Raw genomic sequence first — 226492 nt, 5'->3', positions numbered from 1 at the left:
GGTCCTCCTGGTGGGCAGCCACGGCAAGGACCGGGTCGCCGCCGCCCGCGACCGCCTCACACCCGCGATCAACGCCGTCCTCGAGCGTGCCCAGCGGCACGGCTCACTGCGTGACGACATCGAGGTGACCGACTTTCCCCTCATTCAGATCATGCTCGGAGCAGCGACACAGCGCACCAAAGCCGTCTCGCAGGACATGTGGCAGCGCTATCTCACCCTCATCCTCGACGCGCTCCGAACGAGTCGCGAGCGCCCCACCGCCCTGCCTCAACCGGCCCTCAGTCAGGAGGAGTTCGACCGGGCCGCGCCGTAGGCGGCACGGGGTATCTGTCGTTCGACCGCCCGATGGCCCATGCCGGGCTTCGTCGCTCCGGCGCTTCTTCTCCGCCGCGTCGCGGCCGTCTGCCTGTCCGTCATGGTCCGAAACGCCAGGCCACGCGCTCGTAGCTGCCGGCTCCGAGGCGCGGCCCGAGGCATGCTGGTGAGCGTGCTCGGGGCGCCGTGCACGGCGGATGAGCACGGGTGCGTGGCCTGCGTTCCGCAACAAGTGAGGGGCAGCGGATGGTGGACGATGATCAACGAGAGGATCCGCCGGCTGCCACGGTGGCCGAGGCCGTGGCGGACCGCCTGAAGGAGCGCATCTACGCGACCATCACGATGATCTCTGTGGTGGTCGGCCTGTCCTTCAGCGGCGTGAGCGCACTCGGTGCCACTGCCACCGTCCTGACGACCGCCCTGGGGTTGTGGCTCGCGGCGTTCGTGGTCGACCAGCAGGCGCATCGCACTGTCCACCGTCACCGTGCCACCGGCTTCGAACTGCGCCGCATGCTGTACGTCAGCAGCCCGCTGCTGTCCTGTGCCGTGGGGCCGGCGGTGCTGATCGGGCTGTCCGCCCTCGACGTGCTGCCCCTGCACTCCGCCTCGCTGACGGCGGCGGGGTTGGGAGTCGTCTCGCTCTTTCTGTGGGGCTGCTTGGGTGGGCTGCGCATGGGAGGCGGCGTCCCGCCGGCCGTGGTGGCGGGCCTTTTGGACGCGATCATCGGCGTGGGAGTGGCCCTGGTGAAGGCGACCGCTGGGCACTGACAGGACGCACGTGCTGCCGAAGTCTGCATCTGGCTTTCCTCGGCCTGGGCGGAAAGCGTGTCACCGCGGTGCCAGCCGCCAGTCGAGGGGGTACGAGGACTGCCCGCGTCGGGTTCGCCCGCACCCCGGTGCCCCCCAGGGGTGATACGGGAGCGATGTGTGCTGGCCGGCGCTGGACCGTGCCGACGGGATGTTTCGAAGGGCAGTACTGAACATCGCCGTCGCCTCTTCGGCGCCGCCTCGTTGTCCGTGTGGGCGAAGTGGCTTGGCGAGGGGGAGGTTCATTGTGCCGGTTCGGCCGGAGCGGTGAGTGCGCCGGGCGGGGGTGGATGGGTGCGGCGATCGGCGGCACCTCTCCTCCTAAGCGGAGATGGCATCTCCGGGTCGTGTAGAGTGGGCGCCCTAAGTGGAGCTACTGTCTCCGCTTGTTTTCAGGGCTGCCATGCCCATTCCGGCGGGTGCAGGTGAGTGCGCCCCGTGCAGTGCGGCCATGACCTGCGGACCTGAAAAACCATGTGATGCATCAACTCCACGAATCCCTCATCCGCGAAGGAGCGAAAGCTCATGACGGAGAAACTACTGACCGCGGAGCAGATCGGTCACCTGCGGCACTTCGACAATCTGTCCCGCCAGCAGACCAACGACTGGTCTCTGATGCAGGGCAAGGCGACGGGACAGGACGATTTCGGCGGGTACCGCTTCCAGCTCGCCTATATGACCTACGCGCTGGCGGTGACTCATCTCCACCGGCTTCCCGCCGCTCCGGGCTTGTTCCAGCCGACGATGCAGCGGCTGATCGACAAGATCCTCCTGCCCGAGGTCTGGATGTACTGGCGGGACACCAGTCAGGGCGGAGCGCCATTCAACGCCCACCTGTCGGATTCGTTGCACGAGGAGTGGGACCCCGTGGTGCGCGACAACATCATGTACAGCGCATACGTCCAGTCGATGGCACTTCTGCACGATCATCTCTTCGACAGTGACCGCTACGCGGCCCCCGGCTCCCTGGCGCTTGAGCACTGGTCGTTCTTCTGGGGTGGAGAGGCGAAGCGATTCGAGTACGACCGGGAAACGCTCAACGACCACATCTACTGGCAAATGGTCCAGAACGGCTACCTGGGCGTGGCCTGCGAACCGAACTGCGTGTTCCAGATCTGCAACCAGCCCGCGATCCTGGGTTTCCGTCTGCACGACCTGATCACCGGTGGGAATCGTGCCGACGAAGTGACCGCCGGGTACGAGCGGGCATGGGCCGACTTCGGCAAGCTGGACGAGAACGGCCACTACAGCATGCTGGTCCTTGAAGACTCGAAGACCGTGCTCCCCAACGCGGCTCCCGCGCCGTGGGCGGACGCGTGGTGCGGAACCCTCATGAACATGTGGAACCGCGACTTCGTCCACGCGAACTACCCCCGCCAGGTCGCGGGGTTCCTCCGCCCCGGCCCGGACGACACGTTGTCTGTGACACCGTCACCGCCGATGGAGGCGGCGGGGAGGCAAAGTGACAATGACTCATGCGATTTCGGCTGGGTGACCGTGTGGGCGTCCGAGATGGGCGACGAGCGCACACTTGAGGGTCTTCTCGCCCACGCCGACCGGTTCATGCAGCCGACATGGCGCGACGGCGGCCTGTACTACCCCCGCAACGACACGGTCACCGATGACGACGGAAACGTCACCCTGGTCGAGCCGATGGCCGGCAACGTACTCCTGGGCTACGCTCGGCTCAACGTGCCGGACGGGATGTGGGGCCTGTACAACAGCCGGCGGGATAGCTCCCGCTCCGACCAGCCCGTGCTGACGGCCGTCGAACGCGACATCGACGTCAGCCAGGCCGAAGTCGTCGACGGCGTGCTCTACGCGCGACTCCAGCGCACCCGTGCTGTGCCAGGCGAGGGAACGGTCACGATCAGCCACGTGGCTGGCCGGGGCCGCTGGACCGTATTGGCCGACGAGCAGCCCGTCGCCCGCATCGACGGCATAACGGTCACCCCGGAGCCCGGACCGTTCGCGAAGACCGTTCACATCAACGGCGACCAAGTGGTGCTGTCCTGCACCGAGAACCCGCACACCTTCACCTTCAGGCAGGACCGATGATGACGAGCCTTGACCAACCGTCCTTTTCCCTGGTCGACCACGACGGTCGGCCGGTGACCGAGAATACTTACCAGGGCCGGTGGCAGCTGGTGTTCTTCGGCTTCACACACTGCAAGGTCGTCTGCCCGAGGGCGCTGCGCAGGCTGTCCTCCGTACTCGACGAGCTCGGTGAGACGGCTGACCGACTGCAGCCGCTTTACATCAGTGTCGACCCTGAACGCGACACCCCGGACGTGCTCCGCGAGTTCCTCCGACCCTACCCGCGCTACACGGGGCTCACGGGCTCTGTCGACGCTGTCGAACAGGCCAAGCAGGAGTTCCGGGTCTTCGCCCGGCGAAAGTACGACCCGACCGACCCGGACGGGTATTCCGTACCGCACACCGCGATCACCTACCTGCTGTCGCCGGAGGGGAAGTACGCCGCGCACTTCCTCGATTCCATCACGGAGGCCGAGATGACCGTCTCATTGCGGACCATCCTTGCGAAGACTGGGGCGCCGTAGTGCTCGACGAGGTGCAGTGCACATTGCAGCTCCAGTGCTCGGTCCGTCACGGGGCTGCCCAGGATCTTCTCGCTACGCTGGGGTCGGTAGGCCATGGTGTTGCGGTGGACATGGAGTGGTCCGGCGGCGCCGATGAGGCTCATGTCGGCACGGAAGTGGCCGACGAGGGTTTTGCGGGGTTCGCCCGTTCAGCTCCGCGAGGTGGTCCCGTACGAACCGCTGCGCCGGTTCCAGATCGGCGCCGAGAAACCCAGCGAGGTCCCACGTCCTGGTAGAGAACGACCGGGGCTCGGTCGTCGCCGGATGGCGACGGGCGGTCGGCGAAGCGCGCGTCGCGATGACTCTGCCGCAACCCGGCCAGCCCGAAACGGACCGCTCCGGCAGCCAGCCGCTGTCCCTTCTTGCCCAGGGTGGCCTTGGTGGCGGTGAGCGCGGCGCCATCCGGCGCACTCGTTGCCGATGCCCACAGCCAGACAGTGTTCCGCGACGGCTGGACGACTACTGGCGACAGCGCCGACCGCTCGAGCAGTCTGCTCGGCGGTGCGCACGAGAGTCTCTCCCGCATTAGGGTCCATTCGGGGAGAGGCGTAGCGGACGATCATCGCCAGATGATGCTGGCGACCTCGGCCCCGAGGTGTTCCCTGCAAGCCTCGGCCCAATTCCGATGGATTACGGACGGTGACGGGTTAGAGCCGAGTGTGAAGGGGTCTCTGGTGCTGCCGGTGAGCTCGACCCAGACGGACTTGTACTCCAGATAGGGGTCAAAGGGAGTCGATGCCGTTCTCGCGCCCGAGCCCCGAGGTCTTGTAGCCACCGAGGGAACGTCGGGTGCGACGACGCCCCCTTCTGCTTTCGCCCGGTCGAGGTATCCGCTCACCTTCTCGTACTGGGCTGCGTTAGCGACCGGACCCATTTCGGTCGCGGGTTCGTTGGGGTCGCCGAGCATGAGCTGGCTGGCGCTCCGCGACCAGTCGGGTGAGCTCGGCGTGCACGTCGGCGTGGCGGATCAGTCTGGATCCGGCCATGCAGGTTCGTCCGGTCGCGGCGAAGCCGCTGGCGACGAGACCGTTGGCGGCGGCCGAGAGATCCGCGTCGGGGAAGACGACCGGTGGTGATTTGCCGCCGAGCTCCAGGGTGGCGTGGATGAGTCGGTCGCCACCGGCCGCGCGGGACCGCGCGGCCGGTGGCGGTCGAGCCGGTGAGCGCGACCTTGGCGACGTCGGGATGCGAGACCAGGTGTTCGCCCACCTGCCAGGGACGTTTCTCGTTCGACGAGCTGGTGCAAACCTACTCGCTGGACGAGATCAACACCGCGTTCGCTGATTCGGAATCCGGCCGGGTCGTCAAGCCTGTCGTGGTGTTCTGACCCGGCCGTTCGTCGGCGGCAGGCTGGACGGGAGGCGACTGCCGGTGCTTCGTGGAGTGGTGGCCTCCACGTCGTGAATCTCCCTGGGCATCATTGCGGCGTGCGGCTGAGTCATCAGTGACGGAGGGTTCGGCCGTACGTCAGGGTTCAGTCGTCCGTCGACACCGCCGATCTTTCCCCGGGGCCGAGCTGCGCTGGCCCCGGAGCGTTCGCGACGGGTCGGTCGCCGATCTCGATGCGGGCGCCCGGTCTCGGCCCTGGGTGCGAATTTGGGTGCGAAACGGTTCCTCGTAGTGCCTCGTTCGCACCCGCCGTGACGTCTCATTCGAATGTTTCCGCTGGTGAGCGTGCTGTGCGACGGCTGTCGGGTGCCTCATAATCCTTTGGCCGTCGGTTCAAGTCCGACCCGGCCCACCACCAGGAAAAACGGCAGGGTTGTTGCTCTTCGGTGTGTGAAGAGCAAGGGACTCCGCGCCTGGTCCCCGGCTGTGCAGGCCGGCGGTGAGAACCGGAGCGTCCGACATCGTCAGGACGGTGCGGGGCCGGTGGAACCGCGTACGACCAGGTGCGACGGCAGCACCACCTGATTCTCGGCCTGTGGCGGCCGTGTCCCGTCCCGTGTGCCGAGGAGCAGGTCGATCGCAAGCCTGCCCGCTTCGTCGAACTGGCCGGCGAGGGTCGTCAGCGGCGGGGAACAGAAATCGGCACCGAAGATGTCGTCGTAGCCCACGACACTGATGGCGCCGGGCACGTGCACGGCCCGGTCGCTGAAGCGTCGCAGCATCCCGATGGCGAGCAGGTCGTTGTGCGCGATCACTGCGGTGGCTCCCTGGCCGAGGGTGGCGTCGGCCGCCGCGGCTCCGCCTCGCACGGCGGGTGGGAACGGGCCCAGTCGCGTGGCGGCGAGGCCGAGCTTCCGGGCGATCGTCCTGATCGCGTGCCACCGTTTCGCCGCCAGCCAGGAGCGCCGCGGGCCGGCCGCGTAGACCACCGAGCGGTGTCCGAGAGACGCAAGGTGTTCGATGATCTGCCGGGTGCCGTCCTCATGGTCGACGATCGTGCTCGGCACGCCGCTGACCTGACGGCTGATCAGCGTGAGCCGATGGCGGCCGGTCAGCTCGCCGATCTGCTGATCGGACATCCGGCTCGCCGCGATCACGAAACCGTCCACCGATCCACTGAGCCGCTCGATGTTCGCGGCCTCGAGATCCGGTGATTCCTCGGTGTCCGACAGGATGAGGGTGCACCCCGCGGCGCGGGCCTGCTGCTCCGCTCCCCGGATGATGCCGAAGAAGTGCGGATTCGTGATGTCCGAGACGCACAGCGCCACCGTCCGCGTGCGCCCGGACGGCAAGGCCTGCGCGAGCGGATTGGTGCGGTAGCCGAGCCGCTGGGCGACCTCGACGACGCGGTCCCGGGTTCGTGCGTTGACACGGCCGGGATTGGTCAGCGCTCGCGACACCGTCGAGGTTGCCACGCCCGCTTCCCTGGCCACGTCGTAAATGGTCGGCCACTTCCGGTCGGTTGGTTCCATCAGCGGGCCCTCAAGACGTTGAACACACGGTGATCCTAGATAGTTTTGGCAAAGTTTGGCAACCGCTTGCAGTCGATTTTGCCATCCGCTTATCGTCGGTCCCCACTTCACCCGGATCTCAGCGTCGAGAGGAACACCGTCGATGAGGGCAATCGTCCTGACCGCTCCCGGCAGGGTCGAGGTCGTGCACGACCGGCCGGACCCGCAGCCGGGCGTCGGCGAGGTCCTGGTGGGCATCCGCGCCGTCGGGCTGTGTGGCTCCGACCTCGGTGTGTACGAAGGTCACCGCCCCGTCCCCGCCTTACCGTGGGTGATGGGACACGAGGGTGGCGGCGAGATCGTCGCCGTGGGCGCCGGCGTGACCGACCGCCATGTCGGCCAGCGGGTCGTCGTCGAGCCGAACTATCCCTGCCTCGCATGCGCGGCGTGCCTGGCGGGCCGGACGTCGGCCTGCCCGGACCGCGGGATCGTCGGCATGAACGTGCCTGGCCTGCTGGCCGAACGGGTCGCCGTCCCGGCGCGCTTCGCCCGGTCGGTGCCCGAGTCGGTGTCCGACGAGACCCTGGCCTGCCTCGAACCGCTCGCCGTCGCGAGGGCCGCCGTGCGGCGTTCCGGTGTCGAGGCCGGCGACGAATGCCTGGTGATCGGAGCAGGCTCGCAGGGCCTGTTGCTGTGTCAGGCGCTGCTGGCACACGGGGTGCGCGCCTTCGTCACCGAACCCCACCCCGGGCGGCTGGCGCTCGCCGAACGGCTCGGCGCCAAGCGCGCCGACCCGCACGACGTGCGTGGTTTTCCCGTGGTGGTCGACACGGCAGGCAACGAGCGCACCTGGGCCATCGCACTGCAGGCAGTGGCGGCCACGGGCTCGATCGTGATGGTCGGGATGGGCGGCGATGCGGTCTCGATGTCCACAACGGAGCTGGCGAGACGGCAGTTGGTGATCCGCGGCTCGCTGATCTACGACCATCCAGGCGACTTCGCCGACACGGTCGCGGCCGTCGGTGACGGCCTCATCGTACCGGGGGAGGTGCTCCAGCGAGCGGCGGGACCGGCGCAGGCGTCGGAGGCCTTCGCGCAGGCACGTTCCGCGCCGGGTAAGTCATGGATCGATCTGACGGTCTGGCAGGAGGACCGGCATGGCTGAACAGGACGGGACGGCAGCACGGTCACGGCCCGCCCCGCTGCGCTGGTTGTCCACTGTGGAGTCCGCCGTGGGAGGGCTGCTGCTCGCCACGATCCTGGTGCTGATGCTCGGTCAGGCGTTGCAGCGGTATCTGCCCACCGGCGGTTGGGTCGGGTCCGGTGAGCTGGCCCGCTTCAGCCTCGTCTGGTTGACCTTCGCGATGGCGGGATACCTGATGGAGCGGGACGGGCACGTCACGCTGAAGGTCATCGACACCGTGACACGCGGTCTCACCCGCAGGCTGGTGTTCCTCTTCGCGAACATCATGGTCGCGATCGTGTGCCTGAACCTCGCCTACGAGGCGTTCGTGCTGGTGACCGACGACAGTTCGCAGGTCTCGCCGGCACTCGGTATTCCCATTCGCTGGTTCTACGTCATCCCGCTCGTCGGGTTTCTGCTCACCGCCCTGCGGTCGGTCGTGGCCGTGTTCCTTCCCCCTCGGGCCGTTGGAGAGGAGTCGCAGGCATGAGCATGGTGCTGTTGGCCGCCGGAATCGCCGTCCTGCTCGCGTTGCGCGTGCCCGTCGCGTTCGCCCTCCTGGGGCCGTGTCTGAGCTACGTCACCTTCAACGGGCAGTCGGTCGGCCTGAGTACCCGTGAGCTCACGGGTGCCATTGACAGCTTCCCGCTGCTGGCGGTTCCGCTGTTCATCCTGCTCGGCGTGATCGCCAACCACGCGGGAATCGCGGATCGGATGTTCGACTTCGCGCTCGCGCTCATCGGGCGCGTCAAAGGCAGCCTCGGCTACGTCAACATCGGTGTGAGTCTCGGCTTCTCCTGGATGAGCGGCTCCGCGCTGGCGGACGCGGCCGGACTCGGCAAGGTCGAGGTCCCCGCCATAGTCCGCAAGGGCTACTCGAAACGGTTCTCCGTGGGCATCACCGCCGCGTCCAGTCTGATCGGCCCGGTGATGCCGCCGAGCATCCCGGCCGTGATCTACGCATCGATCGCCGCGGTCTCCACCGGTGCGTTGTTCGCGGCGTCGGTGCTGCCTGCTTTCCTGATGGCCAGTGGGCTCGCGATCGCGGTGTTCGTGTGGGTCCGCCGCCAGCACGATCTGCAGTCGCAGCCGTTCGACTGGGCCCGGCTGCGTCGCGCGACGACGCGGGTGCTGGCTCCGTTGCTCTGTCCGGTGATCATCCTGGGCGGCATCCTCGGCGGGTTCTTCACGCCGACCGAGGCCGCGGCCGTCGGCGCGACGTACGTGCTCGTGCTCGGTCTGTGCTATCGCGCGGTGCGGCTGCGGGATCTCGGCGGGATCCTGCGCGACACCGCGGCGACCACGGCGTCGATCACGCTGATCATCGGTGCCTCCGGTCTGCTGGCCTGGATCCTGGCCCGGGAGCAGGTGCCCGGAGCGGTCGCCGACTGGATGCTCGGGTTCACCGACAGCCAGGTCGTCTTCCTGCTCATGGTCAACGTCTTGCTCATCGTGCTCGGCGCGGTGCTGGAGGGCACGTCGGTGCTGGTGATCACCGTGCCGATCCTGCTGCCGATCGCCGCCGAGTTCGGCGTGAACCCGCTGCACTTCGGGGTCCTCACGATCGTCAACCTGATGATCGGCTTGCTGACCCCGCCCATCGGCGCCGTGCTGTACGTCCTCAGCCCCGTCACGAGGATGCCCGTGCACGAGGTGTTCCGCGGCACCGCACCGTTCCTCGTCCCGTTGGTCGCCGTGCTCCTGCTGCTCACGTTCGTGCCGTCGGTGGCCACGTTCCTGCCGCAGGTACTCGGTCTCTGACCCGTAGATGACACACACCCAGGAGGCAATGATGCCGACAAGGTCAACCAACAGCAGGCGCGCTCTCGCGCTCACTCTCGTCACAATGCTCGCGGGCGGCTGCACCGCCATGGGCGGCGGTGACAACGACGGAGGGAACGGCACCGCCACGTTGTCGTTCGCCAACAGCTACCCTACGCAGCACCCGCACACCCGCTGCGGGATCCAGGCCGTGGCCGACACGATCAACGGGCAGGACAGCGGGCTCACCATCGAGACGTTCCCGAACAGTCAGCTCGGCGACGACGCCGAGCGTTTCAACTCCGTGAAGTCCGGTGACGTGGACATCGACGTGCAGGGTTCGTCGGCGCTCGCGGCCAGCTACCCGCCGATCGGCGTGCTCGACATGGCGTATGCGTTCGACGGTCCGGACCAGTTGTTCGAGTTCCTCGACAGTCAGCAGGGCCAGCAACTGAAGGACGACTTCGCGAAGGCCACCGGCACCCGCATCCTCGACGGCTGGTTCTTCGGAATGCGGCACTTCACTGCGAACCGGCCGATCCGCGAGCCGGCGGACCTCGAGGGACTCCGGATGCGCTACGCGGACTCGCCGATCTACCTGGAGAACGCCAAGGCGGTCGGGGCGAACGCGACCGCGGTCGCGTTCGAGGAGGTCTACGTCGGCCTGCAGCAGGGCATCATCGACGGCCAGGAGAACCCGATTCCGACGATCGCGGATCAGAGCTTCGACGAGGTGCAGAGCCACGTCTCGTTGTCCGGTCACCAGACCGGTTCCCAGCTGATCGTTGTCAACGAGGAGAGCTGGCAGCAGCTCTCGACCGAGCAGCAGGATGCGCTCGAGACGTCCGTGCACGAGACCCGCGCCAAGAACCGCACCTGCATCGAGGACGAGGAGAAGAAGATTCTCGAGCAGTGGAAGTCCGAGGGCACGGTGACGGTCGTGGACGACGTGAACCGCGACGCGTTCGCCGAGCGGGCGCAGCAGCACTTCGAGCGCACGCTCTCCGGTGAGCAGGCGAAGCTCTACGAGCAGGTGCAGAGCTCGGCCCGATAGCCGGCGCGAAATACACCAGCCGGGACACTCATCGGAGAGGGGACGGACATGCGGGTACGGGTGCTCAACGGCCCCAACCTCGGACGGCTCGGCCGCCGCGAGCCCGAGAAGTACGGCAGTACCGGGTACGACGAGCTGGTCGCGTCGTGCCGCACCCTGGCGGCCGAGCTCGGTCTCGACGTGGACGTACGGCAGACCGACGCCGAGCACGAGATGCTCGCCTGGGTGCACGAGGCCGCCGACGACGGTGCCGCGGTCGTGCTGAACCCGGCAGCGTGGACCCACACGTCGGTCGCCCTACGGGACGCGTGCGCGATGCTCGACGCGCCACTGGTCGAGGTGCACCTGACGAACGTCCACGCGCGGGAGCCGTTCCGGACACACTCCTACATCAGCCCGATCGCCACCGCGTCGATCATCGGCTGCGGCGTGGCCGGCTACACGCTCGCGCTGCGCTGGCTGGCCTCGCGATGACCCGGGTGCGCATCGCCGTCGTGGGCGCCGGCCTCATCGGACGGCGTCACATCGCACTGGTCCGTTCCGACGTCGCCAGCGAACTCGTGTCCGTGGTGGACCCCGACCCTGCGGCACGCGACGGGCACGGGGTGCCGGGGTACGCCGGCGTTCCGGAAATGCTGGCGGCGGTCCGGCCCGACGCGGTGATCGTCGCATCGCCGAACCGGCTGCACGCCGAGCACGTGCTGCACTGTGTTGAGGCACGGGTCCCGGTACTCGTGGAGAAGCCCCTCGCCGACTCGCCCGCCGAGGCCGTGTCGATGGTGGAGGCGGCGGAGGCGGCGGGCGTGCCGTTGCTGGTCGGCCACCACCGCCGGCACAGCCCGATCGTGGCGGCGGCGGCCGAAGTCGTCCGGACCGGTGTGCTCGGCAGGCTCGTCGCCGTCCAGGGGAGCGCGTTGTTCCGCAAGCCGGACGGCTACTTCGAGAACGCGCCGTGGCGGAGCACGGCCGGCGGCGGGCCGATCCTGATCAACCTCGTCCACGAGATCGACAACCTGCGCGCGCTGTGCGGGGAGATCACCGAGGTACAGGCCGTGGCGTCGAACGCGGTCCGCGGGTTCGACGTCGAGGACACCGCGGCGGTCACGCTCCGATTCGATACGGGCGCCCTCGGGGTGTTCCTGCTCTCCGACACCGCGGCCGCGCCGCACAGCTGGGAACAGACATCCGCGGAGGACGCCGCGTACCCGAACCATCCCGATGAGGACTGCTACGTGTTGGCGGGCACCGACGGCTCGCTCGGCATCCCCACCATGCGATTGCGGGTCTTCGCCGGCGAACGGTCCTGGTGGCAGCCCTTCCGGACGTCGGTGTTGGATCGTTCCGGAGCGGATCCACTCGTGCGTCAGCTGGCGCACTTCCGGGCCGTGGTGCGCGGCGAGACTGCGCCGTTGGTCGACGGCCGGGAAGGGCTTCGGACGTTGCGCGTGACCCACGCAGTAGCCGAAGCGGCCCGGACCGCCGCGACGGTGCCCATCCCGTTGACGGAGGTTGAACCATGCACAAAGGCATAGCGACGGTGTGTCTGTCTGGCACGCTCGAGGACAAGCTGAACGCGGCAGCCGCGGCGGGTTTCGGCGGTGTCGAGGTCTTCGAGAACGACCTGATCGCCTCGCCCTGGTCGCCGGAGCAGGTGCGGGCGCACTGCGACCGGCTGGGCCTGTCGGTCGACCTGTACCAGCCGTTCCGGGATGTCGACTCCGCCGATCCCGACACGGTCAGCCGCAACCTGCGGCGCGCGGAACGCAAATTCGACGTCATGCGACGGCTCGGGACCGACACGATGCTGGTGTGCTCGTCGGTTTCGGCCGATGCCGTGGACGACGACGAGCTGCTCGCCGAGCAGTTGCGGGCACTCGCGGAACGCGCAGCCGGGCACGGAATGCGCATCGCCTACGAAGCGCTGGCTTGGGGGCGCGTGGTCGACACCTGGGAGCGCTCGTGGGAGGTCGTGCGGCGTGCGGACCACCCTGCGCTCGGACTGTGCTTGGACAGCTTCCACGTGTTGTCCCGCGCGCAGAGTGGCGGCACGAGCATCGACGGAATCGCGCAGATCCCGGCCGACAAACTGTTCTTCCTGCAGCTCGCCGACGCGCCACACCTGAACATGGACGTGTTGCAGTGGAGCCGACACCATCGGCTGTTTCCCGGACAGGGCTCGTTCGACCTGGCCGCTTTCACCTCGGCCGTGCTGGCCGCGGGTTACGACGGCCCGCTGTCGCTGGAGGTGTTCAACGACGTGTACCGGCAGGCCGCGCCGGGTCGCGCCGCGGTCGACGCCATGCGCTCGCTGGTCGCGTTGGGGGAATCACTCGGGCGGGAGCCGGCGCCGCCGAGCCCACCGGAACTCACCGGCTACGCCTTCACCGAACTGGCCGTCAGCTCGGCCTCCGACCACCAGGTGGCGCGGGCACTCGCCGCGATGGGCTTCGCGCACGTCGGCAAGCACCGGTCCAAGCCGGTCCAGCTCTGGCAACAGGGCAACGCCCGGGTTCTGCTCAACTCCGGCACGGACCAGGCCACCGCCGTCAGTGCGCTCGCCGTCGACACGGTCGATCCGGCGGCGTCCGCCGCGCGGGCCGAGGCGTTCCTGGCGCCGAAGGTTCCCCGCACCCGCGGGCCCGCCGAGGCCGACCTGAGCGTCGTCGCCGCGCCCGACGGCACCTCCGTATTCTTCTGCCGGACGGCCGCCGCCGAGGACGGGTGGATGTCCGACTTCATCCTGACCGGAGCGAGTTCGCACGCGCTGGGCGGGCTCGGCCATATCGACCATGTCGCACTGGCGCAGCCGTTCGACTACTTCGACGAGGCGACGCTGTTCTATCGCTCGGTGCTCGGGCTGGAACCCCGGCACGACGCCGAGTTCGCCGCACCGTTCGGGCTCGTGCGCAGTCGGGCTCTGACCGATGCCCGCGGCCTGGTGCGCATAGCGCTGCACGGCACGGTCCTGCGTCGCGGTGACTGGGCGCCGGGCGTGCCCGATCCGCAGCACATCGCGTTCGCCAGCGACGACATCTTCGCCAGCGCACGGGCGATGCGAGCGCGCGGGGCACCGCTGCTGCCGATTCCCGACAACTACTACGACGACCTCGAGGCGCGCATGGAGCTCGACCCCGACCTGCTGGCCGCCCTGCGCGAGTGCCAGGTGCTCTACGACCGCGACGACGACGGCGAGTTCTTCCACTTCCACACCGAGGTGCTGGGGGACAGGGTGTTCTTCGAGGTGGTGCAGCGGGTCGGCGGCTACGACGGCTACGGCGTCGCGAACGCGCCCGTCCGGATGGCCGCTCACCGAGCGGCGCGGCAGGCCCGATAGGCCGGCCGAGGGAAACCTGACGAGTCGTCGGGGCGTGGGCAACCCCCCCCGTCTGCCCACGGACGCGGCCGGCCCCTTCGTGAGCGGCCGTCCGGCTATGTCGCCACGTCCGGAGGAGAAAGCATGGGGACGAGGAACCGGCGTGCGACCGCGCGAACCTGATCGTCATCGTCCAGGTCGATGAGTCCACTCGGGGTGACGAGGAACGATGCCGACACACGCACCATCAGCTCGGCCGCCAAGTCCACGTCGACCTCGTCCGACACGGTGCCCGCGCGCTGTTCGGCGCGGAGTCGGTCGGCCACGAAGCGGGAGACGGTCGCCATGGTCCTGCCGTCGTCGCCGATCAGTGACGGTACGACGACATCCGGCTCGACGTCCATGAGGCCGCCGATGAGGGGGTTGTGCCGGATCGAGCGCAGCGCACTGGCGAAACCCAACTCGACCCGTTCGGCGGCGTCGCGCGCGGGCTTGATGTCGAGCAGGAACTGGTCGAAGTAGCGGCGGAATTCGCGCCGGACCACATGCTCGACCAGTGCGTCCTTCGTCGAGAAGCGGCGGTACACGGTGATCCGCGAGACGCCGGCTCGACGTGCGACGTCATCCATCGTCGAGCGGCGGATGCCCGTGCGGCAGAACTGTTCGTAGGCGGCGTCGAGCACACGTGTGGTGGCCGCATCGTCGTCGGCTTCGTGCTCGGGTTCCACGTTGAAAACGCGTTCGAGCAGTGATTCGGCGCGGTCGACGTCGGGAGTGGTCGCGCCGGGAAGTGCTGGTCCCACAGATCTCCTTTCGGCGATGACAGGTCTGGTGTTCTGGGCCCTCTTATGCTCTCATGATACACAGAGTCGATCGCTGTTTCATCGTATCAATGCAGCACGGTATCTGTCCGGTCATCGGCAACTCAACGAGGAGTGCGGATCATGGAAGAACTCAGCAGACGAAAGGCGCTGGTCGCAGGCGGGACACTGGGGGCGTTGGGCGCGCTCGGAGTCGCGGCGCCCGCGCAGGCGCGAGCGCTGTGGACGTGGTCACCGGCGGGCTCGGTGGCGGGAACCGGTGCGGGTGCTGATCCCCGCACGGTGTGGGATCCGGAGGCCGACCGAGTTGTCTCGTCGTTACTCGACCGCGGTGATGTCTCGCGGGTCAACGAGCTGCTTCGTACCTGGACCACGAACGATCAACAGCTGCCGACCGGGCTTCCCGCCGACGTGCGTGAACTGATGGAAAGAGCCCGCACGCTGCCGTCGTGGGTGGATCACGAGAAGCTGGAACAGTCCTTCGCCTTCACCAAGCGGCGCGGACTGTACCTGGGCGTGTTGTACGCCATGGCGAGCGGAATGATGAGCACCGTCATCCCCAAGGAGGCGCGCGCTGTCTATTATTCCTACGGCGGCGCGAACATGAAGGATCGTATCTCCAAGACCGCAAAGCTCGGCTACGACATCGGAACCCACAACGCCTATGCCCCTGGCGGGGAGATGACCATCACCTGCGTGAAGACACGCATGGTGCACTCGGCGGTCCGGCACCTGCTGCCGCAGTCTCCACAGTGGAACCAGGCCGCTCCCGAAGAGATTCCCATCAGCCAGGCCGACATCATGGTCACCTGGCACAGTCTTGCCACTACGGTCATGCAGAAGATGCGTGAGTGGGAGATCCCGATCTCCGACGACGACGCCGAGGCATACCTGCACTCGTGGCAGGTCACGGCGCACATGCTCGGGGTGCGGGACGAGTACATCCCGGCGTCGTGGCACGAGGCTGACCGTCAGGCCGAGCAAGTCTTGGATCCCATCCTGGCGCCCACGCCGGAAGGTCGAGACCTGGCGCGGATCCTGTTGGAACTAGGGTCCGAATTGGACGGAAGTGTGCTGAGTAAGCCGTTGCTCGGCGCATTCACGCGTTACACGCTCGGCGATCGGGTCGCGGACTGGCTGGACATCGACAGGGAACCAGTATTCGGCCCGATGATCGAGACGTTCTGGCCGCCGTTCATCGCCGCACGGGAGTTCGGCCTCAACTTCCCCGGGTCGGACGAGACGTACTGGCTCTTCGATGAACTCATCCGGCAGATCGTCCTGCTGTATCTGTCCGAGGCCGACTATCCGATCAGCATCGAGATCCCACAGGGCAACCGCCCGTCCTGAGCTACGCGAGCATTACGGAGAGGAGCTGGAATTCATGACCGAACTCAGTAGGCGGCGGGCACTGATATCGGGCGGCGGGCTGGCCGCGCTCGGAGCAATCGTGGCGGCCTCGCCCGCACAGGCACGGGCCATGGTGGGATGGAACTGGTCGCCGAATCGCTCGGTGGCGGGCGCCGGAAACGGGACCGACCCGCACTGGGTGTGGGACAGTGAGGCCGACCCGTTGCTCGAGTCGCTGTTCAACCGCGGCGTCATCGGCAAGATCAACGAGCTGCTGTGGGACTGGGAACGTAACGAGCAGCCGTTGCCGCGCGGGTTGCCATCGGACCTGCGGGATTTCATGGAGCACGCCCGCCGGCTTCCCGACTGGGCCGACCACGCCAAGCTGGAGCGTGCGGCGGAGTTCAACAAGAGCCGCGGAATCTACCTCAACCTGTGCAACGGGCCCGGCGGCGGCATCCTCGCGACGGCGATCCCCAAGGAGGCTCGCGCCGTGTACTACTCGGTGGGCGGCGCGGACATGGAGGATCGCGTGGCCAAGACGAGCCTGTTCGGTTTCGCGGTCGGTTCGCTCGATGCCTATCGACCGCAAGGCACGTGCGTGGTGGAGTGCGTGAAGACCCGCCTCGTACACGCCGCGGTCCGGCATCTGCTGCCGCAGTCCCCGCATTGGCGCAACGGCGCGGAGGAGGAGATCCCGATCAGCCAGGAGGACATGCTCGTCACCTGGCACACGCTGCCGACCTTCGCGATGCGGAAGATGCGCGAATCGGAGGTGCCGATCCCCGATGAGGACGCGGAGGCGTACCTGCACTCGTGGCAGGTCACCGCACACATGCTCGGCATCGCCGACGAGTACATCCCCGCTACCTGGGATGCCGCGTACGCGCAGTCGGACCAAATCCTGGCCAGGAACATGGGACCGACACCCGAAGGGGTCAAGCTCACCGACGTCCTGCTCAGTCAGCTGGCCGAACAGACGAGTCCGCTGAGCCTGAGCCGTCCGCTGTGCAACGCGCTCGCGCGCTACCTGGTCGGGGACCGGGTAGCGGACTGGGACGGCATCCAGCGCGAGCCCGTGTGGGACCGGGTGATCCCGGAGGCATGGCCGATGCTGGTGAAGTTCCGTGAAGGCCTGGTTCCCCTGCCGATGGTGCCGGAGGTCGCGTGGACCATCGACGAGGCCCTGCGCAAGTACATCCTCTTCTACCTCACCAAGGGCGAGGAGACGAAAATCGAGATCCCGACTCACAACCGGCCGGGGTGATTCGTCATGGGTGATGCGATCGCCAGGCGGCGGTTCCTCGGTTACGTGCTGGCGGCGCCGACTCTGGTCGCCGCCGCCGAACTCGGCCGTACCCGTGCGGCGGCGGCCGTTCAGCGACCGCCCGCGCCGGCGCAGCTGCCGTCGCCGGAGATCACCGAGATCGTCGACCTCAACGACATGATGACCGTCGCCGCGGCCCCGACGGCCAATCTCATCTCCGTCGAGGTCCACGCCGACGGTTCGGTCTCGTTCGCTCTGCCTCGGGCCGAGGTCGGTCAGGGGGTGACGACGTCGACGGCCATGCTGATCGCCGAGGAGCTCGGCGTGCCGATCGAACGGGTGCGTGTCACGTTGGCCGATGCGCGGCCCGAGTTGGTGTTCAACCAGCTTACCGGTGGTTCCAACACGACCTTCTCGACCTACACCCCGGTCCGGGTCGCCGCGGCGGTGGCCCGCACGAGGCTGCTCGACGCCGCCGCGGCGGACTTCAGCGTGCCGGCCGCGCGCATCACCCTCGACGGCGGGACCGTGTCAACTCCCGGTCGCAACGGGGTGGACATCGGAAAGCTCGCGGCGAAGGCATCAAGTGCCCGCGTCGAGAACGTGGCCGTGGAGCTGCGTGAACGGGAGTCGTTCACGGTGATCGGAACACCGCGTAGCAGGATTGATGCGCTGGAAGCCGTGACCGGGCAGAAGAAGTTCGCCCTCGATCTCCACATCCCCAACGCGCTGCCGACGATGGTGTGCCGCCCGCCGACCGTCAACGGCGAGGTGGGGTCGGTCGCCAACGCCGCCGAGGTGCGCGCGATGCCGGGCATCACCGACGTCGCGCAGATCTCCACCGGCGTGGCGGTGCGCGGCGAGACCTTCGGTCAGTGCATCGACGCGGTGAGTGCGCTCCGCGTGTCGTGGCGGCCCGGCACGGCTGAGGGCAAGTCCGACGACGACGTTCGTGAGGAGCTGCGGGCAGCGGAGCTGCCGCTGGTCCCGAAACCGCCGCTGACCGACACGGTGGACGAGACGTTCACGTTCTACTTCCGTAGCAACAGTGCACTCGAGCCCAACTGTGCGATCGCGGACGTCCGTGCCGACCGGGCCGAGATCTGGTCGTCGTTGAAATCGCCCATCGTGGCCAAGCAGACGATTGCGGCGCGACTGGGGCTTCCGCAGCGTGCGGTGACCGTCCACGTCACCGAGGGCGGCGGGTCGTTCGGCCGCAAGCTGTTCTTCGACGGTGCGCTCGAGGCCGCAGAAGCCTCCCAGCGGTTCGGCAAGCCCGTCCGCTTGATGTGGCACCGAGCAGACGATTCCCGACAGGGCCGGACCCATCCCATGGCTACCTCCCGCGTCCGCATCTCGTACAAGGGGGACACGGTGCTGCGCTACGACCAGCGGCACACGAGTGTCTCCACCGATCTCGGGCACGGGCTCGGCGAGATCATCACCGCCACGGCGGCACGGCTTCCGGTCGGGGACATCGGGTTCGCGGAGACATTCTTCCAATTGTCGCAGACCATGTCGTACGACTTCGGCTTCAACAGCCGATTGCTGTCCGAAACGGACAAGGGTTTCAACACCGGCAGCATGCGCAACGTGTACTCCCCGGACGTGACGTGCGCACGGGAACTCATGGTCGACGAACTCGCCACGAGGATGGACCGGGATCCTTACGAGCTACGGCGGGCATTCCTGCGAGACGACCGGTCCCGGAAGGCTCTGGAGAAGGTCGCCGAAGCGGGCGACTGGGGGCGGCCGATGCCCCACGGCCTGGCCCAGGGCATCGCCTTTCACGCCGAGTACAAGGCCGTCAGCGCATGCCTGGTCGAACTGGACTGCCGAAGGGAGACGGTCGAACGGCCCATCCGCAACGCGGTCGCGGGACCGCGCGTGACGAAGGTCGTGTTCGCCGTCGACGTCGGACTCGCCGTGAATCCCCGCGGCCTGGAGGCCCAGATGATGAGCTGCATCAACGACGGCATCGCGCTGGCGCTGACGTCCAGCCTGCATCTGCGCGACGGTCATTTCCTCGAGGCCAGCTGGGACAACTACTTCTACACGCGGCAGTGGAACACCCCGCCGGAGGTGCGCATCATCGTGCTGCCCGACAGCAGCGACGAGCCGGGCGGCGCCGGCGAACTCGGCGTGGCGGCCTCGGTCTCGGCCGTGGCCTGTGCCTATCGCCGCGCGACCGGGACCCTGCCGACCAGCTTTCCCATCAATCACGCCACGTTGTCGTTCGAGCCGAAGCCGACCGTTCCGCCCGTCCCGCAGTCACCGACCGACGGCAGGGACCACGCCTGGTGAAGGAGTCCACGTGCCCGATCACACCTTCCGCGTCAACGGCGAGCAGGTGACCGTCGACGTCGCCGACGACGTCCGGCTGCTGTGGGTGTTACGCGATATCCTCGGCATCACCGGCCCGAAGTACGGCTGCGGCATCAACGTATGCAAGGCCTGCACCAGTCACCTCAACGGCGAGGCGTTCAACCCCTGCGCGGTTCCGGTCGGCGACCTCGGACCCGACGACGAGATCACCACTATCGAAGGGCTGCCCGCCACGGTAGGCCGGGACCTGCACCCGATGCAGCGGGCGTGGTTGGACCACGACGTCGCCCAGTGCGGATACTGCCAACCCGGCCAGATCATGGCTGCGGTCGCCCTCGTCCGGCGCGTGCAGTCGGAGGGCCGCGCCGTCACCGACGCCGACCTCGACAGCTTGCGCAACATCTGCCGCTGCGGCACCTATCCCCGGATCCGTGCAGCGATCAGCGCCGCAGCGACCGACGGCTGAGTTTGGCAGCCTGTCGGCTCGGGGCATCCGGCCGACCGGCTGAACAGCTCGGCCCTGGGTGTCGACAAGGGCATTCGTTATCTGTCCGAGGCGCACGTGGGGACCGATCGAGAGTTGTTCGTGTTCGTCCTCATCGTCGGCCCACCATCCACTTGGCGAACCTCTAGCGTGGTGGCTGTCATTCGCGACCGTCGTGGACCTGTTGGCGCGCCTCCTTTTTGCAGCCGTCATCGCGGTCCTGACCGCACTGCGCGTGGTCGACCTCGAACCGGGCGACGGTGGGCCGGATCGAGTTGCCGACGTCAGCTCACCAGGTTGGCTGCGGCCTCGTCCATGTGGTTGCGCACGAACTCGCGGGCCTCGTGGGCCTCACCGTTCGCGATGATGTCGACGATTTCGACGTGGGGGCCGACGGCCATGTTGGCGACGGCGCGGTCGTTGCCGGCCCACATGACCGACATCCGGATTGCCCCTCGAGTCCCTCCCAGGAGCGCAGCAGGACGGTTACGCATTTACGTACTTCCTCACGTAAATAGGGGTGTTCAATGATGATCAGTCCCTCTTTCCGCCGACGCCGACGCCGACGCCGATGGGCTGCGGCGTCGCTGGCGGTCGCGCTCGCAAGTGTCCTCGCCGGTTGCGGTCAGGCGGGGCCGCACACTGCCGATGACGGGACTGCGGTGCTCCGGATCGGCGACAGCTTTCCGGCCAGTCATCCGATCGATGCCGGCGGCGTGATCCCGTTCCGGGAGTATCTCGAGCAAAGGGTCCCGCGGTCGGACTGGACGTCGAGTACTTCGCCAATGAGCCTTTTTCACTTGGGTTCAGCTTGCGTGGATGAGGGTCTGTACCGCGTTGACGAGCAGGGTCGCGTGGTGTGGGCGTCCTCGGATGCGGCGGAGGATCTTCCAGCTCTTGAGTTGGGCGTTCGCGCGTTCACCGGGTCCGCGTAGCCGGGCGTGCGCGAGGTTGACGGCCTTCTGGTTCGCGGACAGGCGAGGACGGTCATCGAGTGTGTCCTGGCGTGTTCGGCGGCGTTGCGGGAGTTCGACATTCGTGCCCGCGCCGCGATAGGCGCTGTCGGCAGCGACCCGGATGCCGGCGGTGGTCAGGGCGTCGATGAGGCCGTGTTGCCGGGCGGCGCCCATGTCATGGCGGGCGCCGGGCAACGCGGGTGAGGCCCAGATCAGCCTACCTGCTGGGTCGGCGATGACCTGCACGTTCACGCCGTGTCTTTGGTGTCTTCCTGAGTAGTACGGGCGATCTCGACCGATGGCCATCCCGACCCGATCGATCCGCAACAGGTCCCGTCGATGGTGACGAACGCTGTCCGCGCCGCGACGGTGCTCGCTTCGTCCAGGCTTCTCGCGCGGGCGGACAGGACGCCCAGGGCTTCACGGATATAGCGGAACACAGTGGTCACACCGATACCGAACCCGGTCGCCGGGTCCGCGTAGGTGTCACCTTTGCGCAGGTAGGCCAGCACGAGCAGTGCTTGCTGGCCCGCTTGCAGCCTTCTCCAGCGGGTTTGGCGTGTTCGTCGTTCCTGCCGTAACGCTTCGGCCAGCATGTTCAACGCGCGATTGGACACCGACATCCCCGACGGGTAAGAAAGCACCCCGAAGCTCCTGGTAGTCGCCGAGTTGATCTAGCCGGAAGTCCTGCCGAGACCGAGGGAGTGGAGTGCGGTGGCGAGTTCGGCGACATCGAACGGCTGGGTCAGCGACCGGCCGGTGAGCTGATGGATACGGCGCAGCCTGTAGCGCACGGTGTTGGGATGGCAGTAGAGTTGCTCGGCGGTCTGCTCGGCGGAACCGCCGTGGTCGAACCAGGCCTGCAGGGTGTCCAACAGGCTGGTGCGGTCGTCGGCGGGTAGCTCGAGCACCGCGCCCAGGACCTGGTGCGCGACGCGCTCGCTCTCCTCGGGCTCGCAGGCCACCAGCGCGGCGAGTGGGCTCGTACCGAACGCGCGGACGTCCGGCATGCCCGCGGGGATCCCCGCGAGTGCGACGCCGGCGAGGTGCAGCGCCCTCGGCGTGTCCCGAAGCGCTCGGTACGGAGGGCTGACGCCGGTGCGGGTGGTCACCACCTCACGCAGGACGGTGAACAGCTCGTCGCGTTGTCCGGGACGCAGCGAGACGAGCCCGGCGTGCAGGGTCGGAGTGAGACGCCAGGCCGAGACGATGCCCCGTTCGGCCAGGCGTCGTTCGACACGGGGCAGGCCTGCGTCGGCCAGCGCGCCGTTCTCGGCAGCGACCACGACCAGGTCCGCGTTCGGCTGCAGATCGAGGAGTTTCGCGATCTCCCACGGGCTCGCGTCCGGTCCCACCTGTCCGGTGAACAACGCTTCGAGGAGGGCCGCACGGCGCTGGTGTTGTTCGTCGAGTAGCTCCGCGGTGGCGGCCCGATACGCCTCGGTGAGTTCGATGGCGTGTTCGTCCGCGAGCTGCCAGAGGAGAGTGGCGGCACCGAGAAGCGTCGTGCGGGCCGGCGCGTGGCGTTCGCTCGCATCCCGGATGAGCACGTCCCACACGGCGGTGAAGGCCAGTCGGTAGGCACGCAACACCTCGGGCAGCGGAGCGCCCTGATGCGCGCGGCGCCGGCCGGTCTCCCGGGGTGCGCTGAGGTCGCGGGTGCCGCCGGGGTCACGGAGCGCGGCCACGATGTACCGCAGGTTGTGTTCGATCGAACGGCGGAGATCCTCGCGCGGCACGACCGTGCGGTAGACGTCCATCCGGTCGACGCAGTCGGCGACGACGTCGTCGGCCAGCTCCGCCAGTCGCACGTCGGCCAGGTCGGCCAGCTCCGCGAGCGAGTCCTCACCGTAGTGCATCGATCATCGTTTCGTCCCGGCCCGGCGTCAGAGGCGGTCGTCGAGCGGGGCCCGTCTCGACGTCCTGCGTCACAACGAGCTTTGTCTGCGTCGACAACCGCGGCAACAGTACCGTCGACCCGGTCCCCGCATCCCGTCCGTCCCCGCCACGCCCCGATCCGGCCACGTTCCGATCCCACCGACGTCGGGCGCCGGCAGGCACGGCGTTGTCGACGACGGACGGGGCACGCTCTGACGACATCGACGAAACAGGAGCCGGCATGGGCAGCGACGACACGGCCGAAGGCGTCGAGAGGGCCGACGAGGACGGGCCCGGTACCGAGGCGGCGTCCGCGCAGAGCGACCCGACGTCGGAACGACCGGCCGTTCCGGGTCTCATGTCCGACAGGCCGCGGCAGGGCGGCACGGGTCCGCGGACCGACGGCCGTTGGTCGCAACGGCCGTACGACCATCCCGCTGCCGGATGGGGCGCGGCGGCTTCGGTCATGCGCGTACTGGCTCGCGAGCGTGCGCCGCTCAAGGGCACCCGTGCCATGTTCGACATGAACCACGAGGGGCGGAGTTACGACTGCCCCGGGTGCGCTTGGCCCGACGACGCCAAGGGTCTCAAGCTCGACATCTGCGAGAACGGCATCAAGCACGTCACGTGGGAGATGACGGGCAAGCGGGTCGACAGGGAGTTCTTCGCCGCACACTCGGTCTCCGAACTGGCCGAGTGGACCGATTTCGACCTGGAGAATCAGGGACGGCTCACCGAGCCGATGGTCTACGACGCCGCAACGGACCACTACGTGCCGATCAGCTGGTCCGAGGCGTTCGAGCTCGTCGGCAGCGAACTGCGTGCCCTCGACGATCCCGGCCGGGCGACGTTCTACACCTCCGGCAGACTCGGCAACGAGGCGACGTTCCTCTACCAGTTGATGGTTCGCGAGTACGGCACGAACAACCTGCCCGACTGTTCCAACATGTGCCACGAAGCCTCCGGCCGGGCGCTGCGATCCTCGCTCGGGACGGGCAAAGGCACCGTCGACCTGCACGACTGGGAGCAGTGCGACGCGCTGTTCGTCCTCGGCGCCAACGCTGCGTCGAATGCGCCGCGGATGTTGACGGCGCTGGCCGAGGCGTATGCGCGCGGCGCCGAGATCGTCCACGTCAACCCGCTGGTCGAGGCCGGCGCCACCCGCACGATCGTGCCGCACGAGTTCACCGACATGGCGCGGTTCAAGGCGACCCCGACCAGCACCCTGAACCTGCAGGTGCGTCCCGGCGGAGACCTCGCCCTCATGCGCGGCATCGCCAAGGTGGTGCTCGAACGGGCACGGGAGAACCCCGACGTTCTCGACCGCGAGTTCCTCGAATCGTCCACGTCCGGGTTCGAGGAGTACCGCGAGCTGGTCGAGGCCACGAGCTGGGGCGAGCTGGTTCGCCAGTCCGGGCTCGGCGAGTCCGACATCCGGGAGGCCGCCGACGTCTACCTGCGCTCGCAGCGCGCGTTGATCAGCTGGTGTCTCGGCGTCAGCCAACACGAACACGGCGTGGACACCGTCAGGGAGATCGTGAACCTGCTGTTGCTCCGCGGAAATATCGGCCGCGAGGGCGCAGGCCCGTCACCGATACGTGGGCACAGCAACGTGCAGGGCAACCGTACCTGCGGCATCGACCACCGGCCGGGTACCGAGTTCCTGGACCGGCTGGCCGAGGTGTGCCGGATCGATCCGCCCCGCGCACCCGGCCTCGACACCGTACGTTCGATCGAAGCGATGTATGCGGGCGAGCTCACGGTGTTCGTCGGTATGGGCGGGAATTTCGTGCGGGCGGCCCCGGACACCGGGTACACCGCCGAGGGGCTGCGGCGGTGCGAGTTGACCGTGCAGATCAGCACGAAGCTGAACCGCAGTCACCTGGTCCACGGCAAGAAGGCCGTGATCCTGCCGTGTCTGGGTCGCACCGAGCTGGACGAACAACGCGGTGGTCTGCAGAGCACGAGCGTCGAGGACGCGATGAGCATGGTCCACCTGTCCACTGGGAGAAAGCGGCCGGCCTCACCCCACCTGCTGTCGGAGCCCGCCATCATCGCCGGCATGGCACGGGCGACGCTGTCCGACAGTGCCACGCCGTGGGAGTGGTACGTCGAGGACTACGACCGCATCCGCGACGTCATGGCGCGCGTGCTGCCCGGTTTCGAGGACTTCAACACCCGTGTCCGGCAACCGTCCGGTTTCCGGATCCCGCAGGCGGCCCGCGACCGAACCTTCCATACCCGTTCCGGCAGGGCGGAGTTCTGCCACGCGAGTCTGCCGGACGTCATCCCGGAATCCGCCGACGTGCTCGTGCTGCAGACGATGCGCTCCCACGATCAATGGAACACCACCATCTACTCGAACAACGACCGATACCGCGGCGTGCGCAACCTGCGCGAGCTGATCTTCATGAACGCCGACGACATGCGTGAGCGAGGTATCGAGGAGGGGACACCGGTCGACATCGTCGCCACGTCCAAGGACGGATCGCAGCGCTCGCTGCGCGAGTACCGCGCCCTCACGTACAACCTGCCTCGCGGTAGCGCCGCGGGCTACATGCCCGAGATGAACGAACTCATCGGCGCCGCCGATTACAGCACGCAGAGCGATCAGCCGCTGATGAAGAACGTCCGTGTCCGCGTCACACCGTCGGCCTCGGCGGGCGCGTAGTTCGACGAACAGGAGCGTGGCAGGCCCCCGGCTGCACTTGCGCACGGGTCGTCGACGCGGCTGGCTCGGTCACAGTCAGCCGACGCGCAGCTCGGTGTCGTCGACGGTGACGACGTCGCCGCGCACGAGCTGCCTGCCGCGGCGATGCTCGGCCTCGCCGTTGACGCCGACGCGACCGTCCTCCAACAGCGACCGCACGTCGGACCCGGCGTCGACCACGCCGGCGAGCTTCAGGAACTGGCCGAGTCGGATGGAATCGGTACTGACAGCAACGTCCTGCATCCCGTCATCCTCCCGCGCTCCTGCGACCGGCCCTCACCCGGGCCGGTCGCAGGAATCGATCAGCGGAGGTCAGGCCGCTTCGGGTTCCGCCACCGCGGGCCGCGAGTCCGGGTCGTGGCGGCGCAGCCCGACGAGGGCGATCGCGCAGAGCGCCACGACGACGGCGGCACCGACGTAGAGCTGGGTCGCCGACGCGCCCGCGTCGTTGAGCATCCCCGCGATGGTCGGGGACAGGATCGCACCGATCCGGCCCATGCCGAGCGCCCAGCCCATGCCGACGCTGCGGAGCTGAGCCGGATACAGCGGCGGACCGACCGTGTAGGCACCGGCGATGCAGCCGTTGATCAGTGCACCGACGAGCACGCCGATCCCGAACCCGAGCCACAGGATCGAGGTGCTGAGGATGAACACCACCATCGTCGCGGCTGCGAGCAGTGAGAAGCCGATCAGCACGGTTCGCGGTGTCCGGAGTCGGGCGGCGACGCCGTAGAGCACCGAGCCGACGGTGCCGCCGATCGAGATCGCCATTCCGGCGGTGACGGCCGCGCTCTCCGACAACCCGTCCTCGACGAGGAGGGTGGGAGTCCAGCTGTTGACGAAGTAGAAGCCGAACATGATGGTGATGAACACGGCCCAGAGCAGGAGCGTGGGGGTGAGCAACTGCTTGAGCCAGCCCGAGCGCGTGTTTCCGGCCGACTCCTGCGCGGAGGCCGTGTCGTCGAGATCGGCCCAGCTGACCGAGTCCTTCCCCATCCGTGCCAGTGTCCGATTGATGCGTTCCAGTGCGCCCTGTGGGCGGCGCTGCGCCAGATAGGCCGTCGATTCGGGAAGTAGCAGCGCGATCACGATCAGCGCGAGCAGCGTCGCGAACCCGCCCGCGTAGAAGACGATGCGCCAGTCACCACCCACCGTGGCCTTCGCGACGACGCTCGCCACGGTGGCGCCGATGCCGTAGCCGGCGGTGAAGACGCCGATGGCCAGCCCACGGTTCTTGGCGTTCGAGAACTCGCTGGTCATCACGTTGGAGCTGGCGAGAATGCCACCCACACCGAGGCCGGTGACGAGGCGGAACACGCCCATCACCGTTGCGGAAGGGGCCATGGCGGCGCCGAACATGCCGATCGTGCCGAGAACGAGGCTGATGAGAATCAGCGGGCGACGTCCGATGAGGTCGGCGAAGGGTGCCAGCAGCATGGAACCCAGTGCCATGCCGATGAGGCCGACGGAGACCAGCAGGCCGAACTCGGATCCGTTCAGTCCGAATTCCTCCGTGACGGAAGGGCCCGTGAAGGCGACCGCCATGACGTCGAAGCCGTCGAGGCAGTTCATGAAGGTGCAGAGCGCGACGATCAGCCATTGATAGCCGGACATCGGTGCCGCGCCGATGCGTTCAGTGATGTTCATGTCGGGTGTCCAAAGGTGAGGGGACCGGGAGTCCGGTTCAGGGGAGCTGGAGGGTGACGGTGGCGTGGTCGCCGTCGGCGGCCACCGCGCGAGACACACAGAGGCACAGGCTGGCACAGCGCTGCTTCTGTGTCTCGCTGAGAAAGACGTCGCGGTGGTCGATCGTTCCGTCGACCTCGACGACCTTGGCCAGGCAGAGTCCGCATTCGCCCTTGCGGCAGTCCGAGAGCGTGTCGATCCCTGCGGCGTCCAGAGCGTCCAGAATGGACGCATCGGGTGCGACGGCGACCTCGCGCTCGAACTGGGGGAGGCGCACGCGGAACTCCTCGGCATCGAACCGGCCGCTGGAGCCGAAGGTCTCGAACCGCAGGTTGGACTCCGGCAGCGCGTGCTCGGACCAGCTCGCCCTGATCGCGTCCATCAACCCGATCGGGCCGCACATGTAGAGCTCAGTGTCGCTCGGGCCCGCGGCGACGTCGCGCACCAGGTCGGGAACCGACAACGGCGTACCTTCGTCGTCGACGTGCAGGCGGACGCGGTCGCCGTGCTCGCCGCGCAACTCGTCCACATAGGCCATGTACCGGCGGCTGCGCCCGACGAGCACGAGCTCGTAGTCCGCGCCGCGACGGCGCAGGGCGGTGGCCATCGCGACCAGCGCGGTGACGCCGATGCCGCCTGCGACCAACACGTAACGACCGGCGCCGACCGCGAGCGGGAAGTTCTGCAGCGGCCCGGTGACGGTGAGCTCGTCACCGACGGCCAGCGCGTGCATGGCTTTCGAACCACCCCGAGAGGTGGGCGAGAGCCGAACGCTCAGGGTGAGCAGCCTGCCGCCGCTGTCGGAGCGGACGACGGAATAGGACCGCGTGATCCGTCCGTCGCGTGTGGACAGCTCGATGTCCAGGTGCGTACCGGGCGCCGCGTGCTCCGGATGCTCGAGCTCCAGCACGATACGGCGGATGCCGTCCGCGACGTCACCGGCCTCGACGACCCGTGCCTGCTGCCTGCGGGACTGGGCCTGGACCACCATCAGGCATCACGTCCCGCCGCGGGCACCGCCGACGGACGACCCTCGGCGGCCAGCATTCGCTCGAGGATCCGGCGCACCCACATGCCGCCCGCGTCGATGTTGAGGCTGTAGAACTCGTGCTCGGGGTTGGCGTCGATGGCGCTCTGCTGGGCACGCAGCATGTCCTCGTCCTCGCCGAAGACACCGTGCACGGCCTGGCGGAGCTGGGTGGTGATGGTCTGGCTGTCCAGGCAGTAGTTGCGCATGAACGCCCAGAAGTAGTGGCAGCTGCGGTCGGTCTCGGGCGTGATCGTGTTCATGACGAACCCGTTGACACCCTGGCTGCGGTCGCCCTCGGGCGCTCCGGTGCCCGCCTTGGCGACACCCACGTCGATACAGATCGTGCCGGGTGCCTGGAACGTGATGATCTGCCAGCGGTCGACCTTGCCCTCGAAACCCGGGAACTTGTCACGCATGTTCTTCAGCCAGAACGGCGGTGCGTCGATCTCACGCATCCAGCGGGTGACGGTGACCGTGTCGCCCTCGTGGGTCACGTCGAACTCGGCCTCGGAGAGCTCGTCCTGACCGATGCTCGAGGAGTGCACGAACTCCTCGTGCGTGAGGTCCATCAGGTTGTCGAGGACGAGCTGGTAGTTGCAGTCGGCGTGGATCGTCTCGCCGTCGCCCGCCCACGACGGGTCGTCCATCTGGTGCATGTCGGGCAGGGTCATCGGGTCGGCGAGGTCGGGATCGCCCACCCACACCCAGACGTACCGGTAGCGCTCGACGACGGGATACGAGGGCACGATCGCGCTCGGATTGATGGTCTCCTGCGCGGGCATGGCGGTGCACCGGCCGGTCGCGTTGTAGCGCAGCCCGTGGTACGGGCACTGCAACTCGTTGCCGAGGATCTTGCCCTTCGACAGGGGCGCCAGGCGGTGCCAGCACGCGTCGGCGAGCGCGACGGCGCGTCCTTCGGCGTTCCGCCACAGCGCGAGGGGCACGCCGGCGACCGTGCGGGCCAACGGCTGTTTGCCGGTGACCTCGTGGTCCCAGGCCGCGACGTACCAGGCGTTGCGCGGGTGGTTGAAGATCTTGGCCGCGGCCGTGGTGGGCGCCGCGGCCGCGGGCTCCGCCGCTGCGGTGGGTGCGGCGGCGGTCGGCTGAGGGGTGAGCGTCATTGGCCAACTCCCTATGTAGAGAGGTATGTGTCGTGCGAGCCACAAACTAGCTATGGATATAGTGAGTTGGCAAGGGTGGATAGCGTGACGGATTCGGAGAGGAGGGGAACGTGTCGCTGCGATGGGCGCTGATCGCGCTGCTGACGGGGCGTCCGATGACCGGGTACGACATCTCGAAGAGCTTCAGTACGTCGGTCGCGCACGTCTGGCACGCTCCGGACTCCCAGATCTACCCCGAGCTCAACCGGATGGAGCGGGAAGGGCTGCTCACCTCGGTCGAGGTCCCCTGGGGGAAGAAGGGGACGAAGAAGGAGTACCACGTCACCGACGAGGGGCTGACCGAGTTCCGGGAGTGGATGGAATCGCCCCTGGTGCCGCAGCGGCAGCGGGACCCGGCCTACCTGAAGGCCGCCTACTTCGACTTCGCCGACCCGGCGGCCGTGCGTGAGCAGCTCCGCCAGCAACGGGCCTACTGGGAAGAACACCTCGCGATGCTCGAACGCACGCGCGCCAGCCTGGTCGACCGCAGTCATCCCACCCTGGCGGCGCGCATCGAGAAGCTGGACGAGCGCGAGGCCGACCTCGCGGTCCGCTACAAGATCTACGCCTACGACGGGCTGATCGCCCGTGCGCGCACGGAACTGGCGTGGATCGACGACGGCTTCACGTTGGTCGACGAGCTCGACGGCCGCTGAGCGCTGACCGACGGAGCGCAGGTCGACGGAGCGCAGACCGTGGGTGCAGCCACCGGCGAACGTTTCGCCGCGGCCCGGTCGTGCTAGCCAGGGCGCAGGCGTCAGCGGGCGGCCCGGCGACGGGGATGGAGGTTGTCATGGTCTACGACGATCACCGCGAACCGAGCTCGGACGACCGGTCGGTGGCGGAGCTTGTCGAGGAACTTTCCGCCGAGGTGAAGCGGCTCGTCCGGGACGAGCTGACCCTTGCGGTTGCGGAGATGCGCAGGAAGGGCATGCGTTACGGCCTCGGAGCCGGTCTCGGTGGGGCGGCCGCCGTGGCGGCGTTGTTCGGAGGTGGGGCGCTCGTCGTCGCCGCGATTCTCGCGCTGGCGTTGATCGTGCCCGGATGGGTCGCTGCGCTCGTCGTCGGCGGCGGCTTGCTGCTCACGGCGGGTGCGCTGGCGTTGGCCGGCCGGAAGTCGGTGGCGAAGGCGGGCGCGCCGGTGCCCACCGAAGCCGTCGAGAGCGTGCGTGCCGACGTGGCCAGTGCGAAGGAGTCGTTGCGCCGATGAACGAACGCGAGGAGTCGTCCTTTCCGCGGGATCCGCATCAGGCCCGAATGGACATCGAGCTCACCCGTCAGGAACTCGGGCGGACGGCGCAGGCGCTTGCGCACAAATTGGACGTACCGGCCCGCGCGAAGGGACTTGCCGCCGAGCACACCGCGTCGGCGCGGAGCCGGCTGAGGGCGGTGTCACTCGCCGCCGCGGCACAGGCGAAAGGCACCGGTGATCGACTGTGGTCGTCGGCGACGCGCGCACGGGCACCGGTCGTCGTCGGGGCGCTCGCCGTGCTCGTGGGCGGAGGCATGATCGTCTGGAGGGTTACGCGATGAAGCTGCTGTACAAGGCATTGACCATTCCGGTCGGTGCCGCCGGTGGAATGCTGGCGACGACACTGTTCGGGAAGGTGTGGAAGCGCGTCAGCGGGCAGGACACCACGCCGCAGGCCGCGGATCGCCGGTATCCCGCATGGCAGGTGGTACTCGCCGCGGCGCTCCAGGGTGCCGTGTTCGGCGCCGTCAAGGCGGCTGTGGACCGTGCCGGCGCCTCCGGCTACGAGCGCGCGAGCGGGGAATGGCCCGGCGACGAATAGTCCGAGCGGTCCACTGAGGACTCTGGTGCTCGCCGGCGCCGAGTTCGTGCTGAGATACCGGCTCCGTGGCGGGTTCTTACCTCAGCGGGACGCCACCCACGGCGGGTGCCTCCGCGTTCACAGCTGCCATTCGGGCCGCCAGCCGGCGTGCCCGGCATACACCGATGCGATCAGTTTCAGCGTGTCGGGGTCGCCGCAGTCGGCGATCTCCCGCCGCAGGTAGGCCACTTTTTCGGGGAACGGCACCGGGGCGCGTTCCTCCTGTGCTGCCAGCGGACCGGCCGCCAGGTGCAACCCCTGCCCGTCGTCGGTGCGCATGATGCGGAGCCGGCCGCGGCGCTCCGCCTCGTCGAGATACGGCAGCAAGTGCCGGGCGTGTCGCTGCTCGTCCTCGTCCAGCCGGGTTCGGACGAACGTCGTCAACTCGTTGTGATCGTCGGTCATGCCCCTCGGCTTCCCCTGCTCGCGTGCCGTACACGTCGCCGCAGGGCTCGGTCGCTCCGGGGATCGGCGAGCACGAGTGCCGGGTCGGGAGTCGTAGCCGTGACGGCCGGGGGAGTCGTTGCGGTCGGTGGAGAACCAGCCCGGCTCGCAGGTGGTACGTCGCCGCGGCACGTCGTACGTCGTCAAGGGGAGTACTCCGCGAACACGGCAGGCCAGGGCTGACGGTCCTGGGCACGCGCGTCCGCGGCCGTGCCGGTGGTGGTTCCGGGACGGCTGCGGGAGATTTCTGGGTGTGCGGTGCCGACGGGCCCGGGTGTCGTCCCCACGATGTACGGCGACGAGGTGCCGGATTCGAAGGGCTGGGGTGTGCGATGACTGCGGGTGGCAGTGAGGCCGGGAAGTTCGCGGGTAAGGATCTCGAGCTGGACAAGCCGAATCCCGCTCGGATGTACGACTACGTGCTGGGTGGCGAGCTCAATTACGCGATCGACCGGCAGTTCGTGAGCGAGATCCTGGCCACGATGCCCCGTGCCCGCGATACGGCACTGCTGAACCGCTACTGGTTGCGCCGCGCCGTGCGGTACGGCACGCAGCAGGGGATCCGGCAGTTCCTCGACCTGGGCTCGGGTATGCCCACGGTGGGGCAGGTGCACGAGATCGCGCAGGGTGTGGACCCCGCGGCGCGCGTGGTCTACGTCGACAACGAGCGCGTAGCCGTGGCACACAGCGAGATCGTGCTGGACGGCAACGACCGCGCCGAGATGATCGGTGCCGACGCCGAGCGGGTCGACGAGGTCCTCGGCCATCCGACGACCAGGCGGCTGCTCGACTTCGGCCAGCCGGTGATGGTACTCATGTCGGCGCTCGTGCACTGCTTCTCCCCGGTCGACCGGAACCCGGCGACGATGATCAGCCGCTACCGCAACGTCCTGGCCTCCGGCAGCTACTTGGCGCTGTCGAGTTTCACGACCGAGCAGCAGGGCGACGACATCGTGCGGGCGGCCGAGCTGAGCAAGGACACGAGTGAACCGATCCATCCGCGGAGTCGCGACGAGATCCGCGGGTTGATGGCAGGGTTCGAACTCGTCGACCCCGGCATCGTGTTCACCCCGGAATGGCACCCCGAATCCCCCGAGGATGTGGGCGAGGAGCCCGAACTGTCCGGCGTTCTCGCCGCCGTCGGCTACAAGCCCTGACGCGGGCGCCCGTCCTCGGCTGAGCCGATTCCCGGTATCGCGGTTCGTGCGGAGCTGCTTCGCGTGAACCTCGGCACCGGGATTCCACGCCGAACGATCGTGACGTCCCGCGGGTGGCCCGGTTGACGGGCGGCACGGCACCGGCGATCTTGGTGGGCATCGCGGCCCGCACGGCCGCGGCTGCGACGGTTCGTTCGCCCGCGTACGTGGGCGGTGTGCTCGGGAGGTCGGGTCATGTCCCCGCGTTACGGCGACTATCAGCTGGAGATCTACCTGAACGGGATGCGGGGTGTGCAGCCCCGGTTCCCGGCCGACGCGGCGACGATGGAGCAACGCGCCGCCGAGGCGCTGCCACCGTGGGTCCTGTCGTACGTGAAGTCCGGTGCCGGGGACGAGGGCACACAGCAGGCGAACGTGGAGGCGTTCTCCAAGTGGGGACTGGTCCCGCGGATGATGGAGGGCGCCTACGAGCGGGACCTGTCGACGACCCTGTTCGGCATCGAGCTGGAGCATCCGCTGTTCCTCTGCCCGATCGGCGTACTGGGGATCTGCTCCCAGGACTTCCACGGTGACCTGGCCACGGCCCGTGCCGCCGCGCGCACCGGGGTTCCGATGGTCGCGTCGACGCTGTCGCAGGACCCGCTGGAGGACATCGCCGCCGAACTCGGTGACACACCGGGCTTGTTCCAGCTGTACCCGCCCAACGATCGAGACCTGGCACTGAGTCTGATTCGGCGCGCCGAGCAGGCGGGGTACTCGGCACTGGTCGTCACCCTGGACACGTGGGTCACCGGGTGGCGGCCGCGCGACCTGAACACGGCGAACTTCCCGCAACTGCGCGGGTACTGCCTGGCCAACTACCTGACCGACGAACACTTCCGGTCCCGCCTCGGTGGTGACCCGGAGGCCGATCCGCTGGCCACGGCGGCGTTGTGGGCGAGTGTCTTCGGCTACGCGACGTCCTGGTCCGACCTCGACTGGATCCGGGAGGCCACGTCGCTGCCGATCGTGCTCAAGGGCATCAGCCACCCCGACGACGTGCGCAAGGCCAAGGACCTCGGGGTGGACGGCATCTACTGTTCCAACCACGGCGGCAGGCAGGCCAACGGAGGGCTGCCCGCGCTGCAGACCCTGCCCCGAGTGGTCGAGGCCGCCGCCGACGAGATCCCCGTGCTGTTCGACTCGGGCGTGCGGAGTGGTTCGGACATGGTGAAGGCGCTGGCGATGGGGGCGACCGCGGTGGGTACGGGACGGCCCTACGTGCACGCCCTCGCGGTCGGGGGAGAGGACGGGGTGGTGCACCACCTGCGTTCGTTCCTGGCCGAGGCCGATCTGCTGATGGCGATCGACGGCTATCCCACCCTGGACCGGCTCCGCGCGGCCGGCGTGGAACGCGTGCACTGACGGCCCGGCGTGCGGAGCGGGTCGTCCGGTGACGGCTCGGGAAGGGACGGCTCAGGAGGGGACCGTGCCGCCGCACTCGCGAACCAGGTCGGCCATGATCGCCCGATCCGCAGACGAGACGTGGTCCGCGTAGTAGGAGTACAGGCTCTCCCTGGCCAGGCGTGACGCGCGCAGCCCGTCCTGATCGGCGATGGCGGCGAAGACGGCGCGATGGTGTCGGACGGATTGCAACATCAACGCCGGCTGGTCGTCGGCTTCGACGATCGTCCTGTGGATCAACCGGAGGACCGCCTCGCGTGTGACGTCGCCGTAGACCTGGACGAGCTTGTTGCCGCCGGCTTCGGCGACGAGTTCGTGGAACTCCATGTCGGCCTGGCTGAACTCGGCGTAACCGAGGTTCATGCACTCGCGCATACGGGCCATGTTCCGTTCGAGTCCGAGGAGCTGCTCGTCGGTACGCCGCGCGGCGGCGAGCAGGTTGGCCGAGGCGTCGGCGATCATGCGGAACTGCACCAGGTCGGCGAGTCCGAGTCCGCCCGTCGCGGTGAGCATGGCGATCGAGCGGCGCATGGGCCCGACCGAGGTGGGCAGAACCAGGGGGCCGCGCGGGTCGCGGGGCTGTGACCGGACGAGCTCCATGTTCTCCAGCACCCGGAGGGCCTCGCGGATCGAGGCCCTGCCGATGCCGAACCGGTCGACGAGTTCCCGTTCGCTCGGCAGTCGGTCGCCGGGTTTGAGCTCCCCGACGGCGATGCCGTGCTGCACGTAGTCGATGACCCGCTGGAAGACGCGTTCGTCGGGGGAATCGGCCTTGCCCGTCACGTGCGCTGCCTTTCACGAGTCTCGTGGCGCCTCGCCCGAAGGTGGATCCGCGGAGGATAGCGACCGCGGCGCGCGGCACGTCGGCCCGGAGCTCCGGGCGGTGCGGTCGTGAGCACGCCTGCCAACCGTGTTCACCGGACGTCAGCCGGGCCGGTGCGCGGGGGCGAGCGTGGCGAGCGCGCTCATCAGCGACCGGTCGGGGTCGGCGACGGCCACGGGGTCGATGTCGATGACCCGGTCGGCGATCCGGCGGCCGATCCCGGCGGTGTCGTCGCCCATCTCCGGCCCGGAATGCGCGGGCAGCTCGGCCAGCACGGACGCGGCGGCCGCCTCCAGCGCGAGCGCCGCGTCGCGTTCGCCCAACCCCGCCAGGCACAGCGCCGCCGACAAGGCGGCCGCCGCCGGGTTGGCCCACCCCGTGCCCGCGATGTCGGGGGCCGAACCGTGCACCGGTTCGTACATGCTCGGCGCGGAGCCCGTCGGGTTGTGGTTGGCGCTGGCGGCCAACCCGAGTCCACCCTGCACGGTGGCGCCCAGGTCGCTGATGATGTCGCCGAAGAGGTTGTCGGTGACCACGACGTCGAACCGGCCCGGGTCGAGGGGCAGGTGCTGGCACATCGCATCCGCGTGCACGTAGTCGTGCTCGACGTCGGGGTAGTCGGCCGCCACCTCGTCGACGACGTCCTGCCACAGCTGTCCGGCGTGGACGAGGATGTTCGTCTTGTGACACAGGGTCAGCCGGTTGCGGCGCGCGGACGCCAGCCGGAAGCCGAACTCGACCGTGTCCCTCGTGGCCTGCGCGGTGGTGACCGAGTTCTGGACGGCCACGGCATTGCGGGTTCCCGCGTGCGAGAGCGATCCGCCGCCCGTGTACAGACCTTCGGTGTTCTCCCGGAGGATCACCAGATCGCAGTTGTCGGGCGTGACCGTGGTGACCGGGCTCGTGACGCCCGGGTACAGCCGGACCGGGCGGATGTTGACGGACTGCCGCAGCGCGACGCGCAGAGCCACGATCAGCCCGCGCTCGAGCACGCCCGGAGGGACGCGGGGATCGCCGACCGCGCCGAGCAGGATCGCGTCGTGGGAGCGCAGGCGTAGGACGGTGTCGTCGTCGAGCGCGGTGCCGGTCCTCAGGTAGGCCTCGGCGCCCCCGTCGAAGTCCGTCGCGTGCACGGTGAAGCCGAACCGCTCGCCGGCGGCCCGGACGCCGAGCAGTGCGGCGTCGGTGACGTCGGGGCCGATGCCGTCCCCGCCGAGGACGGCCAGGTGATGGGTACGCATGCGGGGGAGGTCTCCTTGTCGACGAGGGTTGGGCCGGAACCGGGCGGCGTTCAGGAGGGGTCGGCGGACGCGGCCGCCGACACGGTTTCCTCGAGCCTGCGGATGGTCGTGTCGATGTGCGCCCTGGCCACACGTTCCGCTTCGGGACCGTCGCCCGCCTCGATGGCGTCGGTGATCGCGGTGTGCTCGGCGACGGCGCGCAGTGCGCTGTCCGGCCCGATCAACGCGACGGGCGCGAACACCTGGGCCGTCACGCGCAGGATCGTGAGCTGGTTGAGCACGAACTCGTTGCCGGCGAGGTGGATGATCTCCTCGTGGAAGTCCACGTTGGACTGGGTGTAGTCCCGTGGTGACCACGGATCGAGGGCGGCGCGTTGGACGTCGATCGTCCTGCGGAGGTCCCGTACCGGCTCCGCGGACGACCGCTCGGCCGCGAGGCGCGCGGCGAGTCCGTCGACGACGGCCCGCAACTGGTAGGCGTCGAGCAGCGTGTCCACGTCACCCGTGACGACGCGCGCGCCCTTGCCTGCGACGATCTGCACGAGGCCTTCCCGTTCCAGGATTCGCAGCGCCTCACGCAGCGGTGTGCGGCTGACACCCAGCTCCGCGGACAGCGTCTCCTGGCGCAGCCACGTACCCGTGGCGTAGCGGTGGGTGTGGATCCGTTCCCTGAGGATCTCCGCCACCTCGTCGGCCAGCGGAATGTGCGCCCTTGCCGTGTCCGGGTCAGTACCTCGGCCCACGCCGCCGCCTCTCCGTCGAGTCATCGGATGTGTCGAGCCCCGGTGGTCGAGCCCCGGTCGTCGAGCTCCGGAACCCCGTGCCCCGCCGTCGTGCTCGGGCCCGGGGCGTGGATACAGCTGCTGGAAGCTTCGCGTACAGCGCTTGTCCGCGTCAAGCCGAACGGGACTCGACGATGGTTCGCACGCCGCGTCGACTTCGACGACCAGGCTTTTCAGGGTGACTTCTTGACCGAGGTTCGGGAGTTCGGCAGGGTCAAGCCGTCGCCTGCTGGTCGGACCAGTAGCCCCTCCCTGAGGTGTGCCGGTCGCGTCGGCGGCGCCGGTGACGACGCGGTCATGAGGAGAGTCGCTGATGGGTTCGAACGCGGGTTTCGCCCTGCCCGAGATCAGGTCCGGTCTGCCGATCGGGTCCGGTCAGGTCACCGGAACGGACACCGCTCCGGTGGTGTTCCCCTACGACGGGTCCGTGGTGGGACACGCGGCCGTCGGAGCCGTCGAACACGCCGAGGCCGCGCTGGAGGCAGGGGCCGCCGCCGTCCGGCCGGTCGGGAAGCTGACGTCGGCGGCCCGCCGGGAGCTGTTGCTGGAGGTCGAACGCGAGCTGCGGGCCCGGTCGGAGGAGTTCGTCGAGCTGCTCATCGCCGAGACCGGCAAGACACGCGGCGACTGCGAGGTCGAGTTCGCACGCACCCTGTTCACCTGGTCGGCCTCCGCGGACGAGGTCGCCCACATCCACGGGGAGACGGTTCCGCTCGACGCCCAGGCGTCGGGCGCGGGCATGATCGGATTCTGGACCCGCAAGCCGATCGGACTCGTCGTGGGCATCGCCGGGTTCAACGCGCCGTTGCTGCTGGCCAGCCACAAGATCGCACCGACCGTCGCCGCCGGCTGCCCGGTCATCTGCAAGCCCGCGCCCACGACCCCGCTGGCGACCCTGCTGCTGGCCGACATCGTCCGGACCGTCGCCACCCGGCACGGCGTGCCGCCCGAGATCGTGCAGGTCGTGACCGGTGACGCCGACGTGGGCCGCACGTTGGTGACGGATCCGCGGGTCGCCGCGGTGTCGTTCACCGGCTCGGCCGAGGTGGGACACCGGATCGCGCGGGACGCGGCACCGCGGAAGGTGCTGCTGGAACTTGGCTCCAACGCGGCACTCGTCGTCGACGTCGACGCCGATCTCGACAAGGCCGTCGACGCCGTGCTGCGCGGCGGTTTCTACTTCAACGGGCAGGCGTGCATCGCGGTGCAGCGCGTGATCGTCTGCGAGGCGGTGCGCGACGAGTTCACCTCCCGGCTCTCCGCACGCATCGACGAACTGACGGTCGGCGATCCGCGCGATCCGGGTACGCGGGTCGCGCCCCTCATCGACGAGGCGTCCACGCGCCGGGTGCTCGACTGGATCGCCTCGGCGGAGGCCGCGGGCGCGACGATCCTCCACGGCGGGGGCACGCGGGGACGCACCGTCGAGCCGACCGTGCTGCTCGACGTGCCCGAGTCCGCGAACGCCTGGTGCGAGGAGATCTTCGCCCCTGTGGTGGCCGTCCGGTCCGTTCCGGATCTGCCTGCGGCGATCGACCTGGTCAACCGCTCCCGCTACGGGCTGCACGCCAGCGTGTTCACGGCATCCCTGGCGACGGCCGTCCGCGCGATCGAGGAACTCGACGTCGGGGGAGTGGTCGTCAACGAGGTGCCGGGTTTCCGTTCCGACATCATGCCGTACGGCGGCGTCAAGGACTCCGGGATCGGGCGCGAAGGCCCCCGGTTCGCCATCGAGGAACTCACCGTCACCCGCATGGCCGTCATCCGGCCGGAATGAGTGATCCCATGACCGAGAACCCGTACACCGACCTGTTCCGGCTCGACGGCAAGCGCGCGCTGCTCGTGGGCGCCGGCGGCATCGGGCGCGAGGCCGGGTTGGCTCTCGCCGCGCAGGGCGCCCACGTGGTCTGCGCGGACAAGGACGCGGCCACGGCCGAGGCCACCGCCGACGAGATCGGTGGCGACGCGCTGGCACTGGATGTGACCGACGTCGACGCCGTGCACCGGGCGGCCGCCGACCTGGCCGACGTCGACGTCCTCGTGCTCACCGCGGCGATGAACGTGCGCAAACGCATCCTCGACTACACGCCGGAGGAGTTCGACCGGGTCGTGGCGCTGAACCTGAAAGCAACCTTCACCGTGCTGCAGGCGTTCGGCAGGCGGATGGTGGAGCGCGGCTCCGGCAGCATCGTCGTGTTCTCGTCGGTGCGCGCCCAGGTCGTCGAACCGGGCCAGTCCGTCTACGCGGCCACGAAGGCCGGTGCCATCCAGTTGGTGAAGACCGCGGCCTCAGAGTTCGGCGAGGCGGGCGTGCGGGTCAACGCGATCGCTCCGGGCGTGGTCGAAACTCCGCTGACCGACCAGATCAAGGCCCACCCCGACTGGTACCGCGCCTACGCCACCAAGAGCGCGATGGGCCGCTGGTCGACGCCGTCGGAACTCGCCGGCGCCGTGGTGTTCCTGGCCTCCGACGCGGCCAGCTACGTCACCGGCTCCACGGTCATGGTCGACGGAGGCTGGACCGCCGTCGACGGCCGCTTCACCCCACCTGCCTGAGCCTGTGCGGGTCCGGGGCTGGGGTGGGCTTCGCCGTCAGTCGGTGCGGTCGGTGCGTGCTCCCTCGTCCTCGTGGCCGTTGTGGTAGGCGAGGAGGTGCTCACGCAGGTAGGTCAGGTGTTCGACCATGGCAGTCTCGGCCGCATCCGGATCGCGGTCGTCGATCGCGCGGACGATCTGCTGATGCTGCCGGACGGTGGTACGTCCCACCTCCGGGGAGAGGTCCAGGTAGTGCACGGGCTCGGTTTCGATGTGCAGCGCGCTCACGAACGAGGCGAGGACCCGGTTTCCCGACGCGCGTGCGATCGTCCCGTGGAACCGCTCATCGAGCGCCGGGACGCTCTCGTCGTCGACCGAGATGGACTTCTGAAGGTCGAGAATCTCGCGTAGTTCGCCGAGATCCTCGTCCGTTCGGTGGGTGGCCGCCAACCGTACGGACGGCACTTCGAGGTGCTGGCGGACGAGCGCGACCTCCTCGAACGCGATGCTGCCGAGCGCCAGCAGTGTGTGCACCGAGTCACCGACCGCGCTTCGCAGGGCGGACGGGTCCGCGCTACGCACGAAACTTCCGCCGCCCGCCCCAGGCGTCTTGACGATGAGGTTCTGCGTGGACAGCGACCGCAGCGCCTCACGGATCGTGGTGCGGCTGACCGCGAACTGGCGTGCCAGTTCAACCTCGCCGGGCAACCGGTCACCGCTGCGGAGCGCACCGGAGAAGATGGCAGCCTTGATCTGCTCTTCGACCTGCTGCCGCGGACGCAGCACTTTGCTGCCGATCGTCTTCGCCGACTTCGTCACTGCGGACCTACCTCATTCCACGCGCTGTACGCCTGACGGGTCTCGTCATGCGGGATCCGTGAAGGTGAGAATTTTACCGCTCCTCCCTCGCCCGACGCCGGGGTGCGCGCCGGATGTGTCAGGCGCTCGGGGTCTGCCGACCGCATCGGCAGACCCCGAGCCCGTGGCCGGTCAGCGTGCTGCACTGCCGGTAACGGCACTGTCGTCGCTCGCCTCGACCGCAGTGAAGTCGACGTCCTTGGTCTCAGGACCCATGGCACCACCGACACTGATGAGTGCGGAACCGATCACGAGGAGCGGCAGCACGGTCCATTGCATGGGCATGATGCTGGACAGTCCTGTTTGGAAGAAGGCGTAGAACGAGGGGATCACGACGGCCAGGCTGTAGCCGAGGCCGAATCCGGTCGCACGGACGCCGGTGTGGAAACGTTCGTTGATGTAGACGGTCGTCAGCCCCCACACGGAGACGACGAGCACCGCGACCACCGTGCTGAGTGCGATCACGGCGGCGAGGCTGTCCGGCGTCGTCGCGAGGAGCAGGGCGTACACGGCGGTGCCCCCGATGCCGGCGATCCCACCCCACACGATCAGAAACGGCCTGCGCCCCACACGCTGGCTGAGGACGGCAGCGATCACGTAACCGACGGCCACCACCAGGTAGACGATGATCAGAGTCACGGTGACCTCGGTCTCGCCCAGCCCCAGCACACTCGACAACTGACCGGGAAGGATCGCGGTGACACAGTTGAGGCTCAGCCAGAAACCGGTCATGAGGACGAACACCTGGACGAAGCTCTTCAGGTTCTGCCCGCTGAACAATTCCTTGACGGGAGCGCCGCCGCTGCTGCCTTCGAACAGTTCGGACTCGCGGACGCTGCGCAGGTAGTACACGACGAAGGAGAGCGCCAGAGCGCCCCCGATGAAGAACGGGATGCGCCATCCCCACTGGACGTACGGTGAGCTGATGTCACCAGCGGGAGCGACCTGCAGCATCACGAACGTGATCACGGCGACCACCACGTAGGCGAGGGGGAACCCGGTCATGATCAGGCCACCGTTGAGCCCTCGACGTTCCTTCGGCGAGTACTCCATCGCCAGCGGACTGGCCGCTGTGTACTCGCCGCCCACGAACACCCCGATGACGAAGCGCAGTGCGACGAACACGACGACCGAGGTCATCCCCCAGGTCTCGTAGCCCGGCAACAGTCCGATGAGGAGGGTCAGGACACCGAAGCCGGACACGGCCACCACGGTGGCGTTCTTGCGTCCCTTCGTGTCGGCGTAGCGGCCGAACAACAGTGCGCCCAGCGGCCTGCCGATGAGTGTGGCGGCGAAGATCATGCCGCTGACGATCGCGGTGGCCGTGTCCGAGAGGTCGGGCGAGATGAAGTACCCGATCGCGGGAGCGAGCGCGATGATCGGCAGGTAGATGTCGAACATGTCCACGAAGAAGCCGAAGAACGCGCCTCGCTGAGCGTGTTTTCGGGCGTGGTCGTGCCCGTTGTGACCGGTCTGGGTGGTCATGCCTGCTCCTTCTTCTGGGGCACGCGAACGCCGCGGACGCGGTGGGGCCGGCGAGTCGGCGGACCGTGACGTGCCCGGTCGGATGTCCACGTCGCGGCCATGCGGGCGTTCCCGCCGGCGAGCGACGCTGCTCGCCGTAAATGTCGGTCATTAGCCCCTATGTGTCAAGGGTTACATGATTCAGCTGCTCCCGCGGTGCACGGATCGGAGATCGGGGCGTGATGACCGAGTGGGCGGTCGCCTTGCTGGAAGCTTCGAACCCGTCTTGAAGTGGACATTTGTGCAGACGGTGGATGTTCCTGTCGACGAGCAGGGCAGGCCGACTCCAAATGTCCAACATTGACACCCGGGGTGCGGGCTACTTATGTTCCCGGCATGGCAGTGACGACCGCCGAGGCAATGACGACCGGCGAGGTGAGCACGTGACGGGGACCAGGCGAACGGGCACCGCGAGCCCACCGGCCCCACCGCTGCAGGGGCTGACCGTGGTGGACATGTCCACGTCCTACGCAGGACCGACAGCGTCGATGTACCTGGCCGACCTGGGTGCCGACGTGATCAAGGTCGAACGGGCGGGGGCAGGCGACGACGCCCGCTACTGGGGTCCGCCGTTCCTCGACGGGACGTCGGCGTGGTTCGCCTCGGCCAACCGCAACAAGCGCAGCATCGCGCTCGACCTGCGTTCCGAGGACGGACTCGCGGCCATGCACCGGCTGATCGCCGACGCCGACGTGTTCATCGAGAGCATGAACCCCGGCAAACTCGAGAGGTTCGGTCTCGCCCCTGCCGACGCGCTGGCCCGGCACCCGCACCTGATCTACTGCGCGATGTCAGGAATGGGACTCACCGGCCCGGATGCGCAGTTGCCCGGGTACGACCTGGTCGCGCAGGCCCGTTCGGGGCTGATGTCGGTGACGGGGCCCGCGGGCGGATCGCCGGAACGGGTGTCCACGGCGTTGTCGGACATCGTGACGGGAATGTCGGCGGCGCTCGCGATCTCCGCGGCGGTGGTGCGGCAACGCCGTACCGGCACGGGCGACGTCATCGACGTCTCGCTCCTCGACTCCGACCTCGCGCTGATGGCACCCCGCATCGCCTCGTACCTGGCAGGCGAGGCGGAGCCCGCCCCGTCGGGCGGAACGGATTCGGTGATCGCGATCTACCAGCCGTTCGCCACGGCCGACCGGGAGATCGTCGTCGCACTCGGCAACGACACCATCTGGCGGCGGTTCTGCGCGGCGGCCGGGCTGACCGAGCTCGCCGCCGATGAACGCCTGGCCGACAACGCAGGCCGCAGACGCCGCCGCGCCGAGATCGTCGAGGCCGTCGCCGGAGTTCTCCGGGGGCGGAGCGCCGAGCACTGGCTGTCGGTGCTGCACGAGGCGGGCGTCCCCGTGGCGCCCGTGCAACGACTGTCCGAAGTGGTCTCCGACCCGCAGGTCGTCGCGAGGGGATCGGTCCTTCCCACACCCGGTGGTGACGGTGCGCTGAACGGCGTACGCAGTCCGTTCCGGCTGGGGTCGCTGTCACGGCCGCGCAACGAGCGCTTCCCGGAGCTCGGCGAGCACACGGTCGAGATCCTCCGCAAGGCAGGGTTCGCCGACGACGAGATCGCACGCCTGCTCGACGACGGGTCCGTGCAGGCTTCTTCCGACACGGCCGAGCAGGTGGGATCGTGAGCGACGACGTTCTGGTGGTCGAGCGGCAGGGCCCTGTGGCGCAACTGCGGATCAACCGCCCGCGGCAGCACAACGCGCTGAACGCCGACGTCCTGGCCGCGGTGGACCGCGCGCTCGGTGAGCTCGCCGCGACCGAGGTGCGGGCGATCGTGCTGACCGGCACGGGGGAGCGGGCGTTCAGCGCGGGAGCCGACCTGCACGAGTTGGCCGGCCTGGGTGCGGACCGGGCGCACGACGTGCTCGGTCGCGGCCAGGCCGTCGTGGCCCGGATCGAGCGGTCGCCGGTCCCCGTCATCGCGGCGGTGAACGGTCTGGCGCTGGGCGGTGGATTCGAGATCGTCCTCGCGTGCACGTTCGCGGTACTGGCCGAGACCGCGGAGCTCGGACTGCCGGAAACGGGCCTCGGCCTGATGCCCGGGTACGGCGGAACGCAGCGGCTGGCTCGCCGGGTCGGCGCGCCCGTGGCGGCCTACACCATGCTCACCGGCGAGCGCATGTCCGCCGAGCGGGCCTACGGCCTCGGACTCACGCCCGTGCCACCCGTTCCGGTCGGCGGCGTCGTCGACGCGGCCCACGATCTGGCGCTGCGCGTCGCGGCCCGTGGTCCGCGCGCGGTGCGGGCGTCGCTGGAGGCGCTCCACCGGGGTGCCGACGGGTCGCTGGAGTCGGGACTGGCACTGGAGTCGGCGCTGGCCGGTGTCGTCACCGGCGGGGAGGAAGCTGCGGAGGGCATCGCGGCGTTCCTGGGCAAACGGGCTCCGGCGTTCGACGCGACCCGCGGAGGTGAGCAGCCATGAGCGCGCGAACGCCGATCGCGGGCATCGAGCCCCTCGACCTCGACGTCGATGCGGACGCCTACCTGGCACTGCACGGCGCGCTGGACGAGCCGGTCGCCGACGGCCTGCTCGGGGACCGTGAACGGCAGGTGCGCGACCGCACCCGGCGCGTCGTGGCCGAACACGTCGCACCCACGGCGGCGTTGCGGGACGCGGAGCACACCTTCGCCCACGACAGCTACCGGGCGCTGGCCGCCGCAGGCCTCGGAGGGCTGCTGGTGCCGGAGGAATACGGCGGTACCGGCGACACCACCGCCGCCTACGCCGCCGCGATGGAGGAGATCGCCGCGGGCTGCGGGGCCACGAGCCTGGTGTTCATGACCCAGATGCACGCGGCGTACCCGATCCTGCACTCCGGCAGCAGGGAGCTGGCGCGCGAGTACGTGCCGGGTCTCGTCGACGGCAGCCGGTACGGATCGCTCGGCGTCACCGAACCGTCTGCCGGCAGCGACGCGGCGTCCCTGCGCACGCTGGCCACCCGCACCGACGACGGGTACACGCTCAGCGGGTCGAAGATGTTCATCACCACCGGCGACCGTGCCGACGTGGTGATCTGTTTCGCCACCGTCGATCCCGACGCGGGCAGGCGAGGCATCACGGCCTTCGCCGTCGACGGCCGGTCGCAGGGGCTCACCCGCGGACGTCCGCTGTCCAAAATGGGCATGCACTCCTCGAGTACGGCGGAGCTGACGTTCGACCGCACCCCCGTGCCGACGAGTCACCGGCTCGGCGAGGAGGGCGGCGGCTGGGCGATCGTGGTGAGCTCGGTGACCAAGTCACGGATCAGTGCCGCCGCGCAGGGCGTCGGTCTGGCCCGCGGTGCGTACGCCCACGCGCTCGCCGGCCTGCACCGGATCCACGGGCCGGCCGTCCCGCAGGACGTGGCCGCCCGCCTGGCCGGGATGCGGGGCCGGATCCTGTCGGCGCGGCTGATGCTGCTGGCCACCGCACGGGACGTCGACGCCGGTGGCGGTGCGGGCGGCTCGGTCGGCCTGATGAAGCAGACCTGCACCGACGTCGGCTGGCAGGTGGCGGTCGAGGCCACCGCACTGCTGGGCCGCCACGGTGACCTCGCCGCGTTCGGAGTGGAACGGTATCTCCGCGACGCCAAGGTCACCCAGATCTACGACGGAACGAACGAGGTGCAGCGACTGTTGGTCGCGCGCGACACCGCCGGACGATTGAAGGACGTGCTGCCATGACCGAGACAACGCCGGCCCTCGCCGGCAAGACCGCCGTCGTCACCGGCGCGGGCCGGGGACTCGGCAGGGCCATGGCGGTGGCGCTGGCCGACGCCGGTGCCGACGTCGCACTGGCCGCACGCAGCAAGGATCAGCTCGACACGGTCGCCGAGGAGGTGACGAGCCGAGGACGCAGGGCCATGGCCGTCCCCACCGACGTGACCGATGCCGACGCGGTGCGGAACCTGGTGGATCGGACCGTCGACCACTTCGGTCACTTCGACGTCGTCGTCAACAACTCCGGCGTGATCGACAGCACGCCGCTGCTCGAACAGGACCACGCGACGTGGGACCGCGTCGTCGACACCAATCTCCGCGGCACGTACCTGGTCACCCGCGCGGCGGGCGAACACCTCGTGGCGCAGGGATCGGGAAAGATCGTCAACGTCGCCTCGAACTTCGCCTTCAAGGGCATCGCCAACCACGCGGCGTACTGCGCCTCGAAGGCCGCCGTCGTCGCCTTCACCAAGGCCATGGCCGTGGAGTGGGCGCCGCACGGCGTGCAGGTCAATGCACTTGCACCCGGCTACTTCGCCACCGATCTCAACGCCGATCTGCGCGGCGACCCCGATGCGCTGGCCAAGGTCGTCCGGGCGGTTCCCGCGCGGCGCATGGGCGAGGCGCCCGAACTGGCGTCCTGGCTCGTCCTGCTCGCCGGACCGGCCTCGGACTTCATGACCGGCGAGGCCATCGTCATCGACGGCGGGCAGACGGCCCGCTAACCCCGTCCCACCGAACCGGTCGATACAAGGAAGTAGGACCGATGACAGCGAACACTCTCACCGTCGCCGTACTGGGCGCGGGCACCATGGGATCCGGCATCGCCGTCACCGCCGCGCGCGGCGGCCACCGCACGATCGTGCGGGACGTCGACGACGAATCCGTCCGACGTGGACTCGACAACGCGACGAGCTTCCTGCGCAAGAGCGCATCCCTCGGCAAACTCACCGAGCAGCAGGCGGAGGCCGCGATCGCCAACCTGTCCGGGACCACCGAGCTGGGCGATCTCGCCGGTGCGGACGTGGTTGTCGAGGCCGTCTACGAGGACCTCGAGCTGAAGAGGGAGCTGTTCGGGCGGCTCGACGACGTCGTCGCGCGTGACACCCTGCTGCACACCAACACCTCGACGCTCTCGGTCACCGCGATCGCCTCCGGCTCGCGGTATCCGGACCGGGTCGTCGGCACGCACTACTGCAATCCCGCACAGCTGATGAAGCTCGTGGAGGTGGCCGAGGGCAGGCATACCTCGCCGGAGGCGACGAAACGGTCGATGGCCTTCCTCGACAGCGTCGGCAAGACCACGGTCGTCACGAAGGATCGGCCCGGGTTCATCCTCAACCGGTTCCTGATCCCGTGGGAGAACAACTGCATTCGCGCGCTCGAGGCGGGCGCGGGCACGGTCGAGTCGATCGACAAGGCGGTGGTGGGCGCACTGCGCCACCCGATGGGGCCGTTCACGCTGCTCGACGTGGTGGGGCTAGACGTGCACAAGGCAGTCGCGATGCGGCTGTACGAACAGCTGCGGGAACCACGTTTCGCGCCGCCTCCACTGGTGGACCGCATGATCGCCGCCGGGGATCTCGGCAGGAAGACCGGCCGCGGCTTCTACACCTACGACAGCACGAAGTCCTTCGGCGCCTGAGCGACAGGCGGACCGGGAACGGAGAATGAGCATGACTGTGTTTTCGCGGGTCGCGGTGCTGGGATTCGGAACGATGGGTGGCGGCATCGCCCAGGTCGTGGCCGGATCGGGACGCGACGTCGTGGTCCTCGAGACCGAACGGCACCGTCTCGACGCCGGATTCGCCGCCGTACGGCGGTTCCTCGACGACGGGGTGAGCCGCGGCAAGACCACCGAAGCCGAGCGTGACGCCGTGCTCGGCCGACTGACCGGCACCACGGACGTCGCCGATCTGGCGACCGTGGACCTCGTCATCGAGGCCGTCACCGAGCGCATGGACGTCAAGGCGGATCTGCTGGGCCGTGTCGCCGAGGTCGTGCGAGACGAAACCGTGCTTGCCACCAACACGTCCGCGCTCTCGGTGACCGACCTGGCGGCACGGGTGTCGGGGCCGGAAAGGGTGGCCGGACTCCACTTCTTCAACCCGGCACCGGTCATGGCCGTCGTCGAGGTGGTGCGTGCACTGCAGACGGACGCGTCCGTGGCCGCCGACCTGGTGTCGTTCACCGAGGACCTGGGCAAGGCGCCCGTGGAGGTCAAGGACCGGCCCGGATTCCTGGTGAACCGCCTGCTGATGCCGTATCTCAACGACGTCGTGCGCGAGTTCGACGACGACCTCGCGAGCGCCGAGGACATCGACGTGGCGATCCGGCTCGGACTCGGTCACCGCCTCGGCCCGCTCGAGCTGCTGGACCTGATCGGCATCGACGTGCACACCCACGCCACGGAATCTGCCTACGAGGCGACGCTCGATCCGCAGTACGCGCCGCCGCCGTTGCTGCGGCAGATGGTGGCCGCCGGCTACCTGGGCACCAAGAGCGGACGGGGATTTCGCGTGGGAACGACCGAGGAAGGACACAGCCGATGAGCGACTACACGGACATCTCCGCGGAGACCTCCGGTCCCGTCATGACCATCACGATCCGCAGGCCCGAGGCGGGCAACAAACTCCGGAACCGCACGCTGTCGGAGCTCAAGGACGTCCTCCAGCGATTCCGCACCGACCCCGAGCTGCGCGCGGCGGTACTCACCGGCGAGGGCGAGAAGTTCTTCTGCATCGGCGGCGAACACGACGAGATGTCCGGTTTGGACTACTCGCAGGTGCTGCCGATCATCGACGTCTACGAGTTGATCGACACCATCGCCAAACCGGTCGTGGCCGCCGTCAACGGGTACGCGGTGGGCGGCGGCAACGTGCTGCACAACGTGTGCGACCTGACGATCGCGTCGGAGGCCGCGGTCTTCCGGCAGGTCGGCCCGATGGTCGGCAGCTTCGACGCCGGGTACGGCACCTGGTACCTGGAGGACACGATCGGGCGCAAGCGCGCGAAGGAGATGTGGTACCTCAACCGCAAGTACTCGGCGGCCCAGGCCCTGGAGATGGGCCTGGTGAACGAGGTCGTCCCGGCGGGCGAGGCCGTCACGCGTGCCCAGGAGGTGGCCGCCGAGATCGCCACGCGCAGCCCGATGGCGATCGGTGGCCTCAAAGGCGCGTTCTCCGCGCGGCACAGCGGCGTGATCGGACAGGCGCGCATGGCGCACGACCAGCAGCTCACCCTGTACCTGAACACCCGCGAGGCACACGAGGTCTCCGACTCCTTCGCCGCCAAGCGCACGCCGAACGACGAGGAGTTCTGGTCGTGAGGCGGCCGTGGTGGGGTCCGCCGCTCGACGACGACCAGCGGGCCGTACTCGACCTCGTCGACGACCTGACCGCCGAGCGGTTGCACCGCGCCGGTGACGAGCAGCCGGACGACGTCGACCGGGCACGGGAGACGTTGGCGGCGCAGGGACTGTGGACGCTCGGCGTCGAGGCCGAGCGCGGCGGTGGTGGCGCCGATCTGCGGACGACGCTCGTCGCGCTGGCTCGCCTGGCGGGGACGTGGCCGGCCCTGGCGTGGGCGTCGGTGCAGGCCCACGCGGCGGCCATGGTGCCGTCGGCGCGGGACGGAGTCGACCGCATCCACGGGGGCGCGCCCGTCGCGGTGGCGCCGGTGGACGCCGACGGCCCCGGTGACCGGCTGGCGGCGACGCTCGACCGGATCGATCCGGCAGGCCGTGACCCGCTCGTGGTGCTGCTCTCGGGCGACACGGCCCTCGCGGTGCCGCCGGAGAACGTCGCGTTCGGCCCTCCCGTCCGGCGTACCGGGCTCGACGGCGCGCTCACCGTCGGGTGCGCAGTGGACGTCGCACTGACCGACGACGTCGTCGTGCGTGGTCCGGCCGTCGCGCGGGCGCGATCGTTCCTCGACGTCGGCGCCGCGGCGATGGCTGCCGGGATCGCCGAGTCCGCGGCCCAGGCCGCGCACACCTACAGCGACGTCCGCGAGCAGTTCGGTGCGCCACTGACCGCACTGCCCACCGTGCGTGCCTCGCTGTCGGCGCAGGAGACCACCGTCCGCGGTCTGCTCGCGACATCGGTCGCCGCCGACATCGACAGACCCGCGGAGGCGGCAGCAGCGGTGGCGCCCGCCTTCGAGGCAGCCATCGACGTCGCGGCGGCCGCGGTGCAGTCGCACGGCGGCTACGGCTACATGGCTGAGTACGGCGTCGAGGGCCTGTTGCGGGACGCGGTCTCGCTGCGCGCCGCCGTGGACGCAACGGCATCGCTACGGGTGGCTGCCGACGCACTGGCCGGAGGTGGCGCATGACGGCCCTGCCGCCCCTGTCCGGACGCACGGTGCTCGACTTCTCCACCCTGCTTCCGGGCCCACTGGCGACACTGCTGCTCGCCGAGGCCGGCGCCGACGTCCTGCGCCTGGAACGCCCGCCACACGGCGACGAGATGCGCAGCTACGAACCACGACTCGGAGCCGACTCGGCGAACTACGCACTGCTCAACCGCGGCAAGCGCAGCGTCGCCGCGGACCTCAAGGCCCCCGAGGTGCGCGAGCGCGTGCTGGAACTGGCCGCCGAAACCGACATCGTCGTCGAACAATTCCGGCCGGGTGTGATGGACCGGCTGGGTCTGGGGTACGAGGATTTCCGCTCGGTCAACCCCGGCGTCGTCTACTGCTCGATCACCGGATACGGCCAGACGGGGCCCGACGCCCCGCGAGCGGGACACGACCTCAACTACCTCGCCGAGACAGGACTGCTCGGGTCCGTCGTGGACGATCGCGGCGACCCGCACCTGCCGCCGACGGTGCTCGCCGACATCGCGGGAGGCACCTATCCGGCTGTGATGAACATCCTGTTGGCGCTGTTCCGCCGCGACGCCACGGGCGAGGGATGCCACCTCGACGTGTCCATGACCGCCAACATCGGCACCCTGGCCTACGGGTACCTGGCCACCCACGAGGGCAGCGGCCGCTGGCCCGTCGCCGGGCGCGACCTGCTCACCGGCGGCAGCCCGCGCTACCGGATCTACCGCACCTCCGACGGGCGCCACGTCGCCGCCGCTCCACTCGAAGAACGGTTCTGGCAGCGCTTCTGCGACCTGATCAACCTTCCCGAGCATCTGCGCGCAGACCGTGGGCGTGAGGACGAGGTCATCGCCGCCGTCACCGAACGCATCGCGGCGCGGACCGCGGAGCACTGGCGCGGCGTGTTCGACGGCGAGGACGCCTGCTGCTGTGTGGTCGCGACGTTCGAGGAGGCCGCGCAGGCACAGAGGCTGGGCACCCGCGAGGCCTATCGCGTGACGGGCGACGGCTTCGACGTCGGCGGCCTGCCGGTGCCCGTCGACGACACGCTGCGGCACCCACCCGGCGCCCGCGCGGCCCCTCCGCTGTGGACGGGACTCGACGCGCCGACGTTCGGCCGCGGGCAGGGGAGTGCGGTATGAGAGCGGCGGTCGTGAAGGATTTCGGCCCTCCGGACTCGGTGGCCACGACGGAACTGCCCGAACCCGTCGCGGGGCCGGGCGAGGTCCTCATCGACGTCGAGGCGGCCGGGGTGAACTTTCCCGACGTGCTGGTCGTCGGCGGCCGGTACCAGTTCCTGCCCGAGTGCCCGTTCGTCCCCGGGAAGGAGATCGCGGGCACGGTCCGCAGCGTCGGCGAGGGAGTCGTGCGGCAGAGGCCGGGAGACCGGGTGGCCGCCCAGCTGGAACACGGCGGCTATGCCGAGGTCGTGGCCGTGCCCGAGGATCGGGTCGTGACCGTGCCGGACGGTGTGTCGCTCGTGGCGGCCGCCGCGTGCGGTCTGAACGCGTTGACCGCCTACTTCGCGCTGAGCAGGCGTGCGAACCTGCGCTCGGGCGAGACGGTGCTCGTCACCGGAGCGGGTGGCGGTGTCGGCTCGGTGGGCATCCAGCTCGCGAAGGCGTGGGGAGCGACGGTCGTCGCCGTGGCACGGGACGAGCGGCGGGCCCGCATGGCGAGCGGCCACGGAGCCGATCACGTGGTGACCGCGGGTCCGTCCCTGCGTGACGACGTTCTCGCCGTGACCGGCGGGCGCGGCGCCGACGTGGTGCTGGAAACCGTGGGCGGCGACGTGTTCACGCAGGCGCTGCGCGCCACCGCGTGGGAGGGCAGGCTCGTCGTCATCGGCTTCGCCTCAGGGGAGCTGCCCATCGTCAAGGCCGGTCACCTTCTGGTGAAGAACATCTCCGTGCTGGGACTGCAGGTCAGCGACTACCGCGATCGCGAACCCGCCGCCATGCGCGCCGCCGTCGAGCACTTGCTGCGGCTGCAGCTCGACGGCAGCCTCACCGTCCCGATCGAGCGCACGTACCCACTCGGCGACGCGGCTCGCGCGCTCGCCGACGTCGAGGAGGGCGGCCTCACCGGCAACGTCGTGCTGACGTGCCCGGCAGGCCGTCCCGACCCGCCCTTTTCTCCCACGGATCACACCGACGTCCACGAGGAGCACACGCCATGAACACGCTGATGGACACCGCCCCCACGGCGCATCCCGGATTACGCCCCGACAGCAGGTTGACCCCGGAACTCGTGCGGCAGTACGAGGAGTCCGGCGCCTGGGTGCCGACGACCCTGCGGCACCTCCTGGCGTCGGCCGCGGCGGAGGTACCGGACCGCGCCGCAGCCGTCGACCGGACGTCGACGGGACAACGACCGGCATCGGTGACCTACGCCGAGCTCGACGAGCGGGCCCACCGCTACGCCTGTGGGCTGTACGCACTGGGCGTCCGCGCCGGTGACTCGGTGGCCGTGATGCTGCCGAACCGTGCCGACTTCGCCGCGCTGATCTTCGCGATCAACGAGCTCGGCGCGGTCTACAGCGGCATCCCGGTCGCATACGGCGAACGCGATGTCGAGGTGATTCTCCGCAGGTCGGGCGCCCGCGTCGTGGTGGTGCCGGAGTCCTTCGGCAGCGCCCGCCCCCTGGAGCTCGTGCAGGGGTTGCGCGGCCGGCTTTCGGGACTCGAGCACATCGTGCTCGCCGGTCCGCGCCAGGACGGGGTCACGCCGTTGGACTCGCTGCTCGATGCGCCCGACGTGGATCTTCCGGAGCCCGACCCGCGCGTGCTCGCCCACGTCGGCTTCACCTCGGGCACGACGGGTGAGCCGAAGGGCGTGATGAACACGGGGCAGACCCTGCAGGCGGTGATGCGCAACTGGGCCGCGCACGCGGGGCCCGACGCACTGGCCGAACCGTTCGTCAACCTCGTCGGCTCGCCGGTCGGGCACCACACCGGTTTCCTCTGGGGTGTGCTGTTGACGACCTACCTGCGGGGCACCGCGGTCTACCTGGACCGGTGGGCGCCCGATCGGGCAGCGCAGGTGATCCGTGAGGAAGGGGTCACGGCCATGTTCTCGGCGCCGACCTTCCTGCAGGACCTGATGCAGACCGATCTGGCACATGACGAGAACTGTCCACTGCGGACCGTGGTGCTGGCGGGAGCGCCGGTGCCCCGCACGTTGCCGTCGGTGGCGGGTGCGCTGTTCGGGTGTTACGTGTGCCCGGCGTGGGGGATGACCGAGCTCGGAATCGGTGTCTCCTGCGCCCCGCACCTGCCGGCGGAAGCACATACCACGGACGGCGTCCCGGTTCCGGGAACCGAGATCAAGGTCGGCACACTCGAGAACGTCGACGCTGCGGCGGCGGACGTGTCCGGTGACACGGCAGGCCCGCTGTGCATCCGTGGCCCCGGGCTGTTCCTCGGGTATCTGAACCTGCCCGAGGTGACCCGTGCGGAGATCGACACCGACGGCTGGTTCCGTACCGGCGACACCGTGCGGTTGACCGCCGACGGGTACGTCGAGCTCGAGGGCAGGACCAAGGACATCGTCATCCGCGGCGGCGAGAACATCCCCGTCACCGGCGTCGAGAGCGCGTTGTTCCAGCACCCCGACATCCTCGAGGCCACGGTCGTCGGCGTGCCCGACGAACGCCTCGGCGAACGCGCGTGTGCCGTCGTCGTACCCAGCGGAGACGCACGGCCCTCGCTGGCGGAGGTGTGCGACTTCCTGCTCGAGAACGGTCTGTCCAAGCACTTTCTGCCCGAACGGCTCGAGTACGTGCAGGCACTGCCGAAGACGGCGAGCGGAAAGGTGCGCAAGGTGCAACTGCGGGAGCGGTACGGAGAATCATGACGACGTTGTTCGTGGGACTCGGTCGCATGGGCTCGCCCATGGCGCAGCGGTACGCAGCGCGATACCCGACGATGCTGTTCGATGTGGACACTGCAGTGTCGTCGGCGTTGGCGGGTGAGCTCGGCGCCGAGGTGGTGCCCTCGCTCACGCAGCTGCCCGACGGGATCGACGCCGTGATCCTCATGCTGCCGGACAGCCGGGTGGTGGAATCGGTGCTGCTCACCGACGGACTGCTGGCCGCGCTTCCCCCGGGGGCGCTGGTGATCGACATGAGTTCCTCCGAACCGGCGAGCACGCGGGACGTTGCGCAACGGGCGCGTGCGGCGGGGATCGGCTACGTCGACGCACCGGTGTCGGGTGGTGTGGCCAAGGCGCTCACCGGGGAACTGTCCATCATGGTCGGAGGGGCCGAAGCCGACGTCGCCCGGGCACGGCAGCACCTCGAGCCGTTGGGATCGACGGTGCACGCGGTCGGCCCCAGCGGTGCCGGGCACGCCGCGAAGGCATTGAACAACCTGGTCTCCGCGACCAACGTCGCGGCGGCCGCGGAGGTGCTCACGGTGGCGACGTCCTTCGGTATCGATCCGGCGGTCATGGTCGAGGTCCTGAACTCCTCGACAGGGCGGTCCCAGGCATCCGAGGTCAAGTACCCCCGCCACGTGCTCACCGGTACCTACGACTCGGGCTTCGCCATGGACCTGATGATCAAGGACCTGGGCATGGCGAGGGCTCTGGCGGACGAGCTGGGCGCAACGGCGCCGGTGACGGCGGCGGCGTTCGAGACGGCGCTCGCGGCACGCGAACAGCTCGGCGGTGCGGGTCTCGACCACACCGAACTCGCCCGCTACTACGAGACGGTCAACAATGCGCCGCTGGGCAGACCCGGCGATGGGACGGGCCGGTCCACAGCAGACAGCACATCCACAGCAGACGGTGTCGACGACGACAGGGTCGACGACGACAGTGAGGTGACCAGATGACCGACGCGGCACAAGACTACATCGACGACATGGCTCGCAAACGCGGCTACGTCCTCGACTACCACAAGGTGATGGCAAAGCACGACTTTCCCGTGCTGCAGGCCGCCAACGGACTGGTCGGCGCGGCCTATCTGGACCAGCGCACGTTGGACCGCAAGACCAAGGAACTGATCTTCATCGTCAGCCTCACGGTCATGCGTGCGTCCAAGGGGCACATCCAGAGTCACATCCGGGTCGCGCTCGACCTCGGCGTGAGCGCTCAGGAGATTCTCGAAGCCATCGAGATCGCGCTGCCCGAAGCGGGCATCGTTGCATTCCAGACCGGCTTCGACGCCTGGCGCGAGGTCGTGGGTGCCGACGGCATCGAACCCGACGTCGAGGTGCACGAGGGCGGCAGCGGCGCCGGGTCGTGACGACGTGAGCGGGGCGGACGACACGACCGCGCCACGCCAGGACGACGTGTACGAGGTGATCGTCGTCCGGCACGGAACCCGGCGGACGCGGCGGAGCGAGGTGTTCCTCAACTACGGGCAGTACGGCGAACCGGACGGGCCGTTCGTCGTCGACTACTACCTGTGGGTCCTGAGGAACGAGGCGAGAACCGTTCTGGTCGACACCGGTTTCGCACGAGGGCCTGCCGAGGCGCGCGGACGGACCGTGTTGGCGGAACCGGCGAGGGTGTACGGCGACCTGGGTGTCGACACCGACGGCGAACACCTTGTGGTCGTCACGCACGCGCACTACGACCACATTGGCAACGTCGGCCTGTTTCCGCGCTCGACCGTGGCGATCAGCGGAGCCGAGCTCGACTTCTGGACCTCGGAGGTGGCGAGCAAACCGCTGATCGGCCTGTTCGCCGAGGACGACGAGGTGGCGGCGCTCGTGGAGGCGGAGCAGGAGGGCCGAGTCCGCCGGCTGTCCGGGTCGGTCGAGGTGGCGCCCGGTGTCACCGTGACCGAGGTCGGCGGACACACCCCCGGACAGTGCATGGTCACGGTGCGCACGACCGAGGGCGTGGTGCTGCTGGCCTCGGACACCGTGCACTTCACCGAGGAACTCGACCGCGACATGCCGTTCATGGCGGTCACCGACCTGCCGGGGCTCTACGACGGTCTGCAAACCGTCCGGGACCTGGTCGACCGAGGCGAGGTCGACCAGGTGCTGACCGGGCACGACGCCGCGGTACTGGACCGGATCGAACCGTATCGGGACGATCTGGTCGGCGTCGCCGGCGTCATCGGCAGGCTGGACCACGCACACACGACGAGGGGACGACGCGGATGACTGCCGGCCAGGGCCTCGGCGGAACGAACGCCGAGGCGATCGACTCGCGCGCCACCGACACGCACTGCCACGTGTTCACCGCGGACGGGGCCGGGCCGACATCCGCGGTGACCGGTGCGGCGTACCGTCCGCCGCAGGCGGACGTCGACGACTATCTGAGCCACCTCGACGCGGTTCGGTGCGGCCGTGGCGTGCTCGTCCAGCCAAGCGCCTACGGTCGGGACCACCGTTGTCTGCTTGCAGCGCTGCGGACTCGGCCCGACAGCCTGCGCGGCGTGGCGTGTGTCGACCCGAGCTGGTCCGACGCCGACCTCGCGCGGATGCACGCCGCGGGCGTGCGGGGCACGCGGGTTCAGGACGGCTACCCGGGCGGCGTTCCGGTGGAGTCGTTGGTGGAGGTGGGACGGAAGGTTGCGCCACTGGGATGGCACGTCGAGGTGTGGACCGACGTACGCAGGCACGTCGAGTGGCTCGGCGACGCCGTTCGGCGTTGCCCGGTCCCTGTGGTCATCGACCATCTCGGATACGTGCCGTCCGATGCCGGGCTGGATGATCCCGCGGTGCAGCTGTTGCTCGAGCTGCTCACCGACGGCGAGATCTGGGTGACACTGTCCGGACTGGACAGACTCGTGCCGGGAGCTCCGAGCGCGGACGAGCCCGGCTTCGCCGAGAAGTGGCGACGGCACGAGGACGCCGTCGCGCAGCGCGTTCGGGCCTTCGCCGAGGCGGGTCCGCGGAATCTGTTGTGGGGCAGCGACTGGCCACATGTGGGGCTACGGCTACCGGTTCCCGAGAGTGCGCTGGTGCGAGCCCGGCTCGATGACTGGGTTCCGGACGCGCAAGTGCGGCGGCGGATCCTGGTGGACAACGCCGCGGAACGCTACGGCTTCGACACCGGCCTCGCCGTGTTGTGACCGCCGGTGGGGTCTGCGCCGCCCGCGTGACCCTCCGGCCGTTTCGCCCGGTTTCTAGCCTTCGTCACCTGACTCCGCGTCCATGGATCCGGGCGACGGACGCGCGTCAGCTGCGGTGATGCCGTCGAAACAATCCTTTACCGTTCGGCAACCCGCGATCGCGCAGCGATGGGTCTACTGATAGGCAACAACGTTTCCTAGGAGTAGGACTTCATCGTGGCCGAACAGGTTCCTTTCCGTGTCAGCACCGAGGCCTGGAAGGGTCTCCCGCGAATGTCGACCGAGGAGTTCCCTGGCACCGAGGGCTTCATCGGCGACGTGTACGAGAACCCCGACGGCAGTCCGATGTGCGCCGGGTACTTCGAGCTCAAGAGCGCCGACGAGCCGTTGATCTACACCTACGAGTACGACGAGATGAAGGTCGTTCTCGAGGGCGAGTTCTTGTTGGTCGACAAGGACACGGGTCAGAAGCTGGTGGCGGGCCCCAAGGACGCGATCTTCTTCCCCAAGGGGTCGGTGATCGAGTTCAGTACTCCCAGCTACGCGCTCGCGTTCTACGTCGGCTACCGCGACGCGTCGTTGCTCTGATCGGGTCTGCCATGAGCAGTCTGGAGCACACCAGCGTCCCCGCCTGGGCACGCGGCAGGCGCAGCCGCACCGCAGCGGCGTCGCCGCGCGAGGGCGGGAACCGACACCTGCTGGTCGGTGTCGGAACAGCGGGCCGCGCACAGGTCGCCGCGTGGGAGGACGCTGCGGACGTCCCGGCCGAGGTCGTCCTCGCCGATACCGCCGCCGATGTCGGACTCGACGCGGCGCTCGCGGCCCCGCACGTCGGTGTCCGCATTCGGATCGCCGCTCCGGTCGGGGACTGCCTGCAGCTGCGGGCGGCCGCGGTGACGGCCGGTGTGGAGGACGACGAACTGGAGCTGCGCCCGACCGGGCACGGACCGATTTCGCTGTACTGCAGCCACTGTTCGGCCGTCACGAACGTCGAGGCTGCTGTGGACGACGTCGTGGCCTGCCGCGGGTGCGGCCGGGAGTTGCTCGTCTACTACCACGTTTCGCGCAACACCGGTCGGTTCCTCGGCTTCCAGCACGACGCCGAACGCATTCCCGGAACGGAGGTGTCATGACCGCGTTGGAACTCGTCATCACCGACATCGCCGAGGAGGTTCCCGGCATCCGGTCGGTGACGCTGGAAGCCGCTGACGGGGCACCGTTGCCCGGCTACGTCCCCGGCAGTCACGTCGTGCTCGAACTCGGCTGCGGCCGGCGCAACGCCTACAGCCTCACCGGCGACGGCGTCGACCCGGCGGCGTACCGGATCTCGGTCCTGCACGTACCCGCCGGCGCGGGCGGCAACGGCGGTTCGGAGTGGATCCACCGCGAGCTCACCCCGGGCACCAAGGTCGGCGCGCTCCTGCCGCGCAGCGCATTCCCACCCGTCGCCCGCGCGCGCCGGCACCTGCTGATCGCGGGCGGCATCGGCGTGACGCCGATCCTGTCCCACCTGCGTGCGGCCCGCAGGTGGGGCCGTGAGGTGCAGGTGCTCTACACCTTCCGCCCCGGTCGCGGAGCGCATCTCGACGACATCGAGGACCTGGCAGGCGGCCTTCCCGGGCCGGGACTGGAGACCTGTACCGAACGGGAGGCGTTCACGCGCCGACTCGACACGGTCCTGGCGGAGCAGCCGATCGGGACACACCTCTACGTCTGCGGGCCCGGCCCGATGATGGACGCGACCCTCGCCGCCGCGGCCGCGGCGGGCTGGCCGGACTCCCGGCTGCACTCCGAGCGGTTCGGCGCCGACGCGCTCGCCCCCGGCGAACCGTTCACCGTCACCGTGACCCACGCCGGGAACAGGCGGGAGCTCACCGTCCCCAGCGGGGTCAGCCTGCTCGAAACGCTCGAACGGACCGGCCTCGACGTCCCCAACATGTGCCGGCAGGGCGTGTGCGGCGAATGCCGGCTGACGGTCGGCGGCGGCACACCGCTGCATCGCGATCTGTACCTCAGCGACGACGAGAAGGCCGCGGGAGACGCCGTGATGGCGTGTGTCTCGCGTGCCGACGGACCCACCCTGGAGGTGTCCCTGTGAGTATCGCGCCGAGTTCCGCAACATCCCCGAGCCCCGGCACACCGAGCACCGGCACACCGGGCTCCACGAGACCGGAATACGCGACGAGTCCCGCGGAGATGTCCGGGGTGCCGCGGACGCAGGCCGACCGGCTCGACGAGTTGACCGCCCGGTTCCCCTTTCCGTTCACCGACGACACCTACCGGTACTCGACCAATGTCCAGCCCGCGGGCGTGCCCGTGCCGACCGCGCAGGGACAGTGGGGCGAGGCGGTCGTCGACGTCGACGTCGAGTACCGGACCGAACTCGCCGAGCGTGCCGCAATCCTGCGTCGCGACCCCAGTCGCCAGGCCGTGTCGCCGCACATGCGGCCCGCGGCGTGGGACGCGATGCTCACCCTGATGCGGGAGCTGTCGGCCGCGTACCCGGAGTGGTTCACGCTGGACCGGCTCGGCGAGGGCTACCGGTGGCGCAACGCGGTGCTCGGGGACGACGTCGATTTCCGCTACGGCGACGACGCATCGCTGCCGGCAAGCGATCCGCTGGCGTACATCGGCTCGCAGGTGCAGGAGGACATCGTCCTGCTCGACCAACGCGAGCAGCTCTACGCCGACGCCGGCGTGGTCACGTTCGCCGCCGACTGGAGTTTCGGTTTCGACCTCGGCATGAGCTTCCTGGAAATCCACGGGCCGGTGCCGCGCATCCACAGCGAACGCATCATCACCCGCGCGCACGATTTCCTGATGCGACTGCAGCCGCACCAGCCGTATCGGCGCACCAACTGGACGCTCACCGTGGGCCGGCGCCTCGACGTCTCCACCGAGACCTATCCGGGCTGGGGACCGGAGCGCGCGATGGTGTCGGCCGTCGACGACGAGCTGTTCGGCGCGCTCGTGCACCTGCGTGTCGAGGTGCAGCACCTGATCAGACTGCCCGACTCCGGCGCGGTGATGTTCCTGATCCGCACCCACATGCTGCCGCTGGAACAGATCGCGACGGTCGAGCCGTGGCGCGAGCGGACGGCGTCCGTACTCGCCGAACTGCCCGACGACATGGCCGACTACAAGGGCCTGATCACCTACCGCGAGCGGGCCGCGGAATGGCTCGGGACTGCGGGGCCGACATGAACACCGACATCCCGCCGCCGTTCTACTCGCTCCCGGAATGGCCGGCCGAGCCACCGCCCGTCGACCCGGCCGGGACGTCGTACGTGGTCGTCGCGATCGGCGGCCACGCGCGTACCCGCGAGGTCGCGCGGGCGTGGGTCGAGGAGGCGGAGGCGGCGGCGCCGACCGTGCTCGCCGTCCTCGACTCCATGTCCGCCGACACCGACCGCGCGACCTTCGGCGAGGTGCTCGCCGCGGCACGGACGGGCTGCAGGCTCCTGCTCGTCGGCGGTCAGTACGACGTGCTGACGGCGAGCACGGCCGCCCACGACGCCGGCGCGTTGCCCGGCGAGATCGCCGCTTTCGTCGTCGACACCGGCGACGCGCCGATCCACTGCGCGCACTGCCGCGCGCCGCACCGCGTGGCAGGCGGACCGGGTGACGAGGTGACCTGCCCGGGCTGCGGCCGGCTGCTCGAGATCCACCCGCACCTGGCGTGGTCGCTGGGTTGCTTCCTCGCCTCCGATGCCCACGCGATGACCCTCTGACCCCCCGGGAGGTCCACGGTGACACTGACCGATCCGATCGCCGGCGAACTCGCCGGTCACCGATTCCACCTGCACCCGGCCTACGAGACCGGACGTCGCACAGTGCGCGTGCACGAGGTGCGGCCGCTGACCGACGCGATCACGCACTTCCGGTTCGTCCCCGTCGACGGGCAGCCGCTGACCGCCTACCAACCGGGCAGCCACCTGATCGTCACCGCGGGCGAGCACCGCAACGCCTACTCGCTCGTCGACGACGGCATGAATCCGCGCTCCTACGGAATCTCCGTGCTGCGGCGCGGCGAGGGCGGCGGTTCCGACTGGCTCCACGACCGGGCCGCCGCAGGTGACCTCCTCGAGGTGGAGGGCCCGCGGTCGATGTTCCCGCCCGTGCTCGACCAGCACGGAGCGCTACTCGTCGCCGGCGGCATCGGCATCACGCCGGTGCTCTCCCACGCGCGGGCGCTCGCCCGTGCGGGCCGGCGTGCCGACGTCGTCTACTCCTACCGGCCGGGCGCGGCCGCCCATCTCGACGACCTGCGTGAACTCGCCGAGCGCGCCGGGTTCGGGCTGCACGAGGCCACGACCGTCGACGACACGGTGCGTGTCCTGCGCGAACGGTTCGCGGACCAGCCGCTCGGCACGCACGCCTACGCCTGCGGTCCCGGTCCGATGCTCGAGACGTACCTCGAGGTCGCCGCCGGCTCCGGGTGGCCGGACGCGCGGGTCCACCTGGAGCGCTTCACCGCGCCCGAACAGGACCCGGGATCGCCGTTCACCGCCGTTGTCGCGTCCAGCGGCGAGCGCATCGACGTTCCCGCCGGGGTGTCGCTGCTGACCCGGCTGCTCGAGCACGGACTGCCCGTGCCGAACCTGTGCCGCCAGGGCGTGTGCGGCGAGTGCCGCATCCCGGTGCGCGCCGCCGACGGCGTCGTCGTGCATCGCGACCTGGCGTTGTCCGACGAGGAGAAAACCGCCGGGGACAGCATGCTGTGCTGCGTCTCGCGCGGTGTCGACCGAAGCGAGATCGAGGTGCAATGGTGAGCCGAGCAGACGCCGTGACCGACACTGCGATCGCCGCCGCGCGGTCGCCCCGCTACACCGACGAGGAGATGGCCGCCGTGGGCATCCGCCCGCTGCGCACACCGGAGGTCGAGGCCTTTCGGGCGCAGCCGGTCGACCACGTCGGCCCGTTGCCCTGGCCGTTCCCGGAGGACCTCGGGGCCTTCCGCTACTCGGTGAACGTCGACCCGGCCCGCGTACCGCGTCCCACTCGCGCCGGCGAATGGGGACGTCACCTGGTCGATCTCGGCGGGGCCGACTACCTGACGATCATGACCGAGAAGCGCATCACCCACGACGCCGATCCGCACCGCACCAAGATCCGCCGCGGTATGGAACCGGCGTGCTGGGACCTGTTGCTCTACTACCTGCGTGACCTCGCCATCACCCACCCGGAGGTGATGCACCTCGACGAAGGCGTCGACGGCAACCCCGATGCGTTCCACTGGCGTAACGACCTGCTCGGCACCGACCAGCGGTTCGTCCTCGGCGAGTGGGACTCGATCCCGCACGGACCGTTGGAGTTCCTCAGCCGCGAGGTCCCCGACGACATGCTGCTCGTCACCGAGCGCGACGGCCGGCTGTACTTCGACGCCGGCGCGGTCTGTTTCGCGGCGGCGTGGTCTGTGTCGTTCGACGTCGGGATGGACATGTACGAGATCCACGGCCCGGTGCCGCGGATGCGCCGCGAGGGCATCGTCGCGCGGGCCGAGCAGTTCCTGCGGCGACTGCCCGCCGACCGGGTCTACCGCAGGCTGAACTGGAACCTCGCGGCCTCGCCCACCCGCAAGTACGACATCGCCCTCGAATCGCTGCCCTCGTGGGGCAGGGACATGGCGTTGCGGCAGGCCGCGGGAGACGCGATCCCGAACGTCCAGCTGCGCATCGAGCTCGAACACTTCGTGCGGCTGCCGACGACCGGCGCGGTGACGTTCAACATTCGCACGTTCATGGCCTCGCTCGAGGAACTGAAGGCCGTGCCGGAGTGGTGCGCGCAGCTGGCCGACATCGTCGAGGAACTGCCCGAGGACATCGCCGCCTATAAGGGATTCCTCGACTTCTCCGGAGACGTCGTCGCCTATCTCCGCGCGGGCTGACCCGGCCGCAACACGAAGCCCGTAACCGTTACCTGCCCGTCACGCCGGAGCGCGGAACCGCAACACGGACGAAGTGTCCACAAAGGAAACTGCGGCCAACCGGCAGGTGCCCGACGTCGCGCCGGCCTCGCTGCCGTCACCACGACCGCCGCCACAACTCTGTCACCTCGAGGAGAACTCTCATGGAACCTGTCCTCGCCGCGAACGGCGACCTGGCCTGGCTGCTCGCAGCCTTCGGGCTGGTGTCGTTGATGTTCCCCGGACTCGCGCTGTTCTACGGCGGCATGCTGGGGGCGAAGAACGCCCTCAACATCATGGTGATGGTGCTGAGCACGCTCGCCGTCACCGCCGTGCTGTACGTGGCGTACGGCTACGGACTGGTGTCCGGGCCGTCCGTCGGCGGCTGGGGCTTGATCGGTGATCCCAGTGACTTCCTCGGACTCGGCGACTTCCAGGCCGACGGAGGTACGGGTGGAGCCGAGGGTGCCTTCAACGCAGCGTTCTTCATCCTGTTCGCAGCCATCACGATCGCGATCGTGTCCTCCGGTGCGGCGGGCCGGATGAAGTTCAGCGGATGGATCGCGTTCTCCGTGGTGTGGTTGACGGTGGTGTACTTCCCGGTCGCACACTGGATCTTCGGTATCGACGAGGGCTGGATGAGCAAGCTCGGCGTGCACGACTACGCCGGTGGCACGGCCGTCCACATGAATTCCGGCGTTGCCGCGCTCGCGCTCGCCGTCGCCCTCGGCAAGCGGCGTTCCGGGGAGCGACCACACAGTCTGCCGCTCGTCGTCATCGGTGGCGGCATCCTGTTCTTCGGCTGGTTCGGTTTCAACGGCGGCACGGCCGGGGCGGCCGATTTCCTGGCGCAGTACGTCGTCCTGACGACGTTGCTCTCGGCGTGCACCGGCATGATCGGCTTCGCGCTCGTCGAGCAGATTCGCGAGAAGCGGATCACCGGACTGGGCATCGTGACCGGCCTGATCGCGGGACTGGTCGGCATCACCCCGGCCGCGGACGTCATGAGCCCGATCGGTGCGCTGCTGCTCGGTCTCGTCGCCGGTGCGGGCGTGTGCCTGCTGATCGGGCTGAAGAACAAGCTCGGCATCGACGAGAGTCTCGACGCCTTCGCCGTTCACGGACTCGGCGGCATCTTCGGCACGCTCTGCGTGATCCTGTTCGCCTCGGGTGCGGCGCCCGGCGGGGTCACCGGGGTCCTGTTCGGCGGCGATCCGGACATCGTCTGGCGTGAGCTGGTCGGCATCGTTGCGACGTGCGGCTACTCGTTCGTCATGACGTACCTCGTGGCGAAGGGACTCGACAAGCTCATCGGCATCCGGGTGGACGAGGAGACCGAGGCCGAAGGGCTCGACGTGGCCGTCCATGCCGAGTCCGCCTACGACCTGATGCCGGCGGCCGGGCGTGGTGCGCTGCCGGGTGGCAACGGCGCGATCACCGGCGGAGCGGTGAGCACGCCCGCACCGGAGCCGGTGGACGCCCCGTCGCCCCCAACGGACACGGCGCCGGAGGGCACGGCAACTCAGGGCACGGCACCGGAGGGGGACGCGTCGCCCGAGGACGACCCCGACGAGGTGCGTGTCTGACCCTCGTCCAGCCCAGCAGGTGAGGCCCGGTCACGCGGTGGCCGGGCCTCACCTGTGTCTCGGACGGCTCGCGCAACGCGACGCTGACGGCGATGTCATCTGGTCGCAATACTGGACATGTCTACTGTCATTAGATGATGATTCCTTGAAGTAGACATGTAGGAGCCGCCCGATGACCGTCACCACCGAGAAGGGTCTGGCCGAACTGGCCGTCGAGCACGGCACGACGTTCATCCTGGCGTTGTTCGTCGACCTGCGCGGCAAGCCGTGTGCCAAGCTCGTGCCCGTCGAGGCCGTCGACGAACTCGCCACCGACGGCGTCGGCTTCGCCGGCTACGCGGTCGGCGCCATGGGGCAGGAGCCCAAGGATCCCGACCTGGTCGCGGTCCCGGACGTCTCGTCGTTCACTCCCGTGCCGTTCCTCAAGGACGGACTCGCCATCGTCCACTGCGACCCGCACGTCGAGGGCGAACCGTGGCCGTACGCCCCGCGCAACATCCTCAAAGCCCTCGTCCGGCAGGCCGGCGACGCCGGGTTCGAACCACACGCCGGCGCCGAGGTCGAGTACTTCCTGCTCAAGAAGGACGCCACGGGCCGTCTCGTCACCGCCGACGACCACGACAACGCCGACCAACCCTGCTACGACGTCCGCGGCCTGACGCGGATGTACGACTTCCTCACCGAGGTCTCCACCGCCATGAACACGCTCGGCTGGTCGAACTACGCCAACGACCACGAGGACGGCAACGGTCAGTTCGAGCAGAACTTCGAGTACGCCGACGCGGTGACCACGGCCGATCGGGTCATCACACTGCGCTATCTGCTGTCGATGTTCGCGCAGGAACGCGGCATGATCGCGACGTTCATGCCGAAACCGTTCGCCGACCGCACCGGCTCGGGGCTGCATTTCCACCTGTCACTGACCAGCGCCGGCGATCCGGTCTTCCCCGGCGCCGAACCGGACCGACGCGGCACCGGACTGTCACCCGCGGCGTACTCGTTCGTCTCGGGCCTGCTCGGCCACGCGCCGGCGCTGCAGGCGCTGATCGCACCGACCGTCAACTCCTACAAGCGCACCGGAGCCACGGCCACGACGTCGGGTGCCTCGTGGGCGCCGCGCAAAGCTACCTACGGCGGCAACGACCGCACGCACTACGTGCGCATCCCCGACGCCAATCGGGTCGAACTGCGTGGCGGCGACGGGTCGGCCAATCCCTACCTCGCCATCGCGGCCGCGCTCGGCGCCGGGCTGGAGGGCATCAAGCGCAGCGGCGACCCCGGCGAACTGGGCACGTGCCCCGAGCACATCGACGAGTTGCCGCTCACGCTGCTGCACGCCGTGGACCAGCTCGAAGCCGACCCGGTGATCAGCGGCGTCCTCGACGCGGCCGTCCCCGCCGGAGGTGTCGCGGGCAACGACACACCCGTGTCGGAGTACTTCGTCAAGCTCAAGCGCGGCGAGTACTTCGCCTGGCACCACGCGATCTCGCAGTGGGAGATCGATCAGTACCTGACCGCGTTCTGACGTCGGCGACGTCGAAAGGAGGCGACACATGTGCGGAATCGTGGGACTGCATCTGCGGACCCCGGAACTGCACCCCGAACTGGGCCGGCTGCTCACCGGGATGCTGTGTGAAATGGAGGACCGCGGGGCGGACTCGGCGGGCGTCGCCGTCTACGGCGACCCGGTGTGGACCCCCGGCGGGCACGGCGCGGTGTCGCTGCTCGGCGTCGACGCCGGGGCCGACGACGCGGCGGCCGCTGTGTCCGCGGCCCTGGGAGCACCGGTGCAGGGCCGCGTGCTGGCCGAGACGTTGCTGCTGACGTCGCCCGCCGGCAGTGAGCAGCTGCTCGCCGCCGCGCGCGCCGCGCACCCGGACGCGCTGGTCGCCGGCTTCGGTACCGACCTGGCCGTGCTCAAGGGCGTCGGCCACCCGCACACCCTCGCCGACAGCTGGGGACTGCCGGGCGCACAGGGCTGGCAGGGCGTCGGGCACACCCGGATGGCGACCGAATCCGCGGTCGACGCCGCCGGTTGCCATCCGTACGCCGTCGGCCCGGACCAGTGCCTCGTGCACAACGGCTCGTTCGCCAACCACGCCACCATCCGCCGCGAGCTCGTCGCGGCCGGCGTGGAGTTCGACAGCCTCAACGACACCGAGGTCGGCGCGCGGTTCGTCGCGCAGCGACTGGCGGAGGGCCGTGACGTCGAGACGGCGCTCAAAGAACTGTGCGCCACGTTCGACGGCTTCTACACGCTGCTGGTGTCCCATCACGACTCCTTCGCGGTGGTGCGCGACGCCATCGCCTGCAAACCGGCGGTCATCGCCGAGACCGCCGACTGGGTCGCGATGGCGAGCGAGTACCGCGCCCTCGCGCACCTGCCCGGCGTCGAAGCCGCCCGCATCTGGGAACCCGAACCGGAGGTGATCTACGCGTGGACACGCTGACTGCCACGACGTTCGACCTGACCACCACGCCGCTGCGGGACGTCAACGCCGCGCTGCACGCCGACGGTGTCAGCGGCGAGTACGTCGTCACCGGCCCGAGCGGCACGCACAACATCGCGGTCGGGGTGAACGCGCCGGTGAAGATCACGGTCGACGGGCACGTCGGCTACTACGCCGCGGGTATGAACCAACAGGCGGAGATCGTCATCAGTGGCAACGCGGGGACCGGTGTCGCGGAGAACATGATGAGCGGAACCGTCGTGGTGGCGGGCAACGCCTCACAGAGCGCGGCGGCCACGGCCCACGGCGGTCTGCTGGTGGTGCACGGCGACGCCGCCGCCCGCTGCGGCATCTCGATGAAGGGCGTCGACATCGTGGTGGGCGGCGACGTCGGCCACAACTCCGCGTTCATGGCACAGGCGGGCCGACTGGTCGTACGCGGCAACGCCGGCGACGGACTGGGCGACTCGATCTACGAGGCCCGCCTCTACGTCCGCGGCGACGTCGGCGCGCTCGGCGCCGACTGCGTGGCCAAAGAGATGCGCCCCGAGCACGTCGAGGAGCTCGCCGGCCTGCTGAAGGCCGCAGGCTACGAGGACGACCCGGCCGAGTACACGCGCTACGGCTCGGCGCGCAGGCTCTACCACTTCCGGGCCCACAACACCTACTGAGGAGGATCGCCGTGACCAACACGTGGGGACTGCGCGAGTCGGCCACCTTCGACCGCGCCGCGATCGCGGAGATCCGGCGCGCCGCCGACACGGGCGTCTACGACATCCGTGGCTGGGGCGCCAAGCGCTCGGTGCCGCACTTCGACGACCTGCTGTTCCTCGGAGCGTCGATGTCCCGCTATCCGCTCGAGGGCTACCGGGAACGCTGCGACACCGACGTCGCGTTGGGCACGCGAGGTGCCCGGTACCCGCTGCACCTGGACGTGCCGGTGACCATCGCGGGCATGTCGTTCGGCGCGCTGTCCGGCGCCGCCAAGGAGGCGCTGGGACGCGGTGCGTCGGAGGTCGGGACCTCGACCACCACCGGCGACGGCGGCATGACACCCGAGGAACGGGGCCAGTCGAAGCATCTCGTCTACCAGTACCTGCCGAGCCGCTACGGCATGAATCCCGACGACCTGCGCAAGGCCGACGCCGTCGAGGTCGTTCTCGGTCAGGGTGCGAAGCCGGGCGGCGGCGGGATGCTGCTGGGCCAGAAGATCTCCGAGCGCGTGGCCGGCATGCGCACACTGCCCGAAGGGATCGACCAGCGCAGCGCGTCGCGACACCCGGACTGGACCGGCCCCGACGACCTCACGATCAAGATCAACGAGTTGCGGGAGATCACCGACCACGAGAAGCCGATCTACGTGAAGGTCGGCGCGAGCCGGACCTACTACGACACCAAACTCGCCGTGCACGCGGGCGCCGACGTGGTCGTCGTCGACGGCATGCAGGGCGGCACCGCGGCGACGCAGGAGGTGTTCATCGAGCACGTCGGCATCCCGACACTCGCCGCGATTCCCCAGGCCGCGCAGGCCCTGCAGGAACTCGGCGTGCACCGCGCGGGCGAGAAGGGTGTGCAGCTGATCGCCTCCGGCGGCATCCGCACCGGGGCCGATGTCGCCAAGGTGATGGCACTGGGCGCGGACGCCGTCGCCATCGGCACCGCCGCGCTGATCGCACTCGGCGACAACGACCCGGCCTACGCGGCCGAGTACGAGAAGATCGGATCCGCCGCAGGGTGTTACGACGACTTCCAGGACGGTTGCGACCCCGCGGGCATCACGACGCAGGACCCGGAACTGGCCGCTCGGTTCGACCCGGTCGCCGGTGGCGCGCGACTCGCCAACTACCTGCGGGTGCTGACGATGGAGGCGCAGACCATCGCGCGGGCCTGCGGCAAGGCACACCTACGGCACCTGGAGCCGGAGGACCTCGTCGCGCTGACGATCGAATCCGCCGCCATGGCGCGGGTTCCACTCGCCGGTACGTCGTGGATTCCCGGAAGCTGAGACCGTCCGGCGGGGCGAAGGAGTGAGCATGAGCAGGACGATCGTCGTCGGCGGCGGGTTGATCGGGCTCTCGATCGCCCGTGCGCTGACCGAGCGCGGTGCCGGCGAGGTGCTGGTGCTAGAACGCGGCACGCTGGCCGAGGGTGGCACGGGCAAGTCCAGCGGCATCGTGCGTGCCCACTACGGCGTGCCGTCCCTTGCCGCGATGGCGTGGCGCAGTCTTCCCGTGTTCGAGGAATTCGGTGACGCTGTGGGGTTCCGGCAGTGCGGATACACGGTCCTCGTGGGCGAGGAGAACGCGGAGCCGCTGCGCGCCAACATCGCCACCCACCAGGGACTCGGCGTCGAGGCGGAGATGATCGACGTCGACACGCTGGCCGCGATGTGGCCGATGATGCACGTCGACGACGTCGCAGCGGCCGCGTACGAACCCCGCGGCGGATTCGCCGACGCCACCCAGCTGGCGCTCCACTTCGGACAGCTGGCGCGTGCGAAGGGCGCGCAGGTGCGGCAGCAGACACCGGTCGCGCGGATCGTCACCGCGGGCGGGAGGGTCACCGGTGTCGAACTGGCGTCAGGGGAGACCGTGGAAGCCGATCAGGTGATCGTCGCGGCGGGTTGGTGGTCGGCGAAACTGGTGGCGGACCTGGGAATCCACTTCCCGATCGACGCCTACCGGTCCGAGTTGCTCGTCGTCGACGCCGGCGAGCTGCTGCCCGACCTGCCGGTGGTGTCCGACCTCGTGAGTCTGCAGTACTGCCGTGTCGAGGGGGCCGGGCAGTTCCTGGTCGGCAACAGCGACCACGACGACGCGGAGAAGAAGTTCGTCGACCCGGACAACTACTCCAATGTCGCCGCGGAGAGCAGCGTCCTGGCCTACGCCGAGAAAGTCATGCACCGGTTCCCGGGATTCCCGGAGCCGTCGGTGACGCACACCTACGCCGGTGTCTACGACGTACCTCCGGACTGGAATCCGGTGATCGCGCCCGTCGGCGACGTCGCCGGGCTGACGCTGTGCGCCGGTTTCGCCGGCCACGGCTTCAAGATCAGTCCCGCCGTCGGCGACCTCGTCGCGGACCTGGTGCTCGAGGGCGACAGCACCGACCCGGACATCCCGGCGAGCGACTTCCGGTTGGAGCGCTTCGAGACCGGCGCGCTCCTGCGCAGCCCGCATCCCTACGTCGGCGCGGGGGAGATGCGATGACCGACACCGTCGCAGGGCTGCTGGACGAGATCGCCGACATCGGCCGCGATCCCGCGCGCGGCGGGTACTCCCGTCCCGTCCACTCCGATGCCGAACACACACTGCGGGAGTGGTTCCGCGGCCACGCGGCCCGGCGTGGACTCGATGTCCGTACCGACCACAACGGCACCATCTGGGCGTGGCACGCGCCCTCCGGAAGCCGGGACGGGGCGGCCGTCACCGGGTCGCATCTGGACTCGGTGCCCGGTGGCGGCGCCTACGACGGGCCGCTCGGCATCGCCTCGGCGCTCGTGGCCTTCGATCAGCTGGCCGCACGCGGCGTCGGCGGGACGCGTGCCATCGCCGTGTTCGGCGAGGAGGAGGGCTCGCGGTTCGGCGTCGCGTGCCTCGGATCCCGCCTGGCGACCGGTGCGATCACCCCGGAACGGGCCCTGGCGCTGAAGGACACCGACGGCCTCACGTACGCCGAGGTCGCCGCCCGCAGCGGACTCGACCCGGAACGCATGGGGCCCGACCCCGACGCGATCGCGCGGATGAAGGCGTTCGTGGAGCTGCACGTCGAACAGGGACGTGGGCTCGTCGACCTCGGCCGTCCGGTCGGTGTGGCGACGTCGATCCTGGGGCACGGGCGCTGGCGGATCTCGATACAGGGCGAGGGCAACCACGCCGGTACGACCTTGATGGCCGATCGCCGTGACCCGATGGTGGCCGCCGGGCGGCTGATCGCGGCTGTGCGCGATCTGGCGCGCGCCGAGCCGGGCGCCCGCGCGACCGTCGGGCGGCTGCAACCCGTGCCCGGTGGCACCAACGTTATCGCATCCACGGTGGACGTCTGGCTGGATGTCCGGCATCCCGACGACACCGTCACCGCATCGTTGGTCGCGCGGATCGGCGAGGAAGCGGCCGAGCTGGCCACCGACGAGGGCTGCACGGCGACGCTCACCGAGGAATCGCTCAGCGGCACCGTCGACTTCGACGCTGCGCTGCGCGACCGGCTGTCGGCACACCTGGGCGACGCACCGCAGCTGCCGACCGGTGCCGGTCACGACGCGGGTGTGCTTGCCGGCCGAGTGCCGACCGCGATGCTGTTCACCCGCAACCCGACCGGGGTCTCGCACGCTCCGGAGGAGCTCTGCGAGGACGCCGATGCCGAGGCCGGAGCCGCGGCGCTCGCCGATGGTCTGGAACTGTTGGCGGCCGACCCTCCCACGGTGCCGACCGCCCCGGACACCGACACGACGGGCGGCTGTCCACTCGTGTGAAACGGTGCGCCGTTATGGTGGACGCATGTCCGACGAGAACCTGCTCCGCAACGTCTCGGGTACGGCACGGAACCGCCACGAGAGCGAGACCGTGGAAGAGGTCGCGCTGGAGGAGGCGATCGCGCGCAATGTCCGGCGACTGCGTGCCCAGCACGGCGTGTCCGTGGGTTTCATGGCGGATCAGATCGGCATCTCCAAGGCGATGCTCTCGAAGATCGAGAACGCGCAGACCTCGTGCAGCCTGGCGACCCTGGCGCGGCTGGCCGCCACGTTCGACGTCCCGGTGACGTCCCTGTTCCGGGGCGCGGAGACCGAGCGGCCGGCCTCCTTCGTTCCCGCGGGACAGGGGACCCGCATCGTCCGCAACGGCACGCAGGTCGGTCACGAGTACGAGCTTCTGGGCATGCTCCGGGGTGAGCACAAACGACTGGAGTGCCTGCTGGTCACGCTCGACGCCCAGAGCGAGGTCCACCCGCTCTTCGAACACCCCGGGACCGAGTTCATCTACCTGCTGGACGGCGAGATGGCCTACGGACACGGCCGGTCGGTCTACCGGATGACCGCCGGCGACTCGCTGCAGATCGATGGTGAGGCGCCACACGGCCCCGTGGAGCTGATCAGCTTCCCGATCCGGTTCCTGTCCGTGATCGCCTTCCCCGATTCGACGGTGTGATCCCCGATCGGGCCGCCGCGGACCGCGGCGCGCGCGGAGCCGGGTCCGCCGGGGCGATCCGAGGCGTCGTTGATCGGCCCTGCGCCCTCCCATAGCCTGGCGGCGACAGTCGGGTGACGAGGAAGAGGCGGATCGACGTGGCGCGACAGGCGACGGACGAGGCGGGCGGCGGCGCGGGGCGCGGCGTCGAAGGGACGTTGGTCGTGGTGGAGAAGAGCGGCCACGCCGTGTCCTTCCACGACGTCGCAGGCGGCACCCTGCTCGAGCGGATCGAGCTCGGTGAGTATCCGCACGAGATGGTCGTCGACCGTGCGCGTCGGCTGGCCTACATCGGACACTACGGCGTGCGGATGTCCGGTGACGTGGGCACCGGCGGGACGAGCGTGTTCGTCGTCGATCTCGCGGCGCGGGAACTCGTCCGGACCATCGACCTCAGCCCGTTCAACCGCCTGCACGGCATCGCGATCGACGCTCAGAGCCGGCTCCACGTGCTGAGTGAGGAGAAGGCGGTGCTGCTGCGGGTCGACGACCCGGCGCACGCGGAGGCCCCGTCGGCGGCCGTGCACACCGGGGGGATCAAGACCCACATGGTGGTCACGAACCGCGACGGATCCCTGGCCTACGTCACCGGCCTGCTCTCGCACACCGTGAGCCGGGTCGACCCGCACGACGCCGCCGAGCCACCCGTGATCGCATCACCGGGACGGCTGCCGGAGAGCTGCGCCCTCAGCGGGGACGAGCAGGTGCTGTACGTCGGCGCGCGCCGGGACAAGCAACTCGTCGCGCTCGACGCGCGGACGTTGAAGGAACGGAAGCGGCAGGACGTGCCTGGCGATCCACTGCGCGTCTACGTCGTCCCGGGTCAGGACAGGCTGCTGACCACCGACATCGAGAACCGCACCGTCACCCGGTACGACGCCGAGCTGCGGGAGGAACGGTCCGTCACCTTCGACGGCATCCCCGCGGGCATCTCGTTCCACCCCACGGAGCCGACGGCGTTCGTGACCCTGCTGGACATCGACACGGTCGCGATCCTCGACCTCGAGACGTTCGAGGCGACCGGCACCCTCTCGACCGGCTCGGAACCCGACGTCACCGCACTGATCTGAGCGCGCCGAGCCGGCGGCGGTGTGATCCGCCGGCGTTCCCGACCGGATCGTCCCTCACTTCGCGTCGGCGTAGGAGTCGACGATGGTGGCGGGCATGGGGAACCGCACCGGGCACGCCGCGCCGAACACCAGCCGGGTCGTCTCCGCGACCGACTCCTCGAGGCACGTGACCACGGCGTCGGCGAGCTCGGCGGGTGTGTGCACGAGCACCTCGTCGTGCACGAAGAACACCAGGCGGGCCGGCTCCGGCAGCCGGGTGCGGAGCGTGGCGAGCAGCACCGCCGTCCAATCGGCCGCGCTGGCCTGCACGGCGAAGTTACGCGTGAACCTGCCCCAGTCGCGGGAGGCCCGCCGTGCCGCGTCCTCGGCTCCGTCGCCACCGGTGAGCTCGCGCCACGCCTCGGACGGCGGGGGAGAGGTGCGGCCCAGCCGGGAGCGGACGGCCTTGCCGCGTTCGCCCACCGTGGCTGCGTGCTCCACATAGGACACCGCGTCGGGAAATCGGCGTCGCAGCAGGCCGAGCGTGGCCGCCGCCTCGCCCGCGGTGCCGCCGTACATCGCCGACAGCATCGCGATCTTCGCGGCGGGCCGGTGCTCCTCCGCCGCGCCGGGATGCAGCTCGGCGGCCAGGCTCGAGTACAGGTCCTCCGACCGGGAGACCTCGGCCAGCCGCCGGTCGCCGGAGAGCGCCGCCAGGATCCGCGGTTCGAGCTGCGCGGCGTCCGCCACGACCAGTTTCCAACCGTCGTCGGCGGTCACGCAGCCGCGCAGTACCCGCGGGATCTGCAGAGCCGCACCGCCGCGGCTCGCCCAGCGGCCCGACACGACGCCGCCGACGACGTACACCGGGCGGAACCGGTCACCCCGGACCCACTGGTCCAGCCACGCCCACCCGTGCGCCGCGTGGAGTCGTGCCAGCTCCTTGTACTCCAGCAGCGGGGCGACCGCGGGGTGGTCGATCCGCCGCAGCACGTGCGCCCGCGCCGACGGCACGGAGATCCCGGCCCTGCCGAACCCGCGCACGATGCTCTCCGGATGGTCGGGGTTCACCGGCCTGCTGAACGCCTCGTCGATCCGCTGCGCCAGCGCGGCGAGAGCGGCGGGCCGCGAACCGGCGGGGACCCGCGGTCCGAGCAGCTCGGCCAACAACGCCTCGTGGCGGTCGCTGCGCCACGGCAGCCCGTCGGCCGACATCTCGGCGGCCGCCAGTGCGCTCGCCGACTCGGCCGCCACCAGCAGCCGGAGCCGGCCCGACTCGTCGAGCCGGTCCAGCCGAATCCGCTGATCGGCCAGCACCACCTCGGCGGCCTCGGCCGGGTCGACGTCGGCGGGCAGTCCCGAGCTCTGCGGGTCGAACAGGGCGGGTTGTTCGTCCGGTGCGGCCACGTGGGCCGTCTCGACCGGAGGAGCGAGGCCGCGCACCCGCGCGTGCGCGGCGGCGAGAGTGCGCGAGCGATCGTGCTCGCCCGCGAACGCCAGGAGCAGCCCTTCGACGAGGGACAGATCGTGACACCGCCGCAGCCGGACCCCGGCGCCGACCAGCGCCGGATAGTCGCGCTCCACCGACGGCAGCACCCACCGCGGACGCCGCGATTCCCACCGCCGCGCGACGGTGGCGAACTCGTCGGCCGACAGCGTTGCCGGCAGCCCGTCGATCGTGGCGGCCGCATCCGCGTCCTGCTCGCCGTCCGGGATGCGTACCGAGAAGCGGCCGGTGGAATCCCGGGTGACGATCACATGCACGCGGCCGATTCTGCTCCCCGCCACCGACACGCCGCCCCGCGGTTGCCGTCGTCGACGGCGATGAGACGTCCGTTACTCCCCGGCCGCGTTCACCGGTACGAGGGTTGCTCCAATTGCCCTACTAACCGGTAGGTTATGGCGCACGAGCCCGAGGAGGTGCCCGGATGAAGACGCTGCCGGTGGTATCAGAGCTGGTCACGCGCGTGACGGAGAAGGCGCGCAGTGTCGGGGTCATGTGGCGGGCGGGCCTGCTGCCGTTTCCCCGGTTGCACGAGGGCGTGCGTTCGCTGGTGCTCACGAGCACGTACGGCCCGATCGCGGGCGCGGTCCGCATCGCGGCGCGCCGGAATCCGATGGACACCGGCCTGGTCGACGAGCGCGGCCCGCTGACCTTCGACGAGCTGGAGCGGAAGTCGAACGCGCTGGCGCGCGCGTGGGCCGCCCGCGGTGTCGGTGCCGGGTCGAGCATCGCCGCGCTCTGCCGTGACCACCGTGGCCTCGTGCTGACCATGCTGGCGGCCAACAAGCTCGGCGCGGCGCTGTTGCTGATGAACACCGGTTTCGCCCGTCCGCAGCTGACCGACGTCGCCGCACGGGAGAAGGTGCGGGTGCTCGTCTACGACGAGGAGTTCACCGACCTGCTCAGCGGTATCGAGGGTGTGGACCGCTACCTCGGCTGGGTCGACGACCCCGCGGCGACCGGCGGCGTCACGACGCTCGACGAGCTGATCGACGGGGCCGGCGACACGGCGCCCGAGGCGCCGCCCAAGCCGGGCGGACTCGTGCTGCTCACCAGCGGCACCACGGGGACCCCGAAGGGTGCGCCGCGGCCGAAGATCTCCGGACTCGACTCGGCGCAGTTCCTCGACCGCATCCCGCTGCGGGTCGGCGAGGCGACCTACATGGGCGCGCCCCTGTTCCACGGCACCGGGATCTCCCAGTTCATCCTGTCGCTCGCGCTCGGCAACACGGTCGTGGTGCGGCGCAAGTTCGATCCGGAAGAGGCGCTGCGCGGGGTCGAGAAGTACGGCTGCACCGCACTGGTGCTCGTGCCGACCATGTTGCAGCGGATCATCGACCTCGGACCGGAGATCATCGGCAAGTACGACACCTCCGCCCTGCGGATCATTTTCCTCGCCGGTTCCGCGCTGCCGCCGGACATCGGCAACCGCGCCACGGAGATCTTCGGTCCCGTGATCCACAACCTGTACGGCTCCACCGAGGTCGCCGTCGCAGCCGTCGCGACGCCCGAGGACTGGGCCAAGGCGCCGGGCACGGTCGGGCGGCCACCGGTCGGCTGCCGGGTGGCGCTCTACGACGAGCGGGGCACGCGGATCACCGAACCGCACGTCACCGGCCGCGTGTTCGTCGGCAGCGGGCTCGCGTTCGAGGGCTACACCGACGGCCGGAACAAGGAGATCATCGACGGGCTGCTCGCCAGCGGCGACGTCGGCCATTTCGACGAGGAGGGCCTGCTGTTCATCGACGGCCGGGACGACGAGATGATCGTCTCCGGCGGCGAGAACGTGTATCCGATCGAGGTCGAGAACCTGCTCGTCGAGCACCCCGAGATCCTCGAGGCGGGCGTCGTGGGCGTGCCCGACGACGAGTTCGGCCAACGGCTCAAGGCGGTCGTCGCACGCGCGAACGGGTCCACACTGGACGCCGACGCGGTGCGCGCGTTCGTCAAGGACAACCTCGCCCGGTACAAGGTGCCGCGCGATGTCGAGTTCGTCGAGGCACTGCCGCGCAACGCGACCGGCAAGCTGTTGCGCGACAAGCTCGGCTGAGGCGCTGACGAAGCGTCCTTCCACGGGCGGTCGTGCCGGAACCACGTCGTTCCGGCACGACCGCCCGTGTGTGCGTTCCGGCACGGCCCTGCACGGCCGTTTCGCGGTGGCGTCGCGACGGTGGGCGTCGGTACCGACGGAAGTTCCCCGCAAAACCGGGCGACGGCGGAAGAATCGGATATCCGCGGCGGTAACCGGCGCGGCGGTGGGGACGATGGTCGGGTGCGGCGATCACACTCCGGCGGCCACACGCGGTGACCGCACCGACGAACGTCGCTACAGCCAGCCGATGCCGAAGACGCCGGGTCCGAAGTCGACGGCGACGGCGTGTGCGCGGCCCTGCTCGTCGAGCAGGACGTCCTCGGAATCGGCCGTGCCGCCGTGGCTGCGGTAGGAGTACCGCCAGCACTGCCCGGGCGGGCACGCCGGGTCGAAATCGACCTCGAGCAGATACTCGGGAATCGTCTCCCGGAACTCGCGGAAGTGTGCCTTCCTCGTGTCGGCTCGAGGATCGTGGCGATAGGACAGCGAATACTCGACGAGGTGGGTCTCACCGGTGTCGATCGCCCGGCTGAAGATCAGTTCCGCGAGGGTGAGGTTCGCGGCCGGGTCCACCTCGACGCGGCCCACGGTGCAGTTCCGCAACGCCGTGAGCTCCGGCGGGCCGGCCTCGCCTGCTGCGCCGTCCTGCCGGTAGGCCAGCAACCACCGGTCCTGGCCGTCGGCGCGGGCGCGGAAGATCGCCTTGGCCGTCACGGTGCTGGTGGTGACCACGTCCGGCGCCGGGCGAGTGCGGTCGCCGCCGCCGGAGGCGTCGCCACCGACGGGCGCGACGGGCGCCGACTCGGTCGCGACCATGCAGTGGTCGTACAGGCCGACGAGGGCGACCGCGGGCGGGTCGTCGAGGCTGAGTGGACGTTGCGCCCGGTCCTCGAGCCGGCGCCGGGAGGTGCTGCCGCGCGGGCGAGGCGGGGGCAGCAGGCCGAGCAGGGTTCCCGCCGGGACGTCGAGGATTTCCTCGAGGGCGCGTACCGCCGAGATCGAACTCTGGCGTTCGGGCTGTCGTTTCCCGGACTGCCAGTAGCTCAACGCGGTGACGCTGATCGTGATGCCGTGGTCCTGGAGGCGAGCCTGGATGCGGTCCAGACCGAGTCCGCTGGTGGCGATGGCGGAGCGCAGTGCCGCCGAGAACGCGGTGTTACCCACGTGCCGGATCGCCTCCCGATGCCGAGCCCATAACGATATGGACAACGCTAGCAGGATCCTGTAACGCGTGAGGGTCTGGATGCACACAGTGACATTTAGACCATTAGGAGTATCGCTCGTTACGGTGGTCGGTCCACAACTGGTAACTGTGAATCATTGCCACCCGGCTTCCCGCGCCGCTTGCATGAGTCCCGAACCTGCCGGGATAACGGAAGGAATCCGAATGGGTAACTCTCGCAAGCTGAGGCGGAGCCTGAACGCGGGCGTCGTGGCCGCCGGTGTGACCGGACTGGTCGCGGCCGGCCTGGGGTCCGCTGCTGCGGCGCCGGAGGGGAAGATCCTCTCGGCGAACACGCCCAACGCGGTCGACGGCAGCTACATCGTCGTCCTGAACGACGACATGCGGACGGCGTCGGTCTCGACGGCGGCGACGGAGCTGGCCGGTGAGTACGGCGCGAACGTGTCGACGACCTACGACACGGTGCTGGACGGCTTCACCGTCGCGGCCGACGAGGCGGAGGCGAAGCGGTTGGCGGCCGACCCGTCGGTCGACTACGTCGTGCAGAACCAGCGGGTGCAGGCGACCGAGACGCAGTCGCCGACGCCGTCCTGGGGGCTGGACCGGATCGACCAGGCGGCGCTGCCGCTGGACGACTCGTACACCTACACCACGCAGGCCGACAACGTCACCGCGTACATCATCGACACCGGTGTCGACTCCTCGCACCCCGACTTCGGCAGCCGCGTGCAGCCCGGCCAGGACTTCATCGACGGTGACACCGACGCCGACGACGAACAGGGCCACGGCACGCACGTCGCCGGCACGGTGGCGGGCACCGACTACGGCGTCGCCAAGGGCGCGGACATCGTGCCGGTGCGGGTGCTCGACGAGAACGGCTCGGGCACGACCGACGGCGTCATCTCCGGTGTCGAATGGGTCGCCGAGAACGCCTCGGGCCCGGCCGTGGCGAACATGAGCCTGGGTGGCACCGCCGACCAGGCCCTCGACACCGCGGTGCAGGGTGCCATCGACGCCGGCGTGACGTTCTCCGTCGCCGCGGGCAACGAGAGCTCCGACGCGAGTGGCAGCTCCCCGGCGCGGGTGCAGGACGCCATCACCGTGGCGGCCTCGGGCGACCAGGACGAGCAGGCCGACTTCTCCAACTACGGCGAGGTCGTCGACATCTACGCTCCGGGCGTCGACATCGTGTCGGCCCAGATGGGCGGCGGGGAGACGGCACTGTCCGGTACGTCGATGGCGGCTCCGCACGTCGCCGGTGCCGCGGCGCTGTACCTGGCCGACAACCCGGAGGCCACCCCGGCGGAGGTGTCCGAGGCGCTGACGACGTCGGCGACGCCGGACGTCATCACCAACCCGACCGGCGCCACGCCGAACCTGCTGCTGAACACGGGTCAGGAGTGATCGACGGCTGATCCGTACCCGCTGAGCGGGGCGTTCCACCGGTGGCCCGGCGCCAGGCGGCGCCGGGCCACCGGTCGTCGGTGACCGGGCCGGGGCACTCGCTGCGGTGTGGCACGACCGACACCCCGCTCGCCGGTGTCGACGTGGCAGAGTCGGGTCATGACCACCCGGAAGAGGATCCTGATCACCGGCGCCAGCTCCGGACTCGGCGAGGGGATGGCGCGGCGGTTCGCCGCCGCGGGCCGTGACCTCGCGCTGTGCGCCCGCCGCACCGAGCGGCTCGACACGCTGGCCGCCGAGCTGACCGAACGGCACCCCGGTATCCGCGTGGCCACGGCCGGCCTCGACGTGAACGCCCACGACGACGTGTTCACCGTCTTCCGGTCGTTCGCCGACGAGCTCGGTGGACTGGACCGCATCATCGTCAACGCCGGTCTCGGCAAGGGGCAGCCGGTCGGCACCGGGTACTTCGCCGCGAACCGGCAGACGGTCGAGACCAACCTGGTCGCCGGCCTCGCGCAGTGCGAGGCGGCGATGGAACTGTTCCGGGAGCAGAACGCGGGACACCTCGTCGTCGTGTCGTCGTTCAGCGCGATCCGCGGTATGCCGCGGAACATGACCGCCTACGGTGCGTCGAAGGCCGGGGTGGCGGCGCTCGCCGACGGCATCCGTGCCGACGTGCACGGCACGCCGATCGGCGTCAGCACCGTGCTGCCGGGCTTCATCGAATCCGAGATGACATCACGCTCCGGCGGCCGCACGCCGTTGGTCGCCGGCGCGGACCGCGGCGCCGACTCGTTGGTCAAGGCCATCGAGTCCGAGCGCGGAACCGCCTACGTGCCCGCGTGGCCGTGGACGCCGTTGTCGGTGCTGTTGAAGGCGCTGCCCGTCGGCGTCTTCCGGAAGCTCGTCTGATGGGCACGATCCACCTCGTGCGGCACGGACAGGCGTCGTTCGGCGCCGCGGACTACGACCGGCTGTCCGAACTGGGCCGGGAGCAGGCACGGCTGGTGGGTGCCGAGCTGGCGCGCAGGCAGGTACGGGTCGACCACGCGTGGTGTGGTTCGCTCGCCCGGCAGCGCGCCACCGCGGAACTGGCGCTGGCCGAGTGTGCGCCGGGCGTCACGGCGACAGAGGATCCGCGGTGGGACGAGTACGCCGACTCCGACGTCGTCGGCGCACACGGGGACGGCAGGCCGCAGGACGCGGCCGATCCGCGTGGTTTCCAGCGCGTGCTGGAGTCGGCGCTCGCCGCGTGGGCGGCCGCGGGCGAGAGCAGTGACGCGGCCGAGCCGTGGCCGGCGTTCCGTGACCGGGTGGAGGCCGCCGCGGCCGACGTGGCCGGCGCGCTCGGCAAGGGCGAGCAGGCCGTCGTGTTCACCTCCGGCGGCGTGATCGCGACGCTGTGCGGCCTGCTGCTCGGCACTCCCGAGACGCACTTGGTGACGCTCAGCCGCGTCGCGGTGAACGCCGGGATCAGCAAGCTCGCCACCGGCCGCTCCGGTCTGACGCTGGTCTCGTTCAACGAACACGGCCATTTCGACGGCCCGGCGGCCGGCTACGTGACCTACCGCTGAACCCGTCGCCCGGCACGTCGTGTCCGGTCACGGTCACGAGGACTGGGTGCGGGCGCGGGGGATGACGTCGGCGACGAGGGTGCGGAGCACCTGCGAGAGCACGGTGTGCACCTGACTGCGGTTGAGCGTCTCGCGGTCGAGCCATTCGCGGCTGGCGGCCTTGACCATGCCCGCGTAGGTGCGGATCACCGCGATCAACTGCTCCCAGCGGTCGTCGTCACGGGAGAATCCCATGGCCTCCAGCACGAGGCCCGCGGCGTCGCGGTCGGCCTCGTCGAGGATGCGTTCGACCTCCTCGTCCCGGCCGATGCCCTCCGGGGTGATCGCGGCGAGCCACGTCTTCTGCTGCTTGCTCACCATGTCGAGGAACCAGTCGACGGCCGCGTCGGTGCGTTCGGCCAGCGAACCGTCGGGCAGTGTGGTCACCGCGGACGGCGGCAGGGTCAGCGCCCGCCGCACCACGGCGAGGTACAGCTCGCGTTTCGTGCCGAAGTAGTGGTTGATCAGCCCGCGGGCGACGCCGGCGCGTGCCGCGATGTCGGCCGTGGACACGGCGGCGTACGGACGTTCGCCGAACAGCTCTGCGGCGCAGGCGAAGATCTGTTCCCTGCGCTCGTCCGGCTCGAGCCTGCGCCACTTCGGCGCGGATCCGGCTGTCATGCGGGGCAGTCTCGCACGAGCTCCGGGATCATGCCGGTGACAGGGGCAGTCGCAGCGCGCCGGGTGCGGCCTCGGGGACGACCGGGTTCTTCGGCGGCACCGCGCGCACCCGGCGGTACTCGGTGCCCAGCGCGGGCCGCGGATCGGCGTCGCCCTTGTTCGGCCACAGCGCCATCGCCCGTTCGGCCTGCGCGGTGATGGTCAGCGACGGGTTGACGCCGAGGTTCGCCGAGATCGCCGAGCCGTCCACGACGTGCAGTCCCTCGTGGCCGTACAGCCGCTGGTACGGGTCGACGACGCCGGTCGCGGGTGAGTCGCCGATGGCGCAGCCGCCGATGAAGTGACCGGTCAGTGGCACGTTGGCGAGATCGTTCCAGCCACCGCCGGGCAGCCCGTCGATCTTGTCCGCGACGCGCCGCGTGACCTCGTGTCCCGCCGGGATCCACGTCGGATTGGGCTCGCCGATGCCCTGCTTCGTCGTGAGCCTGCCCCGCTTGGTGTAGGTGGTGACCGAGTTGTCGAGCGTCTGCATCACCAGCAGCGCGATCGTCTGTTCCGACCAGCGTTTCGGGTTGTGGAGCTTCGGCAGTTCGCGCCGCCTGCGCCACATCTCCTTGAGGCCCAGCAGCCAGCGTGGCCTGCCGGGTTTCGGGTCGACGAGCACGGCACCGAGGAGGGCGAGCAGGTTGCTGCCCTTGCCGTAGCGCACCGGCTCGACGTGCGTGACCGCGTCCGGGTGGATCGACGACGTGATCGCGACGCCGCGGTGGTACTCCGTGTCGGGCCGCACCGACCGGGCGGCGAGGATCGCCTCGGAGTTCGTGCGTGCCAGCACACCCAGCCTGTCCGACAGCCGTGGCAGGACGCCACGGTCGCGCATCGCGTGCAGCAGCCGCTGAGTGCCGACGGCGGCGGCGGAGAAGACGACCTGCTCGGCATGCCACGTGCGTTTCCGCCAGGGCTTGCCGGTGGTGGTCGTCTCGACGGCGTAACCACCACCGGGAAGGGGCCGCACCTCGGTGACGGTGGTCAGTGGGTGCACCTGCGCGCCCGCCCGTTCGGCCAGGTACAGGTAGTTCTTGACGGTCGTGTTCTTGGCGTTGTGGCGGCAGCCGGTCATGCACTCGCCGCAGTGGGTGCAGGTGCGGCGCTGCGGTCCCGCACCGCCGAAGTACGGATCGGGCACGGTCGTGCCGCGGGCCGTGGTCTCGTCGCCGAAGAACACGCCCACCGGGGCCGGACCGAAGGTGTCGCCGACGCCCATGTCCTCGGCCACCGAACGCATCACCTCGTCGGCGGGGGTCGTGCACGGGTAGTTCGCGACACCGAGCATGCGCTTGGCCTGGTCGTAGTACGGCTCGAGCTCGGCCTTCCAATCGGTGATGTGAGCCCACTGCGGGTCGGCATAGAAGGCGTCCGGGGGCTGGTAGAGCGTGTTGGCGTAGACCAGCGACCCGCCACCGACGCCCGCGCCGGAGAGGATCATCGCTTCCTTGAGCGGGGTGATGCGCAGGATGCCCGTGCAGCCCAGGGCGGGGGCGAACACGTAGTCCCGCAGGCGCCACGACGTCGTGGGCAGCTCGTGATCGGCGAACCGCCTGCCCCTTTCGAGGACGCCGACCGAGTAGCCCTTCTCGGTCAGCCTGAGCGCACTCACGCTGCCGCCGAAGCCGGAGCCGACGACCAGGACATCGTAGTCGAACCGCGTCATGGAGCTCACGTTCGCCGCTTGTTGGCAGGGTGTCAAGAGTGTTCGCACGGTCGGGTCCGACGGCTGTGAGGCGGGACGTGCGGGCGTGGGCCGGCACCGTTCCGGCCGGCGGTATGCGCACGTGCGGCCGAACGGGCGTAAGGGTAGCCTTACTTCGGAGGGGAACGACGTAGGTGAGGAGCGCACGGATGGCCGACAAGCGAGGTCGCAGCAGGCCGGTGATGCGGGCGGAGGTGCGCCGCACCGAACGCCTCACGCCACACCTGATTCGCGTGGTCTGCGGCGGCGAGGGACTGGCCGCGTTCGAGCCGAACACGTGCACCGACAGCTACGTCAAGGTGCTGTTCGCCCCCGACGGCGTGACGTACCCGCATCCGCTCGACCTGGCGGATCTGCCGGCCGAGCACCGGCCCCGGATGCGGACCTACACCGTGCGGGGATTCGACCCGGAGGCGCGCGAACTCGTCCTCGACTTCGTCCACCACGGCGACCGCGGGCTGGCGGGCCCGTGGGCCGCGCGGCTGACCGAGGGGGACGAGGTCCTGCTGGTCGGCCCCGGCGGTGGTTACGCGCCGTCGGCCGACGCCGACTGGCACCTGCTCGTCGGAGACGAGAGCGCGCTGCCCGCCATCGCGAACGCGCTCGAGGCGATGCCGGACGGTGCCGACGCCCGGGTGTTCGTGCTGGTCGAGGACGAGAACGACCACCTGCCGCTCGTCACCAAGGCCGACGCGCAGGTGCGCTGGCTGCACCGCTCCCGCTCCGACGACCTCGCCGCCGCGGTGCGCGAGCTCGAGTTCCCGGCAGGCGACGTCCACGCCTTCGTGCACGGCGAGGCGGGCTTCGTGCGGGACCTGCGCCGGTACCTGCTGCGCGAGCACGGCATCGACCGCGATCGGGTGTCGATCTCCGGATACTGGCGGCGCGGTGCCGACGACGAGACATGGCGTGAGGAGAAGGCCGCCGAGCGCGCGGCCGAGGAGGCCGCCGCGGGCTGACGACGGCGGACCCCGCGGCGGCCCGTTCTGCGGTCCTGGCCGAGTCGGCTGCGCCGGCGGGCCGCACGGCGACGACCGTGTCCACGGCGGACGTCACCGTCGGTCGACGTCGGTGATCGAGTGTCGTTCCGACAGCGGGGCCGCTGTCGGAACGACACTCGGGAAACGCCGGATCAGGCTGCGAGCTTGCCGATGACGTCGCGGCCGTAGGACCGCAGCGTCTCCTCCCTCCGGTCGTGCATGAGGTAGACGGCGAACTGGTCGACCCCCAGCTCGGCGAGTTCCTCCAGCCGTTGCACATGGGCCTCGGCGGGACCGGTCAGGCAGAATCGATCGACGATCTCGTCGGGGACGAAATCGGTCGACGGGTTGCCCGCCCGGCCGTGGTGGGCGTAGTCGTAGCCCTCCCGCGCCGCGATGTACTCGGTCAACTCGCGCGGCACGGGGCCGGAGTCGCCGTAGCGGGCGACGAGGTCGGCGACGTGGTTACCGACCATGCCGCCGAACCAGCGCAGCTGTTCCCGCTGATGCGCCACGTTGTCACCGACGTACGCCGGTGCCGCGACACAGATCCTGATGCCCTCCGGGTCGCGGCCCGCCGCGCTCGCCGCGTCGCGGACGGCACCGATCGTCCACCGCGCGATGGCCGGGTCGGCACACTGCAGGATGAAGCCGTCGGCGTGCTGCCCGACGGTCTGCAGCGCCTTCGGCCCGTACCCGGCCATCCACATCTCGAGCCTGCCGCCCGATACCCACGGGATGCGCACCGCGGTGTCGTGCAAGGTCGTTTCCCGACCCTCGGCCAGATCCTTCACGGTGGCCATACAGTCCCGCAGCGTGGCCAATGTGGACGGAGGCTTGCCGATGACGCGGTGGGCCGAATCCCCACGGCCGATGCCGCACACCGTCCGGTTGCCGTACATCTCGTTGAGCGTCGCGAACGACGAGGCCAGGACCGACCAGTCGCGGGTGCCGGGACTGGTCACCATCGGCCCGACCGTCATCGACGACGTCGCGGCCAGGATCTGCGAATAGATGACGAACGGTTCCTGCCACAGCACCACCGAGTCGAACGTCCACCCGTAGCGGAATCCCTCGTCCTCGGCCAGGCTCGCCAGCCGCACGACGTCCCGCGCGGGCGGGTCGGTCTGCAGCACCACTCCGAACTCCACACCCGCTCCTCTCAGTTCAGGTACTGGCACAGGTCACGTTCGAGGAACCGGCCGTGGCCGGGGCGGCCGTGGTAGGTGCCACGATCGACGACCACGCTGCCGCGGGAGAGCACGGTCTCGCACCGGCCGGTGATCGTCATGCCCTCGTACGCGGAGTAGTCCACGTTCATGTGATGCGTCTCGGCCGAGATCGTCTGCTCGGCCGCCGGGTCGTAGATGACGATGTCGGCGTCGGCGCCCGGCGCGATCACCCCCTTGCGGGGGTACAGCCCGAACATGCGCGCCGGCGTCGTCGAGCAGGCCTCGACCCAGCGGGCGAGCGAGATCTCGCCTGCCACCACGCCCTGGTGCAGCAGGTCGATCCGGTGTTCCACGCCGGGCATGCCGTTCGGGATCTTGGTGAAGTCGCCGCGGCCGAGCTCCTTCTGATCCTTGAAGCAGAACGGGCAGTGATCGGTGGAGACCACCGAGAGGTCGTTGGTGCGCAGTCCCCGCCACAGGTCGGGCTGGTGGTGCTTCTCGCGCAGCGGGGGAGAGGCCACGTACTTCGCGCCCTCGAAGTCCGGCTTGCCGAGGTCTTCGATGGACAGATACAGGTACTGCGGACACGTCTCCGCGAAGACGTTCTGGCCCTCGTCTCGTGCCTCGGCCACGGCCGACAATGCCTGCGCGGCCGACAGGTGCACGATGTACAGCGGCGAACCGGTGACCTTGGCCAGCGTGATCGCCCGCGACGTCGCCTCGCCTTCCAGTTCCGGCGGCCGGTTGACACCGTGCTGGTACGGCTCGCTCCGGCCCTGGGCGAGCGCCTGGGCGACGAGCTCGTCGATGGCGATGCCGTTCTCGGCGTGCATCGCGATCGTGCCGCCGATGTCGGCGGCCTTGTTCATCGCGCGCAGGATCTCGCCGTCGGTTGAGTAGAAGACGCCGGGATAGGCCATGAACATCTTGAAACTGCTCACGCCCGCCGCCACGCAGGACTCCATCTCCTTGAGCGTGGCGTCGTTGACGTCGGAGACGATCATGTGGAAGCCGTAGTCGATCGCGCAGTCGCCGTCGGCCTTCTCGTGCCAGGTGTCCAGTGTGGACAACAGCGAGTTGCCCTTGGGCTGGACGGCGAAGTCGATGATCGTCGTGGTTCCGCCCCACGCCGCGGCGCGGGTTCCCGTTTCGAACGTGTCGGCCGAGAACGTGCCGCCGAACGGCATTTCCATGTGCGTGTGGGCGTCGATCCCGCCGGGCATGACGTACTTGCCCCTGGCGTCGAACTCGGCGTCGAACCCGACGTTCTGTTCGGCCAGCATGCCGGGGGCGGTCACGGCGGCGATCGTCTCGCCGTCGACGAGTACGTCGGCGGTCACGGCCCCGGTCGTGCTGAGCACGGTGCCGTTCTTGATGAGAGTGCGCATCGGATCGGCCTCCTCAGGGTTTCACCAGCGAGTCGTACGAGTCGGGCCTGCGGTCGCGGTAGAACGCCCACAGGTTGCGGACCTCGGCGAGCTTGCTCATGTCCAGGTCCCGCACGACGACCTCGTCCTCGGTGTCCGACGCCGCGTCCCCGACCAGTTGGCCCCGCGGGTCGGCGAAGTAGGTCTGGCCGTAGAAATCGTTGTCGCCCAACGGTTCCACGCCGACCCGGTTGATCGCGCCGACGTAGTACTCGTTGGCCACGGCCGCGGCGGGCTGTTCGAGATGCCACAGGTACTGCGACAGGCCGCGGCTCGTGGCGGACGGATTGAACACGATCTTCGCGCCCGCGAGGCCCAGCGCCCGCCAGCCTTCCGGGAAGTGCCGGTCGTAGCAGATGTACACGCCGATCCGGCCGACCGCCGTGTCGAACACGGGGTAACCGGTGTTGCCGGGACGGAAGTAGAACTTCTCCCAGAAACCCTTCACCTGTGGGATGTGGTTCTTGCGGTACTTGCCCAGATAGGTGCCGTCGGCGTCGATCACCGCGGCCGTGTTGTACAGCAGGCCGGGCTGCTCCTGCTCGTACATCGGTGCGACCACGACGATGCCGTGCCGCTCGGCGACCTCCTGCATCAGCCGGGTCGTCGGACCGTCGGGAACGGCCTCGGTGTAGGAGTAGTACTCCGTGTCCTGCACCTGACAGAAGTACGGCCCGTAGAACAGTTCCTGCAGGCACACGACCTGTGCGCCCTGCGAGGCCGCCGAGGCGATGGCGTCGACGGACGCCTGGATCATCGAATCCTTGTCACCGGTCCACCGCTGCTGGACCAGGGCGGCCCTCACCACTTCGTTCACCTGTCTCCTCCTCCGGAATCGGGTTGTGCGACTGGGGATCGACCGACCCGCTGCGACCGGGCAGCGAGAGGGCGAGGAATGCCAGGAACGCGGCGACGAGGCCCACGACCCAGCTGTAGTCGTAGAGGGGTTGCAGAATCGGAATGAGACCGTCGGCGGGGAACGGTCCCTCGCCCGGCGCGGAGTACGCGCCGCCGACGGCGAACACCGCCCCGACGACCGTGGCCACGAGTGCCCGCCAGTTCCAGCCGTGCGTGAACCAGTAGCGCCCGCTCCCGTCGGCGAACAGATCGGTCAGCGACAGTGTCCGGCGGGCCTGGACCCAGTACCCCGCGGCGAGGACGCCGGCGATGGTCGCGAGCACCCCGCCGTAGAAACCCAGCCACGCGTAGATGTAGATGCTCGGATCCGAGATGAGCCGCCACGGCTGGATCACGACGCCGATGACGCCGGTGATGAGCCCGCCCATGCGGAAGCTGATGCGGCGCGGGAACGCGTTGGAGAAGTCGTAGGACGGGCTGACCGTGTTCGCCGCGAGGTTGGTGGTGATGGTGGCGAGCACGATGCCGAGCAGCGCGGCGATCACGACGATCGGGGAGTCGAAGCGGCTGGCCAGTTCGACCGGGTCCCAGATGGCCTCGCCGTAGACCACCATACCGCCGGACGTGATCATGATCGACATGATCGCGATGAACGACATCGTCGTCGGCAGCCCGAGTACCTGGCCCCAGGCCTGCTTGCGCTGGCCCTGGCCGAAGCGCGTGAAGTCCGGCATGTTCAGCGACAGCGTGGCCCAGAACGCGATCATGCCGGTCAGGGACGGGGCGAACACCGACCAGAACTCCGTACCCCAGCCGAGCTGCGACTCCTGCGAGAAGATCGGGCCGAAGCCGCCCGCCTTGATCAGGATCCAGATCAGCAGGATGACGAAACCGACGGTGACCAGCGGTGCGGCCCAGCTCTCGAGCCGTTTGATGGCCTCCATGCCGCGCCAGATGATGGCCATCTGCAGCGCCCAGAACGCCGCGAAACACAGCCACAGGGTCCACGGCTGGTCGTAGAACTCGGTCGCGCCCGTCCAGCCGTCACCGAGCAGTTTCCCCAGGATCACGAAGACGGCCTGCCCGCCGACCCAGGTCTGGATCCCGAACCAGCCACAGGCCACGAGCCCGCGCGCCAAGGCGGCGAGGTTCGCACCGCGAATGCCGAAAAAGGCGCGGGCGAACACGGGAAACGGAATGCCGTACTTCGTTCCCGCGTGGCTGTTGAGCAACATCGGCAGCAGGACGATCACGTTGCCGATCGCGATCGTCATGAATGCCTGCACCCAGTTCATGCCGATGGCGATCAGGCCGGAGGCGAGCAGATAGGACGGAAGGTTGAACGCCATTCCGTTCCACAGCGCGAAGTAGTTGTACGTGGTCCAGGTTCGTCGCTCGACGGGTACCGGGGCTAGTTCGTCGTTGAAGAACCGGCTTCCGTGAAGTGACGACGGATCGCGGAGTTCCACCCGGCCGTCCGGGTGGCGGAGTTGTGCGGTCGTCGGCGCCATTGGCGCATCGTGCGCGCCGTGGCACGACGGCAGGGATTGGCAGAGTGTTCAAAGATGTGTGGTCGCGGCGACAGAATGTCGATTGCGCGAAGCGCGGAAACACGCGCAACAGCACGGCCGAAACCGTGCCGAAACAGAATATCGGGTCCGACCGGCACCGGCGGCGGTGGGTGCCGGCGTCACGGGGACACGCCGCCGGTCACCGGCCTCAGAAGCCGAACACGCCGCCGGACTCGACGTCGGCGAGGCAGCCGTTGTTGTACGTCGTCGTGAAGTGCACCGGTTCGCCCTGCCAGTGTCCGTGCGCGGAGGCGCGGACGGGTGCGTGGATCATGGGGCACGCGGTGCCGGGCCGGGTGGAGTCGAGGGCCGCGGGCTCGCCTCCCGCCTCGTCGAGTGCTGCGCAGGCCTGGGCGCTCGTGGGATGCGAACCGCCTGCCGGGTCGCACAGCAGCTGCGTGAAGGCGACCGTGCCGTCACTGTGCCGCAACGACAGGGCCAGGGACGACTCCGGCGGCGCGGCGGCCGCCTGGCCGCCCAGGGTGAGTACCGCGAGCGTGCATGCGGCGGCCGTGACGGTTCGGGGCAAGCGGGCGCTGAACTGACGCATGCCCCGACTATCGGCAGGTTCGGCGGCTCGACTGTGTTACCCCGTCGAGTGGTCGTTGTCCCCCGATAGGACCAGGACGTCGTGGATCAGGAGGGCCACGTGCAACGAGACGAGTGACTCCGGGTCCTCGAGCGAGACGTCGAGCGCCTGCTCGATCCGTGCCAGCTGCTGGTAGTACGCCGTGCGTGAGGTGTGGGACGCCGCGGCCGCCGCCGACTTGTTGCCGCCGTGGTCGCAGAACCGGCGCAGCGCCTCGACGAGGCGGCTCCCGGACGCGGCGTCCTTGGCCAGCAGGGGGCCGAGCTCGCGCCGGGCGAACGCGGCGAGCCGGTCGTCGTCGGACAACAGGTGCAGCAGACCGTGCAGGCGCACGTCGTCGAGCCGGTGGTACCCGGCGGGCGGCCGCCCGTCACGGTGCAGAGCGGCCGAAGCGACGTGCCCCGCTTCGGCGAGACTGCGGCCCGCGTCGGCGGCCGTCTCCACCGCGGTGCCGACGGCCAGCACGAGCGGCACCGCCTGTTTCGCCTGTCGCACCTCACCGGCGAGGCGGCGCAGCACCGCGTCCGTGTCGGCCCGGGGCGACAGGGACAGCAGCACGTGCACCCCGACGCCGTCGAGGTCGGCGACCAGCGCGGCGACCCGGGCACGACGGGTCGCGAGGGCCGTGGCCTCGGCGAGGTCCCGCAGCAGCGGTCCGGTGGAGGCGGCCGTCGGCGGACCGGGCAGGTCCGACAGCCGGGGCCGGATCGCGGCGCCGATCAGCCGATGGCCCGCCAGCGGCACGTGCAGCGCTTCGGCACGGGCGACCAGCTCGGCCAGCGGCGTGACCGTCGACGGCGCGGCGAGCAGCTGCCGGAGCACGTCGCGGTGGGCCTGCCGCTCCAGGCTGTCGCCCCCGGCCGCGAGCAGGTGGTGCACCGCGAGCGCCGACGCCGCGCGTTCGGCCACCACGACGTGCCGGTGCGGCGGCTGCTGCCCGCACAACAGCACCAGCCGCCCCCAGTCGCGACCGCGCGCGCCGACGACGGCCACCAGCCTGCCCGAGGCACGGTCGTATCCCGTGCGCTCGCCCGTCCGCACCCGTCGTGACCGGGCCTGCCAGTCGGACAGCAGTTCGGCGGGGTCGGTGCCCGCGGCGTCGTAGGCCAGGACCTCGTAGGCGAGCGTCTCCAGCACGACGGCGTGCCCGGTCAGCCGTGCCACCTCGCGCAGCACCACGTGCGGTTCCGCACCCGCAACGGTCAGCTCCGTGAACGTCTCGTGCACCTGTGCCGCCGCACGCAGTTCGTCGACCTGGGCGTCGACGATGAGCCCGTTGACCGCCTCGGTGACGGTGACGTACCGCGTCTCCCGCGAGAGCGTCACCAACGGCAGCCGGTGCTTGTCCGCCGCGGTGACCAGCGCCTGGGGCAGCCGGTCGTGCCAGTGCCGCACGAGTTCGACGACCACACCCACCACGCCCACGGCGGCCAGGTCGTCGACGTAGCGGGCCAGCGCCGCGTCGTCGTCCGGTAACGCGACCCCGGTGGTGAGCACCAGCTCGCCGCCCTTCAGCAGCGGCGCGATCTCGGCGATCTCGGCGACGTGGACCCACCGCACCGGAGCGTCGAGGCCGTCGGCGCCCGCCACCACATGCGGGCCGCCCTGTCGCATCACGGGCAGTGCGAGTACGTCGCCGACCGTCGGATACATGTCACCTCCACGAGGGACCTGCCGGAACGGCAGACTGTACGGGCCGCGAGGGGAGTCCGTACAGATTGTGTGTGGCCCCGGAACCGGTGGCGCCCCGAGACTCGAAGTCATGACGGAACCGGACGTGCCGCAGAGCCACCCGCCCGAGCGCCCCCAGTCGGACCGCCCGTTGCTGGACCGGCACCGCGCCGTGCTGCCGGACTGGATGTCGCTCTACTACGACGAGCCGATCGAGATCGCGAGCGCAGGCGGCAGGCGGGTCACCGACGGCGACGGCCGGACCTACCTCGACTTCTTCGCGGGCATCCTCACCAACGCGATCGGCTACGACGTCGCCGAGATCTCCGACGCGGTGCGGCGGCAGCTCGACACGGGCGTGCTGCACACCTCGACGCTGTACCTGATCCGCAAGCAGGTCGAACTCGCCGAGCGCATCGCCGAGCTCTCCGGAATCCCCGACGCGAAGGTGTTCTTCACCAACTCCGGGACCGAGGCCAACGAGACCGCGCTCATGCTCGCCACGCAGTACCGGCGCAGCAACCAGATCCTGGCCCTGCGGAACTCCTACCACGGCAGGGCGTTCGGCACGGTCGGCATCACCGGCAACCGCGGCTGGTCGGCCAGCTCGCTGTCGCCGGTGAAGGTCAGCTACGTGCACGGCGGCTACCGGTATCGCGGCCCGTTCTCCGGACTCGACGACGCAGGCTACATCCGCGCCTGCACCGACGACCTGCGCGACGTGCTGCGCACCACCACCTCCGGCGACGTGGCCGCCCTCATCGCCGAGCCCATCCAGGGCGTCGGCGGGTTCTCCACGCCGCCCGACGGCATGTTCGGCGCGTTCAAGGAGGTGCTCGACGAACACGGCATCCTGCTGATCTCCGACGAGGTCCAGACCGGTTGGGGCCGCACCGGCGAGCACTTCTGGGGCATCGACGCGCACGGCGTCACGCCCGACGTCATGACGTTCGCCAAGGGCCTGGGCAACGGTCTCGCCATCGGCGGTGTCGTCGCGCGGGGCGAGATCATGGACTGCCTCGGGGCGAACTCGATCTCGACGTTCGGCGGCAACCCCGTGGCCACCGCGGGGGCGCAGGCGACGCTGGACTACGTGCTCGACCACGACCTGCAGGGCAACGCCGCCAAACAGGGCGCCACGCTGATGGCGGGCCTGCGGGAGATCCAGGGCCGCCACGACCTGGTCGGCGACGTCCGGGGCAAGGGCCTCATGATCGGCGTCGAACTGGTGCGGCCCGGTGGCGAGGAGCCCGACGCCGCCGCGGCGGGCCGTGTCCTGGAGGAGACCAAGGCGCGTGGCCTGCTCATCGGCAAGGGCGGCCTGCACGGCAACGTGCTCCGCCTCGCCCCGCCCATGACGCTCACCGACGAGGAGACCACCGAAGCGCTCGGCATCCTCGGCGAGTCGATCGCCGCGGCGTGAGCCGGGCGGGCGCGGGCGCAGGCGTCCCACAGCCCGCCGAGCGCCCGCACGCCCGACCGCGGCGCACGCGACGACACCCCGACCGGCACACCCGACCCGACCAGCGCACCCGACACGAACACCGCACTCGACGAACGCCGAGGAGTACACCGTGACCGAGCACATCACCCACCGGATCGCGGGCAAGCCGTGGACCGGAACCGCCGAGCGCACCGGGGAGGTGTTCGACCCGGCCACCGGCACGGTGCAGGCCCACGTGGACTTCGCGGGCCCCGCGGAGGTCGACGAGGCCGTGCGCGCCGCCGCCGCGGCCTTCCCGGCGTGGCGGGACACCTCGCTCGCGGGTCGCTCGCGGGTGCTGTTCCGGTTCCGTGAGCTGCTCGCGGAGCGGCAGGACGACCTCGCCCGGCTGATCACCGCCGAGCACGGCAAGGTCGTCTCGGACGCCGCGGGCGAGGTGGCCCGTGCGCTGGAGAACGTCGAGTACGCCTGCAGCGCGCCGCAGCTGCTGAAAGGCGAGTTCAGCGAGAACGCCTCGACGGGCGTCGACGTGCATTCGACGCCTCAGCCGCTCGGGGTCGTGGGCGTGATCTCGCCGTTCAACTTCCCGGTGATGGTGCCGCTGTGGTTCGTGCCCAATGCGATCGCCTGCGGCAACACCGTCGTCCTCAAGCCCAGCGAGAAGGACCCGTCGGCGTCGCTGCTCATCGCGGAACTGCTGGCCGAGGCCGGTCTGCCCGACGGCGTGCTGAACGTGGTCCACGGCGACAAGGTCGCGGTCGACGCGGTGCTCGAACACCCCGAGGTGGAGGCCGTCTCGTTCGTCGGGTCCACCCCCATCGCGCGGTACGTGTACGAGACGGCGACCGCCGCGGGCAAACGGTGCCAGGCCCTCGGCGGCGCGAAGAACCACATGGCGGTGCTGCCCGACGCCGACCTCGACGGTGCGGCCGACGCGGCGGTGTCGGCGGGCTTCGGCTCGGCGGGGGAGCGGTGCATGGCCGTGTCGGTCGTCGTCGCGGTCGACCCGATCGGCGACGAGCTCGTGGCAAAGATCACCGAGCGGATGCGCAGCCTGAGGGTCGGCGACGGCAGGGAGCCGGAGTCGGAGATGGGTCCCCTGGTCACGGCCGCGCACCGGGAACGGGTCGCCTCCTACATCGACGCGGGCGCCGAGGCAGGCGCCACGCTGGCCGTCGACGGCCGCGAGACCGGCATCGACGGCGACGGGTTCTGGCTCGGCCCCACCCTGTTCGACCACGTCCGCCCGGAGATGTCGATCTACACCGACGAGATCTTCGGCCCGGTGCTGTCGGTGGTGCGGGTGGACTCGCTCGACGCGGCGCTGGACCTGATCAACGCCGGTCACTACGGCAACGGCACCGCCGTGTTCACCGGCGACGGCGCGGCCGCCCGCCGGTTCACGCGCGACGTCGAGGTCGGCATGGTCGGCGTCAACGTGCCCATCCCGGTGCCGGTCGGCTACTACAGCTTCGGCGGCTGGAAGGACTCGCTGTTCGGCGACAGCCACGCCTACGGTCCCGAGGGCTTCCACTTCTTCACGCGCCGCAAGGTCGTCACCACCCGCTGGCCGTCCCCGTCGACCGCCGCGGCAGGCGGTGTCAACCTGCGATTCCCCGGAAACACGTGATCCGCTCGGCGGTTCGGGCACCGTAAACTCGGAGGGATGAGAGGCTCCGGTCGCCCCGGCGGGTGCGCCGCCGGGCCGACCGGTTCCCCGACGGGCGAGGAGGTGCTCGGTGGCCAGCGCGGACGAGCGGCGGTTCGAGGTGTTGCGCGCGATCGTCGCCGACTACGTGTCCGAGCAGGAGCCGGTCGGTTCCAAGGCTCTGGTCGACCGGCACAACCTGGGTGTCTCCAGCGCCACGGTGCGCAACGACATGGCGTCCCTGGAAGAGGACGGGTACATCACCCAGCCGCACACGAGCGCGGGCCGAATCCCCACCGACAAGGGGTACCGGCTGTTCGTGGACCGGCTCTCGGAGATCAAACCGCTCTCCACCGCCGAGCGCAGGGCCATCCACCGGTTCCTGGACGGCGCGAGCGACCTCGACGACGTGCTGCGTCGGTCGGTGCGCCTGCTGGCCCAGCTGACACGGCAGGTCGCCGTCGTCCAGTACCCGACGCTGACCAACTCGACCGTGCGGCACGTCGAGGTCGTGCCGCTCACGTCGGCGCGGCTGATGCTCGTGCTGATCACCGACACCGGGCGGGTCGACCAGCGCAACGTCGACCTCGGCGACGTCCTCGGCGAGGAATCCGTGGCGCTGCTGCGCGACCAGCTCAACAACGCGCTGGCGGGACGTAAACTGGCGGACGCGGCGGCGAAGGTGTCGGACCTGCCGGAGCAGGGCCCGCCGGAGCTGCGCGACGTGATGACCAGGGTGGCGACGACGCTGGTGGAATCCCTGGTCGAGGACCCCGAGGACCGTCTGGTGCTCGGGGGGACGGCGAACCTGACCAACAGCGTCGCGGACTTTCCCGATTCGCTGCGTGAGGTGCTCGAAGCGCTCGAGGAACAGGTCGTCGTGCTGAAGCTGCTCGCGGCCGCCCGCAACCCCGGTTCGGTCACGGTGCGCATCGGTGAGGAGAATGAGGACGCGCAGATGCGGAGCACGTCGGTCGTGTCGATCGGGTACGGGTCCGACGATCTGTTGCTGGGTGGCATGGGCGTGGTCGGTCCGACACGGATGGACTACCCCGGGACGATCGCCGCGGTACGCGCGGTGGCCAATTACGTGGGCCGGATCCTGGCCGGCGGCTGATCCGCGATGACAGCCGTCCGGGTGACAGGTGCGGTACTAGGAGGACGTCGAAACGGTGGCGAGGGACTACTACGGAATTCTGGGCGTGTCGAAGGACGCGAGCGACCAGGAGATCAAGCGGGCCTACCGCAAGCTCGCGCGTGAGTTGCACCCCGACGTCAACCCGTCCGAGGACGCGCAACAGAAGTTCGGCGAGGTCACGACGGCGTACGAGGTGCTGTCCGATCCCCAGAAGCGCAAGGTCGTCGACCTGGGCGGTGACCCGATGGACGGTGGCGCCGGTGCGGGCGGTGCCCGTGGTGGCGGCGACCCCTTCGGCGGCTTCGGCGGGCTCGGCGACATCATGGACGCCTTCTTCGGCGCGGCCGCGGGCGGCGGCCGGGGCCGCGGACCTCGCAGCCGGGTGCAGCCCGGTTCCGACGCGCTGATCCGGCTGCGGTTGACGCTCGAAGAGTGCGCGACGGGTATCGACAAGGAGATCGCCGTCGACACGGCTGTGCTGTGCGACGAGTGCCGCGGTGCGGGCATGGGTGAGAACGGCTCGGTCGCCACGTGCGACACGTGCGGCGGCCAGGGCGAGGTGCAGTCGGTGCAGCGCTCGTTCCTCGGCCAGGTCGTCACGGCCCGGCCGTGCCCCGCGTGCCAGGGCCTCGGCGAGACGATCACCGACCCGTGCCGGAAGTGCAGCGGCGACGGCCGCGTCCGCGCCCGGCGCAACGTCACGGCGAAGGTCCCGGCAGGCGTCGGCGACGGCATGCGCATCCGGCTGTCCGGACAGGGCGAGGTCGGACCGGGCGGTGGTCCCGCGGGCGACCTGTACGTCGAGGTCGACGAAGAGCCCAACGAGGTCTTCGAGCGCCAGGGCAACGATCTGCACTGCCGGCTCCGGATCCCGATGACGAGCGCGGCACTCGGTGCGTCCGTGCCGCTCGAGACGCTGATCGACGGCGAGGTCGACGTCGAGATCGAACCGGGTACGCAGCCGGAGACCGAGCTGGTGTTCACCGGTAAGGGCATGCCGCGGCTGCGCTCGTCCGGCCGGGTCGACGGCCGCGGTGACCTCCACGTTCACGTCGACGTCGTCGTGCCGTCGAAGGTGGACGAGGAGCAGGCGGACCTGCTGCGGCAGCTCGCGAAGCTGCGTGGCGAGGAGGCGCCCGAGCTCGCGGGCAGCAGCGCGCACCGCGGTGGCCTGTTCTCCAAGCTGCGCGCCAAGAAGTGACCGTGGCCGGCGGTGGTGACGCCGGCGGTGACACCGGACGCCAGGCGCCGGCGCCGGAGTCGACACCGCCGGTCTTCCTGGTCGACGCGATCCCGCCGGGGGACCACGCCGTGCTCGACGGCGAGGAGGCGCGGCACGCCGTGACCGTGCGCCGCACGCGCGCGGGCGAACGGCTGACGCTGTCCGACGGCGCGGGCGGGCTCGCCGACTGCGTCGTCGACACCGTCACGCCGGGCAGGCACCCCTCGCTCGAGGTGACGGTGCACGGCAGGCGCGAGGATCCGCCGCCGCGACTGCGGGTCACCGTCGTGCAGGCGCTGGCGAAGGGCGACCGTGGTGAGCTCGCCGTCGAACTGGCCACCGAGGCCGGTGCCGACGCGGTACTGCCGTGGCGCGCCGCCCGCAGCGTCGCGCGCTGGGACGACGGGCCCCGGGGTGCGAAGGCGCTCGCCCGGTGGCGCACGGCGGCACGGTCCGCGGCGAAACAGGCCCGGCGCGGCCGGGTGCCGGACGTGCCCGACCCGGTCGACACCGCCGGACTCGCCGCGCGTGTGGCCGACGCGGAGGGCGCCTACCTGCTGGAAGCCACCGCCGAGGCGGGGCTGAAGGACCTTCCGCTGCCGGAACACGGCGAGCTGTATCTGATCGTCGGGCCGGAGGGCGGCGTCACCGGCGAGGAACTGGCGGCACTCACGGCCGCGGGGGCCGTCGGCGTGCGCCTCGGCCCGACCGTGCTGCGGACGTCGACCGCGGGCGCGGTGGCACTCGGCACACTCGGCGCGCTGACCGCACGTTGGTGACCGCTCACCGATACGACCACTCGACGAGCGGTCGAGGCGGTCGCTCGTTCGCGCGGAAACAGTTACGCTGGTTAACGATCGATCGGATCACCTGCATGCGGTCGATCTGCCGAGACCACGCCGGGCACCTCCCCCTCGGCCCGGCGGAGCCGCGGCGCGGGTGGCGCGCGTCCCCCACGTTCCACCTGCGCCGCGGTGTTTCGGTCACCGGACCACTCCGCGGGCGACGTCTCGTCCGATGAGCCGCCCGAGATTCCGCTTCCGGACGTGTCCGCGCCGTTCGACCCGCCTGCCGCCCTCCGGCCGCCCCGGCCTCCGAACCCGGCCCGCTACAGTTCCCGCATGACTGAGTCCGACCCGTCGGAAACCCTGTTCGAACGGATCATCGCGCGCGAGATCCCCGCCGACATCGTCCACGAGACCGACACCACGCTGGCGTTCCGCGACATCTCGCCGCAGGCGGCCACCCACGTGCTCGTCGTGCCGAAGACCCGCTACCGCAACGTCGGCGAGCTCGCGGCCGCCGATCCTGCGCTGCTGGCGGACGTGATCGCGACCGCGCACCGGGTCGCCGAACTCGACGGCCTCACCGACAGCGGCTACCGCGTCGTGTTCAACACCGGCGCCGACGCCGGGCAGACCGTCTTCCACGTGCACGCCCACGTGCTGGGCGGGGAACAGCTCGGCCAGTTCGGGCGTTATGCCGGCGGGCCCGACGCGGGCTGACCCACCGGCGGTGGGGCGTCCCGGAATCCGGGAGCCGTCGAGCCGGTGCGGCCGTTAGCATGACAGGCAGACATCCGTTATCGACCGGCACGACGAGTGCAGAAGGCAGGCCAGAGGCCACGTGGCCGGAACCGTTCCGCAGCAGAGCCCCGAGACCGGCGGCGACCAGGCACGCTCGAAGTTCCCCATTCCCGACGCGGCCACTCTGGCGCTGCTCGGGTCGAGCGACGAGAACCTGCGCGTCATCGAGGAACTGCTCGACGCCGATGTGCATGTCCGGGGCAACGAGGTCACGTTGACCGGCGAGCCCGCCGAGATCGCCTTCGCCGAGCGTGCGCTGAGCGAGCTCGTCACGCTGGCGTCGAAGGGGCAGCAGCTCGGCCCGGACGCGGTGCGCCGCACCGTCGGCATGTTGTCGGCGGGCAACGCGGAGTCGCCCGCCGAGGTCCTGAGCATGGACATCGTGTCGCGGCGCGGGCGCACGATCCGGCCGAAGACGCTGAACCAGAAGCGCTACGTCGAGGCCATCGACCAGCACACGATCGTCTTCGGTATCGGTCCCGCCGGTACCGGCAAGACGTACCTGGCGATGGCGAAGGCCGTCCAGGCGCTGCAGGCCAAGCAGGTCAACCGCATCATCCTCACGCGCCCGGCCGTCGAAGCGGGGGAGCGGCTCGGCTACCTGCCCGGCACGCTCAACGAGAAGATCGACCCGTACCTGCGGCCGCTGTACGACGCGCTGCACGACATGGTGGACCCGGAGTCGATCCCGCGGCTGACGCAGGCGGGCACGATCGAGATCGCCCCGCTCGCCTACATGCGCGGCCGGTCGCTCAACGACGCGTTCGTGATCCTCGACGAGGCGCAGAACACCACGCCCGAGCAGATGAAGATGTTCCTGACCCGGCTCGGGTTCGGGTCGAAGGTCGTCGTGACCGGCGACATCACACAGGTCGACCTGCCGGGAGGACAGCGCAGCGGACTGCGGATCGTGCGCGAGATCCTCGAGGGCGTCGACGACCTGCATTTCTCGACACTGACCAGCACCGACGTCGTCCGGCACAAGCTCGTCGGCGACATCGTGGACGCCTACGAGAAGTGGCAGGCCACGCAGGACGCCGAGGCGGGCGAGACGTCCGGCTCGGGCGCCGCGGGCAGGCCCGGTGACGGCGGTCGCGAGGGGCGCGGCCGTGACGGGGCCGCGGGCAACGGCAAGCACAGCGAGGATCGCGCGTGAGCATCGAAATCGCCAACGAGTCCGGCGTCGGCGTCGACGAGGAGTCGATCGTGTCGGCGGCCCGGTTCGCACTGGACCGGATGGAGGTGAGCCCGCTCGCCGAGTTGTCGGTGCTGCTGGTGAACCTCGACGTGATGGAGGACCTCCACGAGCGGTGGATGGACCTGCCGGGGCCGACCGACGTCATGGCCTTTCCCATGGACGAGATGGAGGGCACCCGCAGGCCCGACGCGCCGGACGACACGTCCGCACTGCTCGGCGACATCGTGTTGTGCCCGGCCTTCGCGCGTGACCAGGCCAAGAAGGCGGGCCACTCGCTGATGGACGAGCTGCACCTGCTGACGGTGCACGGCACGCTCCACCTGCTCGGGTACGACCACGCCGAGCCCACCGAGGAACGCGAGATGTTCGGCCTGCAGAACCGCATCCTCACCGACTTCCAGGCCGCGCAGGTGGAGGAGTCCCGACGGGAAGCGCAGCGGAGTGTCGACGACCGTCTGCTCGGCGCGGCCGGGCTCGACGGAGGGACGAACCAGGAGACGCCGTGAGCAGTACCGCGGCCCTGCTGCTGGCCGTCGTGCTGGTACTGCTGGGCGGGGTGTTCGCCGCGGCCGACTCCGCGGTGAGTGCGGTGTCGCAGGCCCGTGCCGAGGGCATGGTCCGGGCGGGCCGCACCGGCGCGCGCCAGCTCGTGGCCGTCATCGGCGAACGCAGCAGGCACATCAACCTGCTCATGCTGCTCCGGCTGGCCTGCGAACTGACGGCCACCGTGCTCGTCACGGTCGTCGGTATCCGGTGGTTCCAGCAGGACTGGTTCGCCGTCGCCGGGGCGGGCGTGGTCATGGTGGTCGTCAGCTACGTGCTGGTCGGGGTCGGCCCGCGCACGATCGGCAGGCAGCATCCCTACCGCGTCGGGCTGGTCGTGGCCGGCCCGGTGCGCGTCCTGGGAAAGATCCTCGGGCCGCTGAGCAGGCTGCTCATCGCGGTCGGCAACGCGATCACCCCCGGCAAGGGATTCCGTGAAGGCCCGTTCACCACCGAGGCCGAGTTGCGCGAGCTCGTCGACCTCGCGGGCGAACGCGGCGTCGTGGGCACCGACGAGCGGGAGATGATCCACTCGGTGTTCGAACTCGGCGACACCGTGGCCCGCGGCGTGATGGTGCCGCGGACCGAGATCGTGTGGATCGAGCAGAGCAAGACCGTGCGCCAGGCGCTGGCGTTGTCGATGCGCACCGGGTTCACCCGGCTGCCCGTCATCGGTGACACGGCCGACGACGTCGTCGGCGTGGTGAACCTGAAGGACCTGGTGCAGGCCGCGATGGCCGACGGTGGCAACGCCCGGCCGGTCTCGGGCGTCATGAGCCCGGCTGCGTTCGTGCCCGACTCGAAGCGGCTCGACAGTCTGCTCAAGGAGATGCAGGTCTCCCGGCACCACCTGGTGATCGCGGTCGACGAGTACGGTGGCACGGCCGGGCTGCTGACGATCGAGGACGTCCTCGAGGAGATCGTCGGGGACATCACCGACGAGTCCGACACCGAGGAACGCCCCGACGTCGAGGAGCTGGACGACGGCGCGGTGCGGGTGTCCGCGCGACTGGGCGTCGACGACCTGAGCGAACTGTTCGACGTCGACCTCTCCGACCACGACGTCGAGACGGTCGGCGGGCTGATGGCGCAGCGCCTGGGCCGCGTGCCGCTGCCGGGAGCCGAGGCGGAGATCGGCGAACTGCGGCTGCGCGCCGAGGGCGGCAAGGACCGCCGTGGCCGGATGAGGATCACCACGGTCGTCGTGCGGTCCACCGACGAGAACGCCGACCGGCCCCAGTGCACCAACGGAAGCGACGAGAGCGACAGCGATAGGAGCGTCGAACATGCCTGACCTCGACCCGGAGGACGAGAAGCTCGTCATCCTGGCCCGCTCGACGAGGGCGCGGATCCAGGCCGCCGAGGGTGCCGCGGTGCGCGACACCGACGGGCGGACGTACGCCGCGGCGACCGTCGACCTGCCGTCGGTGACACTCACGGCGGTGCAGGCCGCGGTCGCGGCGGCGGTGTCGAGCGGGGCCGAGGGGCTCGAGGCGGCGGCCGTGGTGACGGCGGAACCGCTCGTGGCGGAGGCGTCGGTGCACGCCGTACGTGACCTGACGGCCGACGCTCCGGTCCTGCGCGCCGACCTCGCCGGGGATGTGCAGGAGATCCTCCGGTGACGGAGTCCGGCGACCACGGCCCCGGCGACGACGGCCCTAGGGACGACAGCCCCGGCCACCACGGCCCCGCCGACGACAGCCCCGGTGACGGCGCCGCGGACGTGACGGACGGTGACGACCTGGCCGCGAAGCTGCGGGCGGCCGGGATCGAGGACACGGGCTGGCGGGAGACCCCTCCCGAGCACCGGTCGGGATTCGCCTGTTTCGTGGGACGGCCCAACGCGGGAAAGTCGACGCTGACGAACGCGCTCGTCGGTACGAAGATTGCGATCACGTCGAACAAGCCGCAGACCACGCGGCACGCGGTGCGCGGCATCGTGCACCGCGACGACGCCCAGCTGATCATTGTGGACACTCCGGGTCTGCACCGGCCGCGCACACTGTTGGGGGAGCGCCTCAACGACGTCGTGCGTGCCACGTGGTCCGAAGTGGACGTGATCGGGTTCTGCGTACCCGCGGGCGAGAAGATCGGCCCCGGCGACAAGTACATCGCGGCGGAACTGGCCAAGGTCGCGCGGCGCACGCCCGTCGTCGGGATCGTCACGAAGACCGACCTCGTCAAACCCGAGGTCGTCGCCGAGCAGCTGCTCGAGCTGCAGCAGGTCATGGAGCTGGCCGACCTCGTGCCGGTGTCCGCCACCAGCGGCTACCAGGTCGACACGGTCGCGGACGTGCTGGTGAGTCAGTTGCCCGAGGGCCCGCAGCTGTACCCGGACGGGGACCTGACCGACGAACCGGAACAGCGGCTCGTCGCCGAGCTCATCCGCGAGGCCGCGCTGGAGGACGTGCGGGACGAACTGCCGCACTCGATCGCCGTCACGGTCGAGGAGATGATCCCGCGCGAGGGCCGCGACGACATGGTCGACATCTACGCGCACCTGTTCGTCGAACGGCCGAGCCAGAAGGCCATCGTGCTGGGGCACAAGGGGAGCAGGCTCAAGCAGGTCGGCGCCAACGCCCGCAAGCACATCGAGGCGCTCCTCGGCTCGAAGGTCTATCTCGACCTGCACGTCAAGGTGGCCAAGGAGTGGCAGCGGGATCCGAAACAACTGGGTCGCCTGGGCTTCTGATCCGCCCACGACCGCGGGCATTCGCCGACGCGCGGCGACCGTGGTCGGGTAGCCTCGGCCCGCCGTCGCCTCGCGGGGAGTGCGGGGCGGCGCCGTGTCGAGGAGGGGACAGTGTCGGGTCCGTATCCGCCGTATCCGGGTGACTACCCGCAGCAGCCGTATCCGCAGTACGGGTATCCGCCGGCGTACGGCCGGCCGCCCGGGTACGGGTATCCGCCGCCTCCGCCCGAGAACCACCTGGTGTGGGGCATCCTCACGACCATCCTGTGCTGTCTGCCGCTCGGGATCGTGTCGATCGTCAAGGCGAACCAGGTCACGACGCTCTGGTCCCAGGGCCTGTACGCCGAGGCGCAGGAGTCCGCCGACCAGGCCAAGAAGTGGGCGATGTGGTCGGCGATCAGCATGGGTATCTTCTTCGCCCTCTACATCCTGTTCGCGGTCGTCGCCCTGTTGATCATCGGCCTGTCCCTCGACGAGGTCACGCCCACGTGATTCCGGCCGACCCCGCCCCGGCGACGTCGGCCCGGCAGGGGCGGCTGCGGAGGATGGGTCCACCCGCCGCCGTCGCGGCCCTGGTCGTCGGCGCTTCGTGCGCCGTGCTGTGGGCCGAGCCGACGACGCCGGGTGGCCCCATTCCGGTGTGCCCGACGAAGGCCCTGTTCGGTGTCGTGTGCCCCGGCTGCGGCGCGCTGCGCATGCTCTCCAGCCTGCTGCAGGGCGATGTCGGCGCCGCGGTGCGGTACAACGCCGTCGCACTCGTCGCCTCGGGCCTGCTGTTGTGGAGCCTGGTGGCGTGGACCGCCGGTCGCTGGCGCGGCAGTCGCGTGCGGAGCTGGCAGGACCTGCGGTTCGCACCGGTCACCGCGGGGGTGGTGATCGCGCTGTGGTTGGTCGTGCGGAACATTCCGGTAAGTCCGTTTTCCGCGCTGGCGGTGTAGCGGTTGTCGGGTCCGACCGTGTTGCGCCGGGTCCGCGCGGTACAGTCCCGGCGCAACAACGTTCCCGGTTCGGGGGAGGACTCACGCCATGACCAATCCGTACGGAAACCAGCAGGGGTACGGCCAGCCGCCCTCCGGCGGTATGCCCGCTCAGCAGCCGGGCCAGTTCGGCCAGCCGCCGCAGGGCCAGCCCCAGCCGTACGGGCAGCCGGGCCAGTTCGGTCAGCAGCCCGGCCAGTTCGGCCAGCCCTACGGCCAGCCGGGCATGGGTCAGCCGGGCATGGGCCAGGAGATCAAGGACTACTTCGGCTGGGCGATCGGCTGCATCTTCCTGTTCTGGCCGCTCGCGATCTTCGCGATCATCAAGTCGAACGAGGTCAAGTCGAACATGCGGATGGGCAACCTGCCCGCCGCACAGGAGGCCTCGAACAGCACCAAGACGATGTGCATGATCGCGACGATCATCGGTGCCATCGGCTGGGCCATCACGATCATCATGATCATCGTCTCCATCGCCACGGTGGACACGTACGTCGGCACGTACGGCTACTGATCTCCCGGCGGTCGGCGCGGGTCCGCGCGACCTGCGCCGACGGTGTTCGGAGTCGGGCCGTGCGGTCCGCCCACCGTGCGAGGCCGTCACCGCCTGACTCCGATGTGGACGAGTCCGGTGTGGATAGAGAGGGGCGACGAGTGACCGGTCCTGGTCAATGGCATGACGGCTCACAGCGTGGTGTCCCATACGCTCCGCAGCCGGGTCAGCCGGGTCAGTGGCCCGGTGCACCCGGCCCCAGCAGCCGACTTTCGGGTCCTCACGCGGCCTGCAGGGAACGCAGGCTCCAGGGCTTCCCGGCGGCGTGCCGCCCGCACCGGCCGGCGCGCCCCGAGGAATGAGCGAAGCCGGCATTCTCCGACCGGGCGCGGCGATCCGGTTCGCGGAGGGACCTCCGTTGCAGCTGGCGTCGCTGCCGCAGCGGTTGCTCGCACGACTGCTCGACGTCCTGATCGTGACCGCGGGAGTGAGCGCCGTGGTGGTGCCGCTCGCATTCGCTCTCGACCCGGTACTCGCGGATCTCGAACCCGACGAGATGCTGCCGTTCGCCTACATGCTGGGGCTCCCGTTCGTGTTGACCGGATACGAGGCCTGGTTGCTGAGCGTGCGCGGCGTGACGCTGGGCCGTAAGATCATGGGGGTTCGGGTCGTCAACCGAGCAGTCGCCGCAGGTGTTCGCCGTGGTATCGGTGCAGGCGCAGGTATCGGACGGGCCCTGTTGCTTCCGTTCACCGGCATCGTGCCCTATCTGGGGTGGGTCGGAGCGGCGCTACTGGCGCTCTCGCCCGCGTTCGACGTCGACGGTCGGCGCGGCTGGCATGACCGGGCGGCCAAGACGTACGTCGTCACGACGAAGCCGGACGCACCGGCGTACTGACGCCCCGTGAGGTGCTGAGCCCGGGGCCCCTCGGCGCCGTTGGTGACGGCGTGTCGGCGCGGCGTGGGATCATGTACCGGTGAGCTTGTATCGGGACACCGGCGTGGTGCTGCGCGTGCACAAGCTCGGTGAGGCCGACCGCATCATCACGCTGCTCACGCGCCGCAACGGCAAGGTGCGCGCCGTGGCGAAAGGCGTGCGCCGGACGACCTCGCGGTTCGGCGCACGGCTCGAACCGTTCGGCCACGTCGACGTGCAGTTCTACACGGGCCGCACGCTCGACGTCGTCACCCAGGTGCAGACGGTCGACGCCTTCGCGCTGCCGATCGTCGGCGACTACCAGGCCTACACGGCGGCCGCCGCCATCGTGGAGACCGCCGACCGGCTGGCCGCCGAGGAGGAGGAGCCCGCGCTCAAGCTGTACCTCCTCGTCGTCGGTGCCCTGCGCGCACTCGCGGGTGGGCAGCGCGACCCGTCGCTCGTGCTCGACGCGTTCCTGCTGCGCGCCATGGCGTTCGCCGGCTGGGAACCCGCGCTCACCGAATGCGCCCGCTGCGGCGAACACGGTCCGCACGCGGCGTTCAACGTGCAGGCCGGCGGGCTGCTGTGCCCGCGCTGCCGCATCCCCGGCTCCGTGCATCCCGCACCGGAGGTGCTCGCCGTGATGGCCGCACTGCTGCACGGTGACTGGCCTCTGGCCGAGGACAGCACCCACACCGTGCGCCGCGACGTCAGCGGCCTCGTCGCCGCGCACCTGCAGTGGCACCTGGAACGGCGACTGCGGTCCCTGCCGTTCGTGGAACGCCGTGCCCGCGAGGCACCGCTGACCGCCGCGTTAGGGTCGGACCCGCATCCCGACGGCGGCGAACCGGACATCGGTGACCCCGACATCGGCCACGTGGACAGCGGCGACGCGGACAGTGGCGGGGACGCCGGGGACACGGCCGCAGGCGGCGAGCCGTCCGCGGCCGGTGGAACGGCGCCCGGGACGGCTGCGACGAGCGTGGACGGACACGGCACGGGCCAGCGCGCCCGGTGAGGCGGAGGTGACAGGTGCGGCGGAAGGCTCGCGAAGCGGAACGCATCCAGGAGGTGCGGGCCCCTGACCCGCACCCGTCGGGCGCACGGCCGCCCCGGATCCCGCAGGAGCTGGTGCCGAACCACGTCGCCCTGGTGATGGACGGCAACGGCCGGTGGGCCAACCAGCGCGGCATGCCCCGCATCGAAGGGCACAAGCGCGGCGAGTCGGTGATGATCGACGTCGCGAGCGGCGCGGTCGAACTCGGTGTCAAGTGGCTGTCGGTGTACGCGTTCTCGACGGAGAACTGGAAGCGCAGCCCCGACGAGGTGCGCTTCCTGATGGGCTTCAACCGCGACACGATCCGCCGTCAGGTGGACTACCTCGGCTCGATCGGTGTGCGCATCCGCTGGGCGGGCCGCAGGCCCAAGCTGTGGCGGAGCGTCATCAAGGAGCTCGAGGCCGCCGAGGAGAAGACCAAGCACAACACGCGCATGAACATGACCATGTGCGTCAACTACGGCGGTCGCGCCGAGATCGGCGACGCGGCGCGGCGGATCGCGCGGCTGGCCGCCGAGGGCCGGATCAACCCCGACAAGGTCGACGAGCGCACCGTCGCCAAGTACCTGTACCAGCCGGAGATGCCGGACGTGGACCTGTTCCTGCGGCCCTCCGGCGAACTGCGGACGTCGAACTTCCTGCTGTGGGAATCGGCCTACGCCGAGTTCGTCTTCCAATCCACCCTGTTCCCCGACTTCGACCGCACCCAACTGTGGGACGCGTGCCTCGAGTACGCCAAGCGCGACCGCCGGTTCGGCGCCGCCGTCGACCAGAGCGACGGCACCGACGCCAGCGACACCATCGCCGAACCCGGGAAGGACACCGCATGACCTCCGAGGCCGCCGACACCGCCGCACTGCTCGCCGCCGCCAAGGAAGCGCTCGAGAACTACCTCGACGTGCAGGTCGACGACGACGGCACGCTCACGTTCAAACACTCCGAGGTGCCGTGCGTGGTGCAGGCGATGCAGTTGGCGGACGGCCTGCTGGTGCTGAGCCTGACGTGCGTCGTGGCGTGGGACCTGCCCGACGACCCGAAGTTGGCCGCGGTCGTGGCCGAGCGCGCCGGACAGGGCCTGTTCGGCACGCTCGGCATCGTGCACAACGAGAGCGGCATGGACGTCACACTGCGGTACGCGTTCCCCGCCCAGGGGCTGGACCCGGGTCCGCTCGGCACGCTGCTGATGCTCGTGGTCTCGACGGCCTCGCAGGTGCGCTCGGAACTCGTCGACGCCTGAGGACGGCCCGACGCCCGCGCCTGGCATGATGGCGCACTAATGGAAACCGTTGTCGATCGCACGGGCCGGGCCGGTCGGCCGGGCAGGCGGTGGCGCCTCACCTCGATGCAGGTGCTGTGCGCGTTGCTGGTGCTGGCGATCCTCGGGCAGGACCTGCTGCGCGAGGCCTTCGACGCTCCGGTGCTGCAGACGGCGGCGACGGTGTTCGTGGCGATCTGCGTGCAGGCCCTGCCGTTCCTCGTGCTCGGCGTGCTGCTGAGCGGTGCGATCGCCGCCTTCGTGCCCGCGCGGGCGTTGCGCCGTGTGCTGCCACGCCGGGACTCGGCGGCCGTCGGCGTCGCCGGCATGTCGGGCGTGGTGCTGGCCGGGTGCGAATGCGCGTCGGTGCCGGTGGCGCGTCGGTTGATCGGACAGGGTGTCGCCCCGGCCGCGGCGCTGGCGTTCCTGCTGGCCGCACCCGCGGTGAACCCGATCGTGCTCGTGTCGACGGCCGTGGCCTTCCCCGGAGAGCCCGCCATGGTCGCCGCCCGGTTCGTGGGTTCGCTCGCCACGGCGCTGATCATGGGCTGGCTGTGGCTGCGCTGGGGCAAACTCGAGTGGATCGCCGAACGGGCGTTGCGGCGGATGCCCGACACCGAGGGGCGCGACCGGTGGCGCGTGTTCGCCGAGACCGCCAGGACCGACCTCGTCGACGCGGCAGGCTTCCTCGTACTGGGTGCCGTGGTCGCCGCGGTCTTCGGTGTGGTGATCCCGGGTGACTGGTTCTCCTCGCTCGGGGAGCAGATCGTGCTCGGCATCCTGGTCATGGCGGTGCTCGCCGTGGTGCTGTCGCTGTGCAGCGAGGCCGACGCGTTCGTCGCCGCATCGCTGTCGGCGTTGCCGTTGCTGCCGCGGCTGGTGTTCCTCGTCGTGGGACCGGCCATCGACGCGAAGCTGTTCGCCCTGCAGGCGGGCACGTTCGGGCGGGCGTTCGCGCTGCGTTTCGCGCCCGTCACGTTCGTCGTGGCGATCGGATGCGCCGTCGCGGCGGGGCTGCTCGTCCTGGGAGGTGTCCGGTGAAGCGGGAGACCCAGAACGTCCTCCTGCTCCTGCTCGGCGGGGCGCTGCTGAAGATCGCCGTCACCGGCGACTACCTGCGCTACGTCAAGGCCTCCCACCTGCCGTGGCTGTTCGGTGCGGGCTTCGTCGTGCTCGTGCTCGCGGGTGTGGCGATCGTGCGGGACGTCCGGGCGGGCGCGCGTGCGGCAGCCGGCGACACCGGCCGTGACCGTTCCGGCCCGGTGGACGCGTGTGCGGGGGAGGGCGGTCACGAGCACACGGCGCGGTCGGCCTGGCTGATCGTCGTGCCCGTGCTCGCCGTGCTGCTCGTCGCGCCCCCGGCGCTCGGAGCCGACTCGGTGCTGCGGACCAGGAAGAACACCGAACCCGGCAACACGGAGTTCGGCCCGCTCCCACCCGGCGACGTCGTGTCGCTGTCGGTGGGCGACTTCGTCGACCGTGCCGGCTGGGACGAGCACGACTCGCTCGACGGACGCACCGTGCGGCTCACCGGTTTCGTCGTCCGGACCACCGGCGGCCCGCAGCTGGCCAGACTGACCATCAGTTGCTGCGCGGCCGACGCGTTCGCCGTCCGCACCGGACTCACCGGCGGGCGGGCCGACCTGGTGCCGCAGGGCACCTGGGTCGAGGTCACCGGCAGGCTGGTGCCCGCCGACGACACGCGCGCCCGCGACTACGTCCCCGACCTCGCCGTGCGGACCCTGCGGGAGATCCCCCGGCCCGACGAGCCGTACGAGACGTGAGCGTCAGCTCGCCTGCTGTGCGGCGCAGGTGGAGCAGGTGCCCATGATCTCGATCATGTGGCTGATGTCGGAGAACCCGTTGCCGGAGGCGATCGACTCGGCCCAGCGTTCGACGGCCGGTCCCTCGACCTCGACGGTGTAGCCGCAGCTGCGGCACACCAGGTGATGGTGGTGGTGTTCCGAGCAGCGCCGGTACAGGGCTTCGCCGGAGTCGGTGCGCAGCACGTCGATCTCGTCGGCCTCGCTCAGCGACTGCAGCGTGCGGTAGACGGTCGTGAGCCCGATGCCCTCGCCGCGGCTGCGCAGTTCGTCGTGCAGCTCCTGCGCCGACCGGAAATCGTCCACCTCGGCCAGCAACTCCACGACCGCGGCCCGCTGCCGCGTCGCCCTCCGGCCCGGCAGGGGTGCCTTGGTCGAGCCGGACGCCTTCGTCCCCGCGGAGTCCGCCGAGGTGCTGTCGGCCGACGAGCTGCTCGTCGAAGTGCTCATCGTTTCGCCTCCTCCTGCACGTGTGCGACGGCGTCCACCACGATATGGGCAAGGTGATCATCGACCAGCCGGTAGGCGACCTCACGGCCGCGTCGCTGACCGTGTACGACCCCGGCGGCCTTGAGCACCCGCAGGTGCTGACTGATCAACGGCTGGGCCACGTCCAGCGCATCGACCAGGTCGTGCACGCACCGGTCGCCGTCGCGCAGCTGCAGCACGATGGCGATGCGCACCGGCGCGGCCAGCGCCCGCAGCAGCTCACCCGCGTCGGTCAACGCGGTCTGCGACGGCGGCGGCGCAGGCGGCACCGCGCCGTCGGGGTGGTCGTGCGCCGCCGGGTCGTGGCCGGCGTCGACGTGACCGTCCCCGCCGGCCTCCCCGGGGCCGGGTGGGTCCGCGTGCGCCGCGTCCGAGCTCGCCGTCGGCATGTCGCATGCTCCAGCCTGCGTCCGCCGTGTGCGGGCACACGGCCGTTGATGATCTCCTCGTGCGGTCGTCTCCGCTCGTCGTCCGCCCTTCCATCCTAGTGCGCCGCCGGGACGTGCCGGCCCACTCGGACGCCCGCACCTCGCCCGCCGCGGCGGGCGAGGTGCGCCGCGGACGCCCCTCGCGGGACTCCCACGGCGTGAGGCTAGGCTGGTGCCTCACATCATCTCGAACCACCACTGCGATAGTTCCCACGGAGCGTGGAGTGCCCGCGAACAACATCGAGACCGTCGTCAACCTCTGCAAACGTCGTGGCTTCGTCTTCCCCTCGGGGGAGATCTACGGCGGTACCCGGTCGGCGTGGGACTACGGACCGCTCGGCGTGGAGTTGAAGGACAACATCAAGCGCCAGTGGTGGAAGACCGTGGTGCAGGGCCGGGAGGACGTCGTCGGGATCGACTCCTCGGTCATCCTGCCGCGCCAGGTCTGGGAGGCCTCCGGGCACGTGGGCGCGTTCCACGACCCGTTGGTCGAATGCCTGGAGTGCCACCGCCGGTTCCGTTCCGACCAGCTCGCCGAGGACTACGCCGAGCGCACCGGGGGCGACGTCGACGAGAACGACCTCTCCGACGTGCCGTGTCCCAACTGCGGCAACCGCGGCCAGTACACCGAGCCGCGCGAGTTCAACATGATGCTCAAGACGCATCTGGGCCCGGTCGAGTCCGAGGAGGGGCTGCACTACCTGCGCCCGGAGACCGCGCAGGGCATCTTCGTGAACTTCCTCAACGTGCAGACCACGGCCAGGAAGAAGCCGCCGTTCGGTATCGGCCAGATCGGCAAGTCGTTCCGCAACGAGATCACGCCGGGCAACTTCATCTTCCGCACGCGCGAGTTCGAGCAGATGGAGATGGAGTTCTTCGTCGAGCCGGGCGAGGACGAGTCGTGGCACGAGTACTGGATCGAGCAGCGGAAGGCCTGGTACGTCGACCTGGGCATCCGCGAGGAGAACCTGCGGCTGTACGAGCACCCGCAGGAGAAGCTCTCGCACTACTCGAAGCGGACCGTCGACGTCGAGTACCGGTTCCGGTTCTCCGCGGGTCAGGAGTGGGGCGAGCTCGAAGGTGTCGCCAACCGCACCGACTTCGACCTCACGACGCACTCGAACCACTCGGGTGTCGACCTGTCGTACTTCGACCAGGCGGGTGGCGAGCGCTACCGTCCGTTCGTGATCGAGCCCGCGGCGGGTGTCGGCCGTCCTATGATGGCGTTCCTGCTCGACGCCTACACCGAGGACGAGGTGCCCAACGCCAAGGGCGGCGTCGACAAGCGCACCGTGCTGAAGATCGACCCGCGGCTGGCGCCGTACAAGGTCGCGGTGCTGCCGCTGTCGCGCAACTCGGACCTGACGCCCAAGGCCAAGGACATCGCCGCGACGCTGCGTAAGCACTGGAACGTCGACTTCGACGACGCGCAGTCCATCGGCAAGCGCTACCGCCGCCAGGAGGAGATCGGGACGCCGTTCTGCATCACGGTCGACTTCGACACCCTCGACGACCACGCCGTGACGGTGCGTGAGCGCGACACGATGAACCAGGAGCGCATCGCCATCGACAAGCTGGAGTCGTACCTGGCCGCCCGCCTCATCGGCTGCTGAGGGGCGCTGCCGTGGGGGTGACGCGGTGGGTCCGCCGCGCCGTCGCCGGTGCCGTGATCATGGCGCTCGTGCTGGTCGGCGGTACGGCGCTGCGCGTCTGGTACGTGGCTCGCGCCGACGAACGGCCGAACGTCGACGCGATCGTGGTGCTCGGCGCCGCGCAGTACAACGGCACGCCGTCGGAGGTGTTCGCGCACCGGCTCGGCCAGGCCAAGGAGCTCTACGACCAAGGCGTCGCGCCGCGCATCGTCACGACGGGCGGCCGTGCCGACGGTGACACGTACAGCGAGGCCGAATCGGGCGCCACGTGGCTGACCGAGAACGGTGTCCCCGAGTCGGACATCCTCGTCGTGCCGACGGGAGCGGACACGCTGCACTCGATCCGGGCGGTGGCGCAGGAGATGCAGGACCGGGAGTGGACGACGACGGTGGTCGTCAGCGACCCGTGGCACTCGCTGCGGGCGCGCACGATGGCCGAGGACGCGGGCCTGAAGGCGTGGACGTCGCCGACCCATTCGGGGCCGATCGTGCAGACGCGCGAGACCCAGGCCTGGTACATCGCGCGGGAGACGGCCGCGCTGCTGTACCACAACCTGTTCGCCGCGGAGAGCATGTCGTCCTGACCGGCCGATCCCGCCCGGGCCGCTGCGCACGGCGCTGCCGGGTCACAGCCGCCGTGACCCGGCCCGCCGGGTTCGTAGACTGACGCGGGTGTCGTACACGGAGCACGATCGCACGCGGTTGCATCCCGAACCGGCCAAGGGCGGCGCGCTGGCCGGCGCGCGGCCGGACATGCGTTCCCCGTTCGCCCGTGACCGGGCCCGCGTGCTGCACTCGGCCGCGCTGCGGCGGTTGGCGGGCAAGACCCAGGTCGTCGGACCCGGGGAGGGAGCCGAGGTCAGCGGTGTTCCGCGGACGCGGCTGACCCACTCGCTCGAAGTCGCGCAGATCGGCAGGGGCATCGCCGAGGACCTGGGCGCGGACCCGGACATCGTCGACACCGCGGGGCTGGCCCACGACATCGGCCACCCGCCGTTCGGCCACAACGGTGAGCACGCCCTCGACGACGCCGCGCAGCCGTGCGGCGGGTTCGAAGGCAACGCCCAGACGCTGCGCATCCTCACCCGGCTCGAACCGAAGATCCTGGGCACCGGGCCGTTCGGCGACCCGGAGCCCGCCGAGATCACCGGCGGGCTCAACCTCACGCGCGCCAGCCTCGACGCGGCGACCAAGTACCCGTGGCCGCGCCGCCCCGGAACGGCCAAGTTCGGCGTCTACGCCGACGACCTGGCGGTGTTCACCTGGCTCAGAGGCGGTGCCCCCGACGGCGGCAGCGCTCACACCGACGGTGCCCCGGCCGACGGGGCGGCCGTCGGGCACGGCGACCGGCGGTGCCTGGAGGCGCAGATCATGGACTGGGCCGACGACGTCGCCTACTCGGTACACGACGTCGAGGACGCCGTGCGGGCGGGCCGCGTCTCGTTCGGGGGCCTCGCCGACCCGGACGAACGCGCCGCCGTCGCGGCGCTCGCGGCGAAGCACTTCACCGCCGAGCCCGTGTCGGCCGTCGAGGACGCGGCGGCCGAACTGCTCACCCTGCCGGTCGTGGCCGAACTCGCCGCGCGCGGCTACGACTCGACCCTCGGCGCGCAGGTCGCCCTGAAACGGCTCACCAGCGAGCTGGTCGGGCGGTTCGCGTCCGCGGCCGTGACCGCCACGCAGGCCGCCTACGGTGACGGTCCGTTACGCCGCTACGAGGCCGACCTGCGGATACCCGCCCGGGTGGCGGCCGAGGTGGCGCTGTTGAAGGCGATGGCGTTGCGGTACGTCATGAGCGATCGGCGCAGGCTGGCGCTGCAGGAGGGGCAGCGGCAGCTGCTCGCCGAGTTGATCGAGGTTCTGCTCGCGCGGTCCCCGGAGGCACTCGAACCCGTGTTCGGACAGGCCTGGTCGGACGCCGCGGGCGACGCGGAGCGGCTGCGCGCGGTGATCGACCAGGTGGCCACCCTGACCGACGCCCAGGCACACGCGTGGCACGCCTGGCACACGGGCCGCCACGCGTAACCGCCCCGGATGACGATACGGTCACGGAATGCAGGTCACGACGGACCCGGCGGAAGCTGCGCACCTGACGTTCGCGCTCGCCGTGCATCGTGCGACCGCGTCCGGCGCCGGAACCGACGACGCCTGCGTGTCCCCGTACTCGGCGGCGGGTGCGCTCGGCCTCGTGGCCGACGGCGCGCGCGGTGAGACCGCCGACGAGATCGGCGCACTGCTGGTGGGGCCGCAGTCGACGTTCGCCGGCCAGCGCCGCCTGCTGGAGGCCGCCGCGGCGCTCGACACCCGCGCCGGACAGGAGGAGCCCGTCCTCACGGTGTCGAACACGCTGTGGGCGTGGGACGGGCTGGCCGTCGACGACGGCTACGCCGCCGACCTCGAACGCCGGGCGTCGGGGCGGGTCGCCGCGGCACCGTTCGTCGACGACCCCGAGGCGGCCCGGGTCGAGATCAACGCCGACGTGGCGGCCACCACCCGGAACCTGATCCCCGAGCTGCTGCCGCCGGGCGCGGTCGGCCCGGACACGGTCGCCGCCCTGGTCAACGCGCTCTACCTGCGCTGCGCCTGGCGCCACCCGTTCCCCGCCGAGGCGACGACCGACGGCGACTTCCACGGTCCGGACGGTCCGCTGCCCGTGCCGATGATGCGGCAGACCGCCCGGATGCGCTACGCCGAGACGCCGGGCTGGCGAGCGGTCGCGGTGCCTGCGGTCGGCGGGGTCGAAGCGGTCGTCCTGCTGCCGGACCGCCGACTCGCCGACGCCGAGACCGCCCTCGACGACGCGGCGCTGGCGGAGCTGCTCGGGTCGCTGGCGCCGGAGCAGGTGCGGCTGACGATGCCGCGGGTGTCGCTCGACGTGCCGGTGCCGCTCGGCGATGCGTTGCGCGGCCTGGGGGTGCGTCGGATGTTCACCCCGCAGGCCGACTTCGGTGGTCTCTCCGACGACGCGCGGCTGTACGTGTCGGACGTGCTGCACCAGGCGGTGCTGCGACTCGACGAGCACGGCCTCGAAGGCGCGGCGGCGACGGCGGCCACGATGCGGCTCGTGGCCATGCCCACCGGCGACCCCGTCGTGATCGACGTCAACCGGCCGTTCCTGCTGCTGGTGCGTCACGCCGCGACGGGCGCCGTCTACTTCGTCGCGCGGGTGGTCACGCCGTGACACGCGCGTCCTCCGTCACCCCTGCCGGGGTGCGGCTCGACACGCGCGCCCGCGGCCGGCTCGCCGACGTCCTCGTCGTGCTGGGCTGTCTCGCCGCGGCGCTGCTGATCTACCGCGGGCTGTGGCAGAACCTCGACTCCGGTTACCTGACCGGCAGCGGCCAGGACCAGAACATGTGGGAATGGTTCTTCGCCGTCACCGCGAAGAACGTGCTCACGCTGTCGAATCCGCTGCACACCGACCTGCAGAACCACCCGCTGGGCGTCAACCTCATGGCCAACACGGCGATGCTCGGGGTGGGCATCCCGTTGACGCCCGTGACCGTCCTGTTCGGACCGACCGTGACGTGGGCGCTGACGCTCACCGGCGGGCTCGCCGGGACGGCCGTCGCGTGGTACTGGCTGCTGTCGCGGCACGTGGTCGCCTCCCGTGGCGCCGCGGCGATCGGCGCGGCACTCGCGGGATTCGCGCCGCCGATCATCTCGCACGCCAACGCACATCCCAACTTCGTCGTCCTGCTGCTGGTGCCGCTGCTGGTGCACCGGCTGCTCCTGCTGGCCCGTGGTGAGAGGCCGGTGGCCGGTGGCGTGATCCTCGGGCTGCTGACGGCGTACCAGGTGCTGCTGGGGGAGGAGCCGCTGCTGATCGCGGCGCTGGCGCTGACGGTGTTCGCGCTCGCGTACGCCCTGTCGCGGCCCGCGGAGATCGGCCCCATGGTCCGCCCGCTCGGCACCGGCATCGGTGTCGGCGCGCTCGTGGCGGGCGCGGTCGTCGCGGTGCCGCTGTGGTGGCAGTTCGCGGGCCCGCAGAGCTACACGGGGATCGAACACGGCTTCCAGGGCAACGACCTCGCCGCGTTCACCGGGTACGCGACGGCGTCGCTGGCCGGCACCGACTCCTCCGCAGTGGATCTGTCGCTCAACCGCACCGAGGAGAACGCGTTCTTCGGCTGGCCGCTCGTGCTGGTGCTGCTGGGCGTGACGGTCGCGCTGTGGCGGGTCGCGGCCGCGCGTGCCGTCGCCGTGGCGATGCTGGTGATGGCGTGGCTGTCGATGGGCGTCCTGCTCGTCGTGAACGGGACGGCGACCTCGATTCCCGGGCCGTGGATGCTCCTCGTCGACGCCCCGCTCGTGTCGTCCGTGCTGGAATCCCGCCTGGCGATGGCGTGCGCGCCACTGGGCGGGATCCTGCTGGCCATGGCCACCGACCGCGTGCTGCGGCTGCCGTGGCTGCGGGAATGGGCCTACGTCGCGCGGGTGAGCTGGTTCGGCGCGCTGCTGGTCGCGCTCGTGCCGATCATGCCCACCGAACTGCCCACGGGTGAGCGTGACCCCGTGCCCGAGTTCCTCGCATCCGGCCGGTGGGCCGACCACGTGCGCGAGGGCCGCTCGGTGGCCGTCGTGCCGCTGCCCGACACCGGGTACGCCGACCCGTTGCACTGGCAGGTCGGCCAAGGACTGGCCTTCCCCCTCGCGGAGGGCTACTTCGTCGGCCCCGCCGAGGACGGTTCGGGCATCTACGGGGCGCAGCGCACGATGTTGTCGTCGACCCTCGACGAGGTCGACGAGACGGGCCTGCCCGTGAGCGTCGGGCGCGCCGAGCGCGGTCAGGCCGTGGCCGACCTGAAGCAGTGGCGGACCGACCTCGTCGTACTGGACGCAGGCCACCCCGACGCGGAGGCGCTGCGCACCACGGCCGACGGGCTCATCGGCATCCCCGGACGGCTCCGCGGCGGCATGTGGATCTGGGACGTGCGGTCACTGACGTCCTCCTGACGCCCGCAGCCGCGAGCCGGCCCTGTGACACCGCGGCCCTGTGACACCGGCCCCCGTCACACCGGTCCTGTCACACCGGGGCACGCGGTCTCGTCCCCCGGGTGAAGAACCGATCGCACCCGAGGAGGAGTCGCCATGCCGCGCATCCCCGTCGTCACCGCCGACCAGGCGGGTCCGGTCACCCGTGTGCTGTACCGCGTCGTCGCACGCCGGTACGGCGCCGTGCCGGAACCGTTCGCCGTGACCGCCCACCACCCGAAACTGATGCGCGCCTACGGCGTGTTCGAGATGCTCGCCGAACGCGCGTCCACCGTGTTGCCGACCAGTGTGCGCGAACTCGCCGTCTACCGGGTCGCCGTGCGGCTGGGCTGCTCGTGGTGCATCGACTTCGGCACCATGCTGCAGCAGCATGACGGGCTCGACATCGATCGGCTGAAAGCCATCGACGACTACGCCGAGTCGCCCCTGTACACGCGCCCGGAACGGCTGGCCCTGGCCTACGCCGACGCGATGACCGACACGCCGATCGCGGTGACCGATGAGCAGGTCGCCGAGCTGGAACGGGAGTTCGGCAGGGCGGGGGTGGTCGAACTGTCGTTGCAGATCGGCCTGGAGAACATGCGCGGGCGGTCGAACGCCGCGCTCGGGATCGTCGACCAGGGGTTCGCCTCCGGCGACGCCTGCCGGGTGGAACTCGGCGAGGTCAGGCCGGAGGGGACGGCAGGCGCGTGAGCTTGTCGGGGTTGGCCTGGTCGTAGATCGCCACGACCCGGCCGTCGGAGACGGCGACGGTCTGCACGTGGGCGTCGAGGTCGCGGTAACCGTCGCCGCCCGGCGAAGGCGGCAGGTGCAGGCCGAGATCGCCGTTGACCAGTACCGGCCGGGCGGTCGCGAACGCCCCCGGCCGGTACACGGTGAGCAGGCCCGTGAAGAAGCGGGCGATCTTGTCGGCGCCCGACATGACGCGCCGCGCGGTGCGGGCCTTGCCGTCGGAGTCCCCGATGAGCACCACGTCGGGGTGCAGCACGTGGGCGACCGCCTCGACGTCGCCGGTCGCCATGGCGGCCAGCAGCTGCTCGACGATGCGCCGGTGCTCGTCGCCCGCGCGGGGAGGCGGATCCGCCTCGCGTGCCGTGCGCCTGCCGCGGGAGGCGTGTTGCCGGGCGGCGTCGGAGCTGCAGCCGAGGATGCCTGCGATCTCGGCGAACGGCACCCCGAACGCGTCGTGCAGCACGAACGCCACCCGTTGCTCGGGCGGCAGCGTGTCGAGCACCACCATCGCGGCCATCCGGGCGCCGTCGTCGGCCACGACGGCGTCGAGCGGATCGGGCCTGCCGTCGGTGGCGGTGACGACCGGTTCGGGCAGCCACGGGCCCGCGTACCGCTCGCGGCGGGCGGCCGCGGACCGGAGGCGGTCCAGGCACAGCCGGGCGACGACGGTCGTCAGCCACGCCGTCAGGTCGCGGATCTCCGCGCGCCGCTGCTCGTCGAGGGAGGTCAGCCGCAGCCACGCGTCCTGCACGGCGTCCTCGGCGTCGGCGAGGGAGCCGGTCAGCCGGTATCCTACGCCGACCAGGTGGGCACGTGCTTCGCTGAACCGGGCGGCCTCGTCGGGCGCCGCGGCCGGGGTGTCGGACATGTGCCGAGTATGCCCGGTCGGAGGCGCTGCGGCCCTGGCCTAAAGTGGGGGCGTGGCGGGACGGATCCGGGACAGCGACATCGCGCAGGTACGCGAACGCAATCGGATCGACGATGTCGTCGGCGAGTACGTGGCGCTCCGGCGTGCGGGCGGCGGTGCCCTGAAGGGCCTGTGCCCCTTCCACGAGGAGAAGACACCGTCGATGAACGTGCGCCCGACGCACGGCACCTTCCACTGCTTCGGCTGCGGTGAGGGCGGCGACGCCATCAAGTTCATCATGCAGATCGAGCACCTGCCGTTCGTCGAGGCGGTCGAGCGGCTGGCCGACCGCATCGGGCTGCAGCTGACCTACGAGGGCGGCGGCCGCGACGTGCGCAGGGAGAACCGCGGTACGCGGCTGCGCCTGGTCGAGGTCCACAAGGCGGCGCAGGCGTTCTACGCCGAGCAGCTCGCCACCCCGGAGGCGGAGACGGCGCGGACGTTCCTGAAGGAACGCGGCTTCGACCAGGCGGCGGCCGCCCGGTTCGGCTGCGGGTTCGCGCCCGGTGGCTGGGACAAGCTCACCAAACACCTGCTGAACCACGGCTTCGAACTCGACGAGCTGTACAAGGCGCAGATCTCGAAGGAGGGTCGAGGCGGGCCGATCGACCGGTTCCACCGGCGGCTGGTGTGGCCGATCAAGGACCGCGGCGGCGACGTCGTCGGGTTCGGCGCGCGCAGGCTGTTCGACGACGATCCGATCCAGGCCAAGTACCTGAACACGAGCGAGAGCCCGATCTACAAGAAGTCGCAGGTGCTGTTCGGCCTCGACCTGGCCAAACGCGAGATCGCGAAACGGCATCAGGTGGTCGTCGTCGAGGGCTACACCGACGTGATGGCGATGCACGAGGCGGGCGTGCCCACCGCGGTCGCCTCGTCGGGCACCGCGTTCGGCGAGGAGCACATGCGGGTGCTGCGCCAGCTGATGATGGACGACGACGCCTTCCGCGGTGAGGTCATCTTCACGTTCGACGGCGACGAGGCGGGGAAGAAGGCCGCGCTGAAGGCGTTCGAGGGCGACCAGACGTTCGCGGGCCAGACCTACATCGCGATCGCACCCGAAGGTATGGATCCGTGCGAGCTGCGGCTGAACAAGGGGGACACGGCCGTGCGCGACCTGGTGTCCCGCCGGATCCCGCTGTTCGAGTTCGCCATCCGCAGCCTGTTGGCCGAGTACGACCTCGACTCCGTGGACGGGCAGGTGGCCGCGCTGCAGCGCACCGTCCCGCTGGTGGCGCAGATCAAGGACCGGGCCAAACGGGACGGCTACGCGACGAAGCTCGCCTGGTGGACCGGCTGGCAGGACGAGGCGATGGTCGTGCGGCGGGTGCGGGAGAGCGCGGGCGCTCCGGTGAAGGCGGCGGGGCGGAAGCCGCCGTCGCGCGAGTCCGGCGTCGAGAACGGGTCGGGACCCGCGTTCGCCCGCCCCGACCCGCGTGACCCGGAGCGGACGGCCCAGCGCGAGGTGCTGAAGGCCGCGTTGCAGGAGCCCGCGCTCGCGGGCCCGCAGTACGACACGTTGCCCGATGACGCCTTCACCCACCCCGCCTACGTGGCGGTGCACCGTGCGGTGTTGGCCGCGGGCGGGACGACCGCGGGCCTGTCCGGCTCGGCGCTGCTCGAGGCGGCGGTGCAGCACGCGGAGAACGCGGGTGTGGCGTCGCTGCTGTCGGAGCTGGCGGTCGAACCGCCCCAGTCGGTCGGGGAGGCCGACGCCCGGTACGTGCAGTCGATGTTCTCGGCCGTGCAGGAGAACCTCGTGGGACGGCAGATCGGCGAGTTGAAGTCGAAACTCCAACGACTGTCTCCTGTGGACTCACCGGACGAGTATCGCGACCTGTTCGGGGACCTCGTCGCACTCGAGGAGTACCGGAAGGCGCTCAAGGGCCAGGCCGCCGGAGGGTTCGAATGACGCTGTCGCGGTGGTGGCGCAGGATCTCCGGCCCGGCCGTGCCGGACGACGTCCGCGCGGCGCTGGACCCGGACGAGGACGTCGTCGCCGCCGCGGAGGCCGACCACGGGCACGTCGTCGTGACGCGGCTCGGATTGTGGATTCCCGGTGAGGCCGGGCCGCGGCGGGTGGGCTGGCATCTGGTGAGTAAAGCCGGCTGGGACGCCGGGACGCTCACGGTGGTCGAGGCCGTCGAGACCGAGGAGGCGGGCGGCGCGGTGCTGCTGCGCGACCTGCCGCCGGTGCGGGTCGCGGTCCCGCGTGCAGGGCGGCTGCCGGAGCTCGTGCGGAGGCGGGTCGAGGGCTCGATCCGGGCCCGGCACCGCGCCGACCTCGCCGACGGCGGGGGAGCGTGGTTCGTGCTGCGCAAGGTGCCCGGAGCCGACGGCGTGATGTTGCAGGCGCGGCCCGACCCCGGCACGGACGTCGAGGCGGTGCGCGCCATGGCGCGGGAGGCCGCTGAGCAGCTGTCCGGCGGCTCCTGAGCCCGGCGCGCCGGTCGGGCGGGATCGTGGTGAAGCGGGGCTCGGCGAGGCTCGGCGCGAGACCGGGCATGGGGGACGGCGCGTGTCGGGGCAGGGGCGTGTCCGGACAGGGACGGCTTGTGAGCGCACCCGCGTAGCAGTACGCTCGTACGGTATGTGGGATCCTGCGGCGTACCTGACCTACGGCGACCTGCGCGGACGACCGTTCCACGAACTGGTCGCGCGGATCCCCGCGGAGCGGCCGCGGCGGGTGGTCGACGCGGGATGCGGTCCCGGCAACCTCACGGCGACGCTGGCGCGCAGGTGGCCGTCGGCGCGGCTCGAGGCGTTCGACAGTTCACCGGAGATGGTGGAGGCGGCGCGAGCCGGGGGAATCGCCGCGACGGTCGCCGACGTCGCCGACTGGACGCCGGGGCCCGACACCGACGTGCTGATCAGCAATGCGACGTTGCAGTGGGTCACCGGCCACGCGGACCTGCTGCGCCGCTGGGCGGGCCTGCTGCCGTCGGGGGCGTGGCTGGCGATGCAGGTGCCCGGCAACTTCGACGCGCCGTCCCATGTGCTGACGCGCAGGCTTGCCGCGAGTGAGCGCTGGCGGACGCGGCTGGCGGACGTGTCGTTGCGCGGCGCGGACACGGTCGGCACCCCCGAGGACTACGCCGACCTGCTCGCCGACGCCGGGTGCACGGTCGACGCCTGGGAGACGACGTACGTCCAGCGGCTCGAGGGCGACGACGCGGTGCTGGAATGGATCTCGGGCACGGCGTTGCGGCCGATCCGGGCGGCGCTCGCCGACGCGGACTGGGAGGCGTTCCGCGGTGAGCTCGCCGAGTTGCTCGCGGAGGCCTACCCGCAGCGCGCGGACGGGACGACGTGGTTCCCCTTCCGACGGGTGTTCGTCGTCGCGCGCACGCCGTGATCCGGCTCGGTCCGGCGTCGGCGTCGACGCCGGACCGGAATCGGCTCAGTGCTGCGCCGACCGCCCGAACGGCACGCGCTCGCCCACCTTCTCGCCGAGCTTGGCGCGCGCGACGCCCGCAGCGCCCTGCACAGCGGGATGATCGGCCACCTTGCGGTAGGTCCGCACGATCTGCTCGTACCGGGCATGCCCGGCGCGAGCGCCCAGAACATAGCCGACGGCGGCGCCCAGCAGGAACTTGTTCATGGCGGGTGAGCCTCCTCGTGGCTGTTTCACTGAAGAGGCCATTGTCCACCGTGCGGCCTGCCGGCGGTGCGATACCCGGGTGCACGGCCGTCTGCCTGGGCGAACCCGGTGCGGACGCGGGGTGCGGACCCCCGTGTCACGGCCTCGCCGGCATGGTCTATAGTTGATACCCGTCGGAGGGCAAGAGATCCGGCGACAACAGAACATTCCCCCATAGCTCAATCGGCAGAGCATTCGGCTGTTAACCGGAGGGTTGTTGGTTCGAATCCAACTGGGGGAGCATCAGCCCAGGTCGCAGACCTGGGCTTTGCTTTTTTCACGTCCTTCGCAGGGCGCTCGTCAGGATGCCTCACGCTTCCCCGGACCGCGCCGGTGGGCACCCGCCGGCGCGGTGTGGTCGTCGTCACGACCCGCCGCCTGCCTCACCCTCCTGCTGAGCCCGTTCGAGGTCCTCATCGGACAGTGCGCGGCTGTCCGGGTCGCCGCGCGAGCTGCTCGGCCCGAACGCCAGTCCGTCCATGTAGAGCGTCGGGTTGCCGCGCCGGACGTCGAGGAACTCGCGGGCGTAGTGCTCGCGCGCCTCGTCGACCGTGCGCCGGCCCGTGACGAGGTCGTGGGCGAGATTCAGTGCCAGGAAGTTCGCCTGTTCGTCATGGCAGCGCGCGGACAGCTCGCCGATCGTGCGGTCGACGACGACGCTCCCGTCGAACCGCGCCAGTGTCTCCACCTTGTCGACAGGGACGTCGTAGTCGAGGAACGACTCGACGGAATCGATGTGTGGAACGGGAAACCGGTGCCGGTGGAACTCCCTGGACGCCTCGACCCGTTTCCACGGTCCGACGTCGAACCATCGCAGCAGGGTCGGTGTGATCTCGTGGGGCCGGCCGTAGGTGTCGATGACGAGTTCCGCGGCTTCTCGCGACTCGTCGGGCCAGTTCTCGAGCAGTACGGCACTGTCGGTGGCGGTCATGACGATGATCCTTTCGGGACAGGTCCGGGACGAGGCAGGGCAGCGTCCCGGGCGGGGCGGGCGGCCGGCCCGCCCGGTTTCGGTGGTGCCGGTCGGGGCAAGCCCGCGGGACATGCGGAATCGACACGGAGACGGAACACCCCTGACTGCGGCGGTACGCGGAGTCGTTGCCGCGATGAGCATGAGCGGCATGCGTGAACTCACCGTCCGGGCGGGCCTGGTGGAGGCGACACCCCCGGAGATGATCACCGATGAGCACGCTCCGGCCGTGGTGCGTCGAATGCCCCGCCGTGGCCGGGACGTACTGGTGGTCGTCGCGCACTGGGCCTACGGCGCCACCGGCGGCGTGGTGTTCGACAGGATCCCGGATCAGGTGCGGTGCCGCCCCGGTGCGGGGCCTGCCTTCGGTGTGGCGTTGTGGCTCGGGTTCGAGTTCCTCGTCGTGCCGCTCAGCGGGCTCCGCTTCCGGCACGGCGGAACCGTCGCGCAGCGGATCGCCTTCGCAGCCGACCACATCCTGTACGGTGCCGTTCTGCAGGGTGGTGCGCGACGACGTGTCAGTCGTCGGCCACGACCTTGAAGAATGTGCTGTCGCCGCCGTCGGCCCGGGTCTTCTGGTAGACGAGCGCGAGGTCCTCCTTGTCGAACTTGGCGAACCAGGTGTCCCACGTGATGTGTTCGAGCTCGTCCTCGCCGGCACCGCCCGGAAAGTCGAAGCGAAGGACGCCCGCCGCGTCGGAGCCTTCGGTGCCGCGCACGGACGCGGGCACGCCGTCGTGGGACTCGACCCACTGCCGGATCTCGTCGTGGTCCTTCGTGGTGCGGGTCTCCGGTGTCATCGCGGTCTCCCTTCTCGCGTCCGGTCGGCTTCGTCGGCCGCCGTACCCGCACCGCCACCGACGACAAACCCGTTCCCGTCCGAAGTGGACGTCGTCACGCTGCCCCACCAGGCGTCGCCGTCACACCCCGGTGCCGTCGCGCGGCGGGACACGGACGTTTCCGGGCGGCGGGGCACGGGTACGTGCTCCGAGCATGGAGGCCGACATCACGATCACCGTCGACGGTGAGCAACACCGGCTCGTCACGGACACGCGTACGACACTGCTGGACGCCCTGCGGGACCGACTCGGCGTGTTCTCCCCCAAGAAGGGCTGCGACCACGGCCAGTGCGGGACGTGCACGGTGCTCCTGGACGGGCGGAGAGCCACGACCTGCCTCGCCCTCGCCGTTGCCCACGACGGCGCCCACGTCACCACCAGCGCAGGGCTGGCGGCCGACGCGCGCGGGAGGGCGCTGCATCAGGCGTTCCTCGACCACGACGGGTTCCAGTGCGGCTACTGCACCCCCGGCCAGATCTGCTCGGCCGCGGGCGTGCTCGACGAAGCCGGCGCCGGGTGGGCCAGCGCGGTCACCGAGGACGTCCGTGACGAACCGGAACTCGACGAGGCGGAGATCCGGGAACGGATGAGCGGCAACCTGTGCCGCTGCGGCGCCTACGCCGGCATCGTCGACGCCGTCCACGGGGTCGCCACGCGTGGCGACGGCAGCCGTGTCGATGGTGAGGTGGCGAACCGATGACCCGGTCGATCGAACCGGTCGCCGCGGTCGGCACGGCCCCGGAACGCGTCGACGGCAGGGCCAAGGTCGCCGGGAAGGCCCCGTACGCCTACGAGCATCCGGTCGAACGGCCCGCATACGCGCATCCGATCCAGGCCACGATCCCGGCGGGCAGGATCCGCCGTATCGACACCGGACGCGCGCTCGCGGTCAGCGGCGTGCACACCGTGCTGACCCCGGACAACGCTCCGCCGCTGCGTCGAGGCCAGGACGGCGAGCTGGAGATCCTGCAGGACGCGGACGTGGCGTTCCGCGGCCAGATCATCGGGTGCGTCGTCGCCGACACCCCGGAGGCCGCGCGGCACGCCGCCGACCTCGTGGCCGTCGACTACGAGCGCCGCGACCACGACGTGACCCTGACGAGCGACCGGTCCGACCTGTACCGGCCGGGCGTGGTGAATCCGAGCTACGAAACCGACACCGAGGACGGCGACGTCGACGCCGCGCTGGCCGGGGCGGCCGCGCGGGTGGACGCGGAGTACCGCACCGCGCGGAACCACAACAATCCGCTCGAACCGCACACGACCGTCGCCGTGTGGGACGCCGACGGGCTCACGCTCCACGACTCCACGCAGGGCGTCCATTCGTTGCGCAGCGTCGTGGCCGGGATGTTCGACCTGGACGAGTCGCGCATCCGCGTCCTCGCGCCGTACGTCGGCGGGGGATTCGGGTCGAAGGGCACGGCCCACGCCCACGTGGTGCTGGCCGCGCTCGCGGCCAAACGGATGTCGGGCAGGCCGGTGAAACTCGCGCTGACCCGCCAGCAGACGTTCACGCTCGCCGGGTACCGCACGCCCACGGTGCAGCGCGTCGCGCTCGGTGCGGACACCGACGGTCGCATCGACGCGCTCGCGGTGGACGTGGTGGAGCAGACCTCCCGGATCAAGGAGTTCGCCGAGCAGACCGGCGTCCCCTCCCGCACGATGTACGCCGCTCGTCACCGTCGCACCACCCACCGGATGGCGGCGTTGGACGTGCCGGTGCCGTCGTGGATGCGGGCCCCGGGGGTGTGCCCCGGCATGTTCGGGCCCGAGGTCGCGATGGACGAGCTGGCCGAGCGGTGTGGTCTGGACCCGATCGAGCTGCGGCTGCGCAACGAGCCGGACCGCGATCCCGAGACCGGCAAGCCGTACTCCACCCGCAACCTCGCGGAGTGTCTGCGTGTGGGCGCGCGCCGGTCCGGCTGGGACGGAAGGCCCGCCGAGCCCCGGCAGACGCGGAGGGGAGAGTGGTGGGTCGGAACCGGCGTGGCCTCGTCGACGTATCCGGTGCACCATTCGCCCGGGTCCGCCGCGCGGATCGAACGCGGGGTGGATGGGCGCTACCACGTGAGTGTCGGCGCGGTCGACATCGGCACGGGTGCGTGGACGGTGCTCGGCCAGATCGCGGCGGACGCCCTGGGGGTGGACCGCGGCGACGTCGTCGTGACGGTCGGCGACACCGCCCTGCCGTTCGCCTCGGTGGCGGGAGGATCGTCGGGCACGGCCAACTGGGGGTCGGCGATCGTGGCCGCAGCGCACGGTTTCCGCGCGCGGTTCGGGGACGACGACCCGCCCGCGGGCTCCGAGCACACCGAGAGCGCCCCGGAGAATCCCGACACCGAACGGTTCGCCATGCACGCCTTCGGCGCGCAGTTCGCCGAGGTGCACGTGAGCGCGGACACCGGCGAGATCCGGGTACCCCGGCTGCTGGGTGTGTTCGCGGCGGGGCGGATCGTCAACCCGCGGCTCGCCCGCTCGCAGTTCCTCGGCGGGATGACCATGGGGTTGTCGATGGCTCTGCACGAGGACGGGGTGATGGACGAGCGCCTCGGCATGGTGGTGAACCACGATCTCGCCGAGTACCACGTGGCGACGAACGCCGACGTCCCGTCGGTGGAGGCCGAGTGGATCGACGAGCACGACCCGCACGTCAACGCCATGGGTACGAAGGGGATCGGTGAGATCGGGATCGTCGGCACGGCCGCCGCCGTCGCCAACGCCGCGTATCACGCGACGGGGGTCCGCGTGCGGGACCTGCCGGTCACAGCGGACCGGTTCCTCACGGCGTAGTCGTCGGCGTCACCGCGCAGCCGTCACCGCGTAGCAGGCAGCGGGCTCAGTCTCCGCAGCGTCGCGGTGAGGGCGCCGCGGGCCATCGGCATCTTGAAGGCATTGCCCGCCAGTGGTTCGGCGTGCTCGAGCTCGGCCTCGGCGGCGCGGGCGGCACGGTCGTCGGTGGCGGGTCCGCCGCGGAGCGCGGCCTCCGCGCGGCGCGCACGCCAGGGCTTGTGCGCGAGGCCGCCGAAGGCGATCCGGGCGTCGCGGACCGTGCCTGCGTCGTCGACGTCGAGTGCGGCGGCCACCGAGACGAGCGCGAAGGCGAACGAGGCGCGGTCACGCACCTTGCGGTACGCCGAGTTGGCCGCGAAGGGCACCGGCGGCAGCTCGACGGCGGTGATGAGTTCGCCGTGGTCGAGCACCGTGTCGCGGTGCGGTTCGTCCCCGGGGAGCCGGTGCAGCTCCTCGGCAGGCAGGCTCCGCGCTCCGTGCGGACCCTGCACGTGGACGGTCGCGTCGAGCGCCACCATCGCCACCGCCATGTCGGACGGGTGCGTGGCGACGCAGTGGCGGGAGGCGCCGAGGATCGCGTGGTAGCGCTGGTATCCCTCGAGGGCTGAGCACCCGGATCCCGGCTCCCGCTTGTTGCACGGGGTGGTCACGTCCTGGAAGTAGGGGCAGCGCGTCCGCTGGAGCAGGTTGCCGCCGACCGTGGCGAGGTTGCGGAGCTGACCCGAGGCGCCCGAGAGCAGGGCCTCGGCCAACACCGGGTAGTGCGCACGGACGTCGGGGTCGGCCGCGGTGTCGCTGTTGCGCGCCGTGGCGCCGATACGGATCCCGCCGTCCGGGGTCGGCTCGATGTCGTCGAGCGGCAGCCGCGAGACGTCGACGAGGTGCTCCGGGGCGGCGACGCCGAGTTTGAGATGGTCCACGAGGTTCGTCCCGCCACCGAGGAACGACGCGGCCGGGTTCTGCGCCACGGTGTCGACCGCGGTCGACACGTCGTCGGCACGCCGGTACTCGAACGGGATCACTGGTGGCTTCCTTTCCGGTCGACGACCCTGGTCGGCGCCGGGGCGACCGCACGCCTCGTGCCTGTCCCGCCTTCCCGCCCGGCCACCGCGCTAAACGACGAGCAGCCCCGTGCGGTGGGGTCACCGGAGCGAACCGGGACGATCCCGGCGGTTCCGGCTGGGTAAGCTGCGGCGTCCGTACGGCGAGGAGAAGAGGGACGTATGGAAACCGCAGCGATCTATCTCGTTGCCGCGTTGGCGGCCGGTGGTCTGGCCCTGCTGGTGAAGCTCCCGCCCCTGGTCGGCTTCCTCGCCGCCGGATTCGGCCTGCACGCCGCGGGCGTCGAGCAGATGCCCGGACTGCAGACGCTCGCCGACCTCGGTGTGACCCTGCTGCTGTTCGGCATCGGTCTCAAACTCGACGTGCGCTCGCTGCTCAAGGCCCGGGTGTGGCTGACGTCCCTGGCCCACATGGCGTTCAGCGTGCTGCTCGGGCTCGCCCTGCTGCTGGCCGTCGCGCCGTTCGGGTTCGCGCTGCTGGCCGACGCCGATCCGGCGGAGATGGCCATCGTCGCGCTCGCACTGTCGTTCTCGTCGACGGTGTTCGTCGTCAAGGTGCTCGACGAGCGCCGGGACAACCAGACGCTGTACGGCCGGATCGCCATCGGCGTGTTGATCATGCAGGACATCGTCGCCGTGGTCGTGCTGACCGTGTCCAAGGGTGAGCTGCCGTCCCCGTGGGCGCTGGCTCTGGTGCTGGTCGTCCCCGGGGCCTGGCTGGCACGCAAGGCCTGGGACCGCATCGACTCGGTCGAGCTCGGTGCCCTGTTCGGCCTGACGATGGCGCTCGTTCCCGGCTACGTCCTGTTCGATCTCGTCGGCCTCAAAGGCGACCTCGGTGCGCTGATCATCGGCGCACTGCTGGCCGGTCACCGGCGTGCGGGCGACCTGTCGCGGCTGCTGCTGACCGGCAAGGAAGTGCTGCTGATCGCGTTCTTCGTCAGCATCGGACTGACGGGCACGCCCACGTGGGAAGCGGTCGGCATGGCCGCGTTGCTGGCCGTGCTGATCCCGGTCAAGGCCGTCGCGTTCTTCGCGCTGCTGTGGCTGATGCGCCTGCGTTACCGCACGGCCACGCTCGCCTCCCTCGCGCTCGGCAACTACTCCGAGTTCGCGCTCATCGTGGCCACCGTCGTCGCCACCACCGGCGCGGTGTCCGAGGGCTGGGTCACCGTGTTGGCCCTCGCCGTGGCCTTCAGCTTCCTCCTCTCGGCGGTGCTCAACCGGCTCGCACCCGCGGTCGAGGCGTGGGTGACGCGGCGGCTGCCCGCACAGCAGGCCGAGGCCCTCACTGTGGACGACCGGCCCATCGACCTCGGCGGCGCCGACACCCTGGTGCTCGGCATGGGCCGCGTCGGTCAGGCCACCGTCGAACAGCTCCACGAGGCACACGGCAAGCGTGCCGTCGGGGTCGAACACGACAGCCGCCGCGTCGAACAGCTGCGGGCCGCCGGTTTCGACGTCGTCGAGGCCGACGCCACCGACCTCGACTTCTGGGGGCGTGTCCAGCGCTCCGGCCGGGTCGAACTGGTCGTCCTCGCCATGCCGTTCCACGGGGAGAACCTCCTCGTGCTCGACCTGCTCCGCAAGGAGGGCTTCCGCGGCAGGGTGGCCGCCATCGCGCAACGCGGCGAGGAGATCGACGAACTGCGCTCCCGCGGCGCCGACGCGGCGTTCAACCTCTACGGCAGCGCCGGCACCAACCTGGCCGACCACGCGGTCGAACGGACATCGGCGGCGGACTGACGGAGCGCGCGACGGGTGGCCGGGCCGTCAGGAGCGCCCGGTGAGGAAGTCGAGCACGAGCGGACTCGCGACGTCGCGGCGCTCCTCGAAGTACGCGTGCCTCGCGCCCGGGATCAGGTGCAGTGCCGCGCCGGGGATGCGGCCTGCGAGCACGGGAGCGTTGGCCGCGGGGTTGAACACGTCGTCGTCGCCGTGGACGACGAGTGTCGGTGCGGTGATGCGCGGCAGCGCGTCCCACGCGTCGTGCCGGTGGCTGGCGAGCCGGTGCCGCCGCAACACGTGCGGTGGTGTACCGCGTTCGCCGATCGTTCGATACGGCCCGGGATGCGCGGCGAGCCACTCCGGGGTGTACATCAGCTCGAGCAGTGCCCGCCGGACCGCGGCGGCGTCGTGCTGGGCCAGGCTGCGGGTCACCTCGGTGCTCCGTTCGACCGCGTGCGGGCCACCGGGTGAGGTGCAGCCCAGCACCAGCCTGTCGACCCGCGCGGGATGGTCGACGGCGAGCCACTGCGCGACCCGCCCGCCCATCGACGTGCCGTAGACGTGCGCGCGCCGCAGTCCGGCCGCGTCGAGGACGGCCACGGCGTCCGCGGCGAACCCGCGGGTGCTGTACGAGTCGTCGTCCGGCTTGTCGCTGTGGCCGATACCGCGATGGTCCATCGTGATCACCCGGAAGGTGCTGTCGAAGTCGCCGCGCACCGAGTCCCACCAGCGCCTGCTGTTGGACTGGCCGGCGATGAGCAGCAACGCGGGCGGCTCGGAGTGCTCGGGCTCGGGATCTCCGTCGCCGCGTGCGTGAGCGCGGGGGCCGTGAACCTCGTAGTACAGGGCGACCCCGTCGGCCGCGTGGGCGTAAGGCACGGACGTGATCGTAGGTGGGGCCGTCCGGCGTGGACGGCCCCACCACGGTCAGCCGCCGGTCCGCGCGGAGCGGCGCCGCGCCGCGAGCCGCCCGACGACGACGTCCACGAGGAGGAACGCCAGCAGACTCAGGCCGAACAACGGCGCCAGCACTCCGACGGCCGCTGCGGCCGCGACGATGCCGACGACCGCCCACGGCGGCAGTGCGCGCCACTGTCCGCGCGGCACCGGACGGCCGAACGCGGCGCTCCGGGGCCTGCGCTGCCACCACAGCCGGTATCCCAACACGGTCAGGGCCGTCAGACCTCCGCCGAGCGCGGCGAGCGCGGCCTGGTTGGGCCGTCCGAACAGCGTGCCCATGTGCAGGTCGATGCCCCAGCGGGCCAGCTTCGCACCGAAGGGGTAGTCGGCGAATCGCACCTCGTCGGTGACCTCGCCGGTCGCGGCATCCACGGCGACCGCGTCGACCTGCGTGGGCCAGCTCCGCTCGATCTCCGTGACCGACCATGCCGCGCCGGGCGCCTCGGGAACGGCGATCTCGATCGCGCCCGCGTCGATCCCGGCACCGCGAGCTGCGGCGAGGACGTCGTTGACGGTCCGGGCAGGAGCGTGCGCGGCCGTGGCATCGTCCGCGGAGCCGCCCTCGGTGCCGGCGGCGTGCCCGGGGTGGCCCGCCGACGTGTCCAGCTCGGGCGTGCTCCAGCCCGCGGCCGTGCGCAGGGCGGCGATGTTCTCCCCGGCGTGGGCCGACCACGTCAGCCCGGTCGCCGAGAGCACCAGCGCGCCGCCCAGCACGGCGACACCGAGCCGGCCGTGCCACCGCAGTGTGGCCCGGCGGCCCCGGCCCGGATGCCGCCCCCGCGTCGCGTCGGCGTGGCCGGTACGGCGCTTCGTCCGGCGGGCCGTCCACAGCGCGAGACCCGCGAGCGCGATCACCCACAGCCACGACGCGGCCAGCTCGCTGTAGATCCGGCCCGGTTCGCCGAGCAGCAGGTTGCGGTGGAGCTGGTCGAGCGTCATGCGCAGGGGCAGCACTCCGCTCGTGCCGTAGGTGGTCAGCTCACCGGTGATGGCCGCGTTTCCCGGGTCGACGAACACCGTGCGGGACTCCGAGGACCCCAGCTCCGGGGCGGCGAACAGCACGCGGGTGGTCGCACCGGGTTCCGGAGCGGGCCGGACGGCCTCCACCCGGGCGCCCGGCACGGCGTCCTGCGCGGCGCGGACCTGGTCGGCCAGGGGGAGCGGGTCGTGCGGGGACGTCGCGGTCAGCTCGTCGTGGTAGAGCCAGGACTCGAGTGGTGGGGTGAGCGCGTAGGCGGTGCCCGTGAGGGCTGCGACGAGGACGAACGGGCCGACGAACACGCCTGCGTAGAAGTGCAGCCGCAGCAGCAGGGCGCGCCATCGGGCACGGCGCCGCGGCGGGTAGGCGGCCGTGCCGGCAGGAGAGCTGTCGGCTGGGGTCGTGGACGTGGTGGCTGTGTCGGTGGTGGACGGGGCGGCCGCTGCGCTGTCGGGCGGGCGCAGCGTGGTGTCGGACATGACGGATCGCTCCTGTGACGGCACGGGTCCGCGGACGCGCGAGAGCGCCGCTCGGACCTGCGGTCACGGGCGGTACGTCGGGGCGCGCGTCACACGGTGATGGCGTGAGGTCGAACCGTCGGCGCGGGCGGACCGCGGCGGCCCCGGATGCGCCGGTACACGACGTGCCGCAGTGGCCGTCGCTGCGGCGGCGGTGGACACGGTGTCCACACGGGACCGACGACCGGCAGCGGCGCCCTGCCGTACGGCCGTCGTGCGACGAGCATGCCGAGCAGGGCGAACAGCGCGCGCTCGGCCCCGGTGAGGCCCGCGAACACGACCGCCGTCGCGATGAGGTGCGCGAGCGTCATCGCGGTGGTGTCGGGCGTGTGGCCGTGTGCGGCGCCGAGCGTGAGGACGGCGTGCACCGCGAGCTGGCCGACGGCGAGGAGCGTGAGCAGGGCCGTCGGCCGGAGCCGTACGCGAGCCAGGCCGGTGGTGACGGTGCTGATCGCCAGCACCGGGCCGGCGACGGCGGGCCACTCCGGCAGTGCACCACCTGCGGACGCGTGGGCGAACACGGCGAGCAACCCGGTTGCGGTGCCCGTGGCGGTGCCGCGCAGCAGGCGGCCCGCACCCGTGGTCAGGCCGTCGCGTCCGTGCATGCCCGAATCCTAAGCAGCGGCGCGCAACGCCTCAGGTTGGGTGGTGGTGGGAGACGGGTGGGCCTAGGCAGCGGCGCGCAGCGCCTCCGGTTGGGTGGTGGCGGGCGACGAGGCCGTGGGCAGTGGCGCGTGCCCGTGCCTGTCAACGCCAGTCGACGACCTCGTTGATCAGCGTGGGGTGTCCCCGCTTGACGTAGTTGACGTACTTGGCCATGTGTTCGTACATCAGGTCGTGCGCGGCGTCGGGCTCGCCGTCCTCGATCGCCTTGGCGATCGCCACGTGCGCGTCGGAGACCTCCTTGCGCCGCGACTTGGGGAACACGATGCCGCTGACCCGGTCGCGGAAGATGTCCGACAGCGACTGGCCGAGCAGGCTGAGGATGCCGTTACCGGACATCTCGGCGACGAGCCGGTGGAAGTCGCCCGTGTACTCGAGGTAGGCGGCATCGTCGTCGACCTTGAGCGACCCGCTGACGCGCCGCAGCTCGTCCATGTACGCCGGGTCCTGCCGCTGTGCGGCCAGCCGCGCCATGAGGGGTTCGACCGCGAGTCGGGCCTCGATCAGCTCGCGGAACGTGGTGCCCTGCGCCTGCAGGTACAGCGTCGCCATCTGTCCGAAGTGGTCGGGCTGGGCGCCGCTGACGATCGGACCACCGCCGGGCCCCGGTTTGAGCCAGATCAGGCCGTTGACCTCGAGGATGCGCAGTGCCTCCCGCAGCGAACCGCGCCCGATGCCGTACTCGGTGAGCATGTGCGCTTCCGAGGGCAGGTGGGCGCCCGGTTCGAGCCCTTCGGTGCGGATCTTCCGCATGATGCTCCGTGCCACGGCCTGCGCGACCTTGTCGCCCCGCTTGTACGGCCGCCGGCGCGGTTCCAGCGCGTCTTGGTCCATGGGGTGACGATACCGATGATGATCCTGAATCCCTGTGCAGGCCGTGATGGAGCGCCCGGTGTCGTGTCGCCCACCGGCCATTTCCTGAGCATGATTCGTGTTCGGTTGTCGCCGGTGGCGTGACCCTCCCTGTGGGGCGACGGGCTGCTGTCCTGGCTCGCGCGCTTACCGCGTGTTCACGTTGCGCCCGAGACCATGCTAATCCTTGACATGAATTATGGGGCGCCGCATACTTGCTGAACATGTGACGCAGGTCTCTCACCTCGAAGGAGGTGTGTCTCGCGTCCGCCGGTCCCAACGTTCGCCAGCAGCACAAAGAGGTGCCCCATGGCTCTAGACGAGGCCACCAGTTCACTGCTCGCCCAGCTCGCCGAATCCGGGCAGCCACCGATCCACGAGATGGATCCGGAACAGGCCCGCGGCATCACCGCGGCCCTGCGGGAGATGTACGGCCCCGGTCCGGACATGGCGCGGGCCGAGAACCGCTCGATCGACCTGCCCGGCCGCTCCGTCCCCGTGCAGATCCTGGTACCGAACGCCGCACCGCGCGGCGTCATCGTCTACTACCACGGCGGTGGCTGGGTGATCGGCAGGATCGAGGAGTTCGAGACCCTCGGCAGGCAGCTCGCCGACAAGACCGGGTGCGCCGTGGTGCTCGTCGACTACCGCCTCGCGCCCGAACACCGCTACCCGGCGGCCGCCGACGACGCGTTGGACTCGCTGCGCTGGGTCGACGCCCATCTCGAGGAGATCGCGGGCAAGCGGGTGCCGTTGATCGCCGCGGGCGACAGCGCAGGCGGCAACCTCACGGCGATCGTCGCCCAGAAGGCGCGCGCGGGCGGTCCGGCGCTCTCCCAGCAGATCCTCGTGTACCCGGTCACCGACTGCGACTTCGACAACTCCTCCTACGCCGATCCCGAGAACCAGCTCATGGTCAGCCGGGACGCGATGATCTGGTTCTGGGACCACTACGCCGACGCCGACCAGCGCGCGAACCCCGACGCCTGCCCGGCGAAGGCCGGCGACCTCTCGGGTCAGGCGCCCGCCGTCGTGGTGACCGCCGAGCACGATGTCCTGCGGGACGAGGGTGAGGCCTACGCGAAGGCCCTCGAGGCTGCGGGTGTTCCGGTCCGGCACCGGCGGTTCCCGGGTCAGATGCACGGTTTCTTCACGATGGTCAACGTGCTGCCCGGCAGCGCGGAGGCGATCGACTACGTCGCCGCGGAGATCGACCGCCACCTGTCGGCCGCGACCTGACGCCGTCGCGGGTCGTCCCTGCGACCTTCCCGATCCGGCCAGACGCGCCCCCGGCGGGCGCATGTCCGTTGCTCTTCCGTCCGTCTCCCCGTCGAATGTGAGGACATCGCACCATGCCTGCTACCAGGAAACTGCCGACCGAGTTGGACGCCGTCATCGTGGGTGCCGGGTTCTCCGGCCTGTATCAGCTGTACAAACTCCGGAACCTGGGCATGCACGTGAAGGTCGTCGAAGCGGGCTCCGACATCGGCGGCACGTGGTACTGGAACCGGTATCCCGGTGCCCGCTGCGACGTCGAGAGCATGCACTACTCCTACTCGTTCGATCCCGAGCTCGAACAGGAGTGGGAGTGGACCGAGAAGTACCCGAGCCAGCCCGAGATCCTGTCCTACATCCACCACGTGGCCGATCGCCACGACCTGCGCAGGGACGTCGTGCTCGACACGAAGGTCACGGCGGCGCACTACGACGAGGACAGTGCACTGTGGACCGTGCGGACCGAGGCAGGCGAGGAGGTCTCGGCCCGCTACTGCATCATGGCCGTCGGCTGTCTGTCCGTGCCGAAGAAGCCCGAGGTGCCCGGACTCGAACGGTTCCGCGGCGACTGGTACCACACGTGCGACTGGCCGGAGTCCGGTGTGGACTTCACCGGTAAACGGGTCGCCGTCATCGGGACCGGCTCGTCCGGTATCCAGGCCGTCCCGATCATCGCGAAGCAGGCCGACGCGCTGACGGTGTTCCAGCGGACCCCGAACTTCAGCCTGCCGACGTTCAACGGGCCCATCGACCAGGACATGGTCGCCGACATCAAGTCCCGGTACCGCGAGATCCGGGAGGAGAGCAGGCAGTCCGGGTTCGGTGTCGCGATCGAGCCGCCCACCCGGTCGGCGCTCGAGGTCGACCCCGACGAGCGCCACCGCAACTACGAGGAGCGCTGGCAGCGCGGCAACCTCACCGGTGTGCTGCAGGCCTACACCGACCTGCTCGCGGACGAGGAGGCCAACGAGACGGCCGCCGAGTTCGTGCGCGGGAAGATCCGCGAGATCGTCGACGATCCGGAGACGGCCGAGAAGCTGTGCCCGAAGACCTACGCCTTCGGTACCAAGCGGCCCTGCCTGGACACGGGCTACTACGAGACGTTCAACTCCGACCACGTCGAGCTCGTCGACCTCAGGGAGACCCCGCTGGTCGAGATCACCGACAGCGGGGTGCGCACGAGCGACCGGGAGTACGAGGTCGACAGTCTGGTGCTGGCCACCGGCTTCGACGCCATGACGGGTGCGCTGCTGAACATCGACATCCGGGGCCGGGGCGGCCAGCCGCTCCGGGAGAAGTGGCAGGACGGGCCCGCGCTGTACCTGGGCCTGAACCCGGCGGGTTTTCCGAACCTGTTCACGATCACCGGTCCCGGCAGCCCGTCCGTGCTCTCGAACATGATCGTCTCGATCGAGCAGCACGTCGAATGGATCACCGACCTGGTGGAGCACATGCGGCACAGGGAGCTGCGCACCGTCGAGGCGACCGAGACGGCCGAGAAGGAGTGGACCGACCACGTGCGCGAGGTCGGCGACATGACGCTCTACCCGCAGACCGATTCCTGGTACATGGGCGCGAACGTGCCCGGCAAGCCCCGGCTGCTCATGGCCTATCTCGGCGGGGTCGGCCCGTACTGGCAGAAGTGCCAGGAGGTCGCGGCGAACGACTACGAGGGCTTCGCGCTGAGTGCGTGACGTCCGGGAGGAGACATCGATGTTCCGCATCACCGTGCACTACAACCACCCGGACGATCCGGAGAAGTTCCTCGATCACTACCGGTCGACGCACGCCCCGCTGGCGGCGACGTTGCCGGGGCTGCGCTCCTACGGCTGGGGCGCGACGACGACGTTCGACGGTTCGAAGCCGGAGCACTTCCTCGTCGCCGTCATGGAGTGGGACAGCCGGGACGAGTGTGCCGCGGCGTTCGCCTCGCCCGAGGGACAGGCGGCCCAGGCGGACATGGCCAACTTCGCCGGTGCCGGCGCGGACGTCAACTTCCACGAGGTGGTCGACGTCGAGCCCACGGGACGTGCCTGAGATGGGCACCGCGATCGACGACGACCTCGCCGTCCGGCTGGACCGCGTGGAGGCGCTCGAAGAGATCCGGCGGGTGCTGCACGGCTACGGGCACGCGTTCGACAAGCGGGACCTGCCGTGGTTCCTGTCGCTGTGGGCCGAGGACGCCACGTGGTCACCCGGACCCGACGCGGTGTTCCAGGGTCGCGACGGGATCCGCACCGGCGTCACCGGCCTGTGGGACGCCGTGCCCGCCTCCCACCACTGGTCGGTCAACTCGGTGATCGACGTCGACGTGGTCGGCGGCACCGCCACGGCGGTCACCGATGTGCTGGCGATGGCGAGCACCGCCGACGGCTGGGCACAGACCGCGGCGACCTACCGCGACCTGCTGCGCCGGATCGACGGTCGCTGGCGTATCGCCAAGCGCGAGACCGACATCCACCGCGCCGTCCCCGTCGCGGACCCCGCGACCTGAACCGTGGGCGGCCCGCGGCGCCGCCGTCGGCGACCCTCCACACCGGACCGAAAGGACGATCGATGAAGACCAAGGGTGCGCTCCTGTGGGAGCCGGGAACGCAATCGGGCTGGTCGGTCGAGGAGATCGAACTCGACCCGCCGAAGAAGACCGAGGCGACGGTGAAACTCGCCGCCTCGGGTATCTGCCACAGCGACGACCACCTCGACACGGGCGACATCCCGCTCGACTGGGCTCCGATCCTCGGAGGCCACGAGGGTGCCGGGGTGGTCACGGAGGTCGGGGATCACGTGGCCGACCTGCAGGTCGGCGATCACGTCGTCTGTTCGTTCCTGCCCTCGTGCGGCACATGCTCGATGTGCGTCGCGGGCAAGGCCAACATGTGCGCGCTCGGGGCCGGTGTGCTCGCCGGTACCTCGCCCGACGGCACTCACCGTATCCACGCCCGCGGCCAGGGCGTCGGCGCGATGTCGTACCTCGGCACGTTCGCGCCCTACGTCACGGTGCCCACGGACGCACTCGTGAAGATCGACAAGGACATCCCGCTCGACAAGGCCGCGCTCATCGGATGCGGCGTTCCGACGGGGTGGGGGTCGACGATGTACGCGGCCGACCTGCAGCTCGGCGACGTCGTCGTGATCTTCGGTGTCGGCGGCGTCGGCATGAACGCGGTCCAGGGCGCCCGGCACCGCGGCGCCAAGGCGATCATCGCGGTCGACCCGGTCGACTACAAGCGGGAGCGGGCGCCGGAGTTCGGTGCCACGCACACCGCGGCCACGGCGGCGGAGGCGGCACAGCTCGTCGAGAACATGACCAACGGCCAGGGCGCCGATCGGGTGATCGTCACCGTCGGCGTCGCGTACGGGTCGATCCTCGAGCCGGCGCAGGCGATGACGCGGCGTGGCGGCGTGTTGGTGCTCACCGCGGCCGCTCCCGTCCTGCAGCGTGACGTGCAGTTCGACATGTTCACGTTCGCGATGTCGGGCAAACGGTTGCAGGGCACGCTCTACGGCTCCACCAATGCGCGCAACGACATCCCGCTGATCGCCGATCTGTACCGGCGCGACGAGATGAAGCTCGACGAGCTGGTCACGCGCACCTACGCACTGGAGGATATCAACACCGCCTTCCAGGATCTGCGCGAGGGCAAGAACATCCGCGGCGTCATCGTCTACGACTGAGGGCGGCAGGCGATGGACGAGCAGGCCGCCGCGCGGCACGAGATCATGGAACTGTCGCACCGGTACGCCCGGGGCCTCGACCGCTTCGACCCGGCGGAGGCGTTGTCGGCCTTCAGCGACGACGCCGTGTGGGACGCGACCCCGGTGGGGCTGGAGCGGTTCGAGGGCAGGGAAGCGATCCGCGGCTTCTTCGAACGGGACGCCGCCTCGGTGGCCGACCAGTTCCACCTCATCACCAACCACGTCGTCGAGTTCGACGGCCCGGACACCGCCCGCGGCACGAACTACGTGTTCTCGGAGGGACATTCGGTCTCGGGCGCGAAGTTCCGGGCGGCCGCGCTCAACGAAGACACCTATGTCCGCACCGCGGCCGGGTGGCGGATCTCCTCGCGGGTGATCTCCGCACTCACCCCGCCGGAGCTGGAGGGATTCGAGGCATGACCGCGACGGCCGACACCGACACCGGACGCAGGCTCATCACGTCCTATCTCGACGCGGTGGGAACCCTGGACGTCGCGGCGATCCCGGACCTGTTCCACGAGGACGGCGTGCTCGACATCCCGTACGCGCCGGAGGGCATCCCGACGACGTTGCAGGGCCGCGCGGCGATCGCGGAGTTCTACTCCGGCCTGCCGGACCTGGTGACGCCCATGAACTTCGCGTCGTACCGGATCAACGAGCTCGACGTGCCGGGCGAGTTCGTTGCCGAGTACACATCGGACGCCTCGGTGCGGACCACGGGGCTGCCGTACCGCAACGCCTACATCGCCAGAGTGACGGTGCGCGGCGATCGGATCGCCCGGTTCGCGGAGTTCTTCGACCCGATCCCGCTCGTCGTCGCGCTCGGAGGATCGGTCGTCCCGGCCGGGCTCTGACCGGCAGGCGGAGGGATCCGTCCCGCCCGCACCGCATGAGGAATCCGTGTCCCCACCAGAATCAGGAGGCCCGAAGACATGGGAATCGCCGACGAACGCGCCGCGATCGAGAATCTGCTCGGCGTGTACACCTTCGCCTACGACGAGAACGACATGACGGCGATGGCCGGCTGTTTCACGGCCGACGCCGTCATGTCGATGCGGGTCGCCGACGGCGACCTGATCGGCCCGTTCGAGGGCCGGGACCAGATCGTCGGCCTGATGGAGAAGTCGCTCGCGTCGCAGGACGATCAGCGGCGGCATCTGGTGTCCAACGTCGTCGTGCGTGACCTCACCGCCGACACGGCGACCGTGACCTCGTACCTGACGCTGATCTCCATCGCAGGGCAGACGCTGACCGTGCTGTCGACGGCACGGTACGAGGACGAGCTCGCCCGCGAGAACGGTTCCTGGCGGTTCGCCCGGCGGCACGTGCAGCTCGACCTGCCGTACTGACGTGGCGTGGTCCAGGACTTATCGGAGGAACCGTGGCCAATCAGGGTTTGATCCCCGCCAAGTGGGCGGCGCTGACGCCCGGCGGGCAGGCGATCTACGACGTGACCGCCGAACGGCGGCTCACGTGGAGGCAGTTCGACGAGCTCGTGCGGCGGCTGGCCAACGGTCTGCTCGCCCGTGGGCTGGCGCCGGGGGACCGGGTGGCCGTGCTGTCACGCAACTGCGTCGAGTACCAGGCGCTGTACTTCGCGGCGGGCCGCGCCGGACTGGTGCTGCAACCGCTGAACTGGCGGCTCGCCGCACCGGAGCTGGCCACCATCGTGGCCGACGCCGCACCGCGGGCGCTCGTCACCGAGGCCGAGTGGTCGGGCGTGGTCGACGACGTGTGCCGCACGGTGGACGTGCCGCACGTGCTGCGATTCGGGCCGGACGGCGACGGCGGGTTGGAAGAGCTCGTCGATGCCGCCTCGGACGAGGAACCCGCCTTCTCCGCGAAGATCGGTGACGACGACCCGTTCTTCATCCTCTACACCGGCGGCACGACGGGGCAGGCGAAAGGTGCCCTGCACTCGCACCGGAGCGCCGCCGCGGGGATGTTGAACCAGACCGTGGCCGAGCGCATCGTGCCGTCGGACGTCTACTTGCTGACCGGGCAGTTGTTCCACATTCCGGTCGTGCTCGCGATGAACTACCTCAAGCACGGCTGCCCGCTCGTGATGATGAACTTCGAGGCGAAGCGGGCGCTGGAGGTGATCGAGGCCGAACGGGTGTCGGCGCTGCTCGGCATCACCACGATGCTGAACTGGATGATGGCCGTCGACGGCTTCGAGCGGTACGACCTCTCGAGCCTGCGCAACATCCAGTACGGCGGCGGGCCGATGCCCTCGGCGATCGTGCGCCAGGCACTCGATGCGTTTCCCTGCACGCTGATCCAGGGCTACGGGCAGACCGAGGGCTCGACGATGTGCTTCCTGTCGCAGGAGGATCACGCGTCCGCGGTCGCCGGTGTCCGCCCGGAGCGGTTGCAGTCCTGCGGCCGGGAGGGCTTCGGCACGCAGGTGCGGGTGGTCGACGAGGCCGGGCGGGACGTGCCGCAGGACGGGCGCACGCCGGGCCAGATCATCGTCCGGTCCGAGGCGAACATGCTCGGCTACTGGAACCGGCCCGACCTGACCGCCGAGACGCTGCGGGGTGCCGGCACTCCCGACGGCAGGGGCATCGCCTCCCGGGGCGGCTGGATGTGGACCGGTGACATCGCGACGTGGGACGAGGACCGTTACGTCTACATCGTCGACCGGTCGAAGGACATGATCATCTCCGGCGGCGAGAACATCTTCAGCGTGCAGGTCGAGGAGGCGATCGCGCGGCATCCGGCGGTGCTGGAGTGTGCCGTGATCGGCGTGCCCGACGACGAGTGGGGCGAGTCGGTGAAGGCCGTCGTCGTGCTGAAATCGGGGCAACGGGCGACGGAGGAGGAGATCATCGAACAGGCGCGGGCACATCTGGCCGGATACCAGAAGCCGAAATCGGTCGACTTCGTGAGTGAGCTGCCGAAGGCGCCGACGGGCAAGATCCTCAAACGGGAGCTGCGCGAGCCGTACTGGGCGGGCAGGGCGCGGGATGTCTGAGCAGACGCGCGAGACGGCCGCACCGACGGCCGACGACGTCACCGCACAGATCGGCCGGGCTTTCCCCGGCGGGCGGTTCACCGTCGAACGGTGGCTTGCGTGGCTGCTGGCCGACGCGGCTCTGGAGCAGCCGGACGCGTCGGCGCCGGACGGAGCGGGTGACGAACTCGCGCATCCGCTGCTCGCGTGGACGGCGGCGACCCAGGCGATGGGTGTCACGTGGGACGAGCTGTTCGCATGGTTCGGTGCCAGTGCCGACGATGGGCCGATGTTCGGTGAGCACGAGACGGTGTGGCATGCGCCGATGCGCGTGGGCCGCACCTACCTCGTCTCCGGTGAGATCACCTCGGCCGACCGCAAGGCCGGCCGCAGCGGGGTGTTCGACGTGATCGGCTACGCGTTCCGGCTGCACGACGCGGGCAGCGGTGCCCATGTGGCCGACTGTTGGAACTCGTTGATCCTGCCGAGGAGGTCGTCGTGAGCGAGCGGCCCGAACACGGCGTGGCGGCCTTCCCGGGAGCCGTGGCTCGTCGCGGCGAGCCGGTCACGCCGGGCATGCGGCTGCCGGAGTGGGAGGTGGCCGAGGTCGGCGCCGAGAAGATGAAGACCACGGCGGCGCTGCTGCGTGATCCCACGCCGATCCATTGGGACACCGCGGCTCTGCGGGAGCTCGGCATGGGCGACCGGGCGATCAACCAGGGGCCGCTGAACATGGCGTACGTGATGAACATGCTGGCCGGGTTCGCGGGCGGGCACGACCGGGTGCGCAGGCTGCGCGTGCGCTTCCGCGGCACCGTGCGCGCGGGGGACCGTCTGCGGGCGGGCGGAGTCGTCACCGGCGTGCGCACCCGGAAGGACGAGCCGGGCGGGGAGACGCTGTGCGACTGCGACATCGAACTGTCCGTCGTGGACGGCGACACGGTGCTGACGGGCACCGCGACCGTGGCGCTGCCGGAGGAGGGGAGCGACGATGAGTGACCGGGACCGGCTGGCGTTCCAGCTCAGTTACGGGGACTGCGACGCGATGGGCATCGCGTACTTCGCCCTCTACTATCCGTGGATGGAGCGCACGTATACGTCGTGGTTGTACTCGCACGGCCTGCGCAGCGGGGATCTCGAACCGGACCTGGGGATCGTGACGGTCGGCGTGAGCTCGGGTGCGACCTACCACCGTACGGCGAAGGTGTTCGACGAGCTCGTCTGCCAGGCGGTGCTCGACCGGATCGGCACCTCGTCGTACACGGTCGGCTACGAGTTCACGTGCGACGACGAGCTCGTCACGCGGGGACAGATGACCTATGCGTGCCGCGATGCGGCGTTCGCGAAGACGCCCGTGCCGGGGCGGCTCGCGGGCATCCTGCGGACGTTGCCGTCGCCGCGGTTCGACGTGACTTCGACGTGACGTAGCCGTTGCGACGGGAGCCGACCGGGTTCTCGATCCCGGTCGGGACCACGCCGCCGCGGAGGGGAGTTTCTCCCCGTCGCGGCGGCGTTTTCGTGTGCCGTCCACGACGTCCCGGGTCCCGTGTCGGCGATGGACACGGCCCGTAATTCATGACAATAAATCCTATGAAAGGCATTGACTTGGACCTGGCCGCGGGTCAAGGTTGTTAGCGACGTCACCGCGCGCCGACGCCGGTGACGGCCAGGTTCGGTACCGCAAAGGAGCGCGTCCATGACCTCGACGATGCACGCACCCGAGACCGTGCGGAGCTTTTCGAAGCTGTTCATCGGCGGCCGATGGGTCGAACCGGCGGGCGAGGGCGTCATCGACGTCGTGTCGCCGGTGACCGAGGAGCGCCTCGCGACGGTGCCGGACCCGACGGCGGCCGATGTCGACGCCGCTGTGGCCGCGGCGCGGACAGCGTTCGACGACGGACCGTGGCCCCGCATGACGCCCGCGGAGCGTGCCGAGGTGCTCCGCAGGGTCGGCGCCGAGGTCGAGAAGCGCTTCGGTGACATGGCTGCCTCGTTCACCGCGGAGATCGGCGCCCCGTCCGCGGTGAGCGAGGCGTTCCACCAGAACGCGCTCAAGATGTGGGCCGACGCGTCGACTCTCCACGAGCGGTTCGAGTTCGAGGAGGAGCGGTCCTGGGAGGGCGGCCACGGGGTGCTGGTCCGCGAACCGGTCGGCGTCGTCGCCACGATCATCCCGTGGAACGGACCGGTGGCGACGGCGTCGCTGAAGATCGGCCCCGCGCTGGCCGCGGGCTGCACGGTCGTGCTCAAGCCCGCCCCGGAAGGGCCGGTGAGCCTGTACCTGCTGGCCGAGGCGCTGGAGGCGGCGGGACTGCCCGAGGGCGTGATCAGTGTGCTGCCCGGCGGCCGCGAGGTCGGCGAGCACCTGGTGACCCATCCCGGCGTCGACAAGGTCGCGTTCACCGGAAGCACCGCCGCGGGCAGGCGGATCATGAGCCTGTGCGGCGAGCGGATCACGCGCGTGACGCTCGAACTGGGCGGGAAGTCGGCCGCGATCATCGCCGACGACGTGCCGCTCGACGAGGTGCTGCCAACACTGGCGTTCGCCGGCATCGGCCACTCCGGCCAGGTGTGTGCGGCGCTGACGCGCATCCTCGTGCCACGCGAGCGCCAGGAGGAGTTGCTCTCGGCGCTGGTGCCGATGTTCGAAGGTCTCCGGGTCGGCGATCCGGCCGACGGCGACACCGTGCTCGGCCCGCTCGCCGCCGAGCGGCAGCGGGACCGGGTGGAGGGGTACATCAGGCTCGGCATCGAGGAGGGGGCACGGCTCGTCACCGGTGGCGGTAGGCCCGAGGGTCTGGACCGCGGCTGGTTCGTCGAGCCGACCGTGTTCGCCGACGTGCGCAACGACATGCGCATCGCGCAGGAGGAGATCTTCGGACCGGTCCTCTGCGTCATCCCGTTCGACGACGTCGACGAGGCCGTTGCGCTGGCCAACGACTCGGACTACGGCCTCTCCGGAGCGGTGTACGCCCGAGACGCTGCCGAGGGGGAGCGGATCGCCCGCCGCATCCGCAGCGGCCAGGTGTCGGTCAACGGGTGGGACATGTGCGTGGTGCAGCCGTTCGGCGGCTACAAGCAGTCGGGCCTCGGCCGGGAGGGCAACGTCGAAGGCCTCGGTGCCTATCTCGAGACGAAGTTGATCCAGCGCCCGTGACCCTGCGGTACCGGGAAGCGGCGACGGACCGCCGGGTCGTGCGGACACTGCCGCGGCCTCGGTGCCGGTGCACTGCGACCCCCACTTCGCGAAAGGACGGACGAGGCGGATGGCTGATGCGAACGAACCGGTGATCGTCGTGGGCGCCGGATTGGCCGGGTTGGCCACGGCGCTCGGTGCCGCGGTACGCGCCCGCGACGTGATCGTGTTCGAGGCGGCAGACCTGGTGGGCGGCGCGGCCGCCTACTCGGGTGGTCAGGTGTGGATCGGCGCCAACCCGGTCGCCGCGCGGGACGGCATCGAGGACTCGCTCGAGCTCACCGAGACCTACGTCCGTGCCATCGCCCACGACGCTCCCGAGGTACTCGACGAGAAGGCGATGCTGCGCTGGATCCGGACCGGCCCGGACGCGATCCGCTACTGGGAGGACCTCGGTGCGATCCGCTGGAGGGTCATTCCGGGGCTCGCCGACTACCACAACGAGGCCGACGGCGCGCTGCCCGTGGGCAGGTACCTCACGGGCGAGGTGATCGACGGCGGCGTGCTCGGCGCATGGCGCGACAAACTCCGCGTCAGCCCGTACTTCCCGGTCGGCACGACCTACGACGAACTCATGGAGAAGGGGCGCCGCGCGACCTATGTGGACTCGGAGGAGTCCGGACCCGGGAAGTCGGACCATGCGGGAGTGCCCGCGTTCGGCATCGCCGACGGCCGCGAGTTCGATGCGACCGAGGGATCGGACCCCCTGACGTTCGGGACCGGCGTCGTGGCGAGCTTCCTGCGCCGCGTGCTGCAGGAGGACCGGATCGAGATCCGGCGCTCCCACCGGGTGACCGAGCTGCTGACCGACGCCGATCGGGTCGCCGGCGTGCGCGCCGACGGTCCCGACGGTCCGGTGGAGGTGCGCGGCCCGGTCGTGCTGGCGACGAGCACCTACGACTGGGACTCCGACCTGGTCCGCGAGATGGTCGACCTCGAACCGGAGGACTTCGGGAGCGTCGCGCCCGAGTCGCTGCGCGGGGACGGCATCACACTCGCCCGCGGTGTGGGCGCCGACATCGCGAAGATCCCGGCCACGAGCGTGCCGATGCTGCCGGGGTGGCGGTCCCAGGTCGGCACCGGCTACGGCTACGGGCCCGAGTACGCCATGCCGCACACGATGATCGTCGACGCGGCGGGAAACCGGTTCTGCAACGACTCCTACTGGGTCGACATCGTCGCCAAGACACTCGCCCCTGGTGACCGGCACCTGCCGTTCTTCCTCGTGTGGGACGACCAGCACCGGCGGAAGTACGGCCTCGCCGCCACCCCGCCGGGCGGCGAGTATCCCGACGGGTGGGTCACGTCGGCCCCGACCCTCGCGGCGCTCGGTGAGCAGCTCGGCATCGACGGGGCGCAGCTGACCAGGACGGCCGAGCGATTCAACCACCACGCCGCCCGGGGCGAGGACCCCGACTTCGGCCGCGGAACCGTCACCTACGTCAACAAGTTCGCGGGCGATCCGGCCAACGCTCCGAGCCCGGTCCTCGGCCCGCTGACCGAGGCACCCTTCCACGGGCTGCGGCTCAAATTCGTGGGCACGGGCATCGGGTCCAGCGGCGTGCACATCGACGGGGACGGGCGAGTGCTCGACCCCGGTGGCGCCGTGATCGACGGGCTCTACGCCGTGGGCTCGTGCGCCGCGCTGACCACGACCGGCACCGGCTACAACAGCGGGTTCGCCCTCGGCCGCGGCGTGACGTTGGCCTACCTCGTCGCAGGCGAGCTGGGCGGCGATCCGATCCCGTAGCTCTCCGGAACGGACATCCCCACCGACACAGGCAGGAGGACGAGCATGCGGGTTCCCCACCGGTGGCGCCGGCTGCGGCGCGCCACCGCATGCGCCCTCGTGGCCGTCGCCGCGGTCGTGATGAGCGGCTGCGACGCGGCGCAGGGCGGCATCGCCACGCAGGAAGGTATTCCGAAGGAGATCAGACTGCTCGGCGTGCGTGACCAGACCGGACCGGTGGCCTACGCCGGCATCGGCGGCGCCCGCGGCGGCAAGCTCGCGATCTCCGAGATCAACCGCTCCGGTTTTCTCGGTGAGGGCGTGAAGCTGACCATCGAGGAGATCGACACCGCCGGGTCGATCGAGACGGCGTCGGCCGAGATGGCGCAGGCGACCGCCGACCGGACCGTGCACGCGATCATGGGACCGACCCAGGGACAGCAGGCCGCGACGGTCGCGCCGATGGTGGAACGCGCCCAGGTGCCGACGATCTTCACGCAGGCCGGTTCCGACGGCGTGGTCATCAACGACTACACGTTCCGGGCGACGGCCCCGATGGCGTCGTACTACCACCTGGCGACCGAATACCTCGCCGAGAAGCGGCTCCGCGACGTCAGCGTGCTGTACAACGCGACGTATCCGACGTTCGCGGAGATCGGCGAGGGCTCGTTCCCGAAACAGGCCGATCGCCACGGGCTGAACATCGTGTCCAGCACTCCGGTCCAGTCGACCACGCAGGACTTCACGACCCCCGTGCGGTCGATCGCGGGCGAGGACCCGGACGCGGTCGTGATGCTGCTGACCGAACCGCAGTCGGTCACCGCGCTGACACAGCTGCGCCAGGCAGGCTACGACGGCCAGGTCATGGGGACGTCGGTGCAGGGCGGCGGCAACCTGACGGAGGCGGGCAAACACGGCGAAGGCGTGATCTACCCGACCGACTTCTCCCCGGCGCTGACAAGCGAGAAGGCCCGGGACTTCGTGGCGGCGTTCCGGGAACGGTTCGGGCGGAAGCCGGACGTCTACGCCGCCGAGGGTTACGACGGCATGTGGTGGCTGGCGCGGGCGATCAAGGAGTCCGGGTCGGCGAGTCGCGAGGGCATCAAGCGCGGACTGCAGCAGGTCGCGAAGGACGGCTTCGAGGGAGTGATGGGCGAGCTCACCTTCGAGGGCAACGACATGCGGGTGCCGGGTGTGCTCGTGCGCTGGAACGGCACCAGCGAGGAGCTCGTGTCGGACGGCGGTGCGTCATGACCGGCCGCAGCGGACTCGACCCCTACGCCGGAGGGAGGTGCCGGCCGTGGCACAGCACATCCTGAACGCCGTGGCCCTGGGCTCGGTGTACCTTGTGTTCGCGCTCGGCATGGCGCTGGCGTGGAGCACGATCGGGATCCTGAACTTCGCCCACGGTGCGACGTTCATGTTCTCGGCGTTCACCGCCCACGTGGTGACCCAGCACGTCGCGATGCCGATGCCTGCCGTGGTGCTGGTCGCCGTCGCGGCGGGTGCGCTCATCGCGACGTTGACCCAGGTGCTCGCGTTCGGGCCGATCATGCGCAAGGCCACCGACCACCGGTCGGCGGAGCTGCGCATCCTCATCGGCGGGATCGGTGTCGCCGCCATTCCCCTGGCGATCGCCGAGCGGGTGACGGCGAGCGCGCCGTTCGGATTCCGGGGCAGTACCTATCAGGCGCAGGTGTTCGAGGTCCTCGGACTGCGGATGACGACGACCGTGCTGGTGATCGTCGTCGCCGGCATCGGTATCGGCGTCGGCGTGTGGCGCTGGCTGGCGACGTCGCGGCAGGGACTGGCCCTGCGGGCCATCGGTGTCGACTCCGAGACGGCCTCGTTGATGGGTGTCGACCGGTCGACGCTCGCGCTCGGCACGATGGCGACGTCGGGAGCCCTCGCGGGGCTCGCCGGAGCGCTGCTGACGTTCCAGCTCGGCGCGATCTCGCCCGCGAGCGGCGACCAGTTGCTCATCAAGGCGTTCGCGATCGTCGTACTCGGCGGTCTCGGCAGCATGGGCGGCGTCATCGTGGGCGCGTTCGTACTCGCGGGAGCGGAGACGTTCGTCTTGGCGATGAACCAGGGAACCTGGGTGGACGCCGTCTCCTTCGGACTGATCTTCGTCGTGCTGCTGCTGCGCCCGCAGGGCCTGTTCGGCAGGAAGGAGGTGCGGCGAACATGATCGACTGGTACTTCTCCCACATCGTGCTCATCCAGAGCACGCTGACAACGTTGCTGCTGGCGCTGAGCGTGCAGGTCCCGCTGCGCGCCGGGGTGTTCTCGTTCGCCGGCGTCGGCTGCTACGGCATCGGCGGCTACATCGCGGCGATCGGCATGGTCCATTACGGACTGTCGACCGCGACGGCGATCCTCCTGGCCGCCGTCGCGGGCGGGGTCGTGGCGTACACGCTCGGCCTGCTGATCCAGCGGCTCACCGGGTTGTACCTGGCGATGGCGACCGTGGCGTTCACGCTGATCATCTCGGTTCTCGTGGTCAACGGCGGCGACCTCACCGGTGGTGCGGCGGGGCTGTTCGGCGCACTCGGGATGCTCGACACGGGGCACCTGCTCGCCGTCGCCGCCGTGGTCGTCGCGGGGCTGACGTTCACCGAGATCGGCCCGCTGGGACGTCGCGTCGAGGCGGTCCGGGAGGATCCCGAGCTGGCCGCGGCGATGGGCATCGACGTCGCTCGGTACCGGCGCGCCACGTTCGCCGTCAGCGGAGTGCTCGGCGGGCTGTCCGGATCGATGACCGTGCTGTTGCGGTCGACGGTGACCCCGGACGACATCAACTTCCACCTCGTCGTGCTGGCGCTGACGATCATCATCGTCGGCGGATCGCGCTCCTGGATCGGTGCGCTCGTCGGCACGGTGATCTTCGTGTGGATGCCCGAGGTGCTGGCGTTCGTGGGCGAATGGGAGGACGTCGTGTACGGCGTGCTCGTCGCCGCGGCCGCGGTGTACCTGCCCGGCGGCGTCACCGGTGCCGCCGTGGACGGCTACCGGAAGTACCGCAGGAAACGACGGGAGGCGGCCGACACGCCGCCGGACGGGCCGTCACCGCACCCCGCGGCGGCCGGCGTGGGAGGTGATTCGTGATGGCATCGGCCGCGATCGAGGACGCCGCCGGCACGGCCCCGGCGAAGAGTGTCCTGCGCGCCGACGACGTGGCCGTCCACTTCGGAGGTGTGAAGGCGGTCGACGGCGTGTCGATCGCACTGACCCCGGGACGGATCTTCGGCGTCCTCGGGCCGAACGGTTCGGGCAAGAGCACACTGCTGGCGGCACTGACCCGGCTCGTCCCGCTCACGCGGGGCAGTCTCGAGTTCGACGGCAGGCGCTACGACACGGTGCGGCCGCACACGATCGCCGCGCGCGGTGTGGCGCGGACGTTCCAGACGGTGCGGATCCTGCCCGGCCGCACCGTGTTCGACAACGTCGCGCTCGGTGCGGAGTCAGCAGGCGCGGCGCGCAAGGCCGAACGCAGCCGGGCCCGGCAACGGGTACGCGTCGCCATCGAGCGCACGGGGCTGGCGGGCAAGGAACGGCACCGCCCGGACGAGCTGTCGTACGGCTACCAGCGGCGCGTGGAGATCGCCCGCGCGATTGCGAGCGAACCGACGCTGTTGCTGCTGGACGAGCCGACGGCGGGCATGAACCGGCAGGAACGCGACGACATCACGGGTCTGCTCGGCGACCTGCGCGGCGAGGGGCTGACCCAGCTGCTCATCGAGCACGACGTGCAGATGATGGTCGAGGCCTGCGACCACCTGTTCGCCATGAACTTCGGGGAGCTGATCGCCGACGGCGAGCCCGAGGCGGTCGTGCGGCACCCGGCCGTGCAGGAGGCTTACCTGGGAAAGCAGGGGAGGGCACATGCTTGACGTCTCCGAACTGCACGTCCGTTACGGGCCGGTGCACGCGGTCCGCGGGGTGTCGCTACTGGCGGAGGCCGGCCGGATCACGCTCGTGCTCGGCGCGAACGGTGCGGGCAAGTCGACGAGCCTGCGCGCGATCTGCGGTCTGCAGCCCGCGGGTGGTGGTTCGGTGCGCCTGGACGGTGCGGAGCTGCTCGGGAAGCGGCCCCACCGGATCGTGCGGGACGGCGTCAGTCTCGTCCCGGAGGGCAGGCGCATCTTCGCGCCGTTGTCGGTGGGCGAGAACCTCCGCATCGGCGGGTACACGGCGGGCCGGTCACGGGTCGCCGCCCTCGCCGACGGGGTGTACGACCGGTTTCCGATTCTCGCGGAGCGCCGGGACATGCCCGCGGGCCTGCTGTCGGGTGGTGAGCAGCAGATGCTGGCGTTCGGCAGGGCGTTGATGGCGCAGCCGCGGGTGATGCTGCTCGACGAACCGTCCATGGGTCTGGCCCCGGGCATGGTCGACACGGTGCTGGACCGGGTCCGTGCCATCGCCGATTCCGGCATCGGTGTGCTGATGGTCGAGCAGAACGTCGACGCGGGCCTGGCGGTCGCCGACACGGTGTCGATCGTGGCGCGGGGCGAGGTCGTCCGCAGTGGTGACGCCGAGGAGCTACGACGGGACGCGTCGGTGGTGCACGCACTGCTCGGGGACGCGGCGCTCGCCGAGGAGGGTACGGCATGACCGCCTCCACCCGGCCCGCCGAACACCCTGCGGCCGCCGACTCCGCCGCGCGCCCACGGACGGCCGCACGCACCCTGGGCGACTGGCTCGCGGAGGCCGCCGCGGCGGCGCCCGCGGGCGCCGGCGTGCGGATCGAGGACGACCGCATCGGCTACCGCGAGCTGGACACCCGGGCCGACCGGGTCGCGGCCGGGTTCGCGGAACTCGGCATCGGCCGCAGCGAACGGGTGTGTGTCGTGCTGGACGCGTGCCCCGAGTTCCTCACGGTGTGGTTCGGCCTGGCCCGGCGCGGCATCGTGGAGGTGCCGCTGAACCCGGAGGCGGGTGCGTACCTGCTGAGCTACTACCTGGCCGACTCCGGTGCCGCCGCCGTGGTGTGCGGCGCCCGTTACGCGGCTGCCGTGCGCGAGTGCCTGCCGGATTCCGTGCGCCACGTCGTCGTGGTCGGCGGGGACGTCGACGGGGGCGACCCGGGCGACGGCTCCGTCGACGCGGCACCGTGGCCGGAAGGGGTCACCCGCCACCGGTTGTCCGATGTGGAGGAATCGGGCGCGACGGCGGGGCCTGAACCGGCCGCGGTGTCGCCGGGCGACCCCGCGGTGATCCTGTACACGTCCGGGACGACCGGGCCGCCGAAAGGCGTGGTGCTGAGCCATCAGGCCAATGTGAATCTCGCCCGGCACACGGTGACGCTCATGGGATACACGCCCGACGACCGGCTCTACAGCGTGTTCCCCCTGTTCCACAGCAACGCCCGATACTGCAGTGTCATGGCCGCGCTCGAGGCGGGCGCGGACCTGGTGCTGCACCGGCGGTTCTCGGCGAGTCGATTCTGGGACGTCTGCCGGGAACACGGCATCACCGCGTTCAACTATCAGGGCGCGATGATGAGCATCCTGTTCACGCAGCCGCCGCGGCCCGACGACGTCGACAACCCCGTGCGGGCAGCGTTCGGCGCGCCGTGTCCGCAGGAGATCTTCCCGGCCTTCGAGGAACGGTTCGGCCTTCGGCTCACCGAGATCTTCGGCAGCACCGAGGTGTCGATCGTCACCGACATGCCACCGCAGCGGCGCCGGATCGGCACGTCGGGACAGGCGTCGGCCAACTACGAGGTGGCGGTCGTGGACGAACGCGACGAACCGCTGCCGCCCGGGCGGGCGGGCGAGATCGTCGCCCGCCCGCGCAGGCCCGGGTGGATGTTCGACGGCTACCACGGCATGCCCGCCGAAACGGCCCGCAGCTGGCGCAACCTGTGGTTCCACACCGGCGATCGCGGCTACCTCGACGAGGACGGCTATCTGACGTTCGTCGACCGGCTCAAGGACACGGTGCGGCGGCGCGGCGAGAACGTCTCGTCGTGGGAGGTCGAACGCGTCGTGGCCGAGCACCCGTCGGTGGCGGGCGTCGCGGCGTACGGCGTTCCGTCGGCGCTGTCCGAGGAGGACGTGATGATCGCGGTGGTGCCCGCCGACGGGGCGAGGGTGGACCCGGCCGCGCTGCTCCGGCACTGCGAGGGGCGGCTGACGTCGTTCGCCGTCCCGCGATACGTACGGGTGGTCGAGGCGTTGCCGCTCACGCCGAGTCAGCGGGTGGAGAAGTACAAGCTGCGGGCCGACGGCGTGCCGCCGGGCACGTTCGACCGGGAGGCGGGCCACGATGGCCGTTGAGCTCACCCGGTTCGAGCGCACCGAACCGCGGCCCGGCGTGGTCGTGCTGACGATGGCGCGTCCCGAGAAGCTCAACGCGATGGACCAGCCGTGGTTCCGGGAGCTGCGGGACGTAATGGAGACGTTCGGCCATGGCGACGAGGACCACGTGCGGGCGGTCGTGCTGACCGGATCGGGCCGGGCGTTCTCCGCGGGTGGCGACATCGACATGTTCGCAGGCCTGGACGGGGACGTCGCGCGGGTACGGTCTCACCTGCGGCTCGTGTACGACGCGTTCCACGCCGTGGAACGGTGCGCGGTGCCGGTGATCGCCGCGGTGAACGGCATCGCCTACGGCGGCGGCACCGAACTGGCGCTCGCGAGCGACGTGGTGCTCGCGGGGGAGTCGGCGCGGTTCGCGTTCAAGGAACCGACCGTCGGGCTGATGCCGGGTTACGGCATCGTGCGCGGTCCCGACGTCCTCGGCAGGCACTGGACGCGTTATCTCGCGTTGAGCGGCAGGGACGTCGATGTCGCACGGGCCGAGCGCATCGGCCTGGTGCAGGAGGTGCATCCCGACGGCGAGCTGTGCGAGCGGGCCGTGGAACTGGCGGGTGACATGGCGGCGCACCCGCCGCTCGCGGTGCGGGTCGGCAAGGCGTTCGTCAACCGTGACACGGCGGGCGGTTTCGCCGAGTCGGTGGAGGCGACCGCGCTGCTGTTCGACACCGACGACCACAGGGACGCGGTGCGGACGTTCCGGGCCGCCCGTGGCAGGTGATGGACCCGTACCCGAAGTTTTCCGGCAACACAACAACTGTCGCACTGCCGCACGGGGTGCCTACGATCCTCCAGCGGTCAGCGGCGAGTCAACGAGGACGAAGGAGCCGGCATGAGTGGCCTGGACACGCGAAGTAAGAGCACCTACATCGACGGCGCGTGGCGCGACGGGGAGTCCAGCGAGACCTACACCTCGTGGAGCCCGTCGACCGAGCAGGCGGTCGGCACCGCGCAGCTGAGTTCGCCGGAGCAGGTGGACGCCGCGGTCGCGAGCGCGCGGGCCGCGTTCGAGGGCGACGCCTGGCGCGCGTACGGGCCGAAGGACCGCGCGCGCGTGGTGAGCCGGCTGGCCGACCTGCTCGAGAAGAACACCGAACCGCTGGCGCGGCTGATCGCCGACGAGGTCGGCACGCCCATCGGGGCCGCCCGCGGCATGCAGGTCGGCGGGCCGGTCGAGGCGTTGCGGTGGTACGCAGAGATGGCCGAACGGGGACCGCGCGGCGGGTACTCGCACGCGCTGCCGCTCTACGACAAGCCCGTGCTGTCGACGAGTCTGTTGCGCTACGAACCGGCGGGCGTGCTGGCCGCGCTGCCTGCGTACAACTATCCGATCAACCTGCTCGCTTGGAAGCTCGGCGGGGCCCTCGCAAGCGGGTGCACCACCGTGGTGCTGCCGTCGCCGCAGGGTATGCAGACGACACTGCGCGTGTTCGAGCTGATCGAGGAACTCGACCTGCCGCCGGGCGTGGTGAACCTCGTCGTCGGCGGTCCGGAGGTGGGTAAGCGGCTCACCGGGCACCCCGACGTGAACCTCGTGTCGTTCACCGGTTCCGACGCGGTGGGCGGGCAGGTCATAGCGCAGTCGGCGCTCGGATCGCTGTCGAAGGCCGTGCTCGAACTCGGCGGCAAGAGCCCCAACATCATCCTGCCCGGTGCGGACCTGGATTCGACGGTCGGCCCGTCGATCCTGCGGTTCGCGCGCAACGCGGGCCAGGGTTGCGCGGCGTGGAGCCGGGTGCTCGTGCCCCGGGACCGCCTCGACGAGTTCTGCGAGAAGGCCGACGCGTTCATCGAGACGATCGCCGTCGGCGACCCGCAGGCCGACGAGACGGTCGTCGGACCGGTGATCTCGGCAGAACACCGGGCGAAGGTCGAGGGCATGGTGTCCGACGCCGTCGCTGCCGGCGCCACGGTGTCCGCAGGCGGCGGGCGGCCGAACCTGCCGGCCGGTCACTACCTCAATCCGGCGATCCTCACCGACGTCGACGTCGACGCGCCGATCGCACAGACCGAACTGTTCGCCCCGATCGCCATCGCGTTGCCGTATTCCGACGTGGACGAGGCGGTGCGGATCGCCAACGCGACGTCGTACGGCCTGGCCGCCAACGTCTTCGGCCCGCTGGACGAGGCGATGCCCGTGGCCGAACGAGTGCGGTCCGGAACGGTGACGATCAACGGTGGGGCCGGCATGCGCCCGGACGCGCCGTGGGGTGGGCCCGGCCGCAGCGGCGTCGGCCGCGAACTCGGTGAGGACGGCTTCGCCGAGTTCTTCGAGGTCAAACACATCCAGTGGCCGCTCGCAGGCGTGACCCGTCCGCCGGGGACCTGATCGCCGCCGACACCGGAATTTCCACAGTGGACCACCATCCGTAGATCGGAGTTCTCGTCATGCTGCTCAAGAACAGGACCGCGCTCATCACCGCAGGCGGCTCGGGTATGGGCCGCGCCGCGGCGGAGGCCTTCGCGGCACAGGGAGCGCACGTGATCGTCGTCGACGTCGACGGCGGTGCCGCCAAGGACGTCGTGGGCGCCGTGGAAGGCGCGGGCGGCAGTGCGCGTGCCGAGGTCATCGACGTCCGCGACCTGGACGCGCTGAAGTCGCTCGCCGAGCGGGTGCGGTCGGACCACGGGTCGCTCGACGTGCTGTACAACAACGTCGGCATTCCCGGCGCGGCGGGCACGGACCTGTCGGTCGAGGACTGGGACGCGCTCATCGAGATCAACGCCCGCGCGAGCTTCTACCTGACCAACTACCTCACCGACGCGCTGCGGGCCTCGGGCAACGCGTCGGTGATCTTCACCAGCTCCAGTTCGGGACTGGTCGGCTCGCCGTACAGCCCGCTGTACTCGTTCACCAAGGGCGGCATCATCGCGCTGGTCCGCTCGTTGGCGCTCGCGTTCGCGCAGGACGGGGTGCGGGTCAACGCCATCGCGCCGGGATCGGTCGACACCCCCGGACTGCCCGCGTTCTTCCGCACCGAGACCGAGGAGGAGCTGGCCGAGCGGAAGAAGGCGTTCTTCGCCCAGATCCCGATGGGCCGCCCGTCCCAGCCGGAGGAGATCGCCCAGGTCGCGCTGTTCCTCGCCAGCGACATGGCGAGCTTCGTGACCGGTGTGACGATCCCCGTCGACGGTGGCATGACGGCCAAGTAGCCAATCCCCCGCAGCGGTAACCGAAGGAGGAACCGTGGAATTCGGCATCCTGATGGGTGACCAACCGGTCGCGTCGTCGGCCCGCGAACACCTCGACCTGATGCTGCGCAAGGCCGAGGCTGCACAGCGGGCGGGCTTCACGTACCTGACGATCGGTCAGCACTTCCTGTACGACGGGTTCCGCTGGTTCCAGCCCGTGCCACTGCTGGCTCGCCTGGCCGCCGAACTCGACGACCACGTCACGATCGGCACGACCGTCCTCATCGGACCCGTGCACCATCCGGTGGTGCTCGGTGAGGAACTGGCCACACTGGACGTCGTCACCGGTGGGCGACTGGTCGTCGGGCTCGGCACCGGCTACCTGCCGCAGGAGTACGCCACCATGGGCGTGCCGTTCGGCCAGCGCTACCGGCTGCTGGAGGAGCTGATCGAGGTGATGACGAAACTGTGGTCGTCCGACCGCGTGAGTCATCAGGGCCGGTTCTGGCAGATCGACGACCTGCCGACGCACGTGCATCCGCTGCAGCAACCGCGGCCACCGGTGTGGCTGGGTGCGATGCGGGAGACGGGCGTGCGGCGGGCGGCACGGCACGGCGACGTCTGGACGATCACGCCGCAACAGACGATCGACCAGGTCGACGCGCTCATCCGGACCTACGCGGCCGAACGCACGAGCCGGGGCCTGCCGTTGAACCCGCTGCCGCTGCGGCGGGAGCTGATGATCGGCGAGGACTTCGACGACGCGGTCTCGCGGTTCGCCGCGGTCGCGCGGGGCAAGTACGAGGCCTACGCCGGACGCGGCATGACGCTGCTCGGCGACGACGAGGTGCGCAACTTCGGCGACACCGTGCGCGACCACGTGATCCTCGGTGATGCCGAGGCGTGCCGGAAGCAGGTGGCCGACATCGCGGCGGCCCTCCCGGTCGGCCCGCTGCTGGTGCGCCCGCACTGGCCAGGGATGGACGCCGAGCAGACCGAGGCGTACCTCGCCCACGTCGGTAGGGAGATCGTGCAACCCTTGCGGGGGCTCGAATCCCGCTCGTTCGCCGACTTCCTGGAACGGCCCGCCGGGTGATCACCGGGTTCCGGTGTGCGGTGCGTCGCCGACGGTTACGACGAGCTGGGCATGCTCGCGTACGGCCGGTCGAAGGCGGCCAACGTCCTGTTCGCCGTCGAACTGGACCGCCGGTGGTCGCGCGACGAGGATCCGCGTCCCTTGGATTTCGCCACCGAGACCGAGCCGCCGGCGACGGTTGTGCCCCACGCCGTCGATCCCGAGTTGGCCGCGCGGCTGTGGGAACTCAGTGACCGTCTCCTCGACGCGGGAGTCCGTGCCAGGCGAGAGGGCTACCGTGGCACGTCGTAGCGGCGTGGTGGTCGGGAACGGCTGAGTGCAGGACACGGGGTACCGGGTGCAGGACGCGGTCGGTCAGGGGAGCGGGGGCGTCGCCTCGGCGATCTGTTTCCGGGCGGCGGCGAGTTCCTTCATCCGGTTCACCCCGAGCCACGCGGTGAGCCTGCCGTCCGGCGCGTACCAGTGCACGGCCGGCTTCCCCTCGTCGCTCGTGTCGATCTCGGCGCGGTCCGCCGGGCCGTGGTGGCCGACGTACTGCACCTTGCGGCCGAACTGGTCGGACCAGAAGTACGGCACCGGATCGTGGCCGGGCAGGTCCGCATCGGAGCCGCCCGCGATGTGGGCCAGCAGCACCCGGGCGGCGACCGACGCGGCCGCGCCCGCCTCGTCCCAGTGTTCGACCCGCAGGCGCGCGCCCGTCCGGGGTGACCAGCGTGCGGCGAGGTCACCGACGGCGACCACGCCGGACGCCGAGGTGCGCAGGTGCTCGTCGACGTGCACCCCGTTGCCGAGCTCGAGTCCGGACCCGGTCAGCCAGCCGGTCGCGGGCCGTACGCCGATGCCGGTGACGACGACGTCCGCGGGCACGATTGAGCCGTCGGCCAGCAGCACACCGCCGGGGTCGACCGACGCGACCTTGGTGTCGAGCCGCAGGTCGACGTCGGCCCACCACGGGGTCAGCAGCGCGCCGACCTCGCCGCCCAGTGCGGCCGACAGGGGAGCGACGCCTGCTTCCAGACATGTGACCCGGCAGCCGGCCGCGAGGGCCGCCGTGGCCACCTCAGCGCCGATCCAGCTCGCCCCGATGATCACGACGCGCGCCCCCGCGGCGAGGCGGGCGCGCAGCGCGATCGCGTCGTCGAGCGTGCGCACGGTCAGCTGCTCGCCGTCGCCCGGCAGGCGCACCGGTTCGGCGCCGGTGGCCAGCAGTAGGCCGTCGTAGGGCTCGTCGCCGCCGTCGGTCCGCACGACCCGTTCCGCGGTGTTCAACCCGGTGGCCGTCACGCCCGCCCGGAACCGGACGCCGAGCGCGTCGACGTCGAACGGCAGCGGCGCGTCGTCACGATCGCCCCTGAGCACGGCCTTCGACAGCGGTGGTCGGTCGTACGGCGGATGCGGCTCCGCGCCGAGCACGACGAGTTCGCCGTCGAAACCCGTGCGGCGCAGGGCTGCGCAGGCGCGAGCGGCCGCCAGCCCGGCACCGGCGACGACGATCCGGGTCATCGGCGCGAGCCGAACAACGGCTCCCCGCGGCGCTTCCCCGGGGTGAACCGGCACGGGATCGAGTGGAACCCGGCGTTGGTGCCCTGGTCCGGATAGGTGACGAGCCCGTCGAGGTCCACCTCGTAGTCCGGCATCCGCTCCAGCACCTGGCTGATCATCGCGCGCGCCATCGCCCGGCCGAGGTGCGAACCGGCGCAGCGGTGCACGCCGAGGCCGAACGCCATGTGGCGGTTGGGCCAGCGCGTGATGTCGACCCGGTCCGGTTCGTCGAACTGCTCCGGGTCGCGGTTGGCCGATGCCCAGCTCAGCAGCGCGCGATCGCCCGCGTGGACGTGGACGCCCTGGAACTCGGCGTCGCGCGTGATGGTGCGCGCGAGTGCCTGCGTCGGGGAGAACACCCGGAGGAACTCCTCCACCGCGGCGTCGAGCAGGCTCGGGTCGTCGATGAGCCGCTGTCGCTCCTCGGGGTTCTCGTACAGCCACACCAGTGACTGCGTGACCAGGGAGGCGGTCGTGCCGACGCCGCCGGAGATGAGGAGTTCGAGGATCGAGTAGATCTCGTCGTCCGTCATCGGCCTGCCGTCGATCTCGGCGAGGATGAACTCGCTGGTGGCGTCGTCGGTCGGGTTCTCGCGCCGCTTCGCGATGTGGGCGCGCACCGTCTTCTCGACCCACGGCACCGCGATGTCGCGCGCGTGGTTGTACTCCTCGGATCCCGGTGCCGCCGACACGAGGGTGTGCATCGCGTCGACATAGCGCTTGTACTCGGAGGCGTCGAGGCCCAGCCAGTCGACGGTGACCGCGGCGGGAACGCCCGCGACGAAGGCGAGGTCGGCCTCGCCGCTCTCGATGATCTCGTCGATGAACCCGGTGACGAAGCGGTCGATCACGGGGTCGAGTCTCTTGACCGCCGCGGGCGCCGTCACCTTGTTCACGATCTTGCGGTACCCGCGGAAGGTCGGGGGATCGAGCTCGATGGGGATGTGGAACGCCGTCGGCGCCTTCGGGATGACGATCGCCAGGCCCTCGCCGCCGGATTCGTGTCGCGCGGAGGAGAACAGATCGTCGTCGCGCGAGGCCTCGAAGACGCTGGCGTAGTCGCCGAGGACCCAGTACCCGCCGTGCGCTTCGGTCCAGGCGACCGGATGTTCGGCGCGGAGTGCGCGGTAGGTGCCGACCGGATCCGCCGCGTGTTCCGGGGAGTGGTGGTCGAACGCGGCGATCGGACTACGAGCCTGCTCGGTCACAGCGCATCCCTCCTTTGGGCTTTCTCTGATAATAGTTATATGACTGGCCCAGTCAAGGCTCGACCTTTCGCCTGTTCTCTGATAATGGTTATATGTGAACAACGTGAGCACGCCGGAGTGCTCACCGGGTCCCGCGTGGTCCCGGTTCGTTCCCGAAGCAGCGTCGCACGGAGGACAGTCATGAAGGTCCGAGCTGACGAGAACCGGTGTCAGGGACACGGTCTCTGCAACATGACCGCACCCGATGTCTTCGACCTGTCCGACGAGGACGGGCACGTCGTCGTTCGTACGCCGGAGGTGCCGCCGGGTCTGGAGGACGACGCCGCCCGCGGCGCCGAGGCGTGCCCGGAGCTCGCCCTGTCGGTCACGGACGAGTGAGCGCCCGTATGGCAGACGAGGCCTCCGACGTCGAGGTTCGCGAGCACGACGGGGCGCTGTGGATCCGCCTCAACCGTCCGGATCGCCGCAACGCCTACGACATCGGCATGGCGCACACGATCATCGAGGCGCTCGAGCGGGCCACGAAGCTGCACGCCGTCGTCATCACCGGCTCGGGAGGCAGTTTCTGCGCAGGCGGGGCGCTCGATCAGCTCGACGATCCCGACCCGGACCTGCTGCGCACCCTGTTCCACACCTCGGCGCGCATGCTCCAGGCCGTGCGCGACTGCCCGCGGCCGGTGTTCGCAGCTGTCGACGGCGCCGCGGCGGGCGGTGGCAACGAGCTCGTCGTGGCCTGTGATCTCGCGATCGCCACTCCGCGTGCCACGTTCGGCCAGACGGGCCCGCGGGTGGGGTCGGCGCCGGTGCTCGGCGCGACGAATCACATGGCGGTGCAGATCGGCGAGAAGAAGGCCAAGGAGCTCACGTTGCTGTGCCGTCGCTACAGCGCTCAGCAGGCCCTGCAGATGGGACTGATCAACGAGGTCGTCGAGGAACCCGCAGCCGGCGGTGACGGCGTGGCCGCACTCGAGCGGCGCGTCGGCGAGTGGATCGACGAGCTCAAGGCTCTGAGCCCGCTGTACCTCGAGATCAGCAAGGTCAGCTCGAACCTGTGGTGGAACACCGGCCAGGACTCGATGTCCAGCGGTCTGGCCATGCTCACGCAGGCCGTCGGCAGCGACGACATGCGGGAGGGTGCGCGGGCCTTCGTCGAGAAGCGGCGCCCGGACTTCCCGCCCCCGGGAACCGGAACACGGAGGTCGTGATGACGCGGCGGTACTACACGGAGCTTCGGCCGACGTTCCCGGACCGCGGGCAGTGGGCCCTGCCGACGGTGCTGCGGCACTGGGCGCAGGCCACCCCGGATCGGGTGTTCCTTGACACCCCCGAGGAGTCGGCCACCTGGACCTACGCCGACACGCTGGCCGCCGCCGAGCGGATCGGCAGGGCACTGCTCGCCGCGGGCACCGCGCCGGGGGACCGCGTGGTGATCATGGCGGCCAACTCGTCGCGCTTCGTCCGCACCTGGCTCGGCACCGCGGTCGCGGGACTCGTCGAGGTGCCGATCAACACCGCCTACGAGCACGACTTCCTGGCCCACCAGGTGCGGACCGTCGAGGCGCGCATCGCCGTCATCGACGACGTGCACGCCGAGCGGTTCGCCGCCGTGGCCGACGCCGCCGCCGACATCGCACGGTTCTACGTCATCGACACCGGCTGCCGCGCAGCCGCGCTGGCCACGCTGCGGGCCGCGGGCTGGGAGGCCGAACCGTGGGAGGCCCTCGAGGAGGGCGCGGCCGCGGACCTGCCCGAGGTGGCTTCGGGCGATCTGGCGTCGGTGTTCTTCACCTCCGGCACGACCGGGCCGTCGAAGGGCGTCGCGATGCCCCACGGCCAGATGTACTTCTTCGGCGACGAATGCGTGTCGTTGACGCGCCTGACAGCCGACGACACGTGGATGACGGTCACGCCGCTGTTCCACGGCAACGCCCAGTTCATGGCGGTGTATCCGGCGCTGGTGGCGGGTGCGCGAGCGGTGGTGCGGTCGCGGTTCAGCGCCAGCAACTGGATCGACCAGGTCCGCGAGAGCCGCGCCACGGTCACGAACTTCATCGGCGTGATGATGGACTTCCTGTCGAAGCAGCCGCGGCGGCCCGACGACGCCGACAACGTGCTCCGGTGTGTGTTCGCGGCGCCGACCGCGGCGTCGCTGGTCGACGAGTTCCGGAGCCGCTACGGAATCGAAGCGTTCGTCGAGGTGTTCGGCCTGACCGAGACGTCGGCGCCGATCCTCTCTCCGTACGGCGAGGACCGCCCGGCAGGGGCCGCGGGCCTGGCCGCCGACGAGTGGTTCGACGTGCGCCTGGTGGATCCCGACACCGACGAGGAAGTCGGTGCCGGTGAGGTCGGCGAGCTGGTCGTGCGGCCACGGGTGCCGTGGATCTGCAGCATGGGCTACTTCAACATGCCCGACCGCACCGTCGAGGCGTGGCGGAACCTGTGGTTCCACACCGGCGACGCGCTCAAGCGGGACGCCGACGGCTGGTTCTACTTCGTCGACCGGTTCAAGGACGCGCTGCGCCGCCGCGGCGAGAACATCAGCTCCTACGAAGTGGAGACGGCCTTCCTCAGCCATCCCGCGGTGCTGGAATGCGCCGTCATCGCCGTGCCCGCGGACGCCGAGGCCGGCGAGGACGAGGTGATGGCGTACCTCATCACCGAGGAGCCGGTGAGCGCGGAGGAGATCTGGGACTGGTGCGGCAGCAAGGTGCCCGCCTTCGCGGTGCCGCGGTTCCTGCGGTTCGTCGACGAGCTGCCGAAGACGCCGAGTCAGCGCGTGCAGAAGGCGAAGCTGCGGGAACGGGGCATCACGCCGGACACCGTCGACCGCATCGCGCTCGCCGCCACGGCGAGCTGAGCGGGAGGGGACCACCGATGCATCCCTATCGATCCGTGCTGTTCGTGCCCGCGCACAAGCCGGAGTGGGTCACGAAGGCGATCGCGAGCGGCGCGGACGCCGTTGTGCTCGATCTGGAGGACTCCGTACCGGGTGACCGCAAGGCCGAGGCCCGCGGTCTCGTCGCCGACACGGTCGGCCGGGTGCGAGAGGCGGGTCACGAGGCCGGGCTGTTCGTCCGGCCGAACGCCCTGGACACGGGGTTGGCGGGCGTCGACCTCGAGACCGCCGTGTGCCCGGGGCTGACCGGGCTGTTCGTGCCCAAGGTGCGTGATCGGGACGACGTCCTGCGGTGGGAGACGCTGGTCGACTGGTTCGAACTCCGCAACGGCGCCGGGACCGGCGCCGGAACGGACCCGGGCCTCGAGTTGATCGTGCCGGTCGAGATGGTCGAGGCGATCCAGAACTGCCGGGAGATCGCGGGTGCCTCACCGCGCGTGGGCGCGATGATCGGCCCGACGGCCGAGCACGCCGACATCGCCCGCGCCGTCGGCTACCGGTGGAGCCGGGAAGGCACCGAGACTCTGTACCTGCGAAGTCGCGTGGTGCTGGCCTGCCGCGAATACGGTCTGCACGCTCTGACGGGACTGTGGGAGGACCTGTCCGACCTGGACGGGCTGAAGGCGTTCGCGGACTACGGGCTGCAGCTCGGATTCCGCGGGCAGATCGCCATCCATCCGTCCCACGTGGCGACGATCAACGAGGTGTTCTCGCCGACCGCGGAGGAGATCGAGTTCCGCGAGGGGCTCGTCGCCGCGTTCGAGGAGGCGGCGGCACGGGGCGACGGCGCCGTGCGCTATCGCGGCATCCACATCGACAAGGCGCACGCCGACACGGCGCGGGAGTGGCTCGCCCACGCCCGCCGCGTGACCGGCCGCGCGTGAACACCCACCCGAGCGCAAGGAGCCGACCATGCCCGGCCTGTACTTCGAGGAGCTCGTCGAAGGGGAGGTCTACGACCACCCGATGACGCGCACGGTGACCGAGATGGACAACGTCCTGTTCACCTCGCTCACGATGAACCCGCAGCCGCTGCACCTGGACGAGGAGTTCGCCAAGACCACGATCCACGGCCACCGGCTGGTGAACAGCCTGTTCACGATGGCGCTGGTCGGCGGCATGATCGTGTACGACCTGACCTACGGCACCACTCTGGGCAACCTCGGTTACGAGAAGGTCGAGTTCCCGAACCCGGTGTTCCACGGCGACACGATCCGCGCCAGCAGCACGATCCTGCGCAAGCGCGAGTCGGAGTCTCGGCCGAACGCCGGCATCGTCTGGTTCGAACACCGCGGCATCAACCAGCGCGACGAGGTCGTCTGCCTGTGCGAACGCGCCGGCATGATGATGAAACGCCCTACGGAGGCGTAATCCATCCACTTCGGACTTTCCGCGGCCGCGGTATCGGCGATCGCGGCTGCCGGCTCAGGAGGCCATGATGGGATTCGGTTATGACGAGACGCACGAGGACATCCGGCGGGCGGTGCGGCAGCTGTGCGGTCGCTTCGACGACGAGTACTGGGCCGCCCGCGACCGGTCGCACGAGTTCCCGTGGGAGTTCTACCGGGCGGTCGTGGCCGGTGGGTGGCTCGGGTTGACCGTGCCCGAGGAGTACGGCGGGGGCGGGCTCGGCGTGACCGAGGCGGCGATCGTCGAGCAGGAGATCTCCGCCTCCGGGGCGGGGATGAACGGCTGCAGCAGTGTCCACATCGGTATCTTCGGCTTCGAGCCGCTCATCCGCCACGGCAGCGAGGAACTGAAGAAGCGGTTCCTGCCGCGACTGGTCGACGGTGACCTGCACACGTCGTTCGCGGTGACCGAGCCTGACGCCGGCACGGACACGCTGAACCTGTCGACCACGGCGCGCAAGGTCGACGGCGGCTTCCGGGTGTCGGGCAAGAAGGTGTGGATCACCAAGGCCCAGGAGGCCGAGCGGATGATGCTGCTCTGCCGCACGTCACCGCGCGAGGAGGGCAAGGGCCGCACCCGCGGGCTGACGCTCATGTTCGCCGAGGTCGACCGCGATCACGTGGACATCAAGCCGATCCCGAAGCTCGGCCGCAACGCCGTCGACACGAACGAGCTGTTCATCGACGACCTGTTCGTGTCCGACGAGGACGTCATCGGCGAGGTCGGCGAGGGCTTCACGGCCATCCTGGCCGGGCTGAACGCCGAGCGGGTCCTGTCGGCCAACGCCGCGATCGGACTGGGCAGGGCGGCGCTCGCGCGGGCGTGCGAGTACGCGGGCGAGCGGGTCGTGTTCGGCAGGCCGATCGGGAAGAACCAGCTCATCTCCGGTCAACTCGCCGAGGCGAAGATCAAGCTCGACGCCGCCGACCTGATGTGCAAACAGGCCGCGTGGATGATCGACAACGACATCCCGTGCGGCAAGGAGGCCAACGAGGCCAAGTACCTCGCCGCGGAGGCCGGGTTCCACGCCGCCGACGTGGCGATCAGCGTCCACGGTGGATACGGCTTCGCCCAGGAGTACCACGTGGAACGCTACTTCCGGGAGGCGCGGTTGATGCGGATCGCGCCGATCAGCCAGGAAATGGTGCTCAACTACGTCGCCGAACACGTCCTCGGCCTGCCCCGCAGCTACTGAGGCTCCCCGCCCCGGCCCGCGGTCACCGCGCCGGCGGGCGGGGCCGCAGACCGCAAGGCCGCCGACCCGCTGGGGTCGACGGCCCGGCGGCGTGTCCGAGGCGTCGACCTCGTGGCGGGCGGTTACTCGCCCTTCCACACAGGCGTGCGCTTCTCCGCGAACGCCGCCGCGCCCTCCCGGGCGTCGGCGGACCTGCGCACCGGGTCGAGGAACTCGTTCTGCCTGGTGAACTTCTCGTCGAGGGGCCAATCCGCGGAACGGACGAGCACCTGTTTGGACGCCGCCAGTGCCAGGGGAGCGTTCTCGGCGATCGTGTCGGCGAGCTGGAAGGCTCCGTCGAGGGCCCCGCCCGCGCCGGTGAGCCTGTTGACCAGCCGGGCCTCGGCGGCTTCCGTGGCAGGCCACATCCGGCCGGTGAACACGAGCTCCATGGCGAGGTGGTACGGGATGCGCTCCTGCAGGCGCAGCAGTCCGCCCGCACCGGCGGTGAGGCCGCGCTTGACCTCGGGCAGGCCGAAGGTGGCCTCGTCGGAGGCGACGACGAGGTCGCACGCGAGCACGACCTCGAACCCGCCGCCCAGGGCGTACCCCTCGACGGCGGCGATGAGCGGTTTCGTCGGCGGCTGCTGCACCAGGCCCGCGAAACCCCGGCCCTCGACGACCGGGATCTTCCCGCGGGCGAACCCCTTCAGGTCCATGCCCGCGCAGAATGTCCCGCCCGCGCCGGTGATGACGCCGACCGACAGGTCGGGCCTGCGGTCCAGTTCGTCGACGGCCTCGGCGATCTGCTGCGCCATGGCCAGCGACATCGCGTTCTTCGCCTTCGGCCGGTTCATCGTCAGCACGAGCACGCGGCCGCGCTCGGTCACCTGCAGTTCGGGTTCGTCGGTCACGGAATCGGTCACTGCACGCTCCACGGGTGTTCGGCGCCGGAACGGCCGGCGCGGTCGATCAACGCAGGTCTGGCCGGCGCGGTCGTGTCGACGTCGGGTCGATCAGCGCGGTGCCATGCGGATGGCACCGTCCAGGCGGATCGTCTCACCGTTCAGCATCGGGTTGTCGATGATCTGTTCCGCGAGCTGGGCGTACTCGCCGGGGACGCCCAGCCTGCTCGGATTCGGGATCGTCTTCCCGAGGGAGTCGCGCACGTCCTCGGGCAGGCGCGCCAGGATCGGCGTGTCGAACAGGCCCGGGGCGATCGTCGTGACGCGGATCTGCTTGGACGCCAGGTCGCGCGCCGCGACGAGTGTCATACCGACGATGCCCGCCTTCGACGATGCGTACGGGAGCTGCCCGATCTGGCCCTCGTAGGCCGCGACGGACGCGGTGAGGACGCAGATGCCGCGCTCCCCGTCGACCGGTTCATTGCGTGCCATCCGCGCGGCGGCGAACCGGAGGACGTTGAAGGTGCCGTAGAGGTTGGTCTTGACGACCGTGTCGAACATGTCCATCGACCCCGGATTGCCGTCGCGGTCGACGAGCCGCAGTGCGCCGCCGCGCCCGGCGCAGTGGACGAGGGCCCGCAGCGGTGCCGCCGCGGCAGCGGTGTCGACGGCCGCTTCCACCTGGTCGGCGTCGGTCACGTCGGCGGGTGCGAAGGTGCCGCCGAGCGTGTCGGCGACCGCCGCGCCGTCGGAGGAGGGCAGGTCGAGCACCACCACGTGGGCGCCGCGGTCGGCGAGCCGGGTGGCACTGGCCAGTCCGAGGCCGGAGGCGCCGCCGGTGACGACGACGGAACTGTCGGTCAGGTCCACGGTGATTCTCCCTGTCGTGTGGGGAAGGCTGGCGCGTGCGGGAGCTGCGGGGTCCGGGAAGCTGCGCTGTCCGGACGGCTGTGGGGTTCGGGACGTCGGGTTACCGGGAAGGCTGCGGGCGGAGGTTCAGAGTCGTTCGAGGACGGTGGCGTTGGCCATGCCGCCGGCCTCGCACATGAGTTGCAGCCCGTAGCGGTGACCACCGTCGTCGAGCGCGGACAGCATCGTCGTCATGAGGCGGGCGCCGGAGGCGCCGAGCGGGTGTCCGAGCGCGATCGCGCCGCCACGCGGGTTGAGCCGTGCCTCGTCGGCGCCCGAACCGGCGAACTCCCGTAGCCAGGCCAGCGGGACGGGGGCGAACGCCTCGTTCAGCTCGACGTGGCCGATGTCGGCGAGGTCGATGCCGGAGCGCTCGAGGATGCGATGCGTGGCGGGGATCGGGGCGGTGAGCATGAGCAGTGGGTCGTCGCCGCAGGCGTGCATCGCGCGGATGCGGGCCCGCGGGGTGAGCCCCGACTGCGCACATTTCTCGGCGCTCATCAGCAGCAGTGCGCTCGCGCCGTCGGTGATCTGCGAGGAGTTGCCCGGCGTGATGTGCCAGCCGATGTCGGGGAAACGGGCGCTCGTCGCGTCGGTGCGGAAGGCCGGTTCGAGACCTGCGAGCTTCTCCGCCGAGCTGCCGGGGCGGATCGTCTCGTCCTCGGTGACGGTGCCGTCGGGGGTGACGACCGGGACGATTTCGCGCGTGAACGCGCCCGCCTCGCGTGCCGCTGCCGCCCGACGGTGGGAGTGTGCCGAGTACTCGTCGAGCTCGGCGCGGTCGAGTTTCCACTTCGCGGCGACCAGCTCGGCCGCTACACCCTGGGAGATGAGGCCGGGGGAGTACCGGTCGGCGACACCGTCACCCCAGGGATCGGCGTCGAGTCGTGCCGATCCCATGCGCACGCGGCTCATCGACTCGACGCCGCCCGCGACGGCGATGTCGTAGGACCCGGCCATGATGGCCTGCGCAGCGAAGTGGACGGCCTGCTGGCCGGAGCCGCACTTGCGGTCGATCGTCGTGGCGGGGACGTGCTCGGGCAGGCCCGCGGCGAGCCAGGCCATGCGGCCGGGGGTGGCGGACTGCTCGCCGACCTGCGAAACGCAGCCGATGAGGACGTCGTCCACGGTCGCGGGGTCGACGCCGGTGCGGTCGAGGAGCCCGGTGAGTGTCTGGGCCAGCAGGTCGACGGGGTGCAGTCCGGCGAGTGCCCCGCCGGGTTTGCCCTTGCCCATCGGGGTGCGGACCGCGTCGACGATGACGACGTCGCTGACTTCCCGCGCTGGAATCATGGTTAATTACTTATCATGATATGCATGTCTAAGTCCACGCTCACCCTCGGTGAGGGTGGACGTGGACGCCGGGATTGTGACCGTTTCCGCGTGGCCGCGCCGCGTCATCCGGTCGCCTGTTGACAACCGTGGTGGATAAACCAGGATAATGATTACAACCAAGGAGGTCGACGATGACCGATGACATCCGGGAGATCCGCCGGCTCGCCGCGCAGGTGGCCGCGGACGTCTACGCCCCGATGGCCGACGAGCTGGACGCCGAGCGCAGGCCGTTGCCGGTCGAGGAGCGCAAACGTCTCGGCGAACTGGGCTTTCTGGGCATCGCACTGCCCGAGGAGTTCGGCGGTTCCGGGGCGCCGATCAGTCACGCCCTGGCCGTCATCGAAGAACTCGGCAAGGTGTGCCGGCCCGCGGCGTTCCAGGTCTTCGAATCCAACACCGGCCCCGCCCAGGTGATCAACCACCTCGGAACCGAAGAGCAACGCAGGCGCTGGCTGCCGGACATCGTCGCGGGCGAGAAGACGATGGCGGTCGCGATCTCCGAACCGGACGCCGGATCGGCGGCCACCGACATGCGCACCGCTGCCAAGCCCGTCGACGACACCTACGTCATCAACGGCACCAAGCGGTGGATCTCCAACGGCGGTGAGGCCGACCTGTACCTGACCTACACCCGGCTGTCCGATGCGCCGGGGTCGAAGGGCATCGGCGGCATCGTCGTCGAGAAGGGCACACCGGGACTGAGCTTCGGCGCCCAGGAGAAACTGATGGGTTTCCGCGGCATCCCCTCCGCGGACGTCATTTTCGACGACGTCGTCGCACCCGCCGACAACGTCGTCGTGCCCGCGGGCGGTTTCGGCAAACTGTTCGGCGTCTTCTCCATCGAGCGGCTCGGCAACACCACGATGAGCCTGGCCGTCGCACAGGCCGCCCTCGACCGCACCACGGCCTACGTGCAGGAACGCGAACAGTTCGGCAAACCGCTCGTGGAGTTCCAGAGCGTGCAGACGAACCTGGCGGACATGGTGCTGCAAGTGGAGGCCGCCAGGGCGCTGCTCGAGAAGGCCGCAGACAGTGCGGGGACCGGACTGCCCGACCCGTTCAAGGTCTCGCTCGCCAAGTGCACCGCCAACGAGATGGCCAAACGGGTCACCGATCTGGGCATGCAACTGCACGGCGGCAACGGCTACACCGAGGAGTACGGCCTCGAACGGTTGCACCGCGACGCGCACGGTTGGGCCATCGCGGGCGGAACCCCGGCCATGCAGCGCACCCGCATCGTGTCCGAACTCCTCGGCCGCCGCTTCGACCAGCGTCGCTGACGAGAGAGGTTGCGGCCACGGCGCGTGCTCCTCGGTGCCGGAGCCTGCGGCGGAGCGGGTCGCGGACCGGCAGGCGGCAGTGACGCCGGCACCGCCCACAACACATGCGCACGAGCGAAAGGCGAAAGAGAGTGGCTTCCGAGCAGTTGTTCGATCTGTCCGACGGGCACCGTGCGATCCAGAAGGTGGCCCGGGACGTGGCCGCGGCGGTCGAGCCGTTCGCCGCCGAGGCCGACGAGAGTCCTGGCATACACGAGCCGACCGCCGCCGTACTCCGGGAGTCGGGTCTGGCCCGGCAGGTCGTTCCCGCCGCGTACGGCGGGGAGTCCGAGACCCTCGACCCGCTGGCGCTCGCCGTCGTCCGCGAAGCGCTCATGTACAGCTCGGCGCACCTGGACTCGCTGTTCGGAATGCAGGGCGTGGGCAGCTACTCGCTGTCGATGGGGGGTTCGGAGGAACTGAAGGCCGCATGGCTGCCGAAGGTGGCGGCACTGGAGGCGATCGCCGGGCTGGCCCTGACCGAACCCGACGTCGGCTCGGACCTGCGTGCGATCACGACGACGATCGAACGCCGCGGCGGCGACCTCGTGGTGCGCGGGCGGAAATCGTTCATCACCAACGGCGGCGCCGCGGCGTTCTACTGCGTCCTCGGCAAGGAGGACGACGGCTATTCGATGGTGCTCGTGCCTGCGTCGTCGGCGGGGCTGACGGCCGAGCGGGGAGCCGACATCATCGCCCCGCACATCCTCGGCGAGCTCACCTTCGACGACGTGGTCGTGCCCGAAGCGAACCGGCTCGGCGCGCCGGGTAAGGCGTTCTCACTGATGCTGCAGACGCTCGCCGTGTTCCGGGTGACCGTGGCCGGCTCGGGCGTCGGACTCGGGCAGGCTGCGGTGGACGAAGCGACCACGCACGCGACGACGCGTACCCAGTTCGGCAGGCCGCTGCTCGAGCTGGGCGCGGTCGGGCAGAACCTCGCCTCGTCGTGGGCCGACGTCGAGAGCGCGCGGGCCATGACCTACCGCGCCGCGTCGCTCGCCCGGACCGATCCGCTGTCGCATCTGGACCACTCGTCGATCGCGAAGGTCGTCGCCACCGAGGCGGCGGGCCGTGCGGCCGACCGGGCGGTGCAGAGCATGGGCAGGTTCGGCCTGGTGCGCGGATCGAAGATCGAACGCCTGTACCGCAACGCGCGTCCGCTGCGCGTGTACGAGGGTGCGACCGAGGTGCTGCTCGACTCGCTGGCCCGCAGACTCGGCAAGGAGGCCGCGAAGAAGCAGGCCGGGAAGCAGGTGTCCTGAATGGACTTGGGACTGGATGGCACCGTCGTGCTGGTCACCGGTGCCAGCCGCGGACTCGGCGCGGGGATGGCCACGACACTCGCTGCGGAAGGGGCCACGGTCGTCGCCGCGGCACGCAGCAAGGACGTCCTCACCGAGGTCGCCGCACGGGGCGAGGGCCGGATCACGGCGGAAGCCGTGGACATGCGTGACGAGGCCGCGGTGACGGCTCTCGTCGATACCGTGGTCGCCCGGCACGGCCGGATCGACGCCCTCGTCAACAACGCGGGCATCGCGCCCGCCGGCGCGTTCGTCGACCAGGACCCGGGCGTGTGGAAGGAGACGATGGCGGTCAACGTGATCGCGCCGATGTTGCTGGCCCAGGCGGCGGGCAGGCACATGCTCGCCCAGGGGAGCGGCCGGATCGTCAACGTCGCCTCGACGACCGGTGTGCGCGGCAAACCGCACCTGGTCGGCTATTCGACGTCGAAGGGCGCCGTCGTGCGGATGACCGAGTCCCTGGCCGCCGAGTGGGCGGGCAAGGGTGTGCAGGTGAACTGCATCGCCCCGGGAGCGTTCGCGACCGACGCGCAGAGCGCCGTGCTCGAATCGCCCGATCTGCTCGCCCGGCGGGTCAAGAGGATCCCCGCGGGCCGCATGGCCGAGGTGGAGGAACTGATGCCGCTGGTCTGCCTGCTCGTGTCCGCCCGCTCGCCGTTCACCACGGGCTCGGTCTTCGTGGTCGACGGCGGCGAATCCGGAAAGTTGTGACAGCCATGATCATCGATGCGCACACGCACGTCTGGCCCGACAAGATCGCCGCGGCCGCGCTCGCGGGCAATCGGCTGCCCGGGCTGACGGCCCGGGGTGACGGCACGGTCGGTGGCCTGACGTCCGCCATGGCCGGCAGCGGCGTCGACATGAGCTGCTGTCTGGGCATCGCGGCCGAGGCGCGCCATGTCGACTCGGTGAACCGGTTCGTCGCCGGCGCGGCCGGCGACCGGCACTACCCCGTCGGCACGGTGCACGTGGATCTGCCGGTCGAGGAGAACCTGGCGAGCCTGCACCGGCACGGCCTCCGTGCGGTGAAGATCCATCCGCTGTTCCAGAACTACGGGCTCGACGATCCGCGGCTGTGGTCGATCCTGGAGGCGTTCGGTTCGGACATCGCCGTGATCGCCCACGTCGGTGCGGGCAGCGCCGATACCCACACGAACAGTCTCTCCAGTCCGCGGATGATCGCCGACATCGCGGCACAGTTCCCCGAACTGCGGCTGATGGCCTGCCACTTCGGCGGCTACAAGATCCTCGACGACGCCGAGGAGATGCTTTCCGGGGCCGACGTGGTGCTGGAGACGTCGTGGCCGCCCGGGCTGAACACGCTGCGCCCGGAACGGGTGCGCAGGCTGATCCGCAATCACGGCGCCGAGCGGATCGTGTTCGGCTCCGACTGGCCGATGGCCGACCCCGGCGACGAGATCGCCGCCATCGACGCCCTCGGCCTCACCGACGACGAGACGAAAGCCGTGCTCGGCGGCACCCTCGCCCGGGTGCTCGACATCGACTCACCCTGGCGGTGAGGGCCGCCGGCGGGCTGCGAGCCGGACGGGTCGTGGTCGGGCACGGACCGGTTCAGGTCAGGTGGGTCCAGGTGATCGGTGCGGCGAGGATGTCGGGGAACTTGCGCTCGGCGTACTTGACGTACTCCTCGATGTGGTGCGCCATCGCCGTCGACGACGCCTGCGGGTCCCGCGTCGCGATCGCCTCGTAGATCCGAAGGTGCGCCTTGTGCACGGCGGTGCGCCGCACCTTCGGGTAGTCGATACCGATCGCCGAGCCGTCGAGAATGCCCAGCAGGGCGTCGACGAGGTAGCCGAACATCGCGTTGCCGCTGCCGTGGGCGATGATGTCGTGGAACCGCTTGTTCTCCGCCAGGAAGACGTGCTGGTCGTCGAGCTGGTCGTACATCGTGTCGACGCTGAGTTTCAGTTGGCCCAGCGACTCGTCGTCGATCCGCTCGGCCGCCAGTTGCGCCATCATCGGCTCCAGGCCGGTGCGGGCCTCCGCGATCGTGCGGAACGGCGCGTTCTCGAACTGCAGCAACAGCGTGAGCGCCGTCGCCAGGCTGGAGGCGTCCGGCTGTTCCACCACGGGGCCGCCGCCGGGGCCCGGCCGCAGCGAGATCACCCCCTGGAGCTCGAGGAACCGCAACGACTCCCGGAGCGTTCCGCGGCCCACGGCGTACTCGTCGAGCATGACCCGTTCCGGCGGCAGGCGTTCGCCGACCGTGTTGCCGCGTTCGTGGATGTCGGCGACGATCCGCTGGGCCACGAGCATGGCCGTCTTGCGCGGCCGGAGCGGTGGTTGTGTCATCACGCCGCTCCGGTGGCCCTGCTTCCGGTGCCGACGTCCGTGCCCGCCACGGACGCGGTGGCGGGGTCCGCTGGGCCGTTCTCGCCGTCGACGGCGCCGATCACCCCGTCGGCCGCCAACGCGGTCAGCTCGCCCGCCGGGATGCCCAGCTCACCGGCCAGCACCTGCCCCGTGTGTTCGCCGACCTCGGGAACGCCCCGGTACACGGGCCGTTCCATGTCGCGCACGTGCAGCACCGGCCCCGGCATCAGGGCGGGGCCGAGCGCGCTGCCCGCCAGGTCGACCAGGGTGCGCTCCAGGAAGTGCGGGTCGGCGGCGATGTCGCTCGCGTCGTTGACGGCGGCGGACACGACCTCGTGGTCGTCGAGGGTCGCCAGTGCCTCGTCGCGGGGCCGGGCGCCGATCCACTCGCGCACGATCGCCTGCAGCGCGTCGTTGTTGGCCATGCGTGCGGTGTTGGTGGCGTAGCGCTCGTCGGTCTTCAGCTCCGGCATGCCCATGGCGTCGAACAGGCGCATCGCGATGGCCTGGTTCGACGCGGCGATCGACAGCCAGCCGCCGTCGCCGGCCTGATAGATGCCCCGCGGTGAGGCGGCCCCGGAGGCGTTGCCGTGCCGCTGCATGATCGCGCCGGAGGAGGTGTAGTTCAGCACGGCGTCGCCGAGGATGAACATCAGCGGCTCGTACAGTGCGACGTCGACCTCCGAGCCGTGGCCGGACAGCTCGCGCCGGTACAGCGCCATGGCCGTACCGAAGGCCGCCGAGATGCCGGCGATCGAGTCGGCGAATCCGAACGGGGGAGCGGTCGGCGGCGTCTCGGGCCAGCCGTTGAGGAACGCGTAGCCGCTGGCGGTCTCGGCGACGGTGCCGAAGCCGGGGCGCTCCCGGTAGGGCCCGGTCTGGCCGAACCCGCTGACCCGGGTCATCACCAGGCGGGGATTGCGCGCGGCGAGGTCGTCGTAGCCCATACCCCAGCTCTCGAGCCGTCCGGGACGGAAGTTCTCGATGAGCACGTCGGCCTCGTCGATCAGCCGCGTCACGACCGCACGGCCACGGGGCGTGCGCAGGTCGACCCCCACGGAGCGCTTCCCGGAGTTGAGCCGGGCGAAGCCGATCGCGGTGCCGTTGTGGGCGGGTTGCCACTGCCGGGCGAAATCGCCTGCGGACGGGTCTTCGACCTTGACGACGTCGGCACCGAAGTCGCGGAGCATGCGGCCGGTGGTCGGCGCTGCGTACATCGAGCCGAGTTCGATCACCCGTACACCGGCCAGTGGCCGCGCGTCGGAGGGGACGGTATCCGTGGCCATGTCGTCTCCTCTATGCGAATGGTGATGATAGATTAGCACAACGATACCCGGTCGGCAGGTGATTCTGTCCAGGGTTCCCGGTCAGGTTCACCTGTAAGCCACGTCTTCACCGGACCGTCCACGTTAACCCTCGGGATGATGAGCATCATTATGGGGTTGTGGTCCACCCCACTCTTCTTGCACGCGCGTGCCGGAACCGGTTTACTCGATCGGCTGACCTTGCCGGAACGCACCGTGTCGCGGGCGCCTCCGGCCATCGAGTGGAACGGAGGACGTCGGTCGTGGCACGAACGTCCGCGCCCTGGTCCGTGGTCGCCGTGCTCGCCGCGTCCGGTATCGCCGTCTCGCTGATGCAGACGCTGGCCGTGCCGCTCCTGCCCGCGTTTCCACGGCTGCTCGACACGACACCGTCCAACGCCGCGTGGCTGATCACGATCACCCTGCTGACCGGCGCCGTCTGCGCGCCCGTGCTCGGCAGGCTCGGTGACATGTACGGCAAGCGGCGCATGCTGCTCGTGGCACTGACGTCGATGACCGCGGGCAGCGCACTCGGCGCCGTGAGCAGTGAGTTCCTCCTCGCGCTGGCGGCGCGCGGGTTGCAGGGCGTCGCGATCGGTGTCATCCCGCTCGGCATCAGCATCATGCGCGACGAACTGCCGCCCGAACGGGTCGGCACGGGTATCGCCGTCATGAGCTCCACTCTGGGCGCGGGCGGCGCCATCGGGTTGCCGCTGACCGGGTTCGTCGCCGAGTACGCCGACTGGCACTGGCTGTTCGCCGGCGCGGCCGTGTTCGGGGCGGTGCAGCTGGTGCTGGTGACGGCGCTCGTGCCGGAGTCGCCGGTGCGCAGCGGCGGGCGGTTCGACCTCGGCGGCGCGGTGGGCCTGTCGGCAGGGCTGCTGTGCCTGTTGCTTCCCGTCTCCCGGGGCAGCACGTGGGGCTGGGACAGCCCCGAGGTGGTGCTGTTGCTGGCGGCGGCTCTGGTGATCTTCGTCGGCTGGGGCTGGTACGAACTGCGCCTGCCCACCGGCCCGCTCGTCGACCTGAGGGTGTCGGCCCGGCCCGCCGTGCTGCTGACGAACATCGCCTCCGTGCTCATCGGCGTGGCGATGTTCGCCTCGTTCATGGTCAGTGCGCAGATGCTGCAGGCACCCGCCGCCACCGGCTACGGCTTCGACCTGTCGCTGGTGGCCAGCGGGCTGGCGTTGCTGCCGGTCGGCGGTGCCATGGTGGCGTTCTCGCCGTTGTCCGCGGTCGTGTCCCGCCGGTGGGGACCGAAGGTGACGGTCGTGCTCGGCACGTCGCTGCTCGCGGTGGGCAACCTGGCGCGCGTCGCGGTCCACGACGGGCTCGCCGCCGTGATCGTGGTCGTCACCGTCCCGGCGATCGGTGCCGCTCTGGCCTACGGCGCCGTGCCCGCGCTGATCATGCGTGCCGTGCCCCAGTCGGAGACCGCCGCCGCCAACAGTCTCAACGCGCTGTGCCGGTCGATCGGGACGTCCAGCTGCAGCGCCATCGTCGCCACGGTGACGGCGGGCATCGTCGTCCGGGTCGGTGACGCCACCTATCCCGGCATCACCGCCTACACCGTGATCTTCGCCATCGCCGGAGGGGCCGCCGCGCTCGCCGGCGCGATCGCACTGGTCACTCCCGCGCCGCGCACGGCGGAGACCGTCACGTCGGCGGCCTGACGCGGCCTGCCCGCCGCGTCTCCCGCGTCCGGTGGCATCTCGCCGCACTGGCGCGCCGCGGCGCGGGCGGGCATGGTGAACGGTGGCGTGATCGGCATCGCGCCTGCGGCGGGTGACAACCGATGAGCCGGTGCGCGCACCGGGAACGGGAGGACCGATGGCGACCTACGACGTGGCGGACCGGTCGGCGATCGTGACCGGCGCAGGCAGCGGAATCGGACGTGCGGTGGCGCGGTTGCTGGCGGCGAACGGAGCTGCGGTCGTCGTGGCCGATCTCGACGACGACGCTGCGCAGGCCGTGGCCGGCGAGATCTCCGACGCAGGCGGCAGGGCGGCCGTCGTGGTCGGCGACGCCTCCATAGCCGAGGTCCACGTCGACGCGGTGGGGGAGGCGGAGACGCTCGCGCCGCTACGGATCGCGGTCAACAACGCGGGCATCGGCGGAGCGGCCGCCGAACTGGCCGACTATCCCCTGGACTCGTGGAACGCGGTGCTCGGCCTGAACCTCGGCGGCGTCCTCCACGGACTGCAGGCACAGATTCCCGCGATGCTGGCGCACGGCGGGGGCAGCATCGTGAACATGTCGTCGATGCTCGGCTCGGTCGGATTCCCCGGCAACTCGGCGTACGTGACGGCCAAACACGCCCTGCAGGGCCTGACGAAGAACGCCGCGCTCGAGTACGGCGCACGGGGGATTCGCGTCAACGCCGTTGGCCCCGGGTTCGTCAACACTCCTGCCGTGGCGAACGCGCTCGACGAGGAAACGCAGCGCGACCTGGCCGGACGGCACGCGCTCGGGCGCATGGCCGAACCGGAGGAGGTGGCGCAGGTCGTGGCGTTCCTGGCCAGTGACGCGGCCGGGTTCGTCACCGGCAGCTACCACCTCGTCGACGGCGGCTACACGGCGAGCTGACGCGGCGCGGCTCAGTCGTCGGTCGTCCACCGTGCTCCGGCGGGCAGTTCGAGTTCGCGTGCCGAGGCGCCGAGCAGCGTGTCCATCAGGGCGCGGGTGGGCCGGGACAACGGGCGGGCGGGGTCGTGGACGAGCCGGATGTCGCGCTTCACCACGGGTCCGGTCGCCGCCGCGTGCTCCAGGCCGGCGAACCCCATCATGGGCACGATGAGTGCCGGGGCCATCGACACCCCCAAGCCGGCCGCCGTGAGACCCGCGACGGCGCCGATGTTGCGGGCCTCGGTGATCGGCCCCAGTTCGACGCCGACGTCGGCGAGGGTGCGGTCGACGTAGGTGCGGATGCTGGTGTCCCGGTCGAAGGCGACGAACGGCTCGCCCGCCAGGTCGCGCCAGGCGACCCGTTGCCGGCCGTCGAACCGGTGGCCCGGCGGGAAGACGCACACGAACCGGTCCACGGCGATACGCGGGGCACTGAGGCCGGCGGGCACGGCGGGCGCCACGGTGATCGCCATGTCGGCCGTGCCGTCGACCACGTGTGCCAGCACCTCGTCCGCAAGGCCGTCGCGGACCGAGACGGTCACGTCCGGCCGGTCGCGCCGGAAGTCGGCCAGCGCCGTCGGGAGCATGCTGCCTGCGAGCGAGGGCAGCGCGGCGATCGTGACCGCACCGCGCGTGCCCGCCAGGTACCCCTCGAAGTGGTTGAGCGCCGCGTCGACATGGGCCAGCAACCCGCGCGCGATCGTCAGGAACTCTGCGCCGTCCGGCGTCGGCACGACGCTGCGCGTGGTGCGCTCGAACAGTGATACGCCCACTCGCCGCTCGATGTCCAGTACCGACCTGCTCAAAGAGGACTGTGCAATGTGGAGCTGGCGCGCTGCGGCGGTGTAGCCGCCCGCGTCCGCCACGGCGACGATCGCACGCAGCTGGCGGATCGACATGTCTATGCTCATGGTGCATCAATCTATGCGGAATCAATGCTGGACGACAGGAGGTGGCGGCACCAGACTCTCGGCAGATCCGAAACCGTGGAGAGGTCCTGGGACAATGTTGTCTTGGCTGGGCTTTGCAACCGTCGGTGTCATCCTGGCGTTGCTGCTGACCAACCGGGTGGCCGCCGTCGTGGCGCTGGCCGGTGTGCCGATCGTGGCCGCCTTCGTCGCGGGGTTCGGCCCCGCCGAGGTCGGCGAGTTCGCGGGTGCCGGCATCGCCGACGTCGCGGGCACCGCGGCGATGTTCGTGTTCGCCATCGCCTTCTTCGGCGTGCTGCGCGACGCGGGCATGTTCGACCCGATCATCGCTCGCATCGTCGGGTTCGCGGGCAACGCGCCCGCCACCGTCTGCCTGGCGACGACCGCGCTCGCCTGCGCCGTGCACCTGGACGGGGCAGGGGCGACGACGTTCCTCATCACCATCCCCGCGATGCTGCCGGTGTTCGACGGACTCGGCATGCGGCGGCTTTTGCTCGCCACCTGCGTCGGCCTGGGTGCGGGCGTGATGAACCTGCTGCCGTGGGGCGGGCCCGCGGTCCGTGCGGCGAGCACGACGGGCGTGCCGGTCAACGACCTCTGGGTGCCGTTGATCCCGGCCCAGATCGCCGGTGTCGTCACGGTGCTGGTGATCGCGTGGTGGCTCGGCAGGCGGGAGGGCAAGCGGCTCGCCACGGCCGAGTCCGTCGCCGTCGCGGCCGGCGGCGAGCTGGAACCCGCCGGTGCGACCCCGGCGGCGGGTTCCGCCGTCACTGCGGCCGGCACCACGGACTCGACGGACCCCACGGCCGGGGGCCGGGCCGGGAGCGGCGCGGCGGCCTCGTCGGGATCCTCCGGTGACGACACCGACGCCGGAGCGCTGCGCAGGCCGAAACTGTTCTGGTTCAACATCGCCCTCACGATCGCCGTGATCGGCGGGCTCGTCGCCGGTGTCACGGCCGCCGAGGCGGTGTTCCTGGCCGGACTCGTGATCGCGCTGATCGTGAACTACCCGGGACTCAAGGCGCAGACCGACCGCATCGAGGCCCACGCCAAGGGCGCCATGCTCATGGTCACGACGCTGCTGGCCGCGGGCGTGTTCCTCGGCATTCTCGAGGCGAGCGGCATGATCGAGGCGATGGCGACCACGGCCGCGGACGCCATCCCGGCGGGAGCCGCACCAGCACTGCCGTTGATCGTCGGTGTGCTCGGCGTGCCGCTGAGCCTGTTGTTCGGTCCCGACGCCTTCTACTTCGGTGTGCTGCCGGTGCTGACGGGCGTCGGCGAACAGTTCGGCATCACCGCAACCGAGCTCGCACAGGCCGCGTTGCTGGGCCAGGAGACTCTCGGGTTCCCGATCAGTCCGCTCACCGGCTCGTTCTACCTGTTGGTGGGCCTCGCCGGCGTCGAGATCGGCAAGCACATCCGCGCGCTGATCGGCTGGGCGTGGCTGGCCAGCCTCGTGATGCTGGCCGTCGCGCTGGCGACCGGTGCGATCCCGGTGTGGGCGTCGTGAGGGCGCCGGGGACGCTGCGGCTCGGCGCGGGTGCGGGATTCGCCGGGGACCGGATCGACCCCGCCGTCGAACTCGCGCGCCGCGCCCGGCCCGACTACCTCGTGTTCGAATGCCTCGGCGAGCGCACCGTCGCGGCCGGGCACGCCCGCAGGATCGCCGACCCGGCCGCCGGGTTCGACCCGTTGCTGGCGGCCCGGCTGCGGGCGGTGCTGCCGCACTGTCACCCGGCGGGGACGACGGTGGTGACCAACTCGGGTGCGGCCAATCCGGAAGCCGCGGGTGAGTGCGCGCTGCGCGAAGCCGGTGCCCTGGGCCTGGACGCGCGGATCGCGGTCGTGACCGGTGACGACGTCCTCGAGCTGGTGCGCACGATCGACCCCGTGGTGTGGGAGACCGGCACACCGCTGTCGGAGGTCGGTGACGAGCTGCTCTCCGCGAACGCCTACCTCGGTGCCGAACCGGTCGCCGAGGCCGTCGCCTCCGGTGCGGACGTCGTGGTGACCGGCCGGGTCGCCGATCCGGCGCTGTACCTCGGCCCGCTCGTCCACGAGTTCGGGTGGGCACCCGGCGACCACGACCTGCTCGGCAAGGGGACGCTCGTGGGTCATCTGCTCGAGTGCGCGGGCCAGCTCACCGGCGGCTACTTCGCCGATCCGCTCACCAAACCGGTACCCGATCCCGCCCGGCTCGGGTTCCCGTTCGCCGACGTCGGGCCCGACGGCGCCGCCGTGTTCGGCAAGCCGGACGGCTCCGGCGGCAGGCTGGACCGCCGGACCTGCGGCGAGCAGCTGCTGTACGAAGTGGACGACCCCGCCGCCTACGTGACCCCGGACGTGGTCGCCGACTTCAGCGACGTCACGTTCACCGACGCCGGCACGGATCGGGTCGCCGCGCGCGGGGCGACGGGACGGCCGCGCCCGGACGGGCTGAAGGTGACGCTCGGTTTCCGGGGAGGGTGGCTGGGCGAGGGGCAGTTGTCCTACGCGGGGCCTCGCTGCCTCGACCGTGCCCGGATGGCGGCCGACATCGCGTGCGAACGGCTCGTCGGGGTGCACGGACTGCCGGAGGAGGCCGTCGAGGTCGAGTACATCGGTGCGGGCGCCGCGTTCCGCGGGCTGGCCGCCGCGGAGGATCCCGCGGAGGTGCGGGTGCGGGTGTCGGCACGCGTGCCGACCGCGGAGGCGGCCGAGGCCGTCGGCTGGGAGGTGGAATCCCTGTACACCAACGGTCCCGCAGGCGGCGGCGGAGCACGCAGGAGCACCACGGAGATCGTGGCGGTGCGTTCGTGCGTGGTACCGCGTGAGCACGTACGTCCACGGGTGACGGTGGTCGGATGAACGAGGGAACCGGAACGCCGGCCGACCCGGCGGGGGCCGGCGCGGCGGGGGACGGTGCGAGCATGACGGTCGACGAACTGGCCGACGTGCGGGCGGGCGACAAGGGCGACACGCTCATGCTCGCGGTGCTGCCCCGCGACGACGTCGCGTTCACCGTGCTCGAACGACTCCTCACCGCCGACGTGGTGGCAGCGCACTTCGCACCGCTCGTCACCGGCGAGGTGGGCAGGAGCGTCGTGCGCGGGCTGCCGGCGTTGGTCTTCCGCCTGCCGGGCGTGCTCGGCGGCGGCGTGACCGGCTCGGCGGTCCTCGACGGGCACGGCAAGACCCTGAGCTACCACCTCCTGACGCTCGACCTCGGCTGACGACCACGACCGCCGACCACGACCGCCGGCCGGCGGGCCACGCTGCTATAAGACGCGCTTATACGGGCCTCGGCGATCACCGGCTACCGGGACTCGCGTGGCCGTGTTTGGATCACGTCCCGACGCTCGGACGGCCGGTGCCGGGTTCCGAGGCGCCGAGTCGCGAGTGCTGAGCCGAGAAAGAACGGGAACACAATGGTCGTGTTGCACGCGACGGTGGCGATCGCCGCCGTCATCGCACTGATCCTGGTCGTCAAGGTCGAGCCGGTCATCGCGCTCGTCGTCGGGTCGCTCTACCTCGGGCTGGCGTCGGGCCTCGGCTTCGAGAAGACGATCACCACCGTGGCCACGGGCTTCGGCGACATCATGGCCGAGGTCGGGCTGCTCATCGGATTCGGCGTGCTGCTGGGCGGGCTGCTGCACGCGATGGGTGCGCTGCAGAAGGTCGTGGAGAAACTGCTGCGGGCGCTGGGACCGCGGCGGCTGCCGTACGCGCTCGCCGTGGCCCTCAGCTCGGTGTTCCCCTCCATCTACGTCGACGTCCAGCTCGTGCTCGCCGCTCCGCTGGCCCGGTCCGCGGCACCCCACCTCGGCCGCAACGGTCTCGCGATGATGGCCGGATCGCTGACCGCGGGCATCCTCGTCGGGTACGTGTTCGTCGTACCCGGGCTCGGCACGATCTCCATCGCCGGCCTGCTGGACGTGCCGCTCGGCACGATGCTGCTCTACGGCTTCGCGCTCGGCCCGGTGACGGCGCTGCTGACCGTGTTCGTCTACGGCCGCATGCTGGCCAGGGGCTTCTGGAACGCCGAGAAGGACGAGGTCGGGTCCAGTCAGGACGGCCCGGCGCGGGCCGAGGACGAGGACGTGAGCGGCGACGCCCCCGGTGCCGCCCCGAGCTCCGGCACTGCCCCGAACTCGGGTGACGGGACGGGTGACGCGGTTCATACGGGTGACGCGGCGCAGACGGGCGGCGCAGTGCAGACAGGTGACGCGGTGCAGACAGGTGACGCAGTGCAGACGGGTGGCGCGACCACCACCGCGGCGGCGCGGGAACGCGCGCTGCCTCCGCTGACCGTGTCGCTGCTGCCGATCGTCGTGCCGCTGCTGCTCATCGCGACCGGTGCGATCACCAAGGCGGCCGGGGTGGAGTCCGATGTGCTCGCCTTCCTCGGCGACCCCGTCTTCGCGCTGTTCGCCGGCCTCGTCGGGGCCTACGTGCTGGCGCGCAGGACGCTCGGTGCCGACGCCCTCGGAGAGACGATGACGTCCGGCTTCAACTCCACCGGACAGATCCTGCTCGTGACCGGTGTGGGCGGGTCGCTCGGCGCCGTCATCGGGGAGACCGACCTGGACGACGTGCTGTCCGGCATGTTCTCCGCAGGCGCCGGGATTCCCGCGCTGGTGACGGTGCTCCTGGCGTGGCTCGTCGCCGCCGTGCTGCACCTGGCCATCGGCTCCATCGCGGTGGCCGGGATCGCCGCGGCCGGCATCCTGGCGCCGATCATGGGCAGCCTCGGCATCCCCGCGGAGGTGCTGGCGTTGGCGATCGGCTCGGGTGCACTGTTCGCGTTGCAGCTCAACAGCAACTTCTTCTGGATGTTCCAGACTCTGCTCGGGGTCACGACCCGCGGTGCGCTGAAGGCGTTGACGTTCGTGACGTCGCTGGCGTCGGTGCTGTCGCTGGTGCTGGTGATGATCCTGAGCGTGGTCGTCTGAGGTGCCGCCGGGATCCGGTGGCCGACAGTGAAAGGGACAGGTATGCAACCGCTCCGAGGCGTGACCGTCGTGTCGCTCGAACAGGCCATCGCCGCTCCGTACGCGAGCAGGCAGCTGGCCGACCTGGGTGCCCGGGTGATCAAAGTGGAACGTCCCGGAGTCGGGGATTTCGCCCGTGCCTACGATTCGCGTGTGCGGGGACTGAGCTCCCACTTCGTGTGGGTGAACCGGAACAAGGAGTCACTCACCCTCGACATCAAGGACGAGCGGGGCATGGCGGCGTTGCGCACGCTCCTCGACGGGGCGGACGTGTTCATCCAGAACCTGGCACCCGGCGCGGCGGAGCGGGCCGGACTCGGGGCGGAGGCGCTGCGGGAGCGCGACCCGCGGCTCATCGTCTGCGACGTCTCCGGGTACGGCTCGCCGGGACCGTACGAGACGAGCAAGGCCTACGACCTGTTGGTGCAGAGTGAGGCGGGCCTCGTGTCGGTCACCGGTACGCCCGACGAAGCGGCGAAGGTGGGCATCTCGGTGTCCGACATCGCCGCCGGTATGTACGCCTACAGCTCCGTGCTGGCTGCGCTGCTGGAACGCGGGCGTACGGGCGTCGGCACGCACATCGACGTCTCGATGCTGGAATCCACTGTGGAGTGGATGGGATTTCCGCTGTACTACGCCTACGACGGTGCCGAGCCACCACCGCGGGCCGGTGCGGCGCACGCGACGATCTACCCGTACGGCCCGTTCACCGCGGGCGACGGCAAGGTCGTCATGATGGCCGTCCAGAACGAGCGCGAGTGGCGGTCGTTCTGTGCACGGTTCCTCGCGCGTCCGGAGCTGGCCGATCATCCGGACTACGCCACCAACGCCGACCGCAACGCCCACCGTGACGCGCTGGGTGCGATCGTCTCCGGCCGGTTCGCCGAGCTGCCGAGCGACGCCGCGATGGCGTTGTTGGACGAGATCCCGGTCGCCAACGCGCGGGTCAACACCGTGGGCGAGGTGTGGCAGCACCCGCAGTTGGAGGCGCGCGGCCGGTGGCACGAGGTGGCGACGCCCGCGGGGCCGGTGCCTGCGACCGCGCCGCCGGGCCTCACCGACCCCGCGCCGAGGATGGACCCGGTGCCCGCGCTCGGCGAGCACACGCGGCCGATCCTGGGCGAACTCGGGATGGCGGCCGACGAGATCGACGGGCTGGTCGCCGACGGTGTGGCGTGACGACTCGCCCGCGACGACGGGACCACGGGCGGGCACGGTGACGGGACCGGGGAAGTCCCGGCCCGCGACGGCGAACCCTGTCCGTCCGGGCGGGGAATCGGCAGGCGGTGCGGAGGACAGTGATGAGCGACGGTGACGAGCAGACGACGGCGCTCGCGGAGGCGGTGAGCTGGCTGTTCGTCCCGGCCTCCAGGCCCGACCGGTTCGGCAGGGCCATGGCCGCCGGTGCGGACGCGGTGGTGATCGACCTCGAGGACGCCGTCGGCCCGGGGGAGAAGGCCGCCGCCAGGGACGCACTGGCCCGGCACTGGCCGGGCGACGACGGTGGCGTCGTGGTGCGTGTCAACGACCTGCGCACCGAGCACGCCGACGCCGACCTGGCGGCCTGCCGTCGGCTCGGCCCGGACGCGGTGGTGCTGCCCAAGGCCGAGAGCGCCGACGACGTCCGGACGGCCGCGGATGCCTCGGGCGCGGCGGTGCTGCCGCTGGTCGAGACCGCACGCGGCCTGGTGTCCGTCGCCGACATCGCGGGCGCGGCCGGCACCGTGCGGCTCCTGTTCGGCAGCGTCGACCTGGCGCTCGATCTCGGCGTGAGCGCCGACGGCGCCCTCGACACCGCGCGCAGCGATCTCGTCAGGTGGTCGGCGGTCCACGGGCTGCCGCAGCCGGTGGACGGCGTCAGTACCGCGATCCGGGACGCCGACGCGGTGAGCCGTTCCGCCGAGCGGGCACTCGCCTGGGGGTTCGGCGGCAAGTTGTGCATCCACCCCACGCAGGTGCCGCTCGTGCATGCCGCGTTCGCCCCCTCGGCCGAGGAGCTTGCGTGGGCGCAGCGCGTACTCGCCGTCGAGTCGGAGGGCGCGGTGATGGTCGACGGTGAGATGATCGACCGGCCTGTCGTCGAACGGGCGCGGCGGATCGCCCGGCGACGGCGGCAGGACGGTAACTGAGGCGGTCGGCGACGGGGCGGCTACGTGGACATCGCGCACTTACGGGACTTCATCGGCGTGGTGGAGGCGGGCAGCCTGTCCACGGCCGCGCACCGCCTGCACGTGTCGCAGCCCGCGCTGAGCCAGCGCATGACGCAGCTGGAGACCCGGCTCGGGGTGCAGTTGCTGGTCCGCGGTCCACGGGGCGTGCGTCCGACACCCACCGGCACCGCCCTGTACCGGGACGCCCAGCAACTCGTGCGGCAGTTCGACCGGCTCGCCCACGACGTCGCCGACCATCGCGACCGGGTGCACGGGCCGGTCGCGGTCGGCCTGCCCACCACGGTCGCCGCGCGGCTCGCCCCGGCCCTGTTCGACTGGGTCACGCGCCACTATCCGTGGATCCACCTGCAGCTGTTCGAGTCGATGAGCGGCTACATCCACGAGCTGCTGCTGGCGGGCAGGCTCGACCTGGCCGCGGTGTTCCGTGAGGACGACGCGCCACGGCCGGGCGAGGTGCCGCTGTACTCGGAGGAGCTCTACCTGGTGGGCCGGCCCGAGCCGCGGCCGCCGTCGGATCACGAGGTCGCACTGGCCGACCTGTATGCCGTGCCGCTCGTCACCCCCGGTCCGAACAGTCATCTGCGCGCACTCATCGACCGCACGTTCGCCGCCGCGGGGGTGCGTCCCGCCGTCGTCGGCGACGTCGAATCGCTCGGCACGATGCTGCGGATCGCGCAGGGTGGGCGGGCGTGCACGATCCTGCCGTTATCGGTCGTCCCCGGACACGGCGGAGCCGGAGAACAGCACGGCGGAGGCGGGGAGTACGGCGGCGGAGCGGGTGACCTCGGTGTCCGCCGCATCGTCGAACCGGGCCTGCGGCGGTACGTGGCGATCCGGACCACGAGCGAGTCCTACGAACCGCGGGAGGCGGTCGTCGCGGTGCGGCGCGGTGTCGTCGAGGTCACCGAGCGGCTCGCCGCGGAGGGGCGGTGGCCCGGCATCGGGTGAACGCCGGGCGTGCGCCGGTGTCCGGAGTCGGACGATCGGTCGTAGAGTCGCGGGGGCGCCGCTCGACAGCGGCGTGGGTTGACCGTTGCGTGAGCCGACGACGGAGAGAACGGAGACTGCATGGATCTGGAGTTGTCCCGCGAGGACATCGCATTCCGGGACGGTGTGCGGGAGGTGTTCACGCGTGAGATCCCCGAGGACATCCGCAGGCGCAACGCGCTGAGCCGCACGACCCACGACGACATCGTCACCACTCAGCGCATCCTCAACGCCCACGGCCTCGCGGTCCCGCACTGGCCCGTCGCATGGGGCGGCAAGGGCTGGACGCCGACGCAGTCGCACATCTACGCCTCGGAGCTCCAGCGCAACTCGGTTCCGCAGCCGCTGGCGTTCAACGTGAGCATGGTCGGCCCGATCATCGCCGAGTTCGGCAGCGAGGAGCAGAAGCGGCAGTTCCTGCCCGCGACCGCGAACCTCGACATCTGGTGGTCGCAGGGCTTCTCCGAGCCCGAGGCCGGTTCCGACCTGGCCTCGCTCCGCACGACCGCGCGCCGCGAGGGCGACGTCTACGTTCTCAACGGCCAGAAGACATGGACGACGCTCGGCCAGTACGGCGACTGGATGTTCGTGCTCGCCCGCACCGACCCGGACGCGCCGCGCAAACAGCAGGGCCTGTCGTTCCTGCTGCTCGACATGACCACGCCGGGGATCGAACGCCGCCCGATCACGCTCGTCGACGGCAGCGAAGAGGTCAACGAGTTCTTCTTCGACAACGTGCGTGTGCCGGTCGAGAATCTCGTCGGCGAGGAGAACAAGGGCTGGAGTTACGCCAAGTTCCTGCTCGGCAACGAACGTAACGGCATCGCCCAGGTCGGCACGAGCCAGCGCGTCTTCGCCGACCTCGCCGAGGCGGCAGCCGGCATCCCGACCGAGAGCGGCACGCTCGCCGACGACCCGCAGTTCCGCACGTCCATGCACAGCGCGCGGACGACGCTGCTGGCGCTGGAGGCCACGCAGCTCCGCGTGACCGGCGCGTCGGAGAACGGACAGGCCAGCCCCGTGTCGTCGCTGCTGAAGATGGAGGGCACGAAGGCGCTGCAGGAGTTGAGCAAGCTCCGCATGCGTGCGGCGGGTGACGACAGCATGTTGCTGCCTCCGGACGGTGACGCGGGTGAGTCGCTGCACGCCGACGACGCCGCGACGATCGCCGCGGCGCAGTACCTCAACCAGCGCAAGCTGTCGATCTTCGGTGGCTCCAACGAGATCCAGCGCGGCGTGATCGCCAAGACCATCCTGGGACTGTGAGAAGGGCGCATAGGCGATGAATCTCGAGTTCAACGAAGACCAGAAGCTGCTGTTCGAGACCGTCGACGCGGCCGTGGGGCGCGGCTACCCGGCGGGCGCCCGCGGCGAGGCGACCAGCACCGAACGTGGCTGGAACGACGACGTGTGGAACACCCTGGCCGAGCTGGGGTTGACCGGGTTGACGATCGACGGCGACCACGGCGGCGTCGGCGCAGGGCCGGTCGAGGTGTACGCGACGCTGGAAGCGATGGGCAAGCACGCCGCGGCCGAACCGCTGCTGGACGGCGTGTTCCTGCCGTCGTGGCTGATCGCCGCGCTGGGCACCGAGGAGCAGGCCAAGCAGTGGCTGCCCGCCCTCGCCGAGGGCGCCACGACGATCGCCGTCGCCCACGCCGAACCCCGCAGGCCGTGGGGGAGCGCGCCGTCGGTGGCGGCCGCCCACTCCGGCGACGGGTCGGTGGTCCTCTCCGGTGTGAAGGCACCGGTGCGGCACGCGGACCAGGCCTCGACGCTGCTGGTCACGGCCGTGGACGGGGACACGACGGGCGTGTACGTCGTGGACGCGGCCGCCGCGGGCATCACCCGGGCCGACGGGCGCAGCGCCGACTGGAGTCGTGCCTCGCAGGTCGAGTTCGCGGGGACGCCGGCCACGCTGCTCGGCACGACCGGCACCGACGCCACGGCCGCGTGGCACACCGCGGTCGCGCGGGCGCGTGTGGCCGTGCTGGCCGAGGCCGTCGGGCTGATGGAGTCGGCGCTCGGCCACACCGTCGAGTACCTCAAGAACCGCAAACAGTTCGGTGTCCCGCTGGCGACGTTCCAGGCGCTCGTGCACCGCGCGTCCGACATGTACGCCCGTGTCGAACTGGCACGGTCGATGGCGCTGTGGGCCACGGCGACGGTCGAGGCGATCGACGGTGGTGCGGACGTCGACCTCCCCGCGATCGCCGACGACGCGTTCGTGTTCGTCGGCGACACGGCGACGGCGGTGGCCGAGGAGGCGGTGCAGCTGCACGGCGGTATCGGCATGACCTACGAGGCCGAGGTCGCCCACCACGCGGCGCGGCTGGCCGCGATCACCGAGAGCTTCGGTGGCCTGGCGGCGGCCCGGCGCAGGGCGGTCGCCTCGGAGTCCGCGCTGCGGGCACCCAGCGCTCTGCTCAACAACGCGTAGGGCCGGGCTCGACAACGCGGAGGGCCGGGCTCGGCTCCTGCGGGTCTGAGATCCGAGACTGTTCGTCGGTGTGGCCTGTTCAGGCCGGAACGGTGTGGTGCGACGCTGCCTGCCACCGAAGGAGGTGGCGGATGACGACCGAACAGCGACACGGCGACGATCGACACGGCGACGATCCGAACGACCACGGCCCGGACGACCACGGCCCGGAAGGCAGTGCTGCCGCTCGCGGCGGTACCGGCCTTCCGGGCCCCGGCGCCGGCGGCCGTGTCCCGATGTGGAAGTTCTTCGTCCACAGCGTCGTCGGTGCGTTCGTGTTCTTCGTGCCGGTTTCGATCGGTGGCGAGAGTTCGATCGTGCTGGACCACCTGGTCACCGCGGTCGAGATCGCGATCCCGGCTGCGCTGCCGTACCTGATGCTGGCGATCATCCTCGCGGGCGCGGTACATCCCTTCGCGGCCCGGACGTGGAACCGGTCGGCGATGTCGGTGGTGTTCTCGATCGCCAAGGTGGCAGGTTTCGTCGTCGGCGCCATGCTGGTGTTCGGCCTCGGCCCGGCGTGGCTGTTCGACGAGGACATGGGGCCGTTCCTGATGGACAGTCTGGTGATCCCGGTGGGCCTGCTGGTGCCGATCGGCGCGGTGTTCCTCGCCCTGCTCGTCGGCTACGGCCTGCTCGAATTCATCGGCGTCCTCCTGCGCCCGGTCATGCGGCCGGTGTGGCGGACCCCGGGGCGGTCGGCGATCGACGCGGTCGCCTCGTTCGTCGGCAGTTACTCGCTGGGCCTGCTGATCACCGACCGGGTGTATCGGCAGGGCAAGTACACCGGCCGCGAGGCCGCGATCATCGCGACCGGATTCTCCACGGTGTCGGCGACGTTCATGGTGGTCGTGGCGTCCACTCTGGACCTGATGGGCAGCTGGAACACGTACTTCTGGACCACGCTGGTGATCACGTTCGTCGTGACGGCCGTGACGGTCCGGATCCCGCCGCTGTCCCGGATTCCCGACACCTGCGTCGACGGTGTGACCCCGCAGCCGGAACGGGACGCCGGTGGCCGCCGGTTCGCGCTCGCCTGGCAGGAGGCGCGTGCGACGGTGGCCTCGGCGCCGTCGCTGGGCCGCAACATCGTGGTCAACGTCGCCTCCGGCCTGCGCATGACCATGGCGATCCTGCCGTCGATCCTGTCGGTCGGCTTGCTGGGCCTCGTCCTCGCGACCTACACGCCGGTGTTCGACTGGCTCGGCTACCTCTTCTACCCGTTCGCGTGGATCGCTCAGGCGCCGGAGCCGCTGCTGATCGGCAAGGCCGCCGCCGTGGGCATCGCCGAGATGTTCCTGCCCGCACTGGTGGTCGCCGGATCGACGGCGGTGGTCAAGTTCATCGTGGCGGTCGTCTGTGTCTCGGAGATCGTGTTCTTCTCGGCTCTGGTTCCGTGCGTGCTGGCGACCGACATCCCGGTCTCCGTGCCGCGGATGATCGTCATCTGGTTCCAGCGCGTGGCGCTGACGATCCTGCTGGCCACCCCGGTCGCGCTGCTGCTGCACTGACCCCGCGGTGCGGAGCCGGCTTCCGGTTAATCGGAATTCGCTCCACTTGACCGGGCTGCGCTGCGATGCCAGGGTGGAACATGTTCCAGTGAACTGCTCATCGGGGCGCGGTTCCGAGGAGGCCACGTGGGTGCCGAAGTCGTCGTCGAAGGCCTGTCCACGTCGTTCGGCAGGCAGCCGATCTGGCGGGACGTGACGCTCACGCTGCCGCCGGGGGAGGTCTCGGTCCTGCTCGGCCCGTCGGGTACCGGCAAGTCGGTGTTCCTCAAGTCGATGATCGGACTGCTGAAACCGGACCAGGGGTCCTGCACGGTCGACGGCACGGACATCGTGCGGTGTTCGGAGCGCAAGCTCTACGAGACGCGCAAGCTGTTCGGGGTGCTGTTCCAGGACGGTGCGCTGTTCGGGTCGATGACCCTCTACGACAACGTGGCGTTCCCGCTGCGGGAGCACACGAAGAAGTCGGAGACCGAGGTTCGCAGGATCGTGCTCGAGAAGCTCGAGCTGACCGGACTGTCCGGCGCCGAGGACAAGCTGCCCGGCGAGATCTCCGGCGGTATGCGCAAACGCGCGGGTCTCGCGCGGGCGCTCGTGCTGGACCCGGAGATCATCCTCTGCGACGAACCCGACTCGGGCCTCGACCCGGTCCGCACCGCGTACATCTCGCAGCTGCTGGTGGATCTGAACGCGCAGATCGACGCGACGATCCTGATCGTCACGCACAACATCAACGTGGCGCGCACGGTTCCGGACAACATCGGCATGCTGTTCCGCAAGGAACTGGTGATGTTCGGCCCCCGTGAGGTGCTGCTGACCTCGGACGAGCCGGTCGTCGAGCAGTTCCTCAACGGCCGTGTGCGCGGGCCCATCGGCATGAGCGAGGAGAAGGACTCGGCCCAGATCGCCCGCGAGGAGGCCCATGCCGCCGCGGGGCACCACGACGGCTCGGTCGACGACGTGCGCGGCGTCGTCCCCCAGTTGCAGCCCACGCCCGGCCTGCCGGAGCGGCAGGGCGCGATCCGGCGCAAGGACCGGGTGATGTCGCTCCTGCACACGTTGCCGCCCGAGGCGCAGCGGGGCATCACCGCGTCGCTGTCCGCGCAGGACCGGCTCCGGTACGGCGTCGACGGCGTCGACGGCGCCCACGGGCCCGATGGGGCCGGGGCGGTGGCGGGCATCCTGCCGCGCTGAACGTCCGTGACGCTCTCGCGTCCCGGCTCCGTGGCTTCGCGCACGGGAGGGTCCGGCGGGCGGGAGGCGATAGGTTGGGAGGCGTGCAGACCGGTGAGACTTCCGCAGATTCCGTGATCCGTTTCCGCGGCAGGGCGATGCGCCGGGACCGGCCATTGGTCATGGCCATCGTGAACCGCACGCCCGACTCGTTCTACGACCGGGGTGCGACCTACGCCGCCGACGAAGCCCTCGCGGCGGCCGAGCGGGCGCTCGCCGACGGTGCGGACATCATCGACGTCGGCGGGGTGAAAGCGGGGCCGGGTGCGGACGTCGACGTCGACGAGGAGACACGGCGCGTGGTGCCGTTCGTGACGCGGCTCAGGGAGCGGTTCCCGGAGGCGGTGATCAGCGTCGACACCTGGCGCCGGGAGGTCGGCAGGCTCGCGTGCGAGGAGGGTGCCGACCTGCTCAACGACACGTGGGCTGGCGCCGACCCCGGGCTCGCGGAGATCGCGGCCGAGTACGGCGCGGGGTACGTGTGCTCGCACACCGGCGGCGCGGTCCCGCGCACCCGGCCGCACCGCGTGCACTACCCCGACGTCGTGGCCGACGTGATCACCGAGGTGACCGACCGGGCCGAGGAGCTGGTCGGGCTCGGCGTCCCCGCGGAGGGGATCCTGATCGACCCCACGCACGACTTCGGCAAGAACACCTGGCACTCGCTGACGCTCACCCGAGAGCTGGGACGGCTGGTCGACACCGGGTGGCCGGTGCTGGTGGCGCTGTCCAACAAGGACTTCGTCGGCGAGTCGCTCGATCTGCCGGTCGATCAACGCCTGCACGGCACGCTCGCCGCCACGGCGGTGTGCGCGTGGCAGGGCGCGGCGGTGTTCCGTGCGCACAACGTGGCCGAGACGTGCCAGGCGCTGGACATGGTGTCGGTGATCCGGGGGACGAGGTCACCCGCTCACGTGATCCGCGGGCTGGCGTGATCGCGCGGAGCTGACGAAGCCCCGCACGAGGGGTACGATCTTCGGGTAAGCGACGAGGCCGAGTGGAGGACGTCCATGGGTGTGAGCGATTGGATCCGGTCCTGGCCGGTCTATCGTCAGCTCACGGGTGCCGACCGGCTCGGCAGGGGCGACGCGGCGGCCTCGCCGAAGTCCCGCGAGCGCGAACCGCGTACCGCCGACGCCGACCGGGTGGCCGCGTCCGTGTGTCCGTACTGCGCGGTCGGGTGCGCCCAGAACGTCTACGTCGGCAGCGACGACGCCGGTGAGCGGGTCCTGCAGATCGAGGGCAACCCGGACAGCCCGGTCTCACGGGGGCGGTTGTGCCCGAAAGGCTCGGCCAGCAAGCAGCTCGTCACCGGTGACCACCGTGAGGAGCGCGTGCTGTACCGGGCGCCGTACGGCACCGAGTGGCAGGAGCTCGACCTGCCGACGGCGATGGACATGCTCGCCGACCGTGTGCTCGACGCCCGCCGCAAGGGCTGGCAGGAGACCGACGCCGACGGCAAGCCGCTCCGGCGGACGCAGGGCATCGCCAGCCTCGGAGGGGCGACCCTCGACAACGAAGAGAACTACCTGATCAAGAAGCTCTTCACGGCGCTCGGCGCGGTGCAGATCGAGAACCAGGCGCGTATTTGACACTCCGCCACGGTTCCCGGTCTGGGAGCCTCCTTCGGTCGCGGTGGTGCGACGGACTATCAGCAGGACCTGGCCAACGCCGACTGCATCGTCATCATGGGCTCGAACATGGCCGAAGCCCATCCGGTGGGCTTCCAGTGGGTCATGGAGGCGAAGGCCCGCGGTGCGAAGGTGCTGCACGTCGACCCGCGGTTCACGCGGACGAGCGCGCTCGCGGACAAGCACGTCCCGCTGCGGGCGGGTTCGGACATCGCGTTCCTCGGCGGCGTGATCAACCACATCCTGTCGAACGACCTGGACTTCCGGGAGTACGTGCAGGCCTACACGAATGCGCCGTTCCTGGTCGGTGAGGAGTTCGCCGACACGGAGGACCTCGACGGGCTGTTCTCGGGCTACGACCCGGAGACGGGCACGTACGACACGTCGACGTGGCAGTACGAGAACGGCTTCCCCGAGGACTCGGTCGAAGGCGAGCGGCACCGCGAGCAGTCCGCGGGCGAGCAGCACGGATCGGGCGGGCCGAAACTCGAGAGCGGAACCGGCATCGCGACCGACGAGACGCTTCAGCATCCGCGCTGCGTGTTCCAGATCCTGAAACGCCATTTCTCGCGGTACACGCCGGAGATGGTGGAGCGCATCTGCGGTGTCTCCCGCGAGGACTTCCTCGAGGTCTGCCGGGCGTGGACGAGCGCGTCCGGACGCGAACACACCGCGGCGCTGGTCTACAGCGTCGGCTGGACTCAGCACTCGATGGGCGCCCAGTACATCCGCGCGGGCGCGATCATCCAGCTGCTGCTCGGCAACATCGGCAGGCCCGGCGGGGGAGTGTTGGCGCTGCGCGGGCACGCGAGCATCCAGGGCTCGACCGACATCCCGACGCTGTACAACCTGCTGCCCGGTTACCTGCCGATGCCCGACTCGCGGCACGCCGACAAGCGGGACTACGTCGAGTCGATCCGCGGCACGCACCAGAAGGGCTACTGGCACAACGCCGACGACTACATCGTCTCGCTGCTCAAGGAGTACTGGGGCGACGCGGCCACGGAGGAGAACGACTACCGGTTCGACTACCTGCCGCGCATCGACGGCGACCACGGCACGTATCGCACCGTGATGGACATGATCGACGGGAAGGTGTTCGGCTACTTCCTGCTCGGTCAGAACCCCGCGGTCGGCTCCGCGCACGGCCGGTTGCAGCGGCTCGGCATGGCCAACCTCGACTGGCTCGTCGTACGCGACCTGACGATGATCGAGAGCGCCGAGTTCTGGCGCAACGCGCCGGAGATCGAGACCGGCGAGATCGTCGCCGAACAGTGCCGCACCGAGGTGTTCTTCTTCCCCGCCGCCTCGCACGTGGAGAAGGAGGGCACGTTCACCCAGACCCAGCGGATGCTGCAGTGGCGCGACCGTGCTCTCGAGCCGCGCGGTGATCAGCGCTCCGAGTTGTGGTTCATCTACCACCTGGGCAGGATCCTGCGGAGCGAGCTGGCCGGCTCGACCGACGAGCGGGACCGGCCGTTGCTGGACCTGGCGTGGGACTACCGGACCGAGGGCGACGGCGAGTTCCCCGAACCGTCGGCCGACGACGTGCTGCGCCGCATCAACGGGGTGGACCTGACGACGGGCGAACTCCTCGACAGCTATCAGCAGCTCACGTCCGACGGCACGACCGCCGCGGGCTGCTGGATCTACAGCGGCGTCTACGCGGGCGGCGTCAACCACGCCCGCAACCGCACCGCGCGGACCGAGCAGGACGAGACGGCGCTCGAATGGGGCTGGGCATGGCCCGCCAACCGGCGGGTGCTCTACAACCGCGCCTCCGCCGACCCTCAGGGCAGGCCGTGGAGCGAGCGCAAGAAGCTCGTCTGGTGGGACGCCGAGCGCGGCGAGTGGACCGGCCACGACGTGCCGGACTTCCCGAAGACCACGCCGCCCGAGTTCGAACCCGAGTACGGCGAGTCCGGTCCGGGTGCGCTCGCCGGGGACGATCCGTTCATCATGCAGGCCGACGGCAAGGCGTGGCTGTTCGCACCGAGCGGTGTCGCCGACGGCCCGCTGCCCACGCACTACGAGCCGCACGAATCGCCGATGCCGAACCTGCTCTACGGCCAGCAGGGCAATCCGGCACGCAAGGTGTACGGGCGCGAGGACAACCCGTCGAACCCGTCGCCGCCGGAGAGCGGTGGCGACGTGTTCCCGTTCGTGTTCACCGCCGCGCGGCTGACCGAGCACCACACGGCCGGCGGTATGAGCAGGCAGTTGGCGTACCTGTCGGAGCTGCAGCCCGCGCTGTTCGTGGAGGTCTCGCCGCAGCTGGCGGCCGAGAGGGGGCTGGAGAACCTCGACTGGGCCCACGTGGTCACGAGCCGCGCGGCCGTCGACGCGCGGGTGCTCGTCACCGAGCGCATGCGGCCGTTGCGGCTCGACGGCCGGGTGGTGCACCAGGTGTGGATGCCGTACCACTGGGGGCCGAGCGGCAAGGTCGACGGCGACGTCGTCAACGATCTGCTCGGCGTGGTCCTGGACCCGAACACGATGATCCAGGAGAGCAAGGTCGCCACGTGCGACATCCGGCCAGGCAGGCGTCCGCGGGGACGTGAACTGCTCGACTACCTCGCGGAGTACCGCAGGCGCGCCGGGGTGACCGTGGAGACCGGCACGCACGTGATGACGGCCGACACGACGGCGTCCGACACGACCGGACCACGCGCGACAGCACCGGACGCGACAACACAGGACGCGACAGCACAGGGCACGACCGATCGGGAGGAGGACGCATGACCGTCTCGCGGGAGAGCTCCTTCGGGCCGCTGGACGACGTCTCGGGTGATGCCGGGTACACCGAGCACCCGGAGCGGGTCGGGTTCTTCACCGACACGTCGGTGTGCATCGGCTGCAAGGCGTGCGAGGTGGCGTGCAAGGAGTGGAACCTCCTCCCGGACGACGGGTTCGACCTGCTCGGCATGTCGTTCGACAACACGGGCGAGTTGAGCGCGAACTCGTGGCGGCACGTGGCGTTCATCGAACAGCCCGCGCCGGAGCGCCGCACGGACGAGGCCACCGCGGTCGACCTGGGGTTGCCGTCGTTCGACCTGCCCGGCGCGGGGACGGGTGAGGAGTCGCGGACCGACTTCCGGTGGCTGATGAGTTCCGACGTGTGCAAACACTGCACGCACGCCGGATGCCTCGACGTCTGCCCGACCGGCGCACTGTTCCGCACCGAGTTCGGGACCGTGGTCGTGCAGGACGACATCTGCAACGGCTGCGGGTACTGCGTCTCGGGCTGTCCCTACGGCGTGATCGACCGCCGCGAGGACGACGGCAGGGCGTGGAAGTGCACCATGTGCTACGACCGGCTGGGTGACGGCCTGGAACCGGCCTGCGCCAAGGCCTGCCCGACCGACTCGATCCAGTTCGGACCGTTGGACGAACTGCGGGAGCGGGCGCGCGAACGGGTCGCGACGTTGCACGATCGCGGCATCACCGAGGCGCGGCTGTACGGCGAGGACCCGAACGACGGCGTCGGTGGTGACGGGGCGTTCTTCCTGTTGCTGGACGAGCCCGAGGTGTACGGACTGCCGCCCGACCCGGTCGTGCCGACGCGCGACGCAGGGTCGATGTGGGCGCGCGCGGGCGTGGCCGCGGCGGCGTTCGCCGCGACGGCCGTGTCCGTCTTCTTCGGACGGAGCCGCCGATGAGCCGGTCGCTGGGCCGCATGAGCGCCGACGCCGCGCAGCAGCGAACCATCCCCGCCGCGGCGTCGGACGCGGCCCCCGCTTCCGCCGAGGGGGATTTCCGCTCCTACTACGGCAGGCGGGTGCTGAAGGAGCCGGTGTGGGAGTGGCTCGTGCCGGCGTACCTGTTCACGGGCGGGTTGTCGGCGGCGTGCGCCGAGCTCGCCGCGGGGGCCGACCTGACCCGCAGGCCACGGCTGCGCAAAGCTACGCGCCTCGGCGCGCTCGGCGGTCTCGGCGCGAGCACGTACCTGCTGATCGCCGACCTGGGCAGGCCCGAACGTTTCCATCACATGCTGCGCGTGGCGAAACCGAGCTCCCCGATGAGCGTCGGGACGTGGCTGCTCGTCGCCTACGGTCCGGGCGTCGGTGCCGCGGCGGTGGCGGAACTCCTGCCGTCGCGGCTGCGGCGGACGTGGCTCGGGAAGCTGCTGGGCGCGCTGGCGCGCCCGGCCGGTCTGGCGTCGGCCGCGCTGGCACCGGGCGTGGCGTCGTACACGGCCGTGCTGCTGTCGCACACGGCGGTGCCCGCCTGGAACGAGGCCCGTGATCGACTGCCGTTCGTGTTCGCGGGCTCCGCCGCGGCGGCCGGCGGCGGGTTCGGCATGGTGTGCGCGCCCGTCGACGAGGCCGAACCGGCGCGGAAACTCGCCGCGGTCGGCGCCGTCACGGAACTGGTCACGTCCCGCCAACTCGACGAGCGACTCGGCATCGTCAGCGAGGCCTACCGGACGGGCACGGCGCACCGGTTGCGGCAATGGTCCGAGTATCTGACGGCAGGCGGCGCCTTGGGCAGCCTGCTGGCCGGCCGGAGCCGTGCGGCGGGTGTCGTCTCGGGGCTGGCGTTGCTCGCGGGGAGCGCGCTGCAACGGTTCGGGATCTTCGAGGCCGGTGTCGAGTCGACCCGCGACCCGAAGTACGTCGTCGTGCCGCAGCGGCGGCGGGTCGACCGCGGCGAGCAGGCCTGACGCCGGCTCTGCGGGGAAGGCAGGATGCCTCGGCGCGGCGGGCTCCGCGGCATCAGTCGTCCAGGTCGACGCGGATCGTCGTCGGGTTCGTGCCGAGCGCCCTGACCATCGCACTGTTCATTCGCGGAAGGGTGCGCAGACGGGCGCGGGCGTCGTCGTCGGGCAGTACGTGCGCGGTGCCGCGGTACGAGACACCGCGCGTGCGGATGCGTACCCGGGGCTCGGCCATCAGGTTGCGCACGTAGGCCGAGGCCGTTCCGTGGTCGGAGACGAACCAGAACCGGCCGTCGCGGATTGCTCCGCCGATGGGCGTGTGCCGGATGCGGCCGGTGCGGTGCCCGGTGGTTTCGAGGAGCGCCTGTCCGGGCATGCGGCCGACGATCCGGCGCATCACCGGGTTGACCAGGCGATGGAACCGGTTGGCGAACCGGAACCTGCCTGTCGAGCTCGGCTGAGGTGTGTCCATGGCGGATCCTTTCATGACCGGTGGGGCGAGTTGTCGGTACCGGCGGTTCCGGAATGGGTCGAAATTAGGCGAGACTGTTGGTACCGTCAACCCATGCGCGCACACACCGGACGGCGTCGGAACGACGAGGCCAAGGCGGCGATCCTCACGGCGGCCACCGATCTGCTGGCGGCGGGCGAGCCCGTGACGCTCGGGGCGATCGCGGGCCGGGCCCAGGTCGGTAAGCAGACGATCTACCGCTGGTGGCCGTCGAAAGGGGCGGTCGTGCTCGAGGCGATGACCGAACGGGCACGCAGCCTCGCTCCGACGACGTCGACCGGTTCGCTGGAAGGGGACCTCGAGGCGTTCGTGGCGGCGACGTTCGCCGCCGCGGGTACGCCCGAGTACACCGCCACCCTGCGGGGGATCGTGTCCGAGGCGCTGCGGGACGAGCACGCCGCGGCGGTGCTGGCCGAGTTCACCGCCGACCGGCGGGAGCAGCTGTATCTGATCATCGAGCGATGGCTGCCCGACGTCGCCGCGGACCTCGCCGTAGACCAGGTCTACGGCGTGCTCTGGTACCGGCTCCTGATCGGCCACGCCGAGGTCGACGAGGCCACGGGCACGCAGCTGGCCGCCACCATCGCGACGCAACTCCACGCCGCCGCCTGAGTACGCGGCAGCCGTGTTGCGCTTTCCGGGCGCCGTGTTGCGTTTTCGGGGGCGCGTGTTGCGCTTCCAGGGGAGCGTGTTGTCGATTCCGGTGCGCGTGTTGTGCGTTGGGTCGGTGTTCGGCACTCATGCTGCCGTGTTCTGCGTACGTACGCGCAGGTTCCGCGCTCGGTCCCGCGTTCGGCGGGAGCGTCGGTCGGGTGCGGGCCATCGAACCGAGATCCATGCGAATCGCATATAGTTTCCGCATGGAGTCGAACCTCGACGCGGCTGTCATCGAATGGCACGCGAGCGTCAACGACGGTGATTCGCAGCGGGCAGCCGGGCGGTTGGTGACCCGACCGTGGTGCTGGGCCCGAAGGGCGCCGGTTCGATCACGCCCGCGCAGTTCGCGGACTGGGTCGAGCGGTCCGGGATCAGGCTGATCCCGAGGTCGTGGCACCCGATCGGTGAACGGCTGGCGGTGGTCGAGGAGGACGCCACGTGGCCCGGGAGCGACGCGGCGACGCGCGTGGCGACGGTCTTCCGCGTTTCCGGCGGGAAGGTGACCGCTGCGCTGAGGCTGCCTGACCTCGACTCCGCACTCCGGCTGGGTCAGCTCTGTCGCGAGCTGGCGGCCTCCGAGTGACCGGCCACGACCCCGGCCCGGGGCAGGTGCTGTTCCACTTCGTGCGGCACTGGTCCCGTCGGCAGGTGACGGGGGAATCCGGCGGCGAGCAGGGACGGCTCGTGATGGTGTGCGAAGCGGTCGACGCTCTCGACCGGCGCGGTGCCTCGGCCACGATCAACGCGATCGCCCACGAGGTCGGGATCGACCAGAGTGGAGCGTCCCGACTGGTCGGCACAGCCACGACGGCAGGGCACCTCGTCATGGCGGTGTCCGCGGCCGACGGCAGACGGCGCGAAGCGCGGCTCACGTCCGCGGGCCGAGCCATGCTGGAACAGGCGCATCACTGGCAGGAAGAGGTCTTCGCCCGCATGACCGCGGGGTGGAGCGATCGGCGGCGACGTGATTTCCGGCAGGCGATGACCGACCTGCTGGAACAGTCCTACGAGCTCGACGAGGCCCCGTCGGGCTCTGCCGTCACCGGTGGGTCGAGCCGAGGAGGAAACCGACCAGGTTCTCGGTGAACTCGTCCAGTCCGGCCTGGACGGCGTCCTCCAGGTGGTGCGGGGTCGAGAGGATGTGCGCGATGACGCCGCCGCACAGCGTGTCGAGCAGCAGGGTGACCGAGCTGTCGTCGGGCAGGTCGCCGCGCCGGATGCCGCGGTGCACCATGGCGCGCGCCGCCTTCACCTGCGCCTGTCGCAGCTGCTCGCACCGTTCCGCGAGGCCGGGGATCATCGGCGCCTCGAGCGTCATCCGCAGCGCCGCCTGCCTGCTCGGACCGGCGTACAGCTCGACCAACTGCCGTGCCAGCGCCGTCAGGTCCCCGCGCAGCGAACCGGTGTCCGCATCGACCACCGGCGCCACGTGGGCGGCGAGCGCATCCAGCAGCAGCCGTTCCTTCGTCTCCCAGCGCAGGTAGATCGACGCCTTACCGACACCCGCCTGCCGGGCCACCGATTCGACGCTGAACCCGGCCCAGCCCGCCTCGCCGAACACGGCGACAGCGGCCAGTGCGATCCGGCGGTCGACCTCCGGGTCGCGCGGCCTGCCCGTGCTCGCGTGTGCCCGGTCGTGGTGCGAGGGTGCCGACATCGTCGGGCTCCGATCAGCGTGGCGGGCGTGGAATCAGCGCTTGTTCCATCAGCGCTTCGCCCATCAGCGGTTCTTCCACTGCGGCTCCCGCTTCTGGGTGAACGCCATGATGCCCTCCATCGTGTCCTCGGCGACCAGCAGATGGTCCATCACCGACGACGGATGGTTCACGGCCTCCACCGTGTCCGCGATGCCCGCCGTCTCACCCATGAACCGCAGCGACGCGCGCACCGAGGTGGGCGATCCGGCGAGGATCTCCGCCGCCACCTCCCGGGCTCCGTCGACGGCACCGCCCGCCTCGACGACGCGGTTCACGAGCCCGTGGCGGGCGGCCTCGTCGGCGTCGAGGCGTTTGCCGGTCAGGATCATCTCGTTCGCCACCTTCGGCGGGATCGTCCGCGGCAGCCGCACCAGGCCGCCCGCCGCCGCGATGAGCCCGACGCGGACCTCGCTGAGCGCGAACCGCGCCGTCTCGTCAGCGACGATGACGTGGCACGCCATCGCGATCTCCAGACCGCCGCCCATCGCGTACCCGTTGACGGCCGCGATCACCGGCTTCGGCAGGTGCTCGCGATGCGTCAGGCCCGCGAACCCGTTCTTCGGCGTCCACGGCAGATTCCCGGACGCGGTGTAGCTCAGGTCGTTGCCTGCCGAGAACGCCTTGTCGCCCGCGCCCGTCAGGATCGCGACCCACAGGTCCGGATCGGCGAAGTAGGCGTCGAAGATCTCGTCCAGTTCGGAGTTCGCGTCCGGGTGCAGGCTGTTGCGCGCCTCCGGGCGGTTGATCGTGACTTCGAGGACGTGCCCGTCGCGCCGGACGAGCACGTGTTCGTACGACTCGCGCAACGCAGGCTTACGCGGCGGGTGGAACTCGTCCATCCGCTCCTCGGTCAGCGTGACGCGGTTGCCGTAGCCGAACGAGCGTGCGTACACCCGGGTGCCCACCGGGTCGCCGGTCGTGAGCAGGTCGAGCAGCTCGTCGTCACCGCGCTCGGTGCGCGCGACGAACCGGGTGCCGTCGGACTCCAGCCGTCCCACCACGACGCCCTGGGGCGCGCCGGACCTGCCGTACACGGCGGTGAACGTCTCGATCGTCGCCCACCCGTCGGCGTACCGGGAGTGGCCGGGCTTCTCGGCGGCGTCGAGTGCGGCCTGCAGCCGGGCGCTGTCGTCGGGCCGCCACGGCGCGGGGGTCGTCGAGTACACACCGACCGAGTACTTGCTGAGCATGCCGCCGTTCGCGCCCACGAGGCCGAACTCGCCCGGCCGGTCGCGCAGCAGGCTCACGGCCTCGGCGATCGCGTGCATCGAGTAGTTGTTGCCGGCACCGCCGAAGAACGGCAACCCGCCGGTGAGCGTCAGCCCGCGCGGATCGTCCGGCGCGATCCCGAGGCCGTCGCAGAGAGCGAACACGGCGACGGGGAAGCAGCTGTAGAGGTCGAACGCGGCCACGTCGTCGAGTCCGACCCCGGCGATCTCCAGCGCGTGCCGCACCGCCGCGACCGCCGCCGGATAAGCGGACAGGTCGGCCCGGTCGACGAGGTCACGTTCGCGCAGGTCCGCCTGGCCGCGCAGGAACACCCACTTCTCCTGCGGAACCCCGAGCCGCCGGGCCGCGGCCACCGACATCAGCAGCACGGCCGCGCCCTGGTTGACCTTGTCGCGCGAGACGACGTAGCGCGGATACGGGTCGGCGATCATCCGGTTCGACTCGGTGACCGTCGTCAACTCGGCGGCCGACCGTTCGACCGGCGCCGCGGCGTACGGGTTGCGCGCCGCGACGGCCGTGAACGGGGCGAACAGCTCGCCCATCGCACGTGCGTACTCCTCGCGGGAGGCCTTCAGCCTGCCGCGGCGGGCGTTCTCGAACAGCGCGTACTGGGCCGCCGGATCGGCCAGCCCCACCGCGAGGAGCTCCTGGGTCATCAGGCCCTGCAGGCCACGTCCGCGGTCCTCGAGCTTTCCGCCGACGTGCTCGGTGAAGTCGGGCTTGTCCGGAGCCGACGCGAGATGCTGCGCCGTCGAGATCGCCTCGGAACCGAACAGCAGCGCCACCTCGGCCTCGCCCGCGGCGATCGTGGCGGCCGTCTCGTTCACCAGGTGCTGCGGTCCGTGTCCACCCACGACGTCGAGGATCGCGCGGCCCGGATCGGCGCCCACGCGCCCGGCGACCGACCGCGGATAGTTGTCCGAACTGCCCAGTGGAGGGAACGCGCCGGGCGTCGAGTGCTCGAACTGGCGCATCGCCGCCGCCGTGTCGACGGCGGCCGCCACCGCCGCGGTGTCGGCGCCCGTGTCGGCCAGTGCGATGCGGGCGGCCTCGGCGGCCAGGTCGACGGGCGAGAGCCTGCGATAGTCGGCGTCGTCGATGCGTTCGGCGGCCTGGCCGACGCCGACCAGCACCGGCGTGGCGGGGTCGAGGTCGTCGACGGTGGGCGAGGTGGTCATGTCGTGCTCCTTGCGGTGGTCGGCGTGGGAGAGGTGGCGAGGCGGACGCGGGCCGGGCGTGCGGGACCACTTCCGGGGTTTCCGTGCCACGCGAGCCTGCCCTCGCCGACGAGGTGGTCGAGGTGCGATTCGGTCTCGGCGAGCGCGCTGATCCGCATGTGCCCCACCTCGGCCCACGGGCGCGACCACGTCAGGTGCGTGGCGACCTCCCACGGCGTCGGTGTGCCCAGCTCGGCCACCACGTCGACGATCTCCTGGCACCGTCGCTCGTGGTGCTCGGCCAACAGCCGGGTGCGCTCGCCGAGTCCGCGGAAGCGGTACTCGTGCGCGGGCAGCGCGTCGTGGTCGTCGAAGCCCGTGGTGCGCGCGAGCGAGGTGAAGAAGTCCGCCAGCGGCGAGCCGGTGCCGCCCGGGTACAGCCCGATGTTCGGGGTGATGCGCGGCAGCACGTGGTCACCGGTGAGCAGCAGCCGTTCGTCGACCGCCTGCAGGCACAGATGGCCGGGGGTGTGTCCGGGCGTCCACACGGTCCGCAGCGTCCGCCCGGCCAGCGGGACGAGATCCCCGTCCTCGAGCAGGACGTCCGGCTCGGCCATCGCGGCGGACTCCGGGTCCCGGGCGTCGAACGGGGCGCCGAGCGCGTGGGCGTCCTCGTCGGACGCGCCCCGGGTGCGCAGCCACGCGGTGAGCGTGCCGTGCGCGCCGAGCGCACCGGACATGCGCTGGGGGAGTGTGTCGCGCTCGGCCGGGTGCATCGCGATCCAGGCGCCCGACAGCGCGCGGAGCCGTTCCGACAGGCCGTGGTGATCGGGATGGATGTGCGTGGCCACGATGCCGGTCACGTCCTCGGGTGCCGCGCCGGCCTCGGCGAGCCCGGCCTGCAGCGCGTCCCAGCCCTCCTGCGAGTCCCAGCCCGGGTCGACGACGAGCAGTCCGCTGTCGCCCTCCATGACGTAACTGAGCGTGTAGCGCAGCGGATTGTGGGGGATGGGAACCGGCACGGACCAGAGCCCGCCGCTCACCCGCTCGACCGGCGGCAGCGTGCGCCGCTGCCACGCCGCCCACTGCGCGGTGCCGAGGACCGTGACGCCCTCGGGCGGGCTCGTTCGGCTGGTCGGGTTCGTCAACGCTGACTCACCGGCTTTCCTAGACGGTCGTCGTCCACAAGTGCCGCATCGAACGTATCCCGCCGTGTCGGCGCCACTCAACGAGTGCTTGATCACGTCCCTTGCACGCACGTCCCTTTCACGCGCGGCGCACCCGGCGGTGAGTACCGTGCGAACAGGAAGGGTCGAGAAAGGGGACACCGGGGCATGTCCGGCAACAACAGCGACGACAGCGGAGACCGGGCCGGAGCGGTCGGAGTGGACGACGCGCCCGAGGGTCCGGCCGGTGACGGCGGGGACGACGCGCCGGACGCCGACCCGGCAGGCGGGCCGGACGCGGACGGACCGGACGACACCGCCGACCCGATCGGCGGCCGGCTGCGGAGGATCACCGGCTGGGTGCTGACCGTCGGCGGCCTGCTCGGCCTGGCCGCGGCGTTCGCGCTCACGCTCGACAAGCTCGCGCTGCTGGAGGACCCGGACTACCGGCCGAGCTGCACCCTCGACGCGACCGTCTCCTGCACGTCGGTGATGCAGAGCGACCAGGCGGCGGCGTTCGGCTTCCCGAATCCGCTGATCGGCCTGGTCGCGTTCCCGGTCGTGGTCACCGTCGGTGTGGCCGTGCTCGCGCGGGCGCGGCTGCCGCGGTGGTTCTGGCTCGGCATGCAGGCAGGCACCCTGTTCGGCGTCGGGTTCGTGCACTGGCTGATCACCCAGAGCCTGTACGAGATCGGAGCGCTGTGCCCGTACTGCCTCGTCGTGTGGGCGGTGACCATCCCGGTCTTCTGGTACACGACGGCCCACAACGTCGCCGCCGGGCACCTGCCGGGCATCGCGCCGCGCCCGGTGCGCCATCACCTCTGGGGGTTGGCGCTGTGGCTGGCGCTCGTGGTGTTCCTGGTCGTGCAGCGCTTCTGGGACTACTTCTCGGACCTGCTGTGAGCGAGGAGCGGCCATGAGCGACGCCGATGCCGTCGCGGAGGACCGGAACCGGTGGAACGAGCGGTACGCCGCGCGGCGGCCCTCGTTCGCCCCGCATCCGCTCGTGACGGAGGCGCTGGCTGCGGGGCCGCCCGCCGGGCCGGTGCTGGAACTCGCGGGCGGCCGGTCCGGGAGCGCGCTCGCGCTGGCCGGACAGGGCCGCGCCGTGACCGTCGTCGACATCTCCGACCTGGCATTGGCCCAGCTGCGGGACGAAGCGGCGCGGCGCGGACTGGGCTCGCGCATCGACCGGGTGTGTGCCGACGCGACGGCCACGCTCACCGGCGAGGCATCCGCCGCACGCTGGGCCCTCGTGCTCGCCACCCGATTCTGGGACGAGGCGGCGTTCACCGCCGGTGCGGCCGCTGTCGCGCCGGGCGGGTTGCTCGCCTGGGAAGCGCTGCGGCAGCACGAGCGAGGGGCCGAGGAGGAACCGCCGCAGCCGTACCGGGTTCCGCACGGTGGCCTGTCGGAGCGGCTGCCCGGCGGGTTCACGGTGCTGGCCGAACGGGCGACCGACACGACGACCCGGCTGCTCGCCCGTGCACCCGCCTGACCCCGGCTGCGGAGTGCGTCAGTCGCGCAGTTTGGCGCGCAGGCGCTCGGCCTCGTTCCGGCCGAAGCCGTGGGTGTGCAGATACGGCCGTACCCCGCCGTGCCGGGCATCGACCTCGCGGAGGAATCGCTCCATCGACTCGGCACGCGGACGGTGCTCGTCGATCGTCTTGCGGTCGACGTCCTCGCGGTAGGTCTCCGACCGGCGCAGCCTGTCGATGATCGCCTCGATCCGGTGTGCGGTGGCGGCGTAGTCGGCCGCGATCGCCTCCCGGTCGACGCCTGCGATCTCGAGCGCGAACGCCGTGACGACGCCGGTGCGATCCTTGCCTGCCGCACAGTGCACCAGCGCCGCCCCCGGCGCGTCGGTGATCGCCCGCAGGGCGCCCACGATGCTGTCCGGCCGGTGGGCGACGTATCCGAGGTAGTGGGCGACGACGCGGTCGAACTCGGCCACGTCGGCCTCGCGGGCGTCGGCGGCGGCGTCCCGGTCGGCGCCGGTGCGGGCCAGCAGGGCGTCGTCACCGCCGTCCGGCAGCAGCGAGTGGTGGACGTGCCGCACACGTGAGTAGGCGCGCAACGGCCCCGGCCCTTCGGAGTCGATCTCGTGCGCGGTGCGCAGGTCGACGACCGTGTCGAGGCCGATGGTGTCCACGAGCAGGCCGAGATCGGACGCCGACAGGTCCTGCAGGTTGTCGGCCCGCAGCAGCCGGTTCCGGGCGGTCGTCGTGCCGTCGGTGGTCGGGATGCCGCCGACGTCGCGGATGTTGACCGCGCCGTCGAGTTCGAGCCAGAGGATGCCTTCGGGGTTCGCCAGGTGCGTCACACGGCCCAGTCTTCCAGAACGTGAGGCCCGTTCACACCGACTCGATCGGCAGGGCCCCGGAGTCGCGGTCGGCACGCAGCGTCGTCTTGAGCACCTTGCCGCTGGGATTGCGCGGCAACGCGGGCACGACCGCCAGCTTCCGCGGCCGCTTGTAGCGGGCCAGTCGCTGCGTGCACCACTCCTCGAGCTCGGCCGCCGTCGGCGGGTCGCCGTCCTCACGCGGGGCCAGCACCGCGAGGGGCGTCTCGCCCCACGTCTCGTCGGCCATACCGATCAACGCGACCTCGGCGATCTTCGGGTGGCCGGAGAGCACGTCCTCGACCTCGGCGCAGTAGATGTTCTCCCCACCGGAGATGATCATGTCCTTCTTGCGGTCGACGACGTAGAAGTAGCCGTCCTCGTCCTCGCGGACCAGATCACCGGAGTGGAACCAGCCGCCGCGGAACACCTCCGCGGTCTCGGCGGGCTTGTTCCAGTACTCCTTCATCACCATCGGGCTGCGGTACACGATCTCGCCGACCTCGCCGCGGGGCACGTCGTTCATGTCGTCGTCCACCACACGGACCTCGACGTTCAGCATCGGCGTGCCCACCGAACCGATCTTGCGCAGCGAGTCCTCGCCGCGCAGCAGCGTCGTGATCGGACTGCACTCGGTCTGCCCGAACGCCGTCGACAGCTCCGCCTGCGGGAACTTCTCCATGATGGTGCGCAGCAGCGTCGTCGAGGCGGGAGCCGCGCCCCAGGAGATCTTCTTCAGGCACGACAGGTCGCGCCGGTCGATGTCCGGCACCGAGACGATCGCCTGCCATTGCGCGGGAACCAGGAACACCGACGACACGCGTTCGCGCTCGAACGTGTCCAGCATCGCCACCGGGTCGAATCGCCCCGACGGGGACAGCACGGTGCGCCCGCCCATCAGCAGGGTCGGCAGCAGCCCGGACATGCCCGCGATGTGGAACAGGGGAGCGGCGGCCATCCACACCCGGTCCTCGCCGGTGATGCCGATCGTCGCCATGTTGCTGAAAGCGTGCATGACGAGGTTGAAGTGCGTCAGCACCGCGCCTTTCGGCTTCCCCGTCGTGCCGGAGGTGTACATGATGAACGCCGGGTCGTGCTCGTCGACGCGCAGCTCGTCGAACTCGGGCGACGCGGCGGCCAGCGCCTGTTCGTAGTCGACCGAACCCGGCACGGCTCCGTCGGCGCCGTCGCCGTGGACGAGGCACACCGGCGGATCGGCGAGGTCGCTCGCCGCCTGCGCGTACGTCTCGGCGAGGGGCGCGTGCACCACGGCGGCCGCGGCGCCGCTGTCGCCGAGGACGTAGGCGATCTCCCCGGCCGCGAGGCGGAAGTTGACGGGTACGCAGATGGCGCCGAGACGGGTGGAGGCGAAGAACGCCTCGATCACCTCGAGCGTGTTCAGTCCCAGCACGGCGATCCGGTCGCCCTGCCCGACGCCGCGGTTGCGCAGGGCGTTGGCGAGTCGGCTCACCCGCGCGTCGAGCTCACGGTAGGTGCGCACCGTGCCTTCGAAGACGAACGCGGGCTCGTCCCCGATCGTGCGGGCGTGCCGGGCGAGCTGGTCGCCCATCGTCATGCCCCGCCCGAGCATGCGGGGAATCTCGGGGGCAGGGCGGGAATCCGGGGTGACAGCAGACGGTGCGGACATCGTTGACCTCGCCATCCTGGGTGGGTCGCCGTCGTCGACGGCGACCGGCGGTGCGTGACGGTGACACGTGCGACCGGCGCCATCGTCGCCCGGCGCGGCGGTCGTGGTCAAGGCGACGGTTAATCGCTATTCGCCGTACAGGAGTGTCCGGGCGGTCGATTTCCAGACGGCGATGTGACGATCGGTCATGGGATTCCGCGCTTCGAAGGCGTACGGGAGTGCCGCGCCTCGCATGCTGGTGAACAACAGTTCGCGCAACTCGTCGTAACGCGGATGCTCGCGGACCGACGGACTCCAGATGCGATCGGTCACGGCGCGGATCGACTCGCGCAGCTGCCGTTCGGCCGGGCGCAACGCGCTCGCGAGCGCCTCGTTGGTGCGCGCGGCCGTCCACAGTTCCACCGCGGCCCAGAAATGCGGCTCGTGGAACGTCGCCCAGAGCAGTTCGATGCACCGGTCCACCCGTTCGGGGCCGTCGGGATGCCCGGACAGCGCGTCGGACACGCGAATCTCGGTCTCGCTGAGGCGCCGCCCGGCGAGGTGCTGCACCGCGGCGACGAGCAACCCGTCCCGTGAGGGGAAGTGGTGCAGCAGTCGGCCGCGGGACACGCCCGCCTTGGCCTGGATCGCGAGCGTCGACGCGCCCGCGTAGCCACTGTCGACGAGACAGTCGACGGCGGCGTCGAGGATCAGTTCACGGCTGCCCGCACTGCGTTCCTCCCGGCTCCGCGGTTCCCCGGAGGCGGGTGGGGCCGTCAGCGATCGTGTGCCGGGGCCGGAGGCCGCGGCGGGCGGCGGCGTGCCGGTCGTCCCTCCGTCCGGAGGGCGGGCGCGGTCGGTCATGTCCGCAGCGTAAGCCCGGCCGGCGGTCGCCGAACAGTCGGCATTGACTGTTCGTGGACGGGCAGGGCAGGCTCACGGCAACGTCTCGGTTCAAGGAGGAGCCGTCATGTATCCGGGTACCTTCGCCGCCACCCAACCGGACAAGCCCGCCGTGATCATGGCGGGTTCCGGTGAACGGCTGACCTATGCCGAACTCGAGGAGCGCTCGGTCCGGCTGGCGAACGCCTTGCGCGGGGCCGGATTCCGCAGCGGCGACACCGTGGCCCTGCTCAGTGACAACTCGCTGCGCGCCTACGAGGTGTACTGGGCCGCCGTGCGCTCCGGTCTGTACATCACCGCGGTCAACAGCCACCTCACCGCCGACGAGATCGCCTACATCGTCACCGACTCCGAAGCCAAGGCCCTGATCGTGTCCGCCCCGCTGGGAGAACTCGTCACGCGGGTCGCCGAGCGGGTCGACGTCCCGCTGCGGCTGGCCTACGGCGGCGTCGCGGCGGGATACGACGACTACGACGCCACGCTGGCGGCCGCCTCGCCCGAACGGCCCGCGGACCAGCCTGCGGGTGCCGACATGCTGTACTCCTCCGGCACGACGGGCAGACCGAAGGGCATCAAGGTCACGCTGCCCGAGCGGCAGATCGACGAGCCCGGCAATCCGCTGCTGCCGTTGGTGCAGCTGATGTACGGCTTCGACGACACGATCACGTACCTCTCACCCGCGCCGGTCTACCACGCGGCGCCGCTGCGGTACGGCGCATGCGTGCACGCGGTCGGCGGGACGCTCGTGATGATGGAGAAGTTCGAGCCCGAGGCCGCGCTGCGCGCCGTCGAGCGCTACGGCGTCACCCACAGCCAGTGGGTGCCGACGATGTTCGTGCGGATGCTCAAGCTCCCCGACGAGACCCGCGGCCGCTACGACCTGTCCAGCCACCGGGTCGCGATCCACGCGGCGGCGCCGTGCCCGGTCGAGGTCAAGCAGGCGATGATCGAGTGGTGGGGGCCGATCCTCTACGAGTACTACGCCTCGACCGAAGGTGCCGGGATCACCTTCATCTCCCCGCAGGAGTGGCTCGAGCGCCCGGGATCCGTCGGTCGTGCGGGACTCGGCGTCGTGCGCATCTGCGACGACGAGGGCACCGAACTGCCCGCGGGGGAGATCGGCACCGTCTACTTCGAACGCGACGAGGTGTCGTTCACGTACCACAACGAACCGGACAAGACCCGCGAGTCCCAGCATCCCGAGCATCCCACCTGGGCGACCAGCGGTGACGTCGGCTACGTCGACTCCGAGGGCTATCTGTACCTCACGGACCGCAAGGCCTTCATGATCATCTCCGGCGGCGTCAACATCTACCCGCAGGAGGTGGAGGACGTGCTCACGTTGCATCCGGCCGTCTACGACGTGGCCGTCATCGGCGTCCCGGACGACGAGATGGGCGAGCAGGTGAAGGCCGTCGTCCAACCGGCATCGACAGTGGACGCGGGCCCGGAGCTCGCCGACGAGCTGCTCGCCTACGTCCGGGACCGGATCGCGCACTACAAGGCCCCGCAGTCGGTCGACTTCATCGACGAGCTTCCCCGCACGCCCACCGGAAAACTGGTCAAGCACAAGCTCACGGCGCGTTATGCCGTCGCCGCGGGGTGAAGGAGGGCGATGACGAGGGAGCTCCGGGCCACGGGCCCCCGAACGGACGGGTTTCGCCGGCGGGTCCGCGATTGGCTGGCCGAGCACGCGCCTTCCGGGGACGACCGCGTCCCGGAGGCGAGCGAGAGCGCGCCGACCGAGGAGCAGCTCGCCGCGGCCCGGCGGTTCCAGGCGGCGCTGTACGACGCGGGCCTGGCGGGGATCACCTGGCCCGTCGAGTACGGCGGCCAGGGGCTGTCCGCCGCCGAGCAGCAGGTCTTCCACGAGGAGGCGGCCGGCTACGACCTGCCGACCGGTGTGTTCCTGATCAGCATGGGCATGTGCGGCCCGACCCTGGTGGATCTCGGGACCCACGAGCAGAAGACGCGGTACCTGCCGCCGTTGCTTCGTGGCGAGGAGATCTGGTGCCAGCTGTTCTCCGAGCCCGGTGCGGGGTCGGACGTCGCGAGCCTGCAGACGCGCGCCGTGCGGGACGGTGACTCCTGGGTCGTCAACGGCCAGAAGGTGTGGACCTCGGGTGCGCAGTACGCCGACTTCGGTGCGCTGCTGGCCCGCACCGATCCGGACGTCGTCAAGCACAGGGGGCTGACGATGTTCGTCGTCGACATGCGTGCCCCCGGCGTGACCGTACGGCCGTTGCAGGACATGACCGGCGCGGCGCCGTTCAACGAGGTGTACTTCGACGACGTGCGGATCCCGGCCGACGCGGTGATCGGCGAGGTCGACGCGGGCTGGTCGGCCGCGGTGACGATGCTGGGGCACGAGCGCGTGTCCATCGGCGGCGCCGTTCGCCGCCGGTACGACCCCATGACGTTCGCCAACCTGCGCGAGGCCGCCCGCGCACGGGGCGTGGCCGACGATCCGGTCGTGCGCGCGGAACTGGCCGAGTTGTACGCGGCCGAACGGAAGCTGGCGCTGTTCAACTCCCGGCTCCGGCAGCAGAGCGACGCAGGCATCGCGCCGGGTGCGCGCGGGTCGGTGGCGAAGCTTGCCGGCGCGCAGCTGCTGTGGCAGGCGGTGCGGGTGGCGGGACTCGTGGTGGGTCCCCGCGCGATCGCCTGGGACCCCACCGACGCGTCGGGTGACGAGCTGGCGCTGGCGATCAACGCGACGCCCGCGTCCAGCATCGCCGGCGGCACGAACCAGATCCAGCGCGGCATCCTCGGCGACCGCGTGCTCGGACTGCCGAAGGAACCCCGGGTCGACCGCGACGTGCCGTTCCGGGAGCTGCGCGTCGGCACCCAGGCGAGGTGAATCGGGAGATGCGACTGCTGCTCGACGAGGAACAGACCAGACTGGCCGAGAGCGTGCGCGCCCTGCTCGCCGACCACTGCCCACCGCAGCGGGTCCGCGAGGTCATGGCCGACGACGGCCCGGGTATCGACCGCCGGCTGTGGACACGGTTGGCGGAACTCGGCGTGACCGGGCTGCTCACACCCGACCGGCTCGGCGGGTCGGAGGCCGGCCACGTCGAACGCTGTGTCGTGCTGGCCGAACTGGGTGCGGCGCTGGCACCGGTGCCGTACCTGTCGTCGGCCGTGCTCGCGACCGACGTCGTGCTGGCGCTCGGGGACGACACCCTGGCCGAGGAGCTGCTGCCGGGGATCGCCGCGGGACGGCAGACCGCCGCGGTGGCCGTGGCGGACCCGGGCGGCCGGTGGGGCTCGGCGGCCGAGAGCGTGCGAGCGACGCGGGACGGTGACCACTGGCGGCTCGTCGGTGAGGCGGCGTTCGTGGTCGACGGCGGCACCGCCGATCACGTTCTGGTCCACACCGACCACGGCTGGTTCGTCGTCGACGGTGGTGCGGTGTCGTGGCGGCCGTCGCGGACGCTCGACCCGACCCGGCGGATGGCGCGGGCCGAGTTCGCCGGGACGTCGGCGCGGCAGGTGCCGTGTGACGACCCCGCCGCGGTGCTGGAAGCGGTGTGGCAACGCGCGGCCGTGGCGCTCGCCGCGGAACAGCTCGGCGGCATGCGGCGGGTACTCGACGACACGGTCGACCACGCGACGGTGCGCGTGCAGTTCGGCAGGCCCATCGGGTCCCAGCAGGCCGTCAAGCACGCCTGCGCCGACTTGTACGCCTCGTGCGAGCAGGCCGAGGCGGTGCTGTGGCACGCGGCGTGGACGGCCGACCACGACCCGGCCGCGTTGCCGGAGGCCGCGGCCTTGGCGCAGGTCGTGCTCGGCCCCGCCGCGTTCGACACCGCGGCCTCCGGGCTGCAACTGCACGGCGGCATCGGCTACACCTGGGAACACGACGCGCACCTGTACTACAAGCGCGCCAAGACCTCCGAACTGCTGCTGGGCACACCCGCCGAGCACCGCGCGCGGCTGGCGGACGCACTGTCCCTCTGAGACCCCACCGGCGGCGGCGTGGCCGCGGCCGGGCAGGCGGAGCGGCAACCGGGCCGCACCGCCCGACCCGAGTACCGGAAGGAAATCCGTGGACGAACCGACCGTACTGGTGTCCCACAGCGACGCCGTCACGACGATCACGCTCAACCGCCCGCACCGCAAGAACGCGATCGACACGGGCACGTGGCCGCTGCTGGCCGAACGGCTCCGGGAGGCCGACGCCGACGAGCGCACCCGGGCCATCGTGCTCACCGGCGCAGACGGCGACTTCTGCGCGGGCGCCGACCTGTCCGTGGAGTCGGGGCTGCATCCGCTGCGGCGCATGCACCTGGTCAACCGCACGGCCGTCACACTGCACGAGCTGGAGACGCCGACGATCGCGAAGGTCGACGGCGTCGCCGTCGGCGCGGGCTGGAACCTGGCCCTCGGCTGTGACCTGGTCGCGGCCTCCGACCGGGCACGATTCAGTCAGATCTTCGCCAAGCGCGGCCTGTCCCTCGACTTCGGAGGGTCGTGGCTGTTGCCCAAACTCGTCGGGCTGCAACAGGCGAAACGCATCGCGCTGCTGGCCGATTTCGTCGGCGCGGAGGAGGCCGAGCGGCTCGGACTGGTCACGTGGGTGAAGCCTGCGGCAGAACTCGACGCGTTCGTGGACGACACGGCGGCCGCGCTCGCCGCGGGACCGCCGGTCGCGCTCGCCCAGACGAAGGCGCTGCTCAACGAGGGCGTCGACGCGACGCTCCGCGAGGCGCTGGAGAGCGAGGCCCGGGCGCAGGCCGTCAACTTCGGCACGACCGACGCGCGGGCGGCGTTCGAGGCGTTCCGGAACAAGACCGAACCCGAGTTCACCGGTGAGTGGGGAGGCCCGTGACGATGGGTGACGCGCCGACGGTCCGGGGAGGCGCGCGGCACGACACGGGCGAACGGGTGTCGTGCACCGTCCGCGCCGGCATCGCCGACGTCCGCCTCGACCGGCCCGACAAACGCAACGCGCTCGATCCCGCGATGTTCACCGGCCTCGTGCGGGTGGGTGAGCAGCTGCGCGGCGACTCGTCGGTTCGCGCCGTCGTGCTGTCGGGCAACGGCCGGTCGTTCTGCGCGGGACTCGACGTCGCGGCGTTCGACGAGATGGTCACCGGTGAGCACGCCCTGCCGGAGGGACCCGGTCCCGCAGCCGGACCGGCACGGGCGCTCGGCCAGCGGGCGGCCCACGTGTGGACGGAGTTGCCCGTGCCGGTGATCGCCGCGCTGCACGGGCACGCCTACGGCGGCGGACTGCAGATCGCGCTCGGCGCCGACATCCGGCTGGCCGCCCCGGACGCGCGGCTGTCGGTCAGGGAGATCGCCTGGGGACTCGTACCCGACATGACCGGCACCCAGGTGCTGCCGGAACTCGTCGGCCGCGACGTCGCGATGGAGCTGACGCTCACCGGCCGCGTCGTCGACGCCGCGGAGGCCGACCGGCTCGGCCTGGTCACCCGCACCGAGGACGATCCGCTCACCGCGGCACTGGCACTCGCCGAGGACGTTGCCGGGAAGAACCCCGACGCCGTCCGGGACGCCAAGCGGCTGCTGAACCTGGCGGGCCGCACCGGCCTCGCCGAGGGCTTCGCCGCCGAGCAGACCGCGATCCGGCGTCTCATCGGCAGTCCCAACCAGGTCGAGGCCGTACGCGCCGCGCAGGCCGAGCGTGCGCCCCGGTTCACCGACCCGGCCTGAACGGGCGGCGGGCGGTGCGGGCCCCGTACCGCCCGCCGCGGTCGCCACGGCGGCGCCGTGGATCCCCACCGAGACACCGCACCGAGACACGAAGGAGTGTCATGGATTTCGCGTTGCCCGAGCGGCTGCACCGGCTCCTGGCGGAACTCGACGAGTTCGTCGCCGACGAGATCGCACCCCTGCAGCACAGCGACGACAACGAACGCTTCTTCGACCACCGCCGCGAGTTCGCCCGCACCGACCTGGAGGCGGGCGGGACGCCCAACCCGGAGTGGGAGGAGCTGCTCGCCGAGATGGCCCGCCGCGCCGACCGGGCGGGCTGGCTGCGATACGGCCTGCCGAAGGAGGCGGGCGGCAGCGGCGGGTCCAATCTGGACATGGCCGTGATCAGGGAGCATCTCGCGGCGACCGGGCTGGGGCTGCACAACGACCTGCAGAACGAGTCCTCGGTCGTGGGCAATTTCCCGCTGGTGCACATGCTGCTCGAGTTCGGCACCGACGCGCAGCGGGAGGAGTTCCTCGAGGCCGGTATCACCGGTGAGGCGCGGATCGCGTTCGGCCTGACCGAACCGGGGCACGGCAGCGACGCCACGTGGCTCGAGACGACGGCCGTCCGGGGCGCCGACGGGGGATGGATCCTCAACGGGCAGAAGCGGTTCAACACCGGACTGCACACCGCCACCCACGACGTGATCTTCGCCCGCACGTCCGGTGAGGACGGTTCGGCCCACGGGATCACGGCGTTCATCGTCCCCACCGGCACTCCGGGCTTCGCGGTCGACTTCCACTGGTGGACGTTCAACATGCCCACCGACCACGCCGAGGTGACACTCCGGGACGTGTGGGTGCCCGACGACGCGGTCTTCGGACAGGTCGACGAGGGACTGGCGCTGGCGCAGCACTTCGTGCACGAGAACCGCATCCGGCAGGCAGCCTCCGGGGTGGGCGCGGCCCAGTACTGCATCGACGCCAGCGTCGGCTACGCCAGGGAACGGGTGGCGTTCGGCAGGCCGCTCGCGTCCCGGCAGGCGATCCAGTGGCCGCTCGTCGAACTGCAGACCGACGCCGAACTGGTCCGCACCCTGGTCCACAAGACCGCGTGGGAGCTCGACCGGATGCCCGCGGACGAGATCAGCGACAAGGTGTCGATGTGCAACTACCGGGCGAACCGTCTGGTGTGCGAGGCCGCCGACCGGGCGATGCAGGTGCACGGCGGACTCGGGTACACGCGGCACACACCGTTCGAGCACATCTACCGCCACCACCGGCGGTACCGCATCACCGAGGGGTCGGAGGAGGTGCAGATGCGCAAGGTCGCCGGATACCTGTTCGGCTACGCGGGCCCGCGCAGGCGGGCATGACGCCGGAGGACCTCGCCGCCCGGCTCGCACTCCGGCTCGGCGCGGTGTGGGGCCAGGACGTGGAGGTCGGCGAACCACGGCGGCTGTCGACCGGCGCGAGCCGGGAGACATGGACGTTCGACGCCACCACGTCCGGCGCCGGACCGGTGCGGCTCGTGCTGCGCCGCGACCCGCCGGGGCTGCCGGATCCCGAGACGATGGCGCGGGAGGCCGCCGTGCTGCCCGCGGCCCGGCGGCAGGGCGTTCCGGTGCCCGCGTTGGTCGACCACGGCACCGGGGGCGTTGCGGACGGCGCCGACGGCAGCGGGCTCGGCGCGCCGTACCTGATCACCGAGCACGTCGACGGCGAGACGATTCCCCGGCGGCTGCTGCGCGGCGACGACTACGCGCGGGCGCGGGCCGGGCTGGCCGCCGAGCTGGGCCGGGTGCTGGCGCGGATCCACCGCGTCCCGGCAGGCGAGGTTCCCCGGCTGCCTGCGCCGGACCCGCTGGACTGGCTCACCGAGCACTGCGACGCGCTCGACGAACCGTTGCCGACCGTGGAGATCGCCCTGCGGTGGCTGCACCGGCATCGGCCCGCGCCGGCCGGGGACACGCTGGTGCACGGCGACTTCCGCAACGGCAACCTCATCGTCGGCCCCGACGGCCTCCGCGCGGTGCTGGACTGGGAACTGGTGCACCGCGGCGACCCGATGGAGGACCTCGGCTGGCTGTGCGTGAAGGCGTGGCGGTTCGGCGCGCCCGACCCGGTCGGCGGATTCGGCTCCCGCGCGGAGCTGCTCGACGGGTACGCCGAGGTCGCCGGATTCCGGCCGGACGAGGAGACGCTCCACTGGTGGGAGGTCTACGGCACGGCCAAGTGGGCGGTCATGTGCGGGATGCAGGCCCGGCGCCACCTGACCGGCAGCACCCGATCGGTCGAACTCGCCGCGGTGGGACGCCGGGTGTCCGAACAGGAGCACGACCTGCTGCTCCTCCTCGGCGCCGAGCCCGCCGAACCCGGCCCTCCTGAGTCCGACCGTGCCGAACCCGATCCGGTGGCCCCACCCGCGGCGCCCGACCTGCACGGCAGGCCGACCGCGTCCGAACTCCTGGACGCGGTACGCGAGCATCTCGGCGCCGACGGCGGCTACCACGCCCGGGTGGCCGCGAACGTGCTCGGCATGGTGCAGCGCGAGCTCGCCCTCGGCCTCGCACAGCAGGAGCGCCACGACCGCAGGCTGGCCGCGCTCGGGGTGACCGACTCCCGCGGGCTCGCCGCGGCGCTGCGGCGCGGGGACCTGGACCCGTTCGACGAGACCGTGCTCGACGTCGTCCGCGGGGCCGTCGCCGACCGGCTCGCGGTAGCCAACCCCGGCTACCGCGACCGGCCGTGACGAGTGGTCGCAACGTTTGCTCCGGCGCGGCGCGGGTAGAACTCGGGACGGAGACGGCAAGGAGGTGCGGTGATGCCCGGACGTCAGGAACTTCCCGACACGGTGCGGCGGTCGCCGGAGAAGGCGCAGCGCACGTGGATCAAGGCGCACGATTCGGCCGTCGAGGAGTACGGCGAGGGCCGGCGGGCCCATCAGACGGCGTTCGCCGCGCTGAAGCACAGCTACGAGAAGGTCGGCGACCGGTGGAAACCCAAGAGCGGCAAGGGTCCCTCCGACAAGCAGGCCGACAAGGGCGGCGCGGGCCGGAAACGGCAGTACAAGACCGCGGGCGGCGTCGACGCCAACGCCAGCAAGCAGCATCTCTACGAACGCGCCAAGGAACTGGGCGTGGAAGGCCGTTCGACCATGAACAAGAGCGAGCTGGTCGACGCGCTGGAGAAGGAGAGCGGCCGCCGCACCCGATCCCGGTGACCGGCGACGCGGGGGTCCGGTCCGGCGCGGCGGATCAGGTCTTCTTGGCCCTGCTCGGCGCCACCCGCGGTGGTTCGCCGGGCTGTTTGGGATAGACCGGCGGCCACGGCGCGTCCATCAGGCCCGACGCCAGGTCCCGCCGCGACATCTCCAGCAGTGGTTCGAGCGACTGCGGCCGCTCGCCGACACCGGCCCACGGATCACCGCGGTCGGCCACCATGCCGGGAACGGTCGCGATCGTGAGGTCACGCGGGTCGACGTCGGCCAGTTCGTCCCAGGCGATCGGCGCCGACACCGGGGCGTTCGGCGCGGGACGGACGCACCAGGCACCGAACACGGTCTTGTGCGGTGCGTTCTGGTTGAAGTCGACGAACACGCGCCGGCCGCGCTCCTCCTTCCACCACTGCGCGGTGATCAGCTCCGGGTGGCGGCGTTCCAGCTCGCGCGCGAGGGCGACGGCGGCGGCGCGCACGGCGTAGCTGTCCCACCGCGGTTCGAGGCGCACGTACAGGTGCAGCCCACGCGAGCCCGTCGTCTTGATGACCGGATCGATACCGAGCTCGCCGAGCAGCGTGCGGGTCCGCACGGCCGCCTCGCGCACCTGGGCGAACGTGACGCCGGGGGAGGGGTCGAGGTCGATCCGCAGCTCGTCGGCGACCTCCGGGGCCGCGGCGAGGTACGGCCAGACGTGAAAACCCAGACACCCCAGGTTCACCGCCCACAGCACGTGCGCGAGGTCGGCGGCCACGAGCGCGTCACTGGTCGTACCGTTCGGCGTGGCCACGACGGTCGTGGTGAGCCAGTCCGGCACCGACGCCGGCACGCGTTTCTGGAACCACGATTTCCCGCTCGCGCCGTTGGGGTAGCGCTCCATCAGCAGCGGTCTGCCGCCGAGCGTGGCCAGCAGCGGCTCCGCGACCGACTCGTAGTAGTGCACCAGGTCGAGTTTCGTCTCGCCGCGTTCGGCGAAGAACACCTTTCCCGGACTGGAGATCGTGACCGGCGTGGCCCGCCCGTCCGGCCCCGGGACCTCGACGGTGACGGAGTCCTTCGCCGCCGGGCTCATGCCGGAGCCGCCTCGTCGAACAGGGCCGTCAGTTCGGCGGGCGGCACTTCCTCCAGCTGGGCGTACGTGCAGGAGGCGGGCTCGCGGTCGGGCCGGAACCGCACCAGCCTGCCGCCGTGGCGGAACCGGCCCGCCTGCAGGTGCTCGTACCGCACCTCGGCGACCCGTTCGATCCGCAGCGGCTCCCACGACAGGTCCTTGCCCGCGCTCCACCGGCTCTGCCCACCCGGCATCCGTCCGCCGTGGGCGGCCTGCGCCGCGGGGTCGGCCCAGTCGCGCCACGGATGCCCGTCCAGCGCGCCGGACCGGAGCGGCTCCAGCTCGGCGGCCAGTTCGCGCCTGCGTGCCGCGGTGAAGCTGCTGGCCACACCGACGTGGTGCAGCGTGCCCGCCTCGTCGTAGAGGCCCAACAGCAACGAGCCGACGCCCTCGCCGTCCTTGTGCCGGCGGAATCCGGCCACGACACAGTCGGCCGTGCGTTCGTGCTTGACCTTGCGCATGGTGCGCTTGTCCTGCCGGTACGGGTCGTCGGCCGCCTTGACCATGACACCGTCGAAGCCGGCTCCCTCGAACCGGGTGAACCAGTCCTCCGCGACGCCGGCGTCGCCGGTCAGCGGCGTCAGATGCACGCGCGCCCGCGCGGTGTCGAGGATGTCCTCCAATCGCGCGCGACGTGCGGAGAACGGCTCCTCGGTGAGGTCCTCGTCGCCGAGGGCCAGCAGGTCGAACGCCACGAAACCGGCCGGCGTCTCCGTCGCGAGCTTGCGCACCCGGGACGCCGCCGGGTGGAGGCGTTGCTGGAGGGCGTCGAAGTCCAACCCGTCCTCGCCGACGATCACGATCTCGCCGTCGACGACACAGCGCGGCGGCAGCGCCTCGGCGAGCAGGTCGACCAGCTCGGGGAAGTACCGTGTCAACGGCCGGTCGTTGCGGGAACCGAGCTCGACCTCGCCGCCGTCGCGGAACACGATGCACCGGAACCCGTCCCACTTGGGTTCGTAGTACAGGCCGGGTTCGCGGGGGAGCTCACGCACCAGCGTGGCGAGCATCGGCCGGACCGGCGGCATCACGGGCAGCTGCACGCACCGATCGTAGGCCCGCAGGGCCTGTCCGGCACGGTGATTCGCCGTTCGGCTTGCGGGACCGTCGATCGCCCGGAGGTGTTCGCCGGGCTCGTGGTGCTCGACCCGGTGCGCGCGGGCCCGGGGCCGCCGCCTCCGGCGCGGGGTGGACGCCGGAGGCGGGCCGCGGTGAATCGCTCGTCAGCCGGCCCAGGCCAGCAGCGACCCGTGGCTGTCCGAGCGGAGCTGGGACAGGCCGCGCTCCTCGAGCGAGCGGACCCGTTTGCGCGTCAGTCCCAGCCTGCGGGCGATGTCCGGCACGGTGTGCGGATCGCCGTCGGTGAGGCCGTACCGCAGTGCCAGCACCGTCGCCTCCTGGGCGGGCAGTGTCTCGAGTGCGGCGTTGAGCTCGCCGACCATCGACGAGTGCTCGAGCGACTCGCTCACGCCGGGCACCGAGCCCGCCGTGACCAGGTCGCCGAGGGTCAGCTCACCGTCGTCGTCCACCGGGACGTCGAGACTGGCCGTGCTCTGTCCCGCCTGCCTCAGCGCCAGGACGCGCTCGACCGACATGTCAGCGGCCTGCGCCAGTTCCTCCACCGACAGGTTGTGCCGCCCCTGTGCCTCCAGGGTGCGTTGCAACCGGTCGAGCTTGGCGATCTGCTCGGCCGTGTGCATGGGCAGCCGGATGGTGCCGCTGAAGAACGCGTTGCCGCGCTGGATCGCCTGCCGGATCCACCACATGGCGTAGGTGGAGAACTTGAAGCCCTTGGCGTAGTCGAACTTCTCGACCGCGTGGATCAGGCCGAGATTGCCCTCCTGCACGGCGTCGAGGAGGGAGAGGTTGGAGTTGCGGTTCTTGCGCGCAGCCGTGACCACCAGTCGCAGGTTCGCCTGCACCATGTGGTCCTTCGCCGCCTCGCCGTCCCGCACGATCTGCTCCAGGTCACGCCGGTCGGCGGGCAACTCCGTCGACCCGGGCGGCTCCGTGGATCCGGACGGCGTCGTCGGGGTGGCGGCGCCGTGCCGGCTCGTCGAGGTGGCGGCGGTGCCGTCGTGGTCCTCGTGACCGCGGTCGGCCCGGCGGAGCAGTTCCGCGGCGTAGACGCCTGCCTCGATGCGCTTGGCCAGATCGATCTCCTGCTCGGCGGTCAGCAGCGGCGTCCTACCGATCTCGTCGAGGTAGACACGGACCAGGTCGGCGTCTGCCTCGCCGCTGCCCGTTGCGCGCGTGCGGCGGGTCGGGGTCTTGGTGGCTTCTGCCAATCGTTGTCACCTCTTTCCGTTATGACAACGCTTGTCAGTCCTGTGGCATTCCGCCCCGGAACGTGGCGCGGTACACGCCGGGGGAGACGCCGACCACATCACGGAAGTGCGCCCGCAGCGAGGCGCCCGTGCCGAAGCCCACGTCCCCGGCGATCACGTCGACCGGCCGGTCCGTCTCCTCGAGCAGCACCCGGACGCGTTCGACGCGTTGCCGGGTCAGCCACCGGCCGGGGGAGCACCCGGCCTCGGCGCGGAAGCGGCGGGTGAACGTGCGCACGCTCATCGACGAGCGGTCCGCCAGCTCGCGTAACGACACGGGCCGCTCGAGATGTTCCAGCGCCCATTCCCGCGCCGCCGCGGTGGAGGTGCCGCCCGCCTCGGGCACCGGTTGCGCCACGTACTGAGCCTGTCCTCCCTCGCGGTGCGGCGGCACGACCGTCCGCCGGGCCACGTCGGCCGCGACCGCCGCGCCGTGGTCGCGTCGGATCAGATGGAGGCACAGGTCGATACCCGCGGCCTCGCCTGCGGAGGTCAGGACGTCCCCGCCGTCGGTGAACAGCACGTCGGGGTCCAGGTCGAGGTGCGGGAACCGGCTGCGGAAGGCCTCGGCGGACCGCCAATGGGTCGTGGCGCGGCGGCCGTCGAGCAGCCCCGCTGCGGCGAGCACGAACGCGCCGGTGCAGATCGAGGCGATACGGGTGCCGGGCCCGATCCGGGCGAGCGCGGCCGCCAGTGCCGGGCTCAGCGGACCGCCCGTCTCCGGCTGCCCCGGACCCTCCGACGCGGGGACCACCACCGTGCCCGCACCGTCGATCACCTCGGATCCGTGGGAGACGTGGATGGGGAAATCGGCGTCGGTCGGAACCAGGCCCGGTTCGGTCGCGCAGGTCACGACGTCGTACAGCGGGGAACCCGCGCCGGGGCCGGACGGTCGGCGGGCCGAACCGAACAACTGGTGAACGAGGCCGAGTTCGAGCGGCATGACCCCGGGGCGCACGAGCACGGCGACGCGGTGCGGCCGGTCTCGGCGCAGTCCTGCCTCGGGTGACCGGTTCGTCTCGGGTGGCGATTCCGCCTGTCCTGTCATGGCCGGATTCTTTCACATAGTGGCCTTCCGGTCACTTACTTCGATGCTCGATCCGGCGCACCCTGACTCGGGACAGCTACCCGGCGACGATCCGTGAGGAGACACGCGGTGATCACACTTCTGTTCGTGACGAGCCTGGTCCTGGTGTTGGAGGGATCGGGCGGGCGGTGCGCCACCCGGGACTTCCGTTCGACGTGGAGCCGACGTTCGCCCGTCACGTCGTGACCGGCGTGGCGGTCCTCTGGCGCATCGGGTCGGCCGGCGCCGAGGTCCACGACCGGGTCGGCGGCACGGCGACGCGGCGTCCCGGTGTTCCCGGCGATGTGGCCTGATTCTTACGAAGACTGGCTTTCAGCCACTGGACTGCAAAAGTGGACCGGTCGAGGCTGGTGGGCATGAACGTACTGTGGATTCACGCTCATCCCGAACCGCGGTCGCTCGGCGGCATGCTCGCCACCGAGGGCAGGCGTGCGCTGGTGGAGTCCGGCCACGCCGTGACCGTGTCCGACCTGTACGCGATGCGGTGGAACCCCGTGGTGAGCGCGGCCGACTTCGGACACGACCCGGCCTGCCGACTACGGGTGGGACCGGCGTCCCGGCGCGCCTACGACGCGGGTGAACTCAGCGCCGACATCGCGGCCGAACAGGAGAAGCTCCGCTGGGCGGACGCGGTGGTGCTGCAGTTCCCGCTGTGGTGGCTCGGCCCGCCCGCGATCCTCAAGGGCTGGCTGGACCGCGTGCTGGTGCACGGCTTCGGATTCGGGGTCACCGATCCGGCGACGGGCCGTGTCCGCCGCTACGGCGACGGCGAGCTGGCGGGCAAACGTGGTCTCGTGGTGACGACGATCGGCGCCAGGGAGAGCTCGTTCGGTCCCCGCGGCATTCACGGCGATCTCCACGATGTGCTGTTCCCCCTGCACCACGGGGTGTTCTGGTACATGGGCATGGCGGCACTGCCGCCCCTGGCGATCCACGGCGCCGACCGCGCCGACGAGGCCGCCGCGACTCGCGCCGTGGCGCGGCTTCGGCACCGGCTGTCCGGACTCGCCTGTGACGAGCCGCTGCCGTACCGGAGCGAACACGACGGCGGCTACGACGAGAACCTGGTGCTCCGGCCCGAACTCGGCCCCGGCAGGTCCGGACTCGCGGTCCATTACCGGTGAACGCGTCGGGGCGTGCCCGTGGCAGGCCGGATCCCGGGCGGGTCGGCCTGCCACGTCGGGCGACGGCGGAGGTCAGTGCGCGATCGGAGTGCGGTCGGCGCTTCCGGCCGTCCGGTCCATTCGGTCCAGTCGGTCCGCGTTGGCCTGGCCGATGTGCCAGAGGATCACCACGCCGTTCACGACGTGGCGGGCGAACGCCGGCTCCACGTCGAACGGCAGTCCCGGGTAGCGCACCGTCCGCCCGATCCCTGCCAGAACCAGGACCAGGCCCAGTATGAACAGGAGTGTGGTCACCATTGCGTCTCATCTCCTCGCGGGTCGTACTCGATGTGTGTGTCGTGGACTAGAATGCTCCGGATACTGGACTGGAGTAAGTACCAATGGCACGAGAATTGGACCGTTTTTCCCGCGGCGGTGAGCTGGTCGCCGTGCTCGGCGACTGGACTGCCGGTGACGGGCCGCTGTACCGCAAACTCGCGGACGCGGTGGCCCACGCCGTCGACGAGGGTGCGCTGGCGGCCGGACACCGGCTGCCGTCGGAGCGCGAACTGGCCAAACTGCTGGCCGTCAGCCGGGCCACGGTCGTCGCCGCCTACGAGGACCTCGAGGTCCGCGAGCTGCTGGAACGCAAGCAGGGGAGCGGCACGCGGATCAGCGCCGCGGCTCGTGCGGTCCCGGCCGACGGCCGCGTGAGCGGCGGCCGGGCGGCGGCGACGTTCCAGCGGCTCATCGACGGTCCCGGTTCGGTCATCTCGCTCGCCTGCGCCGCCGACGCCGGCGTGCCCGAGGTCGCCGAGGCGCTCGAGGAGGTCGCCCGTTACGACCTGCCCTCGCTGCTCGGCGACCCGGGCTACCAGGTGCGCGGCCTGCCGGCTCTGCGCGAAGCCGTCGCCGACTACTACACCGGCCAGGGGCTGCCCACGGCACCCGACGAAGTGATGATCACGACCGGGGCTCACCAGGCGCTCGTGCTCCTCTCGGAGGTGTACCTGCGCGGCGCGGCGACCGTCGCGGTGGAGGCGCCCAGCTGGCAGCCGTGCCTCGACGTGTTCCGCGACGCGGGCGCCGGCGTCGTGCCGGTCCCGCTCGACGACGAAGGCATCGACGAGCGTCGCCTCGCCGCGGTACTGGCCGAGCACAGGCCGTCGGTGCTGTACGTGATGCCGACCTTCCACAATCCCGCCGGCGTTCTCATGTCGGACCGCAGGCGCCGCCGCGTCGCCGAGCTCGCCGCGCGGTACGACGTCGCCGTCATCGAGGACAACGCCTACGCGGGCTGCGCCCTCGCCCGCGACGACGCGCCCGAGATCCCGGCGCCGCTGTCGGCGTACCTGCCCGCGGGTGCCGAATCGGTCGTCGTGGAGTCGCTGAAGGCGGTGTGGGGCGGCCTGCGGATCGGCTGGATCCGCGGACCGCGTGGCCTGCTGCAGCGATGCGCCCGCCGAAAGGCGCTCGCCGACCTGGGCGGCCCGCTCATCGAACAGGCCGTCGCGGCCCGTCTCTTCCCGCGGCTGCCCGAGATCGTCAAGACCGGGTCGGTCGAACGTGCCGAGCGGTGCGACCAGGCGGAACGGCTGATTGCCGAGCACCTGCCCGGCTGGACCTGGCGCACGCCGGACGGCGGGTCGTCGCTGTGGCTCGCGCTACCGGAACGCGACGCCGACGTGTTCGCCCAGATCGCTCTCCGCCACGGCGTCGAGGTCATCCCGGGGTCGACGATGGACCCCACCGGTGCGCACGACAACTACCTGCGACTGCCGTTCATGCAGGAGCCGCAGGTGCTCGACGAGCTCGTGCGCCGCCTCGCCGACGCGTGGGGCGACCTGGTGCGCCACGGCCCGGGCGAGGAGGAACCCCGCGCCCGCACCATCGTGTGAGCCCGGACGCCGCCGCAGTTCGGACGCTGCCGCCGTTCGGACGCTGCGACAGGGTGCGACGGGCCCGTGTCGGGCGGCCGCCGGGGACGCAGGGAACTGCGGGGCGAGCCGCGACGTTGCACGGGAGCATCGGCCGGGCACCCTCGTCCCGGCCGGTGCTCCGAACGCGCCTGCCGCCCCGACAGCCGCCCGCCGCCTCCGAGGAGCCGCCCGGTGCCGAGAATCGCCCGTCCGATGGTGTCCGCACTCGCCGCCGGTCTGACCGCCGTCGCCGCCGACGTCCTCGTCGCGGTCGGCGGTAGGCCCGGTCGCTATCCCGGGTCGCCGCAGTTCCGCGACGGTGCGTTCCGCAACCCCGAACCGGTGCAGTGGGTGCCGCAGGGCAGCGTGCGTGAGGCGGTCGGGGACATGATCCGCGGCCGCGGGAGGCGGCGCCCCGCGGGAGCCGTGCCGCGGAACCGGCTCTCCGGTCCCGCACCGGAGGACGGGCTCCACGTGA

The 226492-nt window shown here is 70.6% G+C and carries 218 protein-coding genes, 1 tRNA gene and 4 pseudogenes (2 of these 223 cut by a window edge); 164 read left to right on the top strand and 59 right to left on the bottom strand.

From position 1 onward, the window contains the following. The 4 genes from LY13_RS07580 to LY13_RS07565 all read left to right on the top strand — a co-directional run. Positions 1-313: the 3' end of a TetR/AcrR family transcriptional regulator gene (locus LY13_RS07580; protein ID WP_253827569.1), read on the top strand. It extends 356 nt beyond the left edge of the window; 313 of the gene's 669 nt are visible here — the last part of the coding sequence; its start codon lies off the left edge, out of view; the stop codon is at positions 311-313. Between the two features lie 248 nt (positions 314-561). Beyond that, positions 562-1083: a hypothetical protein gene (locus LY13_RS07575; RefSeq protein WP_253827568.1), complete on the top strand. Its 522-nt coding sequence runs from the start codon at positions 562-564 to the stop codon at positions 1081-1083. Between the two features lie 564 nt (positions 1084-1647). Continuing rightward, positions 1648-3180 carry a linalool dehydratase/isomerase domain-containing protein gene (locus tag LY13_RS07570; protein WP_253827567.1) on the top strand — a complete coding sequence of 511 codons (1533 nt, stop codon included), beginning with the start codon at positions 1648-1650 and terminating at the stop codon, positions 3178-3180. Further along, positions 3177-3683, top strand: coding sequence for an SCO family protein (locus LY13_RS07565; protein WP_308216284.1), 507 nt, complete (start codon positions 3177-3179; stop codon positions 3681-3683). The genes LY13_RS07570 and LY13_RS07565 overlap by 4 nt, the downstream gene beginning before the upstream one ends. On the opposite strand, the pseudogene LY13_RS26145 reads toward LY13_RS07565, so the two are convergent. From LY13_RS26145 to LY13_RS07560, 3 genes and pseudogenes are all read right to left on the bottom strand, one after another. Next, a pseudogene (locus LY13_RS26145) lies at positions 3572-3844 on the bottom strand (helix-turn-helix domain-containing protein); the annotation flags it as partial. The gene LY13_RS07565 and the pseudogene LY13_RS26145 overlap by 112 nt on opposite strands. Next, on the bottom strand, positions 3823-4248 hold the full coding sequence (locus tag LY13_RS26140) for a hypothetical protein (protein ID WP_372493784.1): 426 nt from the start codon (positions 4246-4248) through the stop codon (positions 3823-3825). The gene LY13_RS26140 and the pseudogene LY13_RS26145, both read right to left, overlap by 22 nt. 33 nt (positions 4249-4281) lie before the next feature. After that, a pseudogene (locus LY13_RS07560) lies at positions 4282-4816 on the bottom strand (aldehyde dehydrogenase family protein). A 65-nt stretch (positions 4817-4881) separates the two neighbouring features. On the opposite strand from LY13_RS07560, the gene LY13_RS07555 reads away from it, so the two are divergent. After that, complete coding sequence (locus tag LY13_RS07555; RefSeq protein WP_253827565.1) at positions 4882-5049, top strand: hypothetical protein; 168 nt, start codon at positions 4882-4884, stop codon at positions 5047-5049. Positions 5050-5575: 526 nt separating this feature from the next. Here LY13_RS07555 and LY13_RS07550 read toward each other — a convergent pair. Further along, on the bottom strand, positions 5576-6583 hold the full coding sequence (locus LY13_RS07550) for a LacI family DNA-binding transcriptional regulator (RefSeq protein WP_301298559.1): 1008 nt from the start codon (positions 6581-6583) through the stop codon (positions 5576-5578). Between the two features lie 142 nt (positions 6584-6725). On the opposite strand from LY13_RS07550, the gene LY13_RS07545 reads away from it, so the two are divergent. The 7 genes from LY13_RS07545 to LY13_RS07515 are packed head-to-tail and all read left to right on the top strand — an operon-like array spanning position 6726 to position 13894. Further along, complete coding sequence (locus LY13_RS07545; RefSeq protein ID WP_253827563.1) at positions 6726-7727, top strand: zinc-dependent alcohol dehydrogenase; 1002 nt, start codon at positions 6726-6728, stop codon at positions 7725-7727. Next, positions 7720-8235: a TRAP transporter small permease gene (locus LY13_RS07540; RefSeq protein WP_253827562.1), complete on the top strand. Its 516-nt coding sequence runs from the start codon at positions 7720-7722 to the stop codon at positions 8233-8235. Before LY13_RS07545 ends, LY13_RS07540 begins: the two co-directional genes overlap by 8 nt. Next, on the top strand, positions 8232-9506 hold the full coding sequence (locus LY13_RS07535) for a TRAP transporter large permease (protein ID WP_253827561.1): 1275 nt from the start codon (positions 8232-8234) through the stop codon (positions 9504-9506). The genes LY13_RS07540 and LY13_RS07535 overlap by 4 nt, the downstream gene beginning before the upstream one ends. Positions 9507-9537: 31 nt before the next feature. Next, positions 9538-10560: a DctP family TRAP transporter solute-binding subunit gene (locus LY13_RS07530; protein WP_253827560.1), complete on the top strand. Its 1023-nt coding sequence runs from the start codon at positions 9538-9540 to the stop codon at positions 10558-10560. 48 nt (positions 10561-10608) lie between these two features. Next, positions 10609-11034 carry a type II 3-dehydroquinate dehydratase gene (gene aroQ, locus LY13_RS07525; RefSeq protein WP_253827559.1) on the top strand — a complete coding sequence of 142 codons (426 nt, stop codon included), beginning with the start codon at positions 10609-10611 and terminating at the stop codon, positions 11032-11034. Then, on the top strand, positions 11031-12092 hold the full coding sequence (locus tag LY13_RS07520) for a Gfo/Idh/MocA family protein (RefSeq protein WP_253827558.1): 1062 nt from the start codon (positions 11031-11033) through the stop codon (positions 12090-12092). The genes aroQ and LY13_RS07520 overlap by 4 nt, the downstream gene beginning before the upstream one ends. Next, complete coding sequence (locus tag LY13_RS07515; protein ID WP_253827557.1) at positions 12077-13894, top strand: bifunctional sugar phosphate isomerase/epimerase/4-hydroxyphenylpyruvate dioxygenase family protein; 1818 nt, start codon at positions 12077-12079, stop codon at positions 13892-13894. The genes LY13_RS07520 and LY13_RS07515 overlap by 16 nt, the downstream gene beginning before the upstream one ends. Before the next feature lie 95 nt (positions 13895-13989). Here the strand turns inward: LY13_RS07515 and LY13_RS07510 are convergent, their stop codons facing one another. Further along, the gene (locus LY13_RS07510; RefSeq protein WP_308216283.1) at positions 13990-14676 is read right to left on the bottom strand and encodes a TetR/AcrR family transcriptional regulator; all 687 of its coding nucleotides are present in this window, start codon (positions 14674-14676) and stop codon (positions 13990-13992) included. A 141-nt stretch (positions 14677-14817) separates the two neighbouring features. Between LY13_RS07510 and LY13_RS07505 the strand changes: the two genes are divergently transcribed. The 4 genes from LY13_RS07505 to LY13_RS07490 are packed head-to-tail and all read left to right on the top strand — an operon-like array spanning position 14818 to position 20102. Next, positions 14818-16044, top strand: coding sequence for an oxygenase MpaB family protein (locus LY13_RS07505; RefSeq protein WP_253827556.1), 1227 nt, complete (start codon positions 14818-14820; stop codon positions 16042-16044). A 34-nt stretch (positions 16045-16078) separates the two neighbouring features. Beyond that, the gene (locus LY13_RS07500; RefSeq protein WP_253827555.1) at positions 16079-17311 is read left to right on the top strand and encodes an oxygenase MpaB family protein; all 1233 of its coding nucleotides are present in this window, start codon (positions 16079-16081) and stop codon (positions 17309-17311) included. 6 nt (positions 17312-17317) lie between these two features. Beyond that, positions 17318-19615: a molybdopterin cofactor-binding domain-containing protein gene (locus LY13_RS07495; protein WP_253827554.1), complete on the top strand. Its 2298-nt coding sequence runs from the start codon at positions 17318-17320 to the stop codon at positions 19613-19615. Between the two features lie 10 nt (positions 19616-19625). After that, a complete protein-coding gene (locus LY13_RS07490; RefSeq protein WP_253827553.1) occupies positions 19626-20102 on the top strand; it encodes a (2Fe-2S)-binding protein in 477 nt (158 codons plus the stop codon). A gap of 302 nt (positions 20103-20404) precedes the next feature. On the opposite strand, the gene LY13_RS07485 is transcribed toward LY13_RS07490, so the two are convergent. The 3 genes and pseudogenes from LY13_RS07485 to LY13_RS07475 form a co-directional block, all read right to left on the bottom strand. Further along, positions 20405-20563 (bottom strand): hypothetical protein, encoded by a 159-nt coding sequence (locus LY13_RS07485; RefSeq protein ID WP_253827552.1) that lies wholly within the window; start codon positions 20561-20563, stop codon positions 20405-20407. A 363-nt stretch (positions 20564-20926) separates the two neighbouring features. Beyond that, positions 20927-21720: pseudogene (locus tag LY13_RS07480) on the bottom strand (transposase family protein). Positions 21721-21750: 30 nt separating this feature from the next. Beyond that, positions 21751-22935, bottom strand: a complete 1185-nt coding sequence (locus LY13_RS07475; RefSeq protein ID WP_253827551.1) for a PucR family transcriptional regulator — start codon at positions 22933-22935, stop codon at positions 21751-21753. A gap of 260 nt (positions 22936-23195) precedes the next feature. Between LY13_RS07475 and LY13_RS07470 the strand changes: the two genes are divergently transcribed. Further along, complete coding sequence (locus tag LY13_RS07470) at positions 23196-25625, top strand: FdhF/YdeP family oxidoreductase (RefSeq protein ID WP_253827550.1); 2430 nt, start codon at positions 23196-23198, stop codon at positions 25623-25625. A gap of 75 nt (positions 25626-25700) precedes the next feature. Here LY13_RS07470 and LY13_RS07465 read toward each other — a convergent pair whose 3' ends face one another. The 4 genes from LY13_RS07465 to LY13_RS07450 form a co-directional block, all read right to left on the bottom strand. Further along, on the bottom strand, positions 25701-25907 hold the full coding sequence (locus LY13_RS07465) for an RNA-binding S4 domain-containing protein (RefSeq protein WP_253827549.1): 207 nt from the start codon (positions 25905-25907) through the stop codon (positions 25701-25703). 69 nt (positions 25908-25976) lie between these two features. After that, entirely contained in the window at positions 25977-27311 is a 1335-nt protein-coding gene (locus LY13_RS07460; RefSeq protein WP_253827548.1) for an MFS transporter, read from the bottom strand. Positions 27312-27348: 37 nt separating this feature from the next. Continuing rightward, a complete protein-coding gene (locus LY13_RS07455; protein WP_253827547.1) occupies positions 27349-28341 on the bottom strand; it encodes a PDR/VanB family oxidoreductase in 993 nt (330 codons plus the stop codon). Continuing rightward, positions 28341-29501 (bottom strand): aromatic ring-hydroxylating dioxygenase subunit alpha, encoded by a 1161-nt coding sequence (locus tag LY13_RS07450; protein WP_253827546.1) that lies wholly within the window; start codon positions 29499-29501, stop codon positions 28341-28343. The genes LY13_RS07455 and LY13_RS07450 overlap by 1 nt, the downstream gene beginning before the upstream one ends. Before the next feature lie 110 nt (positions 29502-29611). Here LY13_RS07450 and LY13_RS07445 point away from each other — a divergent pair, with 110 nt between their 5' ends. The 4 genes from LY13_RS07445 to LY13_RS07430 all read left to right on the top strand — a co-directional run bounded on the left by LY13_RS07445 (position 29612) and on the right by LY13_RS07430 (position 31333). After that, positions 29612-30196: a helix-turn-helix transcriptional regulator gene (locus tag LY13_RS07445; protein WP_253827545.1), complete on the top strand. Its 585-nt coding sequence runs from the start codon at positions 29612-29614 to the stop codon at positions 30194-30196. A gap of 137 nt (positions 30197-30333) precedes the next feature. Beyond that, positions 30334-30750: a phage holin family protein gene (locus LY13_RS07440; protein WP_253827544.1), complete on the top strand. Its 417-nt coding sequence runs from the start codon at positions 30334-30336 to the stop codon at positions 30748-30750. Beyond that, complete coding sequence (locus tag LY13_RS07435; protein ID WP_253827543.1) at positions 30747-31073, top strand: DUF3618 domain-containing protein; 327 nt, start codon at positions 30747-30749, stop codon at positions 31071-31073. Before LY13_RS07440 ends, LY13_RS07435 begins: the two co-directional genes overlap by 4 nt. Further along, positions 31070-31333: a DUF4235 domain-containing protein gene (locus LY13_RS07430; RefSeq protein WP_253827542.1), complete on the top strand. Its 264-nt coding sequence runs from the start codon at positions 31070-31072 to the stop codon at positions 31331-31333. Before LY13_RS07435 ends, LY13_RS07430 begins: the two co-directional genes overlap by 4 nt. Before the next feature lie 117 nt (positions 31334-31450). Here LY13_RS07430 and LY13_RS07425 read toward each other — a convergent pair whose 3' ends face one another. Beyond that, positions 31451-31777, bottom strand: coding sequence for a DUF6221 family protein (locus LY13_RS07425; protein WP_253827541.1), 327 nt, complete (start codon positions 31775-31777; stop codon positions 31451-31453). A gap of 371 nt (positions 31778-32148) precedes the next feature. Between LY13_RS07425 and LY13_RS07415 the strand changes: the two genes are divergently transcribed. Together LY13_RS07415 and LY13_RS07410 are read left to right on the top strand one after the other, a co-directional pair. After that, complete coding sequence (locus tag LY13_RS07415) at positions 32149-32973, top strand: SAM-dependent methyltransferase (protein WP_253827540.1); 825 nt, start codon at positions 32149-32151, stop codon at positions 32971-32973. 234 nt (positions 32974-33207) lie between these two features. Continuing rightward, on the top strand, positions 33208-34377 hold the full coding sequence (locus LY13_RS07410; RefSeq protein WP_253827539.1) for an alpha-hydroxy-acid oxidizing protein: 1170 nt from the start codon (positions 33208-33210) through the stop codon (positions 34375-34377). A 51-nt stretch (positions 34378-34428) separates the two neighbouring features. Here the strand turns inward: LY13_RS07410 and LY13_RS25905 are convergent, their stop codons facing one another. The 3 genes from LY13_RS25905 to LY13_RS07395 all read right to left on the bottom strand — a co-directional run bounded on the left by LY13_RS25905 (position 34429) and on the right by LY13_RS07395 (position 37223). Beyond that, positions 34429-35199 carry a FadR/GntR family transcriptional regulator gene (locus LY13_RS25905; RefSeq protein WP_253827538.1) on the bottom strand — a complete coding sequence of 257 codons (771 nt, stop codon included), beginning with the start codon at positions 35197-35199 and terminating at the stop codon, positions 34429-34431. 141 nt (positions 35200-35340) lie between these two features. Beyond that, positions 35341-36480 (bottom strand): 3-isopropylmalate dehydrogenase, encoded by a 1140-nt coding sequence (locus LY13_RS07400; protein WP_253827537.1) that lies wholly within the window; start codon positions 36478-36480, stop codon positions 35341-35343. A gap of 50 nt (positions 36481-36530) precedes the next feature. Further along, positions 36531-37223: a GntR family transcriptional regulator gene (locus LY13_RS07395; RefSeq protein WP_253827536.1), complete on the bottom strand. Its 693-nt coding sequence runs from the start codon at positions 37221-37223 to the stop codon at positions 36531-36533. 352 nt (positions 37224-37575) lie between these two features. Here LY13_RS07395 and LY13_RS07390 point away from each other — a divergent pair, with 352 nt between their 5' ends. Both LY13_RS07390 and LY13_RS07385 read left to right on the top strand, forming a co-directional pair. Further along, entirely contained in the window at positions 37576-39039 is a 1464-nt protein-coding gene (locus tag LY13_RS07390) for an aldehyde dehydrogenase family protein (protein WP_253827535.1), read from the top strand. Next, positions 39036-39818 carry an SDR family NAD(P)-dependent oxidoreductase gene (locus tag LY13_RS07385; RefSeq protein ID WP_253827534.1) on the top strand — a complete coding sequence of 261 codons (783 nt, stop codon included), beginning with the start codon at positions 39036-39038 and terminating at the stop codon, positions 39816-39818. The genes LY13_RS07390 and LY13_RS07385 overlap by 4 nt, the downstream gene beginning before the upstream one ends. Before the next feature lie 36 nt (positions 39819-39854). On the opposite strand, the gene LY13_RS07380 is transcribed toward LY13_RS07385, so the two are convergent. Together LY13_RS07380 and LY13_RS07375 are read right to left on the bottom strand one after the other, a co-directional pair. Further along, on the bottom strand, positions 39855-40616 hold the full coding sequence (locus tag LY13_RS07380) for a FadR/GntR family transcriptional regulator (protein WP_253827533.1): 762 nt from the start codon (positions 40614-40616) through the stop codon (positions 39855-39857). Between the two features lie 171 nt (positions 40617-40787). After that, the gene (locus LY13_RS07375; RefSeq protein WP_253827532.1) at positions 40788-42140 is read right to left on the bottom strand and encodes an MFS transporter; all 1353 of its coding nucleotides are present in this window, start codon (positions 42138-42140) and stop codon (positions 40788-40790) included. A 422-nt stretch (positions 42141-42562) separates the two neighbouring features. Here LY13_RS07375 and LY13_RS07370 point away from each other — a divergent pair, with 422 nt between their 5' ends. The 31 genes from LY13_RS07370 (at position 42563) to LY13_RS07220 (ending at position 73449) form a co-directional block, all read left to right on the top strand. Then, positions 42563-43819, top strand: coding sequence for a CaiB/BaiF CoA transferase family protein (locus LY13_RS07370; protein WP_308216282.1), 1257 nt, complete (start codon positions 42563-42565; stop codon positions 43817-43819). Further along, positions 43816-44616 (top strand): enoyl-CoA hydratase/isomerase family protein, encoded by an 801-nt coding sequence (locus LY13_RS07365; RefSeq protein ID WP_253827530.1) that lies wholly within the window; start codon positions 43816-43818, stop codon positions 44614-44616. Before LY13_RS07370 ends, LY13_RS07365 begins: the two co-directional genes overlap by 4 nt. Then, positions 44613-45857 (top strand): acyl-CoA dehydrogenase family protein, encoded by a 1245-nt coding sequence (locus tag LY13_RS07360; protein WP_253827529.1) that lies wholly within the window; start codon positions 44613-44615, stop codon positions 45855-45857. The genes LY13_RS07365 and LY13_RS07360 overlap by 4 nt, the downstream gene beginning before the upstream one ends. After that, positions 45854-46618 carry an SDR family NAD(P)-dependent oxidoreductase gene (locus tag LY13_RS07355; RefSeq protein ID WP_253827528.1) on the top strand — a complete coding sequence of 255 codons (765 nt, stop codon included), beginning with the start codon at positions 45854-45856 and terminating at the stop codon, positions 46616-46618. The genes LY13_RS07360 and LY13_RS07355 overlap by 4 nt, the downstream gene beginning before the upstream one ends. A 41-nt stretch (positions 46619-46659) precedes the next feature. Next, the gene (locus tag LY13_RS07350) at positions 46660-47538 is read left to right on the top strand and encodes a 3-hydroxyacyl-CoA dehydrogenase family protein (RefSeq protein WP_253827527.1); all 879 of its coding nucleotides are present in this window, start codon (positions 46660-46662) and stop codon (positions 47536-47538) included. Positions 47539-47569: 31 nt separating this feature from the next. Further along, complete coding sequence (locus LY13_RS07345) at positions 47570-48445, top strand: 3-hydroxyacyl-CoA dehydrogenase family protein (RefSeq protein WP_253827526.1); 876 nt, start codon at positions 47570-47572, stop codon at positions 48443-48445. Then, complete coding sequence (locus tag LY13_RS07340) at positions 48442-49221, top strand: enoyl-CoA hydratase-related protein (protein ID WP_253827525.1); 780 nt, start codon at positions 48442-48444, stop codon at positions 49219-49221. The genes LY13_RS07345 and LY13_RS07340 overlap by 4 nt, the downstream gene beginning before the upstream one ends. After that, complete coding sequence (locus LY13_RS25900; protein WP_253827524.1) at positions 49218-50228, top strand: acyl-CoA dehydrogenase family protein; 1011 nt, start codon at positions 49218-49220, stop codon at positions 50226-50228. The genes LY13_RS07340 and LY13_RS25900 overlap by 4 nt, the downstream gene beginning before the upstream one ends. Further along, complete coding sequence (locus LY13_RS07330) at positions 50225-51364, top strand: CaiB/BaiF CoA transferase family protein (protein ID WP_253827523.1); 1140 nt, start codon at positions 50225-50227, stop codon at positions 51362-51364. The genes LY13_RS25900 and LY13_RS07330 overlap by 4 nt, the downstream gene beginning before the upstream one ends. Beyond that, positions 51361-52401 (top strand): NADPH:quinone oxidoreductase family protein, encoded by a 1041-nt coding sequence (locus LY13_RS07325; protein WP_253827522.1) that lies wholly within the window; start codon positions 51361-51363, stop codon positions 52399-52401. The genes LY13_RS07330 and LY13_RS07325 overlap by 4 nt, the downstream gene beginning before the upstream one ends. After that, the gene (locus tag LY13_RS07320; protein WP_253827521.1) at positions 52398-54077 is read left to right on the top strand and encodes an AMP-binding protein; all 1680 of its coding nucleotides are present in this window, start codon (positions 52398-52400) and stop codon (positions 54075-54077) included. Before LY13_RS07325 ends, LY13_RS07320 begins: the two co-directional genes overlap by 4 nt. After that, a complete protein-coding gene (locus tag LY13_RS07315) occupies positions 54074-55057 on the top strand; it encodes an NAD(P)-dependent oxidoreductase (RefSeq protein WP_253827520.1) in 984 nt (327 codons plus the stop codon). The genes LY13_RS07320 and LY13_RS07315 overlap by 4 nt, the downstream gene beginning before the upstream one ends. Further along, complete coding sequence (locus LY13_RS07310; RefSeq protein ID WP_253827519.1) at positions 55054-55470, top strand: carboxymuconolactone decarboxylase family protein; 417 nt, start codon at positions 55054-55056, stop codon at positions 55468-55470. Before LY13_RS07315 ends, LY13_RS07310 begins: the two co-directional genes overlap by 4 nt. A 4-nt stretch (positions 55471-55474) precedes the next feature. Continuing rightward, complete coding sequence (locus tag LY13_RS07305) at positions 55475-56341, top strand: N-acyl homoserine lactonase family protein (protein ID WP_253827518.1); 867 nt, start codon at positions 55475-55477, stop codon at positions 56339-56341. Continuing rightward, positions 56338-57255, top strand: coding sequence for an amidohydrolase family protein (locus LY13_RS07300; RefSeq protein WP_253827517.1), 918 nt, complete (start codon positions 56338-56340; stop codon positions 57253-57255). The genes LY13_RS07305 and LY13_RS07300 overlap by 4 nt, the downstream gene beginning before the upstream one ends. 273 nt (positions 57256-57528) lie before the next feature. Next, complete coding sequence (locus LY13_RS07295) at positions 57529-57843, top strand: cupin domain-containing protein (RefSeq protein WP_253827516.1); 315 nt, start codon at positions 57529-57531, stop codon at positions 57841-57843. Positions 57844-57854: 11 nt separating this feature from the next. Then, the gene (locus LY13_RS07290; protein WP_253827515.1) at positions 57855-58388 is read left to right on the top strand and encodes a dimethylamine monooxygenase subunit DmmA family protein; all 534 of its coding nucleotides are present in this window, start codon (positions 57855-57857) and stop codon (positions 58386-58388) included. Further along, the gene (locus LY13_RS07285; protein WP_253827514.1) at positions 58385-59353 is read left to right on the top strand and encodes a PDR/VanB family oxidoreductase; all 969 of its coding nucleotides are present in this window, start codon (positions 58385-58387) and stop codon (positions 59351-59353) included. Before LY13_RS07290 ends, LY13_RS07285 begins: the two co-directional genes overlap by 4 nt. Before the next feature lie 107 nt (positions 59354-59460). After that, the gene (locus LY13_RS07280) at positions 59461-60459 is read left to right on the top strand and encodes a heme-dependent oxidative N-demethylase family protein (RefSeq protein WP_253827513.1); all 999 of its coding nucleotides are present in this window, start codon (positions 59461-59463) and stop codon (positions 60457-60459) included. Further along, entirely contained in the window at positions 60456-60986 is a 531-nt protein-coding gene (locus LY13_RS07275) for a dimethylamine monooxygenase subunit DmmA family protein (protein ID WP_253827512.1), read from the top strand. Before LY13_RS07280 ends, LY13_RS07275 begins: the two co-directional genes overlap by 4 nt. An 18-nt stretch (positions 60987-61004) precedes the next feature. Then, on the top strand, positions 61005-62027 hold the full coding sequence (locus LY13_RS07270; protein ID WP_253827511.1) for a PDR/VanB family oxidoreductase: 1023 nt from the start codon (positions 61005-61007) through the stop codon (positions 62025-62027). 14 nt (positions 62028-62041) lie between these two features. Further along, the gene (locus LY13_RS07265) at positions 62042-63142 is read left to right on the top strand and encodes a heme-dependent oxidative N-demethylase family protein (RefSeq protein WP_253827510.1); all 1101 of its coding nucleotides are present in this window, start codon (positions 62042-62044) and stop codon (positions 63140-63142) included. A gap of 182 nt (positions 63143-63324) precedes the next feature. After that, positions 63325-64746: an ammonium transporter gene (locus LY13_RS07260; protein WP_253827509.1), complete on the top strand. Its 1422-nt coding sequence runs from the start codon at positions 63325-63327 to the stop codon at positions 64744-64746. A 172-nt stretch (positions 64747-64918) separates the two neighbouring features. Further along, positions 64919-66271 carry a type III glutamate--ammonia ligase gene (gene glnT, locus LY13_RS07255; RefSeq protein ID WP_253827508.1) on the top strand — a complete coding sequence of 451 codons (1353 nt, stop codon included), beginning with the start codon at positions 64919-64921 and terminating at the stop codon, positions 66269-66271. Between the two features lie 28 nt (positions 66272-66299). Continuing rightward, positions 66300-67196, top strand: a complete 897-nt coding sequence (locus tag LY13_RS07250; RefSeq protein ID WP_253827507.1) for a class II glutamine amidotransferase domain-containing protein — start codon at positions 66300-66302, stop codon at positions 67194-67196. Next, positions 67184-67867, top strand: coding sequence for a glutamate synthase (locus tag LY13_RS07245; protein WP_253827506.1), 684 nt, complete (start codon positions 67184-67186; stop codon positions 67865-67867). Before LY13_RS07250 ends, LY13_RS07245 begins: the two co-directional genes overlap by 13 nt. Before the next feature lie 11 nt (positions 67868-67878). Further along, on the top strand, positions 67879-69201 hold the full coding sequence (locus LY13_RS07240; RefSeq protein WP_253827505.1) for an FMN-binding glutamate synthase family protein: 1323 nt from the start codon (positions 67879-67881) through the stop codon (positions 69199-69201). 28 nt (positions 69202-69229) lie between these two features. Next, positions 69230-70405: an NAD(P)/FAD-dependent oxidoreductase gene (locus LY13_RS07235; protein ID WP_253827504.1), complete on the top strand. Its 1176-nt coding sequence runs from the start codon at positions 69230-69232 to the stop codon at positions 70403-70405. Continuing rightward, a complete protein-coding gene (locus LY13_RS07230) occupies positions 70402-71667 on the top strand; it encodes an allantoate amidohydrolase (RefSeq protein ID WP_253827503.1) in 1266 nt (421 codons plus the stop codon). Before LY13_RS07235 ends, LY13_RS07230 begins: the two co-directional genes overlap by 4 nt. Before the next feature lie 25 nt (positions 71668-71692). Beyond that, entirely contained in the window at positions 71693-72340 is a 648-nt protein-coding gene (locus tag LY13_RS07225) for a helix-turn-helix domain-containing protein (protein WP_253827502.1), read from the top strand. Positions 72341-72453: 113 nt separating this feature from the next. Continuing rightward, positions 72454-73449 (top strand): YncE family protein, encoded by a 996-nt coding sequence (locus tag LY13_RS07220; protein WP_253827501.1) that lies wholly within the window; start codon positions 72454-72456, stop codon positions 73447-73449. A 54-nt stretch (positions 73450-73503) separates the two neighbouring features. Here LY13_RS07220 and LY13_RS07215 read toward each other — a convergent pair whose 3' ends face one another. Next, the gene (locus LY13_RS07215; RefSeq protein ID WP_253827500.1) at positions 73504-75192 is read right to left on the bottom strand and encodes a bifunctional 3'-5' exonuclease/DNA polymerase; all 1689 of its coding nucleotides are present in this window, start codon (positions 75190-75192) and stop codon (positions 73504-73506) included. A 164-nt stretch (positions 75193-75356) separates the two neighbouring features. Between LY13_RS07215 and LY13_RS07210 the strand changes: the two genes are divergently transcribed. Next, entirely contained in the window at positions 75357-76982 is a 1626-nt protein-coding gene (locus LY13_RS07210; protein WP_253827499.1) for an acyl-CoA synthetase, read from the top strand. Between the two features lie 276 nt (positions 76983-77258). On the opposite strand, the gene LY13_RS07205 is transcribed toward LY13_RS07210, so the two are convergent. Then, positions 77259-78188, bottom strand: coding sequence for a hypothetical protein (locus tag LY13_RS07205; protein WP_253827498.1), 930 nt, complete (start codon positions 78186-78188; stop codon positions 77259-77261). Between the two features lie 223 nt (positions 78189-78411). Here LY13_RS07205 and LY13_RS07200 point away from each other — a divergent pair, with 223 nt between their 5' ends. The 3 genes from LY13_RS07200 (at position 78412) to LY13_RS07190 (ending at position 81188) form a co-directional block, all read left to right on the top strand. After that, entirely contained in the window at positions 78412-79611 is a 1200-nt protein-coding gene (locus LY13_RS07200) for a S8 family peptidase (RefSeq protein WP_253827497.1), read from the top strand. Between the two features lie 159 nt (positions 79612-79770). Further along, positions 79771-80526: an SDR family oxidoreductase gene (locus LY13_RS07195; RefSeq protein WP_253827496.1), complete on the top strand. Its 756-nt coding sequence runs from the start codon at positions 79771-79773 to the stop codon at positions 80524-80526. Then, positions 80526-81188, top strand: a complete 663-nt coding sequence (locus LY13_RS07190) for a histidine phosphatase family protein (protein ID WP_253827495.1) — start codon at positions 80526-80528, stop codon at positions 81186-81188. The genes LY13_RS07195 and LY13_RS07190 overlap by 1 nt, the downstream gene beginning before the upstream one ends. 33 nt (positions 81189-81221) lie before the next feature. Here LY13_RS07190 and LY13_RS07185 read toward each other — a convergent pair whose 3' ends face one another. Further along, positions 81222-81848 carry a TetR/AcrR family transcriptional regulator gene (locus LY13_RS07185; RefSeq protein WP_253827494.1) on the bottom strand — a complete coding sequence of 209 codons (627 nt, stop codon included), beginning with the start codon at positions 81846-81848 and terminating at the stop codon, positions 81222-81224. Between the two features lie 28 nt (positions 81849-81876). Continuing rightward, the gene (locus tag LY13_RS07180; RefSeq protein ID WP_253827493.1) at positions 81877-83559 is read right to left on the bottom strand and encodes a GMC family oxidoreductase N-terminal domain-containing protein; all 1683 of its coding nucleotides are present in this window, start codon (positions 83557-83559) and stop codon (positions 81877-81879) included. A 188-nt stretch (positions 83560-83747) separates the two neighbouring features. On the opposite strand from LY13_RS07180, the gene LY13_RS07175 reads away from it, so the two are divergent. Continuing rightward, positions 83748-84557, top strand: a complete 810-nt coding sequence (locus tag LY13_RS07175; protein ID WP_253827492.1) for a siderophore-interacting protein — start codon at positions 83748-83750, stop codon at positions 84555-84557. Positions 84558-84730: 173 nt separating this feature from the next. On the opposite strand, the gene LY13_RS07170 is transcribed toward LY13_RS07175, so the two are convergent. The 6 genes from LY13_RS07170 to LY13_RS07145 form a co-directional block, all read right to left on the bottom strand. After that, the gene (locus tag LY13_RS07170; protein ID WP_253827491.1) at positions 84731-85729 is read right to left on the bottom strand and encodes a TIGR03842 family LLM class F420-dependent oxidoreductase; all 999 of its coding nucleotides are present in this window, start codon (positions 85727-85729) and stop codon (positions 84731-84733) included. An 11-nt stretch (positions 85730-85740) separates the two neighbouring features. Then, positions 85741-87138: a dihydropyrimidinase gene (gene hydA, locus LY13_RS07165; RefSeq protein ID WP_253827490.1), complete on the bottom strand. Its 1398-nt coding sequence runs from the start codon at positions 87136-87138 to the stop codon at positions 85741-85743. Positions 87139-87151: 13 nt separating this feature from the next. Further along, entirely contained in the window at positions 87152-87994 is an 843-nt protein-coding gene (locus LY13_RS07160; protein WP_253827489.1) for a nitrilase-related carbon-nitrogen hydrolase, read from the bottom strand. After that, positions 87945-89546, bottom strand: coding sequence for an NCS1 family nucleobase:cation symporter-1 (locus tag LY13_RS07155; protein ID WP_253827488.1), 1602 nt, complete (start codon positions 89544-89546; stop codon positions 87945-87947). The genes LY13_RS07160 and LY13_RS07155 overlap by 50 nt, the downstream gene beginning before the upstream one ends. Before the next feature lie 208 nt (positions 89547-89754). Next, on the bottom strand, positions 89755-90156 hold the full coding sequence (locus LY13_RS07150; RefSeq protein ID WP_253827487.1) for an SSI family serine proteinase inhibitor: 402 nt from the start codon (positions 90154-90156) through the stop codon (positions 89755-89757). Between the two features lie 36 nt (positions 90157-90192). Next, a complete protein-coding gene (locus LY13_RS07145; RefSeq protein ID WP_253827486.1) occupies positions 90193-91848 on the bottom strand; it encodes a PucR family transcriptional regulator in 1656 nt (551 codons plus the stop codon). Positions 91849-91957: 109 nt separating this feature from the next. On the opposite strand from LY13_RS07145, the gene LY13_RS07140 reads away from it, so the two are divergent. The 20 genes from LY13_RS07140 to LY13_RS07045 all read left to right on the top strand — a co-directional run bounded on the left by LY13_RS07140 (position 91958) and on the right by LY13_RS07045 (position 109822). Next, complete coding sequence (locus LY13_RS07140; RefSeq protein ID WP_253827485.1) at positions 91958-93289, top strand: aspartate aminotransferase family protein; 1332 nt, start codon at positions 91958-91960, stop codon at positions 93287-93289. A 151-nt stretch (positions 93290-93440) separates the two neighbouring features. Beyond that, positions 93441-94940: a CoA-acylating methylmalonate-semialdehyde dehydrogenase gene (locus tag LY13_RS07135; protein WP_253827484.1), complete on the top strand. Its 1500-nt coding sequence runs from the start codon at positions 93441-93443 to the stop codon at positions 94938-94940. 109 nt (positions 94941-95049) lie between these two features. After that, a complete protein-coding gene (hrcA, locus tag LY13_RS07130) occupies positions 95050-96075 on the top strand; it encodes a heat-inducible transcriptional repressor HrcA (RefSeq protein WP_253827483.1) in 1026 nt (341 codons plus the stop codon). 55 nt (positions 96076-96130) lie between these two features. Beyond that, a complete protein-coding gene (gene dnaJ, locus LY13_RS07125) occupies positions 96131-97297 on the top strand; it encodes a molecular chaperone DnaJ (RefSeq protein WP_253827482.1) in 1167 nt (388 codons plus the stop codon). Between the two features lie 2 nt (positions 97298-97299). After that, positions 97300-98097 (top strand): 16S rRNA (uracil(1498)-N(3))-methyltransferase, encoded by a 798-nt coding sequence (locus LY13_RS07120; RefSeq protein WP_253827481.1) that lies wholly within the window; start codon positions 97300-97302, stop codon positions 98095-98097. Between the two features lie 342 nt (positions 98098-98439). After that, positions 98440-98823 (top strand): histidine triad nucleotide-binding protein, encoded by a 384-nt coding sequence (locus tag LY13_RS07115; RefSeq protein ID WP_253827480.1) that lies wholly within the window; start codon positions 98440-98442, stop codon positions 98821-98823. A gap of 121 nt (positions 98824-98944) precedes the next feature. Then, positions 98945-100060, top strand: a complete 1116-nt coding sequence (locus LY13_RS07110; protein ID WP_253827479.1) for a PhoH family protein — start codon at positions 98945-98947, stop codon at positions 100058-100060. Next, positions 100057-100608: an rRNA maturation RNase YbeY gene (gene ybeY, locus LY13_RS07105; RefSeq protein WP_253827478.1), complete on the top strand. Its 552-nt coding sequence runs from the start codon at positions 100057-100059 to the stop codon at positions 100606-100608. Before LY13_RS07110 ends, ybeY begins: the two co-directional genes overlap by 4 nt. Next, on the top strand, positions 100605-101939 hold the full coding sequence (locus LY13_RS07100) for a hemolysin family protein (RefSeq protein ID WP_253827477.1): 1335 nt from the start codon (positions 100605-100607) through the stop codon (positions 101937-101939). The genes ybeY and LY13_RS07100 overlap by 4 nt, the downstream gene beginning before the upstream one ends. Beyond that, positions 101932-102267, top strand: coding sequence for a cytidine deaminase-like protein (locus LY13_RS07095; protein ID WP_253827476.1), 336 nt, complete (start codon positions 101932-101934; stop codon positions 102265-102267). The genes LY13_RS07100 and LY13_RS07095 overlap by 8 nt, the downstream gene beginning before the upstream one ends. A gap of 146 nt (positions 102268-102413) precedes the next feature. Beyond that, on the top strand, positions 102414-103337 hold the full coding sequence (era, locus tag LY13_RS07090; protein WP_253827594.1) for a GTPase Era: 924 nt from the start codon (positions 102414-102416) through the stop codon (positions 103335-103337). 111 nt (positions 103338-103448) lie between these two features. After that, positions 103449-103829: a CD225/dispanin family protein gene (locus LY13_RS07085; protein WP_253827475.1), complete on the top strand. Its 381-nt coding sequence runs from the start codon at positions 103449-103451 to the stop codon at positions 103827-103829. Then, positions 103826-104275 carry a DUF2752 domain-containing protein gene (locus LY13_RS07080; RefSeq protein ID WP_253827474.1) on the top strand — a complete coding sequence of 150 codons (450 nt, stop codon included), beginning with the start codon at positions 103826-103828 and terminating at the stop codon, positions 104273-104275. The genes LY13_RS07085 and LY13_RS07080 overlap by 4 nt, the downstream gene beginning before the upstream one ends. 88 nt (positions 104276-104363) lie before the next feature. Further along, positions 104364-104828: a CD225/dispanin family protein gene (locus LY13_RS07075; RefSeq protein WP_253827473.1), complete on the top strand. Its 465-nt coding sequence runs from the start codon at positions 104364-104366 to the stop codon at positions 104826-104828. 337 nt (positions 104829-105165) lie between these two features. Beyond that, entirely contained in the window at positions 105166-105705 is a 540-nt protein-coding gene (locus tag LY13_RS07070) for an RDD family protein (protein WP_253827472.1), read from the top strand. Positions 105706-105784: 79 nt separating this feature from the next. Continuing rightward, positions 105785-106744: a DNA repair protein RecO gene (gene recO / locus LY13_RS07065; protein WP_253827471.1), complete on the top strand. Its 960-nt coding sequence runs from the start codon at positions 105785-105787 to the stop codon at positions 106742-106744. Between the two features lie 14 nt (positions 106745-106758). After that, a complete protein-coding gene (locus tag LY13_RS07060) occupies positions 106759-107613 on the top strand; it encodes an isoprenyl transferase (protein WP_253827470.1) in 855 nt (284 codons plus the stop codon). Further along, entirely contained in the window at positions 107610-108020 is a 411-nt protein-coding gene (locus LY13_RS07055; RefSeq protein ID WP_253827469.1) for a YbjN domain-containing protein, read from the top strand. Before LY13_RS07060 ends, LY13_RS07055 begins: the two co-directional genes overlap by 4 nt. A gap of 39 nt (positions 108021-108059) precedes the next feature. Then, the gene (locus LY13_RS07050; RefSeq protein WP_253827468.1) at positions 108060-109079 is read left to right on the top strand and encodes a permease; all 1020 of its coding nucleotides are present in this window, start codon (positions 108060-108062) and stop codon (positions 109077-109079) included. Then, complete coding sequence (locus tag LY13_RS07045; protein ID WP_253827467.1) at positions 109076-109822, top strand: TIGR03943 family putative permease subunit; 747 nt, start codon at positions 109076-109078, stop codon at positions 109820-109822. Before LY13_RS07050 ends, LY13_RS07045 begins: the two co-directional genes overlap by 4 nt. Before the next feature lie 3 nt (positions 109823-109825). On the opposite strand, the gene LY13_RS07040 is transcribed toward LY13_RS07045, so the two are convergent. Together LY13_RS07040 and LY13_RS07035 are read right to left on the bottom strand one after the other, a co-directional pair. Continuing rightward, positions 109826-110224: a Fur family transcriptional regulator gene (locus tag LY13_RS07040; protein ID WP_253827593.1), complete on the bottom strand. Its 399-nt coding sequence runs from the start codon at positions 110222-110224 to the stop codon at positions 109826-109828. An 83-nt stretch (positions 110225-110307) separates the two neighbouring features. Beyond that, positions 110308-110739 carry an ArsR/SmtB family transcription factor gene (locus LY13_RS07035; protein WP_253827466.1) on the bottom strand — a complete coding sequence of 144 codons (432 nt, stop codon included), beginning with the start codon at positions 110737-110739 and terminating at the stop codon, positions 110308-110310. A gap of 263 nt (positions 110740-111002) precedes the next feature. Here LY13_RS07035 and LY13_RS07030 point away from each other — a divergent pair, with 263 nt between their 5' ends. The 6 genes from LY13_RS07030 (at position 111003) to LY13_RS07005 (ending at position 118118) form a co-directional block, all read left to right on the top strand. Next, positions 111003-112391: a glycine--tRNA ligase gene (locus LY13_RS07030; protein WP_253827465.1), complete on the top strand. Its 1389-nt coding sequence runs from the start codon at positions 111003-111005 to the stop codon at positions 112389-112391. 59 nt (positions 112392-112450) lie between these two features. Further along, a complete protein-coding gene (locus LY13_RS07025; RefSeq protein ID WP_253827592.1) occupies positions 112451-113014 on the top strand; it encodes a YdcF family protein in 564 nt (187 codons plus the stop codon). 88 nt (positions 113015-113102) lie between these two features. Further along, positions 113103-114455, top strand: a complete 1353-nt coding sequence (locus tag LY13_RS07020) for a deoxyguanosinetriphosphate triphosphohydrolase family protein (RefSeq protein WP_253827464.1) — start codon at positions 113103-113105, stop codon at positions 114453-114455. A 28-nt stretch (positions 114456-114483) separates the two neighbouring features. Continuing rightward, positions 114484-115611, top strand: coding sequence for a serpin family protein (locus LY13_RS07015; protein ID WP_253827463.1), 1128 nt, complete (start codon positions 114484-114486; stop codon positions 115609-115611). Further along, the gene (locus LY13_RS07010) at positions 115608-117386 is read left to right on the top strand and encodes a glycosyl transferase (RefSeq protein ID WP_253827462.1); all 1779 of its coding nucleotides are present in this window, start codon (positions 115608-115610) and stop codon (positions 117384-117386) included. The genes LY13_RS07015 and LY13_RS07010 overlap by 4 nt, the downstream gene beginning before the upstream one ends. Before the next feature lie 135 nt (positions 117387-117521). Beyond that, entirely contained in the window at positions 117522-118118 is a 597-nt protein-coding gene (locus LY13_RS07005; protein ID WP_253827461.1) for a carboxymuconolactone decarboxylase family protein, read from the top strand. Here LY13_RS07005 and LY13_RS07000 read toward each other — a convergent pair. Then, a complete protein-coding gene (locus LY13_RS07000) occupies positions 118090-119025 on the bottom strand; it encodes a sigma-70 family RNA polymerase sigma factor (RefSeq protein ID WP_253827460.1) in 936 nt (311 codons plus the stop codon). The genes LY13_RS07005 and LY13_RS07000 overlap by 29 nt on opposite strands. 52 nt (positions 119026-119077) lie before the next feature. Between LY13_RS07000 and dnaG the strand changes: the two genes are divergently transcribed. The 3 genes from dnaG to LY13_RS06985 all read left to right on the top strand — a co-directional run bounded on the left by dnaG (position 119078) and on the right by LY13_RS06985 (position 122419). Beyond that, on the top strand, positions 119078-120976 hold the full coding sequence (dnaG, locus tag LY13_RS06995) for a DNA primase (protein WP_253827459.1): 1899 nt from the start codon (positions 119078-119080) through the stop codon (positions 120974-120976). Further along, entirely contained in the window at positions 120973-121500 is a 528-nt protein-coding gene (locus LY13_RS06990) for a hypothetical protein (RefSeq protein WP_253827458.1), read from the top strand. Before dnaG ends, LY13_RS06990 begins: the two co-directional genes overlap by 4 nt. Before the next feature lie 154 nt (positions 121501-121654). Continuing rightward, a complete protein-coding gene (locus LY13_RS06985; protein ID WP_253827457.1) occupies positions 121655-122419 on the top strand; it encodes a trans-aconitate 2-methyltransferase in 765 nt (254 codons plus the stop codon). A gap of 45 nt (positions 122420-122464) precedes the next feature. Here the strand turns inward: LY13_RS06985 and LY13_RS06980 are convergent, their stop codons facing one another. After that, positions 122465-122665: a hypothetical protein gene (locus LY13_RS06980; protein WP_253827456.1), complete on the bottom strand. Its 201-nt coding sequence runs from the start codon at positions 122663-122665 to the stop codon at positions 122465-122467. Between the two features lie 207 nt (positions 122666-122872). Here LY13_RS06980 and LY13_RS06975 point away from each other — a divergent pair. Beyond that, a tRNA-Asn gene (locus LY13_RS06975) sits at positions 122873-122945 on the top strand. Between the two features lie 123 nt (positions 122946-123068). Here the strand turns inward: LY13_RS06975 and LY13_RS06970 are convergent. After that, entirely contained in the window at positions 123069-123635 is a 567-nt protein-coding gene (locus tag LY13_RS06970) for a hypothetical protein (protein ID WP_253827455.1), read from the bottom strand. 190 nt (positions 123636-123825) lie between these two features. Here LY13_RS06970 and LY13_RS06965 point away from each other — a divergent pair, with 190 nt between their 5' ends. After that, on the top strand, positions 123826-124215 hold the full coding sequence (locus LY13_RS06965; RefSeq protein ID WP_253827454.1) for a hypothetical protein: 390 nt from the start codon (positions 123826-123828) through the stop codon (positions 124213-124215). Here LY13_RS06965 and LY13_RS06960 read toward each other — a convergent pair. Then, entirely contained in the window at positions 124193-124474 is a 282-nt protein-coding gene (locus LY13_RS06960; protein WP_253827453.1) for a hypothetical protein, read from the bottom strand. The genes LY13_RS06965 and LY13_RS06960 overlap by 23 nt on opposite strands. Before the next feature lie 193 nt (positions 124475-124667). On the opposite strand from LY13_RS06960, the gene LY13_RS06955 reads away from it, so the two are divergent. Both LY13_RS06955 and LY13_RS06950 read left to right on the top strand, forming a co-directional pair. Further along, positions 124668-125213 carry a 2Fe-2S iron-sulfur cluster-binding protein gene (locus tag LY13_RS06955; RefSeq protein WP_253827452.1) on the top strand — a complete coding sequence of 182 codons (546 nt, stop codon included), beginning with the start codon at positions 124668-124670 and terminating at the stop codon, positions 125211-125213. Next, positions 125210-127303 carry a xanthine dehydrogenase family protein molybdopterin-binding subunit gene (locus LY13_RS06950; protein ID WP_253827451.1) on the top strand — a complete coding sequence of 698 codons (2094 nt, stop codon included), beginning with the start codon at positions 125210-125212 and terminating at the stop codon, positions 127301-127303. Before LY13_RS06955 ends, LY13_RS06950 begins: the two co-directional genes overlap by 4 nt. A gap of 23 nt (positions 127304-127326) precedes the next feature. Here the strand turns inward: LY13_RS06950 and LY13_RS06945 are convergent, their stop codons facing one another. Continuing rightward, entirely contained in the window at positions 127327-128325 is a 999-nt protein-coding gene (locus tag LY13_RS06945) for an FAD binding domain-containing protein (protein WP_253827450.1), read from the bottom strand. Between the two features lie 201 nt (positions 128326-128526). Here LY13_RS06945 and LY13_RS06940 point away from each other — a divergent pair, with 201 nt between their 5' ends. Next, positions 128527-130110, top strand: coding sequence for a cation:proton antiporter domain-containing protein (locus tag LY13_RS06940; RefSeq protein ID WP_253827449.1), 1584 nt, complete (start codon positions 128527-128529; stop codon positions 130108-130110). A gap of 27 nt (positions 130111-130137) precedes the next feature. On the opposite strand, the gene LY13_RS06935 is transcribed toward LY13_RS06940, so the two are convergent. The 4 genes from LY13_RS06935 to LY13_RS06920 form a co-directional block, all read right to left on the bottom strand. Beyond that, positions 130138-130971, bottom strand: a complete 834-nt coding sequence (locus tag LY13_RS06935; protein WP_372493776.1) for an alpha/beta fold hydrolase — start codon at positions 130969-130971, stop codon at positions 130138-130140. 48 nt (positions 130972-131019) lie between these two features. Further along, a complete protein-coding gene (locus LY13_RS06930; RefSeq protein ID WP_253827448.1) occupies positions 131020-132510 on the bottom strand; it encodes a PepSY-associated TM helix domain-containing protein in 1491 nt (496 codons plus the stop codon). A gap of 89 nt (positions 132511-132599) precedes the next feature. Next, positions 132600-133154 (bottom strand): hypothetical protein, encoded by a 555-nt coding sequence (locus tag LY13_RS06925; RefSeq protein WP_253827447.1) that lies wholly within the window; start codon positions 133152-133154, stop codon positions 132600-132602. A gap of 142 nt (positions 133155-133296) precedes the next feature. After that, the gene (locus tag LY13_RS06920; RefSeq protein WP_253827446.1) at positions 133297-134046 is read right to left on the bottom strand and encodes a FadR/GntR family transcriptional regulator; all 750 of its coding nucleotides are present in this window, start codon (positions 134044-134046) and stop codon (positions 133297-133299) included. Positions 134047-134373: 327 nt separating this feature from the next. Here LY13_RS06920 and LY13_RS06915 point away from each other — a divergent pair, with 327 nt between their 5' ends. From LY13_RS06915 to LY13_RS06795, 25 genes are all read left to right on the top strand, one after another. Next, positions 134374-135303 carry an alpha/beta hydrolase gene (locus LY13_RS06915; protein WP_253827445.1) on the top strand — a complete coding sequence of 310 codons (930 nt, stop codon included), beginning with the start codon at positions 134374-134376 and terminating at the stop codon, positions 135301-135303. A gap of 113 nt (positions 135304-135416) precedes the next feature. Further along, positions 135417-137033, top strand: a complete 1617-nt coding sequence (locus tag LY13_RS06910) for a flavin-containing monooxygenase (RefSeq protein ID WP_253827444.1) — start codon at positions 135417-135419, stop codon at positions 137031-137033. A gap of 19 nt (positions 137034-137052) precedes the next feature. Continuing rightward, positions 137053-137376 carry an EthD family reductase gene (locus LY13_RS06905; protein ID WP_253827443.1) on the top strand — a complete coding sequence of 108 codons (324 nt, stop codon included), beginning with the start codon at positions 137053-137055 and terminating at the stop codon, positions 137374-137376. 1 nt (position 137377) lies between these two features. Further along, positions 137378-137833 (top strand): nuclear transport factor 2 family protein, encoded by a 456-nt coding sequence (locus LY13_RS06900; RefSeq protein WP_253827442.1) that lies wholly within the window; start codon positions 137378-137380, stop codon positions 137831-137833. Between the two features lie 62 nt (positions 137834-137895). Beyond that, a complete protein-coding gene (locus LY13_RS06895) occupies positions 137896-139014 on the top strand; it encodes an NDMA-dependent alcohol dehydrogenase (protein WP_253827441.1) in 1119 nt (372 codons plus the stop codon). A gap of 12 nt (positions 139015-139026) precedes the next feature. Continuing rightward, complete coding sequence (locus LY13_RS06890) at positions 139027-139455, top strand: nuclear transport factor 2 family protein (RefSeq protein WP_253827440.1); 429 nt, start codon at positions 139027-139029, stop codon at positions 139453-139455. Beyond that, on the top strand, positions 139452-139889 hold the full coding sequence (locus LY13_RS06885) for a nuclear transport factor 2 family protein (RefSeq protein WP_253827439.1): 438 nt from the start codon (positions 139452-139454) through the stop codon (positions 139887-139889). Before LY13_RS06890 ends, LY13_RS06885 begins: the two co-directional genes overlap by 4 nt. Positions 139890-139967: 78 nt before the next feature. Then, entirely contained in the window at positions 139968-140384 is a 417-nt protein-coding gene (locus LY13_RS06880) for a nuclear transport factor 2 family protein (RefSeq protein WP_253827438.1), read from the top strand. A gap of 32 nt (positions 140385-140416) precedes the next feature. After that, positions 140417-142012, top strand: coding sequence for a class I adenylate-forming enzyme family protein (locus LY13_RS06875; RefSeq protein WP_253827437.1), 1596 nt, complete (start codon positions 140417-140419; stop codon positions 142010-142012). Then, complete coding sequence (locus LY13_RS06870; RefSeq protein ID WP_253827436.1) at positions 142005-142493, top strand: hypothetical protein; 489 nt, start codon at positions 142005-142007, stop codon at positions 142491-142493. Before LY13_RS06875 ends, LY13_RS06870 begins: the two co-directional genes overlap by 8 nt. Beyond that, entirely contained in the window at positions 142490-142990 is a 501-nt protein-coding gene (locus LY13_RS06865; RefSeq protein ID WP_253827435.1) for a MaoC family dehydratase, read from the top strand. Before LY13_RS06870 ends, LY13_RS06865 begins: the two co-directional genes overlap by 4 nt. After that, positions 142983-143414, top strand: coding sequence for an acyl-CoA thioesterase (locus LY13_RS06860; protein WP_253827434.1), 432 nt, complete (start codon positions 142983-142985; stop codon positions 143412-143414). Before LY13_RS06865 ends, LY13_RS06860 begins: the two co-directional genes overlap by 8 nt. A 273-nt stretch (positions 143415-143687) precedes the next feature. Then, positions 143688-145148 (top strand): aldehyde dehydrogenase, encoded by a 1461-nt coding sequence (locus tag LY13_RS06855; RefSeq protein WP_253827433.1) that lies wholly within the window; start codon positions 143688-143690, stop codon positions 145146-145148. A gap of 109 nt (positions 145149-145257) precedes the next feature. Further along, on the top strand, positions 145258-146937 hold the full coding sequence (locus LY13_RS06850; RefSeq protein ID WP_253827432.1) for an FAD-dependent oxidoreductase: 1680 nt from the start codon (positions 145258-145260) through the stop codon (positions 146935-146937). A gap of 45 nt (positions 146938-146982) precedes the next feature. Next, a complete protein-coding gene (locus tag LY13_RS06845; RefSeq protein WP_253827431.1) occupies positions 146983-148170 on the top strand; it encodes an ABC transporter substrate-binding protein in 1188 nt (395 codons plus the stop codon). Positions 148171-148216: 46 nt separating this feature from the next. Continuing rightward, positions 148217-149107, top strand: coding sequence for a branched-chain amino acid ABC transporter permease (locus LY13_RS06840; protein ID WP_253827430.1), 891 nt, complete (start codon positions 148217-148219; stop codon positions 149105-149107). After that, positions 149104-150024 (top strand): branched-chain amino acid ABC transporter permease, encoded by a 921-nt coding sequence (locus LY13_RS06835; RefSeq protein WP_253827429.1) that lies wholly within the window; start codon positions 149104-149106, stop codon positions 150022-150024. The genes LY13_RS06840 and LY13_RS06835 overlap by 4 nt, the downstream gene beginning before the upstream one ends. Next, positions 150024-150809, top strand: a complete 786-nt coding sequence (locus LY13_RS06830; protein WP_253827428.1) for an ABC transporter ATP-binding protein — start codon at positions 150024-150026, stop codon at positions 150807-150809. The genes LY13_RS06835 and LY13_RS06830 overlap by 1 nt, the downstream gene beginning before the upstream one ends. Further along, positions 150802-151530 carry an ABC transporter ATP-binding protein gene (locus LY13_RS06825; RefSeq protein ID WP_253827427.1) on the top strand — a complete coding sequence of 243 codons (729 nt, stop codon included), beginning with the start codon at positions 150802-150804 and terminating at the stop codon, positions 151528-151530. The genes LY13_RS06830 and LY13_RS06825 overlap by 8 nt, the downstream gene beginning before the upstream one ends. Further along, entirely contained in the window at positions 151527-153197 is a 1671-nt protein-coding gene (locus LY13_RS06820) for an AMP-binding protein (protein ID WP_253827426.1), read from the top strand. Before LY13_RS06825 ends, LY13_RS06820 begins: the two co-directional genes overlap by 4 nt. Continuing rightward, the gene (locus tag LY13_RS06815; protein WP_253827425.1) at positions 153187-153957 is read left to right on the top strand and encodes an enoyl-CoA hydratase/isomerase family protein; all 771 of its coding nucleotides are present in this window, start codon (positions 153187-153189) and stop codon (positions 153955-153957) included. Before LY13_RS06820 ends, LY13_RS06815 begins: the two co-directional genes overlap by 11 nt. 111 nt (positions 153958-154068) lie before the next feature. Continuing rightward, entirely contained in the window at positions 154069-155565 is a 1497-nt protein-coding gene (locus LY13_RS06810) for an aldehyde dehydrogenase family protein (RefSeq protein WP_253827424.1), read from the top strand. Positions 155566-155624: 59 nt separating this feature from the next. Continuing rightward, the gene (locus tag LY13_RS06805; protein ID WP_253827423.1) at positions 155625-156389 is read left to right on the top strand and encodes an SDR family NAD(P)-dependent oxidoreductase; all 765 of its coding nucleotides are present in this window, start codon (positions 155625-155627) and stop codon (positions 156387-156389) included. A gap of 34 nt (positions 156390-156423) precedes the next feature. Further along, a complete protein-coding gene (locus LY13_RS06800; RefSeq protein ID WP_253827422.1) occupies positions 156424-157464 on the top strand; it encodes an LLM class flavin-dependent oxidoreductase in 1041 nt (346 codons plus the stop codon). A gap of 15 nt (positions 157465-157479) precedes the next feature. After that, positions 157480-157755, top strand: coding sequence for an SDR family NAD(P)-dependent oxidoreductase (locus LY13_RS06795; protein WP_253827421.1), 276 nt, complete (start codon positions 157480-157482; stop codon positions 157753-157755). A gap of 63 nt (positions 157756-157818) precedes the next feature. Here the strand turns inward: LY13_RS06795 and LY13_RS06790 are convergent, their stop codons facing one another. Further along, positions 157819-158967, bottom strand: coding sequence for an NAD(P)/FAD-dependent oxidoreductase (locus tag LY13_RS06790; protein WP_253827420.1), 1149 nt, complete (start codon positions 158965-158967; stop codon positions 157819-157821). Next, positions 158964-160214, bottom strand: a complete 1251-nt coding sequence (locus tag LY13_RS25895; protein WP_253827419.1) for a cytochrome P450 — start codon at positions 160212-160214, stop codon at positions 158964-158966. The genes LY13_RS06790 and LY13_RS25895 overlap by 4 nt, the downstream gene beginning before the upstream one ends. A gap of 180 nt (positions 160215-160394) precedes the next feature. On the opposite strand from LY13_RS25895, the gene LY13_RS06780 reads away from it, so the two are divergent. From LY13_RS06780 to LY13_RS06755, 6 genes and pseudogenes are all read left to right on the top strand, one after another. Then, positions 160395-160592: a ferredoxin gene (locus LY13_RS06780; protein ID WP_253827418.1), complete on the top strand. Its 198-nt coding sequence runs from the start codon at positions 160395-160397 to the stop codon at positions 160590-160592. A gap of 8 nt (positions 160593-160600) precedes the next feature. Next, positions 160601-161419: an enoyl-CoA hydratase/isomerase family protein gene (locus LY13_RS06775; RefSeq protein WP_253827417.1), complete on the top strand. Its 819-nt coding sequence runs from the start codon at positions 160601-160603 to the stop codon at positions 161417-161419. After that, the gene (locus LY13_RS06770; protein WP_253827416.1) at positions 161419-163071 is read left to right on the top strand and encodes an AMP-binding protein; all 1653 of its coding nucleotides are present in this window, start codon (positions 161419-161421) and stop codon (positions 163069-163071) included. Before LY13_RS06775 ends, LY13_RS06770 begins: the two co-directional genes overlap by 1 nt. Positions 163072-163088: 17 nt before the next feature. Next, positions 163089-163994: an HpcH/HpaI aldolase/citrate lyase family protein gene (locus LY13_RS06765; protein ID WP_253827415.1), complete on the top strand. Its 906-nt coding sequence runs from the start codon at positions 163089-163091 to the stop codon at positions 163992-163994. A gap of 25 nt (positions 163995-164019) precedes the next feature. Beyond that, positions 164020-164481, top strand: a pseudogene (locus LY13_RS06760) (MaoC family dehydratase); the annotation flags it as partial. Positions 164482-164548: 67 nt separating this feature from the next. Continuing rightward, a complete protein-coding gene (locus LY13_RS06755; protein WP_253827413.1) occupies positions 164549-165715 on the top strand; it encodes an acyl-CoA dehydrogenase family protein in 1167 nt (388 codons plus the stop codon). 122 nt (positions 165716-165837) lie between these two features. Here LY13_RS06755 and LY13_RS06750 read toward each other — a convergent pair whose 3' ends face one another. From LY13_RS06750 to LY13_RS06740, 3 genes are all read right to left on the bottom strand, one after another. Next, a complete protein-coding gene (locus LY13_RS06750) occupies positions 165838-166620 on the bottom strand; it encodes a crotonase/enoyl-CoA hydratase family protein (RefSeq protein WP_308216281.1) in 783 nt (260 codons plus the stop codon). A 90-nt stretch (positions 166621-166710) separates the two neighbouring features. Beyond that, on the bottom strand, positions 166711-167469 hold the full coding sequence (locus tag LY13_RS06745; protein WP_253827412.1) for an SDR family NAD(P)-dependent oxidoreductase: 759 nt from the start codon (positions 167467-167469) through the stop codon (positions 166711-166713). Between the two features lie 126 nt (positions 167470-167595). Next, a complete protein-coding gene (locus tag LY13_RS06740) occupies positions 167596-168801 on the bottom strand; it encodes a thiolase family protein (protein WP_253827411.1) in 1206 nt (401 codons plus the stop codon). Between the two features lie 173 nt (positions 168802-168974). Between LY13_RS06740 and LY13_RS06735 the strand changes: the two genes are divergently transcribed. From LY13_RS06735 to LY13_RS06720, 4 genes are all read left to right on the top strand, one after another. Then, on the top strand, positions 168975-170123 hold the full coding sequence (locus LY13_RS06735) for an acyl-CoA dehydrogenase family protein (RefSeq protein ID WP_253827410.1): 1149 nt from the start codon (positions 168975-168977) through the stop codon (positions 170121-170123). Positions 170124-170254: 131 nt separating this feature from the next. Then, positions 170255-171424 carry an acyl-CoA dehydrogenase family protein gene (locus LY13_RS06730; RefSeq protein ID WP_253827409.1) on the top strand — a complete coding sequence of 390 codons (1170 nt, stop codon included), beginning with the start codon at positions 170255-170257 and terminating at the stop codon, positions 171422-171424. Then, positions 171425-172174, top strand: coding sequence for an SDR family NAD(P)-dependent oxidoreductase (locus LY13_RS06725; RefSeq protein ID WP_253827408.1), 750 nt, complete (start codon positions 171425-171427; stop codon positions 172172-172174). It abuts the gene before it with no gap. 5 nt (positions 172175-172179) lie between these two features. Then, positions 172180-172983, top strand: a complete 804-nt coding sequence (locus tag LY13_RS06720) for an amidohydrolase family protein (RefSeq protein ID WP_253827407.1) — start codon at positions 172180-172182, stop codon at positions 172981-172983. Between the two features lie 52 nt (positions 172984-173035). Here LY13_RS06720 and LY13_RS06715 read toward each other — a convergent pair whose 3' ends face one another. After that, positions 173036-173776, bottom strand: coding sequence for a FadR/GntR family transcriptional regulator (locus tag LY13_RS06715; protein ID WP_221219341.1), 741 nt, complete (start codon positions 173774-173776; stop codon positions 173036-173038). Further along, on the bottom strand, positions 173776-175083 hold the full coding sequence (locus tag LY13_RS06710) for a CaiB/BaiF CoA transferase family protein (RefSeq protein ID WP_253827406.1): 1308 nt from the start codon (positions 175081-175083) through the stop codon (positions 173776-173778). Before LY13_RS06710 ends, LY13_RS06715 begins: the two co-directional genes overlap by 1 nt. A gap of 281 nt (positions 175084-175364) precedes the next feature. Between LY13_RS06710 and LY13_RS06705 the strand changes: the two genes are divergently transcribed. Further along, the gene (locus LY13_RS06705; protein ID WP_253827405.1) at positions 175365-176774 is read left to right on the top strand and encodes an MFS transporter; all 1410 of its coding nucleotides are present in this window, start codon (positions 175365-175367) and stop codon (positions 176772-176774) included. 157 nt (positions 176775-176931) lie between these two features. Then, positions 176932-177687, top strand: coding sequence for an SDR family NAD(P)-dependent oxidoreductase (locus tag LY13_RS06700; RefSeq protein ID WP_253827404.1), 756 nt, complete (start codon positions 176932-176934; stop codon positions 177685-177687). An 11-nt stretch (positions 177688-177698) separates the two neighbouring features. Here the strand turns inward: LY13_RS06700 and LY13_RS06695 are convergent, their stop codons facing one another. Then, positions 177699-178637: a LysR family transcriptional regulator gene (locus LY13_RS06695; RefSeq protein WP_253827403.1), complete on the bottom strand. Its 939-nt coding sequence runs from the start codon at positions 178635-178637 to the stop codon at positions 177699-177701. Between the two features lie 94 nt (positions 178638-178731). Here LY13_RS06695 and LY13_RS06690 point away from each other — a divergent pair, with 94 nt between their 5' ends. The 15 genes from LY13_RS06690 to nrfD all read left to right on the top strand — a co-directional run bounded on the left by LY13_RS06690 (position 178732) and on the right by nrfD (position 198300). Next, positions 178732-180168, top strand: coding sequence for a CitMHS family transporter (locus tag LY13_RS06690; protein ID WP_253827402.1), 1437 nt, complete (start codon positions 178732-178734; stop codon positions 180166-180168). Beyond that, positions 180156-181505 carry an acyclic terpene utilization AtuA family protein gene (locus tag LY13_RS06685; protein ID WP_253827401.1) on the top strand — a complete coding sequence of 450 codons (1350 nt, stop codon included), beginning with the start codon at positions 180156-180158 and terminating at the stop codon, positions 181503-181505. Before LY13_RS06690 ends, LY13_RS06685 begins: the two co-directional genes overlap by 13 nt. Beyond that, positions 181502-181870 carry an AtuA-related protein gene (locus LY13_RS06680; RefSeq protein ID WP_253827400.1) on the top strand — a complete coding sequence of 123 codons (369 nt, stop codon included), beginning with the start codon at positions 181502-181504 and terminating at the stop codon, positions 181868-181870. The genes LY13_RS06685 and LY13_RS06680 overlap by 4 nt, the downstream gene beginning before the upstream one ends. A 195-nt stretch (positions 181871-182065) precedes the next feature. After that, a complete protein-coding gene (locus LY13_RS06675) occupies positions 182066-183589 on the top strand; it encodes a GntP family permease (RefSeq protein ID WP_253827399.1) in 1524 nt (507 codons plus the stop codon). 42 nt (positions 183590-183631) lie between these two features. Further along, positions 183632-184807, top strand: a complete 1176-nt coding sequence (locus LY13_RS06670) for a CaiB/BaiF CoA transferase family protein (RefSeq protein ID WP_253827398.1) — start codon at positions 183632-183634, stop codon at positions 184805-184807. Between the two features lie 122 nt (positions 184808-184929). Continuing rightward, positions 184930-185757 carry an HpcH/HpaI aldolase/citrate lyase family protein gene (locus LY13_RS06665; protein ID WP_253827397.1) on the top strand — a complete coding sequence of 276 codons (828 nt, stop codon included), beginning with the start codon at positions 184930-184932 and terminating at the stop codon, positions 185755-185757. A gap of 24 nt (positions 185758-185781) precedes the next feature. Next, positions 185782-186747 carry a LysR substrate-binding domain-containing protein gene (locus LY13_RS06660; protein WP_253827396.1) on the top strand — a complete coding sequence of 322 codons (966 nt, stop codon included), beginning with the start codon at positions 185782-185784 and terminating at the stop codon, positions 186745-186747. A gap of 120 nt (positions 186748-186867) precedes the next feature. Next, the gene (locus tag LY13_RS06655; protein ID WP_253827395.1) at positions 186868-188052 is read left to right on the top strand and encodes an acyl-CoA dehydrogenase family protein; all 1185 of its coding nucleotides are present in this window, start codon (positions 186868-186870) and stop codon (positions 188050-188052) included. A 16-nt stretch (positions 188053-188068) separates the two neighbouring features. Next, positions 188069-189226, top strand: coding sequence for an acyl-CoA dehydrogenase family protein (locus LY13_RS06650; protein WP_253827394.1), 1158 nt, complete (start codon positions 188069-188071; stop codon positions 189224-189226). A 131-nt stretch (positions 189227-189357) separates the two neighbouring features. After that, positions 189358-190776, top strand: a complete 1419-nt coding sequence (locus LY13_RS06645) for a YjiH family protein (protein ID WP_253827393.1) — start codon at positions 189358-189360, stop codon at positions 190774-190776. A gap of 126 nt (positions 190777-190902) precedes the next feature. Beyond that, positions 190903-191967 (top strand): ABC transporter ATP-binding protein, encoded by a 1065-nt coding sequence (locus tag LY13_RS06640; protein WP_308216280.1) that lies wholly within the window; start codon positions 190903-190905, stop codon positions 191965-191967. Positions 191968-192104: 137 nt separating this feature from the next. Continuing rightward, positions 192105-192941 carry a dihydropteroate synthase gene (gene folP, locus LY13_RS06635; RefSeq protein ID WP_253827589.1) on the top strand — a complete coding sequence of 279 codons (837 nt, stop codon included), beginning with the start codon at positions 192105-192107 and terminating at the stop codon, positions 192939-192941. A gap of 75 nt (positions 192942-193016) precedes the next feature. Continuing rightward, positions 193017-196379, top strand: coding sequence for a formate dehydrogenase (gene fdh / locus LY13_RS06630; RefSeq protein ID WP_253827392.1), 3363 nt, complete (start codon positions 193017-193019; stop codon positions 196377-196379). Next, entirely contained in the window at positions 196376-197296 is a 921-nt protein-coding gene (locus LY13_RS06625; protein ID WP_253827391.1) for a 4Fe-4S dicluster domain-containing protein, read from the top strand. The genes fdh and LY13_RS06625 overlap by 4 nt, the downstream gene beginning before the upstream one ends. After that, entirely contained in the window at positions 197293-198300 is a 1008-nt protein-coding gene (nrfD, locus tag LY13_RS06620; protein ID WP_253827390.1) for an NrfD/PsrC family molybdoenzyme membrane anchor subunit, read from the top strand. Before LY13_RS06625 ends, nrfD begins: the two co-directional genes overlap by 4 nt. 52 nt (positions 198301-198352) lie before the next feature. On the opposite strand, the gene LY13_RS06615 is transcribed toward nrfD, so the two are convergent. Continuing rightward, positions 198353-198766, bottom strand: a complete 414-nt coding sequence (locus tag LY13_RS06615) for a nitroreductase/quinone reductase family protein (RefSeq protein ID WP_253827389.1) — start codon at positions 198764-198766, stop codon at positions 198353-198355. Positions 198767-198859: 93 nt separating this feature from the next. On the opposite strand from LY13_RS06615, the gene LY13_RS06610 reads away from it, so the two are divergent. The 3 genes from LY13_RS06610 to LY13_RS06600 all read left to right on the top strand — a co-directional run bounded on the left by LY13_RS06610 (position 198860) and on the right by LY13_RS06600 (position 200548). Beyond that, the gene (locus LY13_RS06610) at positions 198860-199417 is read left to right on the top strand and encodes a TetR/AcrR family transcriptional regulator (RefSeq protein ID WP_253827388.1); all 558 of its coding nucleotides are present in this window, start codon (positions 198860-198862) and stop codon (positions 199415-199417) included. Positions 199418-199760: 343 nt separating this feature from the next. Beyond that, positions 199761-200045, top strand: coding sequence for a hypothetical protein (locus tag LY13_RS06605; protein ID WP_253827387.1), 285 nt, complete (start codon positions 199761-199763; stop codon positions 200043-200045). After that, positions 200042-200548, top strand: a complete 507-nt coding sequence (locus LY13_RS06600) for a MarR family winged helix-turn-helix transcriptional regulator (RefSeq protein ID WP_253827386.1) — start codon at positions 200042-200044, stop codon at positions 200546-200548. The genes LY13_RS06605 and LY13_RS06600 overlap by 4 nt, the downstream gene beginning before the upstream one ends. Here the strand turns inward: LY13_RS06600 and LY13_RS06595 are convergent. From LY13_RS06595 to LY13_RS06585, 3 genes are all read right to left on the bottom strand, one after another. Then, positions 200502-201119 carry a TetR/AcrR family transcriptional regulator gene (locus tag LY13_RS06595; protein WP_253827385.1) on the bottom strand — a complete coding sequence of 206 codons (618 nt, stop codon included), beginning with the start codon at positions 201117-201119 and terminating at the stop codon, positions 200502-200504. The two genes, LY13_RS06600 and LY13_RS06595, sit on opposite strands and share 47 nt — an antisense overlap. Positions 201120-201182: 63 nt before the next feature. After that, positions 201183-203567 carry an acetyl-CoA acetyltransferase gene (locus LY13_RS06590; RefSeq protein WP_253827384.1) on the bottom strand — a complete coding sequence of 795 codons (2385 nt, stop codon included), beginning with the start codon at positions 203565-203567 and terminating at the stop codon, positions 201183-201185. Continuing rightward, positions 203564-204694, bottom strand: coding sequence for an MBL fold metallo-hydrolase (locus tag LY13_RS06585; protein WP_253827383.1), 1131 nt, complete (start codon positions 204692-204694; stop codon positions 203564-203566). Before LY13_RS06585 ends, LY13_RS06590 begins: the two co-directional genes overlap by 4 nt. Before the next feature lie 186 nt (positions 204695-204880). On the opposite strand from LY13_RS06585, the gene LY13_RS06580 reads away from it, so the two are divergent. Both LY13_RS06580 and LY13_RS06575 read left to right on the top strand, forming a co-directional pair. Further along, positions 204881-205615 carry a vitamin K epoxide reductase family protein gene (locus LY13_RS06580; protein WP_308216279.1) on the top strand — a complete coding sequence of 245 codons (735 nt, stop codon included), beginning with the start codon at positions 204881-204883 and terminating at the stop codon, positions 205613-205615. Between the two features lie 13 nt (positions 205616-205628). Then, complete coding sequence (locus LY13_RS06575; protein ID WP_253827382.1) at positions 205629-206210, top strand: class I SAM-dependent methyltransferase; 582 nt, start codon at positions 205629-205631, stop codon at positions 206208-206210. Positions 206211-206228: 18 nt separating this feature from the next. On the opposite strand, the gene LY13_RS06570 is transcribed toward LY13_RS06575, so the two are convergent. The 3 genes from LY13_RS06570 to LY13_RS06560 all read right to left on the bottom strand — a co-directional run bounded on the left by LY13_RS06570 (position 206229) and on the right by LY13_RS06560 (position 209544). After that, positions 206229-207008, bottom strand: coding sequence for a tyrosine-protein phosphatase (locus tag LY13_RS06570; protein WP_253827587.1), 780 nt, complete (start codon positions 207006-207008; stop codon positions 206229-206231). A gap of 58 nt (positions 207009-207066) precedes the next feature. Further along, a complete protein-coding gene (locus LY13_RS06565; RefSeq protein ID WP_372493785.1) occupies positions 207067-208629 on the bottom strand; it encodes a long-chain-fatty-acid--CoA ligase in 1563 nt (520 codons plus the stop codon). Positions 208630-208827: 198 nt separating this feature from the next. Then, positions 208828-209544: a TetR/AcrR family transcriptional regulator gene (locus tag LY13_RS06560; protein ID WP_253827380.1), complete on the bottom strand. Its 717-nt coding sequence runs from the start codon at positions 209542-209544 to the stop codon at positions 208828-208830. Between the two features lie 106 nt (positions 209545-209650). Here LY13_RS06560 and LY13_RS06555 point away from each other — a divergent pair, with 106 nt between their 5' ends. The 8 genes from LY13_RS06555 (at position 209651) to LY13_RS06520 (ending at position 218473) form a co-directional block, all read left to right on the top strand. Beyond that, entirely contained in the window at positions 209651-211189 is a 1539-nt protein-coding gene (locus tag LY13_RS06555) for an acyl-CoA synthetase (protein WP_253827379.1), read from the top strand. A gap of 9 nt (positions 211190-211198) precedes the next feature. Next, the gene (locus tag LY13_RS06550) at positions 211199-212443 is read left to right on the top strand and encodes an acyl-CoA dehydrogenase family protein (RefSeq protein ID WP_253827378.1); all 1245 of its coding nucleotides are present in this window, start codon (positions 211199-211201) and stop codon (positions 212441-212443) included. 8 nt (positions 212444-212451) lie between these two features. After that, positions 212452-213546, top strand: coding sequence for an acyl-CoA dehydrogenase family protein (locus LY13_RS06545; RefSeq protein ID WP_253827377.1), 1095 nt, complete (start codon positions 212452-212454; stop codon positions 213544-213546). 88 nt (positions 213547-213634) lie between these two features. Further along, positions 213635-214417 carry an enoyl-CoA hydratase/isomerase family protein gene (locus LY13_RS06540; RefSeq protein WP_253827376.1) on the top strand — a complete coding sequence of 261 codons (783 nt, stop codon included), beginning with the start codon at positions 213635-213637 and terminating at the stop codon, positions 214415-214417. A 2-nt stretch (positions 214418-214419) separates the two neighbouring features. Further along, positions 214420-215265: a crotonase/enoyl-CoA hydratase family protein gene (locus tag LY13_RS06535; protein WP_253827586.1), complete on the top strand. Its 846-nt coding sequence runs from the start codon at positions 214420-214422 to the stop codon at positions 215263-215265. 101 nt (positions 215266-215366) lie between these two features. Next, a complete protein-coding gene (locus LY13_RS06530) occupies positions 215367-216626 on the top strand; it encodes an acyl-CoA dehydrogenase family protein (RefSeq protein WP_253827375.1) in 1260 nt (419 codons plus the stop codon). Next, complete coding sequence (locus tag LY13_RS06525; RefSeq protein WP_253827374.1) at positions 216623-218002, top strand: phosphotransferase family protein; 1380 nt, start codon at positions 216623-216625, stop codon at positions 218000-218002. The genes LY13_RS06530 and LY13_RS06525 overlap by 4 nt, the downstream gene beginning before the upstream one ends. 72 nt (positions 218003-218074) lie before the next feature. Continuing rightward, entirely contained in the window at positions 218075-218473 is a 399-nt protein-coding gene (locus LY13_RS06520) for a ChaB family protein (RefSeq protein ID WP_253827373.1), read from the top strand. 34 nt (positions 218474-218507) lie between these two features. Here the strand turns inward: LY13_RS06520 and ligD are convergent, their stop codons facing one another. From ligD to LY13_RS06500, 4 genes are all read right to left on the bottom strand, one after another. Then, a complete protein-coding gene (gene ligD / locus LY13_RS06515) occupies positions 218508-219539 on the bottom strand; it encodes a non-homologous end-joining DNA ligase (protein ID WP_253827372.1) in 1032 nt (343 codons plus the stop codon). Next, positions 219536-220621, bottom strand: coding sequence for an ATP-dependent DNA ligase (locus LY13_RS06510; protein ID WP_253827371.1), 1086 nt, complete (start codon positions 220619-220621; stop codon positions 219536-219538). Before LY13_RS06510 ends, ligD begins: the two co-directional genes overlap by 4 nt. Before the next feature lie 180 nt (positions 220622-220801). Continuing rightward, complete coding sequence (locus LY13_RS06505; RefSeq protein WP_253827370.1) at positions 220802-221866, bottom strand: sigma-70 family RNA polymerase sigma factor; 1065 nt, start codon at positions 221864-221866, stop codon at positions 220802-220804. 34 nt (positions 221867-221900) lie between these two features. Continuing rightward, positions 221901-222848 (bottom strand): GlxA family transcriptional regulator, encoded by a 948-nt coding sequence (locus LY13_RS06500; RefSeq protein ID WP_253827585.1) that lies wholly within the window; start codon positions 222846-222848, stop codon positions 221901-221903. Between the two features lie 272 nt (positions 222849-223120). Between LY13_RS06500 and LY13_RS06495 the strand changes: the two genes are divergently transcribed. Both LY13_RS06495 and LY13_RS06490 read left to right on the top strand, forming a co-directional pair. Beyond that, on the top strand, positions 223121-223285 hold the full coding sequence (locus LY13_RS06495) for a hypothetical protein (RefSeq protein WP_253827369.1): 165 nt from the start codon (positions 223121-223123) through the stop codon (positions 223283-223285). A gap of 63 nt (positions 223286-223348) precedes the next feature. Then, positions 223349-224116, top strand: a complete 768-nt coding sequence (locus LY13_RS06490) for an NAD(P)H-dependent oxidoreductase (RefSeq protein WP_253827367.1) — start codon at positions 223349-223351, stop codon at positions 224114-224116. Positions 224117-224188: 72 nt separating this feature from the next. Here the strand turns inward: LY13_RS06490 and LY13_RS06485 are convergent, their stop codons facing one another. Continuing rightward, on the bottom strand, positions 224189-224413 hold the full coding sequence (locus LY13_RS06485; protein ID WP_253827366.1) for a hypothetical protein: 225 nt from the start codon (positions 224411-224413) through the stop codon (positions 224189-224191). An 83-nt stretch (positions 224414-224496) separates the two neighbouring features. On the opposite strand from LY13_RS06485, the gene LY13_RS06480 reads away from it, so the two are divergent. Both LY13_RS06480 and LY13_RS06475 read left to right on the top strand, forming a co-directional pair. Continuing rightward, entirely contained in the window at positions 224497-225993 is a 1497-nt protein-coding gene (locus LY13_RS06480; RefSeq protein WP_253827365.1) for an aminotransferase-like domain-containing protein, read from the top strand. Positions 225994-226227: 234 nt separating this feature from the next. Further along, on the top strand, positions 226228-226492 hold the beginning of the coding sequence (locus tag LY13_RS06475; RefSeq protein ID WP_301298595.1) for an MBL fold metallo-hydrolase. 794 nt of this gene lie beyond the right edge of the window; the window shows 265 of its 1059 coding nt (coding positions 1-265); the start codon lies at positions 226228-226230; its stop codon lies beyond the right edge, outside the window.

Source organism: Prauserella aidingensis, assembly GCF_024171865.1.
Taxonomy (GTDB): domain Bacteria; phylum Actinomycetota; class Actinomycetes; order Mycobacteriales; family Pseudonocardiaceae; genus Prauserella; species Prauserella aidingensis.
This window is presented reverse-complemented; position numbering and strand designations above follow the sequence as displayed.

What these genes read in the sequence shown, in the direction of transcription:
- LY13_RS07575 (WP_253827568.1), top strand. Translation starts at nt 562, where the DNA reads ATGGTGGACGATGATCAACGAGAGGATCCGCCGGCTGCCACGGTGGCC.
- LY13_RS07570 (WP_253827567.1), top strand. Translation starts at nt 1,648, where the DNA reads ATGACGGAGAAACTACTGACCGCGGAGCAGATCGGTCACCTGCGGCAC.
- LY13_RS07565 (WP_308216284.1), top strand. Translation starts at nt 3,177, where the DNA reads ATGATGACGAGCCTTGACCAACCGTCCTTTTCCCTGGTCGACCACGAC.
- LY13_RS26140 (WP_372493784.1), bottom strand. Translation starts at nt 4,248, where the DNA reads ATGCGGGAGAGACTCTCGTGCGCACCGCCGAGCAGACTGCTCGAGCGG.
- LY13_RS07550 (WP_301298559.1), bottom strand. Translation starts at nt 6,583, where the DNA reads ATGGAACCAACCGACCGGAAGTGGCCGACCATTTACGACGTGGCCAGG.
- LY13_RS07545 (WP_253827563.1), top strand. Translation starts at nt 6,726, where the DNA reads ATGAGGGCAATCGTCCTGACCGCTCCCGGCAGGGTCGAGGTCGTGCAC.
- LY13_RS07540 (WP_253827562.1), top strand. Translation starts at nt 7,720, where the DNA reads ATGGCTGAACAGGACGGGACGGCAGCACGGTCACGGCCCGCCCCGCTG.
- LY13_RS07535 (WP_253827561.1), top strand. Translation starts at nt 8,232, where the DNA reads ATGAGCATGGTGCTGTTGGCCGCCGGAATCGCCGTCCTGCTCGCGTTG.
- LY13_RS07530 (WP_253827560.1), top strand. Translation starts at nt 9,538, where the DNA reads ATGCCGACAAGGTCAACCAACAGCAGGCGCGCTCTCGCGCTCACTCTC.
- aroQ (WP_253827559.1), top strand. Translation starts at nt 10,609, where the DNA reads ATGCGGGTACGGGTGCTCAACGGCCCCAACCTCGGACGGCTCGGCCGC.
- LY13_RS07520 (WP_253827558.1), top strand. Translation starts at nt 11,031, where the DNA reads ATGACCCGGGTGCGCATCGCCGTCGTGGGCGCCGGCCTCATCGGACGG.
- LY13_RS07515 (WP_253827557.1), top strand. Translation starts at nt 12,077, where the DNA reads ATGCACAAAGGCATAGCGACGGTGTGTCTGTCTGGCACGCTCGAGGAC.
- LY13_RS07505 (WP_253827556.1), top strand. Translation starts at nt 14,818, where the DNA reads ATGGAAGAACTCAGCAGACGAAAGGCGCTGGTCGCAGGCGGGACACTG.
- LY13_RS07500 (WP_253827555.1), top strand. Translation starts at nt 16,079, where the DNA reads ATGACCGAACTCAGTAGGCGGCGGGCACTGATATCGGGCGGCGGGCTG.
- LY13_RS07495 (WP_253827554.1), top strand. Translation starts at nt 17,318, where the DNA reads ATGGGTGATGCGATCGCCAGGCGGCGGTTCCTCGGTTACGTGCTGGCG.
- LY13_RS07485 (WP_253827552.1), bottom strand. Translation starts at nt 20,563, where the DNA reads ATGTCGGTCATGTGGGCCGGCAACGACCGCGCCGTCGCCAACATGGCC.
- LY13_RS07475 (WP_253827551.1), bottom strand. Translation starts at nt 22,935, where the DNA reads ATGCACTACGGTGAGGACTCGCTCGCGGAGCTGGCCGACCTGGCCGAC.
- LY13_RS07470 (WP_253827550.1), top strand. Translation starts at nt 23,196, where the DNA reads ATGGGCAGCGACGACACGGCCGAAGGCGTCGAGAGGGCCGACGAGGAC.
- LY13_RS07465 (WP_253827549.1), bottom strand. Translation starts at nt 25,907, where the DNA reads ATGCAGGACGTTGCTGTCAGTACCGATTCCATCCGACTCGGCCAGTTC.
- LY13_RS07460 (WP_253827548.1), bottom strand. Translation starts at nt 27,311, where the DNA reads ATGAACATCACTGAACGCATCGGCGCGGCACCGATGTCCGGCTATCAA.
- LY13_RS07455 (WP_253827547.1), bottom strand. Translation starts at nt 28,341, where the DNA reads ATGGTGGTCCAGGCCCAGTCCCGCAGGCAGCAGGCACGGGTCGTCGAG.
- LY13_RS07450 (WP_253827546.1), bottom strand. Translation starts at nt 29,501, where the DNA reads ATGACGCTCACCCCTCAGCCGACCGCCGCCGCACCCACCGCAGCGGCG.
- LY13_RS07440 (WP_253827544.1), top strand. Translation starts at nt 30,334, where the DNA reads ATGGTCTACGACGATCACCGCGAACCGAGCTCGGACGACCGGTCGGTG.
- LY13_RS07435 (WP_253827543.1), top strand. Translation starts at nt 30,747, where the DNA reads ATGAACGAACGCGAGGAGTCGTCCTTTCCGCGGGATCCGCATCAGGCC.
- LY13_RS07430 (WP_253827542.1), top strand. Translation starts at nt 31,070, where the DNA reads ATGAAGCTGCTGTACAAGGCATTGACCATTCCGGTCGGTGCCGCCGGT.
- LY13_RS07425 (WP_253827541.1), bottom strand. Translation starts at nt 31,777, where the DNA reads ATGACCGACGATCACAACGAGTTGACGACGTTCGTCCGAACCCGGCTG.
- LY13_RS07415 (WP_253827540.1), top strand. Translation starts at nt 32,149, where the DNA reads ATGACTGCGGGTGGCAGTGAGGCCGGGAAGTTCGCGGGTAAGGATCTC.
- LY13_RS07410 (WP_253827539.1), top strand. Translation starts at nt 33,208, where the DNA reads ATGTCCCCGCGTTACGGCGACTATCAGCTGGAGATCTACCTGAACGGG.
- LY13_RS07400 (WP_253827537.1), bottom strand. Translation starts at nt 36,480, where the DNA reads ATGCGTACCCATCACCTGGCCGTCCTCGGCGGGGACGGCATCGGCCCC.
- LY13_RS07390 (WP_253827535.1), top strand. Translation starts at nt 37,576, where the DNA reads ATGGGTTCGAACGCGGGTTTCGCCCTGCCCGAGATCAGGTCCGGTCTG.
- LY13_RS07385 (WP_253827534.1), top strand. Translation starts at nt 39,036, where the DNA reads ATGAGTGATCCCATGACCGAGAACCCGTACACCGACCTGTTCCGGCTC.
- LY13_RS07375 (WP_253827532.1), bottom strand. Translation starts at nt 42,140, where the DNA reads ATGACCACCCAGACCGGTCACAACGGGCACGACCACGCCCGAAAACAC.
- LY13_RS07360 (WP_253827529.1), top strand. Translation starts at nt 44,613, where the DNA reads ATGAGCGCGCGAACGCCGATCGCGGGCATCGAGCCCCTCGACCTCGAC.
- LY13_RS07355 (WP_253827528.1), top strand. Translation starts at nt 45,854, where the DNA reads ATGACCGAGACAACGCCGGCCCTCGCCGGCAAGACCGCCGTCGTCACC.
- LY13_RS07350 (WP_253827527.1), top strand. Translation starts at nt 46,660, where the DNA reads ATGACAGCGAACACTCTCACCGTCGCCGTACTGGGCGCGGGCACCATG.
- LY13_RS07345 (WP_253827526.1), top strand. Translation starts at nt 47,570, where the DNA reads ATGACTGTGTTTTCGCGGGTCGCGGTGCTGGGATTCGGAACGATGGGT.
- LY13_RS07340 (WP_253827525.1), top strand. Translation starts at nt 48,442, where the DNA reads ATGAGCGACTACACGGACATCTCCGCGGAGACCTCCGGTCCCGTCATG.
- LY13_RS07330 (WP_253827523.1), top strand. Translation starts at nt 50,225, where the DNA reads ATGACGGCCCTGCCGCCCCTGTCCGGACGCACGGTGCTCGACTTCTCC.
- LY13_RS07325 (WP_253827522.1), top strand. Translation starts at nt 51,361, where the DNA reads ATGAGAGCGGCGGTCGTGAAGGATTTCGGCCCTCCGGACTCGGTGGCC.
- LY13_RS07320 (WP_253827521.1), top strand. Translation starts at nt 52,398, where the DNA reads ATGAACACGCTGATGGACACCGCCCCCACGGCGCATCCCGGATTACGC.
- LY13_RS07315 (WP_253827520.1), top strand. Translation starts at nt 54,074, where the DNA reads ATGACGACGTTGTTCGTGGGACTCGGTCGCATGGGCTCGCCCATGGCG.
- LY13_RS07310 (WP_253827519.1), top strand. Translation starts at nt 55,054, where the DNA reads ATGACCGACGCGGCACAAGACTACATCGACGACATGGCTCGCAAACGC.
- LY13_RS07300 (WP_253827517.1), top strand. Translation starts at nt 56,338, where the DNA reads ATGACTGCCGGCCAGGGCCTCGGCGGAACGAACGCCGAGGCGATCGAC.
- LY13_RS07295 (WP_253827516.1), top strand. Translation starts at nt 57,529, where the DNA reads ATGTCGACCGAGGAGTTCCCTGGCACCGAGGGCTTCATCGGCGACGTG.
- LY13_RS07290 (WP_253827515.1), top strand. Translation starts at nt 57,855, where the DNA reads ATGAGCAGTCTGGAGCACACCAGCGTCCCCGCCTGGGCACGCGGCAGG.
- LY13_RS07285 (WP_253827514.1), top strand. Translation starts at nt 58,385, where the DNA reads ATGACCGCGTTGGAACTCGTCATCACCGACATCGCCGAGGAGGTTCCC.
- LY13_RS07275 (WP_253827512.1), top strand. Translation starts at nt 60,456, where the DNA reads ATGAACACCGACATCCCGCCGCCGTTCTACTCGCTCCCGGAATGGCCG.
- LY13_RS07260 (WP_253827509.1), top strand. Translation starts at nt 63,325, where the DNA reads ATGGAACCTGTCCTCGCCGCGAACGGCGACCTGGCCTGGCTGCTCGCA.
- glnT (WP_253827508.1), top strand. Translation starts at nt 64,919, where the DNA reads ATGACCGTCACCACCGAGAAGGGTCTGGCCGAACTGGCCGTCGAGCAC.
- LY13_RS07250 (WP_253827507.1), top strand. Translation starts at nt 66,300, where the DNA reads ATGTGCGGAATCGTGGGACTGCATCTGCGGACCCCGGAACTGCACCCC.
- LY13_RS07235 (WP_253827504.1), top strand. Translation starts at nt 69,230, where the DNA reads ATGAGCAGGACGATCGTCGTCGGCGGCGGGTTGATCGGGCTCTCGATC.
- LY13_RS07230 (WP_253827503.1), top strand. Translation starts at nt 70,402, where the DNA reads ATGACCGACACCGTCGCAGGGCTGCTGGACGAGATCGCCGACATCGGC.
- LY13_RS07225 (WP_253827502.1), top strand. Translation starts at nt 71,693, where the DNA reads ATGTCCGACGAGAACCTGCTCCGCAACGTCTCGGGTACGGCACGGAAC.
- LY13_RS07210 (WP_253827499.1), top strand. Translation starts at nt 75,357, where the DNA reads ATGAAGACGCTGCCGGTGGTATCAGAGCTGGTCACGCGCGTGACGGAG.
- LY13_RS07200 (WP_253827497.1), top strand. Translation starts at nt 78,412, where the DNA reads ATGGGTAACTCTCGCAAGCTGAGGCGGAGCCTGAACGCGGGCGTCGTG.
- LY13_RS07195 (WP_253827496.1), top strand. Translation starts at nt 79,771, where the DNA reads ATGACCACCCGGAAGAGGATCCTGATCACCGGCGCCAGCTCCGGACTC.
- LY13_RS07190 (WP_253827495.1), top strand. Translation starts at nt 80,526, where the DNA reads ATGGGCACGATCCACCTCGTGCGGCACGGACAGGCGTCGTTCGGCGCC.
- LY13_RS07185 (WP_253827494.1), bottom strand. Translation starts at nt 81,848, where the DNA reads ATGACAGCCGGATCCGCGCCGAAGTGGCGCAGGCTCGAGCCGGACGAG.
- LY13_RS07180 (WP_253827493.1), bottom strand. Translation starts at nt 83,559, where the DNA reads ATGACGCGGTTCGACTACGATGTCCTGGTCGTCGGCTCCGGCTTCGGC.
- LY13_RS07175 (WP_253827492.1), top strand. Translation starts at nt 83,748, where the DNA reads ATGGCCGACAAGCGAGGTCGCAGCAGGCCGGTGATGCGGGCGGAGGTG.
- hydA (WP_253827490.1), bottom strand. Translation starts at nt 87,138, where the DNA reads ATGCGCACTCTCATCAAGAACGGCACCGTGCTCAGCACGACCGGGGCC.
- LY13_RS07155 (WP_253827488.1), bottom strand. Translation starts at nt 89,546, where the DNA reads ATGGCGCCGACGACCGCACAACTCCGCCACCCGGACGGCCGGGTGGAA.
- LY13_RS07150 (WP_253827487.1), bottom strand. Translation starts at nt 90,156, where the DNA reads ATGCGTCAGTTCAGCGCCCGCTTGCCCCGAACCGTCACGGCCGCCGCA.
- LY13_RS07145 (WP_253827486.1), bottom strand. Translation starts at nt 91,848, where the DNA reads ATGTATCCGACGGTCGGCGACGTACTCGCACTGCCCGTGATGCGACAG.
- LY13_RS07140 (WP_253827485.1), top strand. Translation starts at nt 91,958, where the DNA reads ATGACGGAACCGGACGTGCCGCAGAGCCACCCGCCCGAGCGCCCCCAG.
- LY13_RS07115 (WP_253827480.1), top strand. Translation starts at nt 98,440, where the DNA reads ATGACTGAGTCCGACCCGTCGGAAACCCTGTTCGAACGGATCATCGCG.
- LY13_RS07095 (WP_253827476.1), top strand. Translation starts at nt 101,932, where the DNA reads ATGCCTGACCTCGACCCGGAGGACGAGAAGCTCGTCATCCTGGCCCGC.
- LY13_RS07075 (WP_253827473.1), top strand. Translation starts at nt 104,364, where the DNA reads ATGACCAATCCGTACGGAAACCAGCAGGGGTACGGCCAGCCGCCCTCC.
- LY13_RS07070 (WP_253827472.1), top strand. Translation starts at nt 105,166, where the DNA reads ATGAGCGAAGCCGGCATTCTCCGACCGGGCGCGGCGATCCGGTTCGCG.
- LY13_RS07055 (WP_253827469.1), top strand. Translation starts at nt 107,610, where the DNA reads ATGACCTCCGAGGCCGCCGACACCGCCGCACTGCTCGCCGCCGCCAAG.
- LY13_RS07050 (WP_253827468.1), top strand. Translation starts at nt 108,060, where the DNA reads ATGGAAACCGTTGTCGATCGCACGGGCCGGGCCGGTCGGCCGGGCAGG.
- LY13_RS07035 (WP_253827466.1), bottom strand. Translation starts at nt 110,739, where the DNA reads ATGCCGACGGCGAGCTCGGACGCGGCGCACGCGGACCCACCCGGCCCC.
- LY13_RS07025 (WP_253827592.1), top strand. Translation starts at nt 112,451, where the DNA reads ATGGCGCTCGTGCTGGTCGGCGGTACGGCGCTGCGCGTCTGGTACGTG.
- LY13_RS07015 (WP_253827463.1), top strand. Translation starts at nt 114,484, where the DNA reads ATGCAGGTCACGACGGACCCGGCGGAAGCTGCGCACCTGACGTTCGCG.
- LY13_RS07005 (WP_253827461.1), top strand. Translation starts at nt 117,522, where the DNA reads ATGCCGCGCATCCCCGTCGTCACCGCCGACCAGGCGGGTCCGGTCACC.
- LY13_RS07000 (WP_253827460.1), bottom strand. Translation starts at nt 119,025, where the DNA reads ATGTCCGACACCCCGGCCGCGGCGCCCGACGAGGCCGCCCGGTTCAGC.
- LY13_RS06990 (WP_253827458.1), top strand. Translation starts at nt 120,973, where the DNA reads ATGACGCTGTCGCGGTGGTGGCGCAGGATCTCCGGCCCGGCCGTGCCG.
- LY13_RS06985 (WP_253827457.1), top strand. Translation starts at nt 121,655, where the DNA reads ATGTGGGATCCTGCGGCGTACCTGACCTACGGCGACCTGCGCGGACGA.
- LY13_RS06980 (WP_253827456.1), bottom strand. Translation starts at nt 122,665, where the DNA reads ATGAACAAGTTCCTGCTGGGCGCCGCCGTCGGCTATGTTCTGGGCGCT.
- LY13_RS06970 (WP_253827455.1), bottom strand. Translation starts at nt 123,635, where the DNA reads ATGACCGCCACCGACAGTGCCGTACTGCTCGAGAACTGGCCCGACGAG.
- LY13_RS06965 (WP_253827454.1), top strand. Translation starts at nt 123,826, where the DNA reads ATGCGTGAACTCACCGTCCGGGCGGGCCTGGTGGAGGCGACACCCCCG.
- LY13_RS06960 (WP_253827453.1), bottom strand. Translation starts at nt 124,474, where the DNA reads ATGACACCGGAGACCCGCACCACGAAGGACCACGACGAGATCCGGCAG.
- LY13_RS06955 (WP_253827452.1), top strand. Translation starts at nt 124,668, where the DNA reads ATGGAGGCCGACATCACGATCACCGTCGACGGTGAGCAACACCGGCTC.
- LY13_RS06950 (WP_253827451.1), top strand. Translation starts at nt 125,210, where the DNA reads ATGACCCGGTCGATCGAACCGGTCGCCGCGGTCGGCACGGCCCCGGAA.
- LY13_RS06940 (WP_253827449.1), top strand. Translation starts at nt 128,527, where the DNA reads ATGGAAACCGCAGCGATCTATCTCGTTGCCGCGTTGGCGGCCGGTGGT.
- LY13_RS06930 (WP_253827448.1), bottom strand. Translation starts at nt 132,510, where the DNA reads ATGTCCGACACCACGCTGCGCCCGCCCGACAGCGCAGCGGCCGCCCCG.
- LY13_RS06925 (WP_253827447.1), bottom strand. Translation starts at nt 133,154, where the DNA reads ATGCACGGACGCGACGGCCTGACCACGGGTGCGGGCCGCCTGCTGCGC.
- LY13_RS06920 (WP_253827446.1), bottom strand. Translation starts at nt 134,046, where the DNA reads ATGGACCAAGACGCGCTGGAACCGCGCCGGCGGCCGTACAAGCGGGGC.
- LY13_RS06915 (WP_253827445.1), top strand. Translation starts at nt 134,374, where the DNA reads ATGGCTCTAGACGAGGCCACCAGTTCACTGCTCGCCCAGCTCGCCGAA.
- LY13_RS06910 (WP_253827444.1), top strand. Translation starts at nt 135,417, where the DNA reads ATGCCTGCTACCAGGAAACTGCCGACCGAGTTGGACGCCGTCATCGTG.
- LY13_RS06905 (WP_253827443.1), top strand. Translation starts at nt 137,053, where the DNA reads ATGTTCCGCATCACCGTGCACTACAACCACCCGGACGATCCGGAGAAG.
- LY13_RS06900 (WP_253827442.1), top strand. Translation starts at nt 137,378, where the DNA reads ATGGGCACCGCGATCGACGACGACCTCGCCGTCCGGCTGGACCGCGTG.
- LY13_RS06895 (WP_253827441.1), top strand. Translation starts at nt 137,896, where the DNA reads ATGAAGACCAAGGGTGCGCTCCTGTGGGAGCCGGGAACGCAATCGGGC.
- LY13_RS06890 (WP_253827440.1), top strand. Translation starts at nt 139,027, where the DNA reads ATGGACGAGCAGGCCGCCGCGCGGCACGAGATCATGGAACTGTCGCAC.
- LY13_RS06885 (WP_253827439.1), top strand. Translation starts at nt 139,452, where the DNA reads ATGACCGCGACGGCCGACACCGACACCGGACGCAGGCTCATCACGTCC.
- LY13_RS06880 (WP_253827438.1), top strand. Translation starts at nt 139,968, where the DNA reads ATGGGAATCGCCGACGAACGCGCCGCGATCGAGAATCTGCTCGGCGTG.
- LY13_RS06870 (WP_253827436.1), top strand. Translation starts at nt 142,005, where the DNA reads ATGTCTGAGCAGACGCGCGAGACGGCCGCACCGACGGCCGACGACGTC.
- LY13_RS06860 (WP_253827434.1), top strand. Translation starts at nt 142,983, where the DNA reads ATGAGTGACCGGGACCGGCTGGCGTTCCAGCTCAGTTACGGGGACTGC.
- LY13_RS06855 (WP_253827433.1), top strand. Translation starts at nt 143,688, where the DNA reads ATGACCTCGACGATGCACGCACCCGAGACCGTGCGGAGCTTTTCGAAG.
- LY13_RS06850 (WP_253827432.1), top strand. Translation starts at nt 145,258, where the DNA reads ATGGCTGATGCGAACGAACCGGTGATCGTCGTGGGCGCCGGATTGGCC.
- LY13_RS06845 (WP_253827431.1), top strand. Translation starts at nt 146,983, where the DNA reads ATGCGGGTTCCCCACCGGTGGCGCCGGCTGCGGCGCGCCACCGCATGC.
- LY13_RS06835 (WP_253827429.1), top strand. Translation starts at nt 149,104, where the DNA reads ATGATCGACTGGTACTTCTCCCACATCGTGCTCATCCAGAGCACGCTG.
- LY13_RS06830 (WP_253827428.1), top strand. Translation starts at nt 150,024, where the DNA reads ATGGCATCGGCCGCGATCGAGGACGCCGCCGGCACGGCCCCGGCGAAG.
- LY13_RS06825 (WP_253827427.1), top strand. Translation starts at nt 150,802, where the DNA reads ATGCTTGACGTCTCCGAACTGCACGTCCGTTACGGGCCGGTGCACGCG.
- LY13_RS06820 (WP_253827426.1), top strand. Translation starts at nt 151,527, where the DNA reads ATGACCGCCTCCACCCGGCCCGCCGAACACCCTGCGGCCGCCGACTCC.
- LY13_RS06815 (WP_253827425.1), top strand. Translation starts at nt 153,187, where the DNA reads ATGGCCGTTGAGCTCACCCGGTTCGAGCGCACCGAACCGCGGCCCGGC.
- LY13_RS06810 (WP_253827424.1), top strand. Translation starts at nt 154,069, where the DNA reads ATGAGTGGCCTGGACACGCGAAGTAAGAGCACCTACATCGACGGCGCG.
- LY13_RS06805 (WP_253827423.1), top strand. Translation starts at nt 155,625, where the DNA reads ATGCTGCTCAAGAACAGGACCGCGCTCATCACCGCAGGCGGCTCGGGT.
- LY13_RS06790 (WP_253827420.1), bottom strand. Translation starts at nt 158,967, where the DNA reads ATGACCCGGATCGTCGTCGCCGGTGCCGGGCTGGCGGCCGCTCGCGCC.
- LY13_RS06780 (WP_253827418.1), top strand. Translation starts at nt 160,395, where the DNA reads ATGAAGGTCCGAGCTGACGAGAACCGGTGTCAGGGACACGGTCTCTGC.
- LY13_RS06775 (WP_253827417.1), top strand. Translation starts at nt 160,601, where the DNA reads ATGGCAGACGAGGCCTCCGACGTCGAGGTTCGCGAGCACGACGGGGCG.
- LY13_RS06770 (WP_253827416.1), top strand. Translation starts at nt 161,419, where the DNA reads ATGACGCGGCGGTACTACACGGAGCTTCGGCCGACGTTCCCGGACCGC.
- LY13_RS06765 (WP_253827415.1), top strand. Translation starts at nt 163,089, where the DNA reads ATGCATCCCTATCGATCCGTGCTGTTCGTGCCCGCGCACAAGCCGGAG.
- LY13_RS06755 (WP_253827413.1), top strand. Translation starts at nt 164,549, where the DNA reads ATGGGATTCGGTTATGACGAGACGCACGAGGACATCCGGCGGGCGGTG.
- LY13_RS06740 (WP_253827411.1), bottom strand. Translation starts at nt 168,801, where the DNA reads ATGATTCCAGCGCGGGAAGTCAGCGACGTCGTCATCGTCGACGCGGTC.
- LY13_RS06735 (WP_253827410.1), top strand. Translation starts at nt 168,975, where the DNA reads ATGACCGATGACATCCGGGAGATCCGCCGGCTCGCCGCGCAGGTGGCC.
- LY13_RS06725 (WP_253827408.1), top strand. Translation starts at nt 171,425, where the DNA reads ATGGACTTGGGACTGGATGGCACCGTCGTGCTGGTCACCGGTGCCAGC.
- LY13_RS06720 (WP_253827407.1), top strand. Translation starts at nt 172,180, where the DNA reads ATGATCATCGATGCGCACACGCACGTCTGGCCCGACAAGATCGCCGCG.
- LY13_RS06715 (WP_221219341.1), bottom strand. Translation starts at nt 173,776, where the DNA reads ATGACACAACCACCGCTCCGGCCGCGCAAGACGGCCATGCTCGTGGCC.
- LY13_RS06710 (WP_253827406.1), bottom strand. Translation starts at nt 175,083, where the DNA reads ATGGCCACGGATACCGTCCCCTCCGACGCGCGGCCACTGGCCGGTGTA.
- LY13_RS06700 (WP_253827404.1), top strand. Translation starts at nt 176,932, where the DNA reads ATGGCGACCTACGACGTGGCGGACCGGTCGGCGATCGTGACCGGCGCA.
- LY13_RS06695 (WP_253827403.1), bottom strand. Translation starts at nt 178,637, where the DNA reads ATGAGCATAGACATGTCGATCCGCCAGCTGCGTGCGATCGTCGCCGTG.
- LY13_RS06690 (WP_253827402.1), top strand. Translation starts at nt 178,732, where the DNA reads ATGTTGTCTTGGCTGGGCTTTGCAACCGTCGGTGTCATCCTGGCGTTG.
- LY13_RS06680 (WP_253827400.1), top strand. Translation starts at nt 181,502, where the DNA reads ATGAACGAGGGAACCGGAACGCCGGCCGACCCGGCGGGGGCCGGCGCG.
- LY13_RS06675 (WP_253827399.1), top strand. Translation starts at nt 182,066, where the DNA reads ATGGTCGTGTTGCACGCGACGGTGGCGATCGCCGCCGTCATCGCACTG.
- LY13_RS06670 (WP_253827398.1), top strand. Translation starts at nt 183,632, where the DNA reads ATGCAACCGCTCCGAGGCGTGACCGTCGTGTCGCTCGAACAGGCCATC.
- LY13_RS06665 (WP_253827397.1), top strand. Translation starts at nt 184,930, where the DNA reads ATGAGCGACGGTGACGAGCAGACGACGGCGCTCGCGGAGGCGGTGAGC.
- LY13_RS06655 (WP_253827395.1), top strand. Translation starts at nt 186,868, where the DNA reads ATGGATCTGGAGTTGTCCCGCGAGGACATCGCATTCCGGGACGGTGTG.
- LY13_RS06650 (WP_253827394.1), top strand. Translation starts at nt 188,069, where the DNA reads ATGAATCTCGAGTTCAACGAAGACCAGAAGCTGCTGTTCGAGACCGTC.
- LY13_RS06645 (WP_253827393.1), top strand. Translation starts at nt 189,358, where the DNA reads ATGACGACCGAACAGCGACACGGCGACGATCGACACGGCGACGATCCG.
- folP (WP_253827589.1), top strand. Translation starts at nt 192,105, where the DNA reads ATGCGCCGGGACCGGCCATTGGTCATGGCCATCGTGAACCGCACGCCC.
- LY13_RS06625 (WP_253827391.1), top strand. Translation starts at nt 196,376, where the DNA reads ATGACCGTCTCGCGGGAGAGCTCCTTCGGGCCGCTGGACGACGTCTCG.
- nrfD (WP_253827390.1), top strand. Translation starts at nt 197,293, where the DNA reads ATGAGCCGGTCGCTGGGCCGCATGAGCGCCGACGCCGCGCAGCAGCGA.
- LY13_RS06615 (WP_253827389.1), bottom strand. Translation starts at nt 198,766, where the DNA reads ATGGACACACCTCAGCCGAGCTCGACAGGCAGGTTCCGGTTCGCCAAC.
- LY13_RS06610 (WP_253827388.1), top strand. Translation starts at nt 198,860, where the DNA reads ATGCGCGCACACACCGGACGGCGTCGGAACGACGAGGCCAAGGCGGCG.
- LY13_RS06595 (WP_253827385.1), bottom strand. Translation starts at nt 201,119, where the DNA reads ATGTCGGCACCCTCGCACCACGACCGGGCACACGCGAGCACGGGCAGG.
- LY13_RS06590 (WP_253827384.1), bottom strand. Translation starts at nt 203,567, where the DNA reads ATGACCACCTCGCCCACCGTCGACGACCTCGACCCCGCCACGCCGGTG.
- LY13_RS06580 (WP_308216279.1), top strand. Translation starts at nt 204,881, where the DNA reads ATGTCCGGCAACAACAGCGACGACAGCGGAGACCGGGCCGGAGCGGTC.
- LY13_RS06575 (WP_253827382.1), top strand. Translation starts at nt 205,629, where the DNA reads ATGAGCGACGCCGATGCCGTCGCGGAGGACCGGAACCGGTGGAACGAG.
- LY13_RS06565 (WP_372493785.1), bottom strand. Translation starts at nt 208,629, where the DNA reads ATGACGATGGGCGACCAGCTCGCCCGGCACGCCCGCACGATCGGGGAC.
- LY13_RS06560 (WP_253827380.1), bottom strand. Translation starts at nt 209,544, where the DNA reads ATGACCGACCGCGCCCGCCCTCCGGACGGAGGGACGACCGGCACGCCG.
- LY13_RS06555 (WP_253827379.1), top strand. Translation starts at nt 209,651, where the DNA reads ATGTATCCGGGTACCTTCGCCGCCACCCAACCGGACAAGCCCGCCGTG.
- LY13_RS06550 (WP_253827378.1), top strand. Translation starts at nt 211,199, where the DNA reads ATGACGAGGGAGCTCCGGGCCACGGGCCCCCGAACGGACGGGTTTCGC.
- LY13_RS06545 (WP_253827377.1), top strand. Translation starts at nt 212,452, where the DNA reads ATGCGACTGCTGCTCGACGAGGAACAGACCAGACTGGCCGAGAGCGTG.
- LY13_RS06535 (WP_253827586.1), top strand. Translation starts at nt 214,420, where the DNA reads ATGGGTGACGCGCCGACGGTCCGGGGAGGCGCGCGGCACGACACGGGC.
- LY13_RS06530 (WP_253827375.1), top strand. Translation starts at nt 215,367, where the DNA reads ATGGATTTCGCGTTGCCCGAGCGGCTGCACCGGCTCCTGGCGGAACTC.
- LY13_RS06525 (WP_253827374.1), top strand. Translation starts at nt 216,623, where the DNA reads ATGACGCCGGAGGACCTCGCCGCCCGGCTCGCACTCCGGCTCGGCGCG.
- LY13_RS06520 (WP_253827373.1), top strand. Translation starts at nt 218,075, where the DNA reads ATGCCCGGACGTCAGGAACTTCCCGACACGGTGCGGCGGTCGCCGGAG.
- ligD (WP_253827372.1), bottom strand. Translation starts at nt 219,539, where the DNA reads ATGAGCCCGGCGGCGAAGGACTCCGTCACCGTCGAGGTCCCGGGGCCG.
- LY13_RS06500 (WP_253827585.1), bottom strand. Translation starts at nt 222,848, where the DNA reads ATGCCGCTCGAACTCGGCCTCGTTCACCAGTTGTTCGGTTCGGCCCGC.
- LY13_RS06490 (WP_253827367.1), top strand. Translation starts at nt 223,349, where the DNA reads ATGAACGTACTGTGGATTCACGCTCATCCCGAACCGCGGTCGCTCGGC.
- LY13_RS06485 (WP_253827366.1), bottom strand. Translation starts at nt 224,413, where the DNA reads ATGGTGACCACACTCCTGTTCATACTGGGCCTGGTCCTGGTTCTGGCA.
- LY13_RS06480 (WP_253827365.1), top strand. Translation starts at nt 224,497, where the DNA reads ATGGCACGAGAATTGGACCGTTTTTCCCGCGGCGGTGAGCTGGTCGCC.